This is a genomic window from Salana multivorans, from assembly GCF_003751805.1.
Classification (GTDB): Bacteria; Actinomycetota; Actinomycetes; order Actinomycetales; family Beutenbergiaceae; genus Salana; species Salana multivorans.
In genome coordinates this window covers 2,585,103-2,799,162 of sequence record NZ_RKHQ01000001.1, presented here as the reverse complement: position 1 = coordinate 2,799,162, position 214,060 = coordinate 2,585,103, and the positions used below count along the sequence as shown (strand labels likewise).

General features: G+C 72.9%; 234 protein-coding genes, 7 tRNA genes and 1 riboswitch (1 of these 242 running past the window's edge). Of the genes, 139 read left to right on the top strand and 102 right to left on the bottom strand.

Annotated features, from left to right (window positions below):
* Nucleotides 1-769: 769 nt before the first annotated feature.
* The 10 genes from EDD28_RS12185 to EDD28_RS18210 all read left to right on the top strand — a co-directional run bounded on the left by EDD28_RS12185 (nucleotide 770) and on the right by EDD28_RS18210 (nucleotide 8,895).
* Complete coding sequence (locus EDD28_RS12185; protein ID WP_123739831.1) at nucleotides 770-1,057, top strand: hypothetical protein; 288 nt, start codon at nucleotides 770-772, stop codon at nucleotides 1,055-1,057.
* A 1,366-nt stretch (nucleotides 1,058-2,423) separates the two neighbouring features.
* Nucleotides 2,424-2,705 (top strand): hypothetical protein, encoded by a 282-nt coding sequence (locus EDD28_RS12180; protein ID WP_123739830.1) that lies wholly within the window; start codon nucleotides 2,424-2,426, stop codon nucleotides 2,703-2,705.
* Between the two features lie 190 nt (nucleotides 2,706-2,895).
* Nucleotides 2,896-3,429, top strand: coding sequence for a hypothetical protein (locus tag EDD28_RS12175; protein ID WP_123739829.1), 534 nt, complete (start codon nucleotides 2,896-2,898; stop codon nucleotides 3,427-3,429).
* A gap of 1,049 nt (nucleotides 3,430-4,478) precedes the next feature.
* Nucleotides 4,479-5,411: a hypothetical protein gene (locus EDD28_RS12170; RefSeq protein WP_123739828.1), complete on the top strand. Its 933-nt coding sequence runs from the start codon at nucleotides 4,479-4,481 to the stop codon at nucleotides 5,409-5,411.
* A gap of 81 nt (nucleotides 5,412-5,492) precedes the next feature.
* Nucleotides 5,493-5,624 (top strand): hypothetical protein, encoded by a 132-nt coding sequence (locus EDD28_RS18105; RefSeq protein WP_281272558.1) that lies wholly within the window; start codon nucleotides 5,493-5,495, stop codon nucleotides 5,622-5,624.
* Nucleotides 5,621-6,916, top strand: a complete 1,296-nt coding sequence (locus EDD28_RS12165; protein WP_123739770.1) for a M15 family metallopeptidase — start codon at nucleotides 5,621-5,623, stop codon at nucleotides 6,914-6,916. The genes EDD28_RS18105 and EDD28_RS12165 overlap by 4 nt, the downstream gene beginning before the upstream one ends.
* A gap of 5 nt (nucleotides 6,917-6,921) precedes the next feature.
* On the top strand, nucleotides 6,922-7,353 hold the full coding sequence (locus EDD28_RS12160; protein ID WP_123739769.1) for a hypothetical protein: 432 nt from the start codon (nucleotides 6,922-6,924) through the stop codon (nucleotides 7,351-7,353).
* Complete coding sequence (locus EDD28_RS12155; RefSeq protein ID WP_123739768.1) at nucleotides 7,350-7,661, top strand: hypothetical protein; 312 nt, start codon at nucleotides 7,350-7,352, stop codon at nucleotides 7,659-7,661. The genes EDD28_RS12160 and EDD28_RS12155 overlap by 4 nt, the downstream gene beginning before the upstream one ends.
* A 137-nt stretch (nucleotides 7,662-7,798) precedes the next feature.
* The gene (locus tag EDD28_RS12150) at nucleotides 7,799-8,041 is read left to right on the top strand and encodes a holin (protein ID WP_123739767.1); all 243 of its coding nucleotides are present in this window, start codon (nucleotides 7,799-7,801) and stop codon (nucleotides 8,039-8,041) included.
* A 2-nt stretch (nucleotides 8,042-8,043) separates the two neighbouring features.
* The gene (locus EDD28_RS18210) at nucleotides 8,044-8,895 is read left to right on the top strand and encodes an NUMOD4 motif-containing HNH endonuclease (protein ID WP_211339176.1); all 852 of its coding nucleotides are present in this window, start codon (nucleotides 8,044-8,046) and stop codon (nucleotides 8,893-8,895) included.
* Between the two features lie 146 nt (nucleotides 8,896-9,041).
* On the opposite strand, the gene EDD28_RS12140 is transcribed toward EDD28_RS18210, so the two are convergent.
* The 3 genes from EDD28_RS12140 to EDD28_RS17440 form a co-directional block, all read right to left on the bottom strand.
* Complete coding sequence (locus EDD28_RS12140) at nucleotides 9,042-9,620, bottom strand: helix-turn-helix domain-containing protein (RefSeq protein ID WP_123739766.1); 579 nt, start codon at nucleotides 9,618-9,620, stop codon at nucleotides 9,042-9,044.
* The gene (locus EDD28_RS12135) at nucleotides 9,617-10,069 is read right to left on the bottom strand and encodes a helix-turn-helix domain-containing protein (protein ID WP_211339175.1); all 453 of its coding nucleotides are present in this window, start codon (nucleotides 10,067-10,069) and stop codon (nucleotides 9,617-9,619) included. Before EDD28_RS12135 ends, EDD28_RS12140 begins: the two co-directional genes overlap by 4 nt.
* A 79-nt stretch (nucleotides 10,070-10,148) precedes the next feature.
* Nucleotides 10,149-10,319: a hypothetical protein gene (locus tag EDD28_RS17440; RefSeq protein ID WP_170169452.1), complete on the bottom strand. Its 171-nt coding sequence runs from the start codon at nucleotides 10,317-10,319 to the stop codon at nucleotides 10,149-10,151.
* A 475-nt stretch (nucleotides 10,320-10,794) separates the two neighbouring features.
* On the opposite strand from EDD28_RS17440, the gene EDD28_RS12130 reads away from it, so the two are divergent.
* Nucleotides 10,795-11,091, top strand: a complete 297-nt coding sequence (locus EDD28_RS12130; protein ID WP_148059604.1) for a hypothetical protein — start codon at nucleotides 10,795-10,797, stop codon at nucleotides 11,089-11,091.
* Between the two features lie 140 nt (nucleotides 11,092-11,231).
* Here the strand turns inward: EDD28_RS12130 and EDD28_RS17435 are convergent.
* Nucleotides 11,232-11,322, bottom strand: a tRNA-Gly gene (locus EDD28_RS17435).
* 90 nt (nucleotides 11,323-11,412) lie between these two features.
* Between EDD28_RS17435 and EDD28_RS12125 the strand changes: the two genes are divergently transcribed.
* On the top strand, nucleotides 11,413-12,741 hold the full coding sequence (locus tag EDD28_RS12125) for a tyrosine-type recombinase/integrase (protein ID WP_170169462.1): 1,329 nt from the start codon (nucleotides 11,413-11,415) through the stop codon (nucleotides 12,739-12,741).
* On the opposite strand, the gene EDD28_RS12120 is transcribed toward EDD28_RS12125, so the two are convergent.
* The 3 genes from EDD28_RS12120 to EDD28_RS12110 form a co-directional block, all read right to left on the bottom strand.
* Complete coding sequence (locus tag EDD28_RS12120; RefSeq protein ID WP_123739826.1) at nucleotides 12,724-12,966, bottom strand: DUF3263 domain-containing protein; 243 nt, start codon at nucleotides 12,964-12,966, stop codon at nucleotides 12,724-12,726. The two genes, EDD28_RS12125 and EDD28_RS12120, sit on opposite strands and share 18 nt — an antisense overlap.
* A gap of 53 nt (nucleotides 12,967-13,019) precedes the next feature.
* Nucleotides 13,020-13,334, bottom strand: coding sequence for an N-acetyltransferase (locus EDD28_RS12115; protein WP_123739825.1), 315 nt, complete (start codon nucleotides 13,332-13,334; stop codon nucleotides 13,020-13,022).
* Between the two features lie 512 nt (nucleotides 13,335-13,846).
* Nucleotides 13,847-14,566 (bottom strand): Ltp family lipoprotein, encoded by a 720-nt coding sequence (locus EDD28_RS12110; RefSeq protein WP_123739824.1) that lies wholly within the window; start codon nucleotides 14,564-14,566, stop codon nucleotides 13,847-13,849.
* Between the two features lie 116 nt (nucleotides 14,567-14,682).
* Here EDD28_RS12110 and EDD28_RS12105 point away from each other — a divergent pair, with 116 nt between their 5' ends.
* Nucleotides 14,683-15,150, top strand: a complete 468-nt coding sequence (locus tag EDD28_RS12105) for a hypothetical protein (protein ID WP_211339180.1) — start codon at nucleotides 14,683-14,685, stop codon at nucleotides 15,148-15,150.
* Here the strand turns inward: EDD28_RS12105 and EDD28_RS12100 are convergent.
* Together EDD28_RS12100 and EDD28_RS12095 are read right to left on the bottom strand one after the other, a co-directional pair.
* Nucleotides 15,131-15,574 carry an ImmA/IrrE family metallo-endopeptidase gene (locus tag EDD28_RS12100; RefSeq protein ID WP_123739823.1) on the bottom strand — a complete coding sequence of 148 codons (444 nt, stop codon included), beginning with the start codon at nucleotides 15,572-15,574 and terminating at the stop codon, nucleotides 15,131-15,133. The genes EDD28_RS12105 and EDD28_RS12100 overlap by 20 nt on opposite strands.
* The gene (locus EDD28_RS12095; protein ID WP_148059614.1) at nucleotides 15,558-16,031 is read right to left on the bottom strand and encodes a hypothetical protein; all 474 of its coding nucleotides are present in this window, start codon (nucleotides 16,029-16,031) and stop codon (nucleotides 15,558-15,560) included. Before EDD28_RS12095 ends, EDD28_RS12100 begins: the two co-directional genes overlap by 17 nt.
* A 126-nt stretch (nucleotides 16,032-16,157) precedes the next feature.
* Between EDD28_RS12095 and EDD28_RS12090 the strand changes: the two genes are divergently transcribed.
* From EDD28_RS12090 to EDD28_RS11980, 25 genes are all read left to right on the top strand, one after another.
* On the top strand, nucleotides 16,158-16,406 hold the full coding sequence (locus EDD28_RS12090; protein ID WP_123739821.1) for a transcriptional regulator: 249 nt from the start codon (nucleotides 16,158-16,160) through the stop codon (nucleotides 16,404-16,406).
* 69 nt (nucleotides 16,407-16,475) lie between these two features.
* On the top strand, nucleotides 16,476-17,291 hold the full coding sequence (locus tag EDD28_RS17720; protein ID WP_211339179.1) for a BRO family protein: 816 nt from the start codon (nucleotides 16,476-16,478) through the stop codon (nucleotides 17,289-17,291).
* On the top strand, nucleotides 17,288-17,476 hold the full coding sequence (locus EDD28_RS12075) for a hypothetical protein (RefSeq protein WP_123739820.1): 189 nt from the start codon (nucleotides 17,288-17,290) through the stop codon (nucleotides 17,474-17,476). Before EDD28_RS17720 ends, EDD28_RS12075 begins: the two co-directional genes overlap by 4 nt.
* A gap of 38 nt (nucleotides 17,477-17,514) precedes the next feature.
* Nucleotides 17,515-17,772, top strand: a complete 258-nt coding sequence (locus tag EDD28_RS12070; protein ID WP_148059613.1) for a hypothetical protein — start codon at nucleotides 17,515-17,517, stop codon at nucleotides 17,770-17,772.
* A gap of 67 nt (nucleotides 17,773-17,839) precedes the next feature.
* A complete protein-coding gene (locus tag EDD28_RS12065; protein ID WP_123739818.1) occupies nucleotides 17,840-18,061 on the top strand; it encodes a hypothetical protein in 222 nt (73 codons plus the stop codon).
* Nucleotides 18,062-18,159: 98 nt separating this feature from the next.
* Nucleotides 18,160-18,300, top strand: coding sequence for a hypothetical protein (locus tag EDD28_RS17430; RefSeq protein ID WP_170169461.1), 141 nt, complete (start codon nucleotides 18,160-18,162; stop codon nucleotides 18,298-18,300).
* Nucleotides 18,301-18,687: 387 nt separating this feature from the next.
* Nucleotides 18,688-19,734 (top strand): DUF7666 domain-containing protein, encoded by a 1,047-nt coding sequence (locus tag EDD28_RS18100; protein ID WP_170169460.1) that lies wholly within the window; start codon nucleotides 18,688-18,690, stop codon nucleotides 19,732-19,734.
* Entirely contained in the window at nucleotides 19,731-19,904 is a 174-nt protein-coding gene (locus EDD28_RS17420) for a hypothetical protein (protein ID WP_170169459.1), read from the top strand. The genes EDD28_RS18100 and EDD28_RS17420 overlap by 4 nt, the downstream gene beginning before the upstream one ends.
* The gene (locus EDD28_RS12055) at nucleotides 19,901-20,116 is read left to right on the top strand and encodes a hypothetical protein (protein ID WP_123739817.1); all 216 of its coding nucleotides are present in this window, start codon (nucleotides 19,901-19,903) and stop codon (nucleotides 20,114-20,116) included. Before EDD28_RS17420 ends, EDD28_RS12055 begins: the two co-directional genes overlap by 4 nt.
* A 97-nt stretch (nucleotides 20,117-20,213) precedes the next feature.
* A complete protein-coding gene (locus tag EDD28_RS12050) occupies nucleotides 20,214-20,402 on the top strand; it encodes a hypothetical protein (protein ID WP_148059612.1) in 189 nt (62 codons plus the stop codon).
* Nucleotides 20,392-20,784: a hypothetical protein gene (locus tag EDD28_RS12045; RefSeq protein ID WP_123739815.1), complete on the top strand. Its 393-nt coding sequence runs from the start codon at nucleotides 20,392-20,394 to the stop codon at nucleotides 20,782-20,784. Before EDD28_RS12050 ends, EDD28_RS12045 begins: the two co-directional genes overlap by 11 nt.
* Entirely contained in the window at nucleotides 20,781-21,269 is a 489-nt protein-coding gene (locus EDD28_RS12040) for a hypothetical protein (RefSeq protein ID WP_148059611.1), read from the top strand. Before EDD28_RS12045 ends, EDD28_RS12040 begins: the two co-directional genes overlap by 4 nt.
* Complete coding sequence (locus EDD28_RS12035; RefSeq protein ID WP_123739813.1) at nucleotides 21,266-21,592, top strand: hypothetical protein; 327 nt, start codon at nucleotides 21,266-21,268, stop codon at nucleotides 21,590-21,592. The genes EDD28_RS12040 and EDD28_RS12035 overlap by 4 nt, the downstream gene beginning before the upstream one ends.
* A complete protein-coding gene (locus EDD28_RS12030; RefSeq protein ID WP_123739812.1) occupies nucleotides 21,589-21,987 on the top strand; it encodes a hypothetical protein in 399 nt (132 codons plus the stop codon). The genes EDD28_RS12035 and EDD28_RS12030 overlap by 4 nt, the downstream gene beginning before the upstream one ends.
* Nucleotides 21,984-22,361, top strand: coding sequence for a hypothetical protein (locus tag EDD28_RS12025; RefSeq protein ID WP_123739811.1), 378 nt, complete (start codon nucleotides 21,984-21,986; stop codon nucleotides 22,359-22,361). The genes EDD28_RS12030 and EDD28_RS12025 overlap by 4 nt, the downstream gene beginning before the upstream one ends.
* Nucleotides 22,358-23,143, top strand: coding sequence for a DNA-methyltransferase (locus EDD28_RS12020; RefSeq protein WP_123739810.1), 786 nt, complete (start codon nucleotides 22,358-22,360; stop codon nucleotides 23,141-23,143). Before EDD28_RS12025 ends, EDD28_RS12020 begins: the two co-directional genes overlap by 4 nt.
* Nucleotides 23,140-23,298 (top strand): hypothetical protein, encoded by a 159-nt coding sequence (locus EDD28_RS17415; RefSeq protein ID WP_170169458.1) that lies wholly within the window; start codon nucleotides 23,140-23,142, stop codon nucleotides 23,296-23,298. Before EDD28_RS12020 ends, EDD28_RS17415 begins: the two co-directional genes overlap by 4 nt.
* Nucleotides 23,295-24,023 carry a hypothetical protein gene (locus tag EDD28_RS12015; RefSeq protein WP_123739809.1) on the top strand — a complete coding sequence of 243 codons (729 nt, stop codon included), beginning with the start codon at nucleotides 23,295-23,297 and terminating at the stop codon, nucleotides 24,021-24,023. Before EDD28_RS17415 ends, EDD28_RS12015 begins: the two co-directional genes overlap by 4 nt.
* A complete protein-coding gene (locus tag EDD28_RS12010) occupies nucleotides 24,016-24,267 on the top strand; it encodes a hypothetical protein (protein ID WP_123739808.1) in 252 nt (83 codons plus the stop codon). Before EDD28_RS12015 ends, EDD28_RS12010 begins: the two co-directional genes overlap by 8 nt.
* Nucleotides 24,268-24,371: 104 nt before the next feature.
* On the top strand, nucleotides 24,372-24,866 hold the full coding sequence (locus EDD28_RS12005; protein ID WP_123739807.1) for a hypothetical protein: 495 nt from the start codon (nucleotides 24,372-24,374) through the stop codon (nucleotides 24,864-24,866).
* Nucleotides 24,863-25,645 (top strand): hypothetical protein, encoded by a 783-nt coding sequence (locus EDD28_RS12000; protein ID WP_123739806.1) that lies wholly within the window; start codon nucleotides 24,863-24,865, stop codon nucleotides 25,643-25,645. The genes EDD28_RS12005 and EDD28_RS12000 overlap by 4 nt, the downstream gene beginning before the upstream one ends.
* Nucleotides 25,642-26,607 (top strand): hypothetical protein, encoded by a 966-nt coding sequence (locus EDD28_RS11995; protein ID WP_123739805.1) that lies wholly within the window; start codon nucleotides 25,642-25,644, stop codon nucleotides 26,605-26,607. Before EDD28_RS12000 ends, EDD28_RS11995 begins: the two co-directional genes overlap by 4 nt.
* A 68-nt stretch (nucleotides 26,608-26,675) precedes the next feature.
* On the top strand, nucleotides 26,676-26,999 hold the full coding sequence (locus EDD28_RS11990) for a hypothetical protein (RefSeq protein WP_123739804.1): 324 nt from the start codon (nucleotides 26,676-26,678) through the stop codon (nucleotides 26,997-26,999).
* On the top strand, nucleotides 26,996-27,385 hold the full coding sequence (locus tag EDD28_RS11985) for a hypothetical protein (RefSeq protein WP_123739803.1): 390 nt from the start codon (nucleotides 26,996-26,998) through the stop codon (nucleotides 27,383-27,385). The genes EDD28_RS11990 and EDD28_RS11985 overlap by 4 nt, the downstream gene beginning before the upstream one ends.
* Entirely contained in the window at nucleotides 27,382-28,413 is a 1,032-nt protein-coding gene (locus EDD28_RS11980) for a DNA-methyltransferase (RefSeq protein WP_123739802.1), read from the top strand. Before EDD28_RS11985 ends, EDD28_RS11980 begins: the two co-directional genes overlap by 4 nt.
* 6 nt (nucleotides 28,414-28,419) lie before the next feature.
* Here EDD28_RS11980 and EDD28_RS17410 read toward each other — a convergent pair whose 3' ends face one another.
* Together EDD28_RS17410 and EDD28_RS11975 are read right to left on the bottom strand one after the other, a co-directional pair.
* Complete coding sequence (locus tag EDD28_RS17410) at nucleotides 28,420-28,566, bottom strand: hypothetical protein (protein WP_170169457.1); 147 nt, start codon at nucleotides 28,564-28,566, stop codon at nucleotides 28,420-28,422.
* Complete coding sequence (locus EDD28_RS11975; protein ID WP_123739801.1) at nucleotides 28,563-28,757, bottom strand: hypothetical protein; 195 nt, start codon at nucleotides 28,755-28,757, stop codon at nucleotides 28,563-28,565. Before EDD28_RS11975 ends, EDD28_RS17410 begins: the two co-directional genes overlap by 4 nt.
* Before the next feature lie 68 nt (nucleotides 28,758-28,825).
* On the opposite strand from EDD28_RS11975, the gene EDD28_RS11970 reads away from it, so the two are divergent.
* The 14 genes from EDD28_RS11970 to EDD28_RS11915 all read left to right on the top strand — a co-directional run bounded on the left by EDD28_RS11970 (nucleotide 28,826) and on the right by EDD28_RS11915 (nucleotide 37,100).
* The gene (locus EDD28_RS11970) at nucleotides 28,826-29,218 is read left to right on the top strand and encodes a hypothetical protein (RefSeq protein WP_148059610.1); all 393 of its coding nucleotides are present in this window, start codon (nucleotides 28,826-28,828) and stop codon (nucleotides 29,216-29,218) included.
* Nucleotides 29,215-29,448: a hypothetical protein gene (locus EDD28_RS11965; protein WP_123739799.1), complete on the top strand. Its 234-nt coding sequence runs from the start codon at nucleotides 29,215-29,217 to the stop codon at nucleotides 29,446-29,448. Before EDD28_RS11970 ends, EDD28_RS11965 begins: the two co-directional genes overlap by 4 nt.
* The gene (locus EDD28_RS17405; RefSeq protein ID WP_170169456.1) at nucleotides 29,445-29,618 is read left to right on the top strand and encodes a hypothetical protein; all 174 of its coding nucleotides are present in this window, start codon (nucleotides 29,445-29,447) and stop codon (nucleotides 29,616-29,618) included. Before EDD28_RS11965 ends, EDD28_RS17405 begins: the two co-directional genes overlap by 4 nt.
* The gene (locus EDD28_RS17180) at nucleotides 29,615-30,367 is read left to right on the top strand and encodes a hypothetical protein (RefSeq protein WP_148059609.1); all 753 of its coding nucleotides are present in this window, start codon (nucleotides 29,615-29,617) and stop codon (nucleotides 30,365-30,367) included. Before EDD28_RS17405 ends, EDD28_RS17180 begins: the two co-directional genes overlap by 4 nt.
* Nucleotides 30,364-30,783 (top strand): hypothetical protein, encoded by a 420-nt coding sequence (locus EDD28_RS17400; RefSeq protein ID WP_170169455.1) that lies wholly within the window; start codon nucleotides 30,364-30,366, stop codon nucleotides 30,781-30,783. The genes EDD28_RS17180 and EDD28_RS17400 overlap by 4 nt, the downstream gene beginning before the upstream one ends.
* The gene (locus tag EDD28_RS11955; protein WP_170169454.1) at nucleotides 30,780-32,003 is read left to right on the top strand and encodes an AAA family ATPase; all 1,224 of its coding nucleotides are present in this window, start codon (nucleotides 30,780-30,782) and stop codon (nucleotides 32,001-32,003) included. Before EDD28_RS17400 ends, EDD28_RS11955 begins: the two co-directional genes overlap by 4 nt.
* A gap of 3 nt (nucleotides 32,004-32,006) precedes the next feature.
* The gene (locus tag EDD28_RS11950; protein ID WP_123739796.1) at nucleotides 32,007-32,447 is read left to right on the top strand and encodes a single-stranded DNA-binding protein; all 441 of its coding nucleotides are present in this window, start codon (nucleotides 32,007-32,009) and stop codon (nucleotides 32,445-32,447) included.
* A gap of 82 nt (nucleotides 32,448-32,529) precedes the next feature.
* Nucleotides 32,530-33,111, top strand: a complete 582-nt coding sequence (locus EDD28_RS11945) for a hypothetical protein (RefSeq protein WP_123739795.1) — start codon at nucleotides 32,530-32,532, stop codon at nucleotides 33,109-33,111.
* The gene (locus EDD28_RS11940; protein ID WP_123739794.1) at nucleotides 33,108-33,476 is read left to right on the top strand and encodes a hypothetical protein; all 369 of its coding nucleotides are present in this window, start codon (nucleotides 33,108-33,110) and stop codon (nucleotides 33,474-33,476) included. Before EDD28_RS11945 ends, EDD28_RS11940 begins: the two co-directional genes overlap by 4 nt.
* Nucleotides 33,473-33,811 carry a hypothetical protein gene (locus EDD28_RS11935; RefSeq protein ID WP_123739793.1) on the top strand — a complete coding sequence of 113 codons (339 nt, stop codon included), beginning with the start codon at nucleotides 33,473-33,475 and terminating at the stop codon, nucleotides 33,809-33,811. Before EDD28_RS11940 ends, EDD28_RS11935 begins: the two co-directional genes overlap by 4 nt.
* 154 nt (nucleotides 33,812-33,965) lie before the next feature.
* The gene (locus EDD28_RS11930; protein ID WP_148059608.1) at nucleotides 33,966-34,715 is read left to right on the top strand and encodes a hypothetical protein; all 750 of its coding nucleotides are present in this window, start codon (nucleotides 33,966-33,968) and stop codon (nucleotides 34,713-34,715) included.
* A gap of 189 nt (nucleotides 34,716-34,904) precedes the next feature.
* Nucleotides 34,905-35,708 (top strand): hypothetical protein, encoded by an 804-nt coding sequence (locus EDD28_RS11925; protein WP_123739791.1) that lies wholly within the window; start codon nucleotides 34,905-34,907, stop codon nucleotides 35,706-35,708.
* 520 nt (nucleotides 35,709-36,228) lie between these two features.
* Nucleotides 36,229-36,423: a hypothetical protein gene (locus EDD28_RS11920; RefSeq protein WP_123739790.1), complete on the top strand. Its 195-nt coding sequence runs from the start codon at nucleotides 36,229-36,231 to the stop codon at nucleotides 36,421-36,423.
* A gap of 173 nt (nucleotides 36,424-36,596) precedes the next feature.
* Complete coding sequence (locus tag EDD28_RS11915) at nucleotides 36,597-37,100, top strand: DUF4145 domain-containing protein (RefSeq protein ID WP_170169453.1); 504 nt, start codon at nucleotides 36,597-36,599, stop codon at nucleotides 37,098-37,100.
* A gap of 7 nt (nucleotides 37,101-37,107) precedes the next feature.
* Here the strand turns inward: EDD28_RS11915 and EDD28_RS11910 are convergent, their stop codons facing one another.
* Nucleotides 37,108-37,410, bottom strand: a complete 303-nt coding sequence (locus tag EDD28_RS11910; protein ID WP_148059607.1) for a hypothetical protein — start codon at nucleotides 37,408-37,410, stop codon at nucleotides 37,108-37,110.
* A 60-nt stretch (nucleotides 37,411-37,470) separates the two neighbouring features.
* On the opposite strand from EDD28_RS11910, the gene EDD28_RS11905 reads away from it, so the two are divergent.
* A complete protein-coding gene (locus tag EDD28_RS11905; RefSeq protein ID WP_123739787.1) occupies nucleotides 37,471-37,788 on the top strand; it encodes a hypothetical protein in 318 nt (105 codons plus the stop codon).
* On the opposite strand, the gene EDD28_RS17715 is transcribed toward EDD28_RS11905, so the two are convergent.
* Nucleotides 37,785-38,297 carry a DUF2510 domain-containing protein gene (locus EDD28_RS17715; RefSeq protein ID WP_211339178.1) on the bottom strand — a complete coding sequence of 171 codons (513 nt, stop codon included), beginning with the start codon at nucleotides 38,295-38,297 and terminating at the stop codon, nucleotides 37,785-37,787. The genes EDD28_RS11905 and EDD28_RS17715 overlap by 4 nt on opposite strands.
* 84 nt (nucleotides 38,298-38,381) lie before the next feature.
* On the opposite strand from EDD28_RS17715, the gene EDD28_RS18205 reads away from it, so the two are divergent.
* The 8 genes from EDD28_RS18205 to EDD28_RS11860 all read left to right on the top strand — a co-directional run bounded on the left by EDD28_RS18205 (nucleotide 38,382) and on the right by EDD28_RS11860 (nucleotide 45,124).
* Entirely contained in the window at nucleotides 38,382-38,693 is a 312-nt protein-coding gene (locus EDD28_RS18205; RefSeq protein ID WP_123739786.1) for an HNH endonuclease signature motif containing protein, read from the top strand.
* A gap of 256 nt (nucleotides 38,694-38,949) precedes the next feature.
* Nucleotides 38,950-40,476 carry a terminase large subunit domain-containing protein gene (locus tag EDD28_RS11890; protein WP_123739785.1) on the top strand — a complete coding sequence of 509 codons (1,527 nt, stop codon included), beginning with the start codon at nucleotides 38,950-38,952 and terminating at the stop codon, nucleotides 40,474-40,476.
* The gene (locus EDD28_RS11885; protein ID WP_123739784.1) at nucleotides 40,473-41,927 is read left to right on the top strand and encodes a phage portal protein; all 1,455 of its coding nucleotides are present in this window, start codon (nucleotides 40,473-40,475) and stop codon (nucleotides 41,925-41,927) included. The genes EDD28_RS11890 and EDD28_RS11885 overlap by 4 nt, the downstream gene beginning before the upstream one ends.
* 157 nt (nucleotides 41,928-42,084) lie before the next feature.
* Entirely contained in the window at nucleotides 42,085-42,795 is a 711-nt protein-coding gene (locus tag EDD28_RS11880) for a VG15 protein (RefSeq protein ID WP_123739783.1), read from the top strand.
* 86 nt (nucleotides 42,796-42,881) lie between these two features.
* The gene (locus EDD28_RS11875; protein ID WP_123739782.1) at nucleotides 42,882-43,454 is read left to right on the top strand and encodes a hypothetical protein; all 573 of its coding nucleotides are present in this window, start codon (nucleotides 42,882-42,884) and stop codon (nucleotides 43,452-43,454) included.
* 12 nt (nucleotides 43,455-43,466) lie between these two features.
* Nucleotides 43,467-44,381, top strand: coding sequence for a phage major capsid protein (locus EDD28_RS11870; protein WP_123739781.1), 915 nt, complete (start codon nucleotides 43,467-43,469; stop codon nucleotides 44,379-44,381).
* Complete coding sequence (locus EDD28_RS11865) at nucleotides 44,381-44,719, top strand: hypothetical protein (protein WP_123739780.1); 339 nt, start codon at nucleotides 44,381-44,383, stop codon at nucleotides 44,717-44,719. The genes EDD28_RS11870 and EDD28_RS11865 overlap by 1 nt, the downstream gene beginning before the upstream one ends.
* A gap of 15 nt (nucleotides 44,720-44,734) precedes the next feature.
* The gene (locus EDD28_RS11860; RefSeq protein ID WP_123739779.1) at nucleotides 44,735-45,124 is read left to right on the top strand and encodes a Gp19/Gp15/Gp42 family protein; all 390 of its coding nucleotides are present in this window, start codon (nucleotides 44,735-44,737) and stop codon (nucleotides 45,122-45,124) included.
* Between the two features lie 45 nt (nucleotides 45,125-45,169).
* On the opposite strand, the gene EDD28_RS11855 is transcribed toward EDD28_RS11860, so the two are convergent.
* Complete coding sequence (locus tag EDD28_RS11855; RefSeq protein WP_123739778.1) at nucleotides 45,170-45,472, bottom strand: hypothetical protein; 303 nt, start codon at nucleotides 45,470-45,472, stop codon at nucleotides 45,170-45,172.
* 392 nt (nucleotides 45,473-45,864) lie between these two features.
* On the opposite strand from EDD28_RS11855, the gene EDD28_RS11850 reads away from it, so the two are divergent.
* The 14 genes from EDD28_RS11850 (at nucleotide 45,865) to EDD28_RS18200 (ending at nucleotide 58,514) form a co-directional block, all read left to right on the top strand.
* Nucleotides 45,865-46,149, top strand: coding sequence for an HK97 gp10 family phage protein (locus EDD28_RS11850; RefSeq protein WP_123739777.1), 285 nt, complete (start codon nucleotides 45,865-45,867; stop codon nucleotides 46,147-46,149).
* Nucleotides 46,146-46,556 (top strand): hypothetical protein, encoded by a 411-nt coding sequence (locus tag EDD28_RS11845; RefSeq protein ID WP_123739776.1) that lies wholly within the window; start codon nucleotides 46,146-46,148, stop codon nucleotides 46,554-46,556. Before EDD28_RS11850 ends, EDD28_RS11845 begins: the two co-directional genes overlap by 4 nt.
* 75 nt (nucleotides 46,557-46,631) lie before the next feature.
* Entirely contained in the window at nucleotides 46,632-47,207 is a 576-nt protein-coding gene (locus tag EDD28_RS11840; RefSeq protein WP_123739775.1) for a phage tail tube protein, read from the top strand.
* 87 nt (nucleotides 47,208-47,294) lie between these two features.
* Complete coding sequence (locus EDD28_RS11835; RefSeq protein ID WP_148059606.1) at nucleotides 47,295-47,600, top strand: hypothetical protein; 306 nt, start codon at nucleotides 47,295-47,297, stop codon at nucleotides 47,598-47,600.
* A 420-nt stretch (nucleotides 47,601-48,020) separates the two neighbouring features.
* Complete coding sequence (locus EDD28_RS11830) at nucleotides 48,021-49,691, top strand: hypothetical protein (RefSeq protein WP_123739773.1); 1,671 nt, start codon at nucleotides 48,021-48,023, stop codon at nucleotides 49,689-49,691.
* Nucleotides 49,685-50,392, top strand: coding sequence for a hypothetical protein (locus tag EDD28_RS11825; RefSeq protein WP_123739772.1), 708 nt, complete (start codon nucleotides 49,685-49,687; stop codon nucleotides 50,390-50,392). Before EDD28_RS11830 ends, EDD28_RS11825 begins: the two co-directional genes overlap by 7 nt.
* Nucleotides 50,392-53,187, top strand: a complete 2,796-nt coding sequence (locus EDD28_RS11820) for a hypothetical protein (protein ID WP_148059605.1) — start codon at nucleotides 50,392-50,394, stop codon at nucleotides 53,185-53,187. Before EDD28_RS11825 ends, EDD28_RS11820 begins: the two co-directional genes overlap by 1 nt.
* 13 nt (nucleotides 53,188-53,200) lie before the next feature.
* Complete coding sequence (locus EDD28_RS17710) at nucleotides 53,201-55,030, top strand: endonuclease/exonuclease/phosphatase family protein (protein WP_211339177.1); 1,830 nt, start codon at nucleotides 53,201-53,203, stop codon at nucleotides 55,028-55,030.
* Nucleotides 55,031-55,111: 81 nt separating this feature from the next.
* Nucleotides 55,112-55,243: a hypothetical protein gene (locus tag EDD28_RS18095; RefSeq protein WP_281272558.1), complete on the top strand. Its 132-nt coding sequence runs from the start codon at nucleotides 55,112-55,114 to the stop codon at nucleotides 55,241-55,243.
* Nucleotides 55,240-56,535: a M15 family metallopeptidase gene (locus tag EDD28_RS11810; RefSeq protein ID WP_123739770.1), complete on the top strand. Its 1,296-nt coding sequence runs from the start codon at nucleotides 55,240-55,242 to the stop codon at nucleotides 56,533-56,535. The genes EDD28_RS18095 and EDD28_RS11810 overlap by 4 nt, the downstream gene beginning before the upstream one ends.
* 5 nt (nucleotides 56,536-56,540) lie before the next feature.
* Nucleotides 56,541-56,972 carry a hypothetical protein gene (locus tag EDD28_RS11805; protein WP_123739769.1) on the top strand — a complete coding sequence of 144 codons (432 nt, stop codon included), beginning with the start codon at nucleotides 56,541-56,543 and terminating at the stop codon, nucleotides 56,970-56,972.
* Nucleotides 56,969-57,280, top strand: a complete 312-nt coding sequence (locus EDD28_RS11800) for a hypothetical protein (protein WP_123739768.1) — start codon at nucleotides 56,969-56,971, stop codon at nucleotides 57,278-57,280. Before EDD28_RS11805 ends, EDD28_RS11800 begins: the two co-directional genes overlap by 4 nt.
* 137 nt (nucleotides 57,281-57,417) lie before the next feature.
* A complete protein-coding gene (locus EDD28_RS11795; RefSeq protein WP_123739767.1) occupies nucleotides 57,418-57,660 on the top strand; it encodes a holin in 243 nt (80 codons plus the stop codon).
* Between the two features lie 2 nt (nucleotides 57,661-57,662).
* Nucleotides 57,663-58,514, top strand: coding sequence for an NUMOD4 motif-containing HNH endonuclease (locus EDD28_RS18200; RefSeq protein ID WP_211339176.1), 852 nt, complete (start codon nucleotides 57,663-57,665; stop codon nucleotides 58,512-58,514).
* A gap of 146 nt (nucleotides 58,515-58,660) precedes the next feature.
* On the opposite strand, the gene EDD28_RS11785 is transcribed toward EDD28_RS18200, so the two are convergent.
* The 3 genes from EDD28_RS11785 to EDD28_RS17395 form a co-directional block, all read right to left on the bottom strand.
* On the bottom strand, nucleotides 58,661-59,239 hold the full coding sequence (locus EDD28_RS11785; RefSeq protein WP_123739766.1) for a helix-turn-helix domain-containing protein: 579 nt from the start codon (nucleotides 59,237-59,239) through the stop codon (nucleotides 58,661-58,663).
* Nucleotides 59,236-59,688, bottom strand: a complete 453-nt coding sequence (locus tag EDD28_RS11780; protein WP_211339175.1) for a helix-turn-helix domain-containing protein — start codon at nucleotides 59,686-59,688, stop codon at nucleotides 59,236-59,238. Before EDD28_RS11780 ends, EDD28_RS11785 begins: the two co-directional genes overlap by 4 nt.
* 79 nt (nucleotides 59,689-59,767) lie before the next feature.
* Nucleotides 59,768-59,938: a hypothetical protein gene (locus EDD28_RS17395; RefSeq protein WP_170169452.1), complete on the bottom strand. Its 171-nt coding sequence runs from the start codon at nucleotides 59,936-59,938 to the stop codon at nucleotides 59,768-59,770.
* A 475-nt stretch (nucleotides 59,939-60,413) separates the two neighbouring features.
* On the opposite strand from EDD28_RS17395, the gene EDD28_RS11775 reads away from it, so the two are divergent.
* On the top strand, nucleotides 60,414-60,710 hold the full coding sequence (locus tag EDD28_RS11775) for a hypothetical protein (RefSeq protein ID WP_148059604.1): 297 nt from the start codon (nucleotides 60,414-60,416) through the stop codon (nucleotides 60,708-60,710).
* A 140-nt stretch (nucleotides 60,711-60,850) separates the two neighbouring features.
* Here EDD28_RS11775 and EDD28_RS11770 read toward each other — a convergent pair.
* Nucleotides 60,851-60,924: transfer RNA gene (locus EDD28_RS11770), tRNA-Gly, on the bottom strand.
* 124 nt (nucleotides 60,925-61,048) lie between these two features.
* Here EDD28_RS11770 and EDD28_RS11765 point away from each other — a divergent pair.
* Nucleotides 61,049-61,122: transfer RNA gene (locus EDD28_RS11765), tRNA-Pro, on the top strand.
* Between the two features lie 162 nt (nucleotides 61,123-61,284).
* Here EDD28_RS11765 and EDD28_RS11760 read toward each other — a convergent pair.
* Nucleotides 61,285-61,689, bottom strand: coding sequence for a RidA family protein (locus EDD28_RS11760; RefSeq protein WP_123739763.1), 405 nt, complete (start codon nucleotides 61,687-61,689; stop codon nucleotides 61,285-61,287).
* Entirely contained in the window at nucleotides 61,686-62,447 is a 762-nt protein-coding gene (locus EDD28_RS11755) for a helix-turn-helix transcriptional regulator (RefSeq protein ID WP_170169451.1), read from the bottom strand. Before EDD28_RS11755 ends, EDD28_RS11760 begins: the two co-directional genes overlap by 4 nt.
* Nucleotides 62,448-62,499: 52 nt before the next feature.
* Here EDD28_RS11755 and EDD28_RS11750 point away from each other — a divergent pair, with 52 nt between their 5' ends.
* From EDD28_RS11750 to epsC, 4 genes are all read left to right on the top strand, one after another.
* Complete coding sequence (locus tag EDD28_RS11750) at nucleotides 62,500-63,840, top strand: type III PLP-dependent enzyme domain-containing protein (protein ID WP_123739761.1); 1,341 nt, start codon at nucleotides 62,500-62,502, stop codon at nucleotides 63,838-63,840.
* 23 nt (nucleotides 63,841-63,863) lie between these two features.
* On the top strand, nucleotides 63,864-65,525 hold the full coding sequence (locus EDD28_RS11745) for an N-acyl-D-amino-acid deacylase family protein (RefSeq protein ID WP_123739760.1): 1,662 nt from the start codon (nucleotides 63,864-63,866) through the stop codon (nucleotides 65,523-65,525).
* Between the two features lie 200 nt (nucleotides 65,526-65,725).
* Nucleotides 65,726-66,661 (top strand): cysteine synthase A, encoded by a 936-nt coding sequence (gene cysK / locus EDD28_RS11740; RefSeq protein WP_123739759.1) that lies wholly within the window; start codon nucleotides 65,726-65,728, stop codon nucleotides 66,659-66,661.
* 112 nt (nucleotides 66,662-66,773) lie between these two features.
* Nucleotides 66,774-67,322 carry a serine O-acetyltransferase EpsC gene (gene epsC / locus EDD28_RS11735; protein WP_123740086.1) on the top strand — a complete coding sequence of 183 codons (549 nt, stop codon included), beginning with the start codon at nucleotides 66,774-66,776 and terminating at the stop codon, nucleotides 67,320-67,322.
* A 57-nt stretch (nucleotides 67,323-67,379) separates the two neighbouring features.
* On the opposite strand, the gene EDD28_RS11730 is transcribed toward epsC, so the two are convergent.
* The 3 genes from EDD28_RS11730 to EDD28_RS11720 form a co-directional block, all read right to left on the bottom strand.
* On the bottom strand, nucleotides 67,380-67,886 hold the full coding sequence (locus EDD28_RS11730) for a GyrI-like domain-containing protein (RefSeq protein ID WP_123739758.1): 507 nt from the start codon (nucleotides 67,884-67,886) through the stop codon (nucleotides 67,380-67,382).
* A 78-nt stretch (nucleotides 67,887-67,964) separates the two neighbouring features.
* Nucleotides 67,965-68,981 carry an Fpg/Nei family DNA glycosylase gene (locus EDD28_RS11725; protein WP_123739757.1) on the bottom strand — a complete coding sequence of 339 codons (1,017 nt, stop codon included), beginning with the start codon at nucleotides 68,979-68,981 and terminating at the stop codon, nucleotides 67,965-67,967.
* Complete coding sequence (locus EDD28_RS11720; protein WP_123739756.1) at nucleotides 68,974-69,372, bottom strand: MGMT family protein; 399 nt, start codon at nucleotides 69,370-69,372, stop codon at nucleotides 68,974-68,976. The genes EDD28_RS11725 and EDD28_RS11720 overlap by 8 nt, the downstream gene beginning before the upstream one ends.
* Before the next feature lie 77 nt (nucleotides 69,373-69,449).
* On the opposite strand from EDD28_RS11720, the gene EDD28_RS11715 reads away from it, so the two are divergent.
* Nucleotides 69,450-70,277: a hypothetical protein gene (locus EDD28_RS11715; RefSeq protein WP_123739755.1), complete on the top strand. Its 828-nt coding sequence runs from the start codon at nucleotides 69,450-69,452 to the stop codon at nucleotides 70,275-70,277.
* Nucleotides 70,278-70,307: 30 nt separating this feature from the next.
* On the opposite strand, the gene EDD28_RS11710 is transcribed toward EDD28_RS11715, so the two are convergent.
* Together EDD28_RS11710 and EDD28_RS11705 are read right to left on the bottom strand one after the other, a co-directional pair.
* Nucleotides 70,308-70,775, bottom strand: a complete 468-nt coding sequence (locus EDD28_RS11710) for a ribose-5-phosphate isomerase (protein ID WP_123739754.1) — start codon at nucleotides 70,773-70,775, stop codon at nucleotides 70,308-70,310.
* A 64-nt stretch (nucleotides 70,776-70,839) separates the two neighbouring features.
* Nucleotides 70,840-71,931 carry a GNAT family N-acetyltransferase gene (locus EDD28_RS11705; protein ID WP_123739753.1) on the bottom strand — a complete coding sequence of 364 codons (1,092 nt, stop codon included), beginning with the start codon at nucleotides 71,929-71,931 and terminating at the stop codon, nucleotides 70,840-70,842.
* 118 nt (nucleotides 71,932-72,049) lie between these two features.
* Between EDD28_RS11705 and EDD28_RS11700 the strand changes: the two genes are divergently transcribed.
* Nucleotides 72,050-74,134: a M13 family metallopeptidase gene (locus EDD28_RS11700; RefSeq protein ID WP_245968014.1), complete on the top strand. Its 2,085-nt coding sequence runs from the start codon at nucleotides 72,050-72,052 to the stop codon at nucleotides 74,132-74,134.
* A gap of 161 nt (nucleotides 74,135-74,295) precedes the next feature.
* Here EDD28_RS11700 and EDD28_RS11695 read toward each other — a convergent pair whose 3' ends face one another.
* The 10 genes from EDD28_RS11695 to EDD28_RS11650 all read right to left on the bottom strand — a co-directional run bounded on the left by EDD28_RS11695 (nucleotide 74,296) and on the right by EDD28_RS11650 (nucleotide 84,309).
* Nucleotides 74,296-74,808, bottom strand: coding sequence for a gluconokinase (locus EDD28_RS11695; protein WP_245968013.1), 513 nt, complete (start codon nucleotides 74,806-74,808; stop codon nucleotides 74,296-74,298).
* Complete coding sequence (gndA, locus tag EDD28_RS11690; RefSeq protein ID WP_281272557.1) at nucleotides 74,805-76,307, bottom strand: NADP-dependent phosphogluconate dehydrogenase; 1,503 nt, start codon at nucleotides 76,305-76,307, stop codon at nucleotides 74,805-74,807. Before gndA ends, EDD28_RS11695 begins: the two co-directional genes overlap by 4 nt.
* Entirely contained in the window at nucleotides 76,304-77,278 is a 975-nt protein-coding gene (locus EDD28_RS11685) for an NAD(P)-dependent oxidoreductase (RefSeq protein WP_123739752.1), read from the bottom strand. The genes gndA and EDD28_RS11685 overlap by 4 nt, the downstream gene beginning before the upstream one ends.
* A 73-nt stretch (nucleotides 77,279-77,351) precedes the next feature.
* Nucleotides 77,352-77,969, bottom strand: coding sequence for an HD domain-containing protein (locus tag EDD28_RS11680; RefSeq protein ID WP_170169450.1), 618 nt, complete (start codon nucleotides 77,967-77,969; stop codon nucleotides 77,352-77,354).
* Between the two features lie 89 nt (nucleotides 77,970-78,058).
* Nucleotides 78,059-78,856: an ABC transporter ATP-binding protein gene (locus EDD28_RS11675; RefSeq protein ID WP_123739750.1), complete on the bottom strand. Its 798-nt coding sequence runs from the start codon at nucleotides 78,854-78,856 to the stop codon at nucleotides 78,059-78,061.
* Nucleotides 78,853-79,836, bottom strand: a complete 984-nt coding sequence (locus EDD28_RS11670) for an ABC transporter ATP-binding protein (protein ID WP_123739749.1) — start codon at nucleotides 79,834-79,836, stop codon at nucleotides 78,853-78,855. The genes EDD28_RS11675 and EDD28_RS11670 overlap by 4 nt, the downstream gene beginning before the upstream one ends.
* Before the next feature lie 79 nt (nucleotides 79,837-79,915).
* Complete coding sequence (locus EDD28_RS11665; RefSeq protein WP_123739748.1) at nucleotides 79,916-80,542, bottom strand: HD domain-containing protein; 627 nt, start codon at nucleotides 80,540-80,542, stop codon at nucleotides 79,916-79,918.
* Between the two features lie 80 nt (nucleotides 80,543-80,622).
* Entirely contained in the window at nucleotides 80,623-81,504 is an 882-nt protein-coding gene (locus EDD28_RS11660) for an ABC transporter permease (RefSeq protein WP_170169449.1), read from the bottom strand.
* Nucleotides 81,494-82,507 (bottom strand): ABC transporter permease, encoded by a 1,014-nt coding sequence (locus EDD28_RS11655; RefSeq protein WP_170169448.1) that lies wholly within the window; start codon nucleotides 82,505-82,507, stop codon nucleotides 81,494-81,496. The genes EDD28_RS11660 and EDD28_RS11655 overlap by 11 nt, the downstream gene beginning before the upstream one ends.
* Nucleotides 82,508-82,611: 104 nt before the next feature.
* On the bottom strand, nucleotides 82,612-84,309 hold the full coding sequence (locus tag EDD28_RS11650; RefSeq protein WP_170169447.1) for an ABC transporter substrate-binding protein: 1,698 nt from the start codon (nucleotides 84,307-84,309) through the stop codon (nucleotides 82,612-82,614).
* A gap of 472 nt (nucleotides 84,310-84,781) precedes the next feature.
* Between EDD28_RS11650 and EDD28_RS11645 the strand changes: the two genes are divergently transcribed.
* The 5 genes from EDD28_RS11645 (at nucleotide 84,782) to EDD28_RS11625 (ending at nucleotide 89,567) form a co-directional block, all read left to right on the top strand.
* Complete coding sequence (locus tag EDD28_RS11645; protein WP_123739744.1) at nucleotides 84,782-85,834, top strand: D-2-hydroxyacid dehydrogenase; 1,053 nt, start codon at nucleotides 84,782-84,784, stop codon at nucleotides 85,832-85,834.
* Between the two features lie 21 nt (nucleotides 85,835-85,855).
* Complete coding sequence (locus tag EDD28_RS11640; RefSeq protein ID WP_245968012.1) at nucleotides 85,856-86,704, top strand: IclR family transcriptional regulator; 849 nt, start codon at nucleotides 85,856-85,858, stop codon at nucleotides 86,702-86,704.
* Between the two features lie 264 nt (nucleotides 86,705-86,968).
* Nucleotides 86,969-87,760 carry a glucose 1-dehydrogenase gene (locus tag EDD28_RS11635; protein WP_123739743.1) on the top strand — a complete coding sequence of 264 codons (792 nt, stop codon included), beginning with the start codon at nucleotides 86,969-86,971 and terminating at the stop codon, nucleotides 87,758-87,760.
* A complete protein-coding gene (locus tag EDD28_RS11630) occupies nucleotides 87,760-88,782 on the top strand; it encodes a zinc-binding dehydrogenase (RefSeq protein ID WP_123740081.1) in 1,023 nt (340 codons plus the stop codon). The genes EDD28_RS11635 and EDD28_RS11630 overlap by 1 nt, the downstream gene beginning before the upstream one ends.
* Nucleotides 88,779-89,567, top strand: coding sequence for a fumarylacetoacetate hydrolase family protein (locus tag EDD28_RS11625; protein ID WP_123739742.1), 789 nt, complete (start codon nucleotides 88,779-88,781; stop codon nucleotides 89,565-89,567). The genes EDD28_RS11630 and EDD28_RS11625 overlap by 4 nt, the downstream gene beginning before the upstream one ends.
* A gap of 68 nt (nucleotides 89,568-89,635) precedes the next feature.
* On the opposite strand, the gene EDD28_RS17175 is transcribed toward EDD28_RS11625, so the two are convergent.
* The 3 genes from EDD28_RS17175 to EDD28_RS11610 are packed head-to-tail and all read right to left on the bottom strand — an operon-like array spanning nucleotide 89,636 to nucleotide 91,409.
* A complete protein-coding gene (locus EDD28_RS17175) occupies nucleotides 89,636-90,268 on the bottom strand; it encodes a hypothetical protein (RefSeq protein WP_148059603.1) in 633 nt (210 codons plus the stop codon).
* Entirely contained in the window at nucleotides 90,268-90,876 is a 609-nt protein-coding gene (locus EDD28_RS11615; RefSeq protein WP_123739740.1) for a mycothiol-dependent nitroreductase Rv2466c family protein, read from the bottom strand. Before EDD28_RS11615 ends, EDD28_RS17175 begins: the two co-directional genes overlap by 1 nt.
* Nucleotides 90,873-91,409, bottom strand: a complete 537-nt coding sequence (locus EDD28_RS11610) for a MarR family winged helix-turn-helix transcriptional regulator (protein WP_123739739.1) — start codon at nucleotides 91,407-91,409, stop codon at nucleotides 90,873-90,875. Before EDD28_RS11610 ends, EDD28_RS11615 begins: the two co-directional genes overlap by 4 nt.
* 140 nt (nucleotides 91,410-91,549) lie before the next feature.
* On the opposite strand from EDD28_RS11610, the gene EDD28_RS11605 reads away from it, so the two are divergent.
* Nucleotides 91,550-92,230: an alpha/beta hydrolase gene (locus EDD28_RS11605; protein ID WP_123739738.1), complete on the top strand. Its 681-nt coding sequence runs from the start codon at nucleotides 91,550-91,552 to the stop codon at nucleotides 92,228-92,230.
* Between the two features lie 58 nt (nucleotides 92,231-92,288).
* Nucleotides 92,289-94,544, top strand: coding sequence for a DUF7507 domain-containing protein (locus tag EDD28_RS11600; protein ID WP_123739737.1), 2,256 nt, complete (start codon nucleotides 92,289-92,291; stop codon nucleotides 94,542-94,544).
* 31 nt (nucleotides 94,545-94,575) lie between these two features.
* Here EDD28_RS11600 and EDD28_RS11595 read toward each other — a convergent pair whose 3' ends face one another.
* The 6 genes from EDD28_RS11595 to EDD28_RS11570 all read right to left on the bottom strand — a co-directional run bounded on the left by EDD28_RS11595 (nucleotide 94,576) and on the right by EDD28_RS11570 (nucleotide 99,905).
* Nucleotides 94,576-95,031, bottom strand: coding sequence for a SprT-like domain-containing protein (locus tag EDD28_RS11595; protein WP_123739736.1), 456 nt, complete (start codon nucleotides 95,029-95,031; stop codon nucleotides 94,576-94,578).
* Between the two features lie 432 nt (nucleotides 95,032-95,463).
* Nucleotides 95,464-95,742: a ferredoxin family protein gene (locus tag EDD28_RS11590; RefSeq protein WP_123740080.1), complete on the bottom strand. Its 279-nt coding sequence runs from the start codon at nucleotides 95,740-95,742 to the stop codon at nucleotides 95,464-95,466.
* 5 nt (nucleotides 95,743-95,747) lie between these two features.
* Nucleotides 95,748-97,058: an FAD-dependent oxidoreductase gene (locus EDD28_RS11585; RefSeq protein WP_123739735.1), complete on the bottom strand. Its 1,311-nt coding sequence runs from the start codon at nucleotides 97,056-97,058 to the stop codon at nucleotides 95,748-95,750.
* 1 nt (nucleotide 97,059) lies between these two features.
* Nucleotides 97,060-97,929 (bottom strand): electron transfer flavoprotein subunit alpha/FixB family protein, encoded by an 870-nt coding sequence (locus tag EDD28_RS11580; RefSeq protein ID WP_123739734.1) that lies wholly within the window; start codon nucleotides 97,927-97,929, stop codon nucleotides 97,060-97,062.
* Nucleotides 97,930-97,943: 14 nt separating this feature from the next.
* Complete coding sequence (locus tag EDD28_RS11575) at nucleotides 97,944-98,702, bottom strand: electron transfer flavoprotein subunit beta/FixA family protein (RefSeq protein WP_123739733.1); 759 nt, start codon at nucleotides 98,700-98,702, stop codon at nucleotides 97,944-97,946.
* Between the two features lie 57 nt (nucleotides 98,703-98,759).
* Complete coding sequence (locus EDD28_RS11570; RefSeq protein WP_123739732.1) at nucleotides 98,760-99,905, bottom strand: acyl-CoA dehydrogenase family protein; 1,146 nt, start codon at nucleotides 99,903-99,905, stop codon at nucleotides 98,760-98,762.
* Nucleotides 99,906-100,141: 236 nt separating this feature from the next.
* Here EDD28_RS11570 and EDD28_RS11565 point away from each other — a divergent pair, with 236 nt between their 5' ends.
* The 3 genes from EDD28_RS11565 (at nucleotide 100,142) to EDD28_RS11555 (ending at nucleotide 104,685) form a co-directional block, all read left to right on the top strand.
* Complete coding sequence (locus EDD28_RS11565) at nucleotides 100,142-101,722, top strand: acyl CoA:acetate/3-ketoacid CoA transferase (protein WP_123739731.1); 1,581 nt, start codon at nucleotides 100,142-100,144, stop codon at nucleotides 101,720-101,722.
* Nucleotides 101,723-101,818: 96 nt separating this feature from the next.
* A complete protein-coding gene (locus tag EDD28_RS11560; protein WP_123739730.1) occupies nucleotides 101,819-103,093 on the top strand; it encodes an L-lactate MFS transporter in 1,275 nt (424 codons plus the stop codon).
* A gap of 23 nt (nucleotides 103,094-103,116) precedes the next feature.
* Nucleotides 103,117-104,685 (top strand): class I adenylate-forming enzyme family protein, encoded by a 1,569-nt coding sequence (locus EDD28_RS11555; protein WP_123739729.1) that lies wholly within the window; start codon nucleotides 103,117-103,119, stop codon nucleotides 104,683-104,685.
* A 30-nt stretch (nucleotides 104,686-104,715) separates the two neighbouring features.
* On the opposite strand, the gene EDD28_RS11550 is transcribed toward EDD28_RS11555, so the two are convergent.
* Complete coding sequence (locus EDD28_RS11550; RefSeq protein WP_170169446.1) at nucleotides 104,716-105,354, bottom strand: TetR/AcrR family transcriptional regulator; 639 nt, start codon at nucleotides 105,352-105,354, stop codon at nucleotides 104,716-104,718.
* A gap of 259 nt (nucleotides 105,355-105,613) precedes the next feature.
* On the opposite strand from EDD28_RS11550, the gene pepN reads away from it, so the two are divergent.
* Nucleotides 105,614-108,211 (top strand): aminopeptidase N, encoded by a 2,598-nt coding sequence (gene pepN / locus EDD28_RS11545; protein ID WP_123739727.1) that lies wholly within the window; start codon nucleotides 105,614-105,616, stop codon nucleotides 108,209-108,211.
* Nucleotides 108,212-108,307: 96 nt separating this feature from the next.
* On the opposite strand, the gene EDD28_RS11540 is transcribed toward pepN, so the two are convergent.
* From EDD28_RS11540 to malQ, 3 genes are read right to left on the bottom strand one after another with little or no spacing between them, the layout of a single operon-like run.
* Nucleotides 108,308-109,450 carry an acyltransferase gene (locus EDD28_RS11540; RefSeq protein WP_123739726.1) on the bottom strand — a complete coding sequence of 381 codons (1,143 nt, stop codon included), beginning with the start codon at nucleotides 109,448-109,450 and terminating at the stop codon, nucleotides 108,308-108,310.
* 24 nt (nucleotides 109,451-109,474) lie between these two features.
* Entirely contained in the window at nucleotides 109,475-109,951 is a 477-nt protein-coding gene (locus EDD28_RS11535; RefSeq protein ID WP_123739725.1) for a PTS sugar transporter subunit IIA, read from the bottom strand.
* Nucleotides 109,948-112,278, bottom strand: coding sequence for a 4-alpha-glucanotransferase (gene malQ / locus EDD28_RS11530; RefSeq protein WP_123739724.1), 2,331 nt, complete (start codon nucleotides 112,276-112,278; stop codon nucleotides 109,948-109,950). Before malQ ends, EDD28_RS11535 begins: the two co-directional genes overlap by 4 nt.
* 139 nt (nucleotides 112,279-112,417) lie before the next feature.
* Between malQ and EDD28_RS11525 the strand changes: the two genes are divergently transcribed.
* Nucleotides 112,418-113,380 (top strand): mechanosensitive ion channel family protein, encoded by a 963-nt coding sequence (locus tag EDD28_RS11525; RefSeq protein ID WP_211339174.1) that lies wholly within the window; start codon nucleotides 112,418-112,420, stop codon nucleotides 113,378-113,380.
* Nucleotides 113,381-113,506: 126 nt separating this feature from the next.
* Here EDD28_RS11525 and EDD28_RS11520 read toward each other — a convergent pair whose 3' ends face one another.
* Nucleotides 113,507-113,737, bottom strand: coding sequence for a PTS sugar transporter subunit IIB (locus tag EDD28_RS11520; RefSeq protein ID WP_123739723.1), 231 nt, complete (start codon nucleotides 113,735-113,737; stop codon nucleotides 113,507-113,509).
* A gap of 165 nt (nucleotides 113,738-113,902) precedes the next feature.
* Between EDD28_RS11520 and EDD28_RS11515 the strand changes: the two genes are divergently transcribed.
* Entirely contained in the window at nucleotides 113,903-114,346 is a 444-nt protein-coding gene (locus EDD28_RS11515) for a globin (protein ID WP_123739722.1), read from the top strand.
* Nucleotides 114,343-115,290 carry an acyl-CoA thioesterase gene (locus tag EDD28_RS11510; RefSeq protein ID WP_245968011.1) on the top strand — a complete coding sequence of 316 codons (948 nt, stop codon included), beginning with the start codon at nucleotides 114,343-114,345 and terminating at the stop codon, nucleotides 115,288-115,290. The genes EDD28_RS11515 and EDD28_RS11510 overlap by 4 nt, the downstream gene beginning before the upstream one ends.
* A gap of 43 nt (nucleotides 115,291-115,333) precedes the next feature.
* On the opposite strand, the gene EDD28_RS11505 is transcribed toward EDD28_RS11510, so the two are convergent.
* Nucleotides 115,334-115,702: a nuclear transport factor 2 family protein gene (locus tag EDD28_RS11505; protein ID WP_123739721.1), complete on the bottom strand. Its 369-nt coding sequence runs from the start codon at nucleotides 115,700-115,702 to the stop codon at nucleotides 115,334-115,336.
* A 121-nt stretch (nucleotides 115,703-115,823) separates the two neighbouring features.
* Here EDD28_RS11505 and EDD28_RS11500 point away from each other — a divergent pair, with 121 nt between their 5' ends.
* Entirely contained in the window at nucleotides 115,824-116,435 is a 612-nt protein-coding gene (locus EDD28_RS11500) for a DUF4126 domain-containing protein (protein ID WP_211339173.1), read from the top strand.
* Nucleotides 116,436-116,445: 10 nt separating this feature from the next.
* On the opposite strand, the gene EDD28_RS11495 is transcribed toward EDD28_RS11500, so the two are convergent.
* The 4 genes from EDD28_RS11495 to EDD28_RS11480 are packed head-to-tail and all read right to left on the bottom strand — an operon-like array spanning nucleotide 116,446 to nucleotide 121,660.
* Complete coding sequence (locus tag EDD28_RS11495) at nucleotides 116,446-118,593, bottom strand: glucosidase family protein (RefSeq protein WP_123739720.1); 2,148 nt, start codon at nucleotides 118,591-118,593, stop codon at nucleotides 116,446-116,448.
* The gene (locus EDD28_RS11490; protein WP_123739719.1) at nucleotides 118,590-119,486 is read right to left on the bottom strand and encodes a carbohydrate ABC transporter permease; all 897 of its coding nucleotides are present in this window, start codon (nucleotides 119,484-119,486) and stop codon (nucleotides 118,590-118,592) included. Before EDD28_RS11490 ends, EDD28_RS11495 begins: the two co-directional genes overlap by 4 nt.
* On the bottom strand, nucleotides 119,479-120,378 hold the full coding sequence (locus tag EDD28_RS11485; RefSeq protein ID WP_123739718.1) for a carbohydrate ABC transporter permease: 900 nt from the start codon (nucleotides 120,376-120,378) through the stop codon (nucleotides 119,479-119,481). Before EDD28_RS11485 ends, EDD28_RS11490 begins: the two co-directional genes overlap by 8 nt.
* A 4-nt stretch (nucleotides 120,379-120,382) precedes the next feature.
* Nucleotides 120,383-121,660 carry an ABC transporter substrate-binding protein gene (locus EDD28_RS11480; protein WP_123739717.1) on the bottom strand — a complete coding sequence of 426 codons (1,278 nt, stop codon included), beginning with the start codon at nucleotides 121,658-121,660 and terminating at the stop codon, nucleotides 120,383-120,385.
* 292 nt (nucleotides 121,661-121,952) lie between these two features.
* Between EDD28_RS11480 and EDD28_RS11475 the strand changes: the two genes are divergently transcribed.
* Complete coding sequence (locus tag EDD28_RS11475; protein ID WP_170169445.1) at nucleotides 121,953-123,014, top strand: LacI family DNA-binding transcriptional regulator; 1,062 nt, start codon at nucleotides 121,953-121,955, stop codon at nucleotides 123,012-123,014.
* 45 nt (nucleotides 123,015-123,059) lie between these two features.
* On the opposite strand, the gene EDD28_RS11470 is transcribed toward EDD28_RS11475, so the two are convergent.
* The 8 genes from EDD28_RS11470 to EDD28_RS11435 all read right to left on the bottom strand — a co-directional run bounded on the left by EDD28_RS11470 (nucleotide 123,060) and on the right by EDD28_RS11435 (nucleotide 135,030).
* A complete protein-coding gene (locus EDD28_RS11470; protein ID WP_123739715.1) occupies nucleotides 123,060-124,664 on the bottom strand; it encodes an Hsp70 family protein in 1,605 nt (534 codons plus the stop codon).
* Between the two features lie 9 nt (nucleotides 124,665-124,673).
* On the bottom strand, nucleotides 124,674-125,165 hold the full coding sequence (locus EDD28_RS11465; protein WP_123739714.1) for an acyl-CoA thioesterase: 492 nt from the start codon (nucleotides 125,163-125,165) through the stop codon (nucleotides 124,674-124,676).
* Nucleotides 125,166-125,370: 205 nt separating this feature from the next.
* Nucleotides 125,371-127,086: a GTPase family protein gene (locus tag EDD28_RS11460; protein WP_123739713.1), complete on the bottom strand. Its 1,716-nt coding sequence runs from the start codon at nucleotides 127,084-127,086 to the stop codon at nucleotides 125,371-125,373.
* Nucleotides 127,083-129,224 (bottom strand): GTPase domain-containing protein, encoded by a 2,142-nt coding sequence (locus EDD28_RS11455; RefSeq protein WP_170169444.1) that lies wholly within the window; start codon nucleotides 129,222-129,224, stop codon nucleotides 127,083-127,085. Before EDD28_RS11455 ends, EDD28_RS11460 begins: the two co-directional genes overlap by 4 nt.
* A gap of 408 nt (nucleotides 129,225-129,632) precedes the next feature.
* Nucleotides 129,633-131,315 carry an energy-dependent translational throttle protein EttA gene (gene ettA, locus EDD28_RS11450; RefSeq protein ID WP_123739712.1) on the bottom strand — a complete coding sequence of 561 codons (1,683 nt, stop codon included), beginning with the start codon at nucleotides 131,313-131,315 and terminating at the stop codon, nucleotides 129,633-129,635.
* 81 nt (nucleotides 131,316-131,396) lie between these two features.
* Nucleotides 131,397-131,993 (bottom strand): single-stranded DNA-binding protein, encoded by a 597-nt coding sequence (locus EDD28_RS11445; protein WP_123739711.1) that lies wholly within the window; start codon nucleotides 131,991-131,993, stop codon nucleotides 131,397-131,399.
* Between the two features lie 110 nt (nucleotides 131,994-132,103).
* A complete protein-coding gene (locus EDD28_RS11440; RefSeq protein ID WP_123739710.1) occupies nucleotides 132,104-133,435 on the bottom strand; it encodes a GTPase in 1,332 nt (443 codons plus the stop codon).
* Entirely contained in the window at nucleotides 133,435-135,030 is a 1,596-nt protein-coding gene (locus tag EDD28_RS11435; RefSeq protein WP_148059601.1) for a GTPase, read from the bottom strand. Before EDD28_RS11435 ends, EDD28_RS11440 begins: the two co-directional genes overlap by 1 nt.
* A gap of 138 nt (nucleotides 135,031-135,168) precedes the next feature.
* Between EDD28_RS11435 and EDD28_RS11430 the strand changes: the two genes are divergently transcribed.
* From EDD28_RS11430 to crcB, 5 genes are all read left to right on the top strand, one after another.
* Complete coding sequence (locus EDD28_RS11430; RefSeq protein ID WP_425469971.1) at nucleotides 135,169-136,452, top strand: Glu/Leu/Phe/Val family dehydrogenase; 1,284 nt, start codon at nucleotides 135,169-135,171, stop codon at nucleotides 136,450-136,452.
* A 166-nt stretch (nucleotides 136,453-136,618) separates the two neighbouring features.
* A tRNA-Arg gene (locus EDD28_RS11425) sits at nucleotides 136,619-136,691 on the top strand.
* A 54-nt stretch (nucleotides 136,692-136,745) separates the two neighbouring features.
* Nucleotides 136,746-136,820: riboswitch (Fluoride riboswitch) on the top strand.
* A 284-nt stretch (nucleotides 136,821-137,104) separates the two neighbouring features.
* Nucleotides 137,105-137,617, top strand: coding sequence for a universal stress protein (locus EDD28_RS11420; RefSeq protein ID WP_123739707.1), 513 nt, complete (start codon nucleotides 137,105-137,107; stop codon nucleotides 137,615-137,617).
* Between the two features lie 95 nt (nucleotides 137,618-137,712).
* Nucleotides 137,713-138,129 carry a fluoride efflux transporter FluC gene (locus EDD28_RS11415; RefSeq protein ID WP_123740076.1) on the top strand — a complete coding sequence of 139 codons (417 nt, stop codon included), beginning with the start codon at nucleotides 137,713-137,715 and terminating at the stop codon, nucleotides 138,127-138,129.
* The gene (gene crcB / locus EDD28_RS11410; protein ID WP_123739706.1) at nucleotides 138,126-138,503 is read left to right on the top strand and encodes a fluoride efflux transporter CrcB; all 378 of its coding nucleotides are present in this window, start codon (nucleotides 138,126-138,128) and stop codon (nucleotides 138,501-138,503) included. Before EDD28_RS11415 ends, crcB begins: the two co-directional genes overlap by 4 nt.
* Before the next feature lie 38 nt (nucleotides 138,504-138,541).
* Here crcB and EDD28_RS11405 read toward each other — a convergent pair whose 3' ends face one another.
* Complete coding sequence (locus EDD28_RS11405; RefSeq protein ID WP_123739705.1) at nucleotides 138,542-138,931, bottom strand: winged helix-turn-helix transcriptional regulator; 390 nt, start codon at nucleotides 138,929-138,931, stop codon at nucleotides 138,542-138,544.
* A 125-nt stretch (nucleotides 138,932-139,056) separates the two neighbouring features.
* On the opposite strand from EDD28_RS11405, the gene EDD28_RS11400 reads away from it, so the two are divergent.
* Nucleotides 139,057-139,701 carry an NAD(P)-dependent oxidoreductase gene (locus tag EDD28_RS11400; RefSeq protein ID WP_123739704.1) on the top strand — a complete coding sequence of 215 codons (645 nt, stop codon included), beginning with the start codon at nucleotides 139,057-139,059 and terminating at the stop codon, nucleotides 139,699-139,701.
* Nucleotides 139,702-139,773: 72 nt separating this feature from the next.
* Nucleotides 139,774-140,967: a PQQ-dependent sugar dehydrogenase gene (locus tag EDD28_RS11395; protein WP_123739703.1), complete on the top strand. Its 1,194-nt coding sequence runs from the start codon at nucleotides 139,774-139,776 to the stop codon at nucleotides 140,965-140,967.
* Nucleotides 140,968-141,008: 41 nt separating this feature from the next.
* Here the strand turns inward: EDD28_RS11395 and EDD28_RS11390 are convergent, their stop codons facing one another.
* Entirely contained in the window at nucleotides 141,009-141,986 is a 978-nt protein-coding gene (locus tag EDD28_RS11390) for a zinc-binding dehydrogenase (protein WP_123739702.1), read from the bottom strand.
* 114 nt (nucleotides 141,987-142,100) lie between these two features.
* On the opposite strand from EDD28_RS11390, the gene EDD28_RS11385 reads away from it, so the two are divergent.
* Together EDD28_RS11385 and EDD28_RS11380 are read left to right on the top strand one after the other, a co-directional pair.
* The gene (locus EDD28_RS11385; protein ID WP_245968010.1) at nucleotides 142,101-142,538 is read left to right on the top strand and encodes a MerR family transcriptional regulator; all 438 of its coding nucleotides are present in this window, start codon (nucleotides 142,101-142,103) and stop codon (nucleotides 142,536-142,538) included.
* Nucleotides 142,539-142,588: 50 nt separating this feature from the next.
* Nucleotides 142,589-142,888, top strand: a complete 300-nt coding sequence (locus EDD28_RS11380) for a DUF1905 domain-containing protein (protein WP_123739701.1) — start codon at nucleotides 142,589-142,591, stop codon at nucleotides 142,886-142,888.
* On the opposite strand, the gene EDD28_RS11375 is transcribed toward EDD28_RS11380, so the two are convergent.
* Complete coding sequence (locus tag EDD28_RS11375; RefSeq protein WP_123739700.1) at nucleotides 142,860-143,300, bottom strand: ribosomal maturation YjgA family protein; 441 nt, start codon at nucleotides 143,298-143,300, stop codon at nucleotides 142,860-142,862. The two genes, EDD28_RS11380 and EDD28_RS11375, sit on opposite strands and share 29 nt — an antisense overlap.
* A gap of 9 nt (nucleotides 143,301-143,309) precedes the next feature.
* On the bottom strand, nucleotides 143,310-144,173 hold the full coding sequence (locus tag EDD28_RS11370; protein ID WP_123739699.1) for a formate/nitrite transporter family protein: 864 nt from the start codon (nucleotides 144,171-144,173) through the stop codon (nucleotides 143,310-143,312).
* A 126-nt stretch (nucleotides 144,174-144,299) separates the two neighbouring features.
* Between EDD28_RS11370 and EDD28_RS11365 the strand changes: the two genes are divergently transcribed.
* Together EDD28_RS11365 and EDD28_RS11360 are read left to right on the top strand one after the other, a co-directional pair.
* Nucleotides 144,300-144,746 (top strand): DUF4430 domain-containing protein, encoded by a 447-nt coding sequence (locus tag EDD28_RS11365; RefSeq protein ID WP_123739698.1) that lies wholly within the window; start codon nucleotides 144,300-144,302, stop codon nucleotides 144,744-144,746.
* On the top strand, nucleotides 144,722-145,354 hold the full coding sequence (locus EDD28_RS11360; RefSeq protein WP_245968009.1) for a DUF6580 family putative transport protein: 633 nt from the start codon (nucleotides 144,722-144,724) through the stop codon (nucleotides 145,352-145,354). Before EDD28_RS11365 ends, EDD28_RS11360 begins: the two co-directional genes overlap by 25 nt.
* A gap of 7 nt (nucleotides 145,355-145,361) precedes the next feature.
* Here the strand turns inward: EDD28_RS11360 and metH are convergent, their stop codons facing one another.
* From metH to EDD28_RS11340, 4 genes are all read right to left on the bottom strand, one after another.
* Entirely contained in the window at nucleotides 145,362-148,925 is a 3,564-nt protein-coding gene (gene metH / locus EDD28_RS11355) for a methionine synthase (protein ID WP_245968066.1), read from the bottom strand.
* Between the two features lie 139 nt (nucleotides 148,926-149,064).
* Nucleotides 149,065-149,694 (bottom strand): DUF1345 domain-containing protein, encoded by a 630-nt coding sequence (locus EDD28_RS11350; protein ID WP_123739695.1) that lies wholly within the window; start codon nucleotides 149,692-149,694, stop codon nucleotides 149,065-149,067.
* A gap of 97 nt (nucleotides 149,695-149,791) precedes the next feature.
* The gene (locus EDD28_RS11345) at nucleotides 149,792-150,277 is read right to left on the bottom strand and encodes a SufE family protein (RefSeq protein WP_123739694.1); all 486 of its coding nucleotides are present in this window, start codon (nucleotides 150,275-150,277) and stop codon (nucleotides 149,792-149,794) included.
* A 25-nt stretch (nucleotides 150,278-150,302) separates the two neighbouring features.
* Nucleotides 150,303-151,250 carry a sulfurtransferase gene (locus EDD28_RS11340; protein ID WP_123739693.1) on the bottom strand — a complete coding sequence of 316 codons (948 nt, stop codon included), beginning with the start codon at nucleotides 151,248-151,250 and terminating at the stop codon, nucleotides 150,303-150,305.
* 262 nt (nucleotides 151,251-151,512) lie between these two features.
* Between EDD28_RS11340 and EDD28_RS11335 the strand changes: the two genes are divergently transcribed.
* Together EDD28_RS11335 and EDD28_RS11330 are read left to right on the top strand one after the other, a co-directional pair.
* The gene (locus EDD28_RS11335; RefSeq protein WP_123739692.1) at nucleotides 151,513-153,156 is read left to right on the top strand and encodes a phosphatase PAP2 family protein; all 1,644 of its coding nucleotides are present in this window, start codon (nucleotides 151,513-151,515) and stop codon (nucleotides 153,154-153,156) included.
* Nucleotides 153,157-153,280: 124 nt separating this feature from the next.
* Nucleotides 153,281-154,078 carry a class I SAM-dependent methyltransferase gene (locus EDD28_RS11330; RefSeq protein ID WP_211339171.1) on the top strand — a complete coding sequence of 266 codons (798 nt, stop codon included), beginning with the start codon at nucleotides 153,281-153,283 and terminating at the stop codon, nucleotides 154,076-154,078.
* Nucleotides 154,079-154,252: 174 nt separating this feature from the next.
* Here EDD28_RS11330 and EDD28_RS11325 read toward each other — a convergent pair whose 3' ends face one another.
* Together EDD28_RS11325 and EDD28_RS11320 are read right to left on the bottom strand one after the other, a co-directional pair.
* Nucleotides 154,253-155,074 carry an anaerobic ribonucleoside-triphosphate reductase activating protein gene (locus EDD28_RS11325; protein WP_123739691.1) on the bottom strand — a complete coding sequence of 274 codons (822 nt, stop codon included), beginning with the start codon at nucleotides 155,072-155,074 and terminating at the stop codon, nucleotides 154,253-154,255.
* A 10-nt stretch (nucleotides 155,075-155,084) separates the two neighbouring features.
* Nucleotides 155,085-156,881: a ribonucleoside triphosphate reductase gene (locus EDD28_RS11320; protein ID WP_123739690.1), complete on the bottom strand. Its 1,797-nt coding sequence runs from the start codon at nucleotides 156,879-156,881 to the stop codon at nucleotides 155,085-155,087.
* Between the two features lie 280 nt (nucleotides 156,882-157,161).
* On the opposite strand from EDD28_RS11320, the gene EDD28_RS11315 reads away from it, so the two are divergent.
* Together EDD28_RS11315 and EDD28_RS11310 are read left to right on the top strand one after the other, a co-directional pair.
* On the top strand, nucleotides 157,162-157,524 hold the full coding sequence (locus EDD28_RS11315) for an ArsR/SmtB family transcription factor (RefSeq protein WP_123739689.1): 363 nt from the start codon (nucleotides 157,162-157,164) through the stop codon (nucleotides 157,522-157,524).
* Nucleotides 157,524-159,224, top strand: coding sequence for a SulP family inorganic anion transporter (locus EDD28_RS11310; protein ID WP_123739688.1), 1,701 nt, complete (start codon nucleotides 157,524-157,526; stop codon nucleotides 159,222-159,224). The genes EDD28_RS11315 and EDD28_RS11310 overlap by 1 nt, the downstream gene beginning before the upstream one ends.
* Before the next feature lie 12 nt (nucleotides 159,225-159,236).
* On the opposite strand, the gene EDD28_RS11305 is transcribed toward EDD28_RS11310, so the two are convergent.
* The gene (locus EDD28_RS11305) at nucleotides 159,237-160,043 is read right to left on the bottom strand and encodes a glycerophosphodiester phosphodiesterase family protein (protein WP_123739687.1); all 807 of its coding nucleotides are present in this window, start codon (nucleotides 160,041-160,043) and stop codon (nucleotides 159,237-159,239) included.
* 60 nt (nucleotides 160,044-160,103) lie between these two features.
* Here EDD28_RS11305 and EDD28_RS11300 point away from each other — a divergent pair.
* The 5 genes from EDD28_RS11300 (at nucleotide 160,104) to EDD28_RS11280 (ending at nucleotide 164,141) form a co-directional block, all read left to right on the top strand.
* A tRNA-Lys gene (locus tag EDD28_RS11300) sits at nucleotides 160,104-160,176 on the top strand.
* Nucleotides 160,177-160,287: 111 nt separating this feature from the next.
* Nucleotides 160,288-161,250 carry an ATP-grasp domain-containing protein gene (locus tag EDD28_RS11295; protein WP_123739686.1) on the top strand — a complete coding sequence of 321 codons (963 nt, stop codon included), beginning with the start codon at nucleotides 160,288-160,290 and terminating at the stop codon, nucleotides 161,248-161,250.
* Nucleotides 161,251-161,377: 127 nt separating this feature from the next.
* Nucleotides 161,378-161,992: an oligoribonuclease gene (gene orn, locus EDD28_RS11290; protein ID WP_123740073.1), complete on the top strand. Its 615-nt coding sequence runs from the start codon at nucleotides 161,378-161,380 to the stop codon at nucleotides 161,990-161,992.
* Between the two features lie 10 nt (nucleotides 161,993-162,002).
* Complete coding sequence (locus EDD28_RS11285; RefSeq protein WP_123739685.1) at nucleotides 162,003-162,512, top strand: SRPBCC domain-containing protein; 510 nt, start codon at nucleotides 162,003-162,005, stop codon at nucleotides 162,510-162,512.
* Nucleotides 162,513-162,989: 477 nt separating this feature from the next.
* Nucleotides 162,990-164,141: an ankyrin repeat domain-containing protein gene (locus EDD28_RS11280; protein WP_123740072.1), complete on the top strand. Its 1,152-nt coding sequence runs from the start codon at nucleotides 162,990-162,992 to the stop codon at nucleotides 164,139-164,141.
* A gap of 209 nt (nucleotides 164,142-164,350) precedes the next feature.
* Here EDD28_RS11280 and EDD28_RS11275 read toward each other — a convergent pair whose 3' ends face one another.
* Complete coding sequence (locus EDD28_RS11275; RefSeq protein ID WP_148059600.1) at nucleotides 164,351-165,559, bottom strand: YrzE family protein; 1,209 nt, start codon at nucleotides 165,557-165,559, stop codon at nucleotides 164,351-164,353.
* Nucleotides 165,560-166,092: 533 nt separating this feature from the next.
* Nucleotides 166,093-166,168: transfer RNA gene (locus tag EDD28_RS11270), tRNA-His, on the bottom strand.
* Nucleotides 166,169-166,431: 263 nt separating this feature from the next.
* Here EDD28_RS11270 and bcp point away from each other — a divergent pair.
* The 3 genes from bcp (at nucleotide 166,432) to EDD28_RS17390 (ending at nucleotide 167,499) form a co-directional block, all read left to right on the top strand.
* Nucleotides 166,432-166,908 (top strand): thioredoxin-dependent thiol peroxidase, encoded by a 477-nt coding sequence (bcp, locus tag EDD28_RS11265; RefSeq protein ID WP_123739683.1) that lies wholly within the window; start codon nucleotides 166,432-166,434, stop codon nucleotides 166,906-166,908.
* 48 nt (nucleotides 166,909-166,956) lie between these two features.
* Nucleotides 166,957-167,041, top strand: a tRNA-Leu gene (locus tag EDD28_RS11260).
* Nucleotides 167,042-167,322: 281 nt separating this feature from the next.
* Nucleotides 167,323-167,499: a hypothetical protein gene (locus EDD28_RS17390; protein WP_170169443.1), complete on the top strand. Its 177-nt coding sequence runs from the start codon at nucleotides 167,323-167,325 to the stop codon at nucleotides 167,497-167,499.
* A gap of 73 nt (nucleotides 167,500-167,572) precedes the next feature.
* On the opposite strand, the gene EDD28_RS11250 is transcribed toward EDD28_RS17390, so the two are convergent.
* Nucleotides 167,573-169,333 (bottom strand): FAD-binding protein, encoded by a 1,761-nt coding sequence (locus tag EDD28_RS11250; RefSeq protein WP_245968008.1) that lies wholly within the window; start codon nucleotides 169,331-169,333, stop codon nucleotides 167,573-167,575.
* 78 nt (nucleotides 169,334-169,411) lie between these two features.
* Here EDD28_RS11250 and EDD28_RS11245 point away from each other — a divergent pair, with 78 nt between their 5' ends.
* The 3 genes from EDD28_RS11245 to EDD28_RS11235 all read left to right on the top strand — a co-directional run bounded on the left by EDD28_RS11245 (nucleotide 169,412) and on the right by EDD28_RS11235 (nucleotide 171,849).
* The gene (locus tag EDD28_RS11245; RefSeq protein ID WP_123739681.1) at nucleotides 169,412-170,410 is read left to right on the top strand and encodes a LysR family transcriptional regulator; all 999 of its coding nucleotides are present in this window, start codon (nucleotides 169,412-169,414) and stop codon (nucleotides 170,408-170,410) included.
* 99 nt (nucleotides 170,411-170,509) lie between these two features.
* Nucleotides 170,510-171,160 (top strand): TetR/AcrR family transcriptional regulator, encoded by a 651-nt coding sequence (locus EDD28_RS11240; RefSeq protein ID WP_123739680.1) that lies wholly within the window; start codon nucleotides 170,510-170,512, stop codon nucleotides 171,158-171,160.
* Nucleotides 171,157-171,849, top strand: coding sequence for a type 1 glutamine amidotransferase domain-containing protein (locus tag EDD28_RS11235; protein ID WP_123739679.1), 693 nt, complete (start codon nucleotides 171,157-171,159; stop codon nucleotides 171,847-171,849). The genes EDD28_RS11240 and EDD28_RS11235 overlap by 4 nt, the downstream gene beginning before the upstream one ends.
* A 30-nt stretch (nucleotides 171,850-171,879) precedes the next feature.
* On the opposite strand, the gene EDD28_RS11230 is transcribed toward EDD28_RS11235, so the two are convergent.
* The 7 genes from EDD28_RS11230 to EDD28_RS11200 form a co-directional block, all read right to left on the bottom strand.
* On the bottom strand, nucleotides 171,880-172,437 hold the full coding sequence (locus tag EDD28_RS11230) for an NADPH-dependent FMN reductase (protein ID WP_123739678.1): 558 nt from the start codon (nucleotides 172,435-172,437) through the stop codon (nucleotides 171,880-171,882).
* Between the two features lie 148 nt (nucleotides 172,438-172,585).
* The gene (locus EDD28_RS11225) at nucleotides 172,586-173,476 is read right to left on the bottom strand and encodes an anchored repeat-type ABC transporter permease subunit (RefSeq protein ID WP_211339170.1); all 891 of its coding nucleotides are present in this window, start codon (nucleotides 173,474-173,476) and stop codon (nucleotides 172,586-172,588) included.
* Nucleotides 173,460-174,224 (bottom strand): anchored repeat-type ABC transporter ATP-binding subunit, encoded by a 765-nt coding sequence (locus tag EDD28_RS11220; protein WP_245968007.1) that lies wholly within the window; start codon nucleotides 174,222-174,224, stop codon nucleotides 173,460-173,462. The genes EDD28_RS11225 and EDD28_RS11220 overlap by 17 nt, the downstream gene beginning before the upstream one ends.
* On the bottom strand, nucleotides 174,217-175,299 hold the full coding sequence (locus tag EDD28_RS17955; RefSeq protein WP_123739677.1) for a choice-of-anchor M domain-containing protein: 1,083 nt from the start codon (nucleotides 175,297-175,299) through the stop codon (nucleotides 174,217-174,219). The genes EDD28_RS11220 and EDD28_RS17955 overlap by 8 nt, the downstream gene beginning before the upstream one ends.
* 7 nt (nucleotides 175,300-175,306) lie before the next feature.
* Nucleotides 175,307-176,878: an anchored repeat ABC transporter, substrate-binding protein gene (locus EDD28_RS11210; protein ID WP_123739676.1), complete on the bottom strand. Its 1,572-nt coding sequence runs from the start codon at nucleotides 176,876-176,878 to the stop codon at nucleotides 175,307-175,309.
* Between the two features lie 53 nt (nucleotides 176,879-176,931).
* Nucleotides 176,932-180,930 (bottom strand): TIGR03773 family transporter-associated surface protein, encoded by a 3,999-nt coding sequence (locus EDD28_RS11205; RefSeq protein ID WP_123739675.1) that lies wholly within the window; start codon nucleotides 180,928-180,930, stop codon nucleotides 176,932-176,934.
* A 373-nt stretch (nucleotides 180,931-181,303) separates the two neighbouring features.
* Entirely contained in the window at nucleotides 181,304-182,140 is an 837-nt protein-coding gene (locus tag EDD28_RS11200) for an AraC family transcriptional regulator (protein ID WP_123739674.1), read from the bottom strand.
* Between the two features lie 87 nt (nucleotides 182,141-182,227).
* On the opposite strand from EDD28_RS11200, the gene EDD28_RS11195 reads away from it, so the two are divergent.
* Together EDD28_RS11195 and cls are read left to right on the top strand one after the other, a co-directional pair.
* On the top strand, nucleotides 182,228-182,794 hold the full coding sequence (locus EDD28_RS11195) for a VOC family protein (RefSeq protein ID WP_123739673.1): 567 nt from the start codon (nucleotides 182,228-182,230) through the stop codon (nucleotides 182,792-182,794).
* A gap of 113 nt (nucleotides 182,795-182,907) precedes the next feature.
* Nucleotides 182,908-184,380 (top strand): cardiolipin synthase, encoded by a 1,473-nt coding sequence (gene cls / locus EDD28_RS11190; protein WP_123739672.1) that lies wholly within the window; start codon nucleotides 182,908-182,910, stop codon nucleotides 184,378-184,380.
* Between the two features lie 8 nt (nucleotides 184,381-184,388).
* Here cls and EDD28_RS11185 read toward each other — a convergent pair whose 3' ends face one another.
* Nucleotides 184,389-185,102 (bottom strand): VIT1/CCC1 transporter family protein, encoded by a 714-nt coding sequence (locus tag EDD28_RS11185; RefSeq protein WP_170169442.1) that lies wholly within the window; start codon nucleotides 185,100-185,102, stop codon nucleotides 184,389-184,391.
* A 35-nt stretch (nucleotides 185,103-185,137) separates the two neighbouring features.
* Here EDD28_RS11185 and EDD28_RS11180 point away from each other — a divergent pair, with 35 nt between their 5' ends.
* The 3 genes from EDD28_RS11180 to EDD28_RS11170 all read left to right on the top strand — a co-directional run bounded on the left by EDD28_RS11180 (nucleotide 185,138) and on the right by EDD28_RS11170 (nucleotide 187,097).
* Nucleotides 185,138-185,698, top strand: a complete 561-nt coding sequence (locus EDD28_RS11180; RefSeq protein ID WP_123739671.1) for a DUF6328 family protein — start codon at nucleotides 185,138-185,140, stop codon at nucleotides 185,696-185,698.
* The gene (locus tag EDD28_RS11175) at nucleotides 185,695-186,234 is read left to right on the top strand and encodes a DUF4916 domain-containing protein (protein ID WP_123739670.1); all 540 of its coding nucleotides are present in this window, start codon (nucleotides 185,695-185,697) and stop codon (nucleotides 186,232-186,234) included. The genes EDD28_RS11180 and EDD28_RS11175 overlap by 4 nt, the downstream gene beginning before the upstream one ends.
* Before the next feature lie 149 nt (nucleotides 186,235-186,383).
* Nucleotides 186,384-187,097, top strand: a complete 714-nt coding sequence (locus EDD28_RS11170; protein WP_123739669.1) for a GPP34 family phosphoprotein — start codon at nucleotides 186,384-186,386, stop codon at nucleotides 187,095-187,097.
* 48 nt (nucleotides 187,098-187,145) lie between these two features.
* Here EDD28_RS11170 and EDD28_RS11165 read toward each other — a convergent pair whose 3' ends face one another.
* The 8 genes from EDD28_RS11165 to clpS all read right to left on the bottom strand — a co-directional run bounded on the left by EDD28_RS11165 (nucleotide 187,146) and on the right by clpS (nucleotide 195,870).
* Complete coding sequence (locus EDD28_RS11165; protein WP_123739668.1) at nucleotides 187,146-188,828, bottom strand: ATP-binding cassette domain-containing protein; 1,683 nt, start codon at nucleotides 188,826-188,828, stop codon at nucleotides 187,146-187,148.
* A gap of 17 nt (nucleotides 188,829-188,845) precedes the next feature.
* Entirely contained in the window at nucleotides 188,846-189,493 is a 648-nt protein-coding gene (gene rdgB / locus EDD28_RS11160) for an RdgB/HAM1 family non-canonical purine NTP pyrophosphatase (RefSeq protein ID WP_123739667.1), read from the bottom strand.
* Nucleotides 189,490-190,266: a ribonuclease PH gene (gene rph / locus EDD28_RS11155; RefSeq protein WP_123739666.1), complete on the bottom strand. Its 777-nt coding sequence runs from the start codon at nucleotides 190,264-190,266 to the stop codon at nucleotides 189,490-189,492. The genes rdgB and rph overlap by 4 nt, the downstream gene beginning before the upstream one ends.
* 188 nt (nucleotides 190,267-190,454) lie before the next feature.
* A complete protein-coding gene (locus tag EDD28_RS11150) occupies nucleotides 190,455-193,106 on the bottom strand; it encodes a phosphoenolpyruvate carboxylase (RefSeq protein ID WP_245968006.1) in 2,652 nt (883 codons plus the stop codon).
* A gap of 152 nt (nucleotides 193,107-193,258) precedes the next feature.
* The gene (locus tag EDD28_RS11145; protein ID WP_123739665.1) at nucleotides 193,259-194,023 is read right to left on the bottom strand and encodes an MBL fold metallo-hydrolase; all 765 of its coding nucleotides are present in this window, start codon (nucleotides 194,021-194,023) and stop codon (nucleotides 193,259-193,261) included.
* A complete protein-coding gene (gene murI / locus EDD28_RS11140; protein ID WP_123739664.1) occupies nucleotides 194,020-194,907 on the bottom strand; it encodes a glutamate racemase in 888 nt (295 codons plus the stop codon). Before murI ends, EDD28_RS11145 begins: the two co-directional genes overlap by 4 nt.
* Before the next feature lie 48 nt (nucleotides 194,908-194,955).
* A complete protein-coding gene (locus EDD28_RS11135) occupies nucleotides 194,956-195,570 on the bottom strand; it encodes a DUF2017 family protein (RefSeq protein ID WP_123739663.1) in 615 nt (204 codons plus the stop codon).
* Nucleotides 195,571-195,870, bottom strand: a complete 300-nt coding sequence (gene clpS, locus EDD28_RS11130; RefSeq protein WP_123740067.1) for an ATP-dependent Clp protease adapter ClpS — start codon at nucleotides 195,868-195,870, stop codon at nucleotides 195,571-195,573.
* Nucleotides 195,871-195,976: 106 nt separating this feature from the next.
* On the opposite strand from clpS, the gene EDD28_RS11125 reads away from it, so the two are divergent.
* Genes EDD28_RS11125 through EDD28_RS11115 form a run of 3 tightly spaced genes read left to right on the top strand, consistent with a single transcriptional unit; the run spans nucleotide 195,977 to nucleotide 199,043 of the window.
* Nucleotides 195,977-197,332 (top strand): FAD-dependent oxidoreductase, encoded by a 1,356-nt coding sequence (locus EDD28_RS11125; protein ID WP_211339169.1) that lies wholly within the window; start codon nucleotides 195,977-195,979, stop codon nucleotides 197,330-197,332.
* On the top strand, nucleotides 197,329-197,658 hold the full coding sequence (locus EDD28_RS11120) for a 4Fe-4S dicluster domain-containing protein (RefSeq protein ID WP_123739661.1): 330 nt from the start codon (nucleotides 197,329-197,331) through the stop codon (nucleotides 197,656-197,658). The genes EDD28_RS11125 and EDD28_RS11120 overlap by 4 nt, the downstream gene beginning before the upstream one ends.
* A gap of 44 nt (nucleotides 197,659-197,702) precedes the next feature.
* Nucleotides 197,703-199,043, top strand: coding sequence for a nicotinate phosphoribosyltransferase (locus tag EDD28_RS11115; protein WP_123739660.1), 1,341 nt, complete (start codon nucleotides 197,703-197,705; stop codon nucleotides 199,041-199,043).
* Between the two features lie 198 nt (nucleotides 199,044-199,241).
* Here EDD28_RS11115 and EDD28_RS11110 read toward each other — a convergent pair whose 3' ends face one another.
* The 7 genes from EDD28_RS11110 to EDD28_RS11085 all read right to left on the bottom strand — a co-directional run bounded on the left by EDD28_RS11110 (nucleotide 199,242) and on the right by EDD28_RS11085 (nucleotide 206,531).
* Nucleotides 199,242-201,137 (bottom strand): DEAD/DEAH box helicase, encoded by a 1,896-nt coding sequence (locus EDD28_RS11110; protein ID WP_123739659.1) that lies wholly within the window; start codon nucleotides 201,135-201,137, stop codon nucleotides 199,242-199,244.
* Nucleotides 201,134-201,451, bottom strand: a complete 318-nt coding sequence (locus tag EDD28_RS11105; RefSeq protein WP_123739658.1) for a DUF3039 domain-containing protein — start codon at nucleotides 201,449-201,451, stop codon at nucleotides 201,134-201,136. The genes EDD28_RS11110 and EDD28_RS11105 overlap by 4 nt, the downstream gene beginning before the upstream one ends.
* A gap of 169 nt (nucleotides 201,452-201,620) precedes the next feature.
* Complete coding sequence (locus EDD28_RS17385; RefSeq protein ID WP_170169441.1) at nucleotides 201,621-201,791, bottom strand: hypothetical protein; 171 nt, start codon at nucleotides 201,789-201,791, stop codon at nucleotides 201,621-201,623.
* Nucleotides 201,792-201,955: 164 nt separating this feature from the next.
* Entirely contained in the window at nucleotides 201,956-203,647 is a 1,692-nt protein-coding gene (locus tag EDD28_RS11100) for a hypothetical protein (protein ID WP_123739657.1), read from the bottom strand.
* A complete protein-coding gene (locus EDD28_RS11095) occupies nucleotides 203,623-204,429 on the bottom strand; it encodes an ABC transporter ATP-binding protein (RefSeq protein ID WP_123739656.1) in 807 nt (268 codons plus the stop codon). Before EDD28_RS11095 ends, EDD28_RS11100 begins: the two co-directional genes overlap by 25 nt.
* Nucleotides 204,430-204,637: 208 nt before the next feature.
* The gene (locus EDD28_RS11090) at nucleotides 204,638-204,919 is read right to left on the bottom strand and encodes an HU family DNA-binding protein (RefSeq protein ID WP_123739655.1); all 282 of its coding nucleotides are present in this window, start codon (nucleotides 204,917-204,919) and stop codon (nucleotides 204,638-204,640) included.
* Nucleotides 204,920-205,130: 211 nt separating this feature from the next.
* Complete coding sequence (locus EDD28_RS11085) at nucleotides 205,131-206,531, bottom strand: DUF2252 domain-containing protein (protein WP_123739654.1); 1,401 nt, start codon at nucleotides 206,529-206,531, stop codon at nucleotides 205,131-205,133.
* Between the two features lie 237 nt (nucleotides 206,532-206,768).
* Here EDD28_RS11085 and EDD28_RS11080 point away from each other — a divergent pair, with 237 nt between their 5' ends.
* The 3 genes from EDD28_RS11080 (at nucleotide 206,769) to EDD28_RS11070 (ending at nucleotide 208,248) form a co-directional block, all read left to right on the top strand.
* A complete protein-coding gene (locus EDD28_RS11080) occupies nucleotides 206,769-206,975 on the top strand; it encodes a CsbD family protein (protein ID WP_123739653.1) in 207 nt (68 codons plus the stop codon).
* Nucleotides 206,976-207,063: 88 nt separating this feature from the next.
* Nucleotides 207,064-207,336, top strand: a complete 273-nt coding sequence (locus EDD28_RS11075) for a DUF7218 family protein (RefSeq protein WP_123739652.1) — start codon at nucleotides 207,064-207,066, stop codon at nucleotides 207,334-207,336.
* A 177-nt stretch (nucleotides 207,337-207,513) separates the two neighbouring features.
* A complete protein-coding gene (locus tag EDD28_RS11070; protein ID WP_425469970.1) occupies nucleotides 207,514-208,248 on the top strand; it encodes a DUF6766 family protein in 735 nt (244 codons plus the stop codon).
* A gap of 67 nt (nucleotides 208,249-208,315) precedes the next feature.
* Here the strand turns inward: EDD28_RS11070 and EDD28_RS11065 are convergent, their stop codons facing one another.
* Both EDD28_RS11065 and EDD28_RS11060 read right to left on the bottom strand, forming a co-directional pair.
* Nucleotides 208,316-209,080, bottom strand: a complete 765-nt coding sequence (locus tag EDD28_RS11065) for a GAF and ANTAR domain-containing protein (RefSeq protein ID WP_123739651.1) — start codon at nucleotides 209,078-209,080, stop codon at nucleotides 208,316-208,318.
* A gap of 56 nt (nucleotides 209,081-209,136) precedes the next feature.
* A complete protein-coding gene (locus EDD28_RS11060; protein ID WP_123739650.1) occupies nucleotides 209,137-209,358 on the bottom strand; it encodes a CBS domain-containing protein in 222 nt (73 codons plus the stop codon).
* A 497-nt stretch (nucleotides 209,359-209,855) separates the two neighbouring features.
* Here EDD28_RS11060 and EDD28_RS11050 point away from each other — a divergent pair, with 497 nt between their 5' ends.
* The 3 genes from EDD28_RS11050 (at nucleotide 209,856) to EDD28_RS11040 (ending at nucleotide 213,334) form a co-directional block, all read left to right on the top strand.
* Nucleotides 209,856-210,632 (top strand): hypothetical protein, encoded by a 777-nt coding sequence (locus EDD28_RS11050; protein WP_148059599.1) that lies wholly within the window; start codon nucleotides 209,856-209,858, stop codon nucleotides 210,630-210,632.
* Between the two features lie 68 nt (nucleotides 210,633-210,700).
* A complete protein-coding gene (locus EDD28_RS11045; RefSeq protein ID WP_123740065.1) occupies nucleotides 210,701-211,597 on the top strand; it encodes an SDR family oxidoreductase in 897 nt (298 codons plus the stop codon).
* Between the two features lie 213 nt (nucleotides 211,598-211,810).
* Entirely contained in the window at nucleotides 211,811-213,334 is a 1,524-nt protein-coding gene (locus tag EDD28_RS11040; protein WP_123739647.1) for an ROK family transcriptional regulator, read from the top strand.
* 108 nt (nucleotides 213,335-213,442) lie between these two features.
* Here EDD28_RS11040 and EDD28_RS11035 read toward each other — a convergent pair whose 3' ends face one another.
* Nucleotides 213,443-214,060 carry the 3' portion of an ABC transporter ATP-binding protein gene (locus tag EDD28_RS11035; RefSeq protein WP_123739646.1) on the bottom strand. The gene runs 291 nt beyond the window's last position, so only the last 618 of its 909 coding nucleotides appear in the window; its start codon lies beyond the right edge, outside the window; it ends in the stop codon at nucleotides 213,443-213,445.

Here is a 214,060-nt window from a genome sequence, read left to right as displayed (position 1 = left end):
ATGAAGGTCGGACGGCGAGTCGACCGCACGCTCCATGGGCTGGCGGCAGCATGGTGACCTGCACCTATGCCGGGCTCGCTCTCGCGACCGACCCTGACCCGAGCACCCGTACATCGTCGAATCCATCCAGGGATGGCATGACGGCGCACCCGATGCCACGACCGAGATCGAGCACTGGTCTGGAGACGGGACCGTCTCGCTATGGGAGCGACTGGGGGCTCGCACGGTCGAAGTCTCGGGCGTAATAGACGCCAGCGGCCCAGACGCGGACGACGCTCTCGCCGCGCTGCGTCGACCGCGACGCGGCGCCCTCGCCATCGACGGCCTTGAGTGCGACGTGCGACGCGTCGACATGAACACAACGCGGCTCGAGCGACGTGGGGATTCACCCTCTACCTGCGAGCCGACGACCCCCTGCGCTACCGGCCGACCCCACTCGGGCTCACGTCTGGCCTGCGGCAGTCCTCGCGAACCCGGGCGACGCCACGTCGTGGCCCAGGCTGAGCATCACAGGCCCCCGTCGCAGCCCTCACGGTCACACACCCCTGGCGGCACCTGGAGCCTCGCCGCCGACATCCCCCGCCGATCAGGCAGGCAAGGTCTTCATGCGCGACGGCGAAGTGTGGCGCGCGGGGGCTCGCTGGGACGTCGAAACCACGGGCCGCGAAGGTCGTCGTCCCGCCCGGCGGCGCCAGCGTGACCGCGACATGGACAGGAGACGGCGCCGTGACGGTGAGTTCATTTCGAGGCGTGGGCCTGATGCGCATCCGTGTCTGGGCTGCGAAACGCGCTCAGTGGCGAGGTCCTGGGTGAGCTGCGACTCGCCGGCGGCGGCGACTGGTCAAGCCACCTTGAGGGCGGCGAGTGCACCGCCTCGATCTCGGTCGGCCACCTGCTGCGCGCAGACGGCGAGAGCATGGACGAGGATGCCGTCGCGCGCGTCGTCGACCTGACGGAGCCCGGCCGTCGCGTCCTGCTCGTCACCGACGGCCAGCGCCTCCTCGGCGAGTGGCTGATCTGGGAACGCCACGACGACGACCGGGTGTGCTCACCGTGATGGGACGCGAGTGGACCGCGTATCCGGAGCAGCGGCTGCTCAGCGCTGCGCTCAGCACAACGGACGATCAGACTGAGCATCGCGCAGGACCCTGCTCGCCGAGGCGTTCACAGGCGGACAGGGCGTCCAGATCGCCATCCCGCCGGCGGTGTCAGGAGTGACCCGGACCGTCGACATGCGAGCCGGTACGCCTGTCGCGGAGAACCTCCACACGCTCATGGCGGTCGAGGACGTTTCGACTGGGTCGTGCGATCGAGCGTCGAGTGTCCACAGACGGCGGACGTCCCGCGAGGGTGCTGCGCTCTGCTCGAGTGGGGGCCACCCCGTGCTCGCTCGCACCCCCGAGTCCGCGATGCTCAAAATGGGTCGGCCCGGCGCTCGCGCGGGTGCCGTCATGCAGATCAGCCGCGGCGTCGACCACTCTCGGTCGGGCATCGCGTGTCGTCGGAGTCGGCGCCGGCCAGGGTCACCGCCCACCGCCGACGTCAGCCGCTTGCGGACGCGGTTGCTGTCGAGCGTCAGCGGCTCTTCTCCTCGATCTCCGACCCGGCCGGAGATCGCTCGCCTCGCCCAAGCGTTGTTGACGCCGCCCAGCAGCGGCGACACTCCGACCGAGGTGAAGGTGCTTCTCGCTGATCGGCTCGCAGGGTGGATTCTGCCCGGTGATAGCGTCCGGATCGTCGCCGCGTGGACGTCGACCCAACCGTCCGGCTGGGACGCTGTGCAGCGAGTCGGCGAAGGTCACGTTCCTCGTCGTCGGCCATGAGGTCGCCGAGGTCGTCATCCGGGGTCGCGGACCCGGAGGAGCGCTTCCCTGGCCCCCGACGCTCGCGAGCAATGCGGCCGGCACTCGCGGCGCGCTCGGCGGGCTCGCCCTCGGCGGGCTGTTCGCCTGCCTCCCGCACCCAGCCCGCCGACCATGCTGGACCGTCGACGAGCGGGTGGGGGGTCGCTCCCGGCGACTATGCCGCGCGCAGCGAGGTGACGTTCTCCTGGGTTGCGCCGACGACCAACGTTGATGGCAGCCCGCTGACCGATCTGGCGGGCTTCGACGTCCAGTGGGTGCTGGATCACGGGAAGAGCCAGCTCGGATCGTCAGCCTCGGCGCGGATGCCTCGTCGATGGACGCGGCGTTCTCATCCCCGGACACTCGGTTCGCCCAATGGTGCGTGCCGTCAACAGCGCTGGACTGACGTCCGACTGGCGTCGATCGAGTTCCTGGCGATGTCCTACGGGGAGCTGACCGGGCGCACATCTGGGGCAATCTCCGCGACAGTGTCGACGAGCTTGGTACTCGGCCGACGAGAACGCGGCGCGGGACGACGGGCAGGACTCGCGCCTGGACTCGCTAGAGGAGTCGGATCAGGTGACCGACTCCGAACAGGCGATCCAGGACGGTCGGCTCGACACGCTCGAGCAGGAGAAGGCGTCGGGCGCCGACGTCGAGCTGGATCAGTGGCGTCAGGACCAGCAGCGCCGCGCCGGCGACCAGGACCTCGGGCGGCGGATCTCCGCCGCCGAAGGGCCGCAGCCGAGAAGGCACGCCAGGAGGCCGCCGCTGAGGCGCGCCGGCCGGGCACGGCTGGAGCAGGCGCGGACCGAGGCGGAGCAGAAGGCCCGCGAGTACGCCGAGGCGCAGGCTGAGTAACGCGCGGCAGGATTGGCCGAGCAGGAGCAGCTCGGCCGGCAGCACTCCCGGGAGATCGGCCGCGTCCGCGACCGGGTCGAGAACCTCGAGGAGGAGGTGCGCCGCGCCAAGGAGGGCGGCGACAACATCTCCTCGTGGGCCGAGAAGGCCGAGGCGGACAAGGCCGCGCAGGACGGGGTGACTCGGCCAGTTGCTCGGGTGGATCGACGAGCTTTTCGGGGAGTCGAACTCCAGCCAGCAGAAGGGGTGGCAGCACGACTCCTGGATCCTGTCGCTGCAGGACCTCACGCAGTCCCAGGGCACTCGGATCGGCGCGGTCGAGGGCGAGGTCGTCGGCGCCCGTGGCGGGTGGCCCACGCTGAACGGCCGCATCAACAACGCTGGCGACCGGATCATCGCGGTGGAGAGTGAGGTCTCCACGGCGCGCGGTACGCACGGCTCGCTCGGGTCCCGGCTGACCGGGATGGACGGCGTCTCGACAGGGCTGGGCTCCCGGATCGGCGCGGTGGAGGGTGAGGTCGTCGGCGCCCGTGGCGGGTGGCCGACCCTGAACCAGCGGATCAACAACGCCGGCGACAGGATCGTCGCGGCGGAGGGCAAGCTGAACGACCACGCGGGCTGGATCGACACCCTCTGGCCCCTGCTGGGCCGGATGAACGCGGCGGAGTCGCGATCTCGGGGCTGTCCTCGCAGATGTCGGGGAAGGCGTCGGTCCTCGTCGTGAACAACCTCGCGTCGGCGCTCAAGCACGCTCCGCGATGGCCGTCGCCGCACTCGCCGCCTACACCGGGTCGCTGCGCAGTGCGATCAAACAGCCTCCACCCCGGCACGAACCTGCCGGCACCCCCGACTATCCCACCGTGATCGGAGACGACGCCATGCCTGAGATCGAGCTGGTTCCTGGCCCGCAGGGCGAGCAGGGCCCCCCGGGGGCGCCCGGCCTGGACGGTGCTGAGGGCGCTGAGGGGCCCCAGGGTCTGGCTGGGCCGGCTGGTCCTGCTGGTGTTGACGGCGCGGACGGCGTCCAGGGGGTGGCAGGGTGAGCCGGGGCCGGTGGGTCCGCAGGGGCCGACTGGTCCGGTCGGTCCCCGTGGCCCGGCTGGTGGGCTGACGCCGGAGTACCAGGGCATCCTGGACGACGCGGTCGAGACCGCGACCACGTCCGCGACGGCAGCCGAGGCAGCGGCTGCGGCGGCGGTGCGGCAGCGTCTACGGCCACCGCGGCCAAGACCGCGGCCGAAACGGCGCGCGCCCAGGCGCAGGCGGCGCAGACCGCGGCGGAGACGGCCCGCACGGGCGCGCAGACCGCCCGCACCGCAGCCGAGAGCGCGAAGACCGCGGCCGAGACGGCGTCGAGCGCTGCGGTCCCCGCGGCGACCGCAGCGCAGACCGCGAAGGCGGCCGCGGAGGCGGCCAGGGCGGCGGCCGAGCAGGCCGCCGCGGACGCGCAGGCGCCGACCGACTCGATGGTCGCTACCCTCCTGGACGACGCCGGGTCGGCGACCCGTGCCGCGGCCGAGGTGATGGTCCGCGACGTTCTCGACCCCAAGGTCGTGCTGCGGTTCGGGCAGTGGAACATCTACTACGCCGGCGGAACCGACCACCCGTGGGCGGGCGCAAGGCCGGTCTCGCCGCGTCCGTCATCGCGGCCGGTGTGGACGTCCTGGCCTTCCAGGAGTCGGACTATCCCGGCCTGGCCGCGGACCAGTGGCCCGAGCTCGTCGCCGCCCTGAACACCGCGCCCGGCTCCTCGGGCGGTGGCGGGCGGTCACGATGGGCTCACGCTGCGGCGTCGCCTACGACGAGGCCGTGTGGGTCTGGACCGGGGTCGGGGGCAAGGAGCCCTCTGCCTGGGCCGAGCGGAACATGGTGTGGCTGCTGCTGAGCCACGTCGCGACCGGGGTCAACATCGTCGCGGCCGCCGACCACTGGCACCCCGACAACGGCGCCACCCGCAACACCCAGGCCTCCGACACCCACGCCCGGCTCAAGGCGATCGCGGACCGGTACCGGTGCACCACGGTGCTCGGGGTCGACATGAACGACTACGGCGCGACCTACGGCCAGCCCGTGACCCGGATGAGCGGCGGCGGGATCTTCAAGAACCTGAAGCTGGACTGCCCCGGCGTGCGGCGCCCGGAGTGGCCCACCTGGCACAACTGGAAGGCCAACCCGCCCTGGACCGACGCAGGGAACAGCCAGAACGAGTGGTTGGACACCATGTGGCTGCGCCACGGTGAGTACCTCACGGGCGGGATCTGGGCAGCCACCCTCCCGATCGCGACCGCTGCGCAGAGCGACCACCACCTGCTCACGGCTACGATCGCCGTCACGAACAAGCTGCCGCCCGTCGCCGGCTACGACACCGGCTGGCAGTACCTCGACACCTTCCAGAACGCGTTCGTGGCGGCGGCTGGGGAGGAGCGGCCTCAGGTCCGGGTACGGAATGAGCAGATCCTCGGGCGGGGGGTGCTCTCTCGGGCGAGCGCTCCGGCCGCGAACGCAGTCATGGTCGTCCTGCCGGACTGGGCCCGCCCGTCCCCGGCCGCTGTCGGCGAGGAGAGCATGGTCCCCGTCGCGTCCTACGGCGCCACGACCTGGGTCGCGCCCGCGCTCGTCGGGATCCACCCCGACGGCAGCGTCCGCCTCAAGGCCGGCGACTACCGCTACATCTACCTCGACGGCCTCAACATCCCCCGCGGCTAACTCCCGCTGCACCGCTCACCCAGCCCCCGCACCACCAGGCGCGGGGGCTCCGTCATGCCACCACACGAGAGGAGCCACCCCATGGCCTCCACCGATCCCGCGACCGTCCCTGGTGTCGACCTGACCGACCTGGACCTGACCGAGGTCCCGGCCGAGGAGGTCGGCGACCAGGGCACCGAGCCTGACCACGACCAGGTGGAGCCGGGGGCGTGAGCGCGCCGATCACCCCGAACGGGTGGGCCGTCGTGCCGGACTACGGCGACCCCGCGCTCGGGACCCTGGACGCGGTCGCCGGCCGAGGCAACGTCTTGGCCGGCGATGTCGCGGCCGTGCTGGGTGCGTTCTGCGCGGACTTCGCGCGCGAGGTCGAGCCGATCGTGAAGGCCGACTCCTGGGGGTACGCCCCCCGCAAGCAGCACGGCTCGGATCGCTGGTCCAACCACGCCTCCGGGACCGCTGTGGACCTCAACGCTTCCCGCCGCCCCGAGTTCCGCTCGACCTACACCGCCGCGCAGAAGGTGGCGATCCGCGCGCTCCTGGTCCGTTACCCCGTCCTGCGGTGGGGAGGGGACTGGTCGCCGGCGGAGCTCGACGAGATGCACTTCGAGATCGCCGCCAGCCCCGCCGTCCTCGCGACGTTCGCCCAGACTCTAGGAGGTGGCGCCATGGCCGCGCCCCGCATGACCAGTCCCGTCCAGGGGTACGTCTCCAGCCGCTACGGCTCCCGCTCGGGTGGCTTCCACGCCGGGCTCGACATCGCCGGCGGTGGCGTCTCCCGCACGGTGCGGGCGGCGTTCGCCGGCACGGTCGAGCGGATCGTGCGCGGACGAGCACGCGGCCAGTCCGCCTCCATCGGCGCGGTGCTCGCGCCGGGACGCTCCGGCAATGGCGTCGTGGTCCGCAACCCGGACGGGGAGCGTCAGCTCTACGGCCATGTCACCGCCGATGCCGGGCTCAAGATCGGCGACAACGTAGGGGTCGGGGACCGACTCGGTGTCACCGACCTGTCCGGCGTCACGACCGGCTACCACCTGCACTTCGAGGTGTGGACCGCGCGCGGCGCCACACGCAACCCCGAGATCGACTTCCGCACCTTCGACGTGACGCCCGGCGCGGCGCCGTACGTACCCGCGGCCCCGCCCGCGCCCGCACCGTCGAAGCCCGCGCCGAGCGCGCCCACCCAGCAGGCGCGCGACCCGAAGGTCCTGGCCTGGCAGCAGCGCGCCAACCGCTACGGGAAGGCCGGCCTGGTCGAGGACGGCGTCAAGGGGTCCAAGTCGCTCCGCTGGGAGGCGTGGGTCCGCCAGCTCCAGACCGCCCTCAACCGGTGGAAGGCCGTCGCCCCGAAGCTCGTGGTCGACGGCGACTACGGTGCGGTCACCGACAACGCCGTCTACCAGGCGCAGAAGGCCAACCCGGCCCGCTTCGGGCCGAAGCCCGACCGCGTCGTCGGCCCCAAGACGGTCCGCGCGCTCGGCATTCCCGCGAAGCCGGACGTGAGCTGACCCGCATGCCGTACGTAACCGCGCCGCCGTGGGCGCGCAGGGTCTCCTACGGTGTCCTGGTCGGGGTCTACACCATGGCCCTGGTCATGGGCGCCGGCGCTGTGCTGCTCACCCCGACCACGATCAGCGCACGGATGCCGCCGTGGCTGACCGACGCGTGGGGCGTGCTCGCCGTCGCTGGCGCCCTGGGGTGCCTGTACGGGGCAGCGACCCGCCGCTACCGGTGGGAGTGGGTCTGGCTGATCGCCCTCATCGGGGCCACCGTGGTGTACGCGATCACGGTCTGGGACATCGTGGGCGACGCCCCGACACGACTCGCGCAGGCCGGCGCGATCAGCACCATGGCCCTCAGCCTGACGCTGCGCTACGTCCAGCTCTGGTCGATCCGCTCCCGAGAGGTCGCAGCCCACAAGGTGCGGACGGGGGCGCGCGGGTGAACCTCGAGCACTGGGGCACCATCGTCGCGCTCGTCGCTGCCCTCGCCGGGATCATCTGGCAGGGCACCAAGGCCATCGCCGACGCCCGCGCCGGGGTCCACGCCCGCCACTCCACCGAGCGCCGCGACACCGTCGCCGACCGCGACGCCCTCATCGACCAGATGCAGGAGGAGATCACCGCGCTGCGCCTGCGCCTGGACAGGGTCGAGGCCCAGCTCGCGGTCGAGCAGGACTACTCGCGCCAGCTCGTCGACCAGATCTACCGCGGCGAGGGCCCACCACCACGCCCCCGCCCCACCACCGCCTGACCGCAAGCCCCACTCCTACTCATCTTCTAGTCGACCCCGAACTAGAAGATGCGGCCCCAACTTTCAACCGCGGCACCCGGTGAGTTGGAAGTTTCCGCGCACGCTCCAACCCGATCTGCACCAGGAGGAACCCCGCCATGCCCAAGCACGCCCTCGTCCGTCCCCGCTGGTACGCCGCCGCCGGGGTCCGCGCTCTCAAGACCGCGGCGCAGACCGCGGTCGCGCTCATCGGCACCACCGCCGTCGGCGTGACCGACATCGCCTGGCCCGGCGTCGCGTCCGCCGCCGCGCTCGCCGGCATCCTCTCGGTCCTCACCAGCCTCGGCGGACTCCCCGAGGTCGACGACACCGAGACGGCCGCCTCGTCCGTGGGCGACTGACCATGGTCACCCCTGTGGTCGTGCCGACGCCCGAGACGTGGCTGCCCGTCGTCGGCTACGAGGGACTCTACGAGGTGAGCGACCGCGGTCGAGTCAGGTCGCTGGACCGCCTCAGTGCCGCAGGGGCGCCGCAGAGGGGTCGCGTCCTGCGACCGTCGATCGCGAAGGGCGGCTACCCCATGGTGAGCCTGTATCGCGACCGGGGGCGCTCCACTAGGACCGTGCACCGTCTGGTTCTGCTCGCATTCGTTGGACCCGAACCCGAGGGTGCGGAGGCCTGCCACAGGGACGGCAACCCGACGAACAACGCGCTGCCCAACCTGTACTGGGGAACCCACTCCGAGAACATGCACGACGCCGTGAGGCACGGCCGCAACAGGCAGGCTCGTCGCACCACGTGCCCCTTGGGCCACCCGCTTGAGTGGCCCAACTTGGTGCCATCGACCTGGTGGAAGCATGGACATCGCCAGTGCCGGGCATGTCATCGCGAGAGAGCCAGGGCGAGCCACTTCGGAAGCGACTTCGATGCAAGTCAGGCAGACGTCGCTCTCGCCATGATCCGCGCCGAAGTTGGAGAGACGCACGATGAGACCGGCTACCAGGTGGCATGCCTCCACGGTCACCGGCTCGCCCCGCCGAACCTGGTTGAGTCCACATGGCGAAAGCACGGGCGTCGCGCATGTCGAGCCTGCCACCGGGAGCGCAGTAGCGCTCGACACGCTCGGCGCCCGTTCAGCGTCTCTGCCGCCGACGAGAAGTACGCGGACATCATGGCCGGAGTCGATCGAAGGCTGAGCACCTCCGTCTACGCCTCGCGGTCCGCTGCCCTCGCGTGCTGCACCGACCACGGCTAGCCTCGAAGGGTCGGGTGCCGCCGCCCCCTGCGGCATCCGACCCCAGCACACGACGACGCCCCCACCACCTCATCGCGAGGTGGTGGGGGCGTCGTTCGCGCTTTAGGCGCCCCCGCTCCACCGTCATGGTGGGGCGGGGGCTCTTGTCACGCCTGGGTGAGGTGGTGGCGGACGGTCTGGCCGGTGATGCCGTAGGCGCGGCCGATCTCGGCGTAGGAGGCGCCCGCCTCGCGCATGGCCCGCATCCGAGCGACCCGGTCGGGGTCGCGTGGCCCCCGAGCCACCCGCTGTGCCTGCCAGGTCGAGCGGCACTCGGGTGAGCAGGTCAGGGTCCGCCGGTCGCCGGGCCGATGCTCCCGCCCGCACACCACGCACACCAGCGGCGGGACCTTCGCGCGGAGGGTCGCGGCGATCTTCGGGGCCGCCTGGGGCGCTCGAGCGACCGCGGCACGGCGCATCACCTCGGGATCGCGCACGGCCGCCGCGCCCGCCTTGTCTGCGATGCCCGCCTGGAGCCGCTCGCCCTCGGGGCCGGCCATGATCCGCCGCTGCCGCGCCGCGTGCCTGGCGCGCAGGGAGTCCGAGACCAGGCCCCGCGACACAGGTAGGCCGTGCATGAGCTGGTACTCGCGCACCGTCATGGCATGCGAGCGGACCACGTGCCCACCGAGGTTCGCGTACCGGCGACCACACAGCTCGCACGTCAGGCGGTCGTCGACGCTCATGGCGTCGCGTGGCTGCGAGGGCTCGGACCTCCGGGGCCGACGAAGAAGTCGCCCACCCGGGCCGAGCCTCCTCGCGTTCGCCCACGAATGTCTCCGGCGCCGGCGATCACGAGCCCGGGGATCTCGTGAGCGGCGCGGGCGACCACGTGGCGCCACCAGCGGGCGGTCAGGTGCGCCGTGTCGGGACGTGCGGCGTGCATCTCCCGGTCCGTCCGGTACACCAGCACGGCCGGGGTCGCCTGGTCATGGAGCGCCGCGACGACCTCCCCGGCGATGGAGGCCGTGAATGCCTCGACCTCCTCGACCTCCTCCCGCACACGGTGCGGGATAGGGTCACGGCCGGACTCCCACCGGCGCACGGTGTCGGGTCGCACACCCAGGATGCCGGCGAGCGCGTCAGTCGTCAGACCGAGGTACTCCCTGACGGTCTGCAACTCCCCGGCTGTCATCCGCTCATCCATGCCTCGTCCTCTCGTGGTAGCGCAGCGCCCCACCCGCCGGTCGTGCGGATGGGGCGCTGTTCGTGCGTCAGGCGTTGTCGGCGGCCTCGGCTGCGGCGTCGAGGGCCTCGCGCATCCACTGCTCGTCAGCCGGGGCGATCTCTGCGGTCTCGTCGTAGTCGCGGCCCAGGTCGAGCGTCGCGGCGATCTCGTAGGGCTGAGCGTCGTACTCGGCGGCGAGAGTGCGGATCGTGGTCATGGTGTCCTCCGTGTGGACCCGGTGGTCTGGGGCTGATCCCCTGACCTCGTGACAACTACTCTACCCCACGGTTTGTGGGGCACCTAGTCCCGTCAGGCAGAATCTCACACTCTGAGACCAGCCTCAATGTCGGACCCCCGGCGCACACTCGACCCCATGACCCCCGAACCCGAACCCCTCGCCCCCCTGAATGCACGCAACCCACCAGCCGACCGTGAGCTGCGGGAGTACCCAGGCTCCCGCGACCCGCTCGTGGTCGCCCGACTCGTGTGGCCCGGCCGGATCGAGGTCCGCCCCGGCCGCGCGGTCCGACGCACCGAGTCCCTGGTCCTCGTGGAGTGGGAGACCCGCACCGGCCGCAAACGCAACTCCTGGCTACCCCGCGCCGACGTCGCGCGCGCCGTCCGGTTTCGCCGACGAGCTGACCGGGATGCGTGGCCGGCCGAACTCGCCGACCCGAAAGGAGGACGCGGACATGCCCGACGAAGAGGACCCGCAGCCGCCTGAGACGGACGAGCCCGCCCGCGAGCCCGTCCCGCCGTGGGACAGCGTCCGCGGCGTCCCGCTCCAGGCCCGCATCGACGAGCGCGTCACCACCCCCGACAAGCCCGTCCCAGTCAGGGTCTGGATCGACGCCGGCCGCACGGCCTGGCAGCACTGCGACGGCCTCGCCGTCGCCTGGACCCCACGACAGGTCCAGGTCGTCTACATCGACGTGCACGGACGACAGGGCACCACCTGGGTCTGGGCCAACGCCGTCACGAGGGCGTGAGAGCCGTGTCGGTATCGCGGCGGTATCGCCTGAAATGTGTAGACCAATGTGTAGACCAGGGCCATCCGGAGGCGAGTCCCCGGAGCAAGCGAAAGGCCCGGGATCGCTGCAATCCCGGGCCTGCGCCCTACCGTCGTACTTGGAGCGGATGACGGGAATCGAACCCGCACCATCTGCTTGGAAGGCAGAGGTCGGAGGGTAGACTGGTGCTCAGAAACGTTGGAAATCCGCCAGTCTGCATCGTCGTGATACCGTCGCGATACCGCCCCAATGTGTAGACCAATGTGTAGACCGGGCGCCGAGGCAGAGGATGTGGTGACCATGGTCGAGAGGAAGCCGAAGCGCGGACACGTCACCCGCTACGGCGAAGGCTCCTTCAAGTGGGTGCCCTCGCGCGGACTGTGGGTCGGCCGCTACGACACCGGACGGATCACGCCCGCCGGCACCAGGATCGTCATCACCGCCAGCGGTCGCGACGAGGACGCCGCCTGGCAGGCGTTCGTCGCCAAGAAGAAGGACTACATGCTCCACGGGCCCCGCGTGCCCGAGGCGCGGGCGAGCGAGACCGTGCGCACCTGGGCCGAGAAGTGGCTCCGGCACCGCGACGGGGAGGTCCGCGCCACCACCTACGCCCAGGACAAGACCAATGTCGTCCGGTGGATCGTCCCCGCGATCGGGACCATCCGCCTCGAGGCGCTCACCGCGGCGCACATGCGAGCCGTGGGCGACGGCGCGCTCAAGGCCGGGCGATCTGGCTCCACCGCCAACTCGGCCCAGCGCACCCTCACGAAGATGCTCAACGCTGCGAAGTCCGACGGGCACCGGGTACCAGACCGGATCTTCGCGGCCACCAAGGCCAGCCGAGGGAAGTCGGCCCGCACGAGGATGAGTAAGGACGAGGTCCGCGCAGTGTTCCAGCACGCCTACGCGACCCAGTCCGACGCGATCCGCTACGTCATCGCTGTGCTGTACGGCGCGCGACAGGGCGAGGTGCTCGGACTCACGTGGGACCGGGTACGCATCGACCCCACCCCCGAGCCGGACGCCGTGGTCGTCGGCGAGATCGACCTGACCTGGCAGGTGCAGCAGCTCCCGTACCGCGACCGTGCGGCAGGCACCTATCGGACCAAGCGGGGTGACGAGGTCGAGCAGCTAGTGGACTCCTGGCATCTCACTCGCCCGAAGACAGCGAGTGGGGCGCGGGCCCTACCGATCATCACCCCGGTGGCGAAGGAGCTCGCGGCGTGGCGCGAGAAGTGCCCGACCGGGAAGGCGAACCCGCACAACCTCGTGTTCCCACGCATCGACGGCGCGCCGCGCTATCGCGGCCACCCCCGCAACGACAAGGCCGACCTCGCCACATGGAAGGAGCTCCAGCGCGCGGCCGGGGTCTACAAGCGCGCGCCAGACCCCGCCGTCGAGGGTGACGAGGGCGAGTTCTACGTGCTCCACGAGGCCCGGCACTCGATGATCTCGATGCTCGCCGACGCGGGGACGCCGCGCCACATCATCGAGATGCTCGTAGGGCAGACCGAGCTGGTCGAGGGGTACGTCCACGGGGAGCTGGAGGCCGCCGGTCGAGCCGTGAGCGACGCCCTGGCTGACCTGCTCCCTGCGCTTGATCCGCCCACATCAGCCTCTCCGGCTTGATCGGCGCTCGCTGCGGGCGTCCCGGAGTCGTCGGAGCCGGCCCACGGTCACGGCGTCGTGCTCCCACGCTTCGGGCCGTTCGATGAGCGCGTTGAGCGCCTGGTTGTAGCGCGTCTCCGACATGTCGAGCTCGCCCCGGATCGCGTCCGCCTTCACCGCGCCGTGCCGCCACGGCCGGCGCTCCAGATCCAGCATCGCCCGGTCACGGTCCGAGAGGGTCGTCATGCCGCGACGGTAGCGGCGGGGTGCGACAAGTACGGCCCGGGGCCGGGTCGGGGTCAGTCGAGATCGTGGACCCACCCCTCATAGCCGTCATAGAGGCCGAGGAGCACGAAGTCTCTCGACGCGAACAGCGCACGGCTGGCCGCGTTGCTTGGATGCACGTAGGCGAACACTCCGCAGTCAAGGTCGTTCTCGTCTCGCGTGCGACGGAGTACCTCGAGCGACACGTCGAGGGCGTCGCCGCCGAGCCCAAGCCCTCGATGTCGAAGGGACGTGGCGATGGCGAGGATGCGTAGGTCCCCCTGGTCTGGGTCGAACGCGAGGTAGGAGGCCACGGCGACATCAGCCACATCCATGCCGAGGATGAGCATCTCGTCCGATGGTCTCGGGAGCCTCAGGCCGCGTAGTCGTGACTGGACCTCTAGCTCGTATGGTCGAGGATGGTGCCGTCCGCGATGGGGTTCATACAGCAACCCAGGGGGATCCGTGCAGACGAACTTCTGGAGCGCGTACTCGTGAACTCCCGACGGGTTAACCCACGAGATCGCCACGCCGACCAGCGAGCCAGGCCCGCATGTCGGCACCCTCTCGCTCCCCCATCGGCCTGCCTGCGCCCGTGGTGGAGTGACGCCACGCGTACTCCTCGCGCTCCACATCCGTCAGGCCGTCGTTGCCAACAGCCCGGTCCATCTCCACGCGAGGGCGGGGGTGTGCCTGCGGCTTGAGTGCTGCGAGCGGGGCCATGACAGGACTGTAGCGTGCCGCAGCGGGACGTAGCGCCGCATAGCGGGTCGTGAGTCGTGAAGGTGTTGTACGCGCCCCGCTAACCCCTACGCGATGTCCTCCATCCGCAGCGTCCGGCCCCGGCGGTCGTGGTGAGCCGTCAGTAGCCGACAGCCGTGACGCCGTGCTCAGCCTCGTCCTGACTGAAGCCCTCGAACACCAGCTGGTCGATGAGTCCCTGTCGCGAGAACGACATCAGATCGAGGTAGTTCTGGGCGGACTTGGCTGCCTGCTCGTACCAGTCGGGGGCGATGTGGTCCACGGCGAAGGTGGCGTCCTCGGTGGAGTAGCCCTCGTACTCCAGTTGGTCGATCAAGCCGCTCCGGGAGAACGGCATGAAGCTGAGGTAGTTCCGAGCGGAGTCGACCGCGTTCTTCTGTCCGATCGTCAGGTCGGGTGCCGGGGCTGCGGCCGGTGCCTCGTTGGTGGCTTCCGTGGCCTCAACGGGGGCCGCCGTAGGCGTCGAGTCGCTGGACTTCTCGGCGCCCAGGACCACGGTGGATCCCTGCTTCTCCTGGCTCGTCACGACCCAGTTCGCGCGGTTGATGATCGTGCGATCCTCGCGGGAGTCGTGCGTGACGACGTCGAAGCCCTGACCTTCGAGCTCGTCGACCGCGACGCGGAGATTCCATCCCATGACATCCGTGGGCTCGACGTCCACCTCGACGGTGATCGGCGTCGCCTCCTCGGTTGCGGCGGGGATGGGCGCGCTCTCCGCCTCGGTTGACGTGGCGCTCGTCGCAACGTCAGGGGCACCAACTGAACACGCCACGAGAAGGGCCAGCACCGGGACGATAGCGAGGGGTCGAATGAATCTCATAGCCAGACCGTAGCGGCTCGGCTAACTCCGCGCCTGCCGATCGCCGGGCCGAACGTACAGACGGATCATTCGCAAGGCAGTAGGCTCGCGAGAACGGCCCTGCGAGAAACCTGTGAATGGAAATGACGGACCATAGCGAGTCGCATCCGAGCAACGACGTCCCCCCTCCGGTCGAGGCCGCTCCCAACCAACCCAGAAGGCGCGGGCGAACTGCGATCATCGTCGGGGTCACGCTCGTCGCGCTCTGCGCGATCATCGCGATCGTGCGCCTTGGCAACCGCGCCACGCCGCTCGAGTCTGCCGTCGAGTCTTGCGGCCTCGGCGACAAGAGCCACGTGGCGTCGCTACGGGATGGCGGCAGGACGCTCCTGCTCGACAACAAGGGCGAAGAGGACGTGCTCGGGCTAGACGTCTTCGACATCGCGTGCGTCCTCGATGAACTTCACGCCCCATCATCTGTGATCGCGAAGATGGACAGCACGCGAGCGCTCGACGGCATGCAGTCCGCCTCGTGGGGCAACATCGAGGCCACCTGGTCCTACCACCCGAGCAACGGCCTGGACCTCATCCTCGAAATGAACTGAGTGCGGCTCGCCGCGCAACTGTGCAAGTCCAGCCGCGGCCATGACCAGCCTCGCGCTGGAAGGTCTCCACGACCCACCGCGAGACGCCCAGCTCTTCCGCGATGGCGCCGGCATCGGGGCCGACGAGCCGCTCTGCGCGGGCGTACTCCTCCGGTGAGATGAGCATGCGCGCTGCCTCGACGTCGGCTCGGCGTTCGCGGCGGTCGTGCTCTCGGCGGTCTCGGATCGGCTCGTCGCGGTGGAACGCGTGGCTGTACTCGTGCGCCGCGGTCGAGACGATCTGAACGCCGGTCAGGCAGAGGTGGAGCGTGATCGTGCGGCGCTCGTGGTCGTAGATCCCGTGGTCGTCGTCGAGGTCTGCCCACTCGACTCGGACTCCGAGCGAGTGGGCGGCGTCGAAGATGGCGTCAGGCGTCGTCAGCATGGGCCGGCTGCTCCTTCCGCGGATCCCCCTCCTTCGCCACCTTGATCAGCGGGAGTTCGTCCTCATCCGGGATCGTGACACCCGGGGCTGACATCTTCGCGATGGAGATCGGCGCGGGGGGCTCAAGCGGCTCAACGAGCGCCGGGTGCTCACCGACGCCTCCCTCCTCGATCCGGCGCAGGATCTCGTCGGTCAGGGCCTTGTCGGTGATGCGCCGGAGTGCGGACTCTAGGTCGCCCGCCTCGGCCTCCTCGTCCGTGATCAGACCGAGAGCCACGAGACCCGACAGCGGAGAGGCGCCGTAGGCCCGCGCGATCGCCACAACGGTCGCGGGCTGGACGCGCCCATTGCGCACCTGGTCGGTGAGCGTGGGTACAGCAATGCGCGAGTTGAGCGCCACCTGTCGGAGCGAGTCGCCGTCCGTGACCCGGATGATCCATGCCTCTGTCGTATCCATGACTGACATCTTAGTCACATGTGCGGCTGACCGTCTAGACATGATGGATGACTTTCGGTTGACACCTGCTGAGTTGTCGTGCATCATGGATGACATCGCAGCAATCGCGACCATGGAAGGAGCGACATGTCCGCCACCCTCATGATCCGTCCCGGGCTCCTGGACCGGATCAAGCGCTACTCGGGCATCGCCTCCGACGACGCCCTCGCCGGAGCCATCGGAGTCAGCCGACAGACGCTCGTCAGCGTGCGGGACGGCAAGCAGAACGCCAGCGCACAGTTCATCGCCGGCGTCTGCCGGGCGTTCGACATGAGCGTCGGCGAGGTCGCAACCCTCGCCCGCTCCACCGACGACGTCCACACCGACGCCGCCTAGATACAGCAGTGCCCCGGCTCATCCGCCAAGACACACCGGGGCAACCACCACTCGAAGGAGAGCGTACCAATGACCGACCTCACGCAGTTCAACTTCCACGGCCACGGTGTCCGCCACATCATCGACGAGCACGGCGAGCCCTGGTGGATCGCCAAGGACGTCTGCCAGATCCTCGGCCTCGGCAACATCTCGCAGGCGATCGTCAACCTCGACGACGACGAGAAGGGTGTCACTACTGCTGATACCCCTGGCGGGGCGCAGCAGGTCGCGATCATCTCCGAGTCCGGGCTGTACGCACTGATCCTCCGCAGCCGCAAGCCCGAAGCGCGCGAGTTCAAGCGCTGGGTCACGCACGAGGTGCTCCCCGCGATCCGCAGGACCGGCGGCTACGGCGTCGTGCAGGGCCGCGCGCTCCCCAAGTCGTACTCCGACGCGCTGCGGATGCTCGCCGCCGAGGTCGAGAGGACGACCACCCTCAACGCGCAGATCGAGGCCGACGCCCCGAAGGTCGCCTACGTCGAGACGTACGTCGCCGACTCCGACCTGTTGACGTTCCGCACGGTGGCCGCGAACCTCGGCGTCAAGGAGAGCGCGCTGCGGGAGCTGCTCGTCGAGCGGAAGTGGATCTACGTCGAGCTGTCCTCGCGCTGGTCGGAGAAGGCGCAGAAGATCGAGCCTCAGCGCCGCTACTCCGCCTACGCGGACAAGAAGATGTACTTCACGCCGCGCCTGGCCCACGAGGCGCCCCGCTTCAAGGGCGAGGCGATGCACACCCTCAAGATCACCCCGGCCGGCGCGTCCGCGATCGCGCGGCTCGTGCGCCAGTCCGGGATCCCCACCGCCGAGCCGATCGAGGGCGGCGCCGGCCTCGAGGTGGTCTCATGACCTCCCCGATCGTCACCCGCGTGCAGGGCGGCGAGTACAGCACGGTCGTCCTCTCGGACGGCTCGGTCGAGACGTGCTTCTTCCACGACGACGGATCGTCGCGGGTTGTGGCCCGCGACTTCCCCGAGCGCGTTCAGGACATCGCAAGCCGGCACGTCCGAGCCGATCGCGAGGGTCGCCCATGACTTCCCCGCCCGCCGTCGGGCGGGACACCACGCCGTGCATGAGTTCGTCCATGCGGCCCGAGCGCACACCGCTCCCGACCCTCGCCTGGTGCGAGAACGCGATCCGGGACGAGTGCGAGCGGCGGCACTACGTCATCCCCGGTGACGAGACGCAGGTGCGCGCCGAGGTGCGCCGGGCCGCGAAGCAGTACCGGCGCGAGTGGATCACCCACCTGGACCCGCCCGTCGACCTGCGCATCCTCGGCATCTACCAGGACCCCACCGCCTGGCACGCCCTCAACGGCATCCCCGCCTAACCCCACCCACCCCGGCCCCGCCACCACCTGGTGAGCGGGGCCTTCCTGTACCCGAAAGGAGATCGCCGTGAGCGACATCCAGCTCCCCGCGACCCCCGCGCTGATGAGCGTCGAGGAGTTCGCCCGCTGGCACGGGATCGGTCCCACCACCGTGCGCCAGTGCATCGACGGCACGTCCGCCAACTACCCGCCGCTGCGAGCCAAGAGGAACAAGCCCGGCAAGGGTGGCCGCCTCTACATCACCGCTGAGGCTGCCGCCGAGTGGCGCGCGAGCCTCCCGGACGCATGACCCGCCCGCCGTGCCCGTCGTGTGGCCGCCCGACCGTCCGTCCGTCTCGCCGGCTGGGTGAGCGGGTGTCGGAGCGGGGCGGTACGGGCCGTTGGGCGGTGCTGGTCGCGTTCGGTCGGGCTGACATCTGGGGTCCGCACGGGCAGTACATCGAGACGCACGAGCGGCACGAGGACGCGATGGATGCCGTGCAGGTGTACGCGCTCGCGGACCACCTTGCTCACCGGGACGCGGCATGACCCGCCGCACCCCCCGCCCCCGCCGTTCCCGGTCCCGCTGGGACGTGGTGGTGGAGACGGTGTGGGGGTCTGTCCTGGTGCTGCTGGTGCTGTCGGCGATGGTCGCTGGTGCCGCGTGGACGGGGGTCGTGCCGTGAACCCGCTAGTGCTGGCCGTGGGTGTGGCGCTGGTCGTGTGGGGGTGGGGGTCGGGCCGCTACGGGCTGGCCCCACTGACGATGCGACGGTGCGGACACCTGCACCGGGCTGACCTCGCCGCCTGGGCGTGCATCCGACGCCGTCGACTGCTGCCTCCCCGACGCGCCACCGCGGCATCCATCGCCGCCCCCCTGACCCCCACCATCCCCGCGGGCACCACGCTCGCCCACCACATCGACAGGACCACATCATGACCCCCATCACCGTCACGAGCCAGGCCGAGTGGGACGCCGCGATCAAGGCGCACCACGACGACTACGTCACGGTCTACATCGACTCCCCCGCGGGCGTCGTCATCCGCATCGACGACACGGGCTCCTCCCGCGCCGTGCTGCGGGGCTCCTCCCGCGCCGTGCTGCGGGGCTCCTCCAGCGCCGTGCTGTGGGACTCCTCCAGCGCCGAGCTGCGGGGCTCCTCCCGCGCCGTGCTGCGGGGCTCCTCCCGCGCCGTGCTGCGGGGCTCCTCCAGCGCCGTGCTGTGGGACTCCTCCAGCGCCGAGCTGCGGGACTCCTCCAGCGCCGAGCTGTGGGGCTCCTCCAGCGCCGAGCTGCGGGGCTCCTCCCGCGCCGAGCTGTGGGACTCCTCCAGCGCCGTGCTGCGGGGCTCCTCCCGCGCCGAGCTGTGGGACTCCTCCAGCGCCGTGCTGCGGGGCTCCTCCAGCGCCGTGCTGCGGGGCTCCTCCAGCGCCGTGCTGTGGGGCTCCTCCCGCGCCGTGCTGTGGGACTCCTCCAGCGCCGAGCTGCGGGCGTTCGCCACGGCCCACGCCCGCGACCGCTCCACCGCGACCGGCGGCAGCCACACGGCGATCCACGTCCACTCGCAGCGCGCCACGGTGTCCGGCGGTCACCTCATCGACCTGACCGGCATCGACGAGTACGACCCGGCGACCTGGGTCGACCTGCACACCCGCGGCTCCGACTCCGACGGGCTCGTCCACCTCTACAAGGCCGTCGACGACGACCTCTGCGCCGGCCACCAGTACACGCTGACGCAGTACCCGATCGGCGAGACGATCACCGACCCCCGGTGGCGCGACGACAACCAGTGCGGTGGTGGGCTGCACGCCTGCCCCACCCCTGTCATGGCCCGCGACCACTACATGGACGCCACGAGGTTCCTCGAGGTCACCGTCCCCGTCGCCGACCTGCGACCGATCGACGACACGAAGTGCAAGGCCCCCAGGGTGACCGTGCTGCGGGAGGTCACCCTCGACGGCGACCCGATCGAGGCAGCATGAACAGCCCGACCGTCGTCGTCCGCCGCCGCCCCGGCACCCCCGGCTTTCCGTGGGTCGTGTACTGGCGCACCAACCTCGGCCTGAGCCCCCTAGCCGAGGCCGGCACGCACACGGAGGCAGTCGCCTACGCCGACCGTCTCGCCCGACACCTCCCTGGTGGTGCCCGATGAGCCCCCGCAAGGCCAGCGTCCTAGACGGGGCGGACGACGTCGTGGAGATCCGCCGGGCGCTCGCGGGGTGGGAGGGGTCTGACCTCGACGGCGCGGCGCTGCGGCTGATCGCCGACGGCGCTGAGACCTACACGGCCGGCGCGCTCGGGGTGCTGGTGAACCGGGTCCTCGCCGTCGTCGCGGACCTCCGGGCCGAGGACGGTGTCCGGTGACCCCGCCACGTGAGCCCGACCCGGACCCGTGGACGTGGATCGCGCGGGGTGTCCTCGCCGTGATCGTCGTCCTGACCTTGCTATGGGCGGTGTCGGGATGAGAACTCTCGCGACCGTCTGTCTCGGCTGCCCGTGCGGCTACGACGACGACACCGAGGCCGAGCTGGTCGGCGGCCCCCGGGACACGCACGCCGTGTGGACGTGTCCCGACTGCGGCACCGAGCACGAGACCGACATGAGTGACCCCGACGACGACTACGAGAGGAGCAGGGACGATGACGCCTGACCAGATCGCCGCGATCCGCGACCGCCACACGCGAGGCAGGGGGGCGATCGAGGCGTGGATACCGCTGGAGGTCGTCCGCTCCCTGGAGGACGTCCCGGCCCTCCTGGACCTGCTCGCCGAGCGTGACGCCGAGGTCGAGCGACTGCGGGCGCAGCGCGATGGAGACGGCGACGTCGACCTCGAAACGACCCAGCGCGAGAACGACGCCCTCGCCGCCCGCCTCGACGCCGTGCGGTCGGTCCACGCCCGCTACTTCGACCCCGAGACCAGCGAGGCGGGCGAGGGCATCGAGCCGGAGGACGTCTGGCGCTTCGATCGCGACATGCGGGCACTGCTCGCCCCCACCCCCGAGACCACCACGACCGAAGGAGAGACCCCGTGAACCACGAATGCGCTGGCGGCTGCGCTATGTGCCGCGACGAGACCAGCACCACCCTGCCCCGCGTCATCCCCCTGTCCGAGGTGCGCGTGGGTGACACCGTGCGCGTCGAGTGGACCGAGGACGACGTGACCCCTAGCAGGACCGGCGTCGTGGCGGGGATCGACGGCGACGGCACCCTGCGCTCGCCGAGCTGCCGCGCCATCGGCCCCTACACGCTCCGACAGCTGGCGGGCCGCACCGTCGTCCGCGCCGACCTGATCGTCTACCTGCTCGACCGTCCCGCCCCGACCCTGCCGACCGAGCCGGGGTCCATGATCGTGGACGCGACGATCCGGGGCATCGAGGGCCGCACGGCGATCCTGAACGACTGCGGCATCTGGAACACGCCGAGGAACGTCCGTGGCCACCGCAGTCACAGCCCCGAGCACATCACGGCCTGGACCCCCGCGCGGATCGTGGCTGACGGAGAGCCGGTGACCCGATGACTGGCTACGGCCTCCAGATCACGGAGGCGAACCACGACGAGAACGAGTTCTTCACCCTCGGCGGCGCGATCTTCGACACTGCCGAGGAGCGGCAGGCGTCGATCGACGCACTCCCGCGATTCGTCCACGACTGCGCTGACGAGTCGGTCCGCCGCTGCTACACGGTCGACGTCCTCAACGAGGACGGCTGGTCCATCGTGGACAACATCGAGGTCAGCGAGACGACCGCCCAGGAGCTCCTGGGCACGTCGGACTTCGAGCCGATGCGACAGTCCGAGCGGGCCGCGCTCCGTGCAGTCGCAGCGGGGGTGTTCGACCGATGAGCGGCGAGCAGTACGCGCACTGCCTGGACTGCCCCGCGACGTTCGCGGACCGGGCCGAGATGAACGCGCACCTCTCATCCACGTTCGGTGACGGCCCGTCGTCACACAGGGCTCGGGTCGACAACCCGACCGAGGCAGAGCAGCGCCAGTCGCGAGCCTCCATGGCCGTCAGCGACGCGCTCGACCGCGCCGTGGAGAGCCTGGACCGCGAGGTCGAGTACGGCCGCGTCACGGCCGAGGACATCCGGGACGCCCTGTGTCACTACGACCTCTCTGACGAGTGGGACGCGTGGATGCGAGAGAACACACCCGCGCCCGAGCCGACCCCCGAGCCGACCGGACCGCAGCCCATCGACGGCGACACCCCGTTCGACCTGGAAGGACTCAACGCATGAGCGAGCAGATCACGACCCTGGCCGAGCTGGAGGCGCTGCCGCCGCTGGTTCAGGCGCTCACAAACGCCCTCGCCGAGGACCGCGCGGACGACAACGGGATCGACGTCGGATCGCTGGTGCCGGAGGCGCGGCGTCTCGCGGCGATCCTCCGTCACGACCCACGCCTCGTAGCCGAGGCCGTCGCCGCCGAGCGGGAGGGCATCACTCAGGCCATCGAGGCGATGGGCGACGACGAGTGGCGGGCCAGCGTCGAGGCCTACCACCAGGCCGGATGGGAGGGCGACCCGACCGACTACGACCGAATGTTCTGGGAGGCCGGACTCCGCCGCGCCGCCCGGATCGCCAGCGAGTACGGCCAAGGGGGTGCGTCGTGACCCCCTACTACGCCGACGACCTGGTGACGCTCTACCACGGGTCGATGTTCGACGTGCTGCCCGAGCTCGGCCGGTTCGACGCGTGCATCACAGACCCGCCGTACGGCACTACCAACTTGGCGTGGGACCGGTGGCCCACCGGGTGGCCCGATGCCGTCGCCGAACACACGGACACGCTGTGGTGCTTCGGCACGATGCGCATGATCCTCGCCCGGGCCGACGAGTTCGACGGGTGGCGGTTCGGGCAGGAAATCGTTTGGCTAAAGAACGCTGCGACGTCGATGATCACCGACCGGTTCCTGCGAAGGCACGAGAACGCCGTCCACTGGTATCGCGGATCGTGGCCGGGGCAGCATCGCGCGCTGCCAAAGGTGAGCCGAACTGGTGCCCCGTCCGGCACGCGAGCACGCCCCGGTGATGATGGCGGTCCTGGCGGTGACGGCGTGTTCGACCGGCACTTCAAGCCATTCCGACCGTGGGTGGATGACGGCACCCGCTGGATGACCTCGGTGATCGAGGCGAAGAGCGAGCCTAAGCGTGGGCGCCTCAACCCCACGCAGAAGCCGCTCGGTGTGCTCACGCCCCTGATCCAGTACAGCGTCCCCGAGGGCGGGAGCGTGCTGGACCCGTTCGCCGGGTCCGGGTCTACCGGGATTGCGGCACGGCATCTTGGTCGCCGCGCTGTCCTGATCGAGGCGCGCGAGGAGCAGTGCGAGGCCACCGCCGCGCGCCTCACCAAGCCCATCGAGGTGGGCTTCAACCTGGAAGGACTCACGACGTGACCCCACGATGCGGCCAGCGACGCGCCCCGATCCGCGTCGGCGCGCAGGTCGAGCAGGCCCCGACCTGCCACCTGCCCGCCGGACACGACGGCCCCCACGCCGCCGTGATCCTCGACTCCGACGACAACCCCATCACCGAGAGGTGGCCCCGATGACCCGCTACTGGCTGTCCACCCGTGACGGCGACATGATCGCCAGGCCCGACGAGCACACCCCGCTCGGCGACTGCTGGATCGAGGTCACCGTCTCGCCGGTCGCGTCGGGGGACGTGATCGAGGAGGCGGCGCGGGCACTGCGTGACGAGGCATCCCGTGTCGACGCGATCCTCGATGCTGCATGGGATGACGAGGTCTTCGACGCGTCGATCGAGTCGTCGCACGTCATCGACGGGGTGCCGCAGCGGGTCGAGGCGGCGCCGGAGGTCCTCGTCCGCTTCCTCGCCGCCCGGGGCTACCTCACCGGGCCGCGCACGGTCACGGCCGAGCAGCGGGTGGCGTATCTTCGGGACGCGCTCCGGTCGCTCGTGGAGGCCGTCGAGGCGGTAGGTGAGGGGCGCAGGTACTGGCCCCGCGACATGAGGATCGACGGTACCCACCGGCGGGTCGAGGATGCACTCGACGTCGCCCTCGCCGCTCTTGAGGCCGTGTTCAAACCGGAAGCGACACCCCCGCGCACGGTCACCATCACGGCCGAGCAGTTCGAGTCTGCCGCCCGCGCACATGCAGGACTGGAACCAGGCGAGGACTGGCCAACAAACGAAGCGCTTGGTGGCTCGCCCACCGGGGTGCGTGACGACGAGTACCGGTGGGCCATCCGCGACAACGTTCGCGAGATCATCGAAGCACTCGGTTTCACCGTGGAGGAGGCCGACTGTGGCTGAGCCGTACACCCCGACGACGGACGAGATCGTCGCCGGGATGACGCACCTGGGGGACAACTTCTGGCGCGAACTCACCGAGGCCGAGGTACGCCGAGGACTCTCCGCTCACGACCGCGAGGTGGCCGCGAGGGCTCTGCGGGAGGCGGCGGACGCGGTCCCCCTCGACTGCTACGACCCCCGCCACCACGCGGACTGGCTCCGGGATCGCGCCGACCAGATCGAGAAGGGAGAGGACCGTGGCTGACCTCGTCAACCGCGGGATCGCCACACCCTGACCCACCACCACACCCCAACCAAGGGGCCCGACACCACCACGGTGCCGGGCCCTTCGCATACCCGGAGACAGACATGACCAGCAGCACCGAGCGGGCCGTCCTCGACGGTCTGACCCGCACGATCTTCACCAACCCGATCACGCCCGCGTCGACCACCCAGATCCTCACGGCGGGCGTCGAGGTGCTGACCCTGACCGGGTCGCGCATCCCCACGCTCGACCCCGGCGAGGCGTACCCGCGTCGCACCAGCGACGGCACCCAGTACTGGGTCGGGCTCGCCGGCAGCGACGACGTCGAGCGGCGCGAGGACATCGCCCGCGGCTACGGCATCGAGCTGTACACCGGCCTGCACGTCCCCACCGCCGCCGAGGGCGTGCAGTTCGCCCGCCACACCATCAAGCGGCGCGGACTCACGCACTGGCGGATGCCGCTGCGTCGCGTCGCCGAGGGAGACCTCACCGTCGCCGAGCCCTGGGACCCCGCCAAGCCGGTCGGTCGCGGGTACGTCCTCGTGACGTTCATCGGACGGCCCCGCTGGCTCGCCCCCCACGGGGAGGTCGCGGCGTGAGCGGTCCCAAGCCGAGGCCGTCCGGACTCCGCTTCTCCGAGTCGGCACACCGCTACTGGCTCGACGGCAAGCCGGTCCCGGGGGTGACCACGATCATCGGGAAGGGCATCCCGAAGCCAGCACTGCCCTACTGGGCTGCGAAGTCCGTCGCGGAGTACGTGGTCCAGAATCCCGACGGCGTCCGCGCGCTCTGGGAGATGGGCGAGGCGCCCGCGATCGCCGCCCTCAAGGCCGTCCCATGGCAGAAGCGCGACGAGGCCGCCGTGCGCGGCACCGATGTCCACGCCCTCGCCGAGCAGATCATCAACGGGGCCGAGGTCGAGGTGCCCGACCACCTCCTCGCGCACGTCGAGGGGTACGCCCACTGGCTCGACGAGTGGGCCGTCGAGCCCATCATCACCGAGCAGCCCGTCGGGCACCGCGCCCTCTGGTACGCCGGCACCCTCGACGCCGTCGTGCGGTTCGGCCGCGGCCCCTGGGCCGAGCAGACCGCACTCCTGGACTGGAAGACGTCCAGCGGCGTCTACGGGGAGACCGCGCTCCAGACCGCCGCCTACGCGGGCGCGGAGTTCTACGGACTCGCCGGTCAGGAGCAGCCCCTCCCCCAGATCGACCACATCGGCGTCGTCCACATCACCGCCCAGGGCTCAGCCCTGTACGACCTCGGCGACCACGCCGAGGCGTTCCGTGTCTTCCAGCACGTCCACTACCTCGCCAGCCGCACCGACTGGCTCAAGAACCTCGTCGGCGACCCGATGGAGATGGAGCAGACAGCATGACGGACCTCACCCCCTACAACCCGGCGCGGACGGAGATCGCCACGCTCGCCCCATCCGACCCGACTGGGCGGCGACTCATCTCCTGGGCAGAGGCGGGCCAGGCCGCGAACCAACTCGCCCGCGCCCTCTCTCAGACCGCGTTCGTACCCAAGGGCATGACCGACGTCGGAAATGCGACCGCCGCGATCCTCATGGGCGACGAGCTGGGCCTGTCCCCGATCGCGTCGCTGCGGTCCATCTACGTCGTCCACGGCACCCCCGCCCTGTACGCGCGGACGATGGTCGCTCTCGCCCTGTCTCACGGCCACCAGATCTGGACCGAGTCCGCCAGCGACCAGGCCGTCACGGTCTGCGGCCAGCGGCGCGGGTCCGAGCACGTCGAGCGCGCCGAGTGGACCATCCAGCGGGCCACCAAGGCGGGCTACACCGGCAATGCGAAGTACAAGACGAACCCGGTCGAGATGCTCTACGCGAAGGCGGCGGCGGAGGTCGCCCGTCGGATCGCGGCCGACGTCCTGGCCGGCGTGCCGTACTCGGTGGAGGACTTGGAGCTGGAGCAGCCCGCGACGACCACGGTCACCCGGGAGTCCGCCGCCCGGTCCCGCGTGAACCGCGCCCGGTCCCGCGTGAACCGCGACCGGCCCCAGCCGCCCGAGCCGGACCTCCCGTCCGACGACCTCAGGTCCGAGCTCGGGCCCGAGTCGGACCCCGAGCCGTCGGAGCCTGCCCGCGTGACGGACGCGCAGATCCGCAAGATCGGTGCGGCGATGCGCGACCTCGGCATGACCGACCGGACCCTCGCGCTCCAGTACGTCTCCGAGGTCGCCGGCCGCGACGTCCCCTCCCGGTCCGACCTCACCCGCGACGAAGCATCCCGCCTCATCGACCAGCTCGAGAGCGACCTCAACGCCCTGCCCACCGCCAGCGACGACACCGACTGGCCGCCCGAGCCGCCCGCCTGACCACCCACCCCGAGAGCCCCGCCCACCACCAGGTCGGCGGGGCTCTCGCGTACCCGGAAGGAGGGGCCATGGTCGCGAACCGCCACCAGCCCTGCACCTCATGCGGGACCGTCTGCTGCGGAGGCAAGACCGGCCTGTGCCGCGCCTGCCTGCACAAGATCCCGGCACGCGAGCGCTCCGGCACCTTCGGGGCGTTCCAGCTCCGCCAGTCGCACCTCAAGACGCAGACCACGGCCCCCGCCCGCGCCTACGACTCCACGGTCCCGGACGTGCCGCCCGTCGCGATCCGACTCGCCGCGATCCAGGCCGCCGCGCACGTCCCCCGCGAGCACCTCGCCGACGTCCTGGACACGCTCGGCATCCTCGACACGCTCCGGGACGCGGCCGCATGACCACCCTCGCGCTCACCGTCCCGAAGCGGCTGTGGCTGTCCTCGAATCGGCCGGTGCTCAACGTCGGCCACCGCGGCCGGATCGTGCGAGCGCTGCACCAGATCGCGATCGACGCCGCAGCCGAGATCGACATGGAGCCCATCGACGCGCGCGTGCACGCCGTCTGGACCATCCACTACCCCAAGGGCGTCGGCTGGCAGCACGGGGACGCCGCAAACGCACACCCGACCACCAAGGCCCTTCTCGACGGACTCGTGGAGGGCGGGTGGCTCCAGGGCGACGGGCCTCGCTACGTGCGCCCCGAGACCTTCGACCGCGGCCCCAACCTCACCATCCCCGGCGACCACCTCGTCGCCCTCGAACTCACACCCCTGGAGGCGCCGTGACCCCCTACTACTCCGACCCCGGTGTGACGCTGTGGCACGGGGATGCTCTCGGCGTGCTGCGCGGCCTCGACGCCGGCTCGGTGGACTGCATCGTCACGTCGCCGCCGTACTACAAGCTGCGGGACTACGGCGTCGAGGGTCAGCTCGGGGCCGAGGAATCGCCAGCGGAGTACGTCGAGGCGCTCGTCGCGGCCCTGCGCGAGGCGCGCCGCGTGCTCGCCGACGACGGCACCCTCTGGCTCAACCTCGGGGACTCCTACTACTCCGGCAAGGGCTCCCCGACGAGTCCGGACCTGAAGAACGAGGCGCGTCGCCCACCCGCACGCGCACTCGACAGGCCGGGCCAACCGTGGGGACAGCGCAAGGGGATGCTGGGCATCCCGTGGCGGGTCGCGCTCGCGCTCCAGGACGACGGCTGGGTCCTCCGCAACGACATCATCTGGGCCAAGCCGAACGCGATGCCCGAGAGCGTGACCGACCGGCTCTCGACTCGGCACGAGCACGTGTTCCTCTTGACGAAGTCGCCCCGCTACTTCTTCGACCTCGACGCGATTCGGGAGCCCGTGACGTCGACCCGCGACGGAGCCCTCACGTGGGATCGCGACGAGCAGGGCGTGCCCGGGCAGAAGCCGCAGCACCGCCCCGGACGCACCTGGAGCGAGCGCTCTGCCTCCGGAGCGCCGCCCCGACGCGGGCTCAATCCCGGGCACGCACAGGGCGACAGCGACTTCGCGACGCCCTCGCGTGGCCGCAACCCTGGCGACGTGTGGACGATCGCGACGCAGCCGTTCCCCGGCGCGCACTTCGCGACCATGCCGCCCGCGCTCGCTGAGCGGTGCATCCTCGCCGGCTGCAAGCCCGGCGGCACCGTGCTCGACCCGTTCTCCGGGTCGGGCACCACCGGTCTCGCTGCCGCGAAGCACGGCCACCCCTACGTCGGGATCGACCTCAACGCCGACTACCTCGACATGTCCCTACGCACCCGGCTCGCGCAGCCCGGGCTCGACCTGGAAGGACTGACCGCATGAGCGTCGTCAGCGTGGGGTCTTGCTGTAGCGGCGCAGGAACCGCAGCACGGCGTCGGTCACGGTCTCCCCGCGCCGCTCAGCCTCGGCCTTGGCCGCGTCCCACACCTCGTCGGGGACGCGGATGGACCGGGGCGGGGTGTGCGTGGTCCTCATGCGAGGACCAGCCCGCGCCTGTGCATCTCACGCTCGATGCGGGCGGCACGGGCCTTGAGTCGGGTCCACGCCTCACACGTCTCGGCAATCCACGAGGCGGCGGGGGTGCCGTGTCGGCCCAGGAACCAGGCCTCGTCGACGGCGGTGTCGGCGGCGTAGGTGAGGAGTTCGTTGTCGGTCATCGCATCCATCCCCCCATCATGCATGATGTCAATACACGCGTCAATACACAGCCCTCACTCATGGAAGGACTCACCGCGTGAGGACCCCACCGACCCCGCATCACGGCCAGCCGATGGGCACCCGCGACCGTCACCCGGACGAGATTCATGTCGGCGACATCATCACCTGGACCAGCCAGGGGAAGGAGTGGCACGGCGTCATCACCGGCCGGGAGGGACAGCCCTACGTCGAGGTGTGGATCGTCGGCGACACCCGCGTCTACCGCCGACACGTCACCCAGCACCGGCCCGGCACCTGGCAACCACCCGTGTTCCCCGGCCACGACGCCCCCGACGTGGACCTCGACCGGCTCCGCGAGGCCCTCCTGGAGTACTCCTGGGACGACGCGATCAGGCGACTCGGCATCACACCCGAGGACGCGCTCCGACTGTGGGACCAGATCGTGCGAGAGGAGGCGACGGTCGGATGAGCGCGGTCTACCGGGAGTGCGCCGAGGACGCCTACGCACGCGGCTACAGCGAGGGCCACGCCGCAGCTCTACGAGAGACACGGGAGGCCCTCGCCGTCCAGCGCATGCGCAGGCAGCGCGAGGCTCGCGCGGAGATGGCGCGGACCATCGCCGACGCCAAGGCGATCCTCGCGCGCATCGGGACCGACCCCGACGCGGCACAGCATCGACACGAGGTGTCCCAGTGGTGACCCCCTACCCACCCCAGCGGCGCATCGACGTCGCCCTGTCCATCATCGGCTCCAGCCAGGGCCGACACCTACCCACCGTCCTCGGCGAGGTCGAGCACGTCCTACGGGGCGCGACCGCCGAGGACATCACCCTCACCCGACTACTCGACACCGAGGAGGAGATGCCGTGACCTGGTTCAAGGTCGACGACCGGCTCTGGTCGCACCCGAAGTGGCTCGCGACCCCACCGGCGGCGCGCGGACTGTGGGTCACCGCGGGCAGTTGGAGCGCACATCAGGAGCAAGATGGGCGCGTTCCGTACGCAACTCTGCGCATACTCGGCCACAGTCTGGGTCACGCCAGAGCTCTGGTCCACTCCGGATTGTGGCGCGAGATCGAGGGCGGCTTCGAGTTCCACGGGTGGGCCGAGTTTCAGCCCACATCGGCGGAAGTGCGGGCGAAACGAGCCCTCCGCGCCGAGGCTGGGCGCAAGGGCGGGCTCGCCTCCGGGCGAAGCAGGCGTGAAGCAAATGCTTCACCTGGGCTTGAAGCAAACGGGAACCCCGTCCCGTCCCGTCCCGGCCCGGTTACTCCTAACGGAGTAACTGTTTCTCCTCGCCGGAAGCCTGAGCGGCCCCTCCCGGACGACTGGACGCCAGACGAGGGACACAGGAGACGGGCCGCCGAGCTGGGTCTCGACCTCGACGCCACGGCGGAGGCGTTTCGGAACCACGCCGCCACCAACGACCGACGCGCCCGGGACTGGAATGCCGCCTTCCGTTCCTGGCTCACCAAGGCCGCCGAGTACGCCGCCCGGGACAGCGCTCGCGGGCGGCGCCCCTCGGACCGTCAGGCCGACATCCTCCGCCGCGAGATGGACGCCGCGATCGCGTGGGACGCCCAGCGCGAGCACGACCAGCCGAAGGAGATCACCTCATGAACCGCATCGAAGCCGCCAAGGTCGTCGCCTACCTCAACCGCGCCGGACTCGTCGGCGCGATGGAGGGCCAGGCGGCCGTGTGGGCCGACGCCCTCCACGACGTCGCATACCAGGACGCCCAGCAGGTCGTCCGGGACATGGTCCGCGCCCGCACCAGCCGCGAGCGATGGGTCACCCCAGGCGACGTGATCGCCGGCATCCGGGAGGCTCGCCGGTGGGGGGTGCTGGAGTCGGACCGCGCCCGTCGCGCCCAGCAGATCGACCCCCCGGGCGGGCTCACCGCCGACCAGGAGCGAGCATGGCGGGCGGAGTACCACGAGGCTGTCATCGGCGGCGCCTACCCCGACGTCGCCGCCAGCCTCGCGACCCAGGGACTCCGGGCGCTCGCTCCGCCCGACCCGAGCGACGCACGGTGAGCGCCGAGGCCGAGGCTGCGGTCATCGGGGCGGCGCTCCTCAGCCCGGGCAGTCTCGCGCTCGTCGCCGACCACATCACAGCCGACGACTTCCAAGACGTCGCGCTCGGTCGCGGCTACGCACTGCTCCAGCAGATGCGCGCGGCTGGCGACAAGATCGACCCGATCACGTTCGTGGACCGGGCGGCCGCCGAGGGCATCCGGGGACTACCTCACGAGCGGGTACACCAGATCTTCGCCAGCACCCCCACCGCAGCCAACGCGGACTACTACGCGCAGATCGTGGCCGACGCCGCCACCAAGCGGCGCCTGGTCGTCGCGGGGCAGCGGCTCGCACAGATCGGCTCGTCCGAGATCGACGCCACCCAGGCCATGACCGCCGCACGCGAGGTCATGGCTGGGGTGTCGACGAAACCCACGGGCGGACTCCAGGCACCCACGCTCGGGCACCTGCTGGAGGGCAGCGACGAGTACGACTGGCTGATCCCCGGACTGCTGGAGCGGCGCGACCGGCTCGTCCTGACCGGCGGTGAGGGCGCTGGGAAAAGTACCTGGGTGAGGCAGATCGTCCTCGCGTCCGCAGCCGGGGTGCACCCGGTGACCTTCGAGCAGATCGAGCCCGTCCGCTGCCTCGTGGTCGACGCCGAGAACAGCGAGAAGCAGTGGCGGCGCAAGGCGGGCTACATCGCCCGGCACGCCGCACGCCGCGGAAGTGTCGACCCGGCCGACACCGTGCACATCGCGTGCGTCGCCCGGCTCGACATCACCACCGACCGGGACCTCTCGGCCGTGCATCGACTCGTCGACGAGCACGATCCGCAGATGCTCGCGATCGGGCCGCTGTACAAGCTCGTCCCCCGCGCCATCACCTCCGACGACGACGCCGCACCCCTCATCGACGCCCTGGACTCCCTCAGAGCCCGGGGTCTGGCGCTCGTCATGGAGGCCCATGCCGGCCACGCCCAGACCGGCGACGGGGAGCGCAACCTCCGCCCACGCGGGTCCGCCGCCCTGCTCGGCTGGCCCGAGTTCGGTATGGGTCTGCGCGCCGTCTCCGGAGATCCCGCCGCGGTCGACCTCGTCCGATGGCGAGGCGACCGAGACGAACGCAGCTGGCCGGCCCGCCTCCGCCGAGGCACCACGTCGGGATGGCCCTGGGTCTCCGACGACACCACATCAGGCACCTGGACCCCGTCCGGTGCGCACGAGAAATGGAGCTAGACCATGGCATCCGCCACCATCACGATCGAGGGCTTCGTCGCCCAGGACTCGACGCTGAAGTTCACCCCGTCCGGTGACGCCGTGTGCGAGTTCTCCATCCCCGTCACCCCCCAGAGGCGCAACGCCGCCGGGGAGTGGGAGGACACCGGGCCGACCGTCTGGTACCGGATCTCGTCCTGGGGCCGCCCCGGCGAGATGCACGCCGAGCTGCTCACGAAGGGCATGCGGGTCAAGGTCACCGGGCCGCTGACCGTCCGCGAGTACGAGCACAACGGCGAGAAGCGCACCAGCCTCGACGTTCGCGCCGACCAGCTCGGTATCGCCAAGCCCCGCGACGGCTGGCCCCAGGGCCACCGCAGCACGTCCCAGGCCGACCCGTGGCAGGGCGGCGGCACCAGCCAGGCCGCGGCCGGCGGCTACGACAACTCAGAACCCCCGTTTTGAGCCACCAACCTCGAGGGGCCGCACCACACCAGGTGCGGCCCCTTCCTGCACCCACCACCCCGACGCCACCTAGGAGACACCCATGAGCAGCACACCCGAGACCATCGAGCCCCGGATGATCGACTTCGCCGACCTCGCCCCCTACACGACCGCATGGGAGGGCGTCGGCGAGCTGGACTGCTGCGACTCCTGCGTCCCCGACGCCGGCCTGCTCGTCCGCCTCGAGGTGGACGGCGTGGAGTGGGTGACCGACCGCTACATCCTCGTCCGCGCCGACCGGCTCACCGGAGCGCCGGGCCGACTCCAGGAGTGGGTGACAGCCCCCGGCGGTGTCGCAGAGCGGGTCACGACGTGGCTCCAGCCCGGCGAGGTCGACCCGGGCCGTGGCATCTCCCCGATCTACCTCGACCTGGCCGAGCGCCGCGGCCTCACCCTCACACCCGGGCAGGGCGACAAGTGGCTGATCCTCGACCGCGCCGAGGTGATCGGCTGCATCCAGGCCACCACAGCCGACGTCGACCACGGGTGGCGACCCGGAATGGACCTGACCCGGCTCCGCGCCGTCGTCGGCCTCCTCCCGGAGGCCAACACCCACCCGATGCGCGCGTGGGCGACCGCCTACGAGATCATCACCTGCCTCGACGCGATCGGAGCCGACCAGTGAGCACCCACATCGACACCCTGCGCAGGGCCGCGACCAAGCTCCGGGACATGGCCGACGCCGCGGCACCCGGGCCGTGGCACGCACTGCTGTGCGACGGGTCGACCGGAGACCCCAGCCTCGACCACGTCCCGCACGCATCCGGGGTCACGAGCGAAGGCGGCTTCGTGGTCTGCGACGAGGTGATGCTCACCGTCACCGACGCCACCCTGATCGCCGCGATGGGGCCCGGCGTGGCGCTCGCGCTGGCGGGCCACCTCGACGACACCGCCACCGGCATCGAGCGGCGCGGCGTCACGGCACGGATCACCGCCGCCGAGATGTCCGCCACCGCCGTCGCCCGCCGCGTGCTCGGGGAGGCGTCGTGAGTTACGCACGCTTCGGCCCCAGCTCCGACGTGTACGTGTACGGCGACATCGCCGGCTACGTCGCATGCTGTGGCTGCATCCTCAGCGACCAGTGGGACTTCCACTCCGCCGCCGAGATCGTCGCCCACCTACGTGAGCATGTCGCCGCCGGACACAACGTGCCCGAGAACCTCCTCGACGAGTCGCTCTACCCCGACGAGGACTTCGTGGCCGAGTGCAGCATCCACCTGTGCCGCAGGGATAAGGGTCACGGCGGGGAGCACACGCCCATCGCCGGCTGGCCCGACGCCGACCGGCACGAGGCGATTCGCACGAAGCAGCTCGGGGGTGCGTGATGCCCGCGCTCGCCTGGCCGCCCCGGATCACATGCCCCAAGTGCCGGGGCGTCGGCGCGATCTACCCGACCGGCTACCCGGTCGTGTGCCCCCGCTGCTGGGGGACCGGGACGGCACTCCGACCCAGCTTCACGAGCATCACCAGGAGGACCGCATGACCATCGACACCATCGCCAGCGCGGTCTACGCGCACCAGCCAGCCAGCATCGGTGGCGGCACGGCGGGCGGCTCCCGCTGGGAGTGCGCCTGCGGAGACAACGGGCTCATCCCCGGCACCCGTCGGGCCGCCGCGCACAGGCACGCCGAGCATGTCGCCGAGAAGATCGTGGAGGCGCTCGGGCTCACCGAGGTCACCCTGCCGCACTCGCACATCCACCCGTGCGGAGAGACCGGCTGCACCGTCGAGAGCGTCACCTACTGGCGCACACCCGACGTCCCGACTCAGCGCGAGACCCTCACCATGCAGGAGATCGCAGACGCAATTCGAAGCGGCTTCGCGAGGCTCACCGCGCCCGCCTTCGGCACCTACGAGCCGCCGCGATACGCGAGCGGCGGACCCGTGGAGGTGCCCCGGCGCGACGCCGAGGACTGGCCGCGACTGACGGACGGTTGCCCCGTGATACCCGCGTCCGCCTTCCCGAAGGGCGGGCTCCTGCGTGCCTTCGGCACCTACGAGCCGCCCGCCTGCGACCACAGGCAGACGGTCAGCGACGCCACCCCCCTGCGACCCCATCCGGCTCGTCTGCGCCGACTGCGGGCACGTCATCGATCGGGACGAGACGTGAGCGCCGACACCAAGGCCGCACTCGCCGAAGCCATCGCCGCACACATCGCCGACGAATGCGCCGGTGACACCCCCGGAGCCTGGATCGTCCTCACCGAAACCACCACCCTCACCGAATAGGCCGACGACACCGCCAGCATCCACGTCACCAGCCACGGCTCACGACTCACCATCCGTGGCCTCATCGAAACCTGGCGTGACATCGACCGCGACAGCTACCAGCACGGCGACGACTAGCCCCACAACCCAACCCCCAACCCCAAGCCCCCAGGACCACCACCTGGGGGCTTCGTCATGCCAGGAGGACACGTGACCACAGTCCAGGACGACCTCGACGCCCGCGACAACCTCGTCTACATCGCCCAGCGATGGCCCGACCTCAAGGCCAGGCTCCGACGCGAAGGAGGAAGCCCTCTCACCGGACGCACCAGCGGCAGCCACGAGCAGCCGCTCGTCATCGACATCCACATCAGCGACCTGCTGCACGAGATCGAGACCGAGACCCGCTCGCTCGCGCACGTGCTCTGCGACGAGACGGTCGACGCCGACGGCCGGCCATGGGCGCCTCGAACCAGCGTCATGCCCCACCTGCTCACCGAGGTCGCAGAGCACTTCGGGCACTGGACCACCGCCGACGAGCGAACCGCGCTCGCCTTCTGCGACTGGGCCCACGAGTACAGCGAGAAGGTCCGGCGAGCGCTCGAACGCCCCGCGCCCCCCACCTACATGGGCGACTGCCCACTCAAGGTCGTAACCCCGCTGAGCTGGGACGGCGAGGACTACCTCGCCGGCGACCCCTGCCCCGGCTCGCTCTACCTCCGCCCCGGCAGAACCACCATGAGCTGCCCCGCCTGCCGTGGAGAAACCACCCTCGAGGCCCAACGCGACCACGTCCGCGCCGAGCTCGAGAAGATGCTCATGACCCAGACCGAGATCCGCGCCGCCCTCGTCGTGCTCGGGCACACCGTCCCACTCAAGACCGTCCAGTCATGGACGCAAGAGCTCAAGTCGCGACCCCCCAGGCTCCCCGAGGCATACCCCGAGTCCGGCCTCTACCGACTCCGAGAAGCGCTCGACCTCGCTGAGCGGTGGGGAGCGCGACGCGCCGGCTAGAGCCACGCCAGATCCTTGACCAGTCAGGTACGCTGTATGCGACGGTGTTGAACAACACCCAAAACCAGGCCCGGAGAGCACAGCTCCCGGGCCTTCGTCATGCCCCAGGCCCACGAACCCCGGCACGACGGCGGTCCTCCACCGACTCGACCGCGTCACCAACCCGAGTCGCCCGCCGCGAGCGAGGCCAGGCGCCCACGACACCCTGGCCCCGCTCGCGCTCGACTAGTCCAGACGCTTGCAGCTACCGCAGCGCGGCAAGCCGCCCTTCCCCGCAGCTCGGTTGCCGGGACTGATCTGCTGCCCATTCGGACAGTCCCTGTAGTCGTGATAGACCCTCGGGTCCCTCAAGTCCGTCGAGTGGTACGGCGAGGTACTTATAGCCATCATCGGCTCCTCAATCTCACGCGGGCGCGGCGTTGCGCCCGACACCGCCGACGGTAGCGCTTCCACCTAACCTCCGGACCGAAAACAGCGAGCCCGGACCCCACGCCCGTGAAGGGCAGACAGGAGAGGCGTGATGCCTCGCGAACGCACCTACACCGACACCGGCTACATCGAGACCCAATGGTCCCGCGGCGGGCAGCTCGTCTGCATCGTCAGCAGCGACGGCAACACCGAGACCATGCACCAGTTCACCGACCACGCCGACCTCACCCCCATCCTCGCCGGGATGCGACGAGCACAGCGGCAGGCATACGGACGCGGCGAGTAGGACTGGAGGGGCGCGACTCGACAACGCGCACCCAGTCCGACGGGTAGGTTCAGGCCATGGCCTCAAGAGTCTGCTGGAACTGCCACCAAGCCGCTCATCACACGCGGATGCATGAGCCCACGCGCGGTCGCGACTCATGGTCCGCCGGAATGAAGTGCGACAACTGTGGCGCGATGAGCATCGCAGTGCAGCCCCTCGCGCTCGCGTCCGACTACGTGGCAGCACGAAGGCACATCGACGACCCGGACGCCACTCCCCGCTGGCTCCCGGAGCGCGTGTACGGGAAGGAGTTCCCTGACGTGCCCGAGCAGATCGCCGCCGCAGCCTCCGAAGCCTGGGTCTGCTACTCCATCGGCCAGTACCGCGCCTCCGCCGCGATGGCACGAGCCGTCGTCGAGGCCACCGCCAAAGACAAGGGCATCACGACCGGTGGCATCCTCGCCAAGATCGACGCCCTCTACGACCAAGAGATCATCGGCAAGGGCGTCAAAGAAGCCGCGCACGAGATCCGCTTCCTCGGCAACGACATGGCCCACGGCGACTTCGTGGCCAGCGTCCCCGAGGAACTGATCGCCGACATGCTCGGCTTCCTCGACCAGTTCCTCGACGAGGCATACCAGCGGGATGCCAAGCTCACCCGCTTCCGCGAACAGCGCCTCGCCCTCCGCGGCGAGTAGGGGCGAACTAACGCAAGTCGCCGAACTGCCCGATCCGCAGGTGCACCTGCACCGCGGAGAGCAGGCGGTAGGCACCAACGATCAAAGAGATCGTCCCCCAGAGGGCTAGCAGTCCGCTGACACCGAACAGAACCATCGGGAACTGGCCGCCGTCGCCAGTCGTCAGCACCAGCCAGCCCACAAAACCGATCACACCTGCCAGCACGGGAAGCACCACGAGGCCCATCACCAGCGGGTCCACGAACGACTTCCTCGCGGCCGGATGCTCCGACACCGCACTCCGCACCCACGCGGCCTGCACCTGATCCATCCCGAGATTCTGGCAGGCAAAACACCGCGCCGCACCCGATCAGGCCCTACAGTCGGCGCCATGGACATCGAACCGATCGAAGCACTTCGCAGGGCCCTCGCAGTGGCGACCAACCTCCAAACTCAGGACGAGAACGAGAACGCCTGGACCGAGTGCTACCTGCTCCTCGCAGACCTCGACGCGCGCGATGCGCGCTTCGTTGCAGTCGCCATGGCTCACCTGCTCACCCGAGCGCTCCACTACGCCAGCGACCTGGTGCAGGCCGTTGAGGGTGAGGGCATTCAAGTCAACGGGATCCCGGGCGGCACCAACCCTGAGAACATTCTGGCCGAAGTGGGGCGCCAGGTTGCCGCCCACGAACTGGGCGAGGGCGTCTAGCCCTTCGGGTGGGTGTGCTCAGTCCAGCGGGAACCGTCCCAGTACCGCAGTTGGCGGTCATTCTGCGGGTCCGGGTACCAGTTCGCCGGCCACGAAGGCTGAACCGGCGGAGGCGGAGAAGCGGGCTGAGCCGAGACCGGCTGCGAGTACGCGCCACGCTTGACCGCGAGGATCAGCTCCTTCATCGAAGCCGCCTCCTTCTTCGAACAGCGCATCTCGATCACACCAGACGAACTATGTAGAACCACCACGTCGTTCAGCACCGTGTCACGACGCGTCGTCACCCCCTGGATCGCGTCCATCAACAACATGTCCGACCCCGCACCACGGCGACCACGCGCCCCCGTGGCCGCGAACGAGGCACCCATCGTGATGATCCCGGCCGTCACCTTCGCGCCCGACACCTTGCCGACCTTGTCCCACTCCACCCGGTCCGGATAGACACGCACCTTCGCGTTCTTCCCGTCGATGTGGGATGTGATCTCCAACAGGGGGGCGTCCTCGCTCATACCCGGGAGGCTAGTCGCATCCCGCGGGGGTGTCTCCCGGACACCGGGAGAGTGCGCAAGCCGGGAGGGGAGCAGTGGCACGCCATGGTCACCTCACGGACCGGCACGACATCACACCTCCGCTTCCGCAAAGCTGTCCTTGCCGCAGGAAGAGCAGCCGGAGTCACCCGGTGCCCAGTCCCAGGGTGCGGCGTATGGCTCGATTACGACGTCAGCCGCCAACCCAACAGCGCCGAACCAGACCACATCATCCGCGTCGTCGACGGCGGAACGAACGACGCCAGTAACGGGCGGGTCATCTGCCGGCGCTGCAACCAGCGGCTCGGACAACGACGAGCAGAGACGCGGGCCGCCCCACCCCTCGGCCCAGGAGCCGAGCCTCGAATCGAGTGGTGACGCGACTCCGCGACAGACCCGGGGGGCACCCCCTCCCCCTCCCGGTTCCTCGCACCCTAGAGGCATAGCGACTTTCACACACAGAGCTCGGGAGGTCCGCCGATGGACCGCAAGGCCGTGCTTGAGGAAACGCTCGACCTGCTCATGAGCGGACTCCGGGACGAGGCGAAGGGGCCGGCAAGGGCTCCTCTCGCCGCCCAGATCCGCGCCGTGTCCGCCGACCTCGCCGCGCTGGCGGTAGACGAAGGCAAGGCGGGTGATCCGGTTGACGAGCTCGCAGCCCGTCGCGCTGCTCGGGGAGGCGCCACCGCGCGTCTTGGTCGAGCCCAGGGGCGCTCGGGCTAACTCCTGGGAGGACGTCGCTGACCTCTCGGCGACGGCGGGCATCGTCCTGGACGGCTGGCAGGAGACGATCCTCAAGGCCGCGATGGGCGAGCGCCGTGATGCCACCTGGGCGGCCAAGCGGGTCGGAGTGACGGTGCCCCGCCAGAACGGCAAGAGCCAGCTGCTCGTGGCGCGCGCGCTCGCGGGCGCACTTCTCTTCGGCGAGAAGAAGATCGTCATCAGCGCCCACCAGCAGGACACGGCGCGCGAGGCGTTCTCGAAGCTCATGGAGATCGTCGAGGACGAGGCGAACGCCTGGCTGCGGGAGCGCGTGAAGCCGGGCGGCATCATGCAAGCTCTGAACCGCGAGGCTGTGAAGTTCGCGAACGGCGCGACGATCCAGTTCAAGGCGCGCTCGGGGGCAGGCGGCAAGGGATTTTCGTCTGACTGCCTGATGCTGGACGAGGCTCAGATCCTCGGATCTCGCGCATGGACCTCGATCAACTCGACGATGTCTGCGATGCCGAACCCGCAGGTGTGGCTACTCGGCACTGCGCCCCAGGAGGAGGACGACTCGACCGTCTTCGAGTCCGTCCGCGCGGCTGCTATCGAGGGCAAGTCGACCTCGGCGGCGTGGTGCGAGTGGGGTGCCGACCGGGAGTCGCCGGAGTATGCAGCGGCCTTGCCCGACCTCAAGTCGCGCCGATGGACTCCGGCGGTCGAGTACATCTGCTGGTCCGCCAACCCGGCGTGGAACGCGCGAATGAACGTCGAGGTCGTGCAGGGCGAGTGCGAGACCTACTCGGTGGAGAAGTTCGGCCAGGACCGGCTCGGCCTATGGAGCGAGACCACCGGCAAGGTCAGTCGCCTCATCACAGCCTCACAGTGGCGAAACGCGGAAGCGCCTGCCACTGATGGCATCCGATCGCTCGGGGTGGCATTCTCCGCCTCGGGCACAGTGATGGGCGTCGCGGGAGCGACGAAGCACCCGGACGGCTTCCACGCCGAACTTCCTTGGGATGCGCGTGGCTCGCTTGCGGGCTCGGTCGATATCGGGCGTGTGGCTCGATGGCTGGCCGAGGATGAGCGCTGGAGGCGGTTCGCGCAGATCACGATCTGTGGCCCCTCGCACGACGAGGTGCTCCGCCTCGCGCTGATTGACGCGGGCGTGTCGAAGTCCCGCATCCACATCGCGACGACGGCCGAGTACTACGACTCCTGCTCGCTCGGGTACGAGGCGATCCTCAATGGATCCCTCACCCACACCGAGGGACAGGTGGCCCTGGAGGAGTCCGTGGCCGTCTCGGACAAGAAGGCCCGACCGGGCGGGGCGTGGGGCTGGAACTCCACGGGCGACGACGGCCTCGAGGCGCACATCGAGGCGATGTGCCTGGCGTACCGGACGGCTCGGACGACACGACGCAAGCCGGGCAAGAAGCAGAGGGGGATGATCCTGTGACCCCTGCCTCGACGCAGACACCGTACGTCGCCGGCCTGAGCGCTCAGCACCAGGACATGGTCACCGGCCTGGTGGAGAAGATCCGGCGGAAGGCGTTCAGGAACCGCCTGCGTCGCACGTACTACGAGCACAAGGCCGGCCTCAAGGATCTGGGTATCGCGATCCCACCGCACCTGCGGGGCGTGGAGACCGCCGTCGGGCTGCCCGCTAAGGCGGTCGACTCGATGTCGCGTCGGACGATGCTCGAGCGCTGGACTCTCGCCTCGGGCGGAGACCCGGACGTGCTGGGCGTCGGCGAGATCTCGGAGGCGAACCGCCTCGAGACGCTGATGCCGCAGGCGCACACCTCCGCCCTGGTCGCCTCGACCGCATTCGGCTTCGTCACGGCGGGCGACACGGGCGCGGGCGAGCCGGAGTCGCTGATCACGCTGCGGTCGGCCGAGTGGGCGACCGGCACATGGTCATCGCGCCTCAACTCGATGACCAGCGCTCTCTCGATTGTGGACGTCGATGACCTCGGCGCGATCGACCACATGGTGCTCTATGTCCCCAACGCCGCGATCGTCATGCGGCGCAGTGGTGCCCGTTGGGACATCCGACAGTCCGTCCACGAGCTCGGCGTACCGGTGGAGCAGTTCGCCTACCGCGCCGAGCTCGGGCGCCCCTTCGGTCGCTCTCGCATCTCACGGCCGGTCATGTCGCTGACGGACTCGATCGTCAGGTCCATGCTGCGTACCGAGGTGAGCGCCGAGTTCTTCAACGCGCCTCAGCGGTGGGCAATGGGCGCCGAGGAGGGCGCCTTCTCGGACCGGGACGGCAACCCGCTGTCGGGGTGGCAGATCATCCTCGGCAACCTCCTGACACTCTCGCGCGACGAAGAGGGCAATGCGCCGACGGTCGGCGAGTTCAAGCAGCAGTCGATGCAGCCGAACATCGAGCAGCTCCGAATGCTCGCACAGTGGTTCGCCTCGGAGACGAACCTGCCGCTGCGGTCGCTGGGGATCGTGGGAGACAACCCCGAGTCCGAGGGCGCGATCTCAGAGGCGAACCACGAGCTGGAGCTCGACATCCGCCACTGGCAGAGCACGTCCCTGTCGCCCGCGTGGCGCCGCCTCATGGTGTCAGCCCTGCGGCTCCGGGACGACTCGGATGCGGCGCGCGCGGAGTACGCGGGCCTGTCGCCCGTGTGGCTGAACCCGACCAAGGTCACGACGAGCGCGGCCGGCGATTGGTTCGTCAAGGTCGCCCCGGCTATCGACGGTCTGGCCGCCTCGACGGTGGGCATGGAGATGGCTGGGCTGTCTCCGCAACAGATTGATCGCTTCACGGCTGAGCGTCGCCGCATCCAGGGTGGAAACACCCTTGACCGGGTGCTCGCTGCCCGAGCGGATGTCGCCCCTGGTTCGGATGCGACATCGCCCTCGTTGGCCGCGGGGGGGGGGCTTCGGTGACTGAGGACGCCCTGGCGCTCAAGACCAAGTTCGACGCTCTCGGCATAGCCATTCGCGCTGGGGTCGACCAGGCGGACGCCGCAGGTCGCCTTGGCCTCGCTGGACTGAAGTTCACGGGCGCGACACCCGTGTCGCTACGACCGCCGTCGGACTCCGAGTGACCACACGGCGCGACGTTGAGCGGCTGAGGACCGCGAACGCTGAGGTCGTGGCGATGGCCCGGGCCGAGCTTGAGGCGTTCTGGCGCGGACTCGATCTCTCCGACGCAGAAGCGGCCAGGGACGCGCTGATCGAGTTCGTCCCCACCCTGGTCCGCGAGTATGGCGACCTCGCGACCGCGGTCGCGGCCGACTGGTACGAGGAGGTCCGCGCGGCTCAGGTGGCTGGACGCTTCTCGGCTACCGCCGCCCCAGGCGTCGAGGCGGCTCAGGTGGTCGGCTCGACGCGGTTCGCCGCTGGGCGCCTCTTCGCGGGTGACCCCGCAGAGGCGCTATCGATCATCTCGGGTGCGGTGCAGCGCTACGTCTCCTACTCTGCCCGCGAGACAGTCCGGCGCAACGTAGCCTCCGACCCCGCCCGTCCGCGTTATGCGCGAGTGCCCAAGGGCGCGACCACGTGCGCGTTCTGTCTGATGCTCGCCAGCCGCGGCTTCGTCTACCGCTCCAGCAAGACCGCTGGTGAGATGGACCACTACCACGACGACTGTGACTGCATGCCGGTCGTCGAGTTCGACCGGGCGCAGCACCACATCGAGGGCTACGACCCCGATGCGCTCTACGCCGACTATCAGGAGGCCAGGAAGGTCGCCGGGAGCGGCGACCCCCGCGCGATCCTCGCCGCCCTGCGCCAGGAGCAGGGCATCCGCTGACCACGGCCGCACGGCCGGGACCACCTATCCACCACCGCGACGTCCCGCATGGGCTTCGTGGCGATCCCGCACGGGAGGCAACACAGATGAGCGACACCACGGCCACTCCGACATCAGCCCCGGCCGACGTCACGCCCGCTTCGACCCAGCCCACCCCCGCTCAGCTCACGCCTGCACAGGCCAAGGCCGAGGCAGACGCCGCACGCGCTGCGGGCGACGAGCTCGCCGCCATCAAGGCCGAGTCCCGGAAGTGGGAGGCGCAGGCCAAGGCCAACTCCGCCGCCGCCGCACGGCTGGCTGAGTTGGAGGAAGCCGCGAAGTCGGACGAGCAGAAGCGCGCCGAGGCCGCCGAGGCTCAGGCCAAGGAGCTCGCGGAGACGCGGGCTGAGCGCGACGCGCTCAAGGCCGAGAAGCAGGTCGCCGCGTGGAAGGCCGAGGTCTCCACCGAGACCGGCGTCCCCGCCGTCGCCCTGGCCGGGTCCACCCGCGAGGAGATCGAGGCGCACGCCGCGACCCTCAAGCCGCTCATCACCCCGTCCGAGCCCGTCAAGAAGGCGGCCCTCGGACCCTATGTGCCCGACGAAGGCACACAGCCCACCAAGCCTCTCGGTGGGCCGGCGCAGGCGTTCGCCGACGCCCTCGGACCGATCTTCTCCTAGGAGGAAGAAGCCATGGCTGGAATCGACATCAACCGGACCACGTCCGGCATCACGCTGCCCAAGGAGGTCTCCGCGGAGATCTGGGCCAAGACGCAGGAGGCGTCGTTCGTGCAGCAGCGCGCTCGCCGCATCGAGCTGCCCGGTGGGGGTGTGGACGTCCCGATCATCACGGGCGACCCGGTCGCCACCTGGGTCTCGGAGACCGACGAGAAGCCCGTCTCGCGCTCGACGTTCGGGACGAAGAACATCAAGGGCTACACGCTCGCGGTGATCGAGCCGTTCTCGAACCAGTTCCGGCGCGACCTGCCGGCGCTGTACAACGCCCTCGTGGGTCGCCTGCCGGGCGTCCTCGCGAAGACGTTCGACCAGACCGCGTTCGGGTTCCAGGCGTCGCCGGGCACCGGGTTCGACACGCTGGCGTCCGCGCCGGCGGTGTCCCTCACGACCCCGGGAGCCAACCGCACCCAGTACGACCAGTTCCTCGCGGCCCTGGAGTCCGTGGCAACGGTCGGCGGGTCGGACGTCACCGGCTGGGCGCTCTCGGTCCAGGCGGAGATCGCCGCGATGGGCGCCAAGGACGAGCAGGGTCGGCCCCTGTTCATCGACTCCATCCGCGACCAGGGCAGCATCGGCCAGGTGCTCGCCCGCCCGGCCTGGAAGACGGCGCACGCCTACAAGCCCGGCACCGCGGGGAGCCCGGGCACCCCCGCGACGCTCGGCATCGCGGGCGACTGGGACTCGGCCGTGTGGGGCTTCGTCGAGGGGCTGAGCATCAGCATCTCCGACCAGGCCACGCTCAACGACGGTGGCACCGCGATCCACCTGTGGCAGCGGAACATGTTCGCGGTCCGGGTCGAGTTCGAGGTCGGCTTCGCAGTCCGCGACGTCAACCGCTTCGTGCGGCTGACCGGCAACACCCCGAGCTGATGGTGAAGCTCCGGTCGCCGCAGTCCGGCGGCGAGGTGTGCGTGCCGGCAGAGAGTCTCGCCGCGTTCCTCGCTGCCGGCTGGAGGCCCACCGAGCCGGACGCGATCGCCGTGACGGCTCCCGTGCCCGAGGATCCTGCGGGCGAGGGCGTGGCTGAGGCGGCGCACACCGCCCCGGCCACCGAGCCGGACGCGATCGCTGTGACGGCTCCCGTGCCGCCGCGGGCGAACGCCTCTCGGGGGGAATGGGCGGCGTTCGCAACCGCGAACCACGTCCCGTTCCCCGAAGACGCGAAGCAGGGCGAGATCCGCGCCCTCGTCGCATCGCACATCGCCTAGGAGGGAGGGGCCGTCATGGCATACGCAACGGTCGAAGACCTTGAGTCGCGGTGGCGGCCCCTCGACTCCGATGAACGTGCTCGCGCGGACGTTCTCCTTGGTGACGTCGCGGTGCTGATCGACGAGGCAGCTCCCCTGCCAGTACCCCCAGCGGAGCCGTCGCAGCATGACCTCTCGCTGCGACGGCTGATCTCCTGCGCTGCGGTCAAGCGCGCCATGGCGGTCTCCGCCGCCACCGTCGGGGTCTCATCGGAACAGCACGGCACAGGCCCGTTCCAGGACTCCTGGAACTACGCCAACCCGATGGGAGATCTGTACCTGCTCGCTCCCGAGATCAAGCGACTCCGAGGCGACGGCAGGCAGCAAGCGGCGACCATCCCGATGTACAGGACAGCCGGTGGTTGAGCGCATCTACGCCTGGCGCGGCGCGGCAGCTCGGCAATCCTGGCGCTAGCGAATGTCGCCGTACTGCCCGATACGCAGATGCACCTGCACTGCGGAGAGTAGACGGTACGCACCGACGATCAGAGAGATCGTCCCCCAGAGGGCTAGCAGCCCGCTGACACCGAACAGAACCAACGGAAACTGGCCGCCGTCGCCAGTCGTCAAGACCAGCCAGCCCACGAACCCGATCGCCCCCGCAAGAACCGGAAGCACCACCAACCCCATCACCAGCGGGTCCACGAACGACTTCCTCGCAGCGGGATGCTCCGACACCGCGCTCCGCACCCATGCGGCCTGCACCTGATCCATCCCGAGAGTCTGGCAGTAACCACATGGCGAGCGAAACGGGGGGTTCTCGTGAGAGTCACCGAATCCGGCGAGCCCGTCTGGCGAGTCCGCGCCGGCGGGCAAACCGGCACAGATCGGTACGGCAACCCAATCCATGGGCCCGACGTCGTCGAGCCGCTGCCGACCGCCCTGTTCGACCCTGGCGGAAGCCGCGAATCCCGAGAGCCCGGGCGCGCTCCCGTGATCAGCGAGCCGGCGCTGTACTTTCGAGGGGCCTTCCCGGATCTTTCGTCAGGCGACAGAGTGCGGGTGCGCGACCTCGTCTACGCGGTTGAGGGAGACCCAGCCGTGTGGATCCACCCTGGCCGTCGGACCGACGGAGCGGTCGTCCAGCTCCGGCGAGTGACCGGCTGATGGCTGCGCCGAAGGTGGTTCTGAACTCATCCGGAGTGCTCGAGGTGCTCTCCGATCCGGGCGTCGCTGCGTTTCTCCATGAGGTCGCAGAGGGCGTCGCTGGCGCGGCTCGAGCGGCAGCCCCCCACGTCACGGGCGAGTATCACGACTCCATCGACGTGGTCGACGTCAACACCGGGCGGGCTGTTGCTCGGGTCGTCGCCACAGCACCTCATGCCCACCTGGTAGAGGCGCGCACCGGCAACCTCGCGAAGGCGATGAGCGCCGCAGGAGGTGGGCGATGAGCATCGTGCTGCCCGACGTTGTCGCGCTCACCGTCGCCCACGTCCGCGCGTCTCTCGCCACGCGCGCCGAGCCGTTCGCCTCCAACGTGTGGGTGTCAAACGCGACCCCCGCTGATCCCGACGGATCGACGCGCCGTGACCCACGCATGGTGATCGTACGAGGCGACGGCGGAAGTCGGATCGGAGACGTGCGCGGGCTGGCCCGACTTGGCCTGAACGTATGGGCCGAGACGGATGCCGACGCGACCGACCTCGCCAACCTCGTGTCGGCGATCGTCTCCGGCATGGCCGGCATCGGCCCCGTCCGGCGTGCGACGGCCACCCTTCCGGCAGACGTCACCGGCGAAGACGGGCACGCCCGTCGCTACCTGACCGCCGAGCTCGTAATCCGCGGCCACTCCCTCTGACGCGAACCTCACCTTCAAGGACTCCGGCCACCCGCCGGGCACAGCGGCCTCGCCGCACGACAGAAAGGGGCCGACATGACCCTCAACTCCAGCAACGTCCGGGTGGCCGTTACGGGCGCCATCTACATCGGCGGCGCGTCGGCGGCCAAGCCGACCGATGCCGACAGTTCCTACGGGTCTGGCTGGTCCGATCTCGGATACGCCAGCGAGAACGGCGTCACCGAGTCGCGCAACCGCACCACCCAGACGATCAAGGGCTGGCAGAACGGCGACGTCGTCCGCGAGGTCGTGACCGAGGCCGGCCTGACCTTCAAGACGGTCCTGATCGAGACCAAGGAGGAGACCGTCGGGCTCTACTACGGGACCACGGTCGACGCCAACGGCGCACTCCAGATCGTCCCATCCTCGACGGGTGGGCGGCAGAAGTTCGGCTTCGACATCGTGGACGGCGACGCGTTCATCCGCGCATACGTCGCATCGGGAGAGATCACCGAGGTGGGCGAGCAGGTGTACCGCAACGGCGAGGCGATCGGTTACGAGGTCACGATCCGGGCGTACCCGCACGCCGACCACACGGACCCCGTCACGGGCGCGATCGGCTCGGCCACGAAGTGGTACTCGACCCTCGCGGGCGAGACGCCGGAGCCCTGACGTCCGCCCCGCCCTGGCGATTCCGCGCGGGACGCCAGGGCGGGTGCTCCACCCTCCCGCGACCACAACGACACGAGAGGCATGCGCATGCCCACGCGCAAGGCACCACAGGACCGCAAGACCAAGGCGCTCCCGCCGGGCCAGTTCCAAGGAGTCGACGGCAAGACCTACGTGCTGCCCGACCCGAACGAGTCGGTCACGCTCGCAACCGGTCGAGATCTCCGTGACATCGCCCTCGGCGACGATCAGGCGCAGCTCGCCGTCCAGTTTCGCCTTCTGGAGCGATGTGGTGTCGACGAGGTCACGCTCGACGCCCTCTACTCGCTTCCGATGCTGGACACGGCCAACGTGATCTCGGAGTGGATGACTGGGGTCGACCTCCCAAACTCCTGACGCTCGTCGGCCTGTACGACGAGCACTCCATCAAGTTCGACTACGACTGGCGCAGCCGGTTTCACATCCCGTTCTCCCCCGGTGTGACGCAGACGTGGCGCGAGGCGTGGGCCCTCTTTCTTGAGCTCCGCGAGGACCCTTCCTCTCGGGTCGCCGCCGCGATGGCCGGGTGGGAACGGCCCGTGTCGCACGAGGAGATCGCACTACTCGATCTCCTCGACACGCTGCGGGCTGTGAACTGGGACCCCAAGAAGGGGCCCTACGAGCCACTGCCGCGCCCATGGCCAGACCCGAACAAGACCCGGATCGGCAGAGCAACCCGACCGCAGTCCGAGATCCTCGCGGCACTCAGAGCCCGGGCGCCCAAATCTCGACCACCTCGCGACGCGAGGGGTCGCTTCATCAAGCGGAGGTGATCCCGTGGCTGGTGAGGTCGCCAAGGCGTACGTCTCGATCATCCCGAGCTTTCAGGGCGGTCGCTCCGCGATCGCGCGTGAGCTCGATGGTCCCGTGCGCCAGGGGTCACAAACCGCTGGGAGTGCCGCGGGCGCGGGCTTCCGCGACGGGTTCCTCGGGCGGGTGCGCGGGATGGCAGCGGCAATCGTCCCGGCGATGGGAGTCGCCGCCGTCGTGACGTACATCAAGGGCGCGATCGCAGCAGCCTCCGACCTCGAGCAGGCGATCGGCGGAGTCGACGCCGTCTTCGGGTCGTCGTCGGCGCAGATCCACGAGTGGGCGGCGCAGGCGGATCAGGCTCTCGGGCTGTCAAAGACGGCCTACTCGAACCTCGCGACAATCCTCGGATCTCAGCTCAAGAACATGGGCGTGTCCATCGAGGACCTCAATGGACAGACGCAGTCGCTCATCACTCTGGGCGCGGACCTCGCGGCAACCTACGGCGGAACGACCGCCGATGCCGTCTCGGCCGTCTCCGCCCTTCTGCGCGGCGAGCAGGACCCGATCGAGCGCTTCGGCGTGCGAATCATGGAGACGGACGTCAAGGCTCGCATGCTCGCCCAGGGGCTCGGCGACCTGGAGGGCGAGGCGGCAAAGAACGCTAGAACCCAGACGGTCCTCGCAATGCTGATGGAGCAGACCAGTGCGGCGCAGGGCCAGTTCGGTCGAGAGTCCGATACTGCCGCAGGGAAGCTGGAGCGACAGCGCGCGCGGTTCGACAACCTCCAGGCGACCATCGGGGAGAAGCTCCTCCCGATCTACGTCAAGGTGCTGGACTTCATCTCCACCAGCGTCATCCCGATCCTTGAGAAGGTCGTCGACTGGGTCTCGGAGAACACGTGGGTCATCGGCGCCCTCGCCGCCGTCATCGGCGGGGCTTTGGTCGGCGCGATGGTCTCGTGGATCGCCTCGATCGCGGCGTCCACCGCGGCCCTCCTCGCGAACCCCATCACGTGGATCGTCGTCGGGGTCGTCGCGCTCGTCGCCGCGATCGTCCTGCTGGTGAAGAACTGGGACGCAGTGACTGCCGCGCTCTCCCGTGGCTGGGCCGACCTGACCCGCATCGGTGCGGGGATCGTCGCCTGGGCGGGGAACGTCAAGGACGGCGCGATCCAGAAGCTCACCGAGTTCACCACATGGATCGCCGGCCTGCCGCAGCAGATCGCGAACGCGGTTGCGGGGCTCGGGGCTGCCATGTGGAACGCAGGGGTCGCGGCGCTCAACGGGTTCTGGGAGGGGCTCCAGTCTGGCTGGGCCGCATTCCTCGGCTGGATCACGGACGATTTCGCTGGAGGCATCGTGGGGGCCGTCACGGGCGCGCTCGGCATCCACTCTCCCAGTCGAGTCTTCATGGAGATCGGCCAGAACGTCGGCCGTGGCATGGAGGACGGCATCGCCTCCTCCCGCGGCTCAGTGGTAGGGCAGGTCCAGTCGCTAGCGGCGTCAATCGCGAGCACTCCCCTCACCCCTCCGGTCGTGCCCATGGCGGGGGTCGCCCAGCGAGGCAGCGTGCCAGCAAGCGCGGCAGGTGGCCGGGTCCAGATCAATGCCTATGGCGTCGACGCAAACGAGGTTGCGATGAAGGTCGGACGGCGAGTCGACCGCACGCTCCATGGGCTGGCGGCAGCATGGTGACCTGCACCTATGCCGGGCTCGCTCTCGCGACCGACCCTGACCCGAGCACCCCGTACATCGTCGAATCCATCCAGGGATGGCATGACGGCGCACCCGATGCCACGACCGAGATCGAGCACTGGTCTGGAGACGGGACCGTCTCGCTATGGGAGCGACTGGGGGCTCGCACGGTCGAAGTCTCGGGCGTAATAGACGCCAGCGGCCCAGACGCGGACGACGCTCTCGCCGCGCTGCGTCGACCGCGACGCGGCGCCCTCGCCATCGACGGCCTTGAGTGCGACGTGCGACGCGTCGACATGAACACAACGCGGCTCGGAGCGACGTGGGGATTCACCCTCTACCTGCGAGCCGACGACCCCCTGCGCTACCGGCCGACCCCACTCGGGCTCACGTCTGGCCTGGCGGCAGTCCTCGCGAACCCGGGCGACGCCACGTCGTGGCCCAGGCTGAGCATCACAGGCCCCGTCGCAGCCCTCACGGTCACACACCCTGGCGGCACCTGGAGCCTCGCCGCCGACATCCCCGCCGATCAGGCAGCAAAGGTCTTCATGCGCGACGGCGAAGTGTGGCGCGCGGGGGCTCGCTGGGACGTCGAAACCACGGGCCGCGAGGTCGTCGTCCCGCCCGGCGGCGCCAGCGTGACCGCGACATGGACAGGAGACGGCGCCGTGACGGTGAGTCATTTCGAGGCGTGGGCCTGATGCGCATCCGTGTCTGGGCTGCGAACGCGCTCAGTGGCGAGGTCCTGGGTGAGCTGCGACTCGCCGGCGGCGGCGACTGGTCAAGCCACCTTGAGGGCGGCGAGTGCACCGCCTCGATCTCGGTCGGCCACCTGCTGCGCGCAGACGGCGAGAGCATGGACGAGGATGCCGTCGCGCGCGTCGTCGACCTGACGGAGCCCGGCCGTCGCGTCCTGCTCGTCACCGACGGCCAGCGCCTCCTCGGCGAGTGGCTGATCTGGGAACGCCACGACGACGACCCGGGTGTGCTCACCGTGATGGGACGCGAGTGGACCGCGTATCCGGAGCAGCGGCTGCTCAGCGCTGCGCTCAGCACAACGGACGATCAGCTGAGCATCGCGCAGACCCTGCTCGCCGAGGCGTTCACAGGCGGACAGGGCGTCCAGATCGCCATCCCGCCGGCGGTGTCAGGAGTGACCCGGACCGTCGACATGCGAGCCGGTACGCCTGTCGCGGAGAACCTCCACACGCTCATGGCGGTCGAGGACGGTTTCGACTGGGTCGTGCGATCGAGCGTCGAGTGGTCCACAGACGGCGGACGTCCCGCGAGGGTGCTGCGCTCTGTCGAGTGGGGCCACCCCGTGCTCGCTCGCACCCCCGAGTCCGCGATGCTCAAAATGGGTCGGCCCGGCGCTCGCGCGGGTGCCGTCATGCAGATCAGCCGCGGCGTCGACCACTCTCGGTGGGCATCGCGTGTCGTCGGAGTCGGCGCCGGCCAGGTCACCGCCACCGCCGACGGTCAGCCGCTTGCGGACGCGGTTGCTGTCGAGCGTCAGCGGCTCTTCTCCTCGATCTCCGACCCGGCGGAGATCGCTCGCCTCGCCCAAGGCGTTGTTGACGCCGCCCAGCAGCGCGACACTCCGACCGAGGTGAAGTGCTTCGCTGATCGGCTCGCAGGGTGGATTCTGCCCGGTGATAGCGTCCGGATCGTCGCCGCGTGGACGTCGACCCAACCGTCCGGCTGGGACGCTGTGCAGCGAGTCGGCGAGGTCACGTTCTCGTCGTCGGGCCATGAGGTCGCCGAGGTCGTCATCCGGGTCGCGGACCCGGAGGAGCGCTTCCCCTGGCCCCCGACGCTCGCGAGCAATGCGGCCGGCACTCGCGGCGCGCTCGGCGGGCTCGCCCTCGGCGGGCTGTTCGCCCTGCCTCCCGCACCCAGCCCGCCGACCATGCTGACCGTCGACGAGCGGGTGGGGGTCGCTCCCGGCGACTATGCCGCGCGCAGCGAGGTGACGTTCTCCTGGGTTGCGCCGACGACCAACGTTGATGGCAGCCCGCTGACCGATCTGGCGGGCTTCGACGTCCAGTGGGTGCTGGATCACGGGAAGAGCCAGCTCGGGATCGTCAGCCTCGGCGCGGATGCCTCGTCGATGGACGCGGCGTTCTCATCCCCGGGACACTCGGTTCGCCCAATGGTGCGTGCCGTCAACAGCGCTGGACTGACGTCCGACTGGGCGTCGATCGAGTTCCTGGCGATGTCCTACGGGGAGCTGGACCGGGCGCACATCTGGGGCAATCTCCGCGACAGTGTCGACGAGCTTGGTACTCGGGCCGACGAGAACGCGGCGCGGGACGACGGGCAGGACTCGCGCCTGGACTCGCTAGAGGAGTCGGATCAGGTGACCGACTCCGAACAGGCGATCCAGGACGGTCGGCTCGACACGCTCGAGCAGGAGAAGGCGTCGGGCGCCGACGTCGAGCTGGATCAGTGGCGTCAGGACCAGCAGCGCCGCGCCGGCGACCAGGACCTCGGGCGGCGGATCTCCGCCGCCGAGGCCGCAGCCGAGAAGGCACGCCAGGAGGCCGCCGCTGAGGCGCGCCGCCGGGCACGGCTGGAGCAGGCGCGGACCGAGGCGGAGCAGAAGGCCCGCGAGTACGCCGAGGCGCAGGCTGAGTACGCGCGGCAGATGGCCGAGCAGGAGCAGCTCGGCCGGCAGCACTCCCGGGAGATCGGCCGCGTCCGCGACCGGGTCGAGAACCTCGAGGAGGAGGTGCGCCGCGCCAAGGAGGGCGGCGACAACATCTCCTCGTGGGCCGAGAAGGCCGAGGCGGACAAGGCCGCGCAGGACGGGGTGATCGGCCAGTTGCTCGGGTGGATCGACGAGCTTTTCGGGGAGTCGAACTCCAGCCAGCAGAAGGGGTGGCAGCACGACTCCTGGATCCTGTCGCTGCAGGACCTCACGCAGTCCCAGGGCACTCGGATCGGCGCGGTCGAGGGCGAGGTCGTCGGCGCCCGTGGCGGGTGGCCCACGCTGAACGGCCGCATCAACAACGCTGGCGACCGGATCATCGCGGTGGAGAGTGAGGTCTCCACGGCGCGCGGTACGCACGGCTCGCTCGGGTCCCGGCTGACCGGGATGGACGGCGTCTCGACAGGGCTGGGCTCCCGGATCGGCGCGGTGGAGGGTGAGGTCGTCGGCGCCCGTGGCGGGTGGCCGACCCTGAACCAGCGGATCAACAACGCCGGCGACAGGATCGTCGCGGCGGAGGGCAAGCTGAACGACCACGCGGGCTGGATCGACACCCTCTGGCCCCTGCTGGGCCGGATGAACGCGGCGGAGTCGGCGATCTCGGGGCTGTCCTCGCAGATGTCGGGGAAGGCGTCGGTCTCGTCCGTGAACAACCTCGCGTCGGCGCTCAGCACGCTCCGCGATGCCGTCGCCGCACTCGCCGCCTACACCGGGTCGCTGCGCAGTGCGATCAACAGCCTCCACCCCGGCACGAACCTGCCGGCACCCCCGACTATCCCACCGTGATCGGAGACGACGCATGCCTGAGATCGAGCTGGTTCCTGGCCCGCAGGGCGAGCAGGGCCCCCCGGGGGCGCCCGGCCTGGACGGTGCTGAGGGCGCTGAGGGGCCCCAGGGTCTGGCTGGGCCGGCTGGTCCTGCTGGTGTTGACGGCGCGGACGGCGTCCAGGGGGTGCAGGGTGAGCCGGGGCCGGTGGGTCCGCAGGGGCCGACTGGTCCGGTCGGTCCCCGTGGCCCGGCTGGTGGGCTGACGCCGGAGTACCAGGGCATCCTGGACGACGCGGTCGAGACCGCGACCACGTCCGCGACGGCAGCCGAGGCAGCGGCTGCGGCGGCGGTGCCGGCAGCGTCTACGGCCACCGCGGCCAAGACCGCGGCCGAAACGGCGCGCGCCCAGGCGCAGGCGGCGCAGACCGCGGCGGAGACGGCCCGCACGGGCGCGCAGACCGCCCGCACCGCAGCCGAGAGCGCGAAGACCGCGGCCGAGACGGCGTCGAGCGCTGCGGTCCCCGCGGCGACCGCAGCGCAGACCGCGAAGGCGGCCGCGGAGGCGGCCAGGGCGGCGGCCGAGCAGGCCGCCGCGGACGCGCAGGCGCCGACCGACTCGATGGTCGCTACCCTCCTGGACGACGCCGGGTCGGCGACCCGTGCCGCGGCCGAGGTGATGGTCCGCGACGTTCTCGACCCCAAGGTCGTGCTGCGGTTCGGGCAGTGGAACATCTACTACGCCGGCGGAACCGACCACCCGTGGGCCGGGCGCAAGGCCGGTCTCGCCGCGTCCGTCATCGCGGCCGGTGTGGACGTCCTGGCCTTCCAGGAGTCGGACTATCCCGGCCTGGCCGCGGACCAGTGGCCCGAGCTCGTCGCCGCCCTGAACACCGCGCCCGGCTCCTCGGGGCGGTGGCGGGCGGTCACGATGGGCTCACGCTGCGGCGTCGCCTACGACGAGGCCGTGTGGGTCTGGACCGGGGTCGGGGGCAAGGAGCCCTCTGCCTGGGCCGAGCGGAACATGGTGTGGCTGCTGCTGAGCCACGTCGCGACCGGGGTCAACATCGTCGCGGCCGCCGACCACTGGCACCCCGACAACGGCGCCACCCGCAACACCCAGGCCTCCGACACCCACGCCCGGCTCAAGGCGATCGCGGACCGGTACCGGTGCACCACGGTGCTCGGGGTCGACATGAACGACTACGGCGCGACCTACGGCCAGCCCGTGACCCGGATGAGCGGCGGCGGGATCTTCAAGAACCTGAAGCTGGACTGCCCCGGCGTGCGGCGCCCGGAGTGGCCCACCTGGCACAACTGGAAGGCCAACCCGCCCTGGACCGACGCAGGGAACAGCCAGAACGAGTGGTTGGACACCATGTGGCTGCGCCACGGTGAGTACCTCACGGGCGGGATCTGGGCAGCCACCCTCCCGATCGCGACCGCTGCGCAGAGCGACCACCACCTGCTCACGGCTACGATCGCCGTCACGAACAAGCTGCCGCCCGTCGCCGGCTACGACACCGGCTGGCAGTACCTCGACACCTTCCAGAACGCGTTCGTGGCGGCGGCTGGGGAGGAGCGGCCTCAGGTCCGGGTACGGAATGAGCAGATCCTCGGGCGGGGGGTGCTCTCTCGGGCGAGCGCTCCGGCCGCGAACGCAGTCATGGTCGTCCTGCCGGACTGGGCCCGCCCGTCCCCGGCCGCTGTCGGCGAGGAGAGCATGGTCCCCGTCGCGTCCTACGGCGCCACGACCTGGGTCGCGCCCGCGCTCGTCGGGATCCACCCCGACGGCAGCGTCCGCCTCAAGGCCGGCGACTACCGCTACATCTACCTCGACGGCCTCAACATCCCCCGCGGCTAACTCCCGCTGCACCGCTCACCCAGCCCCCGCACCACCAGGCGCGGGGGCTCCGTCATGCCACCACACGAGAGGAGCCACCCCATGGCCTCCACCGATCCCGCGACCGTCCCTGGTGTCGACCTGACCGACCTGGACCTGACCGAGGTCCCGGCCGAGGAGGTCGGCGACCAGGGCACCGAGCCTGACCACGACCAGGTGGAGCCGGGGGCGTGAGCGCGCCGATCACCCCGAACGGGTGGGCCGTCGTGCCGGACTACGGCGACCCCGCGCTCGGGACCCTGGACGCGGTCGCCGGCCGAGGCAACGTCTTGGCCGGCGATGTCGCGGCCGTGCTGGGTGCGTTCTGCGCGGACTTCGCGCGCGAGGTCGAGCCGATCGTGAAGGCCGACTCCTGGGGGTACGCCCCCCGCAAGCAGCACGGCTCGGATCGCTGGTCCAACCACGCCTCCGGGACCGCTGTGGACCTCAACGCTTCCCGCCGCCCCGAGTTCCGCTCGACCTACACCGCCGCGCAGAAGGTGGCGATCCGCGCGCTCCTGGTCCGTTACCCCGTCCTGCGGTGGGGAGGGGACTGGTCGCCGGCGGAGCTCGACGAGATGCACTTCGAGATCGCCGCCAGCCCCGCCGTCCTCGCGACGTTCGCCCAGACTCTAGGAGGTGGCGCCATGGCCGCGCCCCGCATGACCAGTCCCGTCCAGGGGTACGTCTCCAGCCGCTACGGCTCCCGCTCGGGTGGCTTCCACGCCGGGCTCGACATCGCCGGCGGTGGCGTCTCCCGCACGGTGCGGGCGGCGTTCGCCGGCACGGTCGAGCGGATCGTGCGCGGACGAGCACGCGGCCAGTCCGCCTCCATCGGCGCGGTGCTCGCGCCGGGACGCTCCGGCAATGGCGTCGTGGTCCGCAACCCGGACGGGGAGCGTCAGCTCTACGGCCATGTCACCGCCGATGCCGGGCTCAAGATCGGCGACAACGTAGGGGTCGGGGACCGACTCGGTGTCACCGACCTGTCCGGCGTCACGACCGGCTACCACCTGCACTTCGAGGTGTGGACCGCGCGCGGCGCCACACGCAACCCCGAGATCGACTTCCGCACCTTCGACGTGACGCCCGGCGCGGCGCCGTACGTACCCGCGGCCCCGCCCGCGCCCGCACCGTCGAAGCCCGCGCCGAGCGCGCCCACCCAGCAGGCGCGCGACCCGAAGGTCCTGGCCTGGCAGCAGCGCGCCAACCGCTACGGGAAGGCCGGCCTGGTCGAGGACGGCGTCAAGGGGTCCAAGTCGCTCCGCTGGGAGGCGTGGGTCCGCCAGCTCCAGACCGCCCTCAACCGGTGGAAGGCCGTCGCCCCGAAGCTCGTGGTCGACGGCGACTACGGTGCGGTCACCGACAACGCCGTCTACCAGGCGCAGAAGGCCAACCCGGCCCGCTTCGGGCCGAAGCCCGACCGCGTCGTCGGCCCCAAGACGGTCCGCGCGCTCGGCATTCCCGCGAAGCCGGACGTGAGCTGACCCGCATGCCGTACGTAACCGCGCCGCCGTGGGCGCGCAGGGTCTCCTACGGTGTCCTGGTCGGGGTCTACACCATGGCCCTGGTCATGGGCGCCGGCGCTGTGCTGCTCACCCCGACCACGATCAGCGCACGGATGCCGCCGTGGCTGACCGACGCGTGGGGCGTGCTCGCCGTCGCTGGCGCCCTGGGGTGCCTGTACGGGGCAGCGACCCGCCGCTACCGGTGGGAGTGGGTCTGGCTGATCGCCCTCATCGGGGCCACCGTGGTGTACGCGATCACGGTCTGGGACATCGTGGGCGACGCCCCGACACGACTCGCGCAGGCCGGCGCGATCAGCACCATGGCCCTCAGCCTGACGCTGCGCTACGTCCAGCTCTGGTCGATCCGCTCCCGAGAGGTCGCAGCCCACAAGGTGCGGACGGGGGCGCGCGGGTGAACCTCGAGCACTGGGGCACCATCGTCGCGCTCGTCGCTGCCCTCGCCGGGATCATCTGGCAGGGCACCAAGGCCATCGCCGACGCCCGCGCCGGGGTCCACGCCCGCCACTCCACCGAGCGCCGCGACACCGTCGCCGACCGCGACGCCCTCATCGACCAGATGCAGGAGGAGATCACCGCGCTGCGCCTGCGCCTGGACAGGGTCGAGGCCCAGCTCGCGGTCGAGCAGGACTACTCGCGCCAGCTCGTCGACCAGATCTACCGCGGCGAGGGCCCACCACCACGCCCCCGCCCCACCACCGCCTGACCGCAAGCCCCACTCCTACTCATCTTCTAGTCGACCCCGAACTAGAAGATGCGGCCCCAACTTTCAACCGCGGCACCCGGTGAGTTGGAAGTTTCCGCGCACGCTCCAACCCGATCTGCACCAGGAGGAACCCCGCCATGCCCAAGCACGCCCTCGTCCGTCCCCGCTGGTACGCCGCCGCCGGGGTCCGCGCTCTCAAGACCGCGGCGCAGACCGCGGTCGCGCTCATCGGCACCACCGCCGTCGGCGTGACCGACATCGCCTGGCCCGGCGTCGCGTCCGCCGCCGCGCTCGCCGGCATCCTCTCGGTCCTCACCAGCCTCGGCGGACTCCCCGAGGTCGACGACACCGAGACGGCCGCCTCGTCCGTGGGCGACTGACCATGGTCACCCCTGTGGTCGTGCCGACGCCCGAGACGTGGCTGCCCGTCGTCGGCTACGAGGGACTCTACGAGGTGAGCGACCGCGGTCGAGTCAGGTCGCTGGACCGCCTCAGTGCCGCAGGGGCGCCGCAGAGGGGTCGCGTCCTGCGACCGTCGATCGCGAAGGGCGGCTACCCCATGGTGAGCCTGTATCGCGACCGGGGGCGCTCCACTAGGACCGTGCACCGTCTGGTTCTGCTCGCATTCGTTGGACCCGAACCCGAGGGTGCGGAGGCCTGCCACAGGGACGGCAACCCGACGAACAACGCGCTGCCCAACCTGTACTGGGGAACCCACTCCGAGAACATGCACGACGCCGTGAGGCACGGCCGCAACAGGCAGGCTCGTCGCACCACGTGCCCCTTGGGCCACCCGCTTGAGTGGCCCAACTTGGTGCCATCGACCTGGTGGAAGCATGGACATCGCCAGTGCCGGGCATGTCATCGCGAGAGAGCCAGGGCGAGCCACTTCGGAAGCGACTTCGATGCAAGTCAGGCAGACGTCGCTCTCGCCATGATCCGCGCCGAAGTTGGAGAGACGCACGATGAGACCGGCTACCAGGTGGCATGCCTCCACGGTCACCGGCTCGCCCCGCCGAACCTGGTTGAGTCCACATGGCGAAAGCACGGGCGTCGCGCATGTCGAGCCTGCCACCGGGAGCGCAGTAGCGCTCGACACGCTCGGCGCCCGTTCAGCGTCTCTGCCGCCGACGAGAAGTACGCGGACATCATGGCCGGAGTCGATCGAAGGCTGAGCACCTCCGTCTACGCCTCGCGGTCCGCTGCCCTCGCGTGCTGCACCGACCACGGCTAGCCTCGAAGGGTCGGGTGCCGCCGCCCCCTGCGGCATCCGACCCCAGCACACGACGACGCCCCCACCACCTCATCGCGAGGTGGTGGGGGCGTCGTTCGCGCTTTAGGCGCCCCCGCTCCACCGTCATGGTGGGGCGGGGGCTCTTGTCACGCCTGGGTGAGGTGGTGGCGGACGGTCTGGCCGGTGATGCCGTAGGCGCGGCCGATCTCGGCGTAGGAGGCGCCCGCCTCGCGCATGGCCCGCATCCGAGCGACCCGGTCGGGGTCGCGTGGCCCCCGAGCCACCCGCTGTGCCTGCCAGGTCGAGCGGCACTCGGGTGAGCAGGTCAGGGTCCGCCGGTCGCCGGGCCGATGCTCCCGCCCGCACACCACGCACACCAGCGGCGGGACCTTCGCGCGGAGGGTCGCGGCGATCTTCGGGGCCGCCTGGGGCGCTCGAGCGACCGCGGCACGGCGCATCACCTCGGGATCGCGCACGGCCGCCGCGCCCGCCTTGTCTGCGATGCCCGCCTGGAGCCGCTCGCCCTCGGGGCCGGCCATGATCCGCCGCTGCCGCGCCGCGTGCCTGGCGCGCAGGGAGTCCGAGACCAGGCCCCGCGACACAGGTAGGCCGTGCATGAGCTGGTACTCGCGCACCGTCATGGCATGCGAGCGGACCACGTGCCCACCGAGGTTCGCGTACCGGCGACCACACAGCTCGCACGTCAGGCGGTCGTCGACGCTCATGGCGTCGCGTGGCTGCGAGGGCTCGGACCTCCGGGGCCGACGAAGAAGTCGCCCACCCGGGCCGAGCCTCCTCGCGTTCGCCCACGAATGTCTCCGGCGCCGGCGATCACGAGCCCGGGGATCTCGTGAGCGGCGCGGGCGACCACGTGGCGCCACCAGCGGGCGGTCAGGTGCGCCGTGTCGGGACGTGCGGCGTGCATCTCCCGGTCCGTCCGGTACACCAGCACGGCCGGGGTCGCCTGGTCATGGAGCGCCGCGACGACCTCCCCGGCGATGGAGGCCGTGAATGCCTCGACCTCCTCGACCTCCTCCCGCACACGGTGCGGGATAGGGTCACGGCCGGACTCCCACCGGCGCACGGTGTCGGGTCGCACACCCAGGATGCCGGCGAGCGCGTCAGTCGTCAGACCGAGGTACTCCCTGACGGTCTGCAACTCCCCGGCTGTCATCCGCTCATCCATGCCTCGTCCTCTCGTGGTAGCGCAGCGCCCCACCCGCCGGTCGTGCGGATGGGGCGCTGTTCGTGCGTCAGGCGTTGTCGGCGGCCTCGGCTGCGGCGTCGAGGGCCTCGCGCATCCACTGCTCGTCAGCCGGGGCGATCTCTGCGGTCTCGTCGTAGTCGCGGCCCAGGTCGAGCGTCGCGGCGATCTCGTAGGGCTGAGCGTCGTACTCGGCGGCGAGAGTGCGGATCGTGGTCATGGTGTCCTCCGTGTGGACCCGGTGGTCTGGGGCTGATCCCCTGACCTCGTGACAACTACTCTACCCCACGGTTTGTGGGGCACCTAGTCCCGTCAGGCAGAATCTCACACTCTGAGACCAGCCTCAATGTCGGACCCCCGGCGCACACTCGACCCCATGACCCCCGAACCCGAACCCCTCGCCCCCCTGAATGCACGCAACCCACCAGCCGACCGTGAGCTGCGGGAGTACCCAGGCTCCCGCGACCCGCTCGTGGTCGCCCGACTCGTGTGGCCCGGCCGGATCGAGGTCCGCCCCGGCCGCGCGGTCCGACGCACCGAGTCCCTGGTCCTCGTGGAGTGGGAGACCCGCACCGGCCGCAAACGCAACTCCTGGCTACCCCGCGCCGACGTCGCGCGCGCCGTCCGGTTTCGCCGACGAGCTGACCGGGATGCGTGGCCGGCCGAACTCGCCGACCCGAAAGGAGGACGCGGACATGCCCGACGAAGAGGACCCGCAGCCGCCTGAGACGGACGAGCCCGCCCGCGAGCCCGTCCCGCCGTGGGACAGCGTCCGCGGCGTCCCGCTCCAGGCCCGCATCGACGAGCGCGTCACCACCCCCGACAAGCCCGTCCCAGTCAGGGTCTGGATCGACGCCGGCCGCACGGCCTGGCAGCACTGCGACGGCCTCGCCGTCGCCTGGACCCCACGACAGGTCCAGGTCGTCTACATCGACGTGCACGGACGACAGGGCACCACCTGGGTCTGGGCCAACGCCGTCACGAGGGCGTGAGAGCCGTGTCGGTATCGCGGCGGTATCGCCTGAAATGTGTAGACCAATGTGTAGACCAGGGCCATCCGGAGGCGAGTCCCCGGAGCAAGCGAAAGGCCCGGGATCGCTGCAATCCCGGGCCTGCGCCCTACCGTCGTACTTGGAGCGGATGACGGGAATCGAACCCGCACCATCTGCTTGGAAGGCAGAGGCTCTACCATTGAGCTACATCCGCGCGGGCACTCCGACCGGTCGGCCGGGAGGCGCGCGGTGTCGATTCTAGCCGAGCCGCGACCGGGGCCAGCGCGCCGTAGACTGGCGTGCCGTGACCCGACCGGTCCAGAACCACCGGGTCGCGCCGGGGTGTAGCGCAGCTTGGTAGCGCATCCGCTTTGGGAGCGGAGGGTCGCAGGTTCAAATCCTGTCACCCCGACGCAGGAGGGGCGACAGGATGCCGGGAGGAGCTCGGCCCGGTGAGGGACGAGCCGGTCCGAGCGACGGTTCCTGTCACCCCGACGCAGGAGGGGCGACAGGAACTCGGGACGAGCCGGTCCGAGCGACGGTTCCTGTCACCCCGTCGCCCCGACCGGGCGTCTCAGTCCAGGACGGCGAGCGCGTCGATCTCGATCAGCATCTCCTCGCGCGGCAGCCCCGTCATCACCGTCGTCCGGGACGGCAGGACCCCCGTCGTCGAGTGCTCCTGGACGAACGCGGCGTAGGCGTCGTTCATCGTCGCGAAGTGCTCGCGCGTCGTGAGGTAGACGCGGACCATGACGAGGTCGTCGAACGTCCCCCCGCCGGCCTCGACGACGGCCAGGACGTTGCGCAGCGTCAGGGTGGTCTGCGCCGCCACGTCCCCGGGGTGGAGGTACTCGTTCGTCGCGGCGTCGACGGGTCCCTGGCCGGACACCTGGAGGAACGGCCCCCGCCGCACGCCCTGGGAGAACGTGTGCGCGGGCGCCGGTGCGTGCGGGCTGAGGATGGCGGTCTTCTCGGTCATGACTCTTCCTTCTGGGAGCTGGGAACGGGACTGGGACTGGGACTGGGCGTGGGCTCGGGACCGGCCGAGGCCGAGGACTGGCGGACCGTGTCGAGGTAGCCGTACGCGGTGACGCGGGAGACGCCGAGGCGCTCGGCGACCCGCTCGACCGCCTGACGCACGTGGAACGCGCCGCGCGTCTCCAGCAGCCGGACCACCTCGAGCCGCGCGGGCTTGCGCATGACGGCGACGGGCTGGCCGACCGCGTCGATCGCCTCCGAGATCATCGCCTCGAGGACCTGCTCGATGCCCGACCCGACGACCTCGACCTCGCCCGGCCGGCCGGGCTGACCGCCCTCGGGCGCCGGGCGCGTCGGCAGCAGCGCGGCGATGCTGGCCTGCGCCGCCTGGAGCTGGGTGAGGTCGACGTTGAGGCAGAGCGCCCCGATGATCGAGCCCCGCGCGTTGCGGTAGTACACGGTCGAGCAGCTCAGGTCCCGCCCGTCGGCCGTCCGGCCGGGGTAGCCGTACGCGTCGTGGTCGCGCCCCTCGTCGGCCAGCGCGATCAGCCCGAGGTTGGTCGACGGGCCCCCGACCCGCCGCCCGCTCACGTGACCGTTGACGATGTCGACGATGGTGCGCTCCATCGCGCGGTGCGTGAGGTCGTGCAGGACGACCTCGCACGTTGGGCCGACGGCGGCCGCGACGGCGCGCATGACGGGTCGCAGCTGCGCGTGCAGCTCCTCGATCGTCTCGACGGTGGGGCGGTTCTCGCTCATCACCTTCACTGTACGGGTAGTCAACCTTCTGAACCTAGAGTTAACTAGAGACATGGCCGCACCAGCCCTCACCGCCGATCACGACGTCGTGATCGGCCCTCGGCACAAGGGGTTCCCCGCGGGCACCTGGGGCACCACCGTCGGCGAGCTGGGCGCACGGCGCCCGACGCTGGCCGAGTTCAGCACGCCGCTGCTCACCCTCGACACGGGCGTCGTCGACGCGAACCTCGACGCCGTGCGCCGCTGGACCGCCGAGCGCGGCCTCGACCTCGCGCCCCACGGGAAGACCACGATGTCCCCGACCCTGTGGCGGCGGATGCTCGACCGCGGCGCCGTCGCGATCACGCTCGCGACGCCGTGGCAGGTCCAGGTCGCCCGCGCCGCCGGCATCCGGTCGATCATGCTCGCCAACACGCTCGTCGACCCCGCCGGCATCCGGTGGATCGCGGCGGAGCTCGACGCCGACCCGGACCTCGCCCTCGCGAGCTGGGTCGACTCGGTCGAGGCCGTGCGGCTGCTCGCGGACGTCCGCCGGGCGGCGGGGGCCGTCCGGCCGCAGGACGTCGTCGTCGAGCTCGGCGCGACCGGGGGCCGGACCGGCGCGCGAGGCGTCGCCGCCGCCCTCGACGTCGCGCGCGCCGTCGTCGCCTCCCCCTCGCTGCGCCTGGCCGGCTGCGGCGGGTACGAGGGCGCGCTCGCGCACGACCGGTCCGACGCCGCTCTCGCGGCCGTGCGCGGCTACCTCGCCGACGTCGCGACGCTGCACGGGACGCTGCTCGCCGAGGGGCTCTACGAGACCGACCGCGTCGTCGTCACCGAGGGCGGGAGCGCGTACCTCGACGTCGTGGCGGACGAGCTGGGCCCGCTGGTCGACCCGGCCGGCGAGCGCGGCACGCCGACGTCCGTCGTGCTCCGCTCGGGGGCGTACATCGCGCACGACGACGGGTTCTACCGCGGCATCTCACCGCTCGACGGCGGCGCCACCGGCGTCTCCCGGAATGACACGAACGCCGACGCACCCCGCCTCAGCTCCGCGATGCACGCGTTCGTCCGCGTCGTCTCCCGCCCGGAGCCCGGCCTGGCCCTGCTCGACGGCGGCAAGCGCGACCTCCCGTTCGACGAGGGGCTCCCGGTGCCGCAGCGCGTCCTCGGCCTCGGTCGCGAGGCGAGCGAGGCCGCGCTCGCCGGCGCCCGGATCACGGCGCTCAACGACCAGCACGCCTTCCTCCACCTCGGCCCGGCGGCGCGCGACGCCCTTCCCGTCGGCAGCGTCGTCCGGCTCGGGCTCTCCCACCCGTGCACGGCCTTCGACAAGTGGCGGCTCGTCCCGCTCGTCGAGGACGCCGCGGCCGACGACCCGGTCGTCGTCGACGCCGTCGCGACCTACTTCTAGCCGCCCCGAGCCAGCGAGTCACGATGACCGGCACGACCGACACGATCAGCACGCGCGCACCGGCCATCGCGCGCCCGGTCGACGTCCTCCTCCTCGGCGGCGAGGTCGTCGACGGGACCGGGGCGCCGCGCCGTCGCGCCGACGTCGCGATCGCCGACGGGCGGATCGTCGCCATCGGCGACCTCGCCGACCGAGCGGCCGAGCGGCGGATCGACGTCTCCGGACACGTCGTCACACCCGGGTTCATCGACATGCACGCCCACTCCGACCTGCCGCTCCTGACCGACCCGGATCACCTGGCGAAGGTCGCGCAGGGTGTCACCACCGAGGTCCTCGGCCAGGACGGCCTGTCCTACGCGCCCGTGGACGACGCGACGCTCGCCCAGGTCCGGCGGCAGATCGCGGGGTGGAACGGCAACCCCGCCGACCTCGACCTGTCCTGGCGGACCGTCGGGGGCTACCTGGACCGCCTCGACCGCGACGGCATCGCCGTGAACGCCGTCTACCTCGTCCCGCAGGGCACGCTGCGCCTCCTCGTCGTCGGCGCCGACGACCGACCGGCGACGCCGGCCGAGATCGAGGAGATGTGCGCCGTCCTCGCCCGGTCGATGCGCGAGGGCGCGGCCGGCATGTCGAGCGGGCTCACCTACCCGCCCGGGATGTACGCGGACACGGCCGAGCTCGCGGCGCTGCTGCGGGTGGTCGCGGAGCACGGGGGCTACTACAGCCCGCACACCCGCTCCTACGGCCGCGGGGCCCTGGACGCCTACGCCGAGATGATCGACCTCGCCCGGGCGACCGGCTGCCCGGTCCACCTCACCCACGCCACGATGAACTTCGAGGAGAACGTCGGACGGGCCGGCGAGCTGCTCGCGCTGGTCGACGCCGCCCTGGACGAGGGCCTCGACATCACGCTGGACAGCTACCCCTACCTTCCGGGCAGCACGACGCTCGCGGCGCTGCTGCCGAGCTGGTCGGCCTCGGGCGGGCCGGAGGAGCTGCTGGCGCGCCTGGCCGACCCCGAGGCACGCGAGCGCATCCGTCACGACGTCGAGGTCGCCGGCACCGACGGCTGCCACGGCCTCACCGTCGACTGGGCGACGATCCAGGTCAGCGGCGTCACCGACCCCGGGTTGACGGACACCGTCGGGCGGACGATCGCCGACCTGGCGCGGGAGCAGGGCGGGTCGGGCACCGACGTGTTCCTCGACCTGCTCGTGCGGGACCAGCTCGCGACGACGATCCTCCAGCACGTCGGCCACGAGGAGAACGTCCGGCTCGTCATGCGCCACCGGGCCCACCTGGCCGGCAGCGACGGCATCCTCGTCGGGGACCGGCCGCACCCGCGGGCCTGGGGCACGTTCCCGCGCTACCTCGCGCGGTACTCCCGCGAGCTGGGGCTGCTCGGCCTCGAGGAGTGCGTCGAGCACCTGACGTCCCGCGCGGCCCGCCGGCTGCGGCTCGTCGACCGCGGCGTCGTCCGCGTGGGCGCGATCGCCGACCTCGTCGTGCTCGACCCGGACCGGGTCCGCGACACGGCGACGTTCGAGCAGCCGCGCTCGGTCCCCGAGGGGATCCCGTACGTCTTCGTCGGCGGTGTCGCGGCGATCGACGACGGCCGGCGGACCGGCTCGCGCAGCGGCCGCGCGCTGCGGCGCGACGCGACGGGCGACGTCGTCGGCTGAGCCGACCCTCCGGGCCGACCCCACCCGGTCGGACACCGCCGGCCGGGCGTCGTTCGCGGAGCGCGAGAACGCATAACTCCGGCCGACAATCAGCCGCTCGCGTGGTTATAGTTGTCGCGGCAACCGCGACGCGTTCCGACCTCGTCGGCGCACGAGGCGCGGGTGGACCGAACGACACCACCGAACGAAGGGCCCTCCCCATGGCACGCATCTACGAGGACGTCACGAAGCTCGTCGGCAACACCCCGCTCGTCAGGCTCAACCGCCTGACCGAGGGCGCGAAGGCCACCGTCCTGGCGAAGCTGGAGTTCTACAACCCGGCCAACTCGGTCAAGGACCGCATCGGCGTCGCGATCGTCGACGCCGCCGAGGCCTCCGGCGAGCTGCAGCCGGGCGGCACGATCGTCGAGGCGACCTCGGGCAACACGGGCATCGCTCTCGCGATGGTCGGCGCCGCCCGCGGGTACGACGTCGTCCTCACGATGCCGTCGTCGATGTCCAAGGAGCGTCGCGCGCTGCTGCGGGCCTTCGGCGCCGAGCTCGTCCTCACCGACCCCGCCGGCGGCATGAAGGGCGCCGTCGAGGCGGCCAACGAGATCGCCGCGCAGCGCCCGGGCGCCGTGCTGGCCCGCCAGTTCGCGAACGAGGCAAACCCGGAGATCCACCGCCGCACGACGGCCGAGGAGATCTGGAACGACACCGACGGCGACGTCGACATCGTCGTGGCCGGCATCGGGACCGGCGGGACGATCACGGGGATCGGCCAGGTCCTCAAGGCGCGCAAGCCGGAGATCGAGATCGTCGCCGTCGAGCCGGCGGAGTCCCCGATCCTCAACGGCGGCCAGCCCGGCCCGCACAAGATCCAGGGCATCGGCGCGAACTTCGTGCCGGAGATCCTCGACACCTCGGTCTACGACGAGGTCATCGACGTCGACGCCGAGCGCGCCGTCGAGCTGGCCCGCCGCGCCGCCGCCGAGGAGGGCCTGCTCGTCGGCATCTCCTCCGGCGCCGCCATCTCGGCCGCGCTCGAGCTCGCGAACCGCGACGAGAACGCCGGGAAGACGATCGTCGTCATCATCCCGTCCTTCGGCGAGCGCTACCTCTCGACGGTGCTGTACGCCGACCTGCTCGACTGAGCACCGCGTCGCGGTCCGGTGCCGGCTCGGCACCGGACCGCGACGGTCCTCCCCCACCTCCTCGACCGCCGGAGCTCCCGTGCCCCCTCGCCTCGCCCGCGTCGTCTCGACGATGCGCGACGACGTCGCCGCCGCGCGGCGCAACGACCCCGCGGCCGGCAGCGACGTCGAGGTGGTGCTGCTCTACCCCGGCATCCACGCGATCTGGTCCTACCGGCTGGCGCACCGGCTGTGGCGGCGCTCGGTCCTCCTGCGGCCGCTCGCCCGGGCGATCTCGCAGCTCGCGCGGGCGCTCACGGGCGTCGAGATCCACCCGGGCGCGACGCTCGGCCCGCGGCTGTTCATCGACCACGGCATGGGCGTCGTCATCGGCGAGACGGCCGTCATCGGGGCCGACGTCATGCTGTACCACGGCGTGACGCTCGGCGGCCGGACGACGTCGCCCGGCAAGCGCCACCCGACGCTCGAGGACGGCGTCACCGTCGGCGCCGGGGCGAAGATCCTCGGCAACATCACCATCGGCGAGGGCGCCCGGATCGGCGCGAACGCCGTCGTCGTGCACGACGTCCCGGCCGACGCCGTCGCGGTCGGCGTGCCCGCGCGCGTGCGCAAGGTCGCCGTCGTCGACCCGTTCGAGGTCGACCCCGCCATCTACATCTAGGCCGAGCGCTCCGGCCTCGGCCTCGCCGGGCCGCGCCCGGAGCGCCCGCGTCGCCGGCTAGGCCGGATCGAGCTGCGCGAACAGGTCCGTGCGCAGCTCCTGCGCCGGGGTCCGCATCGGGTCGCTCACGTAGACCTCGATCCAGGACGGGCTGCCGGTCCGGCCCGAGGCTGCGATCCCCGCGTTGAGCCTGTCCCAGCTCGCCGGCAGCGCGTCGTACGGGCCGAGGTGCCCCAGGACGGCCCAGGACGCGGCCGGGATCCGGCCGCCGCGCACCGGGAAGCCGCCGAACGTCAGCTCCTCGGCGAGCGGGACGGCCAGCGGGTAGCCGACCTCCAGGTCGAACCGGCCGTGCGGCTCGCCGTGGTAGAGGCCGAGCGCCGGGCCGGCGGGCGTCACGGCGCCGGCACCGATCGCTGCGTGCAGCGCGCCGAAGGCCGCGTCGTAGCAGTCCATCAGCTCGGCCATGGTGATGCCGTCGAAGCGGATGACGGCCGTCGGGCTCTCCGCGGTCTCGACGAACGAGACCTCGGTCGGCATCTCGGCCGGGATGGGGAACGTCATGGTGGTCCTCTCCTCGTGCGGTCGGTTGTCGAGCGCGCTCTCAGGTGGTCCGGGGTAGACCGTCGCGACCGGCGCGAGTCATCGCTCGCCCACCACGAGCCCGTCCGGCCGGAGGGACCGCTCGCCCGCCGCCGGCTGGCACCCCGGGCACCAGTAGACCCGGCGCCCTGCCATGTCGGTGACGGCGATCGGCGTCCCGCACAGCAGGCACTCGCGGCCGTCCCGCTGGTAGGTGTAGCGCAGGTCCTCCCGCGAGCGGCGGTGCGCGCGCTCCATCGTGTCGATGACGCCGGTCCGCACGCCCTTGCGCATGAGGACCACCGCGTCGTCCCACACCTCGCGCAGCGTCTGGGCCGGGACGTCGCGGCCGGGCGTCCAGGGGTTGAGGCCGTGCCGGAACAGCAGCTCCGCGCGGTAGATGTTGCCGACGCCCGCCAGGACCGACTGGTCCATGAGGGCGGAGCCGACGGGGGCCCGCGAGCGCCGGACGTTCTCGACGAACGCCTCGCGCGCCCGCCCGCCGGTGTCCGGCCGGATCGGGTCGGGGCCGAGCCCGTCGATGACGCGCTGGCGGCCGGCCGGGTCGAGCACCTCGCACCGGGTGGGTCCCGTGAGGTCGGCGACGCCGTGCTCCCCCACGAGCCGCAGCCGCACCTGACCGCGCGGGGGTGGCGGGACGAACGGGACGTCGTCCTCACCGCCCGTGACCGCCGCACCGTCGCCCGCGCCGGCCGGGCTCCCGTCGCCCGCATCGACCGCATCGCCGTCGGCGAGCGGGCGCTCGGTCTCGCCCAGCCGCACGCGCGGGGCGCCGATGGCGTGCGGGCCGGTGAAGTGCGCGTCGCCGGCGAAGGTCCAGGCGCCGTAGAGCCCGAGGTGGACGTGGAGCCAGCGCTCCGGCGTCCGACCGGCCTCGCGGGAGAACCCGAGGAACAGGTGCTTGCCCCACGCGTCGGACGCCGTCAGCACGTGGCCGTCGAGCAGCGCGGCCCCGGCGGCGAACCGGCCCTGCGGCGAGGTGACGTCGAGGCGCTGGCCGAGGAAGGAGCGGCGCAGGGCGCGGGCGAGGCGGTGGAGCGAGTGACCCTCAGGCATGCTCCTCATCCTGCCCCGAGCCACCGACATCCACGCCGCCGGCGTCCGCGTCACCGCCGTCGAGCGTCGGCAGCTCGAACGCGTGCAGCGCCAGCCGCAGGTCGACGCGGGCGCCGCGCAGCGGCACCCCCTCGTCGACGAGGAGGCCGAGCTGGTGCTCGCCCTTGTGCACCGCCGGTGCCCCGCTGGCCGACACGACGCGCCACCACGGCACCTCGTCGCCGTGGTGCGCGAGGACGTGGCCAACGGTGCGGGGGCCGCCGCGTCCGCACCGGGCGCGGGCCTCGGCGGCCACCCGGCCGTACGTGCTCACGCGACCCCGCGGGATCTCGGCGACGCAGTCGAGGATGCACTCGGCGAGGTCGTCGAGGGACGGTGGCTGCTCCGGCATCCCGCCATTGTGCCGCGCACGGTGCCGTCGACCGGTCCGATCCCGCGGGCGGCGGCGGAACCGTAGGATCGACGCTCGTGACGACGCCTGAGCCCGACACCCCGGAGAACCCTGCGGCCGAGCCCGAGCACCCCCACGCCGACGGCGGTGAGGCTCACTCGTGCGAGCACTGCGCCTCCGACGGGGACGCGGCCGCCGGAGCCCACGGGTCGGCGCCGGACGCGACGGCCGCAGCCCGGGAGAAGCTCGCGCTGGCGCAGCGCCGGGGCGTGCCGCGCGTCGTGCTCGGCGTCCTCGGCCTCGGCCTCGCCCTCGTGCTGGCGGACCGCGGCGGGTTCCCCCTCGCGCCGGCCGCGCTGGTCTACGTCGCGGCCGCGGCGTGCTGGCTCGTGGCGGCCGCCGTCGGGATGCTCCTGGGGGCGCTGCTCGCCCGGCGCGGACCGCGGCGTCAGATCGCCCTCGGCCAGGTCCTCGCGTCGGCCGTGACGCCACTGCTGGCGCTGCTCGTCGCGCTGGTCCTGCTCCCGCTCGACGGTGCGGCGACGCCGCGGCTCGAGATCCCCGCCGGCGCGCTCGTCCCGGGCGGCGTCGCGGCCGCCGCCGGGTGGTTCCTCGCGGCGGCGATCGGGGAGCTGGTCGGGGTCCGCGCGCTGCGCCGCCGGATCGACCGGCAGGACGACGACGGCGCGCGCGCCCGGCAGGAGGCCGAGGCGGTCACGCTCGCGTCGATCCAGCGCGGCGAGGTCCTGGCGCTCGCCCTGGCGATCGGCTTCGGCGCGATGGTCGTCGCGCTCGCGTGGCTGCCCTGGCTCGCCGTCGTGCTCGTGCCGTTCTGCGCCGCCGGCGCCGCGTGGTGGGGCGTCCGGTCGATGCGGGCGGGCGCCGAGGCGCCCGCCGCCGGCTAGCGCGCCGACGTCAGCGCGTCGCGACGGGCGTCAGCGCGTCTCGTACGCCGCGAGCTGGTCGATCCGCCGCTGGTGGCGCGGGTCGCCCGAGAAGGCCTCCGCGACGAAGGCCTCCGCGATCGCGATCGCCTCGTCGACGGAGTGCTGGCGCGCCCCGATCGAGACGACGTTGGCGTCGTTGTGCTGCCGGCCGAGCACGGCCGTCTCGACGTTCCACGCGAGCGCCGCGCGCACGCCGCGCACCTTGTTGGCCGCGATCTGCTCCCCGTTGCCGGAGCCGCCGATGACGATGCCGAGCACCTCGGACGTCGTCGCCCCGGCCTCGATCTCGTCCACGACGGCCTCGCCGGCCGCGAAGCAGAACGCCGGGTAGTCGTCGAGCGGGTCGTAGGCGTAGGCGCCGTGGTTGACCACGTCGTGCCCCGCGGCGACGAGGTGCTCGACGAGCACGTCCTTCAGCTCGAAACCGGCGTGGTCGGAGGCGATGTGGATGCGCATGGCCCCCATCGTGGCAGAGGTTCGACGGCCGTCGCACGCTCCCGCCCGGCGGGACGGGGCCGGCTCAGGCGACGATGTCGAGCGCCAGCGTGACGCTGCGGCTGGCGGAGACGAAGCCGACGCCCTCGTAGAGCCCGAGCGCACCCGTCGGGTTCTCCGTGTCGACGTCGAGCACGACGCGTTCGAGGCCGGCGTCGCGCACGGCCGTCAGCACGGCGGACAGCAGCGCCGGCGCGAGGCCGCGGCCCCGCCCGTCCCGCGTCACGCCGACGATCGCCAGGTACGCGCTCGTGAAGCCCTGCAGCTCCCAGTCGTCCTCGTTCGCGTTGCACAGCGCGAACCCGAGCACCCGAGAGGGGTCGGTCCCCGCATCCTCGACGACGAGGAACGACAGGTCGGCGCGAAAGAGGTCGGTGCCGACGAGCTGCGCCCAGCGCTGCGGCGAGAAGTCGGCGCTGCCCCAGTGGTCCCGGAACGCGTCGTTGCGCGCGAGCCGGGTGTCCTCGGCGCGGTCCGCCGTGTAGGGGACGAGCCGCGTGCCGTCCGGCACGAGCCGGACCGGGATCGCGGGGGCCCGGCCACCGGGGCCGGAGGTGACGATCCGCTCCATCGAGGTGAACCAGCGCACGGGTCGCAGGCCGAGGCGGCGGGCGAGGGCGAGGCCGCCGGGGTTGCGCTCGTCGGTGTCGACGCGCAGCCACGCCGCGAGCCGCTCCTCGGACAGGGCGAGGCGGGCCGTGCCGCGGGCGAGCTGCCAGCCGAGCAGGACCCGGCCGATGCCGCGGCCGCGCACGCGCGGGTGCACGCCGCCGACCAGCACCCCCTGCACGCGCTCGGCGTTCGCCGGGAGGATCTGCACGACGCCCCACGCCAGGACGTCGCCGGCGTCGTCGAGGGCCACGAGCGAGTCGGCGGCGAGCTCGACACCGGGGTGGGTCAGCTCGTCCTCGACGTCCTCGCTCGGCGTGGTCCAGTCGGGGTGGTCGGCCGCGTCCATCGCCTTCTGCGTCGCGGTGATGGCCGCGACGTCGCCGAGGGTCGCGGGACGCCAGGACGCGACGTCGGGGTGCGTCGGCGTCGGCGGCTCGACGGCGACGACGACGTCGCACAGCCGCGCGCGCCCCGCGCTCGCGGCCGGGGTGACGTCGGTGGTCATGCGGCGATTCGACCACGCGGCGCCCGGCCGGGGCCAGTGAATACTCCTCGCTGGCCCAGGGAGCCCGTCGGCGCTCCGCCGATCGTCCGTGTCGGACCGCTCGCCTAGCATCGACGTCGTGAGCACACCAAGCCCCACCCACAACGCCGACCTCATCGCCTCGGGCTCCGACGCCGCCGTCCGCCCGCAGGACGACCTGTTCCGTCACCTCAGCGGCCGCTGGCTCGCCGAGTTCGAGATCCCGGCCGACAAGGCCCGCTACGGCGAGTTCCACCGCCTCGCCGAGCAGGCGGAGAAGGACGTCCGCGCGATCATCGAGGAGGCCGCGGCGAGCCCGGGCGGCGGCGTCGACCCCGCCGAGACGGCGAAGATCGCCGCGCTCTACACCGCGTTCATGGACACCGAGGCGATCGAGGCCGCGGGCGTCGCCCCGCTGCGCGCCGACCTCGACCCGGTCGAGGCCGCGACGGACCGCACCGAGCTGGCCCGCGTCATGGGCGAGCTGGCCTCGACCGGGGTGGGCGGCGCGATCGCGGTGTACGTCGAGCCCGACGCCGACGCACCCGGCGTCTACGCGCTCTACCTCACGCAGTCGGGTCTCGGCCTGCCGGACGAGGCCTACTACCGCGAGGACGCGCACGCCGCCGTCCGCGACGCCTACCTCGCCCACCTGGGCCGTCAGCTCGCGCTCACGCTCGGGCTGTCCCGAGAGGACGCGGACGCCCGGGCGCGCACCGTGCTCGACCTGGAGACCCGGCTCGCCGGCGGCCACTGGGACCGCGTGCGCGACCGCGACGCCGTCGAGACCCACAACCCCGTCACCGCGCAGGAGCTGGCGGAGCTGCTGCCCGGGTTCGACCTCGCCGCGTGGGCCGACGGCCTCGGGCTGACGGGCGGCGTCGACGCGCTGCCCGTCCGGCTCATCGTGCGCGAGCCGAGCTTCCTGGAGACGTTCGCCGCCGCCTGGACGCAGGAGCCGCTCGAGACGTGGCAGGCATGGCTCGCCTGGCGGGTCGTGCGCTCGCGCGCCCCGTTCCTGACGGCCGCGATCGTCGAGGAGAACTTCGACTTCTACGGTCGCACCCTCACCGGCGCACCGGAGCTGCGGGAGCGGTGGAAGCGCGGCGTCGCCTTCGTCGAGGGCGCGCTGGGCGACGCGGTGGCGCGCATCTACGTCGACCGCCACTTCCCGCCGGAGCACAAGGCGCGGATGGACGAGCTGGTCGAGCACCTCGTCGAGGCCTACCGCGTCTCGATCGCCGACCTGCCGTGGATGACGCCGGCCACCCGGCAGAAGGCGCTCGCGAAGCTGGACGCCTTCACCCCGAAGATCGGCTACCCGGTGAGGTGGCGCGACTACTCGGCGCTCGACCTCAGCGGCGTGAGCGGCGACCTCGTCGCGATGGACCGCGCCGCCACCCGCCACGAGTGGCAGTTCGAGCTGGACAAGCTGGGCAAGCCGGTGGACCGCGACGAGTGGTACATGACGCCCCAGACCGTCAACGCCTATTACCACCCGCTGCTCAACGAGATCGCCTTCCCCGCCGCCATCCTCCAGCCGCCGTTCTTCAACGCCGCCGGGTCCGACGCCGGGAACTTCGGCGGCATCGGCGCGGTCATCGGGCACGAGATCGGCCACGGGTTCGACGACCAGGGCAGCCAGTTCGACGGCACCGGCGCACTCGTCAACTGGTGGACCGACGAGGACCGGGCCGAGTTCGAGAAGCGGACGGCCGCGCTCATCGCCCAGTACGACGCCTTCGTCCCGACCCAGCTCCGCACCGCGACGTCGCCCGGCGAGGCGACGGACGACGGGGCCGCCGAGGCCGCTGAGGCCGAGGACCGCACCGACCACGTCAACGGCGCCCTCACGATCGGTGAGAACATCGGCGACCTCGGCGGGCTCGGCATCGCGATCAAGGCCTACCGGCTCGCGCTCGCTGCGGCGGCACCGGACGGGGTCGTCGACCCCGAGGTGGAGCGAGCCGGCCTGCGGGAGCTGTTCGAGGGCTGGGGGCTCGTGTGGCGCGAGAAGGGCCGGGACGCCGAGGTGCGCCGCCTGCTCGCGATCGACCCGCACTCCCCCGCGGAGTTCCGGTGCAACGGCGTGCCCCGCAACCTGCCCGAGTTCTACGAGGTCTACGACGTGCAGCCCGGCGACGGCATGTGGCTCGACCCGAGCGAGCGCGTCCGCATCTGGTAGCCGCCAGCGTCCCGGACCGGCCCCATCGGGCGCCGGTCCGGGACGGACCGGCGCCGACGCGGGACGGACGGGCGACCGACTCCGGACAGCACGGCTCGGCCGGGCGCGAACGGCTCGGCCCCGCTCGGCTGCCTGGTCCGACGCGGCTCGGCGCGGTCCCGCTACCGGTCGCGCGCCGCCAGCCGTGCCGCGACCTCGTCGGCCAGCTCGGCCGCCGGGCTCGCCGCCGAGAGCACGTGCCCGTCCTCGGCCGGCGTCAGCGGCTCGAGCGTCGCGAGCTGCGACGCGAGCAGCGACGGTGGCATGTAGTGGCCGGTCCGCGCGCTCATCCGCCGGGCCAGCTCCTCCTCCGGCACGTCGAGGTGGACGAACGTCACGTCGCCCTCGGCCGAGTCGAGGATCTCCCGGTACGCCCGCCGCAGCGCGGAGCAGGACACGACGCTGCCGCTCCCCTCCCGCTCGGACATCCAGTCGGCCAGCCGATGCAGCCACGGCCAGCGGTCCTCGTCCGTCAGGGGGATGCCGGCGGCCATCTTCGCGCGGCTGGCGTCGCTGTGGAACTCGTCCCCCTCGGCGAACGGGACGCCGTAGCGCCGCGCCAGCAGCGCGCCGAGCGTCGACTTGCCGCACCCGGACACGCCCATGACGACGACGTGCCGACCCGCGAGGCTCACGCGTCGACCCGCGTCTCGGACCGGTCACCGGACCACTCGGTGTGGAACACCCCGGGACGATCCGTCCGCCGGTAGGTGTGGGCGCCGAACAGGTCGCGCTGCGCCTGGATCAGGCTGGCCGGCAGCGAGGCCGCGCGGACGCCGTCGTAGTAGGCGAGCGAAGCGGCGAACGCCGGCACCGGGACACCGTTGAGCGTGGCCTGGGCGACGACGCGGCGCCACGACGCGACGCCGTCGCCGACGGCCGCGGCGAACACCGGGTCGGCGATGAGCAGCTCCAGCTCCGGGTCGCGCTCGTAGGCCTGCGTGATCCGGTCGAGGAACCGGGCGCGGATGATGCAGCCGCCGCGCCAGATCCGGGCGCAGGCGCCGCGGTCGATGTCCCAGCCGTGCTCGGCCGAGGCCGCGGCGAGCTGGTCGAACCCCTGCGAGTAGGCGACGACCTTCGAGGCGTAGAGGGCGCGGCGCACGTCCTCGACGAACGCCGCCCGGCCCTCCGGGGTGTCCGGCACGTCCCATCCGGCGGTTCTGGCGGCCAGCCCGGCCTCTCGCGCCGCGGCCCGCTGCGGCGCCGACCCGGACAGGGCCCGCGCGAACGTCGCCTCGGCGATCCCGGTGACGGGCACGCCGAGGTCGAGAGCCGACTGGACCGTCCACCGGCCCGTCCCCTTCTGCTCGGCCGCGTCCGCGACGACGTCGACGAACGGCCGCCCCGTCTCGGCGTCGACATGGGCGAGCACCTGCGCCGTGATCTCGACGAGGTAGGAGTCGAGGTCGCCGGTGCTCCAGCCCGCGACGACCTCGCCGATCTCGGGGGCCGAGAGCCCCAGCCCCTGGCGCAGCACGTCGTAGGCCTCGGCGATGAGCTGCATGTCCGCGTACTCGATGCCGTTGTGCACCATCTTGACGTAGTGCCCGGCGCCGTCCGGGCCGATGTGCGTGCAGCACGGGACGCCGTCGACGTGGGCGGAGATGCGCTCGAGCATCGGCCCGAGCGTCGCGTACGCCTCCTCGCTGCCGCCGGGCATGATCGACGGCCCGGTGAGCGCCCCCTCCTCGCCGCCGGAGATGCCGGCGCCGACGAGGTGCAGCCCGCGGGCGGCGAGGTCCCGCTCGCGCCGGGCGGTGTCCAGGAAGTGCGCGTTGCCGCCGTCGACGACGATGTCGCCCGGCTCCAGGTGCCGCGCCAGCTCCTCGACGACGGCGTCGGTCGCGTCGCCGGCCTTGACCATGACGAGCACGGTCCGCGGCCGCGCGAGGCTGGCGACGAGGTCGGGAACGGTCGCGCACGCGACGAAGGCTCCCTCGTCGCCGTGCGCAGCCAGGAGCTCGCGGGTCCGGCCCGGCGTGCGGTTGTGGACGGCGACGGTGTAGCCGTTGCGCGCGAGGTTGCGGGCCAGGTTGGAGCCCATGACGGCGAGGCCGACGACGCCGATGTCGGCGAGGCCGCGCCCGGCGGGCGTCGGCCCGGACGTCACGGCGGGGGCATCGGGGCTCACGGGGTCTCCTTCGGGTCGGGTCCGGCGGCGGGCGACGCGGCCCCGGCACCGGCGAGGTACTGCTGGACGACGGACGTGTCGAGGTCGCCGAGCCCGGCGGCCGTCACGCCCTCGAAGATCGACAGGAGCTGGGTGGTGACCGGGACGGGCGAGCCGGTGCTCGCCGCCTCCTCGAGCGCAGCCCCGAGATCCTTGATCATGAACCTGGCCGGCCCGGACGGGGAGTAGTCGTGCTCGGCGAAGCGGTGCTTCTTGACCTCCATGATGCGGCTGCCCGCATAGCCGCCCCCGAGCAGGTCGAACATGGCGAGGACGTCGAGGCCGGCGCGCTCGGCCAGCGTCGCGGCCTCGGCCATCGCGACGACGGCGGCCGCGACGATGATCTGGTTGCACGCCTTCGCCACCTGGCCAGCCCCGACGGCGCCGAGGTGGACGGGGGTCCCGGCGGCCGCGAGCACGGGCAGCACCCGGTCGACGGCGTCCGTCGGCCCGCCCACCATGATCGACAGCGTGCCCGCCTCGGCGCCCTCCTGCCCGCCGCTGATCGGGGCGTCGACGACGCGGACGCGCCCGTCGGTCGCCTCGGTCAGCTCGCTCGCGAGGGCGCGCACCGCCGTCGGGGAGGTCGTCGAGCTGATGACGACGTCGAGGCGGCGCTCGCCGACGCCCGCGAGCAGGCCGTCAGGACCGGTGAGGCTCGCCCGGACCTGCGGCATGTCGGGGACGACGTAGACGACCGTGTCGACGAGGCCGGCGAGCTCGCGCGCCGTGTCGGCCCACCGGACGCCGATCGCCTCGAGCTCGGCTGCCGCGCCGCGCTGGAGCGCGGTTACGACGACCTCGGAGCCCTCGGGCAGCCGCGTCATGAGGTGGCGGGCCATCGGCCTGCCCATGACGCCGATCCCGATCACCCCGACCCGCACCGGGTGGCTCGGGGCACGCGTCGGACGGGGTCCACTGTGACGTTCCATCTCTCCTGATCCTAGGGACGGGGGTCGATCGGTCACGGGCGCGACGGGGTCGCGCGACGGGGCCGCGGGGCGGTCAGAGACGGGGCACCTTCTGCTCCCAGCCGAGCGCCGACTCGAGGATGAACCAGTAGTCGTCGTCGGCGTGGTGGATGAGCGTCGCGAGCGCGCTGCGCTCGACGTACCGGCCCTCCGGGGAGTGGTTGCCCGCCACGTGGACGATCTCCTCCGGCAGACCGACGAGCATGGCGATGTGCGCGCCGTAGGCCGGGTGGCGCAGCGCCGGCTTCCCGCTCACCCGCGGGTCGTCGGCCCACTTCTCCCGCAGCTCGCGGTTGTACTCGTAGGTCTTGCCGATGTCGTGGCACAGCCCGGCCGCGATGATGAGGTCGCGGTCGTAGAGCTGCTGTCCCGCGGTCTCCTGGAGCACCTCGGCGATGCCGAGCGCGATCCGCGCGACGCCGAGCAGGTGGTGGGTCTGGTCGCCGATCGTCGGGGCGCCGGGCATGCCGGAGCCGGGCAGCTCCTCGACCCGGGTCCAGCCGTTGAGGGCGAGCGAGAGCGCCCAGCCGTCGATGACCCGCTCGCGCAGGTCGGCGTCCTCGATCTCCTCGACCAGCGGGAGCGAGACGGGGATGGAGGCGCGGATGTCCTCGGGGATGCGGAGCTGCACGTCGTAGATCGGGTCGGTCATCGGGGTGGTCCTCTCGTCTGCCGAGTCGGCGGCCGGGTCGTCGGCCGGGTGGTCTGCTGGGTCGCCCGCCGGGTCGCGGGTGGGGGTCGTCATCTGGTCCGGCGGCCGGGCTCGGGCGGGTCGAACGACAGCCGCGAGCCCATGAGCCGCTGCGTGTAGGCCGTCTCCGGCGCACGCAGGACCTGCTCGACGGGTCCCGACTCGACGATCGCGCCGTTCTGCATCACGACGACGTCCGAGCACAGGTACTCGATCGTGTGGATGTCGTGGGAGATGAACAGGTAGGCCGTCCGCCGCTCCTCCTGCAGCCGCTCCAGGAGCCGCAGGATCTGGCTGCGCACGGACACGTCGAGCGAGGAGGTCGGCTCGTCGAGGACGACGAGGGTCGGGTCCGTGATGAACGCCCTGGCGATCCCCACGCGCTGCTGCTGGCCACCGCTCATGTCGCCCGGGTAGTCGTCGGCCAGCTCCTTGCGCAGCCCGACCTGCTCGAGCATCGCGAGCACCTTCTCGCGCACGCGGGCCGGCCGCCCGCCGCCGTGGAGCACGAGCGGCTCCCCGACGACGTCGCCGACCCTCATCCGGGGGTTGAGCGACTCGAACGGCTCCTGGAAGACGACCTGGAGCCGGCTGCGCAGCCGGCGCATCTCGGCCGCGCTCACGCTCGTGAGGTCGCGCCCCTCGAAGACGATGCTGCCCGAGGTGGGCTCCAGGAGCCCGAGGCACAGGCGCCCGACCGTCGACTTGCCGCTGCCGGACTCCCCGACCAGCCCCATCGACTGCCCCGCCTCCAGCCGCAGGTGGACGTTGCGGACGGCGTCGACCCGCGAGCCGCCGCGTCCCACGAACGTCTTGCACAGGTCGCGGGCCTCTAGCATGACCGTCATGCGACGACCTCCTCGACGGGGACGAAGCAGGCGCGCCGGTGGTCGGAGACGCCGATCGGCTCGAGCCGCGGCACCTCGCGGCGGCACACCTCCCGCGCGAACGCGCACCGGTTCGCGAACGTGCAGTGCGTCGGCGGGGCGAACAGGCTCTCGACGGCCCCGCCGAGCTCGTACAGCTCCGCGCCGCGGCGCGGCACCGACGCGAGGAGCGCCTTCGTGTACGGGTGGGTGGGGTTGGTGAACACGTCGAACGTCGTGCCCTGCTCCACGATGACGCCGGCGTACATGACGGCGACGCGGTCGCAGTACTGGGCGACGACCGAGAGGTCGTGCGTCACGATGATCGTCGCCCCGCGGGAGGTCCGCTCCCGCAGCAGGTCGAGGATCTCCTGCTGGACCGTGACGTCGAGCGCCGTCGTCGGCTCGTCCGCGATGACGAGCTCGGGCTCCAGCAGCGTCGACATCGCGATGCACACCCGCTGCGCCATCCCGCCCGAGAGCTGGTGCGCGTACCCGGACAGCACCCGCTCGGGGTCGCGCAGCCCGACGTCGAGCAGCGCCCGTGAGGCGAGGTCCCAGCTCTCCGTCTTCGACAGGCGCAGCCCGTGCGCCCGCAGCATCCGGCGGAACTGCTGGTAGACCGACAGCACCGGGTTGAGCACCCGGAACGGGTTCTGCGTGATGAAGCCGATGTCCTTGCCGAGCACCCGGCGGCGCCGGCCCGGGGTCAGCGCGACGAGGTCGCGGCCCTGGAACTCCGACTCGCCGCCCGTGATGACGCCCGGCGGCCGGATCAGGCCCAGCATCGCCCGGACCGCGGTCGACTTGCCGCAGCCGGACTCGCCGACCAGGCCGAGGGACTGCCCCCGTCCGATCTGCAGGTCGACGCCGTTGACGGCGTACAGGGACTGACGCAGCCCGCGGAACTCGACCTTCAGCCCGCGCACGTCGAGAACCGGTTCGGTCGTCGTGACGCTCATGTCCCCACCTCCTTCCATGCCCGCGTCCTCGCGCGCTCTCTCGTTCACCTCGTCGTGCCGCCGGCCGGACGTCGGGACGTCACAGCCGCAGACCGCTGTCGACCCAGCCGTCCCAGTTCTCGATCGTGAACCAGTAGGCGTCGTCGGCGTACTGGACGATGTGGGCCAGCAGGCTGCGCTGGACGTAGTTGCCCTCGACCGCGTGCGCGGCCGCGACGTGCATGACCTCCTCCGGGAGGCCGACCGTGAGCGCGACGTGCGCGCCGTAGGCGGGGTGCCGGACGGACGGGCGCCCGTACAGGACGCGGTTCTTCGCCCAGCGCTCGCGGTTCGCCACCGAGTACTCGACGGGCTTGCCCAGGTCGTGGCACAGGGCGCTGGCGATGAGCATGTCGTCGTCGAACGGCATCCGGTCCGACAGCGTCTCCTCGATCGCGCCCTTGATCCCGACCGCGATCCGCGCCGTCCCGTCCATGTGCTGCGCCTGCGTCCCCTTCTCCGGGGCGCCGGGGCGGGCCGAGCCGGGCATGTCGTTGATCGCCTCGAACCCGTTCCAGCACAGCGCGACGGCCCACGCGAGCACGACGTGCTCGCGCAGCCCCTCGTCGCCGATGGACCGGAGCATCTCCAGCTCGTCCCTGACGTTCGCCTTGACCTTCTCCAGGTGGGCGTCCTCGACGCCGTACGTCTCGCTCACTTCGTTCATTTCCCTTCATCTCTCCCCTGCTGGTGTCTCGACGCGGGACCTCCCGCGCCGGTGCGTGCCCGCGTGCTCGGAGCCGGGCGTCATCGGCCCTTGAACTCCAGCGACTCCGAGATCGAGTTGAGCGCCCAGACGCAGAGCGCGATCGCGATGCAGGGGAAGGCCGCCGCCCACCACTGGCCGATCTGGATGACCTTGGCGCCCTCCTGCGCCATCTGCCCCCAGCTCGGGTGCGGCGGGTTCACCCCGACCCCGAGGAAGGCCATCGTCGTGATGATCATCATCGCGTTGGCCGCCGACAGGGAGAACTGGGCGAGGATCACCTCGCGGACGTTCGGCAGCACGTGCCGGAACAGCACGCGCGACGGCGGGTTGCCGAGCGCGGTGGCCGCCTCGATGAACCGGCTCTCGCGCAGCACGAGCACCTCGCTGCGGATGAGCCGGACGAACCGCGGGGTGTCGATGATCGCGATGGCCGCGATGACGGTCCACGGCCGGTTGCCCAGCAGCGCGATGACCGCGATCGCCAGGATGAGCAGCGGGAAGGACTGGAAGACGTCGAGGGCGCGCACGATGAGGGTGGCGCCCCAGCCGCGACCGCCGGCGAGCAGGCCGAGCACCGTCCCGATGACGAGCGCGACGCTGGCGCCGCCCAGCGAGAGCGCGATGTCGCGCGGGGCGGCGACGAACACGCGGGAGAACACGTCGAACCCGTTCGGGTCGGTGCCGAACCAGTACTCCGAGCTCGGCGGGCGCGAGATCGCCGCCGGGTTGGGCCAGAGCGGGTCGTGCGGGAAGGAGACGAGCAGGCCCGCGAGGACGATCCCGACGAGCCACGCGAGCGAGATCACGAGCGGCCAGCGGCCCTTCATCGTGAGGCGGAACGACCGCCAGCGCGAGCGTGCGGGGGACGCCGGGACGGGGACCGCCGCGACGTCGTCGTGGGTTTCCGACCTAGTGGTCACTGAGCCTCACCCTCGGGTCGATCAGCGCGACGATCACGTCGAGCAGCAGGTAGATGACGACGGTGGTGACGCCGGCGAACAGCACGAACGCCTGCACCACGGGAATGTCGAGCGCGAGCACGCCCTCCAGGCCCCAGCGGCTGACGCCGGGCCAGGCGAAGATGAGCTCGACGACGGTCGAGCTGCCGAGGATCTGCGCGAAGATGAGCATCCCGTACGTGACGATCGGGATCCGGACCGCCTTGAAGGCGTAGTTGACGACGGTCAGCTCCCGCAGCCCCTGGACCCGCGCGAACTCCGTGCGGGTCGAGGACAGCTCGCGCGCCATGAGCCCGCGGGTGATCTTGCCGAAGAAGGCGAGGTTGACCAGCGCGAGCGTGAGCGTCGGCAGCACCAGGTGGGCGAGCGAGGACCTGAACGAGCTCCAGGCTCCGACGAGGGCCGCGTCGATCGGGACGAACCCGGTGACGCGGGGCGGGTCGACGTCGGTGAACCCGAGGATCCCGACCGGGGAGGGCGCCCAGTGCAGCAGGTAGTAGAAGACGTAGATGAGCAGCAGCCCGATGATGAAGAGCGGGACGGACTGGGCGAGCGTGATCCAGGTGCGCGCGGCGCGGTCGATCGGGCGGCCCCGGTAGTAGGCCGCGAGGATGCCGAGCGGGATGCCGAGGACCGCGGCGAGGCCGATTCCGCACGTCACGAGCATGACGGTGTTCGGCAGGTAGCGGACCAGCTCCTGCGACACCGGCGCGCCCGAGACGAAGCTCGTGCCCATGTCCCCGTGCACGAGAGCGACGAGGTAGTTCCAGTACCGGACGGGGAGCGGGTCGTTGAGGCCGAGGCTCTCCCGGATCGCCTCGAGCGCCTCCGGGGTGGCGAACCCGCCGGCCACCGACACCGCGGGGTCGCCCGGCATCATCGCGAGCAGGAGGAAGGAGATCGTCGCCACCGCGAGCAGCGACGGCGGGAGGAGCAGGAGCCGGACGATGATGATCCTGAGCACGGCTCTCCCGTGCCGGCCGCTGTCGCGGCCGGCACGGGGCGCCGTCGGCTCAGCGACCGGAGTCGTCTGAGTGTCGGTCATGGTGATGGGTCGTCCCTCCCGGGCTAACCGTCGACCTCGGCCCGCCAGAGCTCCAGCCGGTTGCCCGGCTGCTGACGGATCGTCGCGGTGTCGACGGTCGTGGAGAGCACGAACTGCGTGTTGGTGTCGACGAGGTAGACGACGGGGGTCGTCCGCACGGTGAGCGCCGCGATCTGCGTGGCCAGCTCGTCGCGCTCGGGACCGGGGTTGGTCTCGAGCAGCCGGAGCGACAGGTCGTCGTACTCGGGGTCGTCGAACCCGAACGTGTTCTGCGGCGACGTCGAGGCGTTGTACAGGGTGGCGGAGTACTGCGGGTCGGCGATCGCCGGCGGCTCCTGGTACACGACGGCCTGGTACTGCCCGTCGAGGAAGGCCGAGTTGAACTGGGTCGAGCTCGGCACCTCCTTGAGCGTGACCGCGATCCCGAGCTCGCCGAGCTGGCTCTGGATGTTGAGGGCGAGCTGCGTCGCCTGCGGGCCCGGCCGCGACTGGCTGTAGGTCACCTCGAGCTGGAACCCGTCGGGGTACCCGGCCTCGACCAGGAGCGCCTTCGCCGCATCGACGTCGTAGCGGATGCGATCGGCCTCGTCGGTCGGGCGGGGGAAGTCGTACGCCTGGGAGAGACCGTCCGTCGGCTCGTTCGCAAGGCCGAGGTAGGCACCCTGGTTGAGCTGTCCGCGGTCGAGCGCGAGGGACAGCGCCTGTCGCACCCGCTCGTCGGCGAGCGGCTCGTAGCCCTGGTTGAGCACGAGCGTGTCCCGGTTGGCGGAGAGGCAGTTGAGCACCTGGGCCGACGCCGCGTCCTGGATGTGCGTGACGTCCTGCGCCGAGAGGTCGGTCGCGAGCTGCGCCTCCCCGGTCGTGACGAGCTGCGCCCGGCTGGAGCCCTCGGGCACGGCCTTGATGACGAGCCGGTCGACGTTCCCGTACTCGTCGGCCGCCCAGTAGTTGGGGTTGCGCGTCATCGAGAGCTGCTGCGTCGACTGCCAGTCGGCCTCGGTGAACGCCCACGGACCGAAGTCGGCGCTGTTCTTCTGGAGCCACTCGGCCGCCCACTCGTCGTCGGGCGTCGCGTGCTTCTTCGCCTCGGTCGAGTCGAAGATCATCCAGGAGAACATCGTGAGGTTCGCGACGTCGAGCGACCCGGGGGTGTCGACGTGGATCTCGACCGTGTGGTCGTCGACGATCGTGATCGGGTCCTGCTCCCGCCACATGGTGGTGAGCGCGAGGAAGCGCTGGCTGGTCGAGCTGAGAGCAACGCTGCGCTCCAGGCTCCACTTCACGTCCTCGGCCGTGAGCTGGTTGCCGAAGGAGCTCGTGACGCCCTCGCGGAGCTTGAACGTGATGGTCGTGCCGTCCTCGCTGATCTCCCAGCTCTCGGCGAGGTCGCCGCGCAGCGCGTCGATCGGGGCGAGCGCGTCGCAGCCCATCCCCGCGACGTCCGCGAGGTCGTACTGGACGAGCAGGCTGCCCCGCTCGGGCCCGATGACGCGGGGCAGCGGGCCGCCCTCGACGGGGTCGGTGGTCGACGGCAGGCCGGGGACGACCCAGACGAACGAGGCGCCGGCGGCCGGCGCGTCGTCACCGCCGGTCGTGCTGCCCTGGGGGGTGCTCCCCTGTCCGGTGTCACCCCCGCAGGAGCTCAGAACGAGAGCTGCGGCGATCGCCGCCGCCGCTCCGGCGCCACGCAAGGTGCGCCGCTTCACAGATGTCAAGGACATGTCCCTCTCCACACGGGTCTCAAGGTGCATCGCTTCGTTGGGTGCAGCTGTCGGGGCGACCTACGCTGGCTTCGCACCCGGTGGACAGTATCTTGACTCGCGTTCAGCATACTGTCAACCGGGCCGCCTTCCCGGGCGCGCCGCGGGGGCCCCATGCCCGGACGAGCCACCCGCCCCACCCTCGCGTACCGGCCTATTCTCGCACTCCAGGGGCACAACGGACCGGGGTCGCCACTTTTTTACCGGTCCGTTCAGTCCACTGTCTTGCGTTCCACATCGTGATAGCCTCATCCCGCTGGCGGTGGTCGACGCGACGTGCGCGAGCTCATGGGCGACGACGACTCGAGCCATCCCCCGGGTCGGCGTCGCACCGCCAGCTCGCTCCGCGGTCGGGCCGGCCGGCTCGCAGCAGAGCCGGGCGACCCGGGCGCCACGTCCCCGGCCCCCTCTCCCACGATCTCGAAGGACGCTCATGACCGAAGCACCTCTCCGCGTCGTCGTCGCGACGCCGCTGCCCGACGACCTGTGCGCTCTCGTCCGCGAGCGCGAGCCCCGTCTCGAGCTCGTCGTCGACCAGTCGCTGCTGCCCCCGAAGCGATGGGCGGCCGACTACGAGGGCGACCCGGCCTGGTCGCGAACGCCGGCGCAGCAGGCGGCGTTCGACGCGCTCCTCGACTCGGCCGACGTCCTCTACGGCATCCCGGACGTGCGGCCGGCCGCGCTGCGGCGCGCGGTCCGGGCCAACCCGCGCCTGCGCTGGGTCCAGGTGATGGCGGCCGGCGGTGGTGCACAGGTCAAGGCCGCGGGCCTCACGGCCGAGGAGCTGCGCCGGGTCGCGTTCACGACGTCGGCCGGCGTGCACGCTGGACCGCTGGCCGAGTTCGCCGTCTTCGGCCTGCTCGCCGGCGCCAAGCACCTGCCGCGCCTGCAGGAGCTCAAGGCCCGGCGCGAGTGGGCCGGGCGCTGGCCGATGGAGCAGATCTCCGACGCGACCGTCCTCGTCCTCGGCCTCGGCGGCATCGGCTCGGCCGTGGCCGACAAGCTGGTCGCGCTCGGCGCCCGCGTGTACGGCGTGGCGCGCGAGGCGACCGCGGTCGACGGGATCGCCCGGGTGCTCGGACCCGACGAGCTGCCGGAGGTGATCGGCGAGGTCGACGCCATCGTCAACACCCTCCCGGGCACGGCGGCGACCGAGCGGCTGCTCTCGGCCGACCTCCTCGCGGCCGTTCGCCCCGGGGTCACGCTCGCGTCCGTCGGTCGCGGGACCGTCATCGACGAGGACGCGCTGGTCGACGCACTGCGCGACGGACGGGTCGGCTTCGCCGCGCTCGACGTCTTCGCGGTCGAGCCCCTGCCGCAGGACTCCCCCCTGTGGACGCTCCCGAACGTCGTCATCGCCCCGCACACGGCCGGCAACTCCGACCACGAGGAGAGACTCGTCGCCGAGCTGTTCCTCGACAACGCGCGGCGCTTCATCGACGGCGAGCCGATGAGAAACGTGGTCGACACGGTCGAGTTCTACTGAGACCCAACTAGGCTCGCGCTTGTGAGACGCGAGAACGAGTCGGAGAACGAGTCGAACGGCGCCGCCCCCGACGCCGCCGAGCGCAGCCTTGCCCCCGCGGTGTCGCGCGCCATGCGCGTTCTCGACCTGCTGGCGCAGTCCCCCGGCGAGCCGGTGAGCCTGGCGGAGATCGCCCGCTCGCTCGGCGCGGCGAAGTCCTCGACGTCGAACGTCTGCACGGTGCTCGAGGAGAGCAGGATGATCTCCCGGGTCGCGAACGGCTACGTCCTCGGCCGGCGCACCGTCGAGCTGGGCGGGGCCTATCTCACGCAGTTCGACCAGATCAAGGAGTTCTACCGGATCTGCGCCGAGTCACCGCTTCTCCAGCGTCAGCTCGTCCAGCTCGCCGTGCTGCACGACCGCGAGGTCATCTACCTCGCCCGGCACGAGGGGCGCACGCCGCTGCGGCTGACCTCGGGCGCCGGTGTCGGCGACCGCTACCCCGCCGCGCTCACGGCCATCGGGACCGCGCTCCTGGCCACCCTCGACCCCGCGCAGGTGACCGAGCTCTACGACGAGACGACCTTCCCGGCGCTCACCGCGCGCTCGACCCGGTCGCTCGAGCAGCTGCACGCCAAGCTGGCCCTCACCCGCGAACGCGGCTACGCGGTCGACGAGGGCGAGGTCTTCCCCAACGTCGTCGGGATCGCCATGGCCATCCCGCCCCGGCAGAGCGGCGACCACGCGTTCGGCATCAACATCTCCCGGATCGTGCCGACCGACCCGCCGACGCTCTCGCGCGAGGAGCTCGACTCCGTCGTCGAGACGCTGCGGCACGCCGTCTCGCAGCTCACCAACCCGATGGCGCTGGGGACGGACACACACCACTAGGCGTCACCGGGGACGCGCACTGTTCAGTGCGTTGAACTTCATTCAGCAGACTGCTACGGTGAGCGGGATGCGTCATCGACGCACCCCTCATCGATCGACCGGGCCCCTGCGCCGCCGCAGTCCGGGGTCGAGCTGCCACGGACCTACGCCCCACGGCACTCCCCTCGGCTGACGCTCGGCACCGGGCACGGCCCCGATGCGGTCCCCGGGTCGAGCCCCGCGACGGGCGCGGCCCCTCTCCCCCGCCTACCGCAGAGGTTCCCCATGACCACCACCCTGTCCAGCGCTGCCCCCAGCCCCTTCGACATCACGGGCCGGACCGCCCTCGTCACCGGCTCCAGCCGCGGGATCGGCCTCACGTTCGCCCGCGGCCTCGCCAGCTCCGGCGCCCGCGTCGCCGTCCACGGCATCGACGCGGCCGAGACCGAGGCGGCCGCCGCCGCCCTCGCCGACGAGACCGGCGCGCAGGTGCACGCCGTCACCTTCGACGTCACCGACGCCGCCGCCGTCCGAGCCGGGGTGGCCGACGTCGAGGCCGCCCTCGGCTCGATCGACATCCTCGTGAACAACGCGGGCATCCAGCGTCGCCACCCGCTGGTGGAGTTCCCCGAGTCCGACCTCGACGCCATCCTCGCCGTCAACCTCAAGGCGCCCTTCCTCGTCGCGCAGCGGGTCGCGGTCGGCATGATCGCGCGCGGCAGCGGGAAGATCGTCAACACGGCGTCGGTGCAGAGCCAGCTCGCGCGCCCCAGCATCACCCCCTACTCCGCCAGCAAGGGCGGCATCGTCATGCTCACCCGCGGGCTGTGCGCCGACCTCGCCGCGCACGGCATCCAGGTCAACGCGCTCGCGCCGGGATACATCGAGACGGACCTCACCCGCGCGCTCGTCAAGGACGAGGCCTTCTCCGCCTGGGTGACCGGCCGCACGCCGGCCGCGCGGTGGGGGCAGGTCGAGGACCTGGTCGGCACGCTGCTGTACCTGGTCTCCCCGGCCGCCGACTTCGTCAACGGCCAGACGATCTTCGTCGACGGCGGAATGACGGCGGTGGTGTGATGCTCGCCGTCGTCGTCCACGGTGCCGGGGACCTGCGCCTGGAGGAGCGCGAGCCCGTCGAGCCCGGTCCGGGCGAGGTGCAGCTCGCGGTCGCCTACGTCGGGATCTGCGGGTCCGACCTCCACTACTACCGCAACGGTCGCGTCGGCGCGTTCGAGGTCGTCGAGCCGCTGGTCGTCGGCCACGAGATGTCCGGAACCGTCGTGCGCGACGGTGACGGCGTCCTCGCCCCCGGCACGCCCGTGACGCTGCACCCCGCGACGCCGGGCACGCCCGAGCCGGCCATCCTCGACCGGCCGAGCATCTGGCCCGGCTCCCGGTACCTCGGCTCGGCCGCGACGCTCCCGCACACGCAGGGCGCGGCCCAGTCCCTCGTCACGGTCCGGACCGACCAGGTCCGCGTGCTCCCCGACGGGCTGGGGCTGCGGACCGCGGCGCTGGCCGAGCCGCTCGGCGTCGGGCTGCACGCGATCCGCCGGGCCGGCGGCGTTGCGGGTCGGCGCGTCCTGGTCTCCGGGGCCGGTCCGGTCGGCCTGCTCGCCGCCGGCGCGGCCGTCGCGCTCGGCGCCGAGGTCACGGTGTCCGACGTGCTGGCCCACCCGCTCGGCCTCGCGCTCCGGCTCGGCGTCGACTCCGTCGTCGACCTCACGTCGGCCGAGCCGACGCCGGAGGGCTACGACGTCGTCCTGGAGTGCGCCGGCGTCCCCGCGGCGCTCGACACGGCCGTGCGCAGCGTCCGGCGCGGCGGGGTCGTCGTCGCGGTCGGGATGCTGCCGGCGCAGGCCAGGCCGTACACGCTGGCCGCGCTCGTCGCGCGCGAGATCGACCTGCGCGGCTCGTTCCGGTTCGACGACGAGATCGACCAGGCGGTGGAGCTGCTCGCCGCGCACCCGAGCCTCGCGTCCGTCGTCACCGACGTCTTCCCCGCCCGGGAGGCGGTCGCGGCCTTCGACCGCGCGGTTGACCCGGCCGTCTCGAGCAAGGTGCTGCTCGACCTGCGCGCCGAGGAGGGGCCGGCGTGAGGATCGCGAGGCTGCGCACGCCGGCCGGGCCGCGCCACGTCGTCCAGCGCGAGGACGCCTGGGTCGAGGTGGTGTCGCTGACCGACCACACGCCGACGGGCGCCAGCCACCCCCTCGACGGTGCTCACCTGCTCGCCCCGTGCGAGCCGGTCCTCGTGCTCGGGGCGGCGCACAACTCGGGGCCCGAGGGCCGCGAGCTGCCGCAGCAGGCGTTTCAGAAGTCGGCGCGGACCGTGGTCGGCCCGGGTGAGCCGATCCTGCGGGAGCCCGGGCTCGGCTCGCTCGTCGTCGAGTGCGAGCTGGCCGTCGTCATCGCCCGGTCGGCGCGACACGTGCGGCCGGAGGAGGTCGAGTCGGTCGTCCTCGGGTACACCGTCGGCAACGACGTCACGCTGATGGACCAGACCGAGCGCGACGGCCTGCTCCTCCAGGCGAAGAACGGCGAGGGGTTCACCCCGCTCGGTCCCTGGATCGAGACGGGGTGGCTGGGTGAGGAGGGCGCGCGTGACGTCCTCGACGGCGGCGACGTCGGGATGCAGACGCTGGTCGACGGGCACGTCGCGGCGGACTCCTCGGTCGCCCGGCTCGGCTGGACCATCCGGGAGCAGATCGTCCACCTCACCCGGTACCTCACGCTCGGCCCGGGCGACGTCGTCCTCACCGGCTCGCCCGGGACGGGCGCGCCCGTCGAGGCCGGGCAGCTCGCCCGGGTGCGGATCGCGGGGATCGGCGAGCTGGCCAACCCCGTCGAGCTGCACCCGGGCGCCGGGCGCCCGACGGGCTGAGCCGCGACGGCGAGTCGCGGGCTCGCCCGCCCGGCGCGTCACACCGGGTGGCGCGCCGGGCGTCGTCGCTACATCAGGCGGCCGGGACCGTAGGAGGTGAAGCTCGCGCGGGCGAGGGTGAAGCCGGTGCCGTCGGCGCGCGAGCTGCACTCGACGCCGCGGTCGCTCGACGTGCACAGCCAGGTCCCGACGGAGCTGGTCTGCCCGTACTCGAGCACCGCCGCCCCCTCGTCCGGTCCCGGCGGCGCGGTCTCGGGACAGGGCAGCTCGACGCCGTCGTCCGAGAGGACGACGATCTTGCCGCGCAGGTCGCAGGTGGGTCCCGCGGGCGGGGTGAACGTCGAGTCGCCGATCTCGCAGATGACGCCGGACTCGCTCATCGAGCAGGAGATGTTCCGGCTCGGCAGCGTGAAGCTCGTCAGCTCCAGGGCGCCATCGGGCACCGGCGCCAGCTCGGCCGGGGTGCTCTCGGACGTCGTGGGGGTCGGCTCCTGCGACGGTGAGTCCGACTCCGTCGCCGTGCCGTCATCGGTGGCCGTCGCGTCCTCGCCCGAGGCGCTGGTCTCGCTCGTGGAGCTCTCGCCGCCGCTCGCCCCGGTGCCGCCGGGGCCGCGCAGCAGCAGGGCCCAGACGAGCACGACGAAGAGCAGGACGACGACGCCGGCGAGCACGCCGAGGGTCACCTTGACGGCCGAGGACATCAGTCGAGGATCGGGCCGGACGTGCGCGTCTTCTTCAGCTCGTAGAAGCCGTCGACGCTCGTCAGGAGCAGCAGGCCGTCGAACAGGCGCAGCGCGGCCTCGCCCGTCGGCGCCGGCGTCACGACCGGGCCGAAGTAGCCCTTGCCGTCGATCGCGACGATGGGCGTCCCCACGTCCTCGCCGACCAGGGCGATGCCCTCGGCGTGCGAGGCGCGCAGCGACTCGTCAAGCTCGTCGCTGGCGGCGTAGTCGGCGAGGTCGGACTCGAGCCCGACGTCAGCCAGCGCCCCGGCGATCAGCTCGTCCCCGCTCTGCTTGCGCAGGTGGATCCGCGTGCCGAAGGCCGTGTAGAGGTCGCCGACGACGCCCTCGCCGTGCCGGACGCGGGCGGCGTTGACGACGCGCACCGGTCCCCAGGTCTGGTCGATGTGGGCGCGGTAGTCGGCGGGCAGGTCGCGTCCCTCGTTGAGCACGGCCAGCGACATGACGTGCCAGTGCAGGTCGATGTCGCGCTGCGACGCCACCTCCACGATCCAGCGGGACGTCATCCAGGCCCAGGGGCACGCGGGGTCGAACCAGAAGTCCACGCGCGGAATGCTGTTGGTCATCGTTCCTCCTCGGCCCCCATCGTACGAACCCCGGCTCGGCACCCGTCCACCGGGCCCGACATGTGGCCCTCGGGGTCGAGCCGGGTCAGCATGGCACCGGCGATCGCGGCGAGCTGGTCGACCTGCTCGGGGGTGAGGGCGTCGAAGGCCGACTCGCGTGCCGTGCGCACATGGCCGGGCGCCGCGTCCACGAGCACGTCCCAGCCGGCATCCGTCAGCACGACGTCCGTCGCGCGCCGGTCCTCGGGCGACGTGCTCCGCTCGACGAGCGAGCGCTCGGCCATCCGCGTCACGACGTGCGACAGGCGCGGGAGCGTCGCGTTGGTCCGCTCGGCGAGGGCGCTCATCCGCAGTGTCCGGCCCGGCGTCTCCGACAGCATCGCCAGCACCTGGTACTCGAAGTGGGTGAGCGAGCTGTCGCGTCGGAGCTGGGAGTCGAGCGCCCCGGGGAGGAGCTCGACGACGGCGAGCAGCCGCAGCCAGGCCGCGAGCTCGGTGTCGCTCAGCCAGCGCGGGTCAGGGGACTCGGGCACGCTCGCTCCCCTCTCCTCGCCGGGTGGCCTCCCCGTGTCGTCCGGGGCGCCGTTCCCCGACACACCCTCGGGTAATTGACGCAACAACCATACTGGCCGACCCGTTCCCGGTCGCCCCCGGGTGTCGGCAGGATGGGGGGATGGCCCTCACGATCGACGATGCCGCCACCGTCCGCCGCACCTCCCCCTCGCCGCCGGCGTCCTCGGCCGCGTCCGACGGCACCGGCCGGCCGCTGCTCGTCGTGCTCCACGGGTACGGCGCGAGCGAGCGCGACCTCCTCCCCCTCTGGCCGCACCTCGGGTTCGACGGCGAGACCGTCTTCCTGCGCGCGCCGCTCGCGCTCGGCCCCGGCGCCTGGGCGTGGTTCCCGCTGCCGTCGCTCGAGGCCATCGAGCTGCCGTCCCTGCCCGCCGTGCGCGAGGCGGCCGACGCGCTGCTGTCCTGGCTCGCCGCGCACGCGGCGGGACGGCGGGTCGTGCTCGCCGGGTTCAGCCAGGGGTCGACCGTCGCGCTCCAGGCCCTGCGGACCGCGCCGGAGCTGGTCGCCGGCGTCGTCGTGCTCTCGGGGTTCGTCGCCGGCGTCGGGGACGCGGCGACCGCCGAGGACGACGCGCGGCTCGCCGCGCTCGACCCGCGCGTCCCGGCGTTCTTCGGGCACGGGACGGCCGACCCGGTCATCCCGCCCGTCGCCACCGAGCTGACCGGTGAGTGGCTCACGGCGCACACCGACCTGGTCGAGCGCGCCTACCCGGGCCTGCCGCACGCGATCGACGGCACCGAGCTCGCCGACGTCCGCGCGTTCCTCGCCGGGATCGCCTGACCCGAGCGGCGCTCGCTCGCCGCGAAATCCCTGGCACTTCCGGCTAGGTTCGGGAGACATGACGACGACGTCTCCCGTCCGCTCCCGGCTCGCCGCGGTCGGACTGACCCTGGCGATGGCGCTCCTCGGGCTCGCCCCCGCGACGTCGGCGCCGGACGAGCCCGCCGAGTCGACCGAGCCGAGCCAGCCGGAGGAGGCGACGCCGGACGAGCCGGTGGCCGACGAGACGCCGGACGAGCCGATGCCGCCCGCGGACGCCGTCGCCGTCGTCGCGGTGGAGAAGCTGACGAACGGTCTCGTCCAGGAGGCCGCCCCGGGCGCGACCGTCGCCGCCGGCTCGCCGGTCGAGTGGACGTACGAGGTGACGAACGTCGGCGACACGGACGTGCGCATCGACGCCCTCACGGACGCCTGGACGTCGGCGGCCGGCGACGGCTCGGTCGATCTCGACGTGACCCGACCGCCGCTCGTCGACCAGCCGGGCGTCGAGGCCGACCTGGACGCCGAGGTGCTCGACCTGCCCGGCGTGCTCGCGCCGACGCCGTGGGTGCTCGCGCCGGGCGACTCCGCGACCTTCACGCACACCGGCGTCGCCATCACGGGTGCGTACGCCAACACCGCGACGGCGACCGCGACGCCCGTCGACGCCGACGGGACCCCGATCGGCGAGCCGACCGAGGCGGGCGCGACCTCCTTCTACCTCGGCGGCGAGGCCGGCGTCACGCTGAGCAGCCGCGTCGAGGACGTCGCGACGACGCAGGAGCCGGGCGTCGGCGTCGCGATCGGGTCGACCGTGACCTGGACCCACACCGTCACCAACACCGGCAACGTCGACCTCACCGACCTGCGGCTCACGCAGTCCCGGACGGCCGGCTCCGAGACGTCCGAGGTCGGGTCGCAGGCGTGGGACACGCTCGCGGCGGGCTCGAGCGTCACGGCGACGACGACGGCACCCGCGCTCGCCGGACAGGTCTTCTCCCGGACCTGGATCGAGGCGGACAGCTCGGTCGGCGACGTCGCCGCGGCCGACGACACCTGGTACTACGGCGGCACACCTGACCTGGCGGTCGCCGTCGCCGTCAACGGCGTCGTCACGACCGGCGCCCCCGGGGTCGCCGTCGCCGCCGACCAGCCGGCCGAGGTGACCGTGACCGTGACGAACCGGGGCGAGACCTCCCTCGACGACGTCGCGACCCGGGTGACCGTCGCGACGGCCGACGGCGCACCGGTTGACGTGGAGCTGGCCGGCGCGACCGGCATCCTGCGCCCGGGAGCCTCGCGCACCTACTCCGCGACGCGGACGCCGCCCGCCGGGGACTCGGTCGTGCAGGCTCGGGTCGCCGCCGTCGCGGTCACCGGGCACGGCGCGCGGCTCGCCCAGCAGCCGGAGGCCGTCTCGGCGACGGGCTGGTTCCGGGCCGGGTCCAGCGGTCTGACGGTGACGACGACCCTCGACGACGCCGACCACCCGAGCGCCCCCGGCGCCGCCGTCCCCGTCGGCGCGGACCTCGCCTGGACCTCCGCCGTGACGAACACGGGAGAGCTCCCGCTCGGGCCGGTGACGATCACCCGGCTGACCGAGCGACCCGACGCCGACGACGCGAGCGCGTCCGATCCCGAGACGATCGGGACGATCGAGTCGCTCGCGCCCGGCCAGTCCGTGTCGCTGCCCGCCAGGGGCTCGGCCGAGGGCGGCCTCGTGCGGACCACGGTGACGGCGGCGGCCGCGGACCCGCAGAACGACGGCGAGGAGGTCACGGCGTCGGACGTCACGTACTACACGGGCGGCCTGCCCGCGCTCGCCGTGGTCAAGGAGCTCGCGCCGACCGGGTCCGCCGACTTCGCCGACAGCCTGGAGGCGGAGGCCGAGGACCAGGTGACGTGGCGGGTCGTCGTGACGAACACCGGCGAGACCGATCTGACCGACCTCGTCGTGCGCGACCCGCTCGTGCGCGAGACCGGGCGGACGGAGCTGCTCGCGCCGGGTGAGACCTTCGAGGTCGAGTGGCCCGGAACGGCCGAGGCCGCCCTCGCGCACGCCGCGCAGGAGCCCGACCAGGGCGGGGCGACGCTCGTCAACGCCGTGACGGCGACGGCCACCGCGCCCGACGGAACGCAGGTCAGCGGGACGGACAAGGCGAGGCTCACGCTCGTCGCCGCCGAGGCCCCGCCCGAGATGCCGACGACGGACACGCGGGGCAAGGGCGGGTCGCCGCTGGGCTGGGTCGTGCTCGGCCTCCTCGTCGTCGCCTTCGCCGGCGGCGGGTTCTGGCTCTACACGCGGAGCACGCGGGAGGAGCGGCAGGAGGGCTGAGCCGGTCCTGGGCGTTCCGGCGGGCGGGCGCTCAGGCGGGCGGGCGCTCCGACCAGACGACGAGGTGCGCGCGGTCGAACCTGCGCGAGCAGCGACCGCACGAGAGCTCGCGAGTCGGCCGACGGAACCGGTGCAGCACGTGCCCGGCCGGACACGTGCCGACCCAGCGAGCCAGCTCGACGGCGGCTTCCCCGCTGTGCCGCACGCCCCCGGTGTAGCCGAGCCGGCGGGCGGCGGCGAGCCACGCCCGCCCGTGGCCGACCTCCGGCCCGACGAGCGCGTGCGCGATCTCGTGCAGGAGCGTCTGGTGGTTGGTCGCGTCGTCGTACCGGGCGGTGAGGTGGCGCGACAGCGTGATCCGACGGTGCGTGAAGTGCGTGGCTCCCGCGCGGCGGCGCGCGTGGTCGTAGGCGAAGACCCAGCCGGTCGGCAGGTGCTCGTCGATGAGCGCCTGCGCGAGGCGCCGCACGTCGTCGAGGTCGGACACGCAACGAGGGTAGGCCACGCGGGGTCGCGGTCGAGCAGGGTCAGCGCCGCGACGGATGATCGCGCCTGACTGCGGTGAGCGGCCGCTCTCCGGTGTCGGTGGGTCTCCGGTGGTGGGGTGGGTTGGGTCGTGTGTGGCGGTCGGTTCTACCCCGGTATCGGAGGGTGTGGGGGCGTGAGCCGGGCTGCCGAGCAGTCCATCTCCGGTGGTGGGGTGGGTTGGGTCGTGATTCGCGATCGGTTCTACCCCGGTACCGGAGGGTGGGGGCCGCGGGGTGCGGCTGGTGTGCGGGATGTGGGGTGGTGGTCGAGCGGGGTCCGGGACGGACGAGTGCGCTCTACTCGTCCGCCCCGGACCCCGCTCGACCCCCCACTGCCCCGAACCGGCCAGGCCCGAGCCGGCCCGGCGGGCCTGGTTCGGGGTGGGTGGTGGTTAGCCTTCGCGGAGCTGGATCCCCATGCCGCCGCGGGGGTAGTGCCACTCCAACGCCCCCGGCGCGGCCACGGCCAGGCACGCCCCGCACTCGAAGCAGGCGGCGTACTCGACCGAGATCGTCCCGTCCGCTTCCCGCGCGTAGACCTTCGCCGGACACACCGCGATGATCCGCTCACCGGTCCCGGTCGAGCGAGCAAGGTCCTGATCGACGTGGATGTGGGACTGCTCCTCGTCGGTCTCATACCGGTTCGCGGCCAGCCGCTCCGGAATCGACATCTGCCTCACAGTGCCCGCACCCCCGCGATCGCGTCGGACACCAGATCCCGCATCCGAACCCCCGACTTCTTCACCACACCCCGCGCCAACGCCACCAGGTGCTTGCGCGGGGTCAGATCATGGTCGAACGCCCCGTACAACACATCCGCCAGCACCTGCCCGTACTCCGCATACATCCGCGGCCGCTCCAAGAACGCCGGCGCCTTCGCATACGTCACCATGTCCCGCCCAGCAAACGAGGCCATCAGCGCCTCCCGGTAACCCCCCAGCCCCGCCTTCGACACATCCCCGGACTCCAGCGCCGCCTCGATCCCGGCCGCGGCCGCGATACCCGAGGCCGCCGCCAGATCCATCCCCCGCACCGTCAACCCCGTGTTCAACGTCAACCCGGCCGCGTCACCCACGACCACCAGCCCATCGGTCGCGATCTCACCCAGCATCGCGATCCCGCCCTCGGCCACGAGATGGCTCGCGTACTCCGAGACCTCCCCACCGGCCAGGAACGGCGCCACGAACGGGTGCGCGAGGAAGTGATCGAACACCACCGAGGACTCCAACCCCCGCGCCATCAGATCATCCAGCCGCAGCACCACACCGATCGAGACCGAGTCCCGATTCGTATACAGGAACCCGCCACCACCAACCCCCAGCGTGCAGTCCCCCACCACCGCATAAGCCACACCGTCGTCCTGGCCCAGGTGGAACCGCTCACGGACCCGCTCCTCGCCCAGCGTCACGACGGCCTTGACCCCGATCGCCAGGTGGTTCTCCGGCTCCTTCGCCCGCAGCCCGGCCGCGCGGGACAGGAACGAGTTCACCCCGTCCGCCGCGACCACGACCCGCGCCCGCAGCTCGTCCTCGCCGGCCCGCACCCCGACCACCGGGCCGGCCTCGCCGCCCGCGCGCAGGACCTCATCCACCCGGACCCCGGGCATCAGGAACACCCCGGCCTCCTCGCACTGCTCCCCCAACCACGCATCCAGCCTGGCCCGCAGCACCGTGACCGCATTCACCGGATCACCCAGCCGCTCATCGGCGTAATCGATCCCGACCGACGAGGTCGCGTTGAGGAACTGCACATAGTTCCGCGTGATCCGCCGCTCAACGGGGGCCTGCGCGAGGAAACCGGGGAACACCTCCTCCATCACACGCGAGTACAACACCCCACCCGACAGATTCTTCGACCCCGGCGCCTCACCCCGCTCGATCAGCACCACCGACCGACCCGCCTGCGCGAGCCGGTACGCGGTGACGCACCCGGCGATCCCAGCCCCGACGACGATGACGTCGAAGTCCGGCTCCAGCTCCTCGCTCACGTCACAGCGCTTCCGTCAGGGCGGGCACCACGTCATACAAATCCCCCACCACCGCATAGTCGGCGTAAGCGAGGATCGGGGCCTTGTCGTCGGTGTTCACCACCACGATCGTCCGCGCGTCCTGCGCGCCGACCATGTGCTGGAGCTGGCCCGAGATGCCGATCGCCAGGTAGAGATCGGGCGTCACCGTCTGCCCGGAGACGCCGATGTACACGTCCTTGGGCAGCCAGTCCAGGCCCTCGGCCAGCGGCCGCGAGCAGGCCAGCTCGGCGCCCAGCCTGGCGGCCAGCGCCCGGATCATGGCCAGGTCCGCCTCGCTCTTCAGCCCGCGGCCCACCGCGACGATCCGCTTCGCCGACGCCAGGTTGGCGACGGTGGTGGAGGCGGCGGAGCTCGCGGTCACGCGGGCCGGGTACACCGAGGTCGTCGGCGTGGCCGGGACCGGCTCGCCCACCGGAGCCTCGGCGCCGCCGTCCGCGACGATGACGACGGGTCCCGAGGTCGCCACCGTCTCGAGCGCGATGCCGCCGAACCGGGCGCGCGTGACGGAAACGGTGCCGACCTCCCGCACGCCCGTGAGCACGGGCGCGCCGAGCCGGGCGGCGAGCGCACCGGCGATCACCCGCTCGGCGGGACGGTTGGGCAGGAGGACGACGTCACCGTCGCCCGCCGTCACCGTCTCCGCGACGGCCGGGGCGAGCGCCTCGACCGGGGCGTCGCCGGCATCGAGAGCGACGACGGTGGACACGCCGTCGACGGCGCTGGCCTCGGGGGTGAGCGCGACGAGCGTCACGGGCGCGCCGAGCGAGCGCGCCGTGTCGAGCAGGGACGAGACCGCCGTGTCGGCGGTGATGATCCAGGTGGTGGCCATGGTGGCGAGTCCTTTCAGATGGCGCCGTCGGCGCGCATGGCCGCGACGAGCTGGTTGACGGCGTCGGTCCCGCCGAAGACGTGGTGCTTGCGGGTGGCCATGACCGGCCGGGCGCGACCCTGGATCTCGAGCGCCGCCTCGGGCAGCTCGATCTCGGAGACGGAGACCTCGTCGACGGGCTTCTTGCCAGCGGCGAGGATCTCCTTCATCCCGGGCACCCTGGGAACCACCGCGTCCGTCGTCACCGCGACGACGACGCCGCCGGAGACCTCGATCTCGCGCGTTCCGCCCGAGACCACCTGGGTCAGGCGCCAGCCGTCGTCCGTCCGCGCCACCTCGGACACGTCCTGGAAGCACGGCCAGCCGAGGGAGCCGGCGACGAGGGCCGACGTCATCTTGGCGTTCTCGTCGACCGACGCGTCCCCCGTCAGGACGATGGTGGCCCCGGCGCGGTCGGCCAGCGCGGCGAGCGCTGCGGCGACCCGGGTCAGGTTCCAGCCCGCGACGGCGTCGTCGGCGAGGACGACGGCACGGTCGAGCCCGCGGGAGAGCGCGGCCTTCTTCGCCATCGGCGACGCGACGGCGGCCGGGCCGACGCTGACGCCGACCAGCTCGTCGCCGGTCGCGTCGGCGAGCCGCCGGCCGAGCTCGATCGGGATGGTGTCGTACTCGCCGACGCCGGCCTTGGCGCGGCTCCAGTCGACCGTGCCGTCGGAGCCGACCACGGCGTCCTGCGGGTTGGCCGACCACTTGTAGGCCACGACTGTGCTCATGGTGATGTCCTTCGTTCTGTCCTGGTGACGGTTCTCGGGCTGCGCTGCTCGGTGCGCTCAGCGACTGTGCTGCTTGACGATCTGCCGTCCCACGATGTGGACCATGATCTCGTCGGTCCCGCCGCCGAAGCGGTGGCCCCGGGCGTCGCGCCACAGACGCTCGACCCGGACACCCTCGGTCACCCCGAGGCCGCCGAAGATCTGCATCGCGTCGTCGCAGACCTCGAACGCCGCGAGGGAGCAGTAGCGCTTGCACATCGCGGCCTGGGTGCGGTCGAGGCAGTCGTTGTCCACCATCCATGCGGAGTGGTAGACGAAGTTGCGCATGTTCTCGATCTTGATGGCCATGTCGGTGAGCTTCTGCTGGATCTGCTGGAAGTTCCCGATCGGCTGACCGAACTGGACGCGCTGCGCGGCGTAGGCGGCGGCGTCCTCGAACGCGGCCTCCGCCAGGCCCAGCGACTGGGTCGCGGTCATGATCCGCTCGACCTCGAAGTTCTTCATGAGCTGGACGAAGCCCTCGCCCTTGACGCCGACCAGGCACGACTCGTCCACCACGACGTCGTTGTAGAAGATCTCCGAGGAGTCGGCGGTGTGCCAGCACATCTTGAGGATGGGCGAGAGCTCGATCCCCGGGGTGTCCATCGGCACCAGGTACATGGAGATGGCCCGGCGCGGGTCCGTCGCGTCGGGGTTGCGCGCCATGGTGAGCAGGTACTTGGAGTCCACGGCGTTCGTGACCAGCGTCTTCGTCCCGTTGAGAACGACCTTGCCATCGCGGTGCACGGCCGTCATCGCCATCGCGGCGGAGTCCGACCCGGCGCCCGGCTCGGTGAACGCGAGCGCGAACGGCACCTCGCCCTCGGCCAGCACACCGAGGACGGCCTGCTTCTGCTCCTCGGAGCCGAACTCGAGGATGTCGAGCACCTGGAGGATCTCGGTCGAGTACCCGAGGTTGAGCCCCTGACGCGCCACCCGCTCGGCGATGAGGCAGAGCGTCATGGTGTCGGTCGGGGTGCCCCCGTACTCCTCCGGGAACCCGAGCGTCAGGAAGCCCGCCTCGTGCATGGCGCGCTTGAACTCGACCGGCTGACGGTGCTCGGCGTCGCAGGCGGCGATGTAGGCGAGCGAGCAGTCGCGTTCGAGCAGCTCGTCGAGGCTCTCGAGGAGCAGCTGCTGTTCCTCGCTGAGGCTGAAGTCCATGGCGATCTCCGGTTCGGGGGGACGGGTGGGCCGGCTCCCGCCGGTCCGGATCGGACCGGTCGACCGGCCGACCAGCTGACGTCCCAACTATAGGACCAAATCAGTCCGGAAGTGCTACGTTGAGTCCGTCACAACGTCGACGGGCCGGTCGAGGGGGTCGCCCCGACCGGCCAGCCGTCGACATCACCGCAGGTCAGAACCACATGGCGACCTGCTAGAACCGAAAGTCGAGCTCCATGGCACAGGTCATCACGGCGGTCGAGGCCGCTCGCCTCATCAAGGACGACGACACCGTCGCGCTGTCCGGTTTCGGCCTCTCGTGCGTCAACATGGAGGTGATCGCCGCCCTGGAGCAGCGCTGGCTGGCCGAGCAGGCGCCGCGCAACCTCACGATCGTCAACTCCTCGGCCGTCGGCGCTCGAGGCCGGCGCGAGGGGCTGAGCAAGCTGGCCTACGCCGGCCTCGTCGGCCGTTGGGTCGGCGGCATCATGTCCGCCTCACCCGCGCTCGGCGCGCTGGCGATGGCCAACGAGCTCGAGTGCCACAACCTCCCCCAGGGCGTCATCACCGCGCTGTACCGCGAGATCGCCGCGCGGCGCCCTGGCGTCATCACGAAGGTGGGGATCGGGACGTTCGTCGACCCCCGCCTGGAGGGCGGGAAGGTGAACGACGTCACGACCCGCGACCTCGTCTCGCTCCTCGAGCTCGACGGGCAGGAGTACCTGTTCTACCGGGCCTTCCCCATCGACGTCGGCCTCATCCGTGGCACCTACGCCGACGAGATGGGCAACCTCACCATGGAGCACGAGGGGCTCAAGATGGAGGTCCTGCCGATCGCCCAGGCCGTGCACAACAGCGGCGGCATCGTCATCGCGCAGGCCAAGGGGATCGCCCGCACCGGCTCGCTCGACCCGAACCTCGTGCGGGTCCCGGGCAACGTCGTCGACTACGTCGTCGTGTCCGAGCCCGAGAACCACATGCAGACCGAGAACACGCAGTACAACCCCGCCTTCTCCGGACAGATCCGCGTCCCCGTGTCGGGGTTCAAGCCGGTCCCCCTCACCGAGCGCAAGGTGATGGCGCGGCGCGCCGCCGCCGAGGTCCGCCCCGGCGACGTGATGAACCTGGGCGTCGGCGTCCCGGCCGAGGTCGGGGTCATCATGTCCGACGAGGGGGTCGCCGACTACGCCCTCCTCACCACCGAGGCCGGTGCGGTCGGAGGCACGGCCGCCGACGACAAGAACTTCGGGCACAGCTACAACGCCCTCGCCCAGCTCGGGATGCACGAGCAGTTCGACTACTACGACGGCGGCGGCCTCGACCTGACCGTGCTCGGCCTCGCCCAGGCCGACTCCCACGGCAACCTCAACGTCTCGAAGTTCAACGGCAAGGTGGCCGGCTGCGGAGGCTTCATCAACATCACGGCGACGGCGAAGCGCGTCGTGTTCGCCGGGACCTTCACGGCCGGCGGGCTCGAGGTGGAGTTCGTCGACGGGGCCGTCCGCGTCGTCACGGAGGGCCGCATCCGCAAGTTCGTCCGCGACGTCGAGCAGGTCACCTTCTCGGGCGCTCAGGCGACGCGGAACGCGCAGAAGGTCGTCTACGTCACCGAGCGCGCCGTGTTCGAGCTGGTCGACGGCGTCATGACCCTCACCGAGATCGCCCCGGGGATCGATCTGCAGACCCAGATCCTCGACCAGATGGACTTCGTCCCGGCGATCGCGCAGCCGCTGCGCGAGATGGACCCGGGCCTGTTCCGCGAGGAGTGGGGCGGCCTCAAGCAGTACATCGACGACCAGGTGGCGGCCGGCATCTGACGCGCGGCGCGCACCCGTCGACACCCCGACCGGGATCCCGGGGATCCCGGTCGCCCCTCCTCCCTCCACCCCTTCCTCATCTGGAGACACAGACCCATGTCCACCTCTCGACCCGTCACGGCCGTCAACCGCTGGGGCGTCCTCAGCGGGGCCGTCATCGCCCTCCTCATGGGCGGCACCCTCTACAGCTTCTCGGTGTTCGCCAAGCCGTTCGCCGAGCTCCGCGGCTGGGCCATGCCCGACGTCATGCAGGCGTTCGGCTTCACCTCCATGCTCGCCCCGGTCGCCATGATCGGTGCCGGCTACTTCCTCGACCGCGGGCGCACCCAGCTCCTCATGATCGCGGGCGGCGTGCTCTTCGGCGCCGGGCACGTGCTCGCCGGCCTGGTCACGTCGATCGGCGCGTTCTGGCTGTGCTTCGGCCTCATCGCCGGCCTCGGCCAGGGAATGATGTACTCGGCCGCGCTGTCGAACACGCTCAAGCTCTTCCCCGACAAGCGCGGGCTGGCCTCCGGGATGATCACGGGCGGCATGGGGGCCGGCTCCGTCATCGCAGCTCCCGTCGGACGCGCGATGGTCTCGAGCATCGGTGTCTCCCAGTCGTTCGTCGTGCTCGGGGCCGTCTACGCCGTGGTCGTCGTCCTCGCCGCCGTTCTGCTCATCCGTCAGGCGCCCGTCGGGTACGCGCCCGCCGGCTGGACTCCTCCCGCCCCCGTCGGCGGCGGCGCGCCCACGGCCATGAACTGGCGCCAGATGATCCGGACGCCGCAGTTCTGGATCATCGTCCCGATGTTCGTCGCGGGCGCCTTCTTCGGCCTGATGATCACGTCGAACCTCTCCGGGATCAGCCAGGACATGTTCGGCGCCACCGCGGCGTCCGCCGCCCTGTTCGTCTCGCTGCTCGGGGCCTGCAACACGATCGGGCGCATCTCGTGGGGGTGGGTCTCCGACCGCATCGGCATCACGACGTCGCTGATGATCGTGTTCGTCCTCGCCGCCGCCGCGCTCGTCCTCCTCGGCGCGGGTGCCGGGACCCTCGTGCTCGCCGCCGGCGTCATCGTGCTCGGCTTCGCCTTCGGTGGCGTCATGAGCCTGTTCCCGCCGCTCACCATGGCCAACTACGGTCCGCGCCACCAGGGCGTCAACTACGGCATCGTGTTCTCCGCGTACGCCCTGTCCGGTCTGGTGGCCCCGAAGTGGGCGGCATCGATCGCCGAGGGTTCCGGAGGCGACTTCTCGAGCGCCTTCTACATCGCCGCCGCCATCGCGGTCTGCGGCCTGGTCCTGACGCTGCTCTACCGCGGCGTCACGGCCCGCAGGTCCGCCGCGGCTAGCGTGGTCGTCGAGCGCGAGCCGGTCTCCGCGCCCTGAACCACCCGCGAGAAGGACGCATCGTGCCCCTGGTCCCCACGCCGCTGCTCGACCAGCTCCGCACGGACGACGCGGACGCGCCCGCCGTCGTCTGTGCCGGACACACCTGGACGCGCGCCGACATCGCCGACGAGGCGACCCGGCTCGCGAGCGCACTGGTCGAGCTCGGCGTCGGGCCGGGTGACCGGGTCGCGGTGGTGCGGCGCAACTCCGTCCTGCACTTCACCGCGCTCCTGGCGGCGAACCGCATCGGCGCCGTGCTCGTCCCGGTGAACTTCCGTCTGCCGGCTCGCGAGGTGGCCCGGATCCTCGAGGACTCGCGTCCTCGCGTCACGCTGTGCGGGCCGCGACACGCGGACGAGATCGACGACGTGCAGGAGTGGTTCACGCCCACGACCTGGGTCGTCGACGACATCGACCCCGTCGCCACCGCCGTCTCGCCGGACCTGCCGGACCGATGGCTGCGCCTGGGTCGGCTGATGGCCGACGCGACGAGCGCGCCGCCCTCGCGGACGGTGGGGAGCGACGACCTCGTGATGCTCCAGTACACCTCCGGTTCGACGGGGCGACCCCGCGGGGTCCGGATCGCCGTGGGAAACCTCGCCGCCTCGTGGCGCGGGTTCGAGGCGGCGCTGGGGATCGGGCCCGAGGACGTCGTCCTGGCCGGGGCGCCGTTCGGGCACGTCGGCGGGCTCAACACGCTGGCACTGCAGACCCTCCTGATGGGCGGGGTCAACATCGTCCAGCGCCAGTTCGACGCCCACGAGGCCATCACCCTCATCGAGCTGTACGGGGTCACCACGATGTTCGGGGTCCCCTCGATGTACGAGGCCCTCGCGGCACAGCCGGACTTCCCGCGCCGGGACATGACGAGCCTTCGCGCTGCCGTCGTCGGAGGGGCGCCCATCAACGCCGCCCTGCTCGACGAGCTGCGCGGCGGCGGCGTGCCCGTCGTGCCGTCGTGGGGAATGACCGAGACCTGCGGCGGCGTGACCTTCCTCCTCCCCGAGGAGGTGGCGACGCACCCCGGCTCGGTCGGGCGCGTCGCGGCGGGAAGCGAGGTCTGTCGCGTGCCGGGACCCACGGGTCCGCTGACGTGCGGCGGCGACGCCGACCACCCGGGCGAGCTGCTGGTGCGCGGGCCGGTCGTGACCCAGGGGTACTGGGGGTGCGAGACCTCACCCGTCGACGACGAGGGCTGGTTGCACACCGGCGACCTCGGCTGGATCGACGCGGAGGGGTACGTCCAGCTCGCCGGGCGCCTCAAGGAGCTCATCATCTCGGGTGGGGAGAACATCTGGCCGGCGGAGATCGAGAACGAGCTCCGCGGTCACCCGGACGTCGCCGACGTCCTCGTCGTCGGCGTGCCGGACGAGACCTGGGGCGAGACGCCCGCGCTCCTCCTCGTCACGTCGGCCGGCCGGGCACCGTTGAGCCTCGCGGAGATCAGGAGCCACCTCGACGGGAGGCTCGCGCGCTACAAGCTGCCGCGGCACGTCGTCCCGGTCCCGGCGATCCCCCTGGGGAGGACCGGCAAACCCGACCGCCACGCCGCGCGGGACCTGGTCCTCGACGCCCTCGCCCGCTCCTAGGTCGATGGCGTCCGTCCCCGTGCCGCCGCGTCAGCCAGAGGTCGGCGGCTCGACCAGCGCGCCCGCCTCGGGGCTCCACACCCGCCCACCGGTGGCGCGCGGCGTGAGCCACGGGCCGAGCGTGCGCTCGACGAACTCGGTCGCGTACTCGTCCAGACGCTCGACGGCGAGCGGGCGCAGGGAGGTCGGGGTCGCGAGCGCGTGCATCGTCATGCCCCCCTCGAGCGCGTCACCGAGCTGGACGACCGAGGTCGCCGCGATGAGGTCGCCCCGCACGATCCCCTCGTTCAGCAGGGCCCGGGTGCGCCGGACGGCACGCCCGACGGACTGGACCCAGATCTGACCCATCTCGGCCGGATCGGTCAGGTGCTCGAGGTTGAGCCGGATGACCGCGATGCCGGCGGGTGCGAAGTAGGAGCGCAGACGGTGCCGCACGATCCGGTGCACGCGCTCGAGGAACGGCAGCTCGGCGACGTCACTGTGCGCCTCGGCGTAGAAGGCATCGACCTCGTTGAGCGCCGCCAGCAGCAGATCGCCCTTCGTCGGCCAGCGGCGGTAGAGCGAGGACTTCCCGACCCGGGCGCGTTCCGCCACCTTGCCGAAGGTGAAGCCCGACCAGCCGAGCTCACCGTAGACCTCGACCGCCGTCACCAGAGCCCGACGGTCCACGTCGCGATCCCTCGGACGGCCGATCGTCGCCGTGGCCTCCGCGCCTGCGTCCAGCTCGTCGTTCACGTCGTTCCTCCGGTACCCGACTCTAGTGCCAGCTCGCGGGCCGGTCCCCGCCCGCCCGCGCCCGAGCGGTGCGAGGATGGAGCCAACGCCACCACCCCTCGGCTCGTCAGGAGTGCCACGGCGCGCGACGACCCCGTCACGCTCCGGCCGGCACGACCGACGACCCGGGCCGACCAGCCGACAAGGAGCCCCCGTGCCAGGGCAGAACCTCACCCGCGTCGAGGCGCAGCAGCGCGCCGCCACCGTCACCACCCACAGCTACGAGATCGCGCTCGACCTCACCGGGGGCGCCGAGACCTTCCGCTCCACCTCGCGCGTGCGCTTCTCGGCGACGCCGGGCGCCTCCACCTTCATCGACCTCGTCGCGCCGCACGTCGAGTCGGTGCGGCTCAACGGCCGCGACCTCGACCCCGCGCAGGTGTTCGCCGACTCCCGGATCGCCCTGGCGGACCTCGAGGCGGACAACGAGCTCGTCGTCGTCGCCGACTGCGCCTACATGAACACGGGCGAGGGCCTGCACCGGTTCGTCGACCCCGTCGACGGCGAGGTGTACCTGTACTCCCAGTTCGAGGTGCCGGACTCCCGGCGCGTGTTCGCGGTGTTCGAGCAGCCCGACCTCAAGGCGGTGTTCACCTTCGACGTCACCGCGCCCAAGCACTGGACGGTCGTCTCCAACGCCCTGGTGGCCGACGTCGAGCCGCACGGCGAGGACGCGAGCCGGTGGCACTTCCAGGACACCGAGGTCATCTCGAGCTACATCACGGCGATCGTCGCCGGCCCCTACCGGGGCGGGGAGGGGACGATCCGCAGCATCGACGGTCGCGAGCTGCCCGCGCGCGTCCTGTGCCGGGCGAGCCTGGCCGAGCACCTCGACGTGGAGAACATCCTCGAGATCACCCAGCAGGGCTTCACCTTCTACGAGAACGCGTTCGACCGGCCGTACCCGTTCACCAAGTACGACCAGCTCTTCGTCCCGGAGTTCAACGCCGGGGCGATGGAGAACGCCGGCGCCGTGACCTTCCTCGAGCGGTACGTGTTCCGGTCCAAGGTCACGGGCGCCATGATCGAGCGCCGGGCGATCACGATCCTGCACGAGCTGGCCCACATGTGGTTCGGCGACCTCGTGACGATGCGCTGGTGGAACGACCTGTGGCTCAACGAGTCGTTCGCCGAGTACGCCTCGACGCTCGCCGCGGCCGAGGCCACCCGGTTCACGAACGCGTGGACGACGTTCAACTCGCTCGAGAAGTCCTGGGCCTACCGGCAGGACCAGCTCCCCTCCACCCACCCGATCGTCGCCCCGATCAACGACCTGGAGGACGTCCAGGTCAACTTCGACGGCATCACGTACGCCAAGGGTGCCTCGGTGCTGCGCCAGCTCGTCGCGTGGGTCGGCACGAGCGAGTTCCTCGCCGGCGTCGCCGCCTACCTGCGCAAGCACGGGGGCGGGAACACCGAGCTGAACGACCTGCTCGTCGAGCTCGAGGCCACCTCGGGGCGGGAGCTGTCCTCCTGGTCGAAGCTGTGGCTGGAGACCGCCGGCGTCAACACCCTGACGCCCGTGATCGAGACGGACGAGGCGGGTGTCATCACGTCCTTCGCGGTGCGTCAGACGGCGCCGGAGCAGTGGCCGACGCTGCGACCGCACCGGCTCGGGATCGGCTTCTACGACGTCACCGAGTCCGAGTCCGACGACGGCGCCGACTCGGCCCGGCTGCGGCGCACCCGGTACGAGGAGGTCGACGTCGACGGTGAGCTGACGCCCATCCCGGCCCTGGTCGGCGCGACGCGCCCCGACCTCGTCCTGCTCAACGACGACGACCTCGCGTACGCCAAGATCCGGCTCGACGAGGCCTCCCTCGACACGGCGCTGGCGCACCTGCGCGACTTCGCCGACTCCCTCCCCCGCGCGCTCGTGTGGTCCGCGGCGTGGGACATGACCCGCGACGGCGAGTGGCCGGCCGGCTCGTTCGTCGAGCTCGTCCTCGGCAACATCGGCGCCGAGACCGACTCGACGGTCGTCATGATGCTGCTGCGTCAGCTCGTGACGTCGCTCGACGCCTACGTCGACCCCGCCGTCAGCGAGGCCGCGACCGTCGAGGCGGCCGACCGGCTGTGGGAGCTGCTCGGCACGGTCGAGCCGGGCGGCGACCTGCAGTTCCAGCTCGCCAAGGCCTACGCACAGCTCGCCCGCACCCCGGAGCAGCTCGCGCGGCTCGCCGGGCTGCGCTCCGGTGAGCTGACCGTGCCCGGCCTGGACGTCGACGTCGACCTCGCGTGGGAGCTGCTCGCCGGCCTCGCGTCGGCCGGCGCGGTCGGGGTCGCGGACCTCGACGCGGCCCTGGCGGCGGACAACACCGCGACGGGTGCTCAGGCGCTCGCCCAGGCGAAGGCCGCGCTGCCGGTCCCGGCGGGCAAGGAGGAGACGTGGACGGCGGTCGTCGAGCGGGACGAGCTGCCCAACGCCGTCCAGGCCGCGACGATCGCCGGCTTCACGCGCAGCCACGACCCCTCGCTGCTCGTGCCGTTCGCCCAGCGCTACTTCGACGTGCTCGAGCGGGTCTGGGAGGGCAAGACGAACGAGATGGCGCAGAACATCGTCGTCGGGCTGTACCCGAGCGAGCTCGCGGACATCGACGGCTCCTCCGGCGTCGACGTCCTCGCGCTCACCGACGCGTTCCTCGACGGGCTCGGCGACCGGACGCCGGCGCTGCGCCGGCTCGTGGTCGAGGCCGCCGACGGCGTGCGCCGCCAGCTCCGGGTCCAGCAGGCCGACCGCGACGCGCGCTGACCCGCACCCGACGCCGAACGGGCGGTCGGTCCGCGATGGCGGACCGACCGCCCGTTCGGCGTTCGTGGGGCTCGGCCGGCGCGCGGCCGGCCGGCGTCAGGCTGCCCTGGCGACGGTGAGGCGGTCGAACTGTCGCTGGAGCGGCTTGAGCGCCACGACGTCGAGCACGGACGCCGCCGCCAGTGCCAGCAGGTAGGCGCCGACGGTCGTGAGGACCCAGATCAGCAGGCGCACGAGACCCGGGTAGGCGGCGACGTCGCCCAGCAGCAGGCGGTCGTAGACGAGGCCGGTCACGATCGCGATGGTCGTGTACTGGAACAGGTAGATCGAGTAGGAGCGCTCCGCGGTCCACGTGATGATCCGTCCCGCGAGCCGCCCCTCGACCCTGACCCGGCTGAACACGAAGAAGACCGCGATCGTGCTGAACACCCAGAAGTAGCTGGGGTCGACGCGGTCGATCCCGAAGGTCGCGAACAGCACGTCGGACAGCCAGGCCAGGGCGCCGATCCAGATCGCGGCCCGACGCTGCCGGTCGGACATGATGCCGTCGAGCCGCGTGTAGAAGTAGCCGAGGCAGAAGAACAGGAAGTAGTTGGACCCGGGGATCAGCGACGTCGGGAGGATGCGGGTCCCGATGGCGGAGAGCGTCGAGAGCGACTCGATCCCGGTCTGCCGCGAGAGCCACCCGACCACGTTGTTGAGGATGCCCCAGCACGTCATGATGACGACGATCCGGGAGACGATCACGACGGAGCGGTCGCTGAGGGCGCTGAGCGCCTTGTACAGGAACGGCGCGAGGATGAGGAACGGGATGAGCGCCGGGATGAACCACCACCCGCCGCTGAGGAGCCCCGCCGTGTGCTGCAGGTAGCCGGGCAGGCTCATCCCGTGCAGGCGCGTGACGTAGGCGTACAGCACCACCGAGTAGAGCGCGAGCGGCAGCACGATGGTGGAGAGCTTCTTGTAGTAGTAGGTCGTGAGGCTGGTCTTCAGCGGCCGGATCCCGAAGTAGCCGGACAGGGCGAAGAACACCGGGTCGCAGATGATCGCGAAGGCGACGACGCTCCCGTGCGGGTTGAAGTCCCGGATCCACGGGACGTACGCCGCCATGTGGGTGACGACGACGAGGAACATCGTCAGGGCCCGCAGGAGATCCCAGTTGACCAGGCGGCGGCGCGCGGGCGCCTGGGCCGGGGTCGGCGACGCCTCGACCCCGCGCTCCGCACTCGTTGACACCATCGGCACTCTCCCGTTCGGTGGTGGTCAGTCGACCTGGAGGAGGGGGTCGCCGGCGGCGACCTCCTGGCCGACCTCGACGAGCAGCGTCACCGTGAAGTCGCGGTGCTCGAAGACGACGACGGGGGTCACCGTCGCCAGCCCGCGCGCGAGGGCGGCGGTCGGGTCCCAGCGCAGCAGCTCCTGACCGGTCACGACGTCGTCGCGGTCGGCGACGAGGACCTCGAAGCCCTCGCCGTGCAACGTCACCGTGTCGATGCCGAGGTGGACGATGACGCCGGTCTCGCCCGTCTCGAGCGCGACGGCGTGCGGGTGCACCTTGGCCAGCCGGCCGTCGCACGGCGCGACCACCCGGACGAGCGGGACGACGCCGTCGACCCCGGGCGCCGCCGGCGGCTGGATGGCCAGCCCCGGTCCGAGGATCCCGGCGGCGAACGCCTCGTCCGGGACGTCGGCCAGCGCGACGACGCGCCCCGCGATCGGGGCGACGAGCCGGAGCGTCACGCGGGCTCACCGTCCGTGACCGGAGCGCCGGCCTCGCCCGGGCCGGCGTCGTCGGCAGCGCCGTCACCCGCACCGCCGTCGGCCGCGGCCGCCGGGTCGCCGGCGGCCTCCTCGAGCCGGTGGTCGCCACGCTCGGCCGCCACGCGGCGCATCGCCGCGTCGACGGTCCCGGTGAGCGAGGCGAACCGCGCGACGTCGTCGAGGTCGTCGACGAGGACGACGTTCTCGGCGGAGTCGGCGAGCGGGATCGACCAGTTCGGGTACTCGCGGTGCGTCCCGGGCTGGTTCTGCGCCCGGCGCTCCCCCACGGCGTCCACGAGGGCGACCCCGAGGAGCCGCGACGGGGCCGCGACGAGCAGCACGTGCAGCGCCTCGACGATCTCGCGCTCGCTCGCGTGCTCGCCGATGAGCCGCCGCTCCCGCAGGAACGCGAGCATGGACTCGCGCTCCGCGTCGGCGGCCGCGCGGACCTGCTCGACGGGCTCGGTGAGCAGACCGAGCCGCTGGCGCAGGTCGACGTGCTCGCCGGCGAGGTAGCCGGCGGTCGGCGGCAGGTCGTGCGTGTTGACGGTGGCGAGCAGGAGCTCGCGGTAGTGCTCGGGCGGACGCGGCCGGCCGCCGTCGTCCTCGAACCAGAGCACCGAGGTGCCGAGGATGCCGCGGGAGGAGAGGTAGTCGCGGACCCACGGCTCGACGTTGCCGAGGTCCTCGCCGATGATGACGGCGCCCGCGCGGTAGGCCTCCAGCACCAGGACGCCGATCATCGCCTCGTGGTCGTAGCGCACGTAGGTGCCGTTGGCGGCCCCGGCGCCGCTCGGGATCCACCACAGCCGGAAGAACCCGAGGACGTGGTCGATCCGCAGCGCCCCGGCGTGGCGAAGCAGCGAGCGGACCATGTCGCGCAGCGGCGCGTAGCCCTCGCGCGCCAGCATGTCGGGCCGCCACGGCGGCTGCGACCAGTCCTGGCCCTGCTGGTTGTACATGTCCGGCGGGGCGCCGACGCTGATCCGGCGCGCGTACATGTGCTGCAGCGACCAGGCGTCCGAGCCCTCGGGGTGCACGCCGACCGCGAGGTCGTGCATGATCCCGATGCCCATCCCGGCCCGCTCCCCGGCCGTGCGCGCGTCGCCGAGCTGCTCGTCGGCCACCCACTGGAGCCAGGCGTAGAACTCGACCCGGTCGGCCAGCTCGCGACGCAGCCGCGCCACCTCGGCCGAGCGGACGTCGTCGACGCCGGCCGGCCGCTCCGTCCCGTAGTAGTGCTCCTCGATCGCGCAGAACAGCGCGAAGTCCTCGAGCGCCCGCCCCTCCCGAGCGCGGAACGCCGCGAACGCGCGCTGGCGCGAGGCCGAGCGGGGCGCGGTGAAGATGACCTCGAGCGCACCCTTCTTCGCCGACCACGCCGCGTCCCGGTCCAGGAGCAGCGGGTCGAGGTTCGCCGGCGCGACGTCCTCGTGCGCCCACTCGACCAGCGCGCGCTGGTTGCTCGGGAGGTACGCGGCCTCGCGGACGTCCTCGGGCCGGATGTAGAGCGGGGAGATGAACCGCCGCGTCGTCGGCAGGTAGGGCGAGGGCTCGATCGGGCCGGCCGCCTCGCCCGCGTGCACCGGGTTGATGAGGAGGAAGTCGGCGCCGCGGCCGCCGGCGATCTCCGCGAGGTCCGCGAGGTCCGCGAAGTCGCCGATCCCCCAGGACTGGCGCGAGCGCACCGAGTAGAGCTGGGCCATGAGGCCCCAGCCGCGCCCGCCGTAGCCGGGGCGCAGGTCGGGGAACGTGAGCGCGCGCGGTGTCACGGCGAGGACGCACGTGGCCCGGCGATCGGCCCCGCCACCGCCCTGGCGACGCTGGACGGCGCGGATCTCGTGCCAGCCGTACGGGAGGTCGGCCGGCAGGGGAACCTCGAGGCGCCAGATCCGCACGCCGTCGACGTCGCGCAGCTGCGGCACCTGGTCGGGGACGGCCAGCGTCGTGCGCGTCCCGTCCTCGAGGTGGAGGGTCAGGTCGACGTCGTGCCGGTCGTGGACGTTGACGACGAGCGTCGCGCGGACGCCGTCGTGCTCGCGGACCACGACGAGCGACGGCGGCAGCAGGTCGCGCCAGGGGTGCTGCTCGACCTCGGCGAGCTCGAGCGCCACCTGGTCCGGGGTGTCGGCGTGGATGCCCATGGCGGCCAGGACGAGCCGCAGCGTCTCGGCCGGGACGTGGACGCGCTCACCGAAGAACGACCAGTACTCGGACGCGACACCGTGCGCCTCGGCGAGGGCTGCGAGCTCCGGCGACGGCGGGGTGCCCACCTGCGCGAGGGTGCCGGACGATGCGTCAGACATGGGCGTCCTCCTGCGTTGCGATCACAACGCTTGATCCTGCCAGAAACCAACCCATCCCACGTCCGGTCCCGGACCGGGGGCGACGCCCGCGCCGGAGCCCCCGGCACCCGCCGTCACCGACCCGTCCTAGGGTGAGAGCGTGATCCTCGCGAGCGACGACCCGACGGGCGTGGGAAGCCCCGCACCCGCTGACCCCTCGTCCCCCACCCCCTCGACCGACGGCGTCGTCGAGGAGCAGGCCAAGCAGGCGTGGGACTGGTTCACGGGCGCGCCGCTCCGCTCCATCGTGATCGTCCTGGTCGGGCTCCTCCTCGTCGTCGTGGCGCGCTGGGTGCTCGCCCGGATCATGCGTCGTCTGGCCGCCGCGCCGCTGCCGGCCGTCGACGCCGCCGGCCGCGTCACCGTGACGCTCGGCGAGGTGCCCGGCGACCACGCCCGCGCCCGGCGCGTCACCACGCTGCACCAGCTCCTCGCCTCGACCATCGGGGTCGTCGTCACCATCGTCGTCGTCATCATGGTGCTGGCCGAGTGGGGCGTGAACGTCGCACCGCTCATCGCGTCGGCGGGGATCGCCGGCGTCGCGATCGCGTTCGGCGCGCAGTCGCTCGTCTCGGACGTCGTCTCCGGCCTGTTCATGCTGACCGAGAGCCAGTACAACGTCGGCGACCGGGTCGAGCTCGGGGCGGCCGGCAGCGTGCTGGCCGCCGGCGTCGTCGAGGAGGTCGGGCTGCGCGTCACCACGGTGCGCGACGACGACGGGCGCCTGTGGTACGTCCGCAACGGTCAGATCCAGCGCGTCGCGAACGAGTCGCAGGGCTGGTCGCTCGCGCTGGTCGACGTCGCGCTCGCGCCGGGCGGGGACGTGCCGGCCATCCGGGACGAGGTCGACGAGCTGGTCCGCCAGGTCGTCGCCGAGGACGCGCTCCAGGGCGTCGTCCTGCCCGACCACGAGCCGAGCGTGCGGGTGTCCGACATCTCGGCGACGGCGGCGGTGCTCCAGGTGCGGGTGCGCGCCGAGCCGGGTCAGAACCACCGGCTGGCGTCGATCCTGCGGCAGCGGCTGTACCGCTTCCTCACCTCGCGCGGGATCGAGCTCGCCTAGCCCGGCCCTCTCTCGCCCGTTCCGCACGCGACGCGGGCGGCACCGGGGCTCGGCTCCGGTTCCGCCCGCGTCGTCGTCGGGTGGGGCCGCGCCTCGAGCGCGGCGTGCTCGGCGCCGCCGGAGGTCTCAGCGCAGCGCGTCGATGGCGGCGGCCAGGTCGTCGGCCTCGGGGCCGACGACGACCTGGACGACGCGGCCCGAGCGCACGACCCCGAAGGCCCCGTGGCCCTTGAGCGCGGCGTCGTCCACGAGCGCGGGGTCGTTGACCTCGACGCGCAGCCGCGTGATGCACGGCTCGATCTCGAGGATGTTCGCGGGACCTCCGAGGTCGGCGAGGAAATCCTGCTCCTTGGCCATGGACGCCCCTTTCCAGCAGTGTCCGGCGCTCCCCCGCTGGCTCGCGGGAGGAGGACCGGGCGACGAACGTGATCCAGGCCACTCTACCCGGCACCCGGGCGACGGGCCGGGGCCGTCCACACCCCGTCGCGGGCCTGCGACCGGCCCCGAGGTTAGGGTGAGCTGGTGAGTGGGGACGGTGCCGCGGGCGAGCTGAGCTTCTACGAGTCGATCGGCGGCCACGCGACCTTCGAGGCGCTCGTCGCGCGGTTCTACGACGGCGTCCGCGCCGACCCGCTGCTGGCCCCCATGTACCCGCAGGAGGACTGGGAGGGCTCCGAGTGGCGCCTGCGGTCGTTCCTCGAGCAGTACTGGGGCGGCCCCTCCACCTACTCCGAGACGCGCGGGCACCCCCGGCTGCGAATGCGTCACCAGCCGTTCGCCGTCACGCCGACGGCCCGCGACCGCTGGCTCGCCCACATGCGCGCCGCCGTGCTCTCGCTCGACCTGCCGCCGCTGCAGGAGGGGCTCCTGTGGGACTACCTCGAGCGGGCGGCCCACGCCATGGTCAACGCCCCGGACACCGGCCGCGACCCCCTCTCGCCCCCTCCCGGACGGAGCCTCCTGTGACCGACCCGAGCACGACGGATCCGAGCGCGACGCCCGCGATCCCCCCGAGCTGCCCCCCGTCGACCGGCATCCCCTCGGGTGCCGAGGCGTTCGCCGAGATCTGCCGCGTCCTCGACGTCGAGCGCACCGGCCCCGACGAGTTCGTCGGGCAGGCGCATCCGCACTCGAACGGCCGGATCTACGGCGGCCAGGTGTTCGCCCAGTCGATCATCGCCGCGGCGCGCACCGTCCCGGCCGACCGCCACGCGCACTCCGTCCACGGCTACTTCCTGCGCCCCGGCAAGCCCGACCTGCCGATCGCCTTCGCCGTCGAGGAGCTGCACGACGGCCGGTCGTTCTCGGCGCGGCGCACCCACGCGCTCCAGGAGGGGGTGCCGATCCTGTCGCTCATCGCGTCCTTCCAGGAGGACCAGGAGGGGTTCGAGCACCGCCAGGACGCCCCGCCGGACGTCCCGCGGCCGGATCGGCTCGCCTCCAGCGACCTCATCTTCCGCAACCCCCGGATGCCGGACCTGACGACGACGTTCCTCATGCCGATCTCCGCGCTGGACATCCGCCACGTCAGGCGGGAGATCTTCACGGCGCCGGACCCGGAGCCGTCCTACACGCAGGCCGTGTGGATCCGCGCCCACGGCGAGCTGCCCGCGTGGGCCGACCGCAACGCGCGGGCGGCGCTGCTGGCCTACGTGTGCGACCACGTCATGCTGGAGCCCGTGCTGCGCGGCCACGGCCTGTCCTGGACGACGCGCGGCCTCTCCGTCGCGAGCATCGACCACGCGATGTGGTGGCACCGCGACGTCGACGTCACCCGGTGGCTGCTCTTCGTCCAGTACTCCCCCGCCGCCCAGGGCGGGCGGGGCCTCGGCGCCGTCCGCGTCTACGACGAGGCGGGCGAGCTCGTCGCATCGGTCGCCCAGGAGGGCGTCGTCCGGCTGCGCGACTGACGCGTCGTCCGGCGGGTCCCGGCCAGGGTCGCGCCGAGCGCGCTCAGCGCCAGGTGCCGCGCCACTCGTACGGCTCGGCGGTCGTCTGGAACTCCTGCAGGTCGACGATCAGCCCGTCGGCGATGCGGGCGACGGTCGCCCCGTCGAAGCTGCTGCGCTCGCCGGCCCAGGTGCACTCGAAGGTCCAGCGGGCGACCTCCCGGTCGCCGCAGACGATGTGGTCGACGACGTCCCAGCCGTGCACGACGCCGCCGGCAGCGAACCACTCCCGCGCCCACCGCAGCACCCACGCCCGGCCGACGTAGACCGGTCCGTAGCACTCGCTGACGACGCCGTCCTCGGCGACGAGCGCGGCGATCCGCTCGGGGTCGGCGGCGAGCCAGGCGTCGATGTAGTCGGTGAGGGTCGTCACGACGGCAAGGCTAGCCGGGCCGGGTCAGCCGGGCCGGGTCAGCCGGACCGGGCAACGCCGGCCGAGACGCGCGTCGGTGCCGACGCGCGTTCCTGTCGGTGGTGGCGCATAGCATCCGAGCATGGTGGAGCTGCTCACCGGACTCGGCCTCGCGTCGGCCGCCGGACTGAACGCGTACATCCCGCTGCTCGCGCTCGGTCTCCTGGCGCGCTTCACCGACCTGGTGACGCTGCCGGACGGCTGGTCGTGGCTCGAGAACCCCTGGCTGCTCGGCCTCCTCGCGCTGCTCCTGCTCGTCGACGTGGTGGCCGACAAGATCCCCGCGGTCGACTCGGTCAACGACGTCGTGCAGACCGTCGTGCGGCCGGCCAGCGGCGGGATGGTCTTCGCGTCGGGCATCGGCGCCGAGACGGTCGCCGTGAGCGATCCCGGCAGCCTGTTCCAGGACTGGCGCTGGGTTCCCGTCGCCCTCGGCGTCGTGATCGCGCTCGCCGTCCACCTCACCAAGGCGACCGTGCGCCCCGTCGCCAACACCGCGACGGGTGGGCTGAGCGCGCCGGTCCTCTCGACCGCGGAGGACGCCACGAGCGTCGGTCTCGTCGTCGCGGCGCTCGTGGTCCCCGCCGTCGTGCTGCTGCTCCTGGTCGCGATGGTCGTCGCGGCCCTCGCGCTGCGGCACCGCCGCGCACGCCGCCGACGCGAGTCGACTGCCCGGCCGCGCGGCGCCGGCTAGGCCGGCCCTCTCACCCCCGAACGACGACGGTCCGCTCCCGCCGGGTGTCCGGCGGTGGGACCAGCACCGGGGACGTCGCCGACCGGCCGGCCCGGGGCTCGACCACCACGCGGACCGGGGCGCCCCGCCAGAGGACGGTGGCCTCGAGCCCCGCCAGCTCCGCCGGCAGCTCGGGCGACACCCGAAGCCCGTTCCAGGTCGGGACGAGACCGAGGAACCCGCGGAGGAACACCTCGATCAACGTGGGGTCCCCGGCCCAGGTGCTGAGCCACGGCTCACCGGAGGGCTCGAGGAACTTCTCGGGATAGACCCAGGGAACGGTCGCCGGGTCCCGCCGGTGCACGGCGGCCGGAAGCTGGTCACGCACGAGCGCGAGCGCATCGTCCGGGTGCCCCGCCCGCGCGAGCTCCGCGGCGAGGAGGTGGGTCAGCTCGGGCCAGGTCGACGAGCACCACACAGCCGACACCTCGTCCGCCATGACTCCGGTCGGGTCGGTCACCGCCGCGAGGTCAGCCCCGGTGAGCGCGCTCGGCCCGCACATCGGCATCCCGCGAGGCGTGCGGTAGCGCAGGACCCGACGCACCCCCCGGTCGCTTCCCCGCAACCCGGCGAGCGCCGCCCAGATCTGGGTGTGGACCCAGGCGCCGTCGGGATCCCCGCCGCCGACCGAGCCGTCCGCGTAGAGATGCTCCGCGAGGTGGCCACCGTCCTCGACCAGAAACGTCTCGACGACCCGGTCGGCGAGCGCGCCGGCCTCGGCCCGTCGCAGCGCGGCCGACCGCGGCTCGTCGGCGGCCCCGAGGACGTCGGAGAGCGCGCGGAGCGCGACGATCCAGGCGCAGGAGGACTGTGCCTGTGCCACGACCCCCTCGGGCCACGCATCGATCCAGCCGCAGGGCGGCATGAGTCCCCCGACGCGACGGGAGGCCGCGGTCGCGGCGATGTCGACCAGGTGCTCCAGCACCGAGCGATCGCCGACCCGGCAGGTCAGGAACCCGCGGTCGCCCGTCCACATGAGGTAGCGGTGCACCGCCAGCAGGACGTGCGCCTCCGAGTACCCCGAGACGTACGGGTGACTCCCCCCTCCCGGTGCGGGCGAGCGGTCGAGGACGCCGTCGCGGACGAGGCCCAGGTGGACGAGGAGGTCGTCGCGCACCAGGCCGGTCTCCCCGGACGCCAGCGCGACGAGGTGCATCTGGTAGCTCTGGTGCAGGTGTGCGACCTCCCCGAAGCCGTCCCCGGGACGACCGTGGAGCAGGAAGCTGCGCCCGTCGTGGACGGAGCGCGGGACGAGCGAGTTCAGCTCCGCGAAGCCGAGCTGACGCTCCAGGTCCGCCGGGACCCCGGCGAACCCGAGGCGGGCCGCCGGCTCCGAGACCCCGATGCTCGCCCGTGCGCCGCCGCGCGGCGGGACCGCCGCACCGGGGCGGGCCGCGAGCGCCCCCGCGACCGTGAGCACGAGACGTCCCCCGTCGCGCGCCGCGAACTCCGGCCCGAGGACCGCGATCGGTCCCAGCCGGTCGTCGTCCGGCCCGAGGTCGATCTCTCGCCCCCCGGCGTCCACCGACAGCACGAGCTCGGGCCCGGGACGATCCGGCGGGAGCGGGTCGGTGAGCCGCGTGTTGGAGTGCCGAGCGAGGAAGGGCTCCTCCCTCGCCAGGCGCAGCGGCTGACGGAAGGCCCCGTCGCGCCACGCCGTGTCGGCCGCGAGAGCGGATCGGACGAAGGCCCGCAGCCGGGTCCCGTCGGCCCCCTCCACCTGGATGACGAGCGCATCGCCCTCGGTCGTGAGACGCGCCGCGAGGCGACGACCCGAGCGCGTCGTCATCGTCAGCCCGACGGCCCCGGGCGTGACGGTGACGCGCTCGATCTCCGGCTCCACCCACCCCGCGGCGCCGTCGTCCGCGACGACTCCGACGCGCAGGCGTGCGCTGCCCTCGTACCCGATCGGGTGGAGGACGAGGCCGCGGTCGAACACGTCGAACCCCGCCGTCGGCGTCTGCAGGTAGTACGGGCCAGCCCAGCGCTCGTCGTCCGTCGGGTGCCAGGCCCACCCCTCCTTCGTCGGCTCGAAGCGAACCGGCCGGCGCCGACGGCGACGTTCGCGGACGGCGGCCCGCACCTCGTGGGCGAACGACCCGCTCTCACCGCCGGTCAACTCTTGACCGCCCCTTCGGCGATCCCTCGGACGTAGTAGCGCTGGAGGAACAGGAAGAGCACCATCACCGGCACGCTCGCCACGATGACGCCGGCCTGCTGCGCACCCCAGTCGACCGTGCCGAGGTTGCCCGTCTGCGCGTTCATCAGCGCGAGCGGCAGCGTGAACTTGCCCGCGTCGGTCAGCACGATCAGCGCGGCGAAGAACTCGTTCCAGGCGGCGATGAAGGCGAACAGGCCGACGGTGATGATCGCGGGCCGCACGATCGGCAGCATCACGCTCCACAGAGTGCGGACGGTCCCCGCGCCGTCGAGCACGGCCGCCTCGCGCATGGCGGTCGGTACGGCCCGGAACGCGTTGCGCATGAGGAAGACGGCGAACGGGAGCTGGTACGTCGCGTACACCAGGGCGAGACCGATCAACGAGTTGTACAGGCCGATCACCTGGAGCACCTGGAAGACGGCGATGATCATCGCGGGGAAGGGCACCATCATCACGGCGATCACGAGGGCGAAGAGCAGCCCCGCACCGCGGAACCGGACGTGGGCGAGCGCGTAGCCGAGCAGCACCGCGGCGATGACCGTGGCCACCACGCTCACGGCCGCGACGACCAGGCTGTTGGCCAGATAGACGTCCAGCCCGACCCCGTACTCCCACAGGCGGGAGAAGTTGGTCATGGAGAGCCGGCTCGGGAGCGCCGTCGGCGGTGCGGCGGCCGCCTCCCCCCGTGGCTTGAGGGCCGTGAGAAGCGCCCAGACGAGCGGGAAGGCGAAGGCAGCGGCGACGACGATCCCCGTCACCCAGTAGAGCACCGTCGCCGTCGCGGCGCGTGGGCCACGACGGCGCCGGGGCGCCGGCCCCGACCGTGGCAGGGTCATGACGTGGTCACTCATCCGAACCTCCGCGGCCCAGCAGCCGAAGCTGGACGAGGTTGACGACGACGAGGACGGCGAGCACCAGCAGTGCCAGCGCGGCCCCGTAGCCGAGGTGGTAGTTCATGAAGGCGCGGTTGTAGATCCAGTAGACGGCCGTGATGGTCGAGTTGCTGGGGCCGCCACGGGTCATCAGGAAGAACTGGTCGAAGACGAGGAAGTTCTGCGTCAGCCCCATCACGGCGACCAGGGCGAACGTCGGGCGCAGGAGCGGGAGGACGATGCGGCGCTGGCGCTGCCAGTAGTGCGCGCCGTCGACGCTCGCTGCCTCGAGGAGCTGCTGCGGGATCGCCTGGATCCCGAGGAGGAGCAGGAGCATGGAGAACCCCGTGCTCTTCCACACGGTCATGACGACGATCGAGACGAACGCACCGGCCGTGCTGTCGAGGAACAGCGGCGGCGTCCCGTCGAGGCCGAGCGCCGCCCAGAGCCAGGCGACGGGACCCACCTGGCCGTTGAGGAGGTAGAGCCAGAGGAACGAGGCGGTGGCCATCCCGATCACGACCGGCAGGAAGACGAGCGTCCTGATCACCCCGGCGCCTCGGCGCTCCACCTGCAGGAACATCGCGAGCAGCAGTCCGACGGCCACCGAGACGACGGTCGTGACCACGGCGAACGCGACCGTGAAGAGGACCGCGCGGTGGAGCTGCGCATCGTGCAGGGCCGTCTCGTAGTTAGCCACGCCGATGAAGCTGCGCTCACCGAACAGCGGCCAGCTGAACAGCGACATGACCGCCGTCATCGCGAGCGGGGCGATGAAGAACAGGATCAGGAGGACCGTGGCGGGCAGGGCGTAGGCCCCGCCCACCACGGACGGACGACCGAGGCTCCGGCCGCGTACAGCGACAGGCATCCGGCTACTCGCCAGCCCCGACGACGTCCAGCGCGGCCCGCTGCGCCGCCGCAGCCGCCTCGGCGGGGTCGGCCCCGCCGTACGTCACGTCGTAGAAGAGGGTCGAGAACGGCCCGTTCGCGTCGACGACGAGCTGCTGGTAGAAGACCGACTGCGGCGTGCGGGAGACGGCCAGCGCGTCGTTGGCGATGCGGACCAGCGGGTCGGCCTCGCTGTGCTCGTTCTCGACGAGGTCGGTCCTGGCCACCAGCTCGTGCGAGGCGGCGACGACGTCGATCTGCACCTCATCGGACAGGGTCCAGGCGATGAACTCCCACGCCTCGTCGGGATGCGCGGACGCGAGCGGGATCCCGATGACGTCACCGCCGACGAAGGAGGCCGAGCCTCCCTCGCGACCCGGCAGCGGGGCGATGCCCATGTCCATCTCGGGGTTCGCCTCGCGGATCGTGCCGATGCCGAACGACCCGAGCGGCAGGATCCCGACCTTCCCCGCCGTGAACGCCGTCATCCAGTCGGACCCGGTGTCCGTCTGGGCGCTCGGCGGGACGAGGCCCTCCTGCACGATCGTGCGGTACAGCTCCAGCGCGGCCACGACCTCCGGGTCGTCGAAGGTCGGGCGACCCTCGGCGTCGAAGAGGTCGCCCCCGGACGCCCACACCAGCGGGAGCCACGGGAAGACGTTGCACACGCCGCAGTTGCCCGGGAAGTAGAAGCCCGAGACGTCGCCGCCGAGCGCGTCGACGGCCCTGGCGCTCTCCAGCATCTCGGCCCAGGTCGTCGGAGCGGCGTCCGGGTCGATGCCGGCCTCGCGGAACAGGTCCTTGTTCCACAGCACCATCGAGTTGCCCGGGTCGCGGGGCAGCGCGTAGACGCGGCCGTCCCGGGTCGAGACGTCCATCAGCGGCTCGAACAGCTCGTCGGCGAACGGAAGGGCGGCCACGCGGTCCGTCAGGTCCGCGAAGATGTTCGGCTCGAGGAACCTGGGCATGTAGGCGGAGTCCGTCGCCAGGACATCGGGCAGGTCGCCGGTGGACGCGGCGGTCGCCAGCCTCGTGACGTACTGGTCGTCCGGGAAGGCCGTGACGGCGACGCGGATCCCCGTCGCCTCCTCGTAGGCAGCCGCGAGCTCGCGGGACTTGCCCTCGTTGGCCGCGCGCACCCACATCGTCAGCTCGCCCACGCCCCCGGAGGCGGCCGCCGAACCCTCCGACGGCCCGGGGCCGGGCGTTCCGCCGTTGCTGCAGGCGGCCTGGCCGACCATCGCGACGGCGAGCAGCCCCACCGTGGCGATGGTGGATCGAAGACTCCTCCGGGGCCTCTCGACGGTCCTTCGTCGCATGCCGTGTCTCCTCACTGGTCCTCGGCCGCGTCGATGCGGCCGATCGTCTCCACGCAGATCGCCGGACGGCACGACCTGTGCGCATCTGTGCGCTACGTGTTGCGCTCAGTATTGCCATTCGTTGCGCTGGTTGTCAATCGCCTCACCTCGTCCGGCGCACCGACGGCCGCGGTGGCGGGCTCCGGACACGCCGAGCCTGGCGCAACGTGTTGCGCAACGCGCTAGTGTCTGGCGTGTGACCGACTTCGACACCCCGCAGCCCACCAGCATGAGCTCGCTCGCCCGCATGCTGGGCGTCGCCCCCTCGACGGTCTCGCGCGCGCTGCGCGGTCAGCCCGGCGTCTCGCCCGCGACGCGCGCGCGGATCCTCGCGATGGTGGGCGAGGTCGTGCCGGAACCGGCCGGCTGGGCCGCCTCGCGGACCAGCGACGCCCCGATCCGACGGATCGCCGTCGCCGTCCCCCACCTGGGGTCCTGGTACTACGGAACGGCGCTCCCCGAGATCGGCGAGGTCCTGCACGCCTCCGGGGTCGAGATGGTCGTCCACCACATCGGCGGCGCACGCGACCGTCACCGGTTCTTCGACGGCCAGCGCCGCCATCCCGGCTACGACGCGCTGATCCTCGTCGCGGTGCCCGTGCTCGACGACCTCGCGCTGGACCCGAGCGCGCTCGGCATGCCGGTCATCTGCGTGGGCGAGCTCGCTCCCGGCGTCGCCAGCGTCTCGATCGACAACGACGCCGCAGCCCACGAGGCCACGAGCTACCTGATCCGCCTCGGGCACCGGCGGATCGGCTTGATCGCCGCCACCGACGAGGAGGGGCGGCTCTGGTCCGTGGCGACGGAGCGCCGCGCCGGATACCGTCGGGCGCTCGCCGAGGCGGGTCTGCCACATGCTCCCGAGCTCGAGGAGAGCTCGGACCGGGGAGCCGCGGGAGGCGAGGAGGCGACCGTCCGGCTCATGACCCTCACCGACCCGCCGACGGCCATCCTGTCGCTGTCGGACGAGGAAGCCATCGGGTCGCTGCGGGCGGCCGAGCGGCTCGGGCTCCAGGTGCCCGACGACCTCAGCGTCGTCGGCTTCGACGATCAGGCGATCGCGCAGGTCAGCGACCTCACGACCGTTCGTCAGCCCGTTCGCGAACAGGCTCGCGCGGCGGCGCGGCTCGCGGTCGCCCACGTCCTCGGTGGCGAGCTGCCCGGTGAGGCGCGGCTTCTCCCGACCCAGCTCGTCATCCGCGGCACCACGGCACCGCCGAACGCACCGGGAGCCTATCAGCCGGCCACCGTGTCGTGACGCCGACGAGCCGAGGAGGGGGCCTCGGCGCGGCGTGCCGCGTGGTCAGGCGCGCCGGGTGGGGGCGGTGGTGAACTCGTAGCCGGTCTCGAGGTCGGCGATCGTCAGCTCGACCCGGCCGTCCGGCCACAGCGTGTACGCCTCCTCGACCAGGCCGGCGTGCTCGTCGTCCCCCAGGTGGCGCGGCTCGCGGCCGGCCAGCCCGGCGAGCGCGCCCCCGTCGCCCCGCACGACGTCCTGCAGCTCCCGCGTGAACGGGAACCGGACCTCGGCCACGGGCACCAGCTCGCCGACCGGCTGCCCCGCGTCGTCGACGCGGTGGTACTCGACGTAGCGGAGCACCCCGAGGTCGTGCACCGGGCGGTACCGGCGGGTCACCGTCACGGGCTCGCCCGAGGGCAGCTCGGTGTCGGCTGGGATCACCTCGTCGACGGCGAGCGCGCGGCCCGAGTCCCACTCCCGGAACACCCCGAGCGCCCGGGAGAGCCGGTCGCGCAGCGTGTAGCGCGAGTCGGGATCGGCGGCGATGGCCAGCCCGATCGCCGTGGCCGCGCCCGGGTAGGGCGAGCGGTGGACGCGGCGGCCGAACCGCTCGCGCAGCACCCGCGCCACGAGCGGCAGGCCCGAGGCACCGCCCACGAGGTACATGCCGGCCACGGCCGACAGGGACGCCGAGATGGAACCGGTGTCCAGGCGCCCGACGAGCGGCTCCATCGCCTCGACCGACGACTCGACCAGCTCGGCCGCCCGGACGTAGAACTCCTCGACCGAGACCACGACGTCGCGGTCCCCCAGCTCGACGACGAGCCGACGGGTCTGCGGCGTCAGCCCCTCCTTGGCGCTGCGGCACGCCTCGACGAGCCGGCGCCACTGCGCCCGCGTGAGGTGCGGCTGCGCGCCGTCCTCCCGCGCCACGGCGTCGAGGACGGTCTGCGCGAGCGCCGAGTCGAAGTCGTCCCCGCCGAGCCGGTTGACCCCGACCGAGCCGACGACCTCGTGCTGGTCGCCCTCGGCCTCGACGAGCGAGGCGTCGAACGTCCCGCCGCCCAGGTCGTAGACGAGCACCTGGGTGCGCCGGGAGGACAGCGCGCGGGTCTGTCGGTGGGTGAACTCCATGCCGGCGGCGCTCGGCTCATTGATCATCGCGACGACGACGAACCCGGCGCGCGCGAACGCCTCGAGCGTGAGGAAGCGCTGCGCCGTGTGCGCGTGCGCCGGGACGGAGACCACGACCTCCAGCGGCTCCTCGGGGTCGAGCGCGTCGGCGAGCTGCGCCGCGATCTCCTCCCGCAGCGCGCTCAGGTAGCCGGTCGTGAGGTCGAGCAGCGTGACCGGGAACCCGGCGAGCTCGACGACGGTGTCGCCGGTCGCACCGGGGTCGCCGAGCAGCCGCTTGAACGAGCGCAGGCCCGGCGCGCCCTGGCGCTGGGCCGCGACGGCGTCGAAACCGAAGACGAGCTCGGGGGGCGCGGTGTCCTCGTCGCCGTCGACGGCGACCGTCCCCGGGCCGACGCCCCGCAGCGCGGCGACCGACGGCCAGAACTCGTGCGCGTCGCCGTTCTCGTCGGTGAACGGGAGGACGGGGTAGTTGCCACGGTCCGCGAGGGCGACGACGGTGTGGGTGGTGCCGAGGTCGATACCGAGACGCATGCCTCGACCCTAACGGCGGTGCCGGAAGGCGAGCGGCTGCTCGACGAACGGCTCCCAGGCGGCCCGCTGCTCCCGGGAGAGCCGGGTCGGGGCACCCGTCGCCGTCGTCACCATGACGAGCGTGGTCGCGGCGACCGTGTAGGGCTCCTCGTCGAGCGCCGGTCCGATCCGGTCGATCCCAGCTCGCCACGCGTGCACGGCGTAGCAGAGCTCGATCGAGGAGCCGCCCAGCCGCCCGATCCAGGTCTCGACGACGATCCCGTCCCGCAGGAACGGCACGGGACGGCGGTACTCGATCTCCTGGCGGGCCACCAGCGTCTGCGTGTCGGCGCCCGGGCCCATGCCGAGGACCGCGGTCGGCCACGGGTCCGGGTCGGCCGGGTTCGCCCAGAACGCCTTGATCCGCGCCTCCTCCAGGAGGGTGAAGGCGGCGGCGTTGTTGACGTGGCCGTAGGCGTCGAGATCGCCCCAGCGCACGATGATGGGGATTCGCAGGCGCACGGGGCGTCCTTTCCTGGGACTTCCTGGGGTGGGCCCGGCCGCCGCGTGGTCCGGGGGCGGGCGCCGCCGCCCATTCTCCCGCGTTCGCCCGTCCGGCGCGCACCGGTCCGCACGCGGGTGGGCAGGCGGCCGCGCCCCGCGGTCGCGGCGGCGATGCGTCGCCCGGGCACGCGGGGGCGAGCCGGACGCCGGCTCAGTCGGCGGCTCAGTCGGCGGCGCGGGTGGCCGCGGCACGGACGCGCGCGAGCGCAGCGAGCTCGTCGTCGACGCGCCCGATGAGCCGGTCCCCCGCGAGCGCCTCGACGCTGCGGCGCAGCTCCGCGCGCACGGTCCGGGCCCGGCGTCGCGCGCTCACCCGCGCGGCGGCTCGGGAGACGGCGGCGAGCAGGATGCCGAGCAGTGCGCCGCCGACGGCGAGCAGGCTGGGCCACGGCCAGCGCAGCCGTCCGATGGTCACCACGGGCACGTCGAGCGACGGCAGGCGCAGGTAGTCGATCCCGGCGAGGAGCGCGAGCCAGGCGAGCCCGGCCAGCAGGACCGCGAGCAGCAGCCACTGCCAGAACCCGACCACGCCCCACCACCGCGCCGGCGGCACTCGCACGCTGCGCGCGACGGCGACGTCGAGCGGGTCGGCGATCTCGCGCACCCCCTCGACGACGCGTGCGTTGAGCTCCTCGCCCCAGGCGCCCGGGAGCTCGGCGCTGGCCTCGGCGACGTACCCCCGGGCGGCGCTGGCCAGCCGGGCCTGCACCGCCGGGGACGCGGCCGGCAGCGAGCTGCGGCGCAGCTCGACGTCGGCGTCAGCCGCGTCGCCCGTGCTCCCCGTCGATGTCCGCGCGGACCCGCGACCCAGGCGAGGGGCCTCGCGACGCAGCCCGAGCGTGCGCAGCGGGTCGGCCCGGAACCGTTGGAGCCATCGGGTCGGCGGCCAGCCCGTCCGCGCGATCGCGTCGCGCAGGCTGGCACCCTCGACGGCCGAGACGACGAGGGGGACGCCGGCCGCCTGCTCGAGCGCGTCGACGAGCGCCGTCCGGGCGCCGCGCACGGCCGGCGCGTCGCCACCCCGGGGGCCGAGGGCGTCCAGCAGCGAGCGCGCGGCGGCGCGGACCTCACCGGTGAGCCGCTGCGTCGCGGCGCGCCGGCGGCGGACGGCGTCGGCGACCGCCTCCTGCAGCTCCGCCATCCCCTGCCCCGTCACGGCCGAGGTCGCGAGCACGTGCGGGTCGAGCCCGTCGGCGCGCACCAGCCGCTCGAGGTCGGCGAGGCAGTCCGCGACCTCCCGCTCGCTCAGCCGGTCGGCCTGGTTCAGCACGACGAGGACGCGCAGGTCGCGCCCGGCGAGCGGCGCGAGGTAGCGGGCGTGCAGCACGGCGTCGGCGTACTTCTGCGGGTTGGTCACCCAGACGAGCAGGTCGGCGCGCTCGGTCACGTGGTCGGCCCGACGGCGGTGCTCGGCGACGATCGAGTCGTGGTCGGGCAGGTCGAGCAGGACGAGCCCGCTCGGGTGCTCGTCGTCGACGGGGTGGTCGCGCCGCTCGGGCACGCCGAGCCAGTCCAGGAGCAGCTCCGAGCCGCCGGTGGCGGCGAGCTGCGGGCTCTCGACGACGACGGCGAGCGGGTGCGCCGTCGTCGGTCGCTGCTGGCTGGTCCGCGCCACCTCGGAGCCGACGAGGGCGTTGAAGACGCTCGACTTGCCCGCGCCCGTCGCGCCCGCGAGCGCGACGACGGTGTGCTCGGCCGAGAGGCGGCTGCGCTCCAGCGCGCGGGCGAGCACCTCCCGGGCCGGGGCGACGACCGCGTCGGGGAGGCGTCCTTCCGCGGCCGCGACCGCCTCGGCGAGCGCCTCGGTGCGCTCGGCCAGCGCGCCAGCGGCTCGGGCGGCGGAGCGGGGGCCGGGGTCGCGGTGCGCGGCCCGGCTCATCGACCGCTCCCGAACAGCCGGCGCCACCAGCCGCGGGTCTCGGCGCTCGCCCCCTGACCAGCGGCGTCGGCCGCGGGGCCGGGGTCCGCCCCGGTGGCCTCGGCGTCGTCCCACGTCCCGGCGCGGTCGCGCAGGCGGGCGCCGCGCAGCGCTGGCACGGCGACGGGGACGCGCTCGACGATGGCGGCGCGCACCGCACGCTCCCGCGCCGCGGCCGCGGTGAGACCGGCGGACGCGGAGCGCAGCAGCTGCCCGTCGCCGTCCGAGACACCGCTCGCCGCCACGGCCGTGAGGGCGATGGTGGCGTCGGCGTCCAGCACGGAGTCGAGGCGGACCTGCAGGCGCGCGGCCACCTCGTCGGTGAGCCGGCGCACGGCGTCGTCACCGAAGGCCGCCTCGAGCACCTTCTGCGCGAGGATCGCGGTCCCGCCGGCGATGCCGACCTCGACGCCCGTGACGCCGCCCGTCCCGGCGAACACGACCAGCATGAGCGCGACCCCGAGGCCGTTGACGCCGAAGCTCATGGCGCGAGCCAGGCCGCGCCGGTCCTCGCCCTGCTCGCGCACGACCGCGAGGACGTCCTCCTGCCAGCCGCGGATCTGCTCGGCGATCGAGGCACGCAGCTCCGCCGTCCCGACGCCGGTGACGCCGGCCGTCGCACCGTCGCCGTCGCGCAGCAGGGCGGCCCCGGCGGGATCGGACCGCCAGGCGGAACGGACGCGCTCGCGGGCCGTCTCGACGGCGTCGAGCGTCACCGCCTCGAGACCGTGCGCGATCGCCAGCTCGACGGGCTGGGCGGAGGGCCGGCCACCCCGGAAGAACGCCCCGACCGCGTCGCGCACCCGGCCGACCCCGCGCTCGAGCGTGCGCATGATGTCGCTCGCCCCGACGAAGTCCTGCCAGCGGCCGAGCACCTCCCCGCGCAGCATGGCGCCGTCCGTCGTCGCGGTCCGGACGGTCGCCGCGGCCTGCGCGTAGGCGACCTCGACGATGTCGGTCAGCCGGGCAGCCGACTCGGCCTGCGCGTCCGCCGCCGTCGCGATGACGTCGACCGCGCCCGCGACGTCCGTCACGACGCCGTCCCGGGTGGCCAGCGCGACCTCGTCGCGGGCGCTCGCGCTGCCGCCGAGGTCGGTGAGCCAGCCGGCGATCTGCGCGACGGCCGCCTCGGGCAGGAGGCCGTCGGCATCGAGCCGCGCCTCGGGGACGACGAAGAGCCGCGCGTCGCCGAGGCCGTTCTCCCGCGCCATCCGCGCGAGGTCAGCCACCACCTCGCCGCTGCCGGGGTCGACGCGGCTGATGACGAGCGCGACCTGCGCGTGCCGGGCGGCGGCTGAGCGCAGGAGCTCCCACGGCACGGCGTCGGCGTAGCGGGCGGCCGTCGTGACGAAGAGCCAGAGGTCGGCGGCCGCGAGGAGCTGCGCGGCCAGGTCGCGGTTCGCGGCCTCGACCGAGTCGATGTCGGGGGCGTCGAGCAGCGCGAGACCCGGCGGCAGCGCCGGGTACGGGACGAGCCGCAGCGCGCGGACCCCGTCGATCGGTGTGCCGTCGCGGTCGGCGGCGGCGCGGCCCGCCGGGACGCCCGCGAGGTGCGCCGGTGCGCCGACGGCGCCGGGCGAGGCGGGGACGGCCCCGGGCGGCGTGGGGACGGCCCCGACCCCGGTCGCGTCCGCGACAGCCCCGGGCGGACCGGGCGTGGTGGTGGCGACCGCCGCGGGCGCTCCCCCGCCCGTCGTCTCGACGCGGGCGAGGGTCGGGAAGACGCGCTCCGGTGCGAACCAGGGACCGTCGGCGGGGTGGTGGACCAGGACGGGCGAGCGGGTCGTCGGCCGCAGGACGCCCGGCTGCGTCAGCCGCTCCCCGAGGAGGGAGTTGACGAGGGTCGACTTGCCGGCGCCGGTCGAACCACCGACGACGACGAGCAGCGGTGCCCCGTCCGTGCGCAGCCGGGGCAGGAGATAGTCGTCGATCTGGTCGAGCAGCTCGCGTCGGCGGCGGCGCGCCGCCTCGACCCCGGCAACCTCGAGCGGGAGCCGGGTCGCGGCCAGGCGACCGCGGACCACGTCGACCGCGCTGACGAGGTCGAGTCGTGCCGCGGTCTCGGCTGCCCCGCCGGTGTCCGTCGTGCGGTCCGTCATGGCCCCATCCTGCCCTGCCGGTCTCCGGGCCGGGCGGGCACACCCCGGAACGCGCCCGAGACGCTCGCGGCGTGAGGAGCTGCCGAGGCGCCGTCACGACTCACCCGCTCGGGAGCCCCCGGCCGGGGAGGCGCGTCGCCTCCGGGACACGCGGGGACGTCCGAGCGCGACGGCCCAGGTTCCGCATTGGCCCAGTGGTGCGACGGCGCCGACAGACGCAACGGCCCAGCGTCGCGACGGCCCGGAAGGGGCCATGGACACCAGGACGCGACGGCCCCAGGTGCGCGACGGCCCCAGGTGCGCGACGGCCCCAGGTGCGCGACGGCCCCCGCCCGGATCGGGCGGGGGCCATCGCGTCGGGACGCTCGCGCCCGGTGCGGACCCGATCGGTGCGGGCCGACCGGTGCGTCAGTCGCGCGTCAGCTTGCGGTAGGTCACGCGGTGCGGGCGGGCGGCCTCCGGGCCGAGGCGCTCGACCTTGTTCTCCTCGTAGGCCGCGAAGTTGCCCTCGAACCAGTGCCACCTGTCGGGCTCGGCCTCGGTGCCCTCGTAGGCGAGGATGTGCGTCGCGACACGGTCGAGGAACCACCGGTCGTGGGAGACGACGACGGCGCAGCCCGGGAACTCCAGCAGCGCGTTCTCGAGCGAGCCGAGCGTCTCGACGTCGAGGTCGTTCGTCGGCTCGTCCAGCAGCAGGAGGTTCCCGCCCTGCTTGAGCGTGAGCGCGAGGTTGAGCCGGTTGCGCTCGCCGCCGGAGAGGACGCCGGCCGGCTTCTGCTGGTCCGGACCCTTGAAGCCGAACTGCGACACGTACGCGCGGGACGGGATCTCGACGTTGCCGACCTGGATGAAGTCGAGGCCGTCGGAGACGACCTCCCAGAGCGTCTTCTTCGGGTCGAGGTTCTCGCGGCCCTGGTCGACGTAGGAGATCTTGACGGTCTCGCCGACCTTGAGGTCGCCGCCGTCGAGCGGCTCCAGGCCGACGATCGTCTTGAAGAGCGTCGTCTTCCCGACGCCGTTCGGGCCGATGACGCCGACGATGCCGTTGCGCGGGAGTGTGAACGAGAGGCCGCTGATGAGCGAGCGGTCCCCGAATCCCTTCTGCAGGTCCGTGGCCTCGATGACCACCGATCCCAGGCGCGGGCCCGGCGGGATCTGGATCTCCTCGAAGTCGAGCTTGCGCGTCCGCTCGGCCTCGGCCGCCATCTCCTCGTAGCGCGCGAGGCGCGACTTGGACTTGGTCTGGCGCCCCTTGGCGTTCTGGCGAACCCAGTCCAGCTCCTCCTTGAGGCGCTTGGCGAGCTTGGCGTCCTTCTTGCCCTGGATCTGCAGGCGCTCCTGCTTCTTCTCCAGGTAGGTGGAGTAGTTGCCCTCGTACGGGTAGAGGCGGCCGCGGTCGACCTCGGCGATCCACTCCGCGACGTTGTCGAGGAAGTACCGGTCGTGCGTGATCGCGATGACGGCCCCGGGGTAGCGCGCGAGGTGCTGCTCCAGCCACTGCACGCTCTCGGCGTCGAGGTGGTTGGTCGGCTCGTCGAGCAGCAGCAGGTCGGGCGCCTCGAGGAGGAGCTTGCACAGCGCGACCCGACGACGCTCACCACCGGAGAGCACCGTGACGTCGGCGTCCGGCGGCGGGCAGCGCAGGGCGTCCATCGCCTGCTCGAGACGGGCGTCGATGTCCCACCCGTCCGCGGCGTCGATCTCCTCCTGGAGCTTGCCCATCTCGTTCGTGAGCGCCTCGTAGTCCGCGTCGGGGTCGGCGAACTCCTCGGCGATCTGCTCGTAGCGCTCCTTCTTCGCGAGGATGTCCGCCACGGCCTCCTGGACGTTGCCGAGGACGGTCTTCTCGTCGTTCAGCGGCGGCTCCTGCAGGAGGATGCCGACGGTGTAGCCCGGGGAGAGCCGCGCCTCGCCGTTCGACGGCGTGTCGAGCCCCGCCATGATCTTGAGGATCGTGGACTTCCCCGCGCCGTTCGGACCGACCATGCCGATCTTCGCCCCGGGCAGGAACGCCATGGTGACGTCGTCGAGGATGACCTTGTCACCGTGCGCCTTGCGGGCGCGCACCATCGAGTAGATGTACTCGGCCACAGTTCTCCTAGTGAGAGTCTTGGATTTCCGGGGTCCAGCCTACTTCCCCCGTCGAGAGGCAGCCGCGGCGCGGAGGCCCGTTCAGAACGGCGGCTGGATCCCCACGGCGACCATCGCGTCCGCGTCGTCCTCGCCGCGCCCGTGCGCACCGCCCTCGTCCTCGCCGTCCCGGTCCTCGTCCCCGAGCGCGTCCGCGCCCCCGCGCCCGGTCTCGCGCCCCGGCTCGCCGTGCCCGCACGCCACCGCGTCGACGTCCGCGTCCTCGTTCGCACTCTCGTCGAGCTCGGCCAGGTCGGAGACGTCGGTCGCGTCCCGGCGGGCGGGGGGACGCCAGATGATCCGGCCGCTCGTGACGATGTCGAGCCCGATGGCGTCGGCTTGCAGCACGAGGTCCGAGCGCGGGACGCCGTCGCGGTCGGCGTAGGTGTCCAGCTCCACGCGACCGCGGACCACCAGCGGGGCGCCGCTGCGCACGCTGTCCGCCGCGCGGCCGGCGAGGTCGCCGTTGGCGTGCACGGTGTACCAGGTCGTCCGCCCGTCCCGCCACTGGCCGCCCGGCAGCCGGTAGCGGCTCGAGGTGGCCAGGCGGAAGGTCGTCCAGTCGCCCTTCTTCCCGTCCATGAGCCGCGGCGTCGTGCCGGCCCGCCCTCGCACCATGATCGTCGTGTCGTTCGCCATCGGTGACCTCCCGGTCCGGTGCCGGGCGGTTCCCGGCGCATGGAAGCACCGTGGCAAGGACCGGGCCGCGCCGCGACGGGGGTGTGCGCGACCGCCGAACCGATGACGTGTCAGTCGGCTGTTGACAGCTCGCGGTGGCGGATCCGCAACGCGTCGAGCGCCTGGGCGAGCAGGGCGCGGACCTCCCGCGACGGGGCGAGCAGCCGCGCGACGCACGCGCGCAGCGCCTCCTGGGCCGCGTCTTCGTACCCGCGGCGGGCCTCGTCAGCCGCGCGCTCCAGCGCGCCGGGGCGCAGCCGCGTGAGCAGCCCGGCCCGCGGCACGACCCCGAGCGGCACCTGACGGACGGCCGCCGTCGCGGCCTCGCCCAGCTCGCGGGCGGACGGGAGCGCACGATCGACCGAGGCGCGCCACGCCGGCGACAGCCCGGCCGCCTGGGCGTCGAGCCACTCGGCCCGGATGGCCTCCCAGCGCGCCGGCGGCGCCTCGCGCACCTCGGTGACGGTCCCGCCGTTCCTCACGGCCGCGACGATCGAGTCCGCGACCGCGCCGACGCCGACGGCCTCGGCGAGCCGTGTGACGGCGGCCTCGTCGTCGACCCCGGCCGCGGGCGCCGACCCGAGCCCGGCCGCAAGCTCGCGCGCGACGGTGTCGAGCTGGTCCCACACCGCGACCCGGTTGACGGACGAGCGCAGCGAGACGCGGCGCAGCGTGTCCCGCACGGCATCGATCCCCTCCCCCGTGCGGGCGGAGCTGGCGAGGATCTCCACCTTGCCGAGCTGCTCCTCCACGAGGAGCCGCGCGATGTCGAGCCGGAGCTCGGCGAGGCCGTCGGTGGTCAGCCGGTCGACCTGGTTGACCAGCGCGATCATCGCCTCCTGCCGCCCCGCGAGCGCCGCGAGGTACTCGGTGTGCAGGCGGTTGTCGGCGTACTTCTGCGGGTCGAGGACCCACACGAGCAGATCGACCACCGGCAGCAGCGCGTCGACCTGGGCGCGGTGTCCCTCGGCCACCGAGTCGTGGTCGGGGACGTCGAGGAGGACGACGCCGTCGAGCTGCCCCGGCTCGGGGCCGGCGAGCGCCGCCTCGCCGCGGTGGCGTCGCTGCTCGGAGACGCCGAGGTGGTCCAGCAGGGCCGTGGCGTCCGATCCCCACGCGCACGCGGTCGGCTCCGAGGTGGTCGGGCGGACCGTGCCGACGTCGGCGACGTCGAGACCCGTGATGGCGTTGAACAGGGAGGACTTGCCCGACCCGGTCCCGCCGACGAGCGCGACGACCCGGTGCCCGATCCCGAGGTCGAGCCGGCGCGCGACCGAGTCGAGGTCACGTCGCGCTCTGGTCACCGTCGCGGCGGGCAGCCACGGCGTCATCGTGTCGACGATCTCGAGCAGCTCCGCGCGGCGCGCGACCTCTCGTTCGTCGTGCTGGGCGTGATCCGCCATCAGTCCTCCCCTGCCAGTCGTCGCAGCTCGGCGATGCGGAGCCGCAGTGCCGTCACGGACTCGCCGGGAAGCCGGCGAGCCACCTCGTCCACGTGGTCGAGCGCCTCGGACTCCAGGCACTCGCGGCACGCACGCACCAGGTCCTCCAGCGCGTCCCGCCAGGACGGGAGGCCGAGCCGCTCGGCCGCGGCCCGCGCCCCGGCCAGCCCGGCCGCCGCGAGGGCCACCACGGTCCGGGCGCTCTCCTGGCCGAGGAGGCCGGGCGTCGCCTCGGCGGGGTTCTCGGGGACGGGGATCGAGGCGAGCCACGCCTGCCACGTCTCCTCGACGCGCGCGCGTCGCGCCTCGTCGACCCCGCCGGCCCGGCGCTCGGCCGCGAGCGCCGCGCCCGCCGTCGAGTGCTTCGTCCACGCCAGCTCGACCACGTCGGCGACCGTGCGGCTCGCGGCTCCCGCGACATCGGTGAACGCCCGGTGCAGGTCGCCGCGCAGCGCGGCGAGCGCGCGGGCGCGCTCCGGCGCCTGCCGCTGGGCGCGGCGCCGGGCGAAGAAGCCGTCGGCGGGGTGGGCGACGGCGGCCAGCGCGCCCTTGCCGGACGCGTCCGCGAGCCAGCGCGAGGTGGGGGCGCCGTCGGTGAGGATGCCGGAGCGGAGACGCTCGGCGAGCTCGGCCTCGACCGGCTCGACGACCGTGCGCGCGGCGGAGCTGAGATCGGCGGCGGCCTCGGCCTGGGCGACGGAGGCGTCCAGCAGGCGACGCGTCTCCTCGCGCAGCGGGCTCCACACGCCTCGGATCGTGCGCGCCACCACCTCGTGCGAGCCGTGCCGCCCCGCGACCAGCGTGAGCCAGCGCTCGACGTCGACCACCTGGTCCTTGGGCAGCGGGCCGTCGAGGGGGCCGGCGTCGGGCACGACGAACAGCGGGACGGAGCCGAAACCCGCGTCGGCGAGGCGGGCGAGGAGGTCGCGGCGCACGGTGTCGAGCGCCTCGGGACCGATCCGGTCGAGGACGACGCCGACCGTGACGCCGCGGCGCTTCACCTGCTCCAGCACGGCCCACGGCACGGCGTCGCCGTAGCGGTTGGCGGTCGTGACGAACAGCCAGACGTCGGCCACCTCGACGAGCTCGAGCGCCCGCTCGCGGTTCGTCACCTCGACCGAGTCGAGGTCGGGCGCGTCGAGCAGGGCCAGCCCGCGCGGCAGGTCCGCCTCGACGACGGCGGCGCGCCCGGACACGGGGTGATCGGCGATGAGCTCGCGGTCGGCGGGGTTGACGACGAGGACCGGCTTCTTCGTCGTCGGCCGGACGACGCCCGCCGGGGAGACCTCGGTGCCCGAGACCGCGTTGACCAGCGTCGACTTGCCGGCTCCGGTGGGACCGCCGACGACGACGATGGTCGGCAGGCTCGCCGTCCGCAGCCGCGGGACGAGGTGGGAGTCGAGCTGCGTCGTGATCCGGTCGCGCAGGGTCCGGATCTCCTCGACGCCGGGCAGCTCGAGCGGGAAGTCGAGGGCGCCGAGCTGGGCGCGGAGCGCGACGGCGACGTCGAGCGCTGGCCCGGCGGCTGACCCGGGCGCGGAAGAAGGCGTCGTCACGCCCTCAGCGTGCCCGAGCGGTGCCACGGCACCAAACAGCCGCGCCGGGGACGTCGTGACCGTGCGCGGCACGATCGCCTAACGTGGGGCTGCGGGAACCACCGGCGGGTCGCGATGCGCGACCATGAGAGTTGGGGAGTGAGCACCGTGAGCACGACGACGGCAGGGGGTGCGGGGCACCCGGGCGGCCCCCTCGACGACGCGCAGGCGCAGCTCGCCTTCGCGATCGACCACCTCGGACTTGGACCCGGTCCGCACGCCGTGCTCGCGACGCCACGCCGCGAGCTGACGGTGAGCGTCCCGGTGCGGATGGACGACGGGAGCACCCAGGTCTTCACCGGCCACCGCGTGCAGCACAACTTCACCCGCGGCCCGGCGAAGGGCGGCGTGCGGTACGCGCCCGGCGTCGACCTCGACGAGGTGCGCGCGCTCGCGATGTGGATGACGTGGAAGTGCGCGCTGGTCGACGTCCCGTACGGCGGCGCGAAGGGCGGGATCAACATCGATCCGCGGCACTTCTCCGAGGGCGAGCTCGAGCGCATCACGCGCCGCTACACCAGCGAGATCATGCCGCTCATCGGCCCCGACCAGGACATCCCGGCGCCCGACGTCGGCACGAGCGAGCAGACCATGGCCTGGATGATGGACACCTACTCCGTCAACCAGGGTCGCACGGTGCTGGGCGTCGTCACCGGCAAGCCGGTGAGCGTCGGCGGCTCGCTGGGGCGGGCGTCGGCGACGTCGCGCGGCGTCGCCCACATCACGCTCCTCGCGCTGGCGCACCGCGGCCTGGAGCCCACGCGCTCGACCGCCGTCGTCCAGGGCTTCGGCAAGGTCGGGCGCGACACGGCCCGCCTGCTCGCCGAGGCCGGCGTCCGGGTCATCGCGGTGAGCGACATCGACGGCGCGGTCCACGACCCCGAGGGACTTGACGTCCACCGCCTCGCGCGCCACGTCGACGAGACGGGGACGGTCACCGGGTTCGCGGGGGCCGAGGCCATCGACGGCGGCGCGATGCTCGAGCTCGAGTGCGACGCCCTCGTCCCCGCCGCGGTGGAGGGCGTGCTGACGGAGGAGAACGCCGACCGGGTGCGCGCCGGCCTCGTCGTCGAGGGGGCGAACGGCCCGACCACCAAGGCGGCCGACGCGATCCTGCGGGCGAAGGGCGTGCTGGTCGTGCCGGACATCCTCGCCAACGCGGGTGGCGTCGTCGTCTCCTACTTCGAGTGGGTGCAGGCGAACCAGGCGTACTGGTGGACCGAGGACGAGGTCAACGAGCGCCTGCGCGACCGCATGACGATGGCGTGGCACTCCGTGCTCACCTACGGCAAGCAGCAGGACCTCTCGCTGCGCGAGGCGGCGACGTGCCTCGCGGTGCACCGGGTCTGGGAGGCGCACCGCCTGCGCGGGCAGTACCCCTGACGGGCCGCGCGGCGGCGCCGGGGCCGCAGCCGGTCGGCGCCCGACCGCGACCGCGGCCGCGGAGAACCGGGCGGCGACCCGACCGCCGCGGCGCCGCGAGTCCGTAGGATTGGCGTCGACCTCGTGGGCCGTGTGCGTCGTGACCGTCCGCCCACACGGGTCGTGTGCCCTCGTAGCTCAATGGATAGAGCAACGGCCTTCTAATCCGTAGGTTGCAGGTTCGAGTCCTGCCGGGGGCGCCCAGGTGGGCACGCGACGCCCACCGTTGTCCCGTCGCGGGTTCCGTGCCAGGATGACGACACGGCGATGGCGCTCGCCGGGGCAGACAGCCCGAACCGCCGTTCTCGGCTGATAGCACCTGTGACGAGAGGAGTCACGGGTGTCTGCTGCGCCGACGCACCGGTCCGAGAGCGTCCCGACGCGCACCAACGGCGAGGGCTCCCCCGCATCGGGCACCCGATGCTCGCGCACGACGAGCGACCCCTTTACCGCGTCCGACCCGCGCGCCACCCCGGGCCGTTCCGCCACCGAGCCCGCCGCGACCTCCGCGCCGGCTCCCGCCATGCCCTCCGCACGGCCCTCCACCCCGCCCTCGGTGCCGCACGAGCGCGCCCGCGTGCCCGTCGAACCACGTCGAACGAAGGAGATCCCCATGCCCACCCCGCGGACCCACGTCGTCGTCGGTGTCGCCCTCGGGCAGCCCGACGCCGTCGTCGTCACCGCCGCGACGTTCGCCGAGCGCTTCGGCGCGGAGCTGGTGTGCGCGTCCGTCGACGTCGCGCGCTACCCGATCGACACGGGACCGGCCGGGACGGTCATCGCGACGTCGATCGATCCCGACCTCGCCGACGACGCCGTCGAGGTGTTCGACCCCGACCTGCGCTCCGCGATCGCCGCGGCCCTCACCGGACGGCAGGTCCCGTGGTCGACGCGTGCGCTGGCCGGCAGCCCGGCGCGCGAGCTGGCGCGGCTCGCCGACGACGTCGACGCGGCCATGATCGTGATCGGGACGCGCGAGCCCGGGTTCCGCGGGGCGCTGCACGAGTTCTTCAACGGCTCGGTCGCCGCGCAGCTCGCCCACCGCCAGCACCGCCCGGTCGTGGTCGTCCCGCTGAGTCCCGTCGGCCTCGACGCCCCGCTGCCCTGGGCGGAGGAGGAGCGATGACCGCGCCGGCCCACACACCGACCGATCCCGACATCGGCGCGGCCGTCGATCCCGACCCCGCGGGCGCCGCCGCCTCGACCGGCGGTCCCCGACCGGTGCACCTGCGAGCCGGCTCCCTGCTCCTGGTGCTGCTCGGCGGCACGCTCGGCACGGGCGCCCGCGAGGCGATCAGCCTGGCGGCACCGTCGGCGGACGGCATCCCCTACGCGATCCTCGGGATCAACCTCACCGGCGCCTTCCTGCTCGGTGTCCTGCTCGACGCCCTCGCGCGGGGCGGTCCCGATCGCGGCCGGCGGCGCTCGGCCCGGCTCCTGCTCGGGACCGGCGTCATGGGCGGGTTCACCACCTACAGCGCCCTGGCGGTCGGCACCGCGACGCTGCTGGGCAACGGCGCCGTCGCCGCCGGGATCGGCTACGGGCTCACGACCGTCCTCGTCGGTGCGGTCGCGACCTGGGCCGGCATCGCGGTCGCCGCGGCGACGCACCGCCGGAGCCGGCGGGCGGTCCGGTGACCGCGCTGTCGTTCGTCGCGCTCGCCCTCGCCGGAGGGATCGGCGCCGCCTGCCGGCTCCTGCTCGACGGGGTCATCAGCTCCCGCCGTCGCGGTGCCCTGCCGTGGGGCACCATCGTCATCAACGTCACGGGATCGTTCCTGCTCGGTCTGGTGACCGGCCTCGCCACCGCGACCGTCCTGCCGGAGACCTGGCAGCTCGTCGTCGGCACCGGCTTCCTCGGCGGCTACACGACCTTCTCGACCGCCAGCTTCGAGACGGTCCGCCTCGTCCAGGAGCGCAAGCACCTCGCCGCCGTCCTGACCGGGCTCGGGACGCTCGTCGTCACGACGGCGCTGGCCGGGCTCGGGCTCTGGCTCGGCTCGCTCGTCTGACGCCCGGCCGGGCGCCGGCGGGACGTCGGCGCGCGACGTCAGTGCGCCGCGAGCTCGTCCCGAGCCTGGGCCTCGTCGTAGCTGCCGCGCGCGTCGAGGACGCCGGACATGTGCTCAGTCGCCCAGTCGGTGAGCGCCCGCAGCGGCCCGAGGAGGCTGCGCCCGACGTCGGTGAGCTCGTACTCCACCCGCGGCGGCACCTGGGGGAACACCGTCCGCGCGACGAGCCCGTCGCGCTCGAGCGCCCGGAGCGTCTGCGTCAGCATCTTCTGCGACACCCCGTCGACGGCGTGCTGGATCTCGGAGAACCGGAGCCGGCCGTCGGCCAGGACGCCGACGACGAGCACCGTCCATCGGTCGCCGATCCGGTCGAGCAGCCGTCTCGACGGACAGTCCCGGACGAGCGGGTCCCACACGGGCTGCGTCACGACGCCTCCTCCACCGAGTCACCAGTCGGTCGGCAGGGCACCTGGCGGTGCCCTCTTCCCGAGTCTCCTTGAGTCACCTACAGTAACTAACTACCCAGTCGTAATCCACTATCGAAGGGATACTCATGTCTCGCATCACCGTCCTCGGGGGAACCGGCTACGCCGGGGGTCACATCGTCCGGGCCGCCGCCGCGCGGGGACACGACGTCACGTCCATCAGCCGCGCCCTGCCCGCCGACCAGGTGGCGGGCGTCCGGTACGTGACCGGCAGCGTGCTCGACGACGCCGTCCTCGCCTCGGCCGTCGCCGACGCGGAGGTCGTCATCTCCGCCCTCGCCCCGCGCGGGGAGCTGGTGGGACGGGTGCGCCCCGTCCTCGCCACCCTCGCCGGCCTGGCCGGTGACGCGGGCGTCCGCCTCGGCGTCATCGGCGGGGCCGGCTCCCTCCTGGTCGCCCCGGGCGGGCCGCGGCTCGCCGACACCGCGTCCTTCCCCGAGGCGTTCAAGGAGGAGGCGGCCGAGATGAGCGCCGTCCTCGACGACCTGCGCGCCCGCGAGGACGACCTCGACTGGTTCTACGTCAGCCCGGCCGCCGGGTTCGGCTCCTACGCGCCGGGCGAGGCGACGGGCACCTACCGTCTCGGCGACGACGTGCTGCTCGCCGACGCCGACGGCACCTCGGCCATCTCGGGCGCGGACCTCGCGGACGCCGTCGTGACGGAGATCGAGACGCCGGCGCACCACCGGCGCCGCTTCACCGTCGCGTACTGACCCCGCGCGGGCCCCCGGCCCCGCGTCGCCCGGCACCCTGGTCGTGCCGGACGACGCGGGGCACACTGGACCATGCCGACCCCGACGCCACGGCGCGCCCCCATCGCCGGTCTCGCCGCCATCGCCGTGGCCGCGGCGCTGACCTCCTGCACGACGGTGCCCGACGAGCCGACGTCCGCCCCGCCGCCGGGCGCGACGTCGACGTCGTCCGCGTCCACGCCGTCACCGTCCACACCATCCACGCCGTCACCGTCCGCACCGGCGACGCCAGCAGCACCGCCCGCGGCCGTCGAGGTGCACGCGACGGGCCTCGACGCCCCGTGGTCGATCGCGTTCCTCGCCGCGCCCGCCGCGCCCGACGCGCCCGACGCGCCCGCCCAGCACATCGCCCTCGTCAGCGAGCGCGACTCCGGGCGCGTCCTCGAGCTGGCCGAGGACGGCACCGCGCGCGAGGTCGGTGTCATCGACGGCGTCGTCCACCGCGGCGAGGGCGGGCTCCTCGGCATCGCCGTCGACGACGGCTCCCTCTACGCCTATCTCACGACCGCCGACGACAACCGGATCGTCCGCTACGACCTCACCGGCCGCCCGGGGTCCCTCGCGCTGGGCGACGCGGAGACGATCCTGGCCGGACTGCCGTCGGCGGCCAACCACAACGGCGGCCGGATCGCGTTCGGGCCCGACGGGATGCTCTACGCGACCGTCGGGGACGCCGGGGACCGGCCGGCCGCGCAGGACGTCGCGAGCCTCGCCGGGAAGATCCTCCGGCTGACGCCCGACGGCGCCGTCCCGGACGACAACCCGTTCCCCGGCTCCCCCGTCTACAGCTACGGCCACCGCAACCCGCAGGGCCTCGGCTGGGACGGCGACGGCACGCTGTACGCATCGGAGTTCGGCCAGGACACGTGGGACGAGCTCAACGTCATCCGGCCCGGCGGCAACTACGGCTGGCCCGAGGTCGAGGGCATCGCGGGCCGGGACGGCTACGTCGACCCCGTGCAGCAGTGGGCACCGGCCGACGCGAGCCCGAGCGGGCTGGCGATCGCGGACGGCGCGATCTACGTCGCCAACCTCCGCGGCCAGCGCCTGCGCGTGATCCCCCTGGACGACCTCGCGTCGTCGACCGAACGCCTGGTCGGCGAGCACGGGCGGCTCCGCGACGTCGCGCTGGCGCCCGACGGCACGCTGTGGGTGCTCACCAACAACACCGACGGGCGCGGGGAGCCGACCGGGGACGACGACCGCGTCCTGCGCCTCACCCCCTGAGCGCCGCGGCCCGACCGCCCGCGGCTCGGCGGTCCCCCGCGTCATTCCCTCCCGACGAGGAACGCGAGCTTCCCGGTGGTCGCGCCCGACAGGAGGTCGGCCAGCATGGCCGCGTGGTCGGCGAGCTCACCGGTGCCCGTGAGGTCGACCCGGACCGTCCCGCCGGCGACCGCGCCCAGCGACCAGCGCAGCGACTCCGCCCCCTGCTCGGGATGGTCGCCCAGCCACGCGCCGACGTTGAACCCGGCCGTCGTCTTGTTCTCGAGCCAGTGCGCGAGGGAGCTGAGACCGACGTCACCCGCCCGGGACGCGTTGCCGACGCGGACCAGCCGGCCACCGCCGCGCAGGGCCTGGAAGGCGCGGGCCGTCGCGTCGCCGCCGACCGGGTCGACGACGACGTCGTACGCGCCGTCCGGCACGGTCGCCGGCTCGGCGCGCAGGTGGGCGTGGTCGTAGCCGAGGTCGCGCGCGACCAGCAGCTTCTCCGGCGTCCCGACGACGGCGTCCACGCGGGCGGCGCCGAGCGCCCGGGCGACCTGCCCGAACTGCGAGCCGAGGCCGCCGACGCCCGCGTGCACGAGCACGCTCTCGCCGGCCGCCAGGCGAGCGACGGTCGTGAGCGCGAGGTGCGCCGTCACGGTGTTGATCGGGACCACGGCGGCCTGCGCCGTCGCCATGCCGTCGGGCACCGGCGTCACGAGAGCGGCGACGGCCGTCGCCACCTCGGCGAAGCCGCCGGCGCCGGGCAGGAGCGCGGCCACCGGCTGGCCGACGTGGAGGCCGACGACGCCGGCGCCGACCTCGCGAACGGTCCCGGCCACCTCGAGCCCGGGGACGAACCCCTCGTGCTGCGGCATCGCACCCGATGCCCAGAGGGCGTCGATGAGGCCGATGCCCGCGGCCTCGACGTCGATGGTGACCTCCCCGGCCGCGGGACGCGGGGTCGGCCGCTCGGTCAGGGCGAGACCGCGGACGGTGCCCTCGGTCGTCGGTGTGTCGGTGACGGTGAGTGCGCGCACGGCGCCTCCTCGGGATTGCAGGAACGGACGCCGGCGACGCTAGGAGCTGGAGTCCGCTCCAGGGCAAACCGGGCCGCTTGCCCTGGAGTGCGCTCCACGGCCTAGGTTCGAGTGGTGGAGGACGAGAGCCGACTCGCGATCGCGGAGATGGCCGCGACCGCCGGGATCACGACGGACGCGCTGCGCTGGTACGAGCGGGAGGGCGTGCTGCCCCGGGTCCCGCGCGACGCCTCGGGGCACCGTCGCTACGGCCCGGCCGAGCAGGGGCTCGTCGCGCTCCTGCTCGCGCTGCGCGGCGCCGGGATGAGCGTCGCCGGCGCCAGGAGCTTCGTCGAGCTGCTGGGGGAGGGTGCCGCGAGCCACGGGCGCCGGATCTCGCTGCTGGAGGAGGGGCGCGACCTCCTGCGCGAGCAGCGTCGACGGCTCGACGCGGCCGAGGCGGCCCTGGAGCGCAAGATCGCACACTACGAGCTGCTCATCGCCGCCGGTCTCGATTGCACCGGAGCGCCCGTCCCGGATGACCAGCGAGCGCGGCAGTCGGCCCGGGCCTGAGCCGCGGCACCCGATCGGTCGCGACCCGCGGCCGCCGTACCCTGAGCCCCATGCCGTACGAGTTCACCGCCCGCGTGTGGAAGACCCCTCCCCCGGGCGTGTGGCACTTCCTCACCGTCCCGCCGGACCTCGCCGACGAGATCGACGAGCGCACCACCGGTCTGCAGGGCGGCTTCGGCTCCGTCAAGGTCGAGGTGACGATCGGCGCCACGACGTGGTCGACGTCGATCTTCCCGAGCAAGGAGGCCGCGTCCTTCATCCTCCCGGTGAAGCAGGCGGTGCGGCGCGCGGAGGACTGCGAGGCGGGGACGGACGTCGTCGTCAGCCTCGTCCTGGTCGGGTTCGAGTAGTCGGCGCAGCCGCGGCGCGCCGCGCCGCCAGGGCGTCGACGCCCGACGCGACTGCGACCCCGGCGGCGGCCGAGACGAGGTCGAGCCAGGCGAACGTCGAGCCCAGCACGTAGCGCGCGGGCGGGAACGCGCCGACGACCGCCGTCGGCACCCCCGTGAGCTGGAGCAGCTCGATCCCCAGGACGAGCGCGAGCGCGGCGCACGCGATGCTCGCGCGGCGCACCCGGGGCAGGATCGCCACGAGCAGCGCGTAGACCATCGCGGCGTACGCGACACCGCCGGCGAGGTCCCCGACCAGGCCCGGCAGCAGCCGCACCGCGAGTCCCAGCGGGACGAGCAGGACGACGACGGCGGCGGCCGTCCAGCGGCGGACGCGGGTGCCGGCCGGCCCCGGTTCGGCGGATGCGCTCATCCGGGAAGGCTAGGCCACGTCCCGCAGCGCGTCGCCGTTCCCGACGCGCTCGGCGCCCTCGCCACCGGCGTGCTCGGCCGCGGCCGTCTCCCGCCGCGTCGTGAACCAGCCGGACGCGACGAGGTAGCCGAGGCCGACGACGACGGCACCGCCGACCAGGTTGCCGAGGCCGACGGCGACGAGGTTGCGCCCGAAGTCACCCCACGTCGTGAGCTGCTCGGCCTCGAACAGGCCGATCGAGAACGTCGTCATGTTGGCGACCACGTGCTCGAACCCGGAGGAGATGAACGCCAGGAGGCACCAGAAGATGATGATCGCCTTGCCGGACTCGCTGCGCAGCCGGTTGGCGGACCAGATGGCGAGGCAGACGAGCACGTTGCACAGGATGCCGCGGAAGAACAGCTCGCCGTTCGACTCGTGGGCCTTCGCCTCGAGCATGCCGGCGACCATCTGGCCGGCCGGCGCGTTCGAGTGCAGGATGCCGGAGCGCACGACGAGCCACGCGAACACCATGGAGCCGAGCAGGTTGCCGGCGAAGCAGAACAGCATCGTCCCGAGCGCCCGCGCCCACGGCACGCGCCCCGTCACGGCGCCCTGGGTGAGGATCATCATGGCGCTGGTGACCAGCTCGGAGCCGGCGAACACCACGAGGGTGAGCCCGATCCCGAAGACGGCACCGGAGATGAGCTTGACAGCGGGCTCCCCCGCCGCGAGGAACGGGCCGGCGGTCGACACCATGAGGACCACCGCGATCCCGATGTACATGCCGGCGAGCATGGACGAGACGAGGTAGGGCAGGGGTCGGGTGGCCGCGGTGACCTTGTGGTCCGCCTGGTCGAGGTGGACGGACAGCGTGGTGGGCAGGTCGAGCACCTCTCTACTGTGCCGCCACGCCGGAGCCGCGGTGCGGGGCGAAGGTCCCCGGTCGCTGTGGCGCGACTCACCCGGGCGCCGTGAGACGACGTGGTGACACGTCGGCGGCCCACCTACCCTTGGCACATGATCAGCACGCGCTCCTCGCTCGTCCGCGCCCTCGCCGCCCTCGGTCTCGTCGCCGGGATCGGCGCCGCCGCGACCGCCTGCTCGGCTCCGGCCACGACGGACGGGACGACGGCGTCGGCGTCGTCGTCGGCGTCGGCCACCGCGGGAGCCGCGGACGGCGACGCCGTCCTCACCTACGACGACGAGGACCAGCTCCTCTCGATGAGCTACCCCGGCGAGGACGGGAGGACGGCGCTCGAGCTGCTGCTGGAGCACGACCCGAGCGCCACCGTCGAGGGCGAGGGCGAGATGGCGTTCGTCACCGGCATCGGCGGCCGCGCCGCCGACCCGACCAGCGAGTTCTGGTCGCTCGACGTCGACGGCCAGTTCGCCGAGGTGGGCGCCGGGTCGCTGGAGACCAAGGACGGGGAGACGATCACGTGGACGCTCACGGCCTTCGAGTGACCGGCGGCGGGAGCGAACGGCTCGGGCCCCTCACGCTCGGCGAGCTCGCCCGGCGCTGGTGGCGGCCCGCGGTCGTCGCGCTGCTCATGGCGTTCGCGATCGGCTGGCGCCTCGTGCGCTCCGACCTCGGCGCGCCGCCCAACCTCGAGCTCGTCACGGCGGCGACGTTCGCCGGGGCGCTCCTGCTGCGCAACCGCGTCGCGGCGTTCGTCCCGCTGGTCGTCGCGATCGCGAGCGACCTCGTCCTCGGCAACACCTCCGTGCTCTGGTTCGTCTGGGGGACGTGGGCGGTCATCGGCCTGGCGTCCGTCCTGCTGCCGCGGTGGACGGGTGGACGGCGCTACGTCGCCGCGCTCGGGTTCGGCGTCGGCGGCTCGCTGTTCTTCTACCTGACGACCAACGCGGGCGTCTGGTTCCTGGGCCGCGGGCGCTGGTACGCCGACGGGGTGGACGGGCTGATGGCGAGCTACGTCGCCGGGCTGCCGTTCCTGCGGACGATGCTGCTGGGCAACCTCGTGCTGGTCCCGGCGGCGGCCGGCGTCGTCACGCTGGTCGAGCGCTGGGAGCGGACCCGCGCGCTCGCGACGCGGCCGGTCCCCACCGCCTGAGTCCCCGTCACACGGAGAAGTACTTCGCCTCCGGGTGGTGGAACACGAACGCGTCCGTCGACTGCTCGGGGTGGAGCTGCAGCTCCTCCGACAGCTCGACCCCCATCCGCTCCGGCCGCAGCAGCTCGACCACCTTGGTCCGGTCCTCCATCTCCGGGCACGCCGGGTAGCCGAGCGAGAACCGCGCGCCGCGGTAGTCCAGCTTGAACAGTCCCTCGACCTCGGTCGGCTCCTCCCCCGCGAACCCGAGCTCCGCGCGGATCCGGGAGTGCCAGAACTCCGCGAGCGCCTCGGTGAGCTGCATGACGAGCCCGTGCAGCTCCAGGTAGTCCCGGTAGGAGCTCTCGGCGAACATCCGCGCGGTGACGTCGTCAACCTTGGACCCGGCCGTCACGAGCTGAACGGGCAGCACGTCGACGCGGCCCTCGGCGGCCGCAGCCTCGCGTGACCGGACGAAGTCGGCCAGGCACAGGTGCCGGTCCCGGCGCTGGCGCGGGAACGTGAACCGCAGCCGCTCCTCGCCGAGCTGGCCGCCCGACCCGCCGTCGGGCGCGAGCAGCCCCGGCACGCCGAGCACGCCGCTCGGGTCGTCGCCGTGGTGCAGCACCACGACGTCCTGGCCGTCGGAGACCACCGGGAAGTACCCGTAGGCCACCGAGGCGTCGAGCATGCCCTCGGCCAGGATCCGGTCCAGCCAGGCGCGCAGCCGGGGCCGGCCCTCCGTCGCCACCAGCTCCTCGTAGGACGCCCCGCCCTCGCCGCGTCCCGGCTTGAGGCCCCACTGCCCGAGGAACGTCGCGCGCTCGTCGAGGAACGCCGCGAAGTCGGCGAGCTGGATGCCGCGCACGATCCTCGTCCCCCAGAACGGCGGCGTCGGCACGGGGTTGTCGGCCGCGACGTCGGAGCGCCCCGGCATGACCTCGGGCTCGGTCAGCGTGACCGTCGCGCCCCGCGTGTGGCGCCGCTTCTTCAACGGCGGCAGGCCGACGGCCTCGGGGTCCGCCCCGCGCGCGACCGCGACCAGCGGCTCCATGAGCGCGAGCCCCTCGAACGCGTCCCGGGCGTAGCGGACCTCGCCGTCGAACAGCTCGTGCAGGTCGTCCTCGACGTAGGGGCGGGTGAGCGCCGCGCCGCCGAGGATCACCGGCCACCGCGTGGCGAGCCCGCGCGCGTTGAGCTCGAGCAGGTTCTCCTTCATCACGACGGTCGACTTCACGAGGAGGCCTGACATGCCGATGACGTCGGCGTCGTGCTCCTCGGCGGCCGCGATGAAGTCGGCGATCGGCTGCTTGATCCCGATGTTCACGACGGTGTAGCCGTTGTTGGTGAGGATGATGTCGACGAGGTTCTTGCCGATGTCGTGGACGTCGCCGCGCACGGTGCCGAGCACCATCGTCCCCTTGCTCGCGCTCGACCCCGACTTCTCCATGTGCGGCTCCAGCAGCGCGACCGCCGCCTTCATCACCTCGGCCGACTGCAGCACGAACGGGAGCTGCATCTCCCCCGCGCCGAAGCGCTCGCCGACGACCTTCATGCCCTCGAGGAGGTGCTCGTTGATGATGGTCAGCGGCGCCATGCCCTCGGCCATCGCGAGATCGAGGTCGGCCTCGAGCCCCTTGCCCTCCCCGTCGACGATCCGCCGCGCGAGCCGCTCGCCGACGGGCAGGGCCGCAAGCTCGGCGGCCCGCTGGTCCCGCATCGCCCTCGTGTCGACGCCCTCGAACAGCTCGAGCATCCGGGCGAGCGGGTCGTAGGTGACGGTGCCGTCCGGGTCGTGCTCGCGGCGGTCCCACACGAGGTCGAGCGCGACCGTCCGCTGCTCCTCGGGCAGCGACGCGACGGGCACGATCTTGGCCGCGTCGACGATCGCCGACGACAGCCCCGCCTGCGCCGCCTCGTGGAGGAACACCGAGTTGAGCACGATCCGCGCGGCCGGGTTGAGGCCGAACGAGACGTTGGAGACACCGAGCGTCGTGTGGATCCCGGGGTAGCGCGCGGTGATCTCCTGGATCGCCGCGATGGTCTCGATCGCGTCGCGCCGCGTCTCCTCCTGCCCGGTCGCGATCGGGAAGGTGAGGCAGTCGACGACGATGTCGCCGACGCTCATCCCCCACTCGCCGACGAGCGTGTCGACGAGGCGGGAGGCGATGCGCACCTTGTCCTCGCGCGTGCGCGCCTGGCCCTGCTCGTCGATCGTGAGCGCGACGACCGCGGCGCCGTGCTCCATCACCAGCGGCATGATCCGGCCGAACCGGGTGGTCGGGCCCTCGCCGTCCTCGAAGTTGACCGAGTTGATGACGGGCCGGCCGCCGACCAGCTCGAGCCCCGCCCGGAGCACGGCCGGCTCGGTCGAGTCGATGACGAGCGGCAGCGTCGAGGCGGAGGCGAGGCGCGAGACGACCTCGCGGGCGTCCGCCACCCCGTCGCGCCCGACGTAGTCGACGCACACGTCGAGCAGGTGCGCCCCGCCGCGGACCTGGGCGCGCGCGATCTCGACGCACTCGTCCCAGTTCTCGGCGAGCATGGCCTCGCGGAACGCCTTCGAGCCGTTGGCGTTGGTCCGCTCGCCGATCGCGAGGTAGCTCGCGTCCTGATCGAGCGGGACGTGCTGGTAGAGGCTCGCGACGCCCGGCTCGGCCTCCGGCCGACGGTCGCGGACGAGCACGCCCGAGTCCCGGCCGACCCGCTCGACGACGGCCGCGAGGTGCTCCGGGGTGGTGCCGCAGCAGCCTCCGACCAGCCGCAGCCCGAACTCCCGCACGAACTGCTCGTGCGCCACGCCCAGCTCGGCCGGGGTGAGGGGGTACTCGGCGCCGTTCCTGCCGAGGACGGGCAGGCCGGCGTTCGGCATGCACATGACGGGGACCTCGGAGCGGGCCGCGAGCTGGCGCAGGTGCTCGCTCATCTCGGCCGGGCCGGTCGCGCAGTTCAGCCCGATCGCGTCGATCTGCAGCGGTTCGAGGGCCGTGAGGGCCGCGCCGATCTCGGATCCGACGAGCATCGTGCCCGTCGTCTCGACCGTGACCTCGACGAAGATCGGCAGCCGGACACCCGTCTCGACGATGGCCTGACGGCAGGCGTTGACGGTCGCCTTGGTCTGGAGCAGGTCCTGGCTGGTCTCGACGAGGAACGCGTCGGCGCCTCCCTCGATGAGGCCGCGGGCGGCCTGGGCGAAGGTCTCCTTGAGGTGGGCGTAGGTGGTGTGGCCGAGGCTCGGCAGCTTCGTCCCCGGGCCCATCGAGCCGAGCACCCAGCGGACGCGGCCGTCGCGCAGCTCGCAGGACTCGGCCTCGGCCCGCGCGATCCGGGCTCCCTCGCGGGCCAGCTCGGTGATCCGGTCGTCGATGCCGTAGTCGGCGAGGTTGGACCAGTTGGCGCCGAACGTGTTCGTCTCGACCGCGTCGACCCCGACGTCGAGGTACGCGCGGTGGATGGCGCCGACGATGTCCGGTCGCGAGACGTTGAGGATCTCGTTGCAGCCCTCGAGGTTCTGGTAGTCCTCGAGGGTCGGGTCGAACCGCTGGAGCATCGTGCCCATGGCGCCGTCCGCGACGACGACCCGCCGGGCCATCTCGTCCAGGAGGCCCTGGCTGCGCGCGGGGCGCGGGACGGCCTCGACGTCGAGCGGGTGCCGGGGTGCTGCGGGCGCGGGGGCGGCGGAGGTCACGGCCCCGAGTCTAGGTTCCCGCCCGGTCCCGCCCCGTGCCCCGTCAGGGGCCGAGACTGGCGACCAGGTTGACGAGGAGGGCGACGATGACCGTCCCGAACAGGTACGCCTGCAGCGCGTGCACCAGCGCGGTCCGCCGCATCCGCGACGAGGCGAGATCGGTGTCCGAGATGGCGAAGCTCATGCCGACGGTGAACGCCATGTAGGCGAAGTCGCTGTAGCGCGGCGGCTCGCTCTGGTGGAAGTCGACCCCGCCGACCGGCTGGGTGTAGTAGAGCCGCGCGTAGCGCGTCGTCGCCAGCGTGTGGACGGTGAGCCACGACGCGACGACGGCGACGAGCGCGCTCGCGACCGTCTGGACGTGCGTGCGGTCCATGAGGACCAGGACGACCCCGACGAGGCTCGCGAGCCCGGCGAACGCGACGACGAGGTGCGCGCCGAGCCGCGTCGGCTCCTCGCGGGTGGCGTGACCCGCCGTCCGGTCGGGGTCCATCGGCATCAGCGCGGCGAGCGTCCAGCAGCAGTAGACGAAGGCCGTCGCCGCCCAGCCGCTCAGTGCGGCCGCCGCGCCGCCGTCCCACCGCGGCAGCAGGCCGACCACGAGCCCGATCCCGAGCGCGACGGCGAGCCGGACGATCGCCGGGAGGTCGCCGGGCCGGCGGGAGGAGGCCATGGCCACAGTCAAGCACTGCCGACGCGCCGGCCCGCGCACGGACGGGGCACGCACGCGGTGGCGGCCGGGCCAGACGGGCCGACGCGTCCGGGCCCGGCTACGTCGCGCGCGTCCGGGCCGCCGCGCGCTCGGCGACCTGGCGCTTGGTGCGCGCGAGGAGCGCCGTCATGCCGCGCAGGCGCAGGGGCGAGACGGCCTCGGCCAGACCGAGGGTGAGCGGGTAGTCGCCCGGGACCGCCTCGACCTGCTCCACGCTCAGCCCGTCGATCCCCTCGGCGAGGATGCCGGCGAAGCCGCGCGAGGTCGGCGCCCCCGGCGGGGCCGAGGCGTAGAAGCGCACGCGCACGGCGGCCCCGTCGTCCGTCTCGTCGGTCTCCAGCTCCGTCACGAACGCGATCGGCGACTGGCACTCGGGCACCGGCTCCAGCAGCTCGGGACGGTTCGCGAGCCGCTCCGGCATCGGCGGGAGGCCACCGGCGAACTCGAGCAGGAGCTGGAGCCGGTCCGCGACCGACAGCGCGAGGAAGTCCTCGCGGATGGCCGCGAGCGTCGGGGGAAGGTCGGGGACGGGCGCCGTGCTCACGCCACCATCCTCGCACCGGGGCGCGTCAGGCGGACCCGGGCTCCCCGCCCGTCGCGATCGGCACGCGCACCGCGTTGCCCCACTCGGTCCACGACCCGTCGTAGTTGCGCACGTCCGCGAACCCGAGCAGGTGCGTGAGCACGAACCACGTGTGGCTGGACCGCTCGCCGATCCGGCAGTACGTGATGACCGGCTGGTCGGGCGCGAGTCCGAGGCCCGAGCCGGCCTGGGCGTCGGCACCGGCCGGGGAGCCGTAGATCGCCGCCAGCTCGGCGCGCGGCTTGAACGTGCCGTCGACGTCGACCGCGAGCGCCCACGGCGCGTTGACCGCCGTGGGGATGTGACCGCCGCGCAGCGCACCCTCCTCGGGGTAGTCGGGCATGTGGAGGCGCTCGCCCGTGTACTCCTGCGGCGAGCGGATGTCGACCAGCGCGGTCGGCCCGCCGTCGCCCCGGAGCGCGGCGGTCACGTCCTCGCGGAACGCGCGGACCACGGCGTCGTCGCGCTCCACGACCGGATAGCCGCCGGGCTCCGGCGCGCTCGGGGCGATCGTCAGCTCGCGCCCCTCGGCGATCCAGGCGTCCCGGCCACCGTCGAGCAGGCGCACGTCGGGGTGGCCGAACAGCGTGAACACCCACAGCGCGTAGGCCGCCCACCAGTTCGACCGGTCGCCGTAGACGACGACCGTCGTGTCGCGCGAGATGCCCTTGCGCTCCAGGAGACGGGCGAAGGCCTCGCCGTCGACGTAGTCGCGCACGACGGGGTCGTTCAGGTCGAGGTGCCAGTCGATCTTGACCGCGCCGGGGATGTGCCCCGTCTCGTAGAGCAGGACGTCCTCGTCGGACTCCACGACGGCGAGGTCGCGCGTCCCGACGAGGTCGAGCCGGTCGGCGAGCCACTGCGTGCTCACGAGCCGCTCGGGGTGGGCGTACTGCGCGAGCTTGTCGCTGGTGTCATCGGCGCTGACGGGCATCGGGACCTCCACGGGCCCGCTCGGGTCGCGGGCAACAGTCCGCCAGCCTAGGTCGCGCTCGACGTCCACCGACAGGGGCACCGCCGCCGTCCGTCATGCGAGACCCGGTCGCACCGCGCGCGGGCTGTTCATCCCCGGTTTCCCCGGCATCGGGCCCGCCGTCACGCCGCGTCCCTACCGTGGCGACCGCATCCGCGTCCCAGCGGCCGACGCGCCGCCCCACCTGCCACCCACCCGCGGATGATCGCGAAGGAACACCTCCATGTCACTCGTCGTGCGCCCGCGGGCCCCGCGCCCGGTTCCCACGATCCTGGCCTCCGGCCTCGTCCTCGGCCTGGGGGTCGGGCTGGCGTCGCCCGCCCTCGCCGCCCCCGACCGCCACACGACGCTGCTCGGCGAGTTCGCCACCTACTGGGAGGCCTCGCCCTACGACCAGACGAGCCCCGAGACCAAGGCGGCCACCGCGTTCCGCGGACAGGTCACGGACGCGGGCGTCGACATCCTGGGCGAGAACGACCGGACGCTCCAGGCGATCAACGCTGCCGGCGCCGTCGACCCCGTCCAGTCCAAGCGCGCGCTGATCGACGCGGACCTGGACTGGACGCAGACCTTCCCCGACGCCCTCGGGCCGGTCATCGGCGGCTACCTCGCCGACGGGCTCGCCGCGGGGGCCCTGCCCCGGACCCAGGCCCTGTACGACGCGCTCGGCTACGCGATGGCGAGCACCGGCGACGCGAAGAACGTCTACAACTACCCGCGCCCGTTCCTCGAGGACCGCTCGTTCGGCCGGCCCGCCGCCCTCGGCGGACTCGCCACGAACCTCGGCATCGTCCAGGTCGCGCCGTGGACCGACCCCGAGACCGGGCTCACCCACGACGGCACCTACGACCTCGTCCTTGCCTCGTTCTCCCAGGCGTTCCCGTCCGGCCACACGGCCTACGCCTACGGCGACGGCATCGTGCTCGCCGCCCTGCTGCCCGAGCTCGGTCCGGAGATCATGACGCGCGCGTCCGAGGCCGGCCTTGCCCGCAACGTGCTCGGCGTGCACTACCCCCTCGACGTCATCGGCGGGCGCATCTCGGGTCACGTCAACGCCGCCGCGCGGCTCGGCGACGCCGCGTACGTCACGAACACCGTCCTGCCCGCGCGGGAGGAGCTGACGCAGTTCCTCGAGGCCGAGTGCGCCGCCGACGGCCACGGCACCACGCTCGCCGAGTGCCTCGACGACGTCGGCGCCACCGCCGACCGCGGCTACACGAACGCCTTCACCGACGTCGTCTCGACGGCTCCCGTCACGGACCGCGGCTCCGCGCTCGCGGCGTACCGCGCCCGGATGACCTACGGCTTCGACCAGGTGGGTGCCGCGGGTCAGGCACCGGTCGTCCCCGCGGGTGCCGAGGCGCTCCTGGTGACCGCGTTCCCCGAGCTCTCCGACGACCAGCGCCGAGCGGTGCTCGCGGCGACCGAGATCGACTCCGGCTACCCGCTCGACTCCACCTCCGACGGCTGGCAGCGGATCGACCTCGCCGCCGCGCTGAGCTCGCGGGTCACGGTCAGCTCCGAGGGCGAGGTGGTCTCGGTCGAGCCCGGTCAGGCGGCGGCCTCGGTCGTCGTGCTCGACGAGGTCGACCCCCAGCCGACGCCGTCGACGGACCCGACGCCGTCCGTCGAGCCCACGCCGTCCACGGACCCGACCCCGTCGGGCGAGCCCACGCCCTCGGGCGAGCCGACGTCGAGCGGGTCGACCGGGTCGCCCCGTGCGACCGGCCGGGAGAGCGCGGCCGCCGCGGGTGACCTCGCGTCGACCGGAGCCGGGACGACCGGCGTCCTCGCCGCCGCCCTCTTCCTGCTGGTGGCCGGCGGGGGCGGCGTGCTCACCGCGCGTCGCCGGACCACCGCCGGGTAGGGCTCGGCGGGAGGGTCGGCGGCGATCCGCCGTGCCGCGTGCGGGGCGTCCCGGGTGACCGGGGCGCCCCGGCACGCGCGCGCGACCGTTTGACATCGCGGCGCCCGCGGTCCGACCCTGAGCCTTGGGACCACCGGAGCAGGCGGCGATCGACGCCCGGATCTTGGCCTACTACGGCGAGCAGTTCGACGAGGACGCCCGCCTCACCACGCGGTCCGCGCAGGGTCCGTTGGAGCGTGACCGAACCCAGGACCTCATCCGTCGCCATGTGGCCGGCGGGCGCATCCTCGACGTCGGTGGCGGGACCGGGAGGCACGCGGCGGCCCTCGTCGCCGCCGGGTACGACGTCGAGCTCGTCGATCCCGTGCCCCGTCACGTCGACGCGGCCCGGCGGGCGGGCATCGCCGCGTCCCTCGGCGACGCGCGCGACCTCGCCCGTCCCGACGGCGCCGTCGACGCGGTGCTGCTGCTCGGGCCGCTCTACCACCTGGCCCGGCGCGAGGACCGGCTGCGCGCGCTGCGCGAGGCGCGGCGGGTGACACGCCCCGGCGGCGTCGTCGTCGCGGCCGCCCTGTCCCGGCTCGTCGCCTTCGCGGCGGTCTCGCTCGGTCGCCCGACGCCGGTCCCCTTCCCGGAGGCGTGGGTCCGGCTCCTCGCGGACGGGACGCCGCCCGAGGACCTCCGGTTCCCGGCCGGCCACTTCCACACCGAGGCCGACCTGCGGCTGGAGGTCGAGGACGCGGGGCTCGCCGTGCGTGAGGTCGTCGGCGTCGAGGGTCCGGCCGGACTGTTCCTGGAGACGATCGCGGACGCCGACCCGCGGCTCGCCGACGCCGCCGCGACGCTCGCCGAGGCCGCGGCGACGACCCCGGGGATCCTCGAGCTCAGCGCCCACCTGCTGGCCGTGGCGGTCGTCCCCTGACACGAGGCCCGAGCGGGCGACCGGCCGCGGGGGTCCGCTCCCCGCGGATCGAGCACCGCGCCCGAGGGTCCGCCGACCGACCCGCGCGCATCACCGCAGGTCAGCGGCACGTCTCCGCCGGGCTCCGGCGGTGAGCGGCGGACCGTTCCGCGGGGAGCGGACGGCCGGCGCCGGTCAGCGGACGTGCAGCGCCGGGAACCCCAGCGCGCGCACGTCCTCCACCAGGCCGGCGAACTCCTCGTCCCAGCCCGGCGGGTGCGCGTCGCGCAGGTGCAGCGTGCCCTCGGCGCGCGCCTGCTGGAGCGCGTAGGTCGCGACCCCGGCGTCGCGCAGCTCGCGCGCGAGCCGCAGCGTGTCGACGGCCATCCCCGGCGCGACCGTCGTGCGCACCTCGTATCCGAGCCCGCGCTCGGCCGCCGCGAGGACGAGCCGCAGCGACTCGCCGGCCTTGCGACCGGCGTTCGGGGCGGCCACGACGCCGTCGTACCGCGCGGCCGACGCCTTGACGTCCAGCCCGACCCAGTCGACGTTGTCCAGCAGCGCGGCCAGGCGAGAGGGGTAGGGCCCGGCCGTGTGCAGCCCGACCTCGAACCCGTTCCTCCTGGCCCAGCGCGCGGCCGCGAGCGCCCCGGGCTGACGTGTCGGCTCGCCCCCGGTGAGCACGAGCGCGTCGAGCAGCCCGCGGCGCGACGCGAGCAGGTCGGCGACCTCGGCCCAGGTCACCGACCCGGGCTCCAGGCAGGACTGGAGGTCCGGGTTGTGGCAGTACGTGCACTGCCAGGGGCACCCCTGCAGGAACGCGGTCGCGACGAGCCGGCCGGGCCAGTCGACCGTCGAGAACGGCACGAGCCCGGCGATCTGGAGCGAGTCGAGCAGCACGTCGTCCGGCATCGCGCGCCCGACCGGTCGCGACGCGCGCGCGTCCGGCCGCCCGGCGCGCGTCGCGGGACGCGCACCGGGAGCCGGGCCAACGGAGGCGTCGACGGGGACGGTCATCGCGCGGACCTCACGCGAAGGCGGGCTCGCGGAAGGGCGTGCGCTCCTCGTACTCGCCCTTCTTGCCGATGTTGAACGACTGCACCGGCCGGTGGTAGCCCATGACGCGCGTCCAGACCTCGCACTGGACCTCCTTGCCGTGCGCCTGGCAGGTCGGGCAGACGAGCTGCTCGCCGGCGAGGTAGCCGTGCGTCGGGCAGATGGAGAACGTCGGCGTCACCGTGAGGTAGGGCAGCGCGAACCGCGTGAGCGACCGGCGCACCAGCTCCTTGCACGCATCGGCGGAGCTGACCTGCTCGCCGAGGTAGAGGTGCAGGACCGTGCCGCCCGTGTACTTGCGCTGCAGCTCGTCCTGGAGCTCGAGCGCGTGGAACGGGTCGGTCGTGTGGTCGACGGGGAGCTGGGAGGAGTTCGTGTAGTACGGGTTGGCGTCGGTGCCGGCCTGGAGGATGCCGGGGAACCGCTTGCGGTCCTCCTTCGCGAACCGGTACGTCGCGCCCTCGGCCGGCGTCGCCTCGAGGTTGTACAGGTGCCCGGTCTGCTCCTGGAACTCCACGAGCCGCGCGCGGACGTGGTCGAGGACGCGCAGGACGAGCTCCCGGCCCTCGGGGTCGGTCAGGTCCTTCTCGCCGAGGTAGAAGTTGCGCACCATCTCGTTCATGCCGTTCACGCCGAGCGTCGAGAAGTGGTTCTCGAGCGTGCCGAGGTAGCGGCGGGTCCACGGGTAGAGGCCGCCGTCGATGAGGCCCTGGACGAACACCCGCTTGACCTCGAGGCTGTCCCGGCCGATCTCCAGCAGGCGGTCCAGCTCGGCGAGGAGCCCGGCCTCGTCGGAGGCGAACAGGTAGCCCAGCCGCGCGGTGTTGACCGTCACGACGCCGATCGAGCCCGTCTGCTCGGCCGAGCCGAACAGGCCGTTGCCCCGCTTGAGGAGCTCGCGCAGGTCGAGCTGGAGGCGGCAGCACATCGAGCGGATCATGCCGGGGTCGAGCTCCGAGTTGATGAAGTTCTGGAAGTACGGCAGCCCGTACTTCGCCGTCATGGCCCACAGCCGAGCGGCGTTCTCGCCGTCCCAGTCGAAGTCGCGGGTGATGTTGTAGGTGGGGATCGGGAAGGTGAAGACGCGGCCGTCGGCGTCGCCCTCCGTCATCACCTCGATGTAGGCGCGGTTGATGAGGTCCATCTCCGCCTGCAGCTCGCCGTAGGTGAAGTCCATGACCTCGCCGCCGATGAGCGGACGCTGGTCGGCGAGGTCGGCGGGCGGGTTCCAGTCGAACGTGAGGTTGGTGAACGGGGTCTGCGTCCCCCACCGGGACGGGACGTTGAGGTTGTGGATCATCTCCTGGAGGCACTGCAGGACGTCCTCGTAGGCCATGTCGTCCAGGCGGACGAAGGGCGCGAGGTAGGTGTCGAACGAGCTGAACGCCTGCGCGCCCGCCCACTCGTTCTGCAGCGTGCCGAGGAAGTTGACGATCTGGCCGCACGCGCTCGACAGGTGCTTCGGCGGGCGCGAGGCGATGGCCCCGGCGACACCGCCGAACCCCTCCTCCACCAGCGTGCGCAGGCTCCAGCCGGCGCAGTAGCCCGAGAGCATGTCGAGGTCGTGGATGTGGATGGCTCCCTCGCGGTGGGCGAGGCCGGCCTCGGGGGCGTAGACCCGCTCGAGCCAGTAGTTCGCGACGACCTTGCCGGAGGAGTTGAGGATCATCCCGCCGAGCGAGAACCCCTGGTTGGCGTTGGCGTTGACGCGCCAGTCCGAGCGCTCCAGGTACTCCTCGATGGTGGCGGCTGCGTCGACGGTGGGCATGTCTCTCACTCCTGGGTTCGGGTCGGGTCGGTGCTGGTGATCGGGTGGGCGCCCCGGCGTCCCGGGACGCGAACGTCTCGCCAACAAATCTACGCCGACCACAAGATGATGTGGTGACAACGACGCGCCGACACTAGATCTAGTAGGTCCTGTGATCTATCCCACACTGAAACCGGGACCTTCGACCCGGGTCACGCCGTCCGGGCCGTGCCCGGTGACGCGGCGTCACGACCCGGGGGCCGAGGCCGGACCCGCCTCGATTTCACGATATTGTGAAACCGTGAACCCCACGCAGGCCCCGCTCTACGAGATCAAGGCCAACCTGTTCCGCGCGCTCGCCCACCCCGTCCGGATCCGGGTGCTGGAGCTGCTCGTCGCCTCGACCGGTGAGGTCAGCGTCGCCGACCTGCTCGCCGACCTCGCCGTCAGCCCCTCGCACCTGTCCGGCCACCTCGCCGTGCTCAAGCGCCACGGTGTCGTCGAGTCCCGGCGCGCCGGATCGCACGTCTACTACCGCACGGCGCACCCGGCGGTGGTCGACCTCCTCACGGCGGCGCGCACCTTCCTCCTCGACTCCCTCGCCCGCGGCTCCGACCAGCTCGCCGCCGCCGAGGCCCTGCCGCGCATCGCGCCCGCGTCGTGATGTCCGCCCCGACCCAGACGCGACCGGCGTCGCCCACCACCCCCGCGCGGGCGCGCCGGGTCACCCGGCACCTCGCGGGCCTCCTGCCCGGGCCGGCCGACCTGCGCCCCGTCCGCCGCCACTGGCGCGGCGACCTGCTCGCCGGCGTCACGGTCGGCGTCGTCGCGCTGCCGCTCGCGCTCGCGTTCGGCATCTCCTCCGGGCTCGACGCCTCCGCCGGGATCGTCACGGCGATCGTCGCCGGCCTCGTCGCGGCCGTGTTCGGCGGCTCCAACGTCCAGGTGTCGGGGCCGACCGGTGCCATGGCGGTCATCCTCGCGCCCATCGTCGCGAGCCACGGCGCCGGCGCCGTCGTCGTCATCTCCATCATGGCGGGCCTCGTGCTCGTGGCCGCCGGCCTCCTGCGGCTCGGCCGGGTCGTCGTCTACATCCCGTGGCCGGTGATCGAGGGGTTCACGGCGGGGATCGCGATCATCATCGCCCTGCAGCAGGTGCCCCTCGCGCTCGACGGGCACGCCGACCACGGGGCTCGTCCCCTGGCCGCCGCCGTCGACGTCGCGCGGGGGGCCGACTGGTCGCGGGCGTGGCAGCCGCTCGCCGTGACCGTGGCCGTCGTCGCGCTCGTCGAGGCGCTGCGCCGCTGGCTCCCCCGCGTGCCCGGGGCGCTCGTCGCCGTCGTGCTCGCGACCGCGGTCGCCCAGCTCGCCGGCCTCGACATCGCGCGGATCGGCGCCCTGCCCTCGACGCTGCCCGCACCGCAGCTACCGGCCGTCGACCTCGGCGCACTGCAGCCGCTCGTCGGCCCGGCGCTCGCGGTCGCGGCGCTGGCGGCGATCGAGTCGCTGCTCTCGGCGCGGGTCGCGGCCGGGATGGACCCGCGCACCGGGCGCGTGCTGCCGGACCGCGAGGTCGTCGGCCAGGGGCTCGCGTCCATCGCGTCCGGGCTGTTCGGCGGGATGCCGGCGACCGGCGCGATCGCGCGCACCGCCGTCAACGTCCGGGCCGGGGCACGGTCCCGGCTCGCCTCCGTCACGCACGCCGTGCTGCTCGCCGCCGTCATCGCCGTCGGCGCGGGGCTCGCGGGCGCGATCCCGCTCTCGGCACTGGCCGGGGTGCTCATCTCGACCACGCTCCACATGGTCCGGCCGGCCGAGGTCCGGGCGCTGCTGCGAGTGAGCCGGAGCGCGGCCGCGACGTTCGTCGTCACCATCGCGTGCACGGTGTTCCTCGACCTCATCACGGCCGTCGAGGTCGGCGTGGCGCTGGCGGCGTTCTTCGCGCTGCGCACGCTGTCGCGGACGACGAGCGTCCGGCGCGAGCAGCTTCCGGGACCGGCGCGGCCGGGCGACGAGCAGATCGCGCTGCTCACCGTGTCGGGCTCGCTGTTCTTCGGCGCCGCCGACCGGATCATGGACGACATCGCCGACTCCCGCGCGGTCGTCGTCGTGCTCCGGCTCTCGGCGCTGGGTCTGATGGACCCGACGGGCGCGAGACGCCTCGGCGAGGTGGTGACGCAGCTCGAGGCGCGCGGCGTCACGGTGCTCATCAAGGGCCTGCGGCCCGAGCACGTCGTCGTCGCGGACCGGTCCGGGATGATCGGGTCGCTGCGGTACGCGGCGCACCGGTTCGACACGCTGGAGGACGCCGTCGCCCACGCGCGCGAGCACGTGAGCGGGGCGCACGCCGACGCCGAGGGGTGAGCGCCGAACCGGCTACGCCGGCGCCAGCCCGCGCTCGGCCCAGACCCGCGTCGCGAGCGTCGGCACGTCGGTCACGATGCCGTCGATCCCCAGGTCGAGCAGCCGGTGCATCTCGGCGGGGTCGTTGACCGTCCAGACGTGGACGACGTGCCCGGCGGAGTGGGCGGCGTCGACGAACTTCGCCGTCACGACCGGGATCCCGCGGAAGGTCAGCGGGACCTGGATGGCGCGCGGCGAGCCGGCGTAGCGCCCGACGGACGCGAGCACCGCCGCCCGTCCGGGCAGGTGGGTCCAGGCGAGCAGGCGGGCGACGTCCGCCATCCCGACGCCGATCATCGCCTTCTCCTGGGTCACCCGGGCCATCGTGGCGACGCGACGCGCGGAGAACGCGGTGAGGCAGACGCGGCGCGTCGCTCCGGCCTCGCGGACGTCGCGCAGCAGGGGCGCCACGACCTCGTCCGTCTTGGCGTCGATGTTGACGACGAGCCGCGGGTAGCTCTCGAGCAGGTCGCGCAGCAGCATGGGCGCGGCGCCGTCGGTGTCGCGCATCTCGGACAGCTCGTCCCACGGGACGGAGGAGACGTTGCGCGGGTCGCCGTAGAGCCGCGACAGCGTCTCGTCGTGGGCGAGGACGGGGTAGCCGTCGAGGGTGTGCCGCACGTCCGTCTCGAGGACGCCGACGCCGAGGTCGACCATCCGGTCGAAGGCCTCCCGCGAGTTCTCGGGGAGCTCGGCGAGCCCACCACGGTGGGCCAGGACGACGGGGTGGCCGATCTCATAGACGGCACGGCCGCCGGGACGCTCTCGATTCACACTCACAGCCTCTCTCGTGCTAGAGTAATTCTCCGTTGAGCGCGCCGGTCACCCGGAAGTTCACGAGCACCTCTAGCTCAATTGGCAGAGCAACTGACTCTTAATCAGTGGGTTCTGGGTTCGAGTCCCAGGGGGTGTACAGCAGGGCCCCGGCTCGCGGAGACGCGAACCGGGGCCCTTGTCGTGTTCCCGGTCGCGGCGGCGACCGGGCCGGACGCGCGAGGCGACGCGGAGCCGTTACGGTGGGCCGGTGAGCACCGTCGCACCCACGCCCCGCATCGCACTCGTCACGAGCGCCGACCTGCCCGAGGGCGAGCCCGAGGACCGCGCCCTTCTCGTCGCGCTCGCCGAGCGCGGCGCGACCGCCTCGATCGAGGTGTGGGAGGACGACGGTGTCGACTGGTCGTCGTTCGACCTCGTCGTGCTGCGCTCGGTCTGGGACTACTCCGAGCGCCGCGACGCCTTCCTCGCCTGGGCCGCGACGGTGCCGACGCTGCGCAACCCGCTCAACGTCGTGCGGTGGAACAGCGACAAGCACTACCTCGCGGCGCTGGCCGAGGCCGGGCTGCCGGTCGTCGAGACGCTCTGGCTGGAGCCGACCCGCACCTACGCCAAGCGCGACCTGCACAACCGGTTCCCCGCCCGCGAGGACTTCGTGGTCAAGCCGGCCATCTCGGCCGGGTCGGCTGACACCGGGCGATACACGTCGACCGACGCCGACTCGCGGCGGATGGCGATCGCCCACGCGCACCGGCTGCTGAACGAGCACCGCACCGTCCTCGTCCAGCGCTACATGCCCGAGATCGACACGTTCGGCGAGAGCTCGCTCGTGTTCCTCCACGGCGAGTACTCCCACGCGATCCACAAGGGCGCGATGCTCGTGGGCGAGGAGTCGGCCGACGAGAGCGTCTACACGCGGGAGACGATGCAGCCGTGGCAGCCGTCGGAGCTCGAGATCCGGACGGCCAGCGAGATCCTCACGACCGTGCGCAAGCTCATCCCGGGTCGGTCGCTGCAGTCCCGGCCGTTGCTCTACGCCCGGATCGACCTCGTGGTGCGCGGCGACCAGGAGCCGCTGCTCATGGAGCTCGAGCTCATCGAGCCGGCGCTGTACACGCCCCTCGGGCCGGGGTCGCTGGACCGGTTCGCGTCCGCGATCCTGCGCGAGGTCGCGTTCGGCGCCGACCCGAAGAACGACAGCAACGCGGTCTGAGCCGGTCGGCGCCCGCGGCCGTCGGCGACCCGGGCCGGACGCGCCCGTCCGACGGCCTGACTAGGGTGGCGGGGTGACAACGCACCACGCGACCGACGTCGACCCCATCGTCTGGATCGACTGCGAGATGACGGGCCTGGACTCGAAGAACGACGCGCTCGTCGAGGTCGCGGTCATCGTGACCGACTCCGACCTCACGCCGCTCGGCGACGGGATCGACCTCGTCATCGCTCCCCCGCCCGGTGTGGTCGAGCGGATGAACGACGTCGTCCGGGAGATGCACACGACGTCCGGCCTCATCGACGAGCTGGCCGACGGCATCTCGATGGAGGAGGCGCGCGAGCGCGTCATGACCTACGTCAAGCAGTACGTGCCCGAGGCGCGCAAGGCGCCGCTCGCCGGCAACTCGATCGGGACCGACAAGGTCTTCCTCGAGCGCGAGATGCCCGAGCTCATCGCGCACCTGCACTACCGGGTCATCGACGTGTCGTCGATCAAGGAGCTCGCGCGCCGCTGGTACCCGCGCGCCTACTTCGCCTCGCCGCGCAAGAACGGGGGCCACCGGGCGCTCGCCGACATCGCGGAGTCGATCGACGAGCTGCGCTACTACCGCGCCGCCCTCTTCCCCGACGGTGACGGGCCGACCACGCTCGACCTGCGCAAGAAGGCGGCCCTCGTCGCCGCGGCGCCGACGTCGGCCGTCGTCGGGAGCGCCGAGGTGGTGGCGGTCGAGGAGAGCTGACCGCACGCCGATGTACGCCACGACCGTCACCCGGCACCTGCGGGCACCACGCACCGCGGTCTACCGGGCGCTGATCGATCCGGTCGCGATCGCGACCTGGCGGGTCCCGGACGGCATGACCGGACGGGTGCACGAGCTCGACGCCCGCGAGGGTGGCCGGTTCCGCATCTCGCTCAGCTACGACGCGGCGGACGGCGCCGGCAAGACGGACGCCGGGACCGACACCTACCACGGGACCTTCGTCAGGCTCGTGCCCGACAAGATGGTGGTCGAGACCGCGGAGTTCGAGTCCGACGACGCGAGCCTCCGGGGCACGATGACCATGACGACGACCCTCACCGACGCGGACGGCGGGACGGACGTCACGATCCGGCACGAGGGCATCCCCGACGTCATCCCCGCGGCAGACAACGAGGCCGGCACCCGGATGGCCCTCGACAACCTCGCCCGCCTCGTCGAGGGGCCTCGGTCCGGGTCCCGCACCGGGGGACGAGGGCCATCGGCGACCGGGAACCGGTAGCGGACGACCCCGTCGTGCGGGTCGAGACGCTCAGCCCGTGCACGACCCGCCGCTCACGTCCAACCTGCTCCGCGAGCCCGGCCGGACGTGTCGAACGCGCCGTGCCGCACCGACGACGACCGGCCGGCGCTCACGGCGCGGACCAGTCGCCGTAGCGCGCCCACGTGTCCGTGAGGGTGACGGCCCCGCCCGCGCTCGCCCTCGCGAGCCCGACGCGGCGAGGGCGGCCGGTCCGCCTCTCCTCGTCCGCCCTGTCGAGCCGCCGTCGAGCCGCCATCGAGCCCCGGCGACCGACCGAGGCGGGAGCGGCTCCGACCCGCGCGACTATGGTTGGTATACCAAACCGTCGGAACGGAGCCAGCCGTGAAGCGCCCCCGCATGCTCGTCGCCCTCGTCGCCGTCGCCGCGGCGTCGAGTCTCGCCTCGTGCGTGGGTGGACCGGACGACTCACCGTCTCCCAGCGCCCCGAGGAGCGTCATGCCAGCACCCCACGAGTCCGGCCCCAGCGCCGAGGCCGCCGCGACGCAGGACCTGCTCGACCAGCGGCTGCGCGAGGCCGCCTGGGCGAACGACGTCCCGCGCGCCCGCGAGCTCGTCGAGCTGGGAGCCGACGTCAACGCCACGGACTCGACGCAGCAGTCCGCCTACCTGATCGCCACGAGCGAGGGGTACCTCGAGCTGCTCCGGCTCACGCTGGCGAACGGCGCCCAGGTCGACGACAGGGACAGCTGGAACGGCACCGGACTGATCCGCGCGGCCGAGCGGGGCCACGACCTCGTCGTCGGCGAGCTGCTCCGCGCGGACATCGATCGCGACCACGTGAACCGCATCGGCTACCAGGCGATCCACGAGGCGGTCTGGCTCGGCCAGGACACGGACGACTACGCCGCGACCCTGCGCGTCCTCATCGCGGGTGGGGTGGAGCTCGACCGGCCGTCGGGGAGCGAGCGGCTCACCCCGCTCCAGATGGCCGGCGAGCGGGGCTACGACGGGCTGGAGCGAGTCCTGCTACGCGCGGCCGACGCCGGCGAGATCGCGCGACCGGACGCCGAGCTCCTCGCCGCGGCGGCGAGCGGCGACGCCGACGGCGTGGCACTCGCACTGCGGGCTGGTGCGGACCCGGAGGCGCGCGACGCGCAGGGCCGCACCGCCCTGCTGCTCGCGGCCGCTGAGGATCACGTCGCGACGGCGCGGCTGCTCGTCGCGATGGGCGCGTCGCCCGACGCGCTGGACGATCGGCACGACACCCCGTGGCTCGTCACCGGCGTCACCGGCAGCGTGGAGATGCTGGAGACGCTGCTCCCGGCCGACCCCGACATGTCGATCCGCAACCGCTTCGGCGGCATCGCGGTGATCCCCGCCAGCGAGCGCGGCCACGTCGACTACGTGCGACGCGTCGTGGCGACCGGGATCGATGTGGACCACGTCAACGACCTGGGCTGGACCGCGCTGCTGGAGGCCGTCATCCTCGGCGACGGCGGGCCGGACCACCAGGAGATCGTCCGGATCCTGCTCGACGCGGGTGCCGACCCGTCGATCGCCGACCGCGACGGCGTCACGGCCCTGGAGCACGCACGCGAGCGCGGCTACACCGAGATCGCCGCGCTGCTGGAGGCCCAGGACGGCTGAACCCGGCCCGCGCATCCGGGGGCGGCGACGGCCCTCCTGCCACGCCGGCAAGACAAAGGGCGAGTACGGCGGGGAAAAGAGGCCGATCCGGGGCCGCGTCACCACGGACAGAGTCTCCAGCAAGCGGCGGAACCCGAACCCATTACTCATGCGACGTGGGGACGCACGCCACGCTGCAAGATGGACCGCGGCTGCGCATCCTGGGCTGACTAGCTACCCGACCGTTCGACCCCGGACGCCTTCCCGAGGGCCTTCGCTGACTCCTCGACCACCTTGGACAGGTCCAGCGACGTCACGTCCGCGGCGTGCTTTGCCGCGTCGCGGTTGGCGAAGCGCGAGAGCACGTTCTTGACGAGAACGGCGTCACCGACTTGAACCCGGGCCGCCTTTCGAACGTCGTCGTCAGCGTCTGCGTAGAACGGGGCGAGGGCCTGCAACGAGAGAGCGACGTCCTCCGAGGTGTCAGACTCTCGGAAGTGTCGACTGGACTCGCGCAAGAGTAGCCCACCGAACGCACCGACCACGACGGCGATACTGGCACGGAGGATGCCGTCCCCGATCGTCAAGTCGAACTCGTTGCGAATTGCCTCAGACACGATGAACCACCCAACCGCCACGGCTACCAGGAAGGCTCCCACGGCCCCCGCCCGCATCCACTGCGCTGCTCGACGCTCACGCTTCGCACGCCCCATCCAGTCGGCAGCGCTCAGGGATCCCGCCGCGTGCTCTGCAAGCGATCTTCCCGCCTTAGCGGTCGCGGCGAGGCCCGCGACGTGTTCCACGGCTTCCTCATTGTGCCCAGCGTATGCCTCGTCGGCCTTCGCCTTCCACTCCGCCAGAGTCACAGTCCACTCAGTAGCGATCTTCGAGGCGGCTTCGGCTCGCACAGTCTCGATCGCGGCTCGCTCGTTGGCCACTTGGTTCCGAAGAGACTCGATCTCTGCATTGAGACGAGCCACCTCAGCTTGACGCTTGGTCAGAGCGTCCTCTGTCTTTCTGATCGATTCGCGGAACTCTCTGAGCAGAGTGTTACGGGCATCCACTTCCTGATCCAGCAGGAGTATATAGCTGGCAGCGAGGTCCTTCGGCGGTGGCAGCGGCAGCAGCCGAAGCGCCTGCTCGAGGCCCTGGATTCTCGGAGGGTTGTACATACGAACTACACCGACGTGGGCGGCGAACTCACTCGTAGTGACCGGCAACGCGTTCAGCTCCGCACTTACCTGGTCCAGTATGCCAAGGTAGAGCGCTGGTACTCTCGTTTCTCGAGTCTTCGCAGCTTCAGTGAGCCACTCGACAACGTCCTTGCGCCATTGCTCCGACTCGGCACTGTCAAACCTTGCGGCGGCCAGCGCCTCCTTCTTTAGTTTCAACGTCTCCCACACGGGATGCCCCCGGTACCGCTCGCTTGCTGTGCTCATCCTCGCTGCCGGACTCCTCGGTTGTCGCGCACGATGGTGGTTCCGCCCATCATGGACCACGATCACACACGCAGCGCCTCGTTCGAGGGACACCGCAGGTGATAGACGCCTCGCCCTACCTGGCACTTCCTCGTACTTACGAGGCGCCCGGGCATGCCTTACTCATGCGGGTCCAGGCCCGGCGTACCGGCTGCTGAGGTCCCAGAAGATGTCCTCGCTCTCGCGGGCGGGAATGAGCCCGTCGGGAGAGAGGTGGTCGGGGTGAAGGGTCGCGTAGTGGTCGGTGCACCAGATTTGGAGCGCCAAGGAGACCGGTGCGGAGGGTGTGGCGAGCCTCGCTGAGGCTCAGATCACGGATCATCGCGAGAACCGGACCCGCCAGCTCTTCGAGCCGTCGCTTCGGGTGCGCGTTGCGATGCTTGCCATGTCGTCCGAGTCCGTTCCGTGCCATCCCGTATTACCGGGGACCGTAACTGTCGGCTCCGACATCTACCCTGACCTGGGCGTTTGCCCAGGTCAGGGGCCTACTTTATTGGGGTGAGTAACGGGACTTGAACCCGCGACCCCCTGGACCACAACCAGGTGCTCTACCAGCTGAGCTATACCCACCATCGCACCACGTCGCACCGTCCTCCCGGAGGCGGCGGCGCTGTAGTGCCGATCTAGCATAGCCGATCCGGACCCGTGCCTCCGCCTCCCCGCAGCCGCGGCGGGACGCGGCGGAGAGGCCGCCGGCGGACGCCCCGGACGGACCCATTCGTGAGACCGACGTGACCGCTCGTGCCCGGTAGGGCAAGATCGACCGGGGCACGCACGGCGCGCCTCGCGCACGACACGGCAGTGCGCCGACCCCATGACCGAGGAGCATCCCGATGGCCACGCTCACGGTGGGCGACGTCGCCCCCGAGTTCACCCTTCCGACCGCAGGCGGGGACGAGGTGAGCCTCGCCGAGCTGCGCACGCGGGCGCCCAAGGGCGTCATCGTCTACTTCTACCCCGCCGCCGGCACGCCGGGCTGCACCACCCAGGCCTGCGACTTCAAGGACTCCTACGCCTCGCTCGAGCGGGCCGGCTACACGGTCGTCGGCATCTCGCCGGACACGATCGAGAAGCTCGACTCGTTCGTCGAGCGCGAGGGGCTGCCGTTCATCGTCGCGTCCGACCCCGACAAGAAGGTCCTCGAGGCCTACGGCGCGTGGGGCGAGAAGAAGCTCTACGGCAAGCTCGTCGTCGGCGTCATCCGCTCGACGTTCGTCGTCGAGCCCGACGGGACGATCGGTCTCGCGCAGTACAACGTCCGCGCGACCGGCCACGTCGCGAAGCTGAAGCGGGACCTCGGGCTGGCCTGACGCCGCAGCCGCGCCCGACGCTCCGCCGACTACGCTGGGCTGGCACTCGCGCGAGTGGCGGAATTGGCAGACGCGCTGGATTTAGGTTCCAGTGTCCTCGGACGTAGGGGTTCAAGTCCCCTCTCGCGCACCACCCGCTGGACGGTGACCGGCCCGGCGCGTCGGCACCGTGGCCACCGCAGGACCGTGTGTCGGGAGCGACCCGGCTCGGAGGTGGACGCGGCGAGGCCCGCGGTCACCGTCTGACCGGGTCGTTGCGGCGATCCGGCGCTGGTGTGGCCACGGCGCCACGGAGCGCCCGACCGGCAACCCCCGACCCGCCCCCGCGTCGGCACGAGCTGTCCGGTCATCGCCGCGAGTGCCACCGCGAACCCGACGAGCTGCACCGGCGTCAGCGCCTCCCCCGCCACGACCGTGCCGACGACGGCCGCCACGAGCGGCGGGAGCAGCCCGAGCAGCGCCCCACCCGCGTCGAGCACGGCCGCCACGAGCGACTTCAACGCCTCGCCCGCCGTGCGGGCCTTCCTCGACGTCCTCGACGCCGCCCGCGCCAGCGACGCGGGCGGTACCAACGACGCGGACACGCCCTAGCTCTCTCGACCCGACGGCGGAAGGCTCGGCACCCGCCGCCCTGTCATCGGCTCACGAGTCGGCGTCGCCCGTCCTACTCGACGAGCCTGCCCTCGACCGAGGTGTCGATCGCGGCCTCGGCGAGGCCGCGGAAGGAGTCGGGCGCCTGCGCGACGGGCTCGAAGGTGACCCCGCCGTCGGGCGTCCACACGAAGCTGCCGCGCAGCGCGTCGTCCTGGGCCGGGAAGTCGGAGCGGTTGTGGCACCCGCGCGTCTCGCGGCGCTCGATCGCGCACTCGAGCGTCGCCCGCGCGGCGAGCAGCGAGCCGTAGAGGTCGTAGGCGTGAGCCAGGTCGTCGAAGCCCGCGATGTCGGGGTGGACTCCCAGGTCCGCGGCCCGCGCCTCGATCTCGGCCAGCTCGCCCAGGCCGGCACGCAGACCCTCCTCGCTGCGCACGACACCGGCGTGCTCGGTCATGACGTCGCGCAGGGCTCGCTGCAGCTTGCGCGGGGTCTCCGTCCCTCGGCCCGAGAGCAGGTGCCGCATCTCCGCCCGCGCCTGCGCGACCGCCTCGGGCGAGCGAGTCACCTCGGTCAGCCCCGAGACGTACGACGCGGCCTCGGCGCCCGTGATCCGGCCGTAGACGAGCAGCTCGACGAGCGAGTTCCCGCCGAGCCGGTTCGCCCCGTGCAGCCCGCTCGATGCCTCGCCGATCGCGTAGAGCCCATCGACCCCGGTGCCGTGGTCCTCCGGCCGCACCCACACGCCGCCCATCGAGTAGTGCGCGGTGGGCGCGATCTCGATCGGCTGCTCGGTGATGTCCAGCATCTGCAGGTCGATCAGCGTGCGGTAGACCCGCGGAAGCCTGGCGAAGATCGTCTCGCGCGGCAGGTGCGAGACGTCGAGGTAGACGCCGCCCTTCTCGGTGCCGCGCCCCTCGGCGATCTCGGTGTAGCTCGCGAGCGCGACGCGGTCCCGCGTGGACAGCTCCAGACGCTCGGGGTCGTACCGCTCCATGAAGCGCTCGCCGAGCGCGTTGCGCAGGATGCCGCCCTCGCCGCGCGCGGCCTCCGAGACGAGCGTGCCCGCGGCGTCCGCCGGCTCCAGGATGCCGGAGGGGTGGAACTGCACGAGCTCGGCGTCACGGATCCGGCCGCCGACCAGCGCGGCGAGGCGGAACGAGTCGCCCGTGTTCTCGTCGCGACGCGAGGAGGTGGTGCGCCAGATGCGGGTGTGGCCGCCGGCCGCGAGGATCACCGCGTCGGCGTGGATGACGACCGGCGTGCCGTCGACGATGTCGAAGCCGTAGGCGCCGAAGATCCGTCCGTCGGCGGCGAGCAGTCGGGTGATGTAGATCGTGTCGACGATCGGCACCTCGAGCTCGCGGGCGCGTCGCAGCAGCGTGCGCTGGATCTCCAGCCCCGTGTAGTCGCCGGCGTAGCAGGTGCGCCGGTACCGGTGCGCGCCGAAGAAGCGCTGGCTGATCCGGCCGTCGGCCTCGCGGGCGAACGGCATGCCCCAGCGTTCGAGGTCCTCGATGCCGCGCGCGGCGTTCCTCGCGACGACCTCGACGATCGCGGGGTCGGCGAGGAAGTAGGACTCGCGGAGGGTGTCGGCCGCGTGCTGCTGCCAGCTGTCCTGCGGGTCCATGGTGCCGAGCGCGGCGTTGATGCCGCCGGCGGCGAGGGTCGTGTGCGCGTCGTGCCGGCGACGCTTGCCGACGGTGAGCACCTGGACGCCGCGCTCGGCGAGCTCGATCGAGGCCCGCAGCCCCGCGCCCCCGGTCCCGATGACGAGGACGGAGGTCGCCAGCAGGCGTTCGGGGCGGGCGGAGGACGGGGCAGAGGTAGTCACCCGGCCCACGCTAGGTATCCTCGCTCGATTACTCCAATGCATAGTTTGGAGCGTGACGATACGGATACGCTATGGATCATGAATCTCGATCAGCTGCGCGGCTTCGTCGAGGTCGCCGCGACCAGGCACTTCACCCGCGCGGCCGAGCTGCTGCACGTCGCGCAGCCGACGCTGAGCCGGCAGATCTCCACCCTCGAGGCCGAGCTCGGCGTCGAGCTCCTCCACCGGACCCGCGGCAACGTCGCGCTGACGGCCGCCGGCGAGCGCCTGCTCCCCCTCGCCCGCCGGATGCTTGCCGACGCCGAGACGGCGCGCAAGGAGATGGCCGAGCTCGCGGGACTGCGTCGCGGCAGGATCCGCATCGGCGCGACGCCGACGCTGTGCCTCAGTCTCGTCGCCGACGTGCTCGCCGAGTTCCACGGGCGCTACCCCGGGATCGACATCGAGATCCTGGAGCGGGGATCGCACACCCTGGTCGCCTCGCTCATGGAGGGCACGCTCGACCTCGCGCTGATCGTGACGAGCGTCTCCTCGGGCGCGGCCCGCGCCGTGCTCGAGCTCGAGCCGATCCTCAGCGAGGGCCTGGTGGTGGTGTGGGCGGCGACGGCCGACGATCCGTTCGCGGACGCCACTGGTGACGCGAGCGCCACGGGTGACGCGGCGCACGCCGCGGTCGAGCTGCGCGACCTGGCCCGGGTGCCACAGGTGGCCTTCCCCGAGAGCTACGACCTGCGCGTCGCGATGGACGCGGCGTTCCGCGCCGAGGGGCTCGCACCACTCGTCGCCGTCGAGGGAGCCGAGATGGATGCCGCGCTGCGCTTCGCCGAGCGCGGGATCGGCGTGGCGGTGGTGCCGGCGATGGTCGCGGCCCTGCACCCGCGCCTGCGCGCCGCGCCCCTGGCCGACCCGGCGCTCCGGCGGACGGTCAGCATCGCTCGACGCTGCGACATGGTGCCGGCCCCGGCCAACGCCGCGCTGCAGGAGCTGATCCACGGCGTCGCCGACCGGCTCGCGGAGCCCGACGACGGGGGCGCCTCGGTCGTCACGCGCCTCACGGGGTCGCCCGGGCGCGGATGAGCGTCGGCGTGGCGGACGCCCGGCGCGATCTCACGGCCTTGCCCCGTGATCCGGAGATGTTTACGCTGCTCACATTCGACCGAGCGAGGGACGTGATCCGTGCCGACGACAACGCGTGAGGCCTACCACCACGGCGACCTCCGGTCGGCCCTGCTCCGGGCGGCCATGGCGATGCTCGAGGCCGGCGAGCCGTTCTCGCTGCGCGCGGTCGCCCGGCGGGCCGAGGTGTCCCAGACCGCCCCCTACCGGCACTTCGCCGACCGCGAGGCGCTGGAGTCGGCACTGGCGGTCCAGGGCTTCCGCGACCTGCGGCTGCGACTCTCGCTCGACGGCTCCCCCGCCGCGTCCGAGGACGAGCTGGTGGAGTTCGCCGTCGCCTACGTCCTCTTCGCGCTCGAGCGCCCGGCGCTGTTCACGCTGATGTTCGGCCGCGAGTGCGACGACGGCAACGACGAGCGCGTCCTCGCCGCCGCCGAGCTGCGCGAGCTGCTGGCCGGCTCGCTGCGCGGGCTGTTCCCCGACGCCGACCACGATGCGCTCGCGACCGCGCTGTGGTCCGTGACGCACGGGCTCGCGTTCCTCCACCTCGACGGGAAGCTGCCGTCCGGCTCGACGCGGGAGGTCGCCGAGCGGGTGCGCGGCTCGATCGCCGCGCTGCGCACGGTCTTCTCAACCCCCGCAACGGCGTCGTCGACCGACGACGCGGCCGCGCGGACACCGAGCCGCGTCCCGGAGGAGAGCAGCGCATGACCCGCACGACCCGGCGCATCCTGCACGTCGTCACCAACGTCGGCCACTACGACGAGCCCGACCACCCGACCGGGCTGTGGCTGTCGGAGCTCACCCACGCCTGGGAGGTGTTCGCCGAGCACGGGTTCGAGCAGCGGATCGTCAGCCCAGCCGGCGGGCCTGCCCCGCTCGAGCCGCGCTCGCTGAGGTTCCCGAGCTACGACCGGACGGCCAGGGCCTGGCGCGCCGACCCCGAGAGGATGGCCCTGCTCGAGCACACCGCGGGCCCGGACGACGTCGACGCGGCCGACGTCGACGCCATCTACTTCACGGGCGGCCACGCCGTCATGTACGACTTCCCGGACTGCGCTGGCCTTCAGCGGATCACCCGGGAGGTCTTCGAGCGCGGCGGCGTCGTCTCCTCCGTCTGCCACGGCTACTGCGGTCTGCTCAACACCCGGCTGTCGGACGGCTCGCTGCTCATCGCCGGACGCCGGATGACGGGCTTCTCCTGGCGCGAGGAGGAGCTCGCGCGCGTCGACGGGCTCGTCCCCTACAACGCGGAGGAGGCGGCGAAGGAGCGCGGCGCGCTCTACGAGAAGGCGCTGCTCCCGTTCGTCCCGCACGCGGTCGTCGACGGCCGGCTGGTCACGGGGCAGAACCCCGGGTCGGCCAAGGCGACGGCGCGGAAGGTCGCCGAGCTGCTGTAGCCGCGCCGACCGAGAGCCGAGCCGCGCCCCTCAGCGCAGCGGCTGGAGCGCCCGGTGCAGCGCCAGCAGGTCGTCGAGCTGGAGCCCGAGCACCTGCGCCTGCTGCTCGTTCGGCTCGAACACGCCGTCCGTGAGCTGGCGCTGGGGGACGTTGATCTCGACGTTCCCCTTCGTCATCACCATGCCGAGCGCGCCGACGACGGGGCGCAGCGCCGTCTGCGCCCGCGTCCCGCCGGAGTTGCCGCCCCAGTTGACGAAGCCGACCGGCTTGCGGTTCCACTCCTCGTGCAGGTAGTCGAGCGCGTTCTTGATCGCGGGGCCGAAGCTGTAGTTGTACTCCGGGAAGGCGAACAGGAACGCGTCGGCGGCGTCGACGCGCTCGCTCCACTCGATCGTGTGCCGCTTCGTGTACTGCCGCAGTCGCGGGTGGTTCGGCTCGTCCATCAGCGGGAGCGCGATCTCGGCGAGGTCGGCGAAGTCGACCTCGAAGCGGCCGTCGGCCTGCGCCGCGCGCCGCACCCACTCGGCGATCGGCAGACCGATCCGGCCCTCGCGGACGCTGCCGACCACGATCATCAGCTTGGGCACGTGCTCCTCCAGTTCGTGATGGATCCGCCTCCGACCCGACGGGCCGCGGACGTGGCCGCCGCCGCGAGCGGCAGCCGGCCGGCCGCGTGCGGGCCGGCGTCGATCCTAGCCGCGGTGCCGCCGCCCGCGACCGGCCACCTCGGGCCGATCAGGCCGCCCGACGGAGTGCCTCCCGCGGTGCGGCCCGCCGCGCGAGGTACCGACCGAGCAGCCCGTGCCGCGGCGCGAGCAGCCAGACGAGGAGGAACACCGCCGTCGCGGTCAGCACGATGGTGCCGCCCGTCGGCAGGTCGACGGACCAGGACAGGTAGAGCCCGACGACGGCGCAGACCGCGCCGATGGCCGGCGCCAGCGCCATCATGACGCCGAGGCGGTCGGTGAGCAGCCGCGCCGTCGCCGCCGGCGTCACCAGCAGCGCGAGCACCAGGATGTTCCCGATCGTCTGGACGGAGACGACGACGGCGACCGTGACCATGACGTAGAGCACGAGGTCGAGGCCGAACACGGGCAGCCCCGTCGCCCGGGCCATCTCGCGGTCGAGGCTGACGGCGACGAGCTGGGAGTGCAGGAGGAAGCAGAGCAGGAGCAGCACGGCGCCCGCGATCGCCACGACGTAGAGGTCGGAGTCCGGGATGCCCGTGATCGAGCCGAACAGGAAGCTCTGCAGCGATCCCGAGTAGCCGGGCGAGCGGGAGATCACGACGATGCCGAGCGCGAACGCCGCGGCGAAGAAGATCCCGATGACGGAGTCCTCCTTGAGCCGCCGGTTCTGCGAGAACACCGCGACCAGGATCGCCGTGACGACGCCCGCGACCATGCCGCCCAGCACGAGCGAGCCCTGCAGGACGAACGCGACCGCGAGACCGGGGAAGACGGCGTGGGCCACCGCGTCCCCGATGAAGGCCATCCCGCGCAGCACGACGTGGCAGCCGATGACGCCGCAGATCACGCTCGACATCACGGCGATGAGCAGCGCCTTCGGTAGGAAGGACAGCATCGGGTTGGCCAGGTCCTGGAGGAACTCACCGAACGTCAGCACCGGTCACCCCGATCGTGGTCAGCAGCGGGGACCCGGGCCGGAAGCCGAAGGCGTCGATCCAGATCCGGGGGTCGGTGAGGTCCTCGGGCCGACCGGCGGCGACGACGCTCCGGTTGACGAGGTAGAGGCGGTCGCAGCTCACGAGCGCTCCGGCGAGGTCGTGGGTGGTCATGAGGAGGGCCCGACCCTCGCCCGCCAGCGAGGTGAACAGGTCCATGAGCAGCTCCTGGGTCGGGATGTCCAGCCCCGTGAACGGCTCGTCGAGCAGGAGGAGCCGCGGCCGCAGGGCCAGCGCCCGCGCGACGAGGACGCGCTGACGCTGACCGCCCGAGAGCTGGCCGACCGGCCGCGCGCGCAGGTGGTGCATCTGGACGCGCTCCAGGGCGTCGCGGGCCGCGCGGAAGTCCTCGACGCCGGGGCGACGACCCCAGCCGATGACGCCGACCCGCCCGGAGAGCACCACGTCCTCGACGCTGATCGGGAAGTCCCACGCGAACTCGTGCCGCTGCGGGACGTAGCCGACGCTGCGGCGCCCGAGGTTCGGGGTCCGGCCGGACACGCGGATCGTGCCCGAGCGCACCCGGACGAGCCCGAGGGTCGAGCGCAGCAGGGTCGTCTTGCCTGCGCCGTTGGGGCCGATGAGGCCGACCAGCTCGCCGCCCGAGACCTCGAGCGTGACCTCACGCAGGACCTCGCGCCCGCCGAGCTCGACGGCCAGGTCCTCGACGCGCAGCTCCGGCTCACTCACGCGGGTCCCCGTCCGGCTCGACGTCACCCTCGACCTGACGCCGCGCCCCGCGGGCGCGCGCCGCGCTCGCCGCGACGGCCGCGCCGACGAGCACGACGGCACCGCCCGCGATGACCGCGGCCGTCGGCACACCGGAGGCACCGTCGGACCTCCCATCGGACACGTCCTCGGCGGAGGGCGCCGACGCGGAGGACGCCGATGCCGGGTCGTCCGTTCCGGACCCGGTGGCGTCGCCCGCGTCCGTCGACCCCGAGGCCCCCGACGCGCCGTCGGTCGGCCGGCCGGGCGACCCCGACCCGGCCTCGTCCGCCCCGGGGAGACCGGCCCCGAAGGCGTCCTCGGGGTCCGTCGCGTCGCTGACCGCGATCCGCAGCGTCTCCCGGTCGCTCGCCACCGTCCCGTCGGCCAGGTCGGCCAGCACCTCGACGTCCAGGAGGTAGACGCCGGGCTCGGTGAAGACCCAGTTGCCGTGGACGTGCGTGTTGGTCAGCGCCCAGATGTCCTGCGGCCCGTCGACGCCCGAGTCCCACAGGAGCTGGGCCGGGTCGAAGTTGCCGCTCTGCAGGAACAGCGTGAACTGGCCGGGCCCCTCGACGTCGAGCAGGCGCAGCGTCATGCCGCCGCCCATCACCTCGACCGCCGACGGGTGCTGGCTGTTCCAGCCGGCCCAGACCACCGCGGTGTTCTGCGTCTGCGGGATCACCCAGACGTCGCTGCCCGGGGCGGCGTCGATGAAGTCGAACTGGACGTCGTCGGGCGCGGGCAGGATCGAGGAGTCGGGCAGCTGGAGGACGACGTCGTCGAGCGAGCGCCACACGGGCGGGGCGAGCGTGTCGTCGCGCAGCTGCAACGTCCACCGGCCGTCGATCATCCGGGGGCCGAGGTCGACGTGGCCGCTGCTGATGACCACCCGTCCCTCCCCCGTCGCCTCGTCGGGCGCGACGGTCTGGACGAGCGGGTCGGCCGGCGCGGCGCTCGCCGGGGCGGTGAGCAGGGCGGCCGGGACCGCGAGCAGGGCGACGGACGCGATGAGCAGCGCGGCGGGCGCGCCGATGGAGCGAGTGGCGGGGGGCACGGTTCTCCTAGGAAAGGCAGTCGTGGAGCGAGTCCGCGTTGAAACGCATCATCGCCGTGTAGGTCGTGATCTCGTCGTCGAAGGCGTCGCCGTAGATCCGGCAGACGCGCACGCCCAGCTCGCCGGCGATCTCGGTCAGCGTGCTGGACCTGGCGATCAGGTTGGGCTCGAGGAAGACGGCGGGGACGTGGAGGTTCTGGATCGTCTCGACCAGCCGCCGCCGCTCCTGGATGCTCGGCTCGGTCGACGGGTTCGGGGTGACGAACCCCGCGATGTCGATGCCGTAGGCCGACCCGAGGTACCCGAAGGCGTCGTGGGTGGTCACGAGGTGGCGCCGGGAGGGCGGGATGTCGTCGATCCTCGCCTGGACGTAGGCGTCGAGGTCGGCCAGCTCCAGCAGGTACGCGGCCGCGTTGCTCCGGTAGTGGTCGGCGCCCTCGGGGTCGATCCCGATGACGGTGTCCCGGATGATCTCGACGTAGGCCTGCGCGTTGCCGACGTCCTGCCACAGGTGCGGGTCGATCTCGCCGTGGACGTGCGCGCCGAGGACCGCCTGCGGGAGCTGGTAGACCTGCTCGCCCGGCGGACCGAGGAAGCGGTACTGGCTGCCGGCGGGGAGCTCGTGCAGCGCCTTCGTCGGCACCTCGACGACGACCTCGTCGGCCGGCAGGACCCGCTGGGTCGCGTCGCCCCCGCCGTGCGGGTCGGAGTAGAGGTAGATCTCGCCCTCGTCCAGGTCGACCGTGACGTCGGCGTGCCCGGAGCCGAGGACCGTGACGTCCTCGCCCAGCTCCGCGTACGGGTCGACGCCGACCGCGAAGGTCACCGTCGCCGCCGGAGCCAGCGCGACGGGGTCCCGGCCCTCCAGCAGCAGGTCGGCCTCCAGCGTCAGCCGGTAGACGCCGGGCTCGGTGAAGGCCCAGCTCATGTGGGTGTGCGCGTCCGGCGGCAGCGAGGTCGCGTCCGTGTCGCCGATGCCGTCGGAGCTGTCGATGTAGAACGACGGCGTCCCGAAGGTCTCGGTGAGGTAGGCGACGAGCTCGCCCGGGCCCTCGACGGCGGTCGCTCGCAGCCGGACCTGCGAGGTCCGGTCGGCGCCGCGGTCCTCGCCGGTGCCCCTGACCCGCATGCCGAGCCAGATGGTGTCGAGCGAGACGTTCTCCACCAGCGGGATGATCTCGGCGGCGTACTTGACCGCCTCCTCGGCGAGGGAGACGTTGGGGACGTCGGGCTGGACGTTGGCGTCCAGCGTCCGGATGATCGCCCGGCCCTCGAGGAGCAGGTAGTTGGAGAACGCGGCGTCGGCGTAGACCACGTCGCGGACGTCGCGCAGCGACGGCTCGTAGCTGTGCGGGTCGGCGCCGGGCGGCACCAGCGAGTGGACGTCCATCCGGTCGCCGACGACGTGCTGGGCCAGGTCGGCGAGGATCCCGGTCGTCGTCACGATGCTCGGGCGCTCGCCGCCGTCGTCGGTCCGGGGGCTCGCGCACCCGGCGATCGAGACGGCGGCGAACGTCGCCACCGCGGCGGCGACCCCCCGCCGCACGCGCCCGGATGGCGCAGTGGAACGTGCTGTCATGAGAAGCCTCCCGCCGCGGGGGCCGCGCGTGCGCGACCCCCGCGACCGTTGAGCTAGGCCGCCGGCCCGCGTCCGAGCGACGCGCGCCGCCGGCGAGCGAGGAGCTGGAGACCGAGCCCGGTGACCACGGCGAGCACCCCGATGACGGCGAGCGCGCCGGGATCACCGTCGACGCCGGTCGTGGGCAGCGTGCACGGCTGGCCGGAGGCCGTCCGGCCCTGGGTGCCCGACGCCGCCGCCGGCGTCGCGCCGGTCCCGGTCGCCGCACCGGGGGCGGCGGCCGCCGCTGGGTCGGCCTGACCCACGGCGAAGCGCAGCGTCGCCGTGTCCGACTGCCCGTCGGCCGACATGGTGAAGGTCACGGCGTAGACCCCGGGCTCGGTGAAGACCCAGTTCCCGTGCTGGTGGGTGTTGGCCGGGATGGTGTAGCTGGTCGGCCCACCGACCGTGTCCACGACCCGCTGGCCCACGAGCTGGCCGAAGTTGCCGTTGAGGAAGATGGCGAGCTCACCGGGTCCCTCGACCTTGTCCAGCCGCATCGTGACGCCGTTCGAGCCCGGCCCGTTGACGATCGTCTCGTGCTGGGTGTTCCACCCGAGCCACGGAACCCCCGCCTCCTGGATCTGCTGGATCATGTAGACGTCCTTCCCGGCGGGCGCGACGAACTGCAGCTCGGCCGGGATGTCCGCGGCCTTGCGCAGCGCCGCCGTCCCCAGGTCGAACACCACGGTGTCGGGGTCGCGCCACACGGGCGGCGCGGTCCGGTCGTCCTTCACCTGGATCTGGAACGCGCCGTCCTGGACGACCGGGCCGAAGTCGAAGTGGCCCTCCGTCCCGACCACGACCGAGCCCGTGGCCGACGGCGTGGTGCCCGTGGTGCCGGTCGTCGCCGCGGTCGCGGGGACCGGGAGGCAGATCTCCTTGCCCGTCGTGCCGGAGCCACCGCCGCCCGTGCCGCCGCTGCCGGACGGGCTCGGGTCGGGGTCGGTCGTCGGCGGGTCGGTCGTCGGCGGGTCGGTCGGCGACGGGTCGGTCGGCGACGGGTCCTCGTCGCGGGCCGGCAGGACGGTGAGCTCGGTCCAGCCCACGAGCTCGTTGTCCGCGTCCACCACCGAGACCCGGTGCTCGCCCGGCTCCGCGGAGCGCGGGACCGTGACGAGGAACCGGCCGTCGGAGTCCGCCGTCGTCCACCCGTCGGTCAGCGCCAGCGGGTCCGAGTGCAGGAAGGCCGCCACCGTCGCGCCGCCACCGTCGGAGCCGAGCGACACCGTCGCCTGCTCGCCGGCCCGGACACGGGACGGGTCGATCGTGACGTCGCCGCGCGTCGCCTCGGTCAGCTCGTCCTCGGCCGGAGCCTGCGGGTCGACGGCCGGCGGGGCCGTGCAGTCGCGGTAGTCGTCGGGCAGGTCGGCGTCCCCGACCGTGAACAGGTAGGTCCCGGTGTTGGTCGTGTGGCTCACCCCGCCCGCCCTGTGCGCCGTGGCGGTCACCGTGAGGTAGTAGGCCCCCGGCTCGGTGAACGCCCAGCTCGCGTGCACGTGGGCCAGCGCGCTCTGGTGGATCGTGCCGGGCAGCTGGTAGCCGCCGCCGTCCAGCAGCGAGGTGGCGCCGCCGAAGCCGCCGCTCGACCACAGGTACACCTGGCCGGGCCCCTCGATCGCCGAGACGTCGATGTCAACCGTCTCCCAGCCGCCCGGGGCCAGCTCGAGGCTGTCCCAGCCGGGCCAGAGGAGATCGGGGTCCTGCGTCAGCGGCAGGTAGTAGGCGGTGGCGCCGTGCAGCTGCTCCGGGACGCCGGCGACGGCGGGCAGCGTCGTGCGCGCCGACTCCTTGACGACGAGGTTGACGTCCTCGGGGGCGTGCTGGACGTGCTGCCCGGTCACGTCCTCCTTGAGCGTCAGCGTCGGGACGCCGTCGGTGCCGCCGAGCCGGACGTTGAACGCGTCGACGTGGCCGTGGTCGAGGTCCAGCGCCCAGCACTGTCCCGGCGGGGTCCGGGTGACCACGACGGTGACGGGCTCGGAGGTCAGGGTCGCGTCGCCGACGGTGACGACGACGCGGAGCCGCTGGCCGTCCGTCGCCGCTCCGGAGTAGGTCGCCCCGGTCCGACCCGGGACGTCGACCCAGGCGGAGGAGCCGACCAGCTCGGTCCACTCCTGCCAGGCGTAGCGCGCGTCCTCGGCGGGACGGTCGGTCGTCGCGGTGAGGCGCACCGTGTCGCCCGGTGCGTAGGAGGACTCCAGGCCCGTGATCGAGACGGTGGTGGGCTGCTCGGGCGCGCTCGGGGCGACGGACACGACGACCGGGGGCGACGTGAGGCTCCACCCGGCGCCGCTCGCCGTCACCCGGATGCGCTGACCGTCAACGGCCGGCACCGCGAGCGACGGACCGGTCCGGTCCGCGACGCCCCGCCAGGCGACGCCGTCGGCCGAGGTCTCCCACGCGTACGTCGCCCCCTCGGCAGCCATGTCGAGCGTCGCGGTGAGCTCGACGGTCTCATCGGCCGCGTAAGAGGTCTTCAGGCCCGCGATCGACACGGACGTCGGGATCGGAGCCGCGACCGTGACGGTGACCGGGTCGGAGACGACGGTCTGGCCGTAGCCGGTGTAGGTGGCGCGAACCTGCTGGTCGGCGACGGCGGGGAGGGTGAGGACGGAACCGGCCGCACCGGCGACGACCTCCCACGTCGCGCCGTCGACCGAGGTCTCCCAGGCGAAGACGCCGCCGTCCACCAGGACGTCGGGCTTGGCCTCGATGACGACGTCCTCGCCGGGCGCGTAGGAGTCGGCCAGGCCGGTGAGCGTCAGCGTCGTCGGCAGGTCGACCAGCTCGACGACCACCGGCTCGGAGGTGACGGTGCGCTCCCCGGAGACGTGGGAGACGCGGACCAGCTCGCCGTCCACCGCCGGCAGCTCGACCGAGGCCGAGGCGCCGTCCTGGAGCGTCGTCCAGGTGGCGCCGTCGCTCGACGTCTCCCACCGGTAGGTCGCCCCGGGCACCTGCGCGTCCGTGACGGCGGTGAGCTCGACCGGCGCGCCGGGCAGGTACGGGTTGCTCAGCCCCTGGATGGTGACGCTGCCGGCCGCCAGCTCGGTCGTCGTCACCGGCTCGGACACCACCGTCGCACCGCGCGCGGTGACCACGGAGCGCAGCTGCTGCCCGTCCTGCACCATGGCGGCGTAGGCCTCGGCGCTCTGGCCGGGGACCTCGGCCCAGGTCACCCCGTCGAACGACGCCTCCCAGCGGTAGGTCGCGTTCTTCAGGGGGACGTCGGGCCGGGCGACGAGCTGCACGGTGGCGCCGGGGAGGTAGGGGTTCGCCAGGCCCTCGACCGTGACGGCGGTCGGCGGTGCCTGGGTGCCGACCGTGAAGAGGTAGGTCGCCTCGTTCGTCGTCGCCGAGGCGCCCGTCGAGGTGGCGGACACCACCGCGTGGGCCGTCACGAGGTACTCGCCGGGCTGGGTGAAGGCCCAGTTGGCGTGGACGTGGGCCAGCGCGCTCTGGTGGATCGTGCCGGGCAGCTGGTAGCCGCCGCCGGTGAGCAGGGGCTGCTTACCGCCGAACGAGCCCTGCGACCACAGGAAGACGTCGCCCGGACCGTCGATGTCCGTGACGTGGATGTCGACGTCGTTCCACGGCGAGCCGAGGGGGAGGCTGTCCCAGCCGGGCCAGAGGAGGTTGGGGTCCTGGGTGAGCGGCAGGTAGTAGGCCGACGTGCCGAGCAGCTCCTCCGGGAAGTACGCCGCGTAGGAGGCGTCGCCCGGGAACTGCGTGAGAGCCGCGTCCTTGACGACGAGGTTGACCTCCTCGGGCGGGTGGGTGACGTGGCTTCCCGTCACGTCCTCCTTGAGGTTGAGGACGGGCTGGCCGTTCTCGAGGGCCAGGTTGAAGGCGTCGACGTGTCCATGGTCGAGGGTGAGCGGACGCTCGTCGGCGAGGGCGGGGACGGCCGTCAGGACCGCCGAGCCCAGCAGGCTCACGATGCCGGCGAGCGCCACGACGGGTCCGAACCGTCGCCGCGCCCCCCGGCGTTCGAGGGGTGAGTTCGTCACGGGTGATCTCTACTTTCCAGCGCCGACGGCGCAGCAGGGTTCGGCCGAGCGTCGACGACGCGCGGGCCGGAGGTGGGTCAGGCGGGTGTGGTCGACGTCCGTCAGCCGACGGACGGGACCCGGCCGACTCCTCGGGTCGGTCTCACGCCCACCTTAACCATAACGAGAACCATTCTCAATTCGTGCGTCGCGATGGTCGGGCGGAGAACGCGGGACGACGGTCCGGAGGGAGGCCGGGGGCGCGTCGGACAGGGCGCGTCGGGTCGGCCGGACCGCGCGGGTCGCTGGGCGCACGTCGCGAGCGGACGCGGGCGGGCCGTCCGGCCGACCCGGGTCCGGCCCCCGGCCGAGCGCTCCTGCGCGGGAGGACGCGTCAGTCCGTGCGGCCGGCATCCCCGCGGTAGGCGCTCGGCGGGAGACCGAGGACGCTGCGGAAGTCGTGGCTGAGGTGGGCCTGGTCGGCGTACCCGAGCTCGGCGGCCACGTCGGCGATCGTCACCCCCGGCTCGTCCCGCAGGCGCTGGGCCGCCTCCTGGAGCCGGTAGCGGCGGATGACCGCGAGCGGCGGCAGTCCGACGTAGCGCTCGGCGAGCCGCTGCACCGCGCGGACGGAGACCCCGAGCCCGGCCGCCGCCTGCTCGACCTGCGTGACCGAGCGGTCGGCGGCGACCAGGTCCTCGAGCCGGTTGGCGAGGAGCGCCCGCGCGCCGGGCGGCTCGACGTGGTCGGCGAGCCAGCCGGCGAACGCCGCGACGGCCGCCCGCCGCCGCGCAGCGCCGGCGCCGGCGTCCTCGTCCTCGTCCGATCGACCGCCCGCCATGACGGCCGCGACCGCCGCGCGCAGCTCGGGGGCCGCGACGGCGACCTCGGCGTCCCGGACGGCGCGCGGACCGTCCGGGCACAGCGACGCCACCGCCGCCGGGCGCAGCAGGGCGCCGACCGCCCACCCCGCGCCCGTGAGGTCCCGGTGCGAGACCCGCGTCGTCGGCCCGGCCAGCGTGACCCCGTCGGGCTCGACGACGAGGTTCGAGGCGGGGAACGGCAGGACGCTCTGCCGCGAGGTCCGCCCGGGGGCGAGGCGCCACTCGGGGATCCAGAACCACCGCACGAGGTCGCCGAGCCCCGGCGGCGCCGGCACCCGGTGGAAGGTCGGCAGCCGCGTCGGGTAGAGGATGCCGCGCGGGTCGTGCGGCTGGACCGGATCGACCACGCGGTACCTCCTCGCTCGCTGGCCGCCTCGACGGCTCCGTCGCGAATCTACAAGCCACCCCGGCTCCCCCGGTCCTAGCGTCGGGGCATGAGCGAGACGACCAGCCCCGAGCCCAGCACCCCGACCAGCGGCGTGACCGGCGAGCACACGACCGACGGGATCCCGCACGGCCTCACCAGCCTGACCCCGTTCATCTCCGTCGTCGACGCCGCCGGCGCGATCGCGTTCTACCGCGACGTGTTCGGCGCCCGGGTCGTCGACGTCACCGAGATGGGCGGCGTCGTGGCCCACGCCGACCTCGACCTCGGCTCCGGCCACCTCCAGCTCGGCGAGCCGAACCCCGCCTTCGGCCTCGTCCCGCCGCCGGACGGCGACGACGACTGCTACTCGATCGGCCTCTACTGCCCCGACGTCGACGCCGTCGTCGAGCGCGCGGTCGCCGCGGGCGCGACGGTCCGCGAGCCCGCGGGCACGTTCGTCTCGGGCGACCGGTTCGCCTCGATCCGCGACCCGTTCGGCGTGCGGTGGTCGATCATGACCCGCGTCGAGGACCTCTCCGAGACCGAGAGCGCGGCGCGCGTCGCGGCCTGGGCCGCCGAGCAGAGCGCCGCCGCGACGGACGCCGCCGACACCGAGCGGGACGCGGACGCCTAGGTCGCGGCTCCCCCACCGTCCGCAGCCTCCCACCGCCGACCGAGCCACCGTCGTCCGCCTGACCAGCGGACGGCGGTGGCTCGCTCCGTGCCGGACTGGTACAACTCGACCCCATGAGCCTCGAGACCGGCGTCAACGTCGGCGTCGCCGTCATCCTCCTCGACCTCGCGATCCGGATCACCGCGCTCGTGCTCATCCCCCGCAACCGGACGCCGTCGGCCGCGATGGCCTGGCTGCTGACGATCTTCCTCGTCCCCGTCGTCGGGGGCATCCTGTTCCTCGTCATCGGCAACGAGAAGCTGCCGCGCAGGCGGCGCGAGCGGCAGGTCGCGATCAACCGGGTGATCCGCGAGAACGTCCCCGAGGGTCTGGGCGTCGATCCCGGCACCTGGCCGCGGTGGTTCCGCGGCCTCACCGAGCAGAACCAGGCGCTCGGGGCGATGCCCGTGTCCGGCGGGAACCACGCGGAGCTGATCGACGACTACCAGGCCTCCATCGACCGCGCGGCGCACGACATCGACGCGGCCGAGCGGTTCGTGCACGTCGAGTACTTCGTCGTCGGGTTCGACCGGACCACCCGCGGCTTCTTCGCCGCGATGGAGCGGGCCGTGCAGCGCGGCGTCCCCGTCCGCCTCCTCATGGACCACATCCCCTCGCGCAGCCAGTCGGTCCACCGCGCGACCATCGCCGAGCTGGACCGGATCGGCGTCGACTGGCGCTACATGCTGCCCGTCCAACCGCTCAAGCGCCGCTACCAGCGGCCCGACCTGCGCAACCACCGCAAGCTTGTCGTCGTCGACGGCCGGGTCGCGCACACCGGCTCGCAGAACCTCGTCGACCGCGCCTACAACAAGCGGTCGAACGAGCGCCGCGGGCTGCAGTGGCAGGAGCTCACGACCCGCGTCACCGGCCCGGTCGTCGCGGCGGTCAACGCCGTGTTCCTCTCCGACTGGTACGCCGAGACGGGCGAGGGACTCGACGCCGACCGGCACGTCCCGGCGGCCGAGCTCCTCGACGAGGCGCCGGGGGCCGACGCGCTCGTCTGCCAGATCATCCCGAGCGGGCCGTCCTACGAGCACGAGAACAACCTGCGGCTGTTCCTCGGGCTCGTCGCGTCGGCGCAGGAGCGGGTCATCATCACGAGCCCGTACTTCGTGCCGGACGAGGCGATGATGCTCGCCATCACCTCCGCGCGGCTGCGCGGGCTCGACGTCGAGCTGTTCGTGTCCGAGGTGGGCGACCAGGGGCCGGTCTGGCACGCGCAGCGCTCCTACTACGACGCCCTGCTGCGCGCCGGCGTGCGGATCTTCCTCTACCCGAGCCCGTACATCCTGCACGCGAAACACCTGTCGATCGACGACGACGTGGCCGTCATCGGCTCGAGCAACCTCGACATCCGCTCGTTCGTCCTCAACTTCGAGATCACGATGCTCGTGCGCGGCGCGTCCTTCGTCGCGGGCATGCGCGAGGTCGAGGCGAGCTACCGGGAGCTCTCGCGCGAGCTGACCCTCGAGGAGTGGCGGCGCGAGCCACGGTCGCGGACGTTCCTCGACGGCGTCTTCCGTCTCACCTCGTCGCTGCAGTAGCCGCGCGGCTAGAACATGACGAGCGTGCCCGCCAGCGTCGAGATGCCGAGCACGACGAACCCGATCACCACCGTCCGCGCGATGGAGACCCACGCGCTCGTGTGCTCGCTGCGCGACCCGATGAACCCCGAGATGACGAGCGAGAGCGCGACGGCCGCGACCGTCACCTCCCCGCGCGCCCAGCCCGGCGTCACGAGCAGGACGAGCAGCGGTCCGAGGCTGCCGAGGAGGAACGCGAGCGCGCTCCGACCGGCGAACACCCACGGCCAGCGCGCCGGGGCCACGTCGTCGAGGTCGAACTCGGCGTCGAGCTGGGCCGCGAGCGCGTCGCGGTCGGTCAGCTCCCGTGCCACCCGCCGCGCGGTCGGGCCGCTGAGCCCCTTGCGCTCGTAGAGCGTCACCAGCTCCTCGAACTCCTCCTCGGGCGAGAGCTCCAGCAGCGCCCGCTCCGACTCGACGATCGCGAGCTGGCTGTTGCGCTCGGCCGTCGCCTCGCTCAGCGCGGTGCCGGCCGTCGTGAGCATGCCGACGGCCATGAGGGCGACGACACCGACCATGGCCTCGACCCCGGTCGCGCCGGCGGACGCGAGGCCCTGGACGATCGCGGCGGAGGAGATGATCCCGTCGTTGGCGACGGAGGTGAGCTCGCGACGCCGCGCATCGGCGTCGACGTCCCACTCACCCGTGACACGAGCCGCCGGGGCTCGCAGGATCCACCACACAGGGGCCAGGCTAGGGGTAACGAAGGAGGTCCCGCATGCCGACCGTGATCCCACCCGGTGACTCCCCGCCGCCACCCGAGAACGAGGCGGAGCGCACCAACCGCAACTTCGACGAGCTGCTCCAGGAGCTGCGCGTCATGCAGACCGGTGTGCAGCTCCTCACCGGGTTCCTGCTCACGCTGCCGTTCCAGGCGAGGTTCGCCGACCTCGACGCCTACCAGCGCGTGCTCTACCTCGTGCTCGTGGCGCTCGCCGTGCTCACGACCGGCATCCTCATCGCGCCGGTGAGCATCCACCGCGCGCTGTTCCGCCGCGGCTACAAGCGACCGCTCGTCCTCGTGAGCGACCGGCTGGCCCGGCTCGCGCTGGTGCTCCTCGCCCTCGTCGTCACGGGAACGGCGATGCTCGCGTTCGACGTCGTCGTCTCCCGCGCCGCCGGCATCGCGATCGGCGTCGTGGCCGCCGCCGCCCTGCTCGGGCTCTGGCTCGTCGTGCCGTGGAGCATCGCGCACCGCATCCACCTGCGTCACCGCCCGGACGACCCCGAGCCGTCGGCCCAGCACCCCGGCGACGCGGCTGGCAGGATTGGCCCGTGAGCGACGTCCGCACCGATGACCTGGGCCCCTGGCTCTCCCCCGAGAACCTCGACTTCGTGCGCCGCAAGGTGCCGATGGTCTACGTCGACGTCGTGCCCGTGCGGCTCGACGCCGACGGCCGGCTCGAACGCGTCGGGCTGCTGCTGCGCAGCCCGCGCGAGGGCGGTCTGTGGCGCACCGTCATCTCCGGCCGCGTGCTCCTGCACGAGTCGATCCGGCACGCCATCACGCGCCACGTCGAGAAGGACCTCGGCCCGATGTCGCTGCCGCGCGTCCCCGGCTCGCCGGTCCCGTTCACGGTGACGGAGTACTTCCCGACGGTGGTCCCCGGCGCCCACCACGACCCGCGGCAGCACGCGGTGTCGCTCGCGTACGTGGTCCCGGTCGACGGCGACGTCGCGCCCCAGGCCGACGCCCTCCAGCTCGCCTGGCTCACCCCGGCCGAGGCGATGGACCCCGTCGTGCAGAGCGAGTGCGTGTCGGGACACGGGCAGCTCGTCGTCGCGGCGATCGCGCACCTCGGGGCGCTCCCCTAGGGCCTCTCCCCTCCCGGTCCCCGACCCGGCGGAAGGCCGGCTCCTCCCTGCGGGGGACCCGGCGGCGCGACATCCCACCCCGCCGGGGGATCCGCTCGACCTCGCGCGCTGGTGTCATGGAGACACCGGACAGCGAAGGGACGGGCACGATGACGACGACGGCGACCCCCGAGACGACGGACCGCACGACCGACGGGACGCTCGCGAGCCTCACGGCGGCCCGCCTCCTGGTCGCGAGCATCGACTCCAGGGGGCGCACCCTCGTCGTCCACCAGCAGCTGCGTCCGGCCCTCGTCGCCGCCACGATGATCGACGCCGAGCGGGCCGGCCTCCTCGTCACCGCCTTCGACGGTCGCCACACCGTCCTGCGCCGCACGCCGGAGACCGCGTCGGACGGGCTGCTCGCGGCCGTCGTCGACGGCTGCGACGGCCGCACGGTCCAGTCCGCGGTCAACCGGCTCGCGCTGTCGACCTGGTCCGGCGGGGCGGTCGACCTGCGCCGACCCCTCCTCGAGCTGCTCGCCGCCGACGGCGTGCTGCGCCGCGAGCCCCGGGGCGGCCTCGCCCGCGAGCGCTGGTTCCCGGACCCGGAGGTCCAGCGCCTCGTCGTCGCGCCCGTCCTCACCGCGCTGTGCGGGGACGTGGTCGACGAGACCGTCGATCCCGGCACGGCGGCGCTCGTGGCGGCGGCCGCCGTCTCGACGCAGCTCGTCCACCGCATCGTCCGGACGCACGCGCCGGCGACCTGCTCGACCAGCCCGCGCGTCGTGCGCCGGCGCGCGGCGCGGGTCCTCGAGGCCGAGCCGCTCGCGCTGGCGACGCACCGCGCGCTCGCCGCGATGATGGGCGCCGCCGCCGCCTGACCCCGTGCGGGGAGCTGCTGCGCCCCGCACCGGGTCCTAGGAGACCGGTCAGGCGAGGTCGAGGGTCGGCCAGGCCGCGCCGTCCGGCCCGAGGTCGGCGCGCATCCGACGGTCGTGCGTCGCGACGACGACGGCGGCCGGGGTGCCGGTCAGCCACTCGGTCAGCGCGTCCATGAGGTCGACCGCGAGGTGGTTCGTCGGCTCGTCGAGCACGAGCACGTGCGGCGCGAGCATGAGCGCGAGCGCCAGGTCGAGCCGGCGACGCTGACCGGTCGAGAGCTCGCCGACGGGGCGGTCGAGCTGGTCGGGAGCGACGAGCCCGGTCGCCGTCAGCGGGACCAGCCGGTCGGGGTCGACGACACCCGCCTCGACGGCGGCGAGGATCCGCCGGGTCGCCAGCTCCTCCCCCGTGAGTCCCTCGGCCGGCCCGAAGTCCGGCTCCTGGGCGAGCACGCCGACCCGCACGCCCGGCGACCCGGCCTCCGCGAGCAGCCGCAGGAGCGTCGACTTGCCGCTGCCGTTCGGGCCGACGACGAGCAGGCGCCCGCCCGGACCGAGCTCCACCCCCAGGTCGGGCCGGTCCAGCCGTCCCGGCACGACCGCCCCGCGCAGCGCGAGCAGCGGCGCTGCGACGACGGTGGCGTCGGCGGCGTCGTCGACGGGCCGGTCGTCCGCCGGGCCGACGACGGACGGCAGGACGGGGAGCAGGAGCTCCGGCGGGGGTGGCGGCACCGCGACGGCCGCCGCCTCCAGCGCGGCGTGCGCGCGGTCGGCGGCCTTGACGTGCTGCCGGGCGCGCGTGCCGCGCCGGTGCTTCTGCGAGCCCTTCGGCGGACGCCACTCGTCCGACAGGTGCTCGTAGGCGTAGTCGCGCTGCTCCCACAGCTCGCGCAGCCGCTCCTGCTCGCGGCGGTAGCGGCTGCGCCACCGCGCGAGGGCCGCGTCCTTCGCGTGCCGGTAGTCGGCGTAGGAGAAGACCCGCGGACCCTCGCCGGACCGGCGCCGGCGTGCGCCGTAGACGGCGACCCGGCCGTCGACCGTCGGGTCGAGGTCGAGCACTGCTGTCGCCACGTCGTCGAGGAGCGCGCGGTCGTGGGTCACGACGACGACGCCACCCGGCCACGCCCGCAGCCGGGCCGTGAGGTAGGCGACCGCCGAGGAGTCGAGGTGGTTCGTCGGCTCGTCGAGGAGCAGCAGCTCCGTCCCCTCGGCGAGCCGGCAGGCGAGACGGACCCGGTAGCGCTCGCCGACGCTGAGGTGCGCCAGCGGCCGGTCGGCCTCGCGCGGTGCGCCCAGCCGGGTCAGCGCCTCCTCGAGCAGGCGGTCGGCGTCCCACGCGGCGAGGGCCTCGTACCGCTCGAGCGCCTCCGCCAGCCGGCGCGTGTCGGTCCCGTCCGCGGCGGCGAGGACGCGCTCCAGCTCGGCCGTCGCCTCGCGGACGCGGGCGAGCGAGGCCGCGGCGAGGTCCCCGACCGTCTCGTCGGGCGCGTGGCTGAGCTCCTGCTCGACGAGCGCGAGGCCGCCGCGCCGCGTCACCGTGCCGGCCGTCGGGTCGAGCGTTCCCGCGAGCAGCCCGAGCAGCGTCGACTTGCCGGAGCCGTTCTCGCCGACGACGCCGAGCCGGTCGCCCGCACGGACCCGGAGCCCGACGTCGGCGAGCACCGGCGGTGCCTGCGGCGGCGCGCCGGGGTAGGAGAAGGCCACGTCGCGCGCGGCGAGCAGACCGGCCATCGCTGCCTCCCTCGCCGTCAGGCGCTCAGGACGCGGGCGATCTCGGGCGCGAGCGCGCGGAACGCCTCGCCGCGGTGGCTGATCGCGTTCTTCTCCTCGGCCGGCAGCTCCGCCGTCGAGCGCGTCTCGCCCTCCGGCAGCAGGATCGGGTCGTAGCCGAAGCCGCCGTCGCCGCGCGGGGTCCGCAGGAGCGTGCCGCGCAGGTGGCCCTCGCGCACGACCTCCTCCCCCGCCGGCGTCACGAGCGCCGCGGCGCAGACGAAGCCGGCGGCCCGGTGCTCGTCCCGGACGTCGCCGAGCTGGGCCAGCAGCAGCTCGAGGTTGGCCCGGTCGTCGCCGTGCCGCCCGCTCCACCGGGCCGAGAAGATCCCGGGAGCGCCGCCGAGCACGTCGACGGCCAGCCCGGAGTCGTCGGCGATCGCGACCAGGCCCGTCGCCGCCGCGAGGGCGCGCGCCTTGAGCAGCGCGTTCTCGGCGAACGTGACCCCGTCCTCGACGGTGTCCGGCACCTCCGGGAAGGCGTCGGCGCCGACGACGGCCGCCGGGTCGAGCCACGGCAGCGCGCCGTCGGGTCCCGTGAGGATCGCCCGCAGCTCCGCCACCTTGTGCGCGTTCCGGGTGGCCAGGACCAGTCGCGGCGCGACGGCGGCGTCCTCCGGTGTCATGCGCGGAACCCCGCGACCGGCGCGGCGAGCGCCTCGGCCTGGAGCCGCGTCAGCTCGGCCGTCCCGGCGAGGGCGAGGTCGAGCAGGGCGTCGAGCTCGGCGCGGTCGAACGGGGCGCCCTCGGCCGTGCCCTGGACCTCGACGAACGAGCCGGAGCCGGTCACGACGACGTTCATGTCCGTCTCGGCCCGCACGTCCTCGACATAGGGCAGGTCGAGGCACGGCACGCCGTCGATGATCCCGACGCTCACGGCCGCGACCGAGTCGGTCAGGACGCGTCCCGGCCGCACGTGCCCCTCGCGCTGGCCCCACGCGATGGCGTCGGCGAGCGCGACGTAGGCGCCGGTGATCGCGGCGGTGCGGGTGCCGCCGTCGGCCTGGAGCACGTCGCAGTCGAGCACGATCGTGTTCTCACCGAGGGCCGAGACGTCGATGATCGCGCGCAGCGAGCGGCCGATCAGCCGGGAGATCTCGTGCGTGCGGCCGCCGATCTTGCCGCGGACGGACTCCCGGTCGCTGCGCGTGCTCGTCGAGCGCGGCAGCATGGCGTACTCGGCGGTGACCCAGCCCTCGCCACTCCCCTTGCGCCAGCGCGGGACGCCGGCGGTGAACGACGCCGCGCACAGGACGCGGGTCCCGCCGAACTCCACGAGGACGCTGCCCTCGGCGGCGTCGAGCCAGCCGCGGGTGATCCGGATCGGGCGGAGCTGGTCGGGGGTGCGGCCGTCGGCGCGCGCGGGCGCGCCGGAGGACGGGGAGGGGGTCGAGGTCATGCCTCAAGGCTACGGGCACCCCGGCCCCGGCCCGTTGCGCGTCCACCGGCCCGCGCGCCGGGCCCGTCCCCGCCGCGCGCCCGTCCCGTCCCGGCGGTGCCCCGGGCGCCCCCGGGTGCGGGAACGGCCCCCGTCCCGGTGACCGTCGGGTCACCGGGACGGGGGCCGTTCCCGGCGATGCGTCCGGGTCAGCCGGTGTTCTGCAGGCCGGCGGCGATCCCGTTGACGGACAGCAGCATGAGCTGGCGCGCCTGCGCGAGCTCGTCGTCGCTCACGCCAGCGCGCAGCCGGCGCAGCGCGCGCAGCTGGATGAGCGAGAGCGCGTCGACGTACGGGGAGCGGAGCTGGACGGCGCGGCCGAGGACCTTGGAGCTCTCCAGCGGCCGGCTGTGGCCGGTCGCGGCGAGCACCCACTCGCGCGTGAGGGCGAGCTCGTCGAGCACGAGCCGGGCCAGGTCGTCGCGGTCGCCGAGCGCGAGGTAGCGACGCGCGATCCGCTCGTCGGTCTTCGCCAGCGACATCTCGACGTTGTCGAGCATGGTCGAGAACAGCGGCCACTCGCGGTAGGCGTCGCGCAGCGTCTCGAGATCGCCGACGGCGGCGAGCGCCGAGCCGAGGCCGAACCAGCCCGCGAGGTTGATCCGCGCCTGCGTCCAGGAGAACACCCACGGGATGGCGCGCAGGTCCTCGAGCGAGTCGACCGACAGGCCCCGCTTGGCCGGGCGGGAGCCGAGCGCGAGCAGCCCGACCTCCTCCAGCGGGGTCACCTGGGCGAACCACTGGGGGAAGCCGTCGGAGCGCACGAGCTCGTAGAACCGGCCGCGGGAGACGCGGTCCATGACCTCGGCGACGCCGGCGAACCGCTCGGCCGCCTCGGAGTTGCGCCGCTCGATCGACGGTGCGGACGACATGAGCGTCGCGGCGCCGACCTGGTCGATGTGCCGGGAGGCGATGTCCGGGTTGCCGTACCGGGCGAAGATGACCTCGCCCTGCTCGGTCAGCTTGAACCGGCCGTCGACCGAGTGCGGCGGCTGGCCGAGCACGGCGCGGTTGGCCGGGCCGCCGCCGCGCCCGAGGGCGCCGCCGCGGCCGTGGAAGAGCGTCAGCTCGATGTCGTTGTCCTTCGCCCAGCTCGCGATGCGGGCCTGGGCGTCGTAGAGCGCGAGGATCGCCGAGACCGGGCCGACGTCCTTGGAGGAGTCGGAGTAGCCGAGCATGACCTCGACCTTGCGGCCGGTGGCCGCGAGCCGCTCCTGGACGTGGGCGTCCCCGAGCATCGCGTCGAGGATGTCGACGGAGTTGCCGAGGTCGTCGAACGTCTCGAACAGCGGGATGGCGTCGATGACGGGGGGCTGGCTCCCGTTCGACGCGAGCTCGGCGAGCCGGTAGACGGCGGCCAGGTCCTCGGGACGCTGCGTGAACGAGACGATGTAGCGGCGCGCGGCGTAGGGGCCGAACCGGCGCTGGATGCGCCCGACGATCCGGAACGTCTCGAGCACCTCGCGGGAGCGGTCGGACAGGTCGCCGTCCAGCCCCTTCTCCTCGATCTCGGCGAGCGTCTCGGCGTGGACCTGCGAGTGCTGGCGCACCTCCAACTCGGCCAGGTGGAACCCGAACGACTCGGCCTGCCAGATCAGGTGCTGGAGCTGGCCGTAGGCGCTGCGGCTGTCGCCGGCGGCCGCGAGCGAGGCCTGGACGGTCCGCAGGTCGTCGAGGAACTCCTCCGGCGAGGAGTAGGCCAGGTCGGCGTCGCGCGTGCGGGTCGCCTCGAGGCGTCCGGCGAGGAACAGCATGACCTGGCGGTGCGGCTCGCTCGGCGAGCGCTTCTCCACCTCGGCCGACAGGTCCTCGGACAGGTCGCGGTGGCGCTCGCGCAGGTCCAGCAGGGCGCGCGACGGGGGCGTGGTCGCGGCGTCGAGCGTGAGCTCGCGGCCGATCCGCGTCGCGTGCTTGGACAGGCCGAGCAGGACGTGCTCGGCGGCGATGATCGACGCCTCCCGGGTGATCTTCGCCGTGACGTTGGGGTTGCCGTCCCGGTCGCCGCCGATCCACGTCCCGAACCGGACGAACGCCGGGGCGATCGGCGGGACGGTGCCGGACCGGCCCGGCTGGAGCGCCATGTCGAGCGCGCGGTAGACGAGCGGGATCTGCTCGAACAGGGTCCGGTCGAACACGCTCATCGCCGTGCGGACCTCGTCCAGCGGCGTCGGGCGGTCCTGGCGGACCGGGGCGGTGCGCCACAGCACGTCGATCTCGGCGAGGAGCTGGCGGCGGATCTCGCGCAGCTCCGCCTCGTTCGCGCGCGGGTCGTCCTGCTCCGTGAGCAGGCGCGAGATGCGGGTGATGGCACCGGAGACGGCGCGGCGGCGCGCCTCGGTCGGGTGCGCGGTGAGAACCGGGCGGAACTCGAGCGCGGCCAGCCGACGCATCGCCTCCTCGGCCCCCACCTCGGCGCGCAGCTGGGAGACCGCGCCCGGCAGCGTGTCGACCGCGGGCAGGATGCCCTCCGGGCTGGAGAAGTCGCGCGCCCGGAGCATGCGGACGCGGTGGTGCTCCTCGGCGAGGTTGGCCAGGTGGAAGTACGCCGTGAACGCGCGCGCCACCTCGGCGGCGCGCTCGAACGTGAACGATTCGACGAGCTCCTCGGCTCGCGCGAGCGACGCCTCGTCGCCCTGGTAGGCCTCGATGGTGAGGGCCCGCAGCCGCTCGACGTCCTCGAGGAGGCTCTCGCCGCCCGACTCCGTGAGCACGATGCCCAGGAGCTGCCCGAGCTGGCGGACGTCGGAGCGGAGCTCCTCTGGCATGGCCGGAGCTGCGCTGGCGCGCGTCTCGTCGCTCATCTGTCACCTTCCTGCCGGGGCACCTTGCCCAGGGCAGGCTAGCCGCCCCGCGTCACCACGGCGTTTCCCGGATCACCATCCGACCATCATCCGGACGTGAATCTCACCACTCGGACCCTACTCCCCTCCCGGCTGCCGGCCGGGGACGGGGCTCAGATCGTGTAGCCGGCCCCCGAGCGCGCCAGCTCGACCGGGCCCGCGAACAGGCCGGCGGCGGCGGCGCGGGTGAGCTCGGAGTCCGCCCACGGCTGGACGTGGGTCAGGACGAGCCGCCCCACCCCGGCGTCGCGCGCGAGACCGCCGGCCCGCGACCCGGTGAGGTGCAGGCCCCGCAGCTGCTCCGTCTCCGGGAACGCGGCCTCGGCCAGCAGCAGGTCGACCCCGCGGGCCAGCGCCGCGGCGCCCTCGCACAGGTCGGTGTCCCCGGTGTAGCCGAGGACCGTGCCCGTCGGGCCCGTGACCCGGAACCCGAAGGCCGGCACCGGGTGCAGGACGGCGTGCGGCACGACGTGCAGCTCGCCCACCTGGACGGCGACGCCGTCGCGCAGCACCTCGACCTCGAAGGTCTCCTCGACCTCCCGCGGCGTGAGGTCGGCGAACCTGGCGAGCTTGTCAGCCGTTCCCTCCGGGCCGAGCACGCGCAGGCGCCCGGCGCCGGTGCCCGGCCCGTAGCGCAGCCAGACGGCGAACGCCGACACGTCGGCGCAGTGGTCGGGGTGGAGGTGGGACAGGATCACGGCGTCGAGCTCGTGCGGGGCGAGCTGGGCCTGGAGCGGGCCGAACGTCCCCGACCCGAGGTCGAGGACGACGGCCGTCCCGGACGCGTCGGTCGTGCTCCGGCTGCGGAGCAGGTAGCCGGACGCGGGCGAGTCGGGGCCGGGCATCGAGCCGGTGCACCCGAGGACCGTGAGCCTCACGCGCGCACCTCCCGCGGCGCGGCGCCCGCGGCGTCGTCGCCCGCGGCCACGGCTGCCCGCACGCGCGGGATCTCGCCCGTGACGCCGGTGGCGTCGTGCACGTCCGGCACCTCGGGGCCGAGGAAGCGCCGCGCGAGCGTCCGGAAGGACGCGGTGTCCCCCGTCGCGAGGAACTCGTGCCGCGGCGGCGCCGCTGCCGTGCGCAGCAGGTCCTCCCGCACGAGCGTGCGGTACAGGTCCTTCGCCGTCTCCTCGGCCGAGGAGACGAGCGTGACGCCCTCGCCCATGACGTAGGACAGCGCGCCGGTGAGCAGCGGGTAGTGGGTGCAGCCGAGGACGAGCGTGTCGACGCCGGCGTCCCGCAGCGGCGTCAGGTACTCCTCGGCGGCCGCGATGACGTCGCGGCCGGAGGTGACGCCGCTCTCGACGAACTCGACGAACGCCGGGCACGCCCGGGTGAGGATCTCCAGGTGCGGCGCAGCCGCGAACGCGTCCTCGTAGGAGCGGGAGGAGATGGTGGCCCGCGTCCCGATGACGCCGACCCGGCCCGACCTCGTCGCCGCGACGGCGCGGCGCACGGCGGGGTTGATGACCTCGAGGACCGGGATGCCGGCCGGCTCGTAGCGCTCGCGCGCGTCCCGCAGCATCGCCGAGGACGCCGAGTTGCACGCGATGACGAGGGCCTTGACGCCGGAGTCGACGAGGTGGTCGAGCATCTCGAGCGAGTACGCGCGCACCTGCGCGATCGGCCGCGGCCCGTACGGCGCCCGCGCCGTGTCCCCGAGGTAGCGCACCTCCTCGTTCGGAAGCTGGTCGAGCACCGCGCGCGCGACGGTCAGGCCGCCGACGCCGGAGTCGAAGATGCCGATGGGACGCTCACGCATGCCCCACAGGCTAGGCCGGGGCACCGACATCGAGCGTCCGCGGAGGCCCTATTCGGCCCCGGTGTCGGGAAGATCACGCAGCATGGCCTCCAGGAGCGACTCCTGGAGCCAGGACAGCGCGAGGTAGAGCGTCGCCAGCGCGCGGCTCACCTCGTCCGGACCCGCGAGGGCCACCCGGTCGAGCCGGGCCGCGTCCTCCTCGTCCTCGATCCCGAGCCGCTCGGCGAGCACGAGCCGCACGTCGGTGAGCGCGCCGGCCCACTCCATCGCCCGGTCGAGGGGCACGACGAGCTTCTCCCCCGGCGCGCGCAGGGCGTGCCAGACGGCGTGCAGCCGCTGCGCCTTGGCCGTGCGGACGGACGCCTCGCTCAGCCGGCGCAGTTCCCCGGCGATCTCCTGGTCCTCGCTGGCGGGCGGCAGCAGGCGCATGAGGGCCGGGTCCTGGGGCGGCAGCGCGTCGTCGTCGTGCGTGTCCAGCGACCCGACCGCCGGGCCGCCGTCGGCGCGCGGATCGGCCGGGTGGCGCCACGACGCGGGCTCGGGCCCGTCGACGGGGAAGCCGAGGAGCGCCGCGACGTCGGCGACGGTCCGCGCCACGATCGTGCGCTCGGTGGCGTCGAGCCGGGCGGTGTAGCCGTCCCGGGACCGGCGGAAGGCGCGCACTCAGGTCTCCTGCTCGAGGGTGGCCCACAGGCCGTAGCCGTGCATGGCCTCGACGTCCGCCTCCATGCGCTCGCGGCTGCCCGTCGAGACGACGGCGCGACCCTCGCGGTGGACGGCCAGCATGAGCTCGTCCGCCCGCTCGGCCGAGTACCCGAAGTGGCTGCGGAAGACGTAGCTGACGTAGCTCATGAGGTTGACGGGGTCGTTCCACACGACGGTGCGCCAGGGCCGGGCGGGCTGCTGCCGGGCGTCCGGGCGCGTCCGGCTCGCCGGTGCGAGCGAGGGCGCGGCGGTGGCCATGCCTCCACCCTACGCATCGCCGGGCTCGCCGCGGGGTCGGCGTCGGGACCGCCGTCCGGCGCGGTGGGGTCGAGCTCGGCGCGGGGGACGCCACTACCCTGGTGGGATGCCCGCAGCGCCCGTCGTCGTCCCGCTCGACGGCGCCCCCGACGTCGACGTCGTGGTCGTCGGTGCCGGTCCCGCCGGGGCGAGCGCCGCCCTCCGGCTCGCCGAGCGGGGGCTCGACGTCGCGCTGGTCGAGCGCGCCGAGACGCCCGGGGCGAAGAACCTCTCCGGCGGCGTGCTCTACCTGGACGCGCTCGTCTGCGCGGTGGGCGACGCCTGGCGCGAGGCCCCGCTGGAGCGCGTGGTGACGCGGAACGTGACGACGCTGCTCACCGCCGACGCCGCGGTCTCCCTCGACTACGCCGACTCCTCGCTCGCCGGACCGCCCGCCCGGGGGGCGGCCGGCGCGCCCAACGCGGCGACGGTGCTGCGCGCGCGGTTCGACCCGTGGCTCGCCGGGCGGGCCGAGGCCGCCGGCGCGTTCCCGATGCCGGGGATGCTGGTCGAGGCGCTCGCCGTCGCGGAGGCGCCCGAGGCTCCCGGCGGCCGCCGGGTCGTCGGGGTCGTGGCGGGCGGTCAGGTCATGCGCTCCACCGCCGTCGTCCTCGCCGACGGCGTCAACTCCTTCCTCGCGCGCGGCGCCGGCCTGCGCGGCGAGCCGGCGGCGCGGGACGTCGCCGTCGGCGTCAAGGCGGTCCTCGGGCTGGACCCGCGGCGGATCGCCGACCGGTTCGGCGTGGCCGGCGACGAGGGCGCGGCGCACGCGATCATCGGCGACGCCACGCTCGGCGTCGCGGGCGGCGCCTTCCTCTACACGAACCGGGAGTCGCTCTCGCTCGGGGTCGTGCTGCGGCTCGACGACCTCGTCGCGTCCGGACGCACGGCCCGCGAGGTGTTCACGCACCTGCTGACCCACCCGGGTCTGCAGCGCTACGTCGCGGACGCCGAGGTGCTGGAGTACGGCTCGCACCTCGTGGCCGAGGGCGGCGCGGCGATGGTCGGGACCGTCGCGTGGCCGGGCTGCGTCGTCGTCGGCGACGCCGCGGGGCTCACGCTCAACTCGGGCCTCGTCCTGCGCGGGATGGACCTCGCGATCACGTCCGGCCTCGCGGCGGGCGACGTGATCGCCGACGCCGTCGCGGCCGGCGACCCGGACGCGACGCTCGCCTACCAGGAGCTGCTGACGGCCTCGAGCGCCTACCGCGACCTCGCGGCGCACGCCGGCATGCCCGACCTGCTCGACCGGCGCGGCCCGTACGGGCCGTGGGGCGAGACCGCGCGCGACGTCCTGCGCGCGACCTACACGATCGACGGCTCGGACACCGTCCCGCTCCGCGTCGCGCTGCGCCGGGCGCTGCGGCGGCAGGGCTGGCGGACGTGGCTGGGCGACGCCCGGCGGATCTGGAGGTCGGCGTGAGCGAGGAGGTCGGCGGCGAGGCCCGGGACGCGGGGCGTCCGGGCGCACCGGCGCTCAACGTGCTGCTCGGGGCGACGGCGTTCGACGCCGCCACCCCGCACATCGACACGAGCGCGATGGACCCGCGCAGCCCGGAGACGGCCGCCGTCATCGCCGTCTGCCCGGCCGGCGTCTACCGCGTCTCGCGCTCGCGCGAGACGGACGAGGAGCTGGTCGTGGCCGACGAGGCCGCCTGCCTGGAGTGCGGCGCCTGCCTCGTGGTCAGCTCGGGCGGGCTGCGCTGGGGCTACCCCGAGTCCGGCGGCGTCCGGTTCCGGCACGGCTGAGCCGCCGCGAGGCGGGTTCTCCGGCACGCCCTAGGCTTGCCACCATGCGTGCCAGCACCGCTCTTCTCACGGATCGCTACGAGCTCACCATGATCGACGCGGCCCTGGCGGACGGCACCGCCGACCGCGCCTGCGTCTTCGAGGTCTTCGCGCGCCGCCTGCCGTCCGGCCGGCGCTACGGCGTGGTCGCGGGGACGGGGCGGCTGCTCGAGGCGATCGAGTCGTTCCGGTTCGACGGCCCGGCCCTCGACTGGATCGCCGCCGAGGGGATCGTCAGCGACCGGATGCTCGAGTACCTGCGGGAGTACACCTTCCGCGGCGACATCACGGGCTACGCCGAGGGCGAGCTGTACTTCCCCGGCTCGCCGATCCTCCAGGCGTCCGGCACCTTCGCCGACGCCGTCGTCCTCGAGACGCTCATCCTCTCGATCCTCAACTACGACTCGGCCGTCGCCTCCGCCGCGTCCCGGATGACCCAGGCCGCGATCGGCCGCCCCTGCCTGGAGATGGGCAGCCGCCGCGCGCACGAGGACGCGGCGGTCGCGGCCGCCCGCGCCGCCGTCGTGGCCGGGTTCGACGGGACCTCGAACCTCGAGGCCGGCCGGCGGTACGGGCTGCACACGATCGGGACGGCCGCCCACGCGTTCACGCTCCTGCACGACACCGAGCGCGACGCGTTCGTCGCCCAGGTCGCGAGCGCCGGGGCCGGCACGACGCTCCTCGTCGACACCTACGACATCGAGCAGGGCGTCATCACGGCCGTCGACGTCGCGGGCCGCGCCCTCGGCGCGGTGCGCCTGGACTCCGGCGACCTGCCCGTCGTCGCGCGCGAGGTCCGCGAGCAGCTCGACGAGCTGGGCGCGAGCGACACGCGGATCGTCGTCTCCTCCGACCTCGACGAGTACGCGATCGCCGCGCTGGCCGCGGCTCCGGTCGACTCCTACGGGGTCGGCACCTCGGTCGTCACGGGGTCAGGGTTCCCGACCTGCGGCATGGTCTACAAGCTCGTCCTGCGCGAGGGCGAGGACGGCGCCATGCACGCCGTGGCGAAGAAGTCCTCGGGGGGCAAGGCCAGCATCGGCGGCCGGAAGGCGGCGGGCCGGCGGATCGAGAACGGGCTCGCGACCGAGGAGGTCGTCTTCCTCTCTCCCGACGACGACGTGCCGGTGCTCGACGAGGCGATCGCCGAGGTCGGCCAGGGCGAGCTGCGGGCGCTCCAGGTGCCGCTGGTCGTCGCCGGCCGGATCGACGAGTCCTACACCGGGCCTGCGGGCGTCCAGCGCGCCCGGGAGCGGCACGCGGCCTCGCTGGACGAGCTGCCGCGGGCGGCGCGTCGCCTCTCGGCCGGTGACCCGGCCATCCCGACCGAGGTCATCACCGTCTGAGCCCGGGCGGGCGCAGCGCGCGGGGGTCGGCTGCCCGCGGACCGGTGCGCGCCCGTGCCCGGGCGTGCGCGCCGTCGGCGCCGGTCGGGCCGCGCGTCCGGCCGGGGCGCGACCGGACGGCTCCCGCGAGGGGCGCGCGCCTCCGCGCGGGGCGGACGCGTCACGCGGGGTGCGGCGCGTCCCGGCGCGGTCGCCGGGTCAGCGCTGGCCGACGAACCAGGCCCGCACCTTGTCGATCCGCGTCCGCAGCTGCTCGGCGTTCGCCACGGGCACCTCGCCGCCGCCGCTGTGCTGGCGCAGCCGGGTGTGCACCACGGCGTGCGGCGTCCCCGACCGGCGCGCCCACGCCGAGACGAGCTGGTTGAGCTCCTTGCGCAGCCGGGCGATCTCGCGGTGGTCCACCACCTCGCCCGGCCCGGCCGCCCCGTGCCCGGCGCGCATGTGGGCCGCCTGACGCGCGCGCAGGGTCGAGGACACCTCGTGGGTCTCCATGAAGCCCGGGATCGCGAGGAAGTCCGACTCGACGTCCGAGCCGATGTCGCCGCCCGTGCCGAACTGGTCGCCGTCGAACAGGACGTGGTCGAACGTCGCCTGGGCGGCGAGCGCCTGGAAGCCGGGGCCGTCGAGGTCCGACGACGCGCTCTCGGCCCGGTTGGCCCGCTCCAGCGCGGCGTCGTCGAGGCCGGTCTCGCCGTTCTCGGCCGCGCTCGCGGGCCGGTCGAGGGCGTGGTCCCGCTCCACCTCCAGCTCCGAGGCGAGACCGAGCAGCACCGCGACGCTCGGGAGGAACACCGAGGCCGTCTCGCCCCGGCGCCGCGCGCGGACGAACCGGCCGACGGCCTGGGCGAAGAACAGCGGCGTCGCCGTCGCCGTCGCGTAGACGCCGACCGCCAGCCGCGGCACGTCGACCCCCTCGGACACCATCCGGACGGCCACCATCCAGCGCTGCCGCCCCGCGGAGAAGGCCTCGATCCGCTCGCCGGCGCCGTCGTCGTCGGAGAGCACGACGACGGGCTCCTCCCGCGTCACGGCCCGGAGCTGGGCCGCGTACGCCCGCGCGCTCGCCTGGTCGGTCGCGATGACGAGGCCACCGGCGTCGGGCACCGTGCGGCGCACCTCGGACAGCCGGCGGTCGGCCGCGCGGAGGACGGCGGGGATCCACTCGCCCTCGGGTGCGAGCGCCGTGCGCCACGCCTGGGCCATGAGGTCCTTGGTCAGCGGCTCGCCGAGCCGGGCGCTCACCTCGTCGCCGGCGCGGGTGCGCCACGTCATCTCGCCCGAGTAGGCGAGGAACATGACGGGCCGGACGACGCCGTCGCGCAGCGCGTCCCCGTAGCCGTAGGTGTAGTCGGCCCGCGAGCGCCGGATGCCGTCGCGGTCCTCCTCGTAGGTGATGAACGGGATGGGCGCGGTGTCGGAGCGGAACGGCGTCCCGGTGAGCGCGAGCCGGCGGGTCGCCGACTCGAACGCCTCACGCACCGCGTCGCCCCAGGACAGCGCGTCGCCGGCGTGGTGCACCTCGTCGAGGATGACGAGCGTGCGCGAGCCCCGGGTCCGCCGTCGGTGCAGCTCGGCGTTGGCCGCGACCTGCGCGTAGGTGAGCGCGACGCCGTCGTAGTGGCTGCCGTGCGCGCCCTGCGCATTGCGGAAGTTGGGGTCGATCGCGATGCCGACCCGGGACGCGGCGTCCGCCCACTGGGTCTTGAGGTGCTCGGTCGGCGCGACGATCGTCACCTGGTCGACGACGCGGGCCTTGAGCAGCTCGGTCGCGACCCGCAGCGCGAAGGTGGTCTTGCCGGCGCCCGGGGTCGCGACGGCGAGGAAGTCGCGCGGCTGCAGCTCGCCGTACCGGGCCAGCGCCGCCGCCTGCCAGGCCCGCAGGTTGGAGGCGGTGCCCCACGCGGCACGCGCGGGGAAGGCCGGGGACAGCTCGGCCGCAGCGGAGGGCGACGGGTGCGTCGGCTGGTGCGCGGCCGCGGCGGCCGGCTGCGCCGGGGACGCGGCGGGCTCGGCGAGCGACGCGAAGAGGTCCGGCCCCTGGTCGGGCTCGGGGGCGGGACGCGCGGCGCCGTTGCTGCGGGTGGAGCCCCTCACTCGTCCGATCCGGAGCCGGAGTCGCCCGAGCCGCCGTGCATGCTCTGGTAGATCTCCTTGCAGGCCGGGCAGATGGGGAACCGGCTGGGGTCGCGCTGCGGCAGCCAGATCTTGCCGCACAGTGCGACGACCGGCTCACCCGACATCGCCGAGGCCAGGATCTTCTCCTTGGGGACGTAGTGCGCGTAGCGCTCGTTGTCGCCCGGCTGCTCCCGGTGGCGGGTCTCGGTCCGCTCGATCGTGCTCGTGGAGCCCTGCGTGCCGGGGTGCGCGGGGGCACCCGGCGCTCCGGGCGGGTTCAACGGCTCGGTCATTCTTCGAGTGTAGGTCAGCCCGCCCCGCGCTCCGCGAGGTCGTCCACCGGGGTGGCGCGCCCCGGTCCCGCGGCCCGCGCCGGTGCCGCGCGCCGGTCGCAGGTTGGTCGCAGATCGGCCGCGTGCCGGTCGCGCGTCGGTGGCGGATCGGCCGCGTGCGGCGTCGCCCCTAGCGGTCGCAGTCGCAGACCGCGTTGAAGCAGACGACCTCCTCGCCCTCCTCCGGGCGCGCCCAGGCCTCGGCCTCCTCCCGGCTGGCGAACGAGCGTCCGGCCAGCCGGCCGCTCGGCAGCAGCACGGAGAAGGAGACCTGCTCGCGAGGATCGGCCCAGGTGGTCATGGTGGTGGAACGCGCGGTCGCGCCGGCGTGTTCCGCGCGGCGCCGGGACGGGCCGAGCCCGTCCGGCTCGCGGAGAGCGCGCGTGGCCGCGTCGCCTCCCGGCCGGCCGCCTGTCGCCTCCTGGCCGCGGCGTCCCCGGCGACGGCGAGCCGCCGCCCGGGACGTCAGTGCTTGGGCCAGGACTTGATCCGGTCGAGGACCGCGACGGCGCGCTGGTCGTAGAGCCGGCCACCGAGCCGGATGCCCAGCACGAAGCAGATCACGCCCGTCGCGACGCCGACGGCGAACGTCAGCCACCCCCAGGTCGCCCCGACCCCGATCGTCGGGATGAGCGTGAGCGCCGTCGGCGCCACGAGGACCGCCATCGCGAGGAACGAGCCGAGCTGGGCCACCATGGTGAGCCCGACGGACCCCTGCTGGGAGGCCATCGGGTTCGACCCGGGCGGCGGCGCGGGGTAGGGCACGAGCACGGACGCGATGGAGGCCGTCCCGAACCCGGCCCCGAGCAGCGCGAGCGTGCCGCCGAGCACCGCCGGGACGTACTCCGACCGGCCGAGGATCGCGGGCGGGACCGCCGCCAGCACGAGGCAGACCGGGACCAGCCAGACGGCGACGCCGAGCACCCGGCCGAGCCGGTCCTCCGCGCCGCGCACCCCGGTGGTGACGTGGAGGGCGAACGCCGTGGAGTCGTAGGCGACGTCGTTGCTGATCGACCAGGACCCGAACCACGCGGCGATCGGCGCGACGAGGAGGCTCGCCACGGCGAGGGCGCTGGTGCGCGGGATGCCGTCCTGGTTCGAGATCACGAACGCGAGCAGGACCGCGAGGAGCGGCATGAGCACGATCGAGCCGGCGCTCGCCACGTACCGCGGGTCGCTGCGCCAGTAGCGCAGCGAGCGACCGGCGACGGCCGCCGTCCCGCGCGTCAGCGGGAGGCCCAGCACGGACCGCCCGGCGCCGATCCCCGGCCCATCGCCGAACCACGCGATGAGCCGGTGCGCGAACGGCAGGCGCGACGTGCGCTGCCCCGAGGGGCCGCCACCCGAGCCGACGGTGGTCATCGAGCGTCGCAGCAGCGCCAGGTACCCGAGGTAGGCGACGACCAGCGTCGCCACGACGAGCGCGAGCCGGGCGATGAGCACGAGCCAGCTCCCGGCGACGGCGTCCGCCGGGAGCGCCCAGGCCGCACCGAGCGGCGTCCACGCCAGCACCCGCGCCGGCGTCTCGATCGACTCCCAGGTCAGCGAGAAGGTGAACGACTGCAGGAGGCTCGGCGTGAACGCGAGCGCCATGACGAGGACGAACCCGATGAGGCTCGCCACCTCGCGGCCGCGCCGCGCCCGCATGAGACCGGCACCCGCCGTTGTCGACAGCCGGGCCAGCACGAGGCACAGCAGCGCGCCCAGGACCCCGCCGAGCAGCGCGACGACGAACCCGAGCACCCGTTCCCCGAAGCCACCCGACCCGAGCCAGGCGATCGAGAGCGCGAGGCTCGCCAGCACCGTGGCCAGCCCGGGAATCGACACGGCCCCGCCGACCAGCAGGCCGAGCGCCAGCCGTGGCGATGGTGCGACGTAGACGGCGAAGCGCTGCGGGTCGAGCGTGTTGTCCATCCCGAAGGCAAGCACCGGGATCACGATCCAGCCGAGCACCAGCAGCGAGCCGAGGAGCACCAGCAGGTCGCCGCGGGCCTCCGCACCGACCGTGACCCCGAGCGCGAACGCCCCGGCCACGACGAGCCCGACGACCGAGAGCGCGTACAGGCCACCGAGGATCAGCAGGATGAGCCGCCACGACTCCCGGCGCAGGGAGTTGCGCAGGATCTGGAACCTCAGCCGCGCGAGGGTCGCAACCATGCCAGTCCCTCCGTCCGCTCCTGGGCGCCGACGAGCTGGGCGAACCGGGCCTGCAGGTCGCCCCCGCCCACCTCGGCGATGGTCCCGGCGGCGACGAGCGCGCCGTCGTTCATCACGGCGACGTGGCTGCACAGCCGCTCGACCAGCTCCATCACGTGGCTGGAGAGGATGACGGTGCCGCCGCCCGCGACGTAGTCGGCGAGGATCGCCCGGATGTGGCCGGCGGACACGGGGTCGACCGCCTCGAACGGCTCGTCGAGCACGAGGACGCTGGGCGCGTGGACGAGCGCCGTCGCCAGGCCGATCTTCTTCGTCATGCCGGCGGAGTAGTCGGCGACCAGCTTGGTGCCGTCGTCGGCGAGGCCCAGCACGTCGAGGAGCTGGTCCGTGCGCTGGCGCACGACCACCGGGTCCATCCCGCGCAGCAGGCCGGCGTAGGTGATGAGCTCGGCTCCGGTGAGCCGGTCGAACAGGCGCAGCCCGTCGGGCAGGATCCCGAGCATCGGCTTGACCTTCTCCGGCTCGGCCCACACGTCGACGCCGTTGACGAACGCCGTCCCGGCGTCCGGGCGCAGCAGCCCGGTCGCCATCGACAGCGTGGTCGTCTTGCCGGCGCCGTTCGGCCCGACGATCCCGTAGAAGGACCCGGCCGGGATGGCCAGCTCGAACTGCTGGACGGCCACCTTCGCGCCGAACCGCTTGAACAGTCCCCACGTGCGCAGCGCGGGGACCGGTCCGGACACGGGTGGTGGGACGGGGCTCGCTTCGGGCGTCTGCGTCATGCGTCCAGCCTGGCACGCGGCGCCGACATCGAGATCGTCCGCTCGGTGGAGATGGGCGACGGCGCTGCTCCGTCGCGCGGCTGAGGCCGCGGTCGGTCGTCGCCAGCGCACGCCGGCGTCGAGCTCGGCCGGGAACGCCGAGGGGCGGGCACCCGGTCGGGTGCCCGCCCCTCGGACGGAGCGGCCGGTCGGGACCGGCCGCGATGGCTCACTTGGCGACGGCGGCCTTGAGCGTGGAACCGGCGGAGAGCTTGACGCCGTAGCCGGCCGGGATCGAGATCTCCTCGCCCGTGCGCGGGTTGCGGCCCGTGCGGGCGGCGCGCTCGACGCGCTCGGCCGAGAGCAGGCCCGTCACCTTGACGGCCTCACCCTTGGCGAGGGACTCGACGAGCACCTCGTGGAAGGCGGACAGAGCGTCGTCGGCCTGCTTCTTGGTGAGGCCGGCCTTGTCGGCGATGGCGGCAACGAGGTCAGTGCGGTTGACGGTCACAGGTTTCCCCTTTGGGTGGTCCGGTGGCGCGCGGGTGCGTGCCTTCGTCGGGAGAGACTACGCCCATTCCGAGCGCGAGCCGCACGAACACGCCGTTTTCCCGTCCCTCGGGCGCGTCGCGCCGTCGGCCGGGTCGCGCCGGCGAGGCGGCAAACCCTCAACCGGCGTCCCCGTGACCTGCGCACTCGCCGATGCGGGGCGTCGCGGGGGATCAGCGCAGCGGGTCGGGCGCCACGTCGAGCTCGCCGCGGTCGGCTGCGGCCCGCAGCGCCCGGAAGTCCTCCTGGACGACGTCGGCGTACGCGTGGGCGAACTGCGTGACCGCCTCGACCAGCCGGGCACCGCCGCCGGCGTAGCCGTCGATCACGAACGCGTTCCGGCTCTGCGCGTGTGCCCGGGCGAGCGAGCGAGCGCACACCTGGACGTACTCGGAGAACGCGTGCTCGCCCATCCCCTCGACGTCGACGCTGCCCTTCATGTCCTGGAACTGGCGCACGTAGTAGTCGCGCCCGTCCGCCCGGAAGGTGCCGAGGAACGGGTCGCTCGCGGCCTGGAGGATGCGCTGGGCCGCGACGACCCGCCCGCCGTCGCCGAGCACCTGCGCGACGCGGCGGAACGCCGTCGGCTGCACCACCTCGCCGTACTGCTCCAGCACGCTCGGCGTCGCCTCCTTGATCTGCAGGACGAGCGGCTCGCCGACCGGTCCCGTCATGACCCAGAGGTAGCACCGGGTCCCGACGCTGCCGACGCCGACGACGCGGCGGGCCGAGTCGACGTAGCGGAAGCTGCGCAGCGCGAGCTGGATCTCGGGGGCGACGGCCCGCGCGTAGGCCTGGTAGGCGTCGCCCAGCTCCCGGCTCGTGATGCCGGACAGGTGGGTGAGGATCGGCGGGTTCTCGACGAGACGCAGCCCCTCGTCCGTCGTCGTCATCATCCGCTTGAAGACGCGCTCGGACGTGCGCCGCTGCGCCGAGCGCATCGCCCGCTCCATGACGGCGCGCAGCTCCGGGCTGAACTGCTTGAGCGCGCGCTCCGGGTGGCCGCGCAGGTACAGGCGCTGCAGCGCGTCCATGCCGAGGACGTAGCGCAGCGTGACGAGGTACTGGCGCGTCGTGTCCCGCGCGATGCGCTCGACGACGTCGGGGGCGTACCCCGCGTGCTGACCGCCGACGACCGCGCTCGTCACGAGCCGCTTGAGGTCCCAGTCCCACGGCGCGGCCGCACCCTCGTCGAAGTCGTTGAGGTCGAACAGGAGCTGGCGGTCCGGCGCGGCGAACAGACCGAAGTTCGACAGGTGGGCGTCGCCACAGGAGACGACCTCGATCCCGCTGCTCGGCGACGCGGCGAGGTCGGCGGCCATGACGGCCGCGCTCCCCCGGTAGAACGAGAACGGGTCCTGGAGCATCCGGGCCCAGCGCAGCGGCACCAGATCGGCGAGGCGGCCGGTGTTCTGCTCGGCCAGGATCTCGAGCGCCGCCCGCGGCCCGCGCACGAGGGTCCCGAGCGCACGACGGGGCGCGGTCGAGCGGGTCTCGACCCCGATCGACCGCAGCCGCTCGGCCGGGAGATCGGGGTCGACGGGGCGCCGGGAGGTCTTCGTCGACCGTGTCATGGGGTCAGTCTGGCGCTCGGCCCAGGCCCCGACAACTCGGCGACCGGTTGTCCCGGGGGCGACGCCGAGGCAGGATGGGAACGACCGCAGCGCTCGAGACCAGCGGCGCCGCTCCGGACCCGTCAGGGACGAGCGCCGCGTGCGTGCCCACGAGAGGACGCGCTCCGGTCCCCCTCCCCCTGTTTCCCGGGTTCGGCCCGTGGTCCCCCGGGACCACACCACCGAAGGAGAAGTGACATGGGAACCGAGGATCGCATGGACGCCACCGCCGACAAGCTCGGCGGCAAGGCCAAGGAGGCCGCCGGCAAGCTCACGGACGACAAGCAGCTCGAGGGCGAGGGCCGGGTGGACCAGGCCAAGGGCGCCGTGAAGGACACCGTCGAGGACGTCAAGGACGCGGCCCGCAAGGCCGCCGACGGCGTCAAGGACGCGTTCGACCGCTGACGCGGCACGCGTCGATCGTCATCACGACACCGCGATCCGGCCGGTCCCCCCGGCCGGCCGGCTCGCGGGCACTGAGAGGAGACACACCATGGCACGACGACGGGACCCGGGTCCGAGCGTCAAGGATCCCGAGGTGTACGAGGCGCTGCGGGACGACGGCGCATCCAAGGAGAAGGCGGCGCGGATCGCGAACGCCTCGGCCGCGCGCGGCCGCAGCGCCGTCGGGCGCAAGGGCGGCCACGCCGAGCCGTACGAGAAGTGGACCGTCGAGGACCTGCGCCATCGCGCGGCCGAGCTCGGGATCGACGGGCGCTCCTCGATGCGCAAGGCCGAGCTGATCGAGGCGATCCGTGGCCACTGAGCCCCCGGACGCCGACCGTCCCGGGGGCGGGCCGCATCGGCCCGTCCCCGGGACGGGCACAGGGACGGGCAGCAGGACAGGCACCGGGATGGGCCCGACGCTCGCGCTGTTCTGGCTGCTGCTCGGCGGCGTGGTCGTGAGCCTCGGCGTCATGCTCGGCATCGGGTTGGCGGGGCGGTGAGCGAGCCGACGGCCACGTCGGCGGACGGGCGCGGCCGGGCACGCGGCGGCTCGCGGCTCCGGGCGGAGCTGCGCCGCAACGGTCTCGGGCTCGCGTTCGTCGTCGCCTTCCTCGTGGCGCTCGCCGGTCAGGCCGTCGTCGGCCTCGCCGGTCACAACGAGGAGCTGACCGCCGCCGGGCTCGAGCCCGTCTCGTTCGCGCGGTACGTCACGGGGTCCTCGTTCGTGGTCGACGTCGCGGAGAACTGGCAGTCGGAGTTCCTCCAGTTCCTGCTGTTCATCCTCGCGACCGTGTGGCTGGTCCAGCGCGGCTCGCCCGAGTCCAAGCCCCTGGCGGACGCCGGGCGCGGCAGCGACGAGGAGCAGAAGGTCGGCGCGCACGCCCGGCCGGACTCCCCCGCGGCGGCCTCCGCCGGCGGCTCGCGCCAGTGGCTCTACTCCCACTCGCTCGTCCTCGTCATGGGCGCGATCTTCCTGGCGAGCTGGGCCGTCCAGTCCGTCGCCGGGCGGGTCGCCTACAACGAGGAGCGGGCCCTCGACGGGCACCCGGCCATCGGCTACGGCGAGTACCTGACGCGGCCCGACTTCTGGGACCGGACGCTGCAGAACTGGCAGTCGGAGCTGCTGGCGGTCGCCGCGATGGTCATCTTCTCCATCTACCTGCGCGAGCGCGGGTCACCCGAGTCCAAGCCGGTGGGCGAGCCGCACGCGACGACCGGCACCAGCGGGTAGCGCCGAGCGGCGCGTACGCCTCGGGCGGGGCCGTCTCGTCGCGGGCTCGACCCCCACCCGAGGACGGTCAGGCGACGTCCTCCGTCGCGGTGGCGGGCGTCGCGGGGACGCCGGCGTCGTCGTCGGGGCCGATCGGCAGCTCGCGCGTGGCGATGAGACGCTGCGCGACCATCCGGAGCTTGATGTTGCTGGTCGAGGAGATGCGGCGCAGCAGCGCGAACGCCGCCTCCTGGTCGAAGCCGAACCGCTCCATGAGGATGCCCTGGGCGATCCCGATGGTGTGCCGCGAGCTGACCGCGGTCCGCAGGTCGGCCACGAGGCTGACCGAGGACAGCGCGAGCGCCGCGTGGGTGGCCAGGAGCACGGCGAGGTCGATGTCGTCGGGGTCGGTGAACAGGCCGGGACGCTCACCGTAGAGGTTGAGTGCTCCTATCACCTGCGTGCCGGACAGGAGGCGGACCGCGAGGACCGAGTGGACCCCCGCCTCCGCCGCCACCGGTCCCCACCGCGGCCACCGGGGGTCGCCGGCGGTGTCGCCGCTGCGCAGCCAGGGCGAGCCGTCGACCGCGTCGGCCGCGTCCACCACCGTGTCGACGCACGGTCCCTCGTTGAGGACGTACTGCGCCTGGTCCAGCTCCCGGGCGCAGTCGGAGGTCGAGCCGAGGCTGTGGAAGGACTGCTGGCGCCGGATGGTGAGGCTGGCGTGCGCCGTTCCCGGGATGAGCTCGAGCATGCTCGCCGCGATGCTCGCGCCGGCGTCGGGCGCGGCGGTCTCCTGGTGCCACGCCGACGCGGCGTCCGTGAGCTGCTCGGCTTCGTTCGATGGGGGCATCGGGGTCCTCTCAGGACGCTGGTGACGGCGGGGTGTCGGGGGTCATCGTCGCCCCCTCACGGCTCGGAGATCTCGCCGACGACGACGCCGACGTGCGCCGCGTCGTCGTGCCGGGCGAGGTCCGCCTGGCTCAGGACGCCGACGAGCCGGCCGTCCTGGCCGCAGACGGGCAGCGAGCCGACGTCGTGGGCGCGCACGAGGCGGGCGGCGGCCGTGAGGGAGTCCGTCTCGGCCACGACCTGGACGTCGGGGCTCATGAGGTCGCGGACGCGTGTCATGTCAGATCTCCTCGGTGTGCTGAGCAGGACCTCGCGACCTCCTCGCCCCGCGCATAGAAAGAGGGAAGGGGACGTCGCACGTTCTGGTCGGGCCACCGTTCTGGACCCGGGCCAAGTCAATCACCGGCGAGGCCCGAGAGCCACCCCGACCCAAAGCGGACCGGATCGCGCCCAGCGGGGGCGATCCGGTCGACCACCGTCACATCGTTCCCACCGCTCGGCTCGGAAAACCGGGCGGCTGGACGGAAAGCGAGAACCGGTGCACACTGACGGCAGCGCTCGAGACCTGTGGCGCCGCCCCCCGGAACTGCTCCAGGAAAACGGCCATGCTCACAGCCCCGGACCGACTCCGCCCCTCTCCCGCGACCCCCCTGACGCCACCGACGTCGCCCTCCTCCCTCGCCGGCCCCCGCCTCGCCGCGGTCTCCGGCGCGGTCCCGCCGGAGACCGCCGACGCGCCCCACCACCCGAGCCCCGGTCGAGGAGCCTGCGACTCCGTGCGCCGACTCGTCGCCACCGTGCTCGGCTCGGCGCAGGAGCCGTACCTGCCCTGGCTCGCCACCGCCAGCCTCGGCCAGCTCCACGACGCCGTCGCGCTGGCCGCCGCCCAGCTCGACCACGAGCGGTGGGCGTTCGGCCGGCTCACCTCGGCCGGCCTCGCGCCGGCCGAGCCGGCGGCGTCCGCGTGGCCGATCGCGCCGGCGGACGGCGTCCGCGCCCGCCCCGGGGACGCCGGGCCTGCTGCCCTGCCCGCCGCCGGGGACATCGACCGCGTGCTCCGGGCGCTGGCGCTGCCGCTGCCGGTCCGGGCGATCCCCGCCGTCCTCCCGCACCCGGCGCTGCTGCGCCGCCTCACGCTCACCCTGCTCGTCGAGGACGGCGCACTGGGCGGGGCCGCGCTCGGCTGGCTCACCGCGTCGCAGGCGCTCGTCGCGGCGGGGCGATTCCCCGGGGCGGCGGCCATCCGGGCGCACGGCTTCGGCGCGGACACGGCCGCCGCCTGGGTCGACCTGCTCGAGCAGAGCTCGACGCTGCCGTGCCTCGCGCTCACCGAGTCGGTCCTGCGCGAGCACCCCGACCTCACCCCGATGGCGTTCGCTGGCGCGCAGCTCGCGATCCGGTCCGCGGCCGCGCTGGAGCAGCACCTCACCGCGGCGTGGCGCGCGGGCCGACGGCTCGTGTCGTGGCCCGGCCCCGAGGTCTCCGAGACGCCCGGGGTCGTCGTCGACCACCGGGGCGAGCCCGGGAGCGGGGTGATGGCCACCGCCGGATGACGCGCGCGAGCCCGGCCACGACGGCCGGCACCCGACCACCGACCCCACCGTCGATCAAGGAGAACGACATGACCGACCACACGGCCGACGGGCCGACGACCGACCAGCCGACCTACCCGACGCACGTCGAGGCGCAGGCCCAGGAGTGGCCCGGCCACACCGACGGGATGACGCCGACGCCGGACCACGGCGAGACGTCGTGGCGGGGCCTCGGCCGACTCGCCGGCAAGCGCGCGCTCATCACGGGCGGCGACTCCGGCATCGGCCGCGCCACCGCCATCGCGTACGCCCGCGAGGGCGCCGACGTCGCGATCGCGTTCTTCCCGGCGGAGATGGCCGATGCCGACGAGGTCCGCGAGATCATCGAGGAGACCGGGCGGCGCTGCCTCCTGCTGCCGACCGACCAGCGCACGGAGGAGGCGAACCAGCGCCTCGTCGAGCTCACGGTCGAGGGGCTGGGCGGGCTCGACGTCGTCGTCTCCAACGCCGGCTACCAGATGGGGACGAAGGGCGGCATCGAGGAGTTCTCGGCCGCGCAGCTCGAGCAGGTCTTCGCGACGAACTTCTTCGGCACGTTCTGGCTGGTCAAGGCGGCCGTCCCGCACCTCGCGCCGGGGTCGAGCATCGTCTTCACGACCTCGATCCAGGCGTTCCAGCCGAGCGAGGTCCTCCTGGACTACGCCGCGACCAAGGCCGCGCTCAACAACCTCATGGTCAACCTGGCCTCCGAGCTCGGCCCGCGCGGCATCCGGGTCAACGCCGTGGCGCCCGGGCCGATCTGGACGCCGCTCATCCCCTCGACCTTCGACGGGGACAAGGTGGAGGGCTTCGGCACCGACACCCCGCTCGGCCGGCCGGGACAGCCGGTCGAGGTGGCCGCAGCGTTCGTGTTCCTCGCCTCCGACGAGGCGTCGTACGTCAGCGGCACGGTGCTCGGCGTCACGGGCGGTCGCGCCGTGTTCTAGGTCCGGCCCGCCCGGGTCAGCACCGGGCGACGGGCGATCGATGCGACACGGCCCGCGGCGAGCCTCCTGACGGGGGTGACCCGCGGGTCGCGTCGTCTCCGCGGTGAGACGCGCGTCACTAAAAGGATTCTTTCCGGTAGGGTGGGCACCACCCGGACCGGAGGGAGTGCGATCGTGAGCACGAAGGCGTCGCGACCCGACTCGAGCCCCATTGTGCCGGGTTCAGCGGCCGCGGCAACCCCGGTCGTCGCGCCCTCGACCTCGCTGGCGACGCTGACCGCGCCCGGCGGGACGGTCGCCGGGCTCGCCGCGCCCATCCCGCCACCGTCCGGTGCCGCAGCGCCCGGCACGCCGGCGTGGCTCGGCACGGTCAACGACCGCGCGGCGCTCTCGATCATCGTCGAACGCGGGATCGCGACGCGCAACCTCGTCCACCAGGTCACCGGCCTGTCGAAGCCGACCGCGTCCCAGGTCATGGCGCGCCTGCTGAACGCGGGCCTCGTCGTCGACGTCGGCCCCGTCCCCAGCCGCCGCGGACCGAGCGCCGCCGGGTATGCGGCCAACGACGCGCGCCACGTCGGCGTCGCGATCGAGGTCACCCGGACCAGCGTCAACGCGACGCTCGTGGACGTCACCGGCACCGAGTACCCCGTCCACCGGTTCCTGCGCGGCGACGCCCGCGAGCACGAGCTGGTGCTGCCCGAGGGCGAGGCCGGGCCGGACGGCGAGCCGCTCGACCACGGCGCCGCGACCGCCGTCGCGGAGATCCGCGCCGCGATCGACGGGGCCGCGGCCGCCGCTGGGCGCGACGCCGCCCTGGTGCGCCACCTGCTCATCTCGATCCCGGGCTCCGTCAACCCCGAGATCGACGTCCTGTGGGGCGCCGAGGCGCTCGCGCCGTGGCCGGTGTCGGGGCTGCGCACGCTGCTCGAGCACACGATCGGCGCGACCGTGACGCTCGAGCGCGACGTCAAGCTGGCGACCATCGCCGAGCTGGCCGAGGCGGACGAGCCCGAGGACATCTGCCTGCTGTGGCTGGGCAACGGGCTCGGTCTCGTCAACGTGGCAAACGGCGCGATCGTCCCCGGTCGCCACGGCCGCTCCGGCGAGATCGGCTACCTGCCGGCGCCGAGCGGGCCCGAGGGGCACGGCGCGCACGACATGCAGGACCTCCTCGGCGGGCTCGCCGTGCGACGGATCCTGCGGGAGGCCGGGATCGGTCTCGACGCGGAGAACCTCGACGGGGCCCTCACCGAGCTCGGCGCGCTGATCCGGGCGGCCGAGGCCGGCGACCGGGACGAGGACACCGGCGCCGCGGGCGAGGCCCACCCGGGCGACGCCGTCGACGCGACCGGTCAGCCGGGTCCCGCGGGCGACGCCGCCGGCCCCGGCGCGGAGCCGGCCTCCGCCGACCCGTCCGCCCCGGTCCTGCCCGACGTCGACGAGGAGACCGTCGGCGGCGTCCTCGACGTCATCGCCGACCGGATCGCGCTCATGGCGATGCCGACGCTCTTCCTGCTCGATCCCGTGCGGCTCGTGCTCGCCGGCCCGACCGCCGTCGCCGGCGGGGAGCTGCTGGCCCGCCTGGTCAACGAGCGGGTCCGGCCGAGCACGGGCTGGACGCTGGACGTGTCGAGCACGCGCGTGCGCGGCCGCGCGCCCCTGCTGGGCGCCCGGCTGCTGCTGCTCGCGTCCGTCCGCTCGGCGCTGCTGGACGAGGTCAGCGCCGACCTCTGACCGCGGGGCCCAGCGACCGCTGAAGTCGTCGGAGCGCGGGACGACGGACGCCCCGGGGTGCACCACCTCGCGGTGGCGCGCCCCGGGGCGTCCGGTCTCCCGGCGGGATCAGTCCCGACCGGTCACCTTGCGCGCCAGGTCGGCGGTGCCGAACCGGTCGCGCTCCGCCGCGCCACCGCCGGCGGCGAGCTCGGCCAGCTCCGCCCGGACCGAGTCGCGCAGGTTGCCCTGGTTCTCCGGGTTCGGCGCGGCGGCCAGCAGCAGCTTGGTGTAGTCGTGCTGCGGGTTGAGGATGACCTCGTCCGACGGACCCCGCTCCACGACGTTGCCGCGGAACATCACGAGGATCTCGTCGGAGAAGTGCCGCGCGGTCGCGAGGTCGTGCGTGATGTAGAGGACCCCGAGGTTCTCCTCCCGCTGGAGCTGCGCCAGCAGGTTGAGCACGCCGAGCCGGATCGACACGTCGAGCATCGAGACCGGCTCGTCAGCGATGAGGAACCGTGCCCCCGGCGCGAGCGCCCGGGCGATCGCGACGCGCTGCCGCTGACCGCCCGACATCTCGTGCGGCTTCTTCTCGGCGAACACCTCGGTCGGCGTGAGCCGCACCCGGTCCAGCAGGCGGTGCACCTCGGCGTCGATCTCCGCCCGGTTCCGGCCCCGGCGATGGATCCGCAGCGGCCGCTCCAGGTGGTGCGCGACCGAGTGGAACGGGTTGAGCGAGGCGAA

What these genes read in the sequence shown, in the direction of transcription:
- EDD28_RS12170 (WP_123739828.1), top strand. Translation starts at nt 4,479, where the DNA reads ATGGGCTCACGCTGCGGCGTCGCCTACGACGAGGCCGTGTGGGTCTGG.
- EDD28_RS18105 (WP_281272558.1), top strand. Translation starts at nt 5,493, where the DNA reads ATGGCCTCCACCGATCCCGCGACCGTCCCTGGTGTCGACCTGACCGAC.
- EDD28_RS12160 (WP_123739769.1), top strand. Translation starts at nt 6,922, where the DNA reads ATGCCGTACGTAACCGCGCCGCCGTGGGCGCGCAGGGTCTCCTACGGT.
- EDD28_RS12150 (WP_123739767.1), top strand. Translation starts at nt 7,799, where the DNA reads ATGCCCAAGCACGCCCTCGTCCGTCCCCGCTGGTACGCCGCCGCCGGG.
- EDD28_RS18210 (WP_211339176.1), top strand. Translation starts at nt 8,044, where the DNA reads ATGGTCACCCCTGTGGTCGTGCCGACGCCCGAGACGTGGCTGCCCGTC.
- EDD28_RS12140 (WP_123739766.1), bottom strand. Translation starts at nt 9,620, where the DNA reads ATGAGCGTCGACGACCGCCTGACGTGCGAGCTGTGTGGTCGCCGGTAC.
- EDD28_RS12135 (WP_211339175.1), bottom strand. Translation starts at nt 10,069, where the DNA reads ATGACAGCCGGGGAGTTGCAGACCGTCAGGGAGTACCTCGGTCTGACG.
- EDD28_RS17440 (WP_170169452.1), bottom strand. Translation starts at nt 10,319, where the DNA reads ATGACCACGATCCGCACTCTCGCCGCCGAGTACGACGCTCAGCCCTAC.
- EDD28_RS12130 (WP_148059604.1), top strand. Translation starts at nt 10,795, where the DNA reads ATGCCCGACGAAGAGGACCCGCAGCCGCCTGAGACGGACGAGCCCGCC.
- EDD28_RS12125 (WP_170169462.1), top strand. Translation starts at nt 11,413, where the DNA reads ATGGTCGAGAGGAAGCCGAAGCGCGGACACGTCACCCGCTACGGCGAA.
- EDD28_RS12120 (WP_123739826.1), bottom strand. Translation starts at nt 12,966, where the DNA reads ATGACGACCCTCTCGGACCGTGACCGGGCGATGCTGGATCTGGAGCGC.
- EDD28_RS12115 (WP_123739825.1), bottom strand. Translation starts at nt 13,334, where the DNA reads ATGCTCATCCTCGGCATGGATGTGGCTGATGTCGCCGTGGCCTCCTAC.
- EDD28_RS12110 (WP_123739824.1), bottom strand. Translation starts at nt 14,566, where the DNA reads ATGAGATTCATTCGACCCCTCGCTATCGTCCCGGTGCTGGCCCTTCTC.
- EDD28_RS12105 (WP_211339180.1), top strand. Translation starts at nt 14,683, where the DNA reads ATGGAAATGACGGACCATAGCGAGTCGCATCCGAGCAACGACGTCCCC.
- EDD28_RS12100 (WP_123739823.1), bottom strand. Translation starts at nt 15,574, where the DNA reads ATGCTGACGACGCCTGACGCCATCTTCGACGCCGCCCACTCGCTCGGA.
- EDD28_RS12095 (WP_148059614.1), bottom strand. Translation starts at nt 16,031, where the DNA reads ATGGATACGACAGAGGCATGGATCATCCGGGTCACGGACGGCGACTCG.
- EDD28_RS12090 (WP_123739821.1), top strand. Translation starts at nt 16,158, where the DNA reads ATGTCCGCCACCCTCATGATCCGTCCCGGGCTCCTGGACCGGATCAAG.
- EDD28_RS17720 (WP_211339179.1), top strand. Translation starts at nt 16,476, where the DNA reads ATGACCGACCTCACGCAGTTCAACTTCCACGGCCACGGTGTCCGCCAC.
- EDD28_RS12075 (WP_123739820.1), top strand. Translation starts at nt 17,288, where the DNA reads ATGACCTCCCCGATCGTCACCCGCGTGCAGGGCGGCGAGTACAGCACG.
- EDD28_RS12070 (WP_148059613.1), top strand. Translation starts at nt 17,515, where the DNA reads ATGAGTTCGTCCATGCGGCCCGAGCGCACACCGCTCCCGACCCTCGCC.
- EDD28_RS18100 (WP_170169460.1), top strand. Translation starts at nt 18,688, where the DNA reads ATGACCCCCATCACCGTCACGAGCCAGGCCGAGTGGGACGCCGCGATC.
- EDD28_RS17420 (WP_170169459.1), top strand. Translation starts at nt 19,731, where the DNA reads ATGAACAGCCCGACCGTCGTCGTCCGCCGCCGCCCCGGCACCCCCGGC.
- EDD28_RS12055 (WP_123739817.1), top strand. Translation starts at nt 19,901, where the DNA reads ATGAGCCCCCGCAAGGCCAGCGTCCTAGACGGGGCGGACGACGTCGTG.
- EDD28_RS12050 (WP_148059612.1), top strand. Translation starts at nt 20,214, where the DNA reads ATGAGAACTCTCGCGACCGTCTGTCTCGGCTGCCCGTGCGGCTACGAC.
- EDD28_RS12045 (WP_123739815.1), top strand. Translation starts at nt 20,392, where the DNA reads ATGACGCCTGACCAGATCGCCGCGATCCGCGACCGCCACACGCGAGGC.
- EDD28_RS12035 (WP_123739813.1), top strand. Translation starts at nt 21,266, where the DNA reads ATGACTGGCTACGGCCTCCAGATCACGGAGGCGAACCACGACGAGAAC.
- EDD28_RS12030 (WP_123739812.1), top strand. Translation starts at nt 21,589, where the DNA reads ATGAGCGGCGAGCAGTACGCGCACTGCCTGGACTGCCCCGCGACGTTC.
- EDD28_RS12025 (WP_123739811.1), top strand. Translation starts at nt 21,984, where the DNA reads ATGAGCGAGCAGATCACGACCCTGGCCGAGCTGGAGGCGCTGCCGCCG.
- EDD28_RS12015 (WP_123739809.1), top strand. Translation starts at nt 23,295, where the DNA reads ATGACCCGCTACTGGCTGTCCACCCGTGACGGCGACATGATCGCCAGG.
- EDD28_RS12005 (WP_123739807.1), top strand. Translation starts at nt 24,372, where the DNA reads ATGACCAGCAGCACCGAGCGGGCCGTCCTCGACGGTCTGACCCGCACG.
- EDD28_RS11995 (WP_123739805.1), top strand. Translation starts at nt 25,642, where the DNA reads ATGACGGACCTCACCCCCTACAACCCGGCGCGGACGGAGATCGCCACG.
- EDD28_RS11990 (WP_123739804.1), top strand. Translation starts at nt 26,676, where the DNA reads ATGGTCGCGAACCGCCACCAGCCCTGCACCTCATGCGGGACCGTCTGC.
- EDD28_RS11985 (WP_123739803.1), top strand. Translation starts at nt 26,996, where the DNA reads ATGACCACCCTCGCGCTCACCGTCCCGAAGCGGCTGTGGCTGTCCTCG.
- EDD28_RS17410 (WP_170169457.1), bottom strand. Translation starts at nt 28,566, where the DNA reads ATGAGGACCACGCACACCCCGCCCCGGTCCATCCGCGTCCCCGACGAG.
- EDD28_RS11975 (WP_123739801.1), bottom strand. Translation starts at nt 28,757, where the DNA reads ATGGATGCGATGACCGACAACGAACTCCTCACCTACGCCGCCGACACC.
- EDD28_RS11965 (WP_123739799.1), top strand. Translation starts at nt 29,215, where the DNA reads ATGAGCGCGGTCTACCGGGAGTGCGCCGAGGACGCCTACGCACGCGGC.
- EDD28_RS17400 (WP_170169455.1), top strand. Translation starts at nt 30,364, where the DNA reads ATGAACCGCATCGAAGCCGCCAAGGTCGTCGCCTACCTCAACCGCGCC.
- EDD28_RS11950 (WP_123739796.1), top strand. Translation starts at nt 32,007, where the DNA reads ATGGCATCCGCCACCATCACGATCGAGGGCTTCGTCGCCCAGGACTCG.
- EDD28_RS11945 (WP_123739795.1), top strand. Translation starts at nt 32,530, where the DNA reads ATGAGCAGCACACCCGAGACCATCGAGCCCCGGATGATCGACTTCGCC.
- EDD28_RS11930 (WP_148059608.1), top strand. Translation starts at nt 33,966, where the DNA reads ATGACCATCGACACCATCGCCAGCGCGGTCTACGCGCACCAGCCAGCC.
- EDD28_RS11920 (WP_123739790.1), top strand. Translation starts at nt 36,229, where the DNA reads ATGCCTCGCGAACGCACCTACACCGACACCGGCTACATCGAGACCCAA.
- EDD28_RS11915 (WP_170169453.1), top strand. Translation starts at nt 36,597, where the DNA reads ATGAGCATCGCAGTGCAGCCCCTCGCGCTCGCGTCCGACTACGTGGCA.
- EDD28_RS11910 (WP_148059607.1), bottom strand. Translation starts at nt 37,410, where the DNA reads ATGGATCAGGTGCAGGCCGCGTGGGTGCGGAGTGCGGTGTCGGAGCAT.
- EDD28_RS11905 (WP_123739787.1), top strand. Translation starts at nt 37,471, where the DNA reads ATGGACATCGAACCGATCGAAGCACTTCGCAGGGCCCTCGCAGTGGCG.
- EDD28_RS17715 (WP_211339178.1), bottom strand. Translation starts at nt 38,297, where the DNA reads ATGAGCGAGGACGCCCCCCTGTTGGAGATCACATCCCACATCGACGGG.
- EDD28_RS18205 (WP_123739786.1), top strand. Translation starts at nt 38,382, where the DNA reads ATGGTCACCTCACGGACCGGCACGACATCACACCTCCGCTTCCGCAAA.
- EDD28_RS11875 (WP_123739782.1), top strand. Translation starts at nt 42,882, where the DNA reads ATGAGCGACACCACGGCCACTCCGACATCAGCCCCGGCCGACGTCACG.
- EDD28_RS11870 (WP_123739781.1), top strand. Translation starts at nt 43,467, where the DNA reads ATGGCTGGAATCGACATCAACCGGACCACGTCCGGCATCACGCTGCCC.
- EDD28_RS11865 (WP_123739780.1), top strand. Translation starts at nt 44,381, where the DNA reads ATGGTGAAGCTCCGGTCGCCGCAGTCCGGCGGCGAGGTGTGCGTGCCG.
- EDD28_RS11860 (WP_123739779.1), top strand. Translation starts at nt 44,735, where the DNA reads ATGGCATACGCAACGGTCGAAGACCTTGAGTCGCGGTGGCGGCCCCTC.
- EDD28_RS11855 (WP_123739778.1), bottom strand. Translation starts at nt 45,472, where the DNA reads ATGGATCAGGTGCAGGCCGCATGGGTGCGGAGCGCGGTGTCGGAGCAT.
- EDD28_RS11850 (WP_123739777.1), top strand. Translation starts at nt 45,865, where the DNA reads ATGGCTGCGCCGAAGGTGGTTCTGAACTCATCCGGAGTGCTCGAGGTG.
- EDD28_RS11845 (WP_123739776.1), top strand. Translation starts at nt 46,146, where the DNA reads ATGAGCATCGTGCTGCCCGACGTTGTCGCGCTCACCGTCGCCCACGTC.
- EDD28_RS11840 (WP_123739775.1), top strand. Translation starts at nt 46,632, where the DNA reads ATGACCCTCAACTCCAGCAACGTCCGGGTGGCCGTTACGGGCGCCATC.
- EDD28_RS11835 (WP_148059606.1), top strand. Translation starts at nt 47,295, where the DNA reads ATGCCCACGCGCAAGGCACCACAGGACCGCAAGACCAAGGCGCTCCCG.
- EDD28_RS11825 (WP_123739772.1), top strand. Translation starts at nt 49,685, where the DNA reads ATGGTGACCTGCACCTATGCCGGGCTCGCTCTCGCGACCGACCCTGAC.
- EDD28_RS11820 (WP_148059605.1), top strand. Translation starts at nt 50,392, where the DNA reads ATGCGCATCCGTGTCTGGGCTGCGAACGCGCTCAGTGGCGAGGTCCTG.
- EDD28_RS17710 (WP_211339177.1), top strand. Translation starts at nt 53,201, where the DNA reads ATGCCTGAGATCGAGCTGGTTCCTGGCCCGCAGGGCGAGCAGGGCCCC.
- EDD28_RS18095 (WP_281272558.1), top strand. Translation starts at nt 55,112, where the DNA reads ATGGCCTCCACCGATCCCGCGACCGTCCCTGGTGTCGACCTGACCGAC.
- EDD28_RS11805 (WP_123739769.1), top strand. Translation starts at nt 56,541, where the DNA reads ATGCCGTACGTAACCGCGCCGCCGTGGGCGCGCAGGGTCTCCTACGGT.
- EDD28_RS11795 (WP_123739767.1), top strand. Translation starts at nt 57,418, where the DNA reads ATGCCCAAGCACGCCCTCGTCCGTCCCCGCTGGTACGCCGCCGCCGGG.
- EDD28_RS18200 (WP_211339176.1), top strand. Translation starts at nt 57,663, where the DNA reads ATGGTCACCCCTGTGGTCGTGCCGACGCCCGAGACGTGGCTGCCCGTC.
- EDD28_RS11785 (WP_123739766.1), bottom strand. Translation starts at nt 59,239, where the DNA reads ATGAGCGTCGACGACCGCCTGACGTGCGAGCTGTGTGGTCGCCGGTAC.
- EDD28_RS11780 (WP_211339175.1), bottom strand. Translation starts at nt 59,688, where the DNA reads ATGACAGCCGGGGAGTTGCAGACCGTCAGGGAGTACCTCGGTCTGACG.
- EDD28_RS17395 (WP_170169452.1), bottom strand. Translation starts at nt 59,938, where the DNA reads ATGACCACGATCCGCACTCTCGCCGCCGAGTACGACGCTCAGCCCTAC.
- EDD28_RS11775 (WP_148059604.1), top strand. Translation starts at nt 60,414, where the DNA reads ATGCCCGACGAAGAGGACCCGCAGCCGCCTGAGACGGACGAGCCCGCC.
- EDD28_RS11760 (WP_123739763.1), bottom strand. Translation starts at nt 61,689, where the DNA reads ATGACCGAGAAGACCGCCATCCTCAGCCCGCACGCACCGGCGCCCGCG.
- EDD28_RS11755 (WP_170169451.1), bottom strand. Translation starts at nt 62,447, where the DNA reads ATGAGCGAGAACCGCCCCACCGTCGAGACGATCGAGGAGCTGCACGCG.
- EDD28_RS11750 (WP_123739761.1), top strand. Translation starts at nt 62,500, where the DNA reads ATGGCCGCACCAGCCCTCACCGCCGATCACGACGTCGTGATCGGCCCT.
- EDD28_RS11745 (WP_123739760.1), top strand. Translation starts at nt 63,864, where the DNA reads ATGACCGGCACGACCGACACGATCAGCACGCGCGCACCGGCCATCGCG.
- cysK (WP_123739759.1), top strand. Translation starts at nt 65,726, where the DNA reads ATGGCACGCATCTACGAGGACGTCACGAAGCTCGTCGGCAACACCCCG.
- epsC (WP_123740086.1), top strand. Translation starts at nt 66,774, where the DNA reads ATGCGCGACGACGTCGCCGCCGCGCGGCGCAACGACCCCGCGGCCGGC.
- EDD28_RS11730 (WP_123739758.1), bottom strand. Translation starts at nt 67,886, where the DNA reads ATGACGTTCCCCATCCCGGCCGAGATGCCGACCGAGGTCTCGTTCGTC.
- EDD28_RS11725 (WP_123739757.1), bottom strand. Translation starts at nt 68,981, where the DNA reads ATGCCTGAGGGTCACTCGCTCCACCGCCTCGCCCGCGCCCTGCGCCGC.
- EDD28_RS11720 (WP_123739756.1), bottom strand. Translation starts at nt 69,372, where the DNA reads ATGCCGGAGCAGCCACCGTCCCTCGACGACCTCGCCGAGTGCATCCTC.
- EDD28_RS11710 (WP_123739754.1), bottom strand. Translation starts at nt 70,775, where the DNA reads ATGCGCATCCACATCGCCTCCGACCACGCCGGTTTCGAGCTGAAGGAC.
- EDD28_RS11705 (WP_123739753.1), bottom strand. Translation starts at nt 71,931, where the DNA reads ATGACCACCGACGTCACCCCGGCCGCGAGCGCGGGGCGCGCGCGGCTG.
- EDD28_RS11685 (WP_123739752.1), bottom strand. Translation starts at nt 77,278, where the DNA reads ATGGAACGTCACAGTGGACCCCGTCCGACGCGTGCCCCGAGCCACCCG.
- EDD28_RS11680 (WP_170169450.1), bottom strand. Translation starts at nt 77,969, where the DNA reads ATGACCGACCCGATCTACGACGTGCAGCTCCGCATCCCCGAGGACATC.
- EDD28_RS11675 (WP_123739750.1), bottom strand. Translation starts at nt 78,856, where the DNA reads ATGACGGTCATGCTAGAGGCCCGCGACCTGTGCAAGACGTTCGTGGGA.
- EDD28_RS11670 (WP_123739749.1), bottom strand. Translation starts at nt 79,836, where the DNA reads ATGAGCGTCACGACGACCGAACCGGTTCTCGACGTGCGCGGGCTGAAG.
- EDD28_RS11665 (WP_123739748.1), bottom strand. Translation starts at nt 80,542, where the DNA reads ATGAACGAAGTGAGCGAGACGTACGGCGTCGAGGACGCCCACCTGGAG.
- EDD28_RS11650 (WP_170169447.1), bottom strand. Translation starts at nt 84,309, where the DNA reads ATGTCCTTGACATCTGTGAAGCGGCGCACCTTGCGTGGCGCCGGAGCG.
- EDD28_RS11645 (WP_123739744.1), top strand. Translation starts at nt 84,782, where the DNA reads ATGACCGAAGCACCTCTCCGCGTCGTCGTCGCGACGCCGCTGCCCGAC.
- EDD28_RS11635 (WP_123739743.1), top strand. Translation starts at nt 86,969, where the DNA reads ATGACCACCACCCTGTCCAGCGCTGCCCCCAGCCCCTTCGACATCACG.
- EDD28_RS11630 (WP_123740081.1), top strand. Translation starts at nt 87,760, where the DNA reads ATGCTCGCCGTCGTCGTCCACGGTGCCGGGGACCTGCGCCTGGAGGAG.
- EDD28_RS17175 (WP_148059603.1), bottom strand. Translation starts at nt 90,268, where the DNA reads ATGTCCTCGGCCGTCAAGGTGACCCTCGGCGTGCTCGCCGGCGTCGTC.
- EDD28_RS11615 (WP_123739740.1), bottom strand. Translation starts at nt 90,876, where the DNA reads ATGACCAACAGCATTCCGCGCGTGGACTTCTGGTTCGACCCCGCGTGC.
- EDD28_RS11605 (WP_123739738.1), top strand. Translation starts at nt 91,550, where the DNA reads ATGGCCCTCACGATCGACGATGCCGCCACCGTCCGCCGCACCTCCCCC.
- EDD28_RS11600 (WP_123739737.1), top strand. Translation starts at nt 92,289, where the DNA reads ATGACGACGACGTCTCCCGTCCGCTCCCGGCTCGCCGCGGTCGGACTG.
- EDD28_RS11590 (WP_123740080.1), bottom strand. Translation starts at nt 95,742, where the DNA reads ATGTCGATTCCGGAGCGGCTGGCCGCGAACCGGTATGAGACCGACGAG.
- EDD28_RS11580 (WP_123739734.1), bottom strand. Translation starts at nt 97,929, where the DNA reads ATGGCCACCACCTGGATCATCACCGCCGACACGGCGGTCTCGTCCCTG.
- EDD28_RS11575 (WP_123739733.1), bottom strand. Translation starts at nt 98,702, where the DNA reads ATGAGCACAGTCGTGGCCTACAAGTGGTCGGCCAACCCGCAGGACGCC.
- EDD28_RS11570 (WP_123739732.1), bottom strand. Translation starts at nt 99,905, where the DNA reads ATGGACTTCAGCCTCAGCGAGGAACAGCAGCTGCTCCTCGAGAGCCTC.
- EDD28_RS11565 (WP_123739731.1), top strand. Translation starts at nt 100,142, where the DNA reads ATGGCACAGGTCATCACGGCGGTCGAGGCCGCTCGCCTCATCAAGGAC.
- EDD28_RS11560 (WP_123739730.1), top strand. Translation starts at nt 101,819, where the DNA reads ATGTCCACCTCTCGACCCGTCACGGCCGTCAACCGCTGGGGCGTCCTC.
- EDD28_RS11540 (WP_123739726.1), bottom strand. Translation starts at nt 109,450, where the DNA reads ATGGTGTCAACGAGTGCGGAGCGCGGGGTCGAGGCGTCGCCGACCCCG.
- malQ (WP_123739724.1), bottom strand. Translation starts at nt 112,278, where the DNA reads ATGTCTGACGCATCGTCCGGCACCCTCGCGCAGGTGGGCACCCCGCCG.
- EDD28_RS11520 (WP_123739723.1), bottom strand. Translation starts at nt 113,737, where the DNA reads ATGGCCAAGGAGCAGGATTTCCTCGCCGACCTCGGAGGTCCCGCGAAC.
- EDD28_RS11500 (WP_211339173.1), top strand. Translation starts at nt 115,824, where the DNA reads ATGGTGGAGCTGCTCACCGGACTCGGCCTCGCGTCGGCCGCCGGACTG.
- EDD28_RS11490 (WP_123739719.1), bottom strand. Translation starts at nt 119,486, where the DNA reads ATGAGTGACCACGTCATGACCCTGCCACGGTCGGGGCCGGCGCCCCGG.
- EDD28_RS11485 (WP_123739718.1), bottom strand. Translation starts at nt 120,378, where the DNA reads ATGCCTGTCGCTGTACGCGGCCGGAGCCTCGGTCGTCCGTCCGTGGTG.
- EDD28_RS11470 (WP_123739715.1), bottom strand. Translation starts at nt 124,664, where the DNA reads ATGCGTCTCGGTATCGACCTCGGCACCACCCACACCGTCGTCGCCCTC.
- EDD28_RS11460 (WP_123739713.1), bottom strand. Translation starts at nt 127,086, where the DNA reads ATGAGCCGGGCCGCGCACCGCGACCCCGGCCCCCGCTCCGCCGCCCGA.
- EDD28_RS11455 (WP_170169444.1), bottom strand. Translation starts at nt 129,224, where the DNA reads ATGACGGACCGCACGACGGACACCGGCGGGGCAGCCGAGACCGCGGCA.
- EDD28_RS11445 (WP_123739711.1), bottom strand. Translation starts at nt 131,993, where the DNA reads ATGGCGAACGACACGACGATCATGGTGCGAGGGCGGGCCGGCACGACG.
- EDD28_RS11440 (WP_123739710.1), bottom strand. Translation starts at nt 133,435, where the DNA reads ATGGCGGATCACGCCCAGCACGACGAACGAGAGGTCGCGCGCCGCGCG.
- EDD28_RS11420 (WP_123739707.1), top strand. Translation starts at nt 137,105, where the DNA reads ATGCCCACCCCGCGGACCCACGTCGTCGTCGGTGTCGCCCTCGGGCAG.
- EDD28_RS11400 (WP_123739704.1), top strand. Translation starts at nt 139,057, where the DNA reads ATGTCTCGCATCACCGTCCTCGGGGGAACCGGCTACGCCGGGGGTCAC.
- EDD28_RS11395 (WP_123739703.1), top strand. Translation starts at nt 139,774, where the DNA reads ATGCCGACCCCGACGCCACGGCGCGCCCCCATCGCCGGTCTCGCCGCC.
- EDD28_RS11380 (WP_123739701.1), top strand. Translation starts at nt 142,589, where the DNA reads ATGCCGTACGAGTTCACCGCCCGCGTGTGGAAGACCCCTCCCCCGGGC.
- EDD28_RS11375 (WP_123739700.1), bottom strand. Translation starts at nt 143,300, where the DNA reads ATGAGCGCATCCGCCGAACCGGGGCCGGCCGGCACCCGCGTCCGCCGC.
- EDD28_RS11365 (WP_123739698.1), top strand. Translation starts at nt 144,300, where the DNA reads ATGATCAGCACGCGCTCCTCGCTCGTCCGCGCCCTCGCCGCCCTCGGT.
- metH (WP_245968066.1), bottom strand. Translation starts at nt 148,925, where the DNA reads ATGGCCCGGCGGGTCGTCGTCGCGGACGGCGCCATGGGCACGATGCTC.
- EDD28_RS11350 (WP_123739695.1), bottom strand. Translation starts at nt 149,694, where the DNA reads ATGGCCTCCTCCCGCCGGCCCGGCGACCTCCCGGCGATCGTCCGGCTC.
- EDD28_RS11340 (WP_123739693.1), bottom strand. Translation starts at nt 151,250, where the DNA reads ATGCCCGTCAGCGCCGATGACACCAGCGACAAGCTCGCGCAGTACGCC.
- EDD28_RS11335 (WP_123739692.1), top strand. Translation starts at nt 151,513, where the DNA reads ATGTCACTCGTCGTGCGCCCGCGGGCCCCGCGCCCGGTTCCCACGATC.
- EDD28_RS11325 (WP_123739691.1), bottom strand. Translation starts at nt 155,074, where the DNA reads ATGACCGTCCCCGTCGACGCCTCCGTTGGCCCGGCTCCCGGTGCGCGT.
- EDD28_RS11320 (WP_123739690.1), bottom strand. Translation starts at nt 156,881, where the DNA reads ATGCCCACCGTCGACGCAGCCGCCACCATCGAGGAGTACCTGGAGCGC.
- EDD28_RS11310 (WP_123739688.1), top strand. Translation starts at nt 157,524, where the DNA reads ATGTCCGCCCCGACCCAGACGCGACCGGCGTCGCCCACCACCCCCGCG.
- orn (WP_123740073.1), top strand. Translation starts at nt 161,378, where the DNA reads ATGACGGGCCTGGACTCGAAGAACGACGCGCTCGTCGAGGTCGCGGTC.
- EDD28_RS11285 (WP_123739685.1), top strand. Translation starts at nt 162,003, where the DNA reads ATGTACGCCACGACCGTCACCCGGCACCTGCGGGCACCACGCACCGCG.
- EDD28_RS11280 (WP_123740072.1), top strand. Translation starts at nt 162,990, where the DNA reads ATGCCAGCACCCCACGAGTCCGGCCCCAGCGCCGAGGCCGCCGCGACG.
- EDD28_RS11275 (WP_148059600.1), bottom strand. Translation starts at nt 165,559, where the DNA reads ATGAGCACAGCAAGCGAGCGGTACCGGGGGCATCCCGTGTGGGAGACG.
- bcp (WP_123739683.1), top strand. Translation starts at nt 166,432, where the DNA reads ATGGCCACGCTCACGGTGGGCGACGTCGCCCCCGAGTTCACCCTTCCG.
- EDD28_RS11245 (WP_123739681.1), top strand. Translation starts at nt 169,412, where the DNA reads ATGAATCTCGATCAGCTGCGCGGCTTCGTCGAGGTCGCCGCGACCAGG.
- EDD28_RS11235 (WP_123739679.1), top strand. Translation starts at nt 171,157, where the DNA reads ATGACCCGCACGACCCGGCGCATCCTGCACGTCGTCACCAACGTCGGC.
- EDD28_RS11210 (WP_123739676.1), bottom strand. Translation starts at nt 176,878, where the DNA reads ATGACAGCACGTTCCACTGCGCCATCCGGGCGCGTGCGGCGGGGGGTC.
- EDD28_RS11195 (WP_123739673.1), top strand. Translation starts at nt 182,228, where the DNA reads ATGAGCGAGACGACCAGCCCCGAGCCCAGCACCCCGACCAGCGGCGTG.
- cls (WP_123739672.1), top strand. Translation starts at nt 182,908, where the DNA reads ATGAGCCTCGAGACCGGCGTCAACGTCGGCGTCGCCGTCATCCTCCTC.
- EDD28_RS11180 (WP_123739671.1), top strand. Translation starts at nt 185,138, where the DNA reads ATGCCGACCGTGATCCCACCCGGTGACTCCCCGCCGCCACCCGAGAAC.
- EDD28_RS11170 (WP_123739669.1), top strand. Translation starts at nt 186,384, where the DNA reads ATGACGACGACGGCGACCCCCGAGACGACGGACCGCACGACCGACGGG.
- EDD28_RS11165 (WP_123739668.1), bottom strand. Translation starts at nt 188,828, where the DNA reads ATGGCCGGTCTGCTCGCCGCGCGCGACGTGGCCTTCTCCTACCCCGGC.
- rdgB (WP_123739667.1), bottom strand. Translation starts at nt 189,493, where the DNA reads ATGACACCGGAGGACGCCGCCGTCGCGCCGCGACTGGTCCTGGCCACC.
- rph (WP_123739666.1), bottom strand. Translation starts at nt 190,266, where the DNA reads ATGACCTCGACCCCCTCCCCGTCCTCCGGCGCGCCCGCGCGCGCCGAC.
- EDD28_RS11150 (WP_245968006.1), bottom strand. Translation starts at nt 193,106, where the DNA reads ATGAGCGACGAGACGCGCGCCAGCGCAGCTCCGGCCATGCCAGAGGAG.
- murI (WP_123739664.1), bottom strand. Translation starts at nt 194,907, where the DNA reads ATGCGTGAGCGTCCCATCGGCATCTTCGACTCCGGCGTCGGCGGCCTG.
- clpS (WP_123740067.1), bottom strand. Translation starts at nt 195,870, where the DNA reads ATGGCCACCGCCGCGCCCTCGCTCGCACCGGCGAGCCGGACGCGCCCG.
- EDD28_RS11125 (WP_211339169.1), top strand. Translation starts at nt 195,977, where the DNA reads ATGCCCGCAGCGCCCGTCGTCGTCCCGCTCGACGGCGCCCCCGACGTC.
- EDD28_RS11115 (WP_123739660.1), top strand. Translation starts at nt 197,703, where the DNA reads ATGCGTGCCAGCACCGCTCTTCTCACGGATCGCTACGAGCTCACCATG.
- EDD28_RS11105 (WP_123739658.1), bottom strand. Translation starts at nt 201,451, where the DNA reads ATGACCGAGCCGTTGAACCCGCCCGGAGCGCCGGGTGCCCCCGCGCAC.
- EDD28_RS17385 (WP_170169441.1), bottom strand. Translation starts at nt 201,791, where the DNA reads ATGACCACCTGGGCCGATCCTCGCGAGCAGGTCTCCTTCTCCGTGCTG.
- EDD28_RS11100 (WP_123739657.1), bottom strand. Translation starts at nt 203,647, where the DNA reads ATGGTTGCGACCCTCGCGCGGCTGAGGTTCCAGATCCTGCGCAACTCC.
- EDD28_RS11095 (WP_123739656.1), bottom strand. Translation starts at nt 204,429, where the DNA reads ATGACGCAGACGCCCGAAGCGAGCCCCGTCCCACCACCCGTGTCCGGA.
- EDD28_RS11085 (WP_123739654.1), bottom strand. Translation starts at nt 206,531, where the DNA reads ATGACACGGTCGACGAAGACCTCCCGGCGCCCCGTCGACCCCGATCTC.
- EDD28_RS11080 (WP_123739653.1), top strand. Translation starts at nt 206,769, where the DNA reads ATGGGAACCGAGGATCGCATGGACGCCACCGCCGACAAGCTCGGCGGC.
- EDD28_RS11075 (WP_123739652.1), top strand. Translation starts at nt 207,064, where the DNA reads ATGGCACGACGACGGGACCCGGGTCCGAGCGTCAAGGATCCCGAGGTG.
- EDD28_RS11065 (WP_123739651.1), bottom strand. Translation starts at nt 209,080, where the DNA reads ATGCCCCCATCGAACGAAGCCGAGCAGCTCACGGACGCCGCGTCGGCG.
- EDD28_RS11060 (WP_123739650.1), bottom strand. Translation starts at nt 209,358, where the DNA reads ATGACACGCGTCCGCGACCTCATGAGCCCCGACGTCCAGGTCGTGGCC.
- EDD28_RS11045 (WP_123740065.1), top strand. Translation starts at nt 210,701, where the DNA reads ATGACCGACCACACGGCCGACGGGCCGACGACCGACCAGCCGACCTAC.